Annotated in this window: 194 protein-coding genes and 1 pseudogene (1 of these 195 cut by a window edge); 74 read left to right on the plus strand and 121 right to left on the minus strand. The window is 44.7% G+C overall.

What is annotated here, in order from left to right:
- Positions 1–60 precede the first annotated feature (60 nt).
- Positions 61–360: a hypothetical protein gene (locus ACFO4O_RS07765; RefSeq protein WP_382407123.1), complete on the plus strand. Its 300-nt coding sequence runs from the start codon at positions 61–63 to the stop codon at positions 358–360.
- A 233-nt stretch (positions 361–593) separates the two neighbouring features.
- Positions 594–908: a ComEA family DNA-binding protein gene (locus ACFO4O_RS07770; RefSeq protein ID WP_382407127.1), complete on the plus strand. Its 315-nt coding sequence runs from the start codon at positions 594–596 to the stop codon at positions 906–908.
- Between the two features lie 261 nt (positions 909–1169).
- Here ACFO4O_RS07770 and galU read toward each other — a convergent pair whose 3' ends face one another.
- The 9 genes from galU to ACFO4O_RS07815 form a co-directional block, all read right to left on the minus strand.
- Positions 1170–2069, minus strand: a complete 900-nt coding sequence (gene galU, locus ACFO4O_RS07775; protein ID WP_382407129.1) for a UTP--glucose-1-phosphate uridylyltransferase GalU — start codon at positions 2067–2069, stop codon at positions 1170–1172.
- Between the two features lie 21 nt (positions 2070–2090).
- Positions 2091–3434, minus strand: coding sequence for a UDP-glucose dehydrogenase family protein (locus tag ACFO4O_RS07780; RefSeq protein ID WP_382407131.1), 1344 nt, complete (start codon positions 3432–3434; stop codon positions 2091–2093).
- Positions 3435–3597: 163 nt separating this feature from the next.
- Positions 3598–4470 (minus strand): glycosyltransferase family 2 protein, encoded by an 873-nt coding sequence (locus ACFO4O_RS07785; protein WP_382407133.1) that lies wholly within the window; start codon positions 4468–4470, stop codon positions 3598–3600.
- Between the two features lie 3 nt (positions 4471–4473).
- A complete protein-coding gene (locus tag ACFO4O_RS07790) occupies positions 4474–5349 on the minus strand; it encodes a glycosyltransferase (RefSeq protein WP_382407135.1) in 876 nt (291 codons plus the stop codon).
- 55 nt (positions 5350–5404) lie between these two features.
- Positions 5405–7159, minus strand: coding sequence for a glycosyltransferase family 2 protein (locus ACFO4O_RS07795; RefSeq protein ID WP_382407137.1), 1755 nt, complete (start codon positions 7157–7159; stop codon positions 5405–5407).
- A gap of 6 nt (positions 7160–7165) precedes the next feature.
- Positions 7166–8143 (minus strand): hypothetical protein, encoded by a 978-nt coding sequence (locus tag ACFO4O_RS07800; RefSeq protein WP_382407139.1) that lies wholly within the window; start codon positions 8141–8143, stop codon positions 7166–7168.
- Positions 8144–8145: 2 nt separating this feature from the next.
- Positions 8146–10155, minus strand: coding sequence for a rhamnan synthesis F family protein (locus tag ACFO4O_RS07805; protein ID WP_382407141.1), 2010 nt, complete (start codon positions 10153–10155; stop codon positions 8146–8148).
- Positions 10156–10163: 8 nt separating this feature from the next.
- Positions 10164–11249 (minus strand): HAD family hydrolase, encoded by a 1086-nt coding sequence (locus tag ACFO4O_RS07810; protein ID WP_382407143.1) that lies wholly within the window; start codon positions 11247–11249, stop codon positions 10164–10166.
- A gap of 78 nt (positions 11250–11327) precedes the next feature.
- Positions 11328–12362: a glycosyltransferase gene (locus tag ACFO4O_RS07815; protein WP_382407145.1), complete on the minus strand. Its 1035-nt coding sequence runs from the start codon at positions 12360–12362 to the stop codon at positions 11328–11330.
- 33 nt (positions 12363–12395) lie between these two features.
- On the opposite strand from ACFO4O_RS07815, the gene ACFO4O_RS07820 reads away from it, so the two are divergent.
- Complete coding sequence (locus ACFO4O_RS07820; protein ID WP_382407147.1) at positions 12396–13148, plus strand: sulfotransferase family protein; 753 nt, start codon at positions 12396–12398, stop codon at positions 13146–13148.
- Between the two features lie 149 nt (positions 13149–13297).
- Here ACFO4O_RS07820 and ACFO4O_RS07825 read toward each other — a convergent pair whose 3' ends face one another.
- The 10 genes from ACFO4O_RS07825 to ACFO4O_RS07870 all read right to left on the minus strand — a co-directional run bounded on the left by ACFO4O_RS07825 (position 13298) and on the right by ACFO4O_RS07870 (position 25233).
- On the minus strand, positions 13298–16279 hold the full coding sequence (locus ACFO4O_RS07825) for a hypothetical protein (protein ID WP_382407149.1): 2982 nt from the start codon (positions 16277–16279) through the stop codon (positions 13298–13300).
- Positions 16280–16296: 17 nt separating this feature from the next.
- A complete protein-coding gene (locus ACFO4O_RS07830) occupies positions 16297–17145 on the minus strand; it encodes a sulfotransferase domain-containing protein (protein ID WP_382407151.1) in 849 nt (282 codons plus the stop codon).
- Between the two features lie 315 nt (positions 17146–17460).
- Positions 17461–18786 (minus strand): hypothetical protein, encoded by a 1326-nt coding sequence (locus ACFO4O_RS07835; RefSeq protein ID WP_382407153.1) that lies wholly within the window; start codon positions 18784–18786, stop codon positions 17461–17463.
- Between the two features lie 426 nt (positions 18787–19212).
- Positions 19213–20373, minus strand: a complete 1161-nt coding sequence (locus ACFO4O_RS07840; protein ID WP_382407155.1) for a hypothetical protein — start codon at positions 20371–20373, stop codon at positions 19213–19215.
- Entirely contained in the window at positions 20373–20975 is a 603-nt protein-coding gene (locus ACFO4O_RS07845; RefSeq protein WP_382407157.1) for a prepilin-type N-terminal cleavage/methylation domain-containing protein, read from the minus strand. Before ACFO4O_RS07845 ends, ACFO4O_RS07840 begins: the two co-directional genes overlap by 1 nt.
- Positions 20972–21472 carry a PulJ/GspJ family protein gene (locus ACFO4O_RS07850; protein ID WP_382407159.1) on the minus strand — a complete coding sequence of 167 codons (501 nt, stop codon included), beginning with the start codon at positions 21470–21472 and terminating at the stop codon, positions 20972–20974. The genes ACFO4O_RS07845 and ACFO4O_RS07850 overlap by 4 nt, the downstream gene beginning before the upstream one ends.
- Positions 21472–21951, minus strand: coding sequence for a prepilin-type N-terminal cleavage/methylation domain-containing protein (locus ACFO4O_RS07855; protein WP_382407161.1), 480 nt, complete (start codon positions 21949–21951; stop codon positions 21472–21474). Before ACFO4O_RS07855 ends, ACFO4O_RS07850 begins: the two co-directional genes overlap by 1 nt.
- Entirely contained in the window at positions 21920–22339 is a 420-nt protein-coding gene (gene gspG, locus ACFO4O_RS07860) for a type II secretion system major pseudopilin GspG (RefSeq protein WP_382407163.1), read from the minus strand. The genes ACFO4O_RS07855 and gspG overlap by 32 nt, the downstream gene beginning before the upstream one ends.
- Positions 22340–22354: 15 nt before the next feature.
- Positions 22355–23545 (minus strand): type II secretion system F family protein, encoded by a 1191-nt coding sequence (locus ACFO4O_RS07865; protein WP_382407165.1) that lies wholly within the window; start codon positions 23543–23545, stop codon positions 22355–22357.
- Positions 23542–25233 carry a GspE/PulE family protein gene (locus ACFO4O_RS07870; RefSeq protein ID WP_382407167.1) on the minus strand — a complete coding sequence of 564 codons (1692 nt, stop codon included), beginning with the start codon at positions 25231–25233 and terminating at the stop codon, positions 23542–23544. Before ACFO4O_RS07870 ends, ACFO4O_RS07865 begins: the two co-directional genes overlap by 4 nt.
- Positions 25234–25383: 150 nt before the next feature.
- On the opposite strand from ACFO4O_RS07870, the gene ACFO4O_RS07875 reads away from it, so the two are divergent.
- From ACFO4O_RS07875 to ACFO4O_RS07895, 5 genes are read left to right on the plus strand one after another with little or no spacing between them, the layout of a single operon-like run.
- Positions 25384–26331: a hypothetical protein gene (locus ACFO4O_RS07875; RefSeq protein WP_382407169.1), complete on the plus strand. Its 948-nt coding sequence runs from the start codon at positions 25384–25386 to the stop codon at positions 26329–26331.
- Complete coding sequence (locus tag ACFO4O_RS07880; protein WP_382407171.1) at positions 26328–26912, plus strand: hypothetical protein; 585 nt, start codon at positions 26328–26330, stop codon at positions 26910–26912. Before ACFO4O_RS07875 ends, ACFO4O_RS07880 begins: the two co-directional genes overlap by 4 nt.
- Positions 26912–27400, plus strand: a complete 489-nt coding sequence (locus ACFO4O_RS07885) for a hypothetical protein (protein WP_382407173.1) — start codon at positions 26912–26914, stop codon at positions 27398–27400. Before ACFO4O_RS07880 ends, ACFO4O_RS07885 begins: the two co-directional genes overlap by 1 nt.
- Positions 27401–27426: 26 nt before the next feature.
- Positions 27427–29595, plus strand: coding sequence for a type II and III secretion system protein (locus tag ACFO4O_RS07890; RefSeq protein ID WP_382407175.1), 2169 nt, complete (start codon positions 27427–27429; stop codon positions 29593–29595).
- Positions 29596–29599: 4 nt separating this feature from the next.
- Positions 29600–30148, plus strand: coding sequence for a hypothetical protein (locus tag ACFO4O_RS07895; protein ID WP_382407177.1), 549 nt, complete (start codon positions 29600–29602; stop codon positions 30146–30148).
- A gap of 15 nt (positions 30149–30163) precedes the next feature.
- Here the strand turns inward: ACFO4O_RS07895 and rfbB are convergent, their stop codons facing one another.
- From rfbB to wecA, 10 genes are all read right to left on the minus strand, one after another.
- The gene (gene rfbB / locus ACFO4O_RS07900) at positions 30164–31240 is read right to left on the minus strand and encodes a dTDP-glucose 4,6-dehydratase (protein WP_382407179.1); all 1077 of its coding nucleotides are present in this window, start codon (positions 31238–31240) and stop codon (positions 30164–30166) included.
- A gap of 2 nt (positions 31241–31242) precedes the next feature.
- The gene (rfbD, locus tag ACFO4O_RS07905) at positions 31243–32109 is read right to left on the minus strand and encodes a dTDP-4-dehydrorhamnose reductase (protein WP_382407181.1); all 867 of its coding nucleotides are present in this window, start codon (positions 32107–32109) and stop codon (positions 31243–31245) included.
- A 130-nt stretch (positions 32110–32239) separates the two neighbouring features.
- Entirely contained in the window at positions 32240–32785 is a 546-nt protein-coding gene (gene rfbC / locus ACFO4O_RS07910; protein WP_382407183.1) for a dTDP-4-dehydrorhamnose 3,5-epimerase, read from the minus strand.
- Entirely contained in the window at positions 32786–33664 is an 879-nt protein-coding gene (gene rfbA, locus ACFO4O_RS07915; RefSeq protein WP_382407185.1) for a glucose-1-phosphate thymidylyltransferase RfbA, read from the minus strand.
- Between the two features lie 10 nt (positions 33665–33674).
- Positions 33675–35102, minus strand: coding sequence for a KpsE/RkpR family capsule polysaccharide export protein (locus ACFO4O_RS07920; protein WP_382407187.1), 1428 nt, complete (start codon positions 35100–35102; stop codon positions 33675–33677).
- Positions 35099–35749 (minus strand): ABC transporter ATP-binding protein, encoded by a 651-nt coding sequence (locus tag ACFO4O_RS07925; RefSeq protein WP_382407189.1) that lies wholly within the window; start codon positions 35747–35749, stop codon positions 35099–35101. Before ACFO4O_RS07925 ends, ACFO4O_RS07920 begins: the two co-directional genes overlap by 4 nt.
- Entirely contained in the window at positions 35746–36531 is a 786-nt protein-coding gene (locus tag ACFO4O_RS07930) for an ABC transporter permease (protein WP_382407191.1), read from the minus strand. Before ACFO4O_RS07930 ends, ACFO4O_RS07925 begins: the two co-directional genes overlap by 4 nt.
- Positions 36532–36533: 2 nt before the next feature.
- Positions 36534–38240, minus strand: coding sequence for a polysaccharide biosynthesis/export family protein (locus ACFO4O_RS07935; RefSeq protein ID WP_382407193.1), 1707 nt, complete (start codon positions 38238–38240; stop codon positions 36534–36536).
- Between the two features lie 2 nt (positions 38241–38242).
- Positions 38243–38539 (minus strand): hypothetical protein, encoded by a 297-nt coding sequence (locus ACFO4O_RS07940; protein WP_382407195.1) that lies wholly within the window; start codon positions 38537–38539, stop codon positions 38243–38245.
- 2 nt (positions 38540–38541) lie between these two features.
- Positions 38542–39603 carry a UDP-N-acetylglucosamine--undecaprenyl-phosphate N-acetylglucosaminephosphotransferase gene (gene wecA, locus ACFO4O_RS07945; protein ID WP_382407197.1) on the minus strand — a complete coding sequence of 354 codons (1062 nt, stop codon included), beginning with the start codon at positions 39601–39603 and terminating at the stop codon, positions 38542–38544.
- 321 nt (positions 39604–39924) lie between these two features.
- Here wecA and ACFO4O_RS07950 point away from each other — a divergent pair, with 321 nt between their 5' ends.
- The 3 genes from ACFO4O_RS07950 to galE all read left to right on the plus strand — a co-directional run bounded on the left by ACFO4O_RS07950 (position 39925) and on the right by galE (position 42871).
- Positions 39925–41442, plus strand: a complete 1518-nt coding sequence (locus tag ACFO4O_RS07950) for a peptide MFS transporter (RefSeq protein ID WP_382407199.1) — start codon at positions 39925–39927, stop codon at positions 41440–41442.
- Between the two features lie 113 nt (positions 41443–41555).
- Positions 41556–41855, plus strand: a complete 300-nt coding sequence (locus tag ACFO4O_RS07955) for a DUF6170 family protein (RefSeq protein ID WP_382407200.1) — start codon at positions 41556–41558, stop codon at positions 41853–41855.
- The gene (gene galE / locus ACFO4O_RS07960; protein ID WP_382407202.1) at positions 41852–42871 is read left to right on the plus strand and encodes a UDP-glucose 4-epimerase GalE; all 1020 of its coding nucleotides are present in this window, start codon (positions 41852–41854) and stop codon (positions 42869–42871) included. Before ACFO4O_RS07955 ends, galE begins: the two co-directional genes overlap by 4 nt.
- A 256-nt stretch (positions 42872–43127) precedes the next feature.
- Here galE and ACFO4O_RS07965 read toward each other — a convergent pair whose 3' ends face one another.
- The 10 genes and pseudogenes from ACFO4O_RS07965 to ccmA all read right to left on the minus strand — a co-directional run bounded on the left by ACFO4O_RS07965 (position 43128) and on the right by ccmA (position 51457).
- Positions 43128–43928: an MlaA family lipoprotein gene (locus ACFO4O_RS07965; RefSeq protein WP_382407204.1), complete on the minus strand. Its 801-nt coding sequence runs from the start codon at positions 43926–43928 to the stop codon at positions 43128–43130.
- A complete protein-coding gene (gene ccmI, locus ACFO4O_RS07970; RefSeq protein ID WP_382407206.1) occupies positions 43925–45277 on the minus strand; it encodes a c-type cytochrome biogenesis protein CcmI in 1353 nt (450 codons plus the stop codon). The genes ACFO4O_RS07965 and ccmI overlap by 4 nt, the downstream gene beginning before the upstream one ends.
- On the minus strand, positions 45278–45889 hold the full coding sequence (locus tag ACFO4O_RS07975) for a cytochrome c-type biogenesis protein (protein ID WP_382407208.1): 612 nt from the start codon (positions 45887–45889) through the stop codon (positions 45278–45280). It lies immediately after the preceding gene.
- 14 nt (positions 45890–45903) lie between these two features.
- On the minus strand, positions 45904–46572 hold the full coding sequence (locus tag ACFO4O_RS07980; RefSeq protein WP_382407210.1) for a DsbE family thiol:disulfide interchange protein: 669 nt from the start codon (positions 46570–46572) through the stop codon (positions 45904–45906).
- Between the two features lie 2 nt (positions 46573–46574).
- Positions 46575–48617, minus strand: a complete 2043-nt coding sequence (locus ACFO4O_RS07985; RefSeq protein ID WP_382407212.1) for a heme lyase CcmF/NrfE family subunit — start codon at positions 48615–48617, stop codon at positions 46575–46577.
- Positions 48617–49084 (minus strand): cytochrome c maturation protein CcmE, encoded by a 468-nt coding sequence (gene ccmE, locus ACFO4O_RS07990; RefSeq protein ID WP_382407214.1) that lies wholly within the window; start codon positions 49082–49084, stop codon positions 48617–48619. The genes ACFO4O_RS07985 and ccmE overlap by 1 nt, the downstream gene beginning before the upstream one ends.
- Complete coding sequence (ccmD, locus tag ACFO4O_RS07995) at positions 49081–49407, minus strand: heme exporter protein CcmD (protein WP_382408277.1); 327 nt, start codon at positions 49405–49407, stop codon at positions 49081–49083. The genes ccmE and ccmD overlap by 4 nt, the downstream gene beginning before the upstream one ends.
- 9 nt (positions 49408–49416) lie before the next feature.
- Positions 49417–50148, minus strand: a pseudogene (locus tag ACFO4O_RS08000) (heme ABC transporter permease); the annotation flags it as partial.
- Positions 50148–50831 carry a heme exporter protein CcmB gene (gene ccmB, locus ACFO4O_RS08005; RefSeq protein ID WP_382407216.1) on the minus strand — a complete coding sequence of 228 codons (684 nt, stop codon included), beginning with the start codon at positions 50829–50831 and terminating at the stop codon, positions 50148–50150. The gene ccmB and the pseudogene ACFO4O_RS08000, both read right to left, overlap by 1 nt.
- On the minus strand, positions 50828–51457 hold the full coding sequence (gene ccmA, locus ACFO4O_RS08010; RefSeq protein WP_382407218.1) for a cytochrome c biogenesis heme-transporting ATPase CcmA: 630 nt from the start codon (positions 51455–51457) through the stop codon (positions 50828–50830). The genes ccmB and ccmA overlap by 4 nt, the downstream gene beginning before the upstream one ends.
- Before the next feature lie 188 nt (positions 51458–51645).
- Between ccmA and ACFO4O_RS08015 the strand changes: the two genes are divergently transcribed.
- Together ACFO4O_RS08015 and ACFO4O_RS08020 are read left to right on the plus strand one after the other, a co-directional pair.
- Positions 51646–54150, plus strand: coding sequence for a hypothetical protein (locus ACFO4O_RS08015; protein WP_382407220.1), 2505 nt, complete (start codon positions 51646–51648; stop codon positions 54148–54150).
- A gap of 112 nt (positions 54151–54262) precedes the next feature.
- On the plus strand, positions 54263–54643 hold the full coding sequence (locus tag ACFO4O_RS08020; RefSeq protein ID WP_382407222.1) for an EscU/YscU/HrcU family type III secretion system export apparatus switch protein: 381 nt from the start codon (positions 54263–54265) through the stop codon (positions 54641–54643).
- Positions 54644–54709: 66 nt separating this feature from the next.
- Here the strand turns inward: ACFO4O_RS08020 and recA are convergent, their stop codons facing one another.
- Positions 54710–55756 (minus strand): recombinase RecA, encoded by a 1047-nt coding sequence (recA, locus tag ACFO4O_RS08025; protein WP_382407224.1) that lies wholly within the window; start codon positions 55754–55756, stop codon positions 54710–54712.
- 347 nt (positions 55757–56103) lie between these two features.
- Positions 56104–56607 carry a CinA family protein gene (locus ACFO4O_RS08030; RefSeq protein WP_382407226.1) on the minus strand — a complete coding sequence of 168 codons (504 nt, stop codon included), beginning with the start codon at positions 56605–56607 and terminating at the stop codon, positions 56104–56106.
- A gap of 205 nt (positions 56608–56812) precedes the next feature.
- Here ACFO4O_RS08030 and mutS point away from each other — a divergent pair, with 205 nt between their 5' ends.
- From mutS to ACFO4O_RS08050, 4 genes are all read left to right on the plus strand, one after another.
- The gene (mutS, locus tag ACFO4O_RS08035; RefSeq protein ID WP_382407228.1) at positions 56813–59458 is read left to right on the plus strand and encodes a DNA mismatch repair protein MutS; all 2646 of its coding nucleotides are present in this window, start codon (positions 56813–56815) and stop codon (positions 59456–59458) included.
- 163 nt (positions 59459–59621) lie between these two features.
- Positions 59622–60278 (plus strand): methylamine utilization protein, encoded by a 657-nt coding sequence (locus ACFO4O_RS08040; protein ID WP_382407230.1) that lies wholly within the window; start codon positions 59622–59624, stop codon positions 60276–60278.
- Complete coding sequence (locus ACFO4O_RS08045; protein WP_382407232.1) at positions 60268–62649, plus strand: EAL domain-containing protein; 2382 nt, start codon at positions 60268–60270, stop codon at positions 62647–62649. Before ACFO4O_RS08040 ends, ACFO4O_RS08045 begins: the two co-directional genes overlap by 11 nt.
- Positions 62650–62653: 4 nt before the next feature.
- A complete protein-coding gene (locus ACFO4O_RS08050) occupies positions 62654–63865 on the plus strand; it encodes a hypothetical protein (protein WP_382407234.1) in 1212 nt (403 codons plus the stop codon).
- Between the two features lie 199 nt (positions 63866–64064).
- Here ACFO4O_RS08050 and ACFO4O_RS08055 read toward each other — a convergent pair whose 3' ends face one another.
- The 11 genes from ACFO4O_RS08055 to nirB all read right to left on the minus strand — a co-directional run bounded on the left by ACFO4O_RS08055 (position 64065) and on the right by nirB (position 78932).
- Positions 64065–65225 carry an alginate export family protein gene (locus ACFO4O_RS08055; protein WP_382408279.1) on the minus strand — a complete coding sequence of 387 codons (1161 nt, stop codon included), beginning with the start codon at positions 65223–65225 and terminating at the stop codon, positions 64065–64067.
- A gap of 215 nt (positions 65226–65440) precedes the next feature.
- Complete coding sequence (locus tag ACFO4O_RS08060; protein WP_382407236.1) at positions 65441–66295, minus strand: ABC transporter ATP-binding protein; 855 nt, start codon at positions 66293–66295, stop codon at positions 65441–65443.
- A gap of 22 nt (positions 66296–66317) precedes the next feature.
- Positions 66318–67334, minus strand: coding sequence for an ABC transporter permease (locus tag ACFO4O_RS08065; protein WP_382407238.1), 1017 nt, complete (start codon positions 67332–67334; stop codon positions 66318–66320).
- Between the two features lie 57 nt (positions 67335–67391).
- Positions 67392–68708 (minus strand): CmpA/NrtA family ABC transporter substrate-binding protein, encoded by a 1317-nt coding sequence (locus ACFO4O_RS08070; protein ID WP_382408281.1) that lies wholly within the window; start codon positions 68706–68708, stop codon positions 67392–67394.
- Between the two features lie 394 nt (positions 68709–69102).
- A complete protein-coding gene (locus tag ACFO4O_RS08075) occupies positions 69103–70236 on the minus strand; it encodes a CmpA/NrtA family ABC transporter substrate-binding protein (protein ID WP_382407240.1) in 1134 nt (377 codons plus the stop codon).
- A gap of 8 nt (positions 70237–70244) precedes the next feature.
- Positions 70245–70853, minus strand: coding sequence for an ANTAR domain-containing response regulator (locus tag ACFO4O_RS08080; protein WP_382407242.1), 609 nt, complete (start codon positions 70851–70853; stop codon positions 70245–70247).
- 129 nt (positions 70854–70982) lie between these two features.
- Positions 70983–72077, minus strand: coding sequence for a glycosyl transferase family protein (locus tag ACFO4O_RS08085; RefSeq protein ID WP_382407244.1), 1095 nt, complete (start codon positions 72075–72077; stop codon positions 70983–70985).
- The gene (gene cobA, locus ACFO4O_RS08090; protein WP_382407246.1) at positions 72078–73028 is read right to left on the minus strand and encodes a uroporphyrinogen-III C-methyltransferase; all 951 of its coding nucleotides are present in this window, start codon (positions 73026–73028) and stop codon (positions 72078–72080) included.
- A 13-nt stretch (positions 73029–73041) separates the two neighbouring features.
- A complete protein-coding gene (locus ACFO4O_RS08095; RefSeq protein ID WP_382407248.1) occupies positions 73042–75984 on the minus strand; it encodes a nitrate reductase in 2943 nt (980 codons plus the stop codon).
- 14 nt (positions 75985–75998) lie between these two features.
- Complete coding sequence (nirD, locus tag ACFO4O_RS08100; RefSeq protein WP_382407250.1) at positions 75999–76379, minus strand: nitrite reductase small subunit NirD; 381 nt, start codon at positions 76377–76379, stop codon at positions 75999–76001.
- A gap of 9 nt (positions 76380–76388) precedes the next feature.
- The gene (gene nirB / locus ACFO4O_RS08105; protein WP_382408283.1) at positions 76389–78932 is read right to left on the minus strand and encodes a nitrite reductase large subunit NirB; all 2544 of its coding nucleotides are present in this window, start codon (positions 78930–78932) and stop codon (positions 76389–76391) included.
- A 421-nt stretch (positions 78933–79353) separates the two neighbouring features.
- Here nirB and mobA point away from each other — a divergent pair, with 421 nt between their 5' ends.
- Positions 79354–79941: a molybdenum cofactor guanylyltransferase gene (gene mobA / locus ACFO4O_RS08110; RefSeq protein WP_382407252.1), complete on the plus strand. Its 588-nt coding sequence runs from the start codon at positions 79354–79356 to the stop codon at positions 79939–79941.
- A gap of 65 nt (positions 79942–80006) precedes the next feature.
- Here mobA and ACFO4O_RS08115 read toward each other — a convergent pair whose 3' ends face one another.
- Positions 80007–81536 (minus strand): alpha/beta hydrolase-fold protein, encoded by a 1530-nt coding sequence (locus ACFO4O_RS08115; RefSeq protein WP_382407254.1) that lies wholly within the window; start codon positions 81534–81536, stop codon positions 80007–80009.
- 328 nt (positions 81537–81864) lie between these two features.
- Between ACFO4O_RS08115 and ACFO4O_RS08120 the strand changes: the two genes are divergently transcribed.
- The 4 genes from ACFO4O_RS08120 to ACFO4O_RS08135 all read left to right on the plus strand — a co-directional run bounded on the left by ACFO4O_RS08120 (position 81865) and on the right by ACFO4O_RS08135 (position 87602).
- Positions 81865–83496 (plus strand): CTP synthase, encoded by a 1632-nt coding sequence (locus ACFO4O_RS08120; RefSeq protein ID WP_382407256.1) that lies wholly within the window; start codon positions 81865–81867, stop codon positions 83494–83496.
- Positions 83497–83553: 57 nt separating this feature from the next.
- Positions 83554–84846, plus strand: a complete 1293-nt coding sequence (eno, locus tag ACFO4O_RS08125) for a phosphopyruvate hydratase (protein ID WP_382407258.1) — start codon at positions 83554–83556, stop codon at positions 84844–84846.
- 302 nt (positions 84847–85148) lie between these two features.
- On the plus strand, positions 85149–85778 hold the full coding sequence (locus ACFO4O_RS08130) for a hypothetical protein (protein WP_382407260.1): 630 nt from the start codon (positions 85149–85151) through the stop codon (positions 85776–85778).
- Positions 85779–85904: 126 nt separating this feature from the next.
- Complete coding sequence (locus tag ACFO4O_RS08135; RefSeq protein WP_382407262.1) at positions 85905–87602, plus strand: ABC transporter transmembrane domain-containing protein; 1698 nt, start codon at positions 85905–85907, stop codon at positions 87600–87602.
- Between the two features lie 163 nt (positions 87603–87765).
- On the opposite strand, the gene ACFO4O_RS08140 is transcribed toward ACFO4O_RS08135, so the two are convergent.
- On the minus strand, positions 87766–88404 hold the full coding sequence (locus tag ACFO4O_RS08140; RefSeq protein WP_382407264.1) for a PEP-CTERM sorting domain-containing protein: 639 nt from the start codon (positions 88402–88404) through the stop codon (positions 87766–87768).
- 166 nt (positions 88405–88570) lie between these two features.
- Here ACFO4O_RS08140 and ACFO4O_RS08145 point away from each other — a divergent pair, with 166 nt between their 5' ends.
- Entirely contained in the window at positions 88571–88729 is a 159-nt protein-coding gene (locus ACFO4O_RS08145; protein ID WP_382407266.1) for a zinc-dependent metalloprotease, read from the plus strand.
- Between the two features lie 82 nt (positions 88730–88811).
- Here the strand turns inward: ACFO4O_RS08145 and ACFO4O_RS08150 are convergent, their stop codons facing one another.
- The 6 genes from ACFO4O_RS08150 to ACFO4O_RS08175 all read right to left on the minus strand — a co-directional run bounded on the left by ACFO4O_RS08150 (position 88812) and on the right by ACFO4O_RS08175 (position 93658).
- A complete protein-coding gene (locus ACFO4O_RS08150) occupies positions 88812–89828 on the minus strand; it encodes an NAD-dependent epimerase (protein WP_382407268.1) in 1017 nt (338 codons plus the stop codon).
- Positions 89825–90955, minus strand: a complete 1131-nt coding sequence (locus ACFO4O_RS08155; protein ID WP_382407270.1) for a nucleotidyltransferase domain-containing protein — start codon at positions 90953–90955, stop codon at positions 89825–89827. The genes ACFO4O_RS08150 and ACFO4O_RS08155 overlap by 4 nt, the downstream gene beginning before the upstream one ends.
- Positions 90945–91832: an HprK-related kinase A gene (locus ACFO4O_RS08160; protein ID WP_382407272.1), complete on the minus strand. Its 888-nt coding sequence runs from the start codon at positions 91830–91832 to the stop codon at positions 90945–90947. The genes ACFO4O_RS08155 and ACFO4O_RS08160 overlap by 11 nt, the downstream gene beginning before the upstream one ends.
- Positions 91822–91977 carry a hypothetical protein gene (locus ACFO4O_RS08165; protein ID WP_382407274.1) on the minus strand — a complete coding sequence of 52 codons (156 nt, stop codon included), beginning with the start codon at positions 91975–91977 and terminating at the stop codon, positions 91822–91824. Before ACFO4O_RS08165 ends, ACFO4O_RS08160 begins: the two co-directional genes overlap by 11 nt.
- Positions 91978–92084: 107 nt before the next feature.
- The gene (locus ACFO4O_RS08170; RefSeq protein ID WP_382407276.1) at positions 92085–92705 is read right to left on the minus strand and encodes a hypothetical protein; all 621 of its coding nucleotides are present in this window, start codon (positions 92703–92705) and stop codon (positions 92085–92087) included.
- Positions 92706–92836: 131 nt separating this feature from the next.
- Positions 92837–93658, minus strand: coding sequence for a S1 family peptidase (locus ACFO4O_RS08175; protein ID WP_382407278.1), 822 nt, complete (start codon positions 93656–93658; stop codon positions 92837–92839).
- 212 nt (positions 93659–93870) lie between these two features.
- On the opposite strand from ACFO4O_RS08175, the gene ACFO4O_RS08180 reads away from it, so the two are divergent.
- The 19 genes from ACFO4O_RS08180 (at position 93871) to ACFO4O_RS08270 (ending at position 119968) form a co-directional block, all read left to right on the plus strand.
- Complete coding sequence (locus ACFO4O_RS08180; RefSeq protein ID WP_382407280.1) at positions 93871–94506, plus strand: YdcF family protein; 636 nt, start codon at positions 93871–93873, stop codon at positions 94504–94506.
- 132 nt (positions 94507–94638) lie between these two features.
- The gene (locus ACFO4O_RS08185; protein ID WP_382407282.1) at positions 94639–96939 is read left to right on the plus strand and encodes an efflux RND transporter permease subunit; all 2301 of its coding nucleotides are present in this window, start codon (positions 94639–94641) and stop codon (positions 96937–96939) included.
- Between the two features lie 482 nt (positions 96940–97421).
- On the plus strand, positions 97422–98273 hold the full coding sequence (locus tag ACFO4O_RS08190; protein WP_382407284.1) for a PEP-CTERM/exosortase system-associated acyltransferase: 852 nt from the start codon (positions 97422–97424) through the stop codon (positions 98271–98273).
- A 71-nt stretch (positions 98274–98344) separates the two neighbouring features.
- Entirely contained in the window at positions 98345–99202 is an 858-nt protein-coding gene (locus tag ACFO4O_RS08195; protein ID WP_382407286.1) for a ThiF family adenylyltransferase, read from the plus strand.
- Positions 99203–99613: 411 nt separating this feature from the next.
- Positions 99614–102367 carry an XrtA/PEP-CTERM system TPR-repeat protein PrsT gene (prsT, locus tag ACFO4O_RS08200; protein ID WP_382407288.1) on the plus strand — a complete coding sequence of 918 codons (2754 nt, stop codon included), beginning with the start codon at positions 99614–99616 and terminating at the stop codon, positions 102365–102367.
- A gap of 236 nt (positions 102368–102603) precedes the next feature.
- Positions 102604–103572: a PEP-CTERM sorting domain-containing protein gene (locus ACFO4O_RS08205; RefSeq protein WP_382407290.1), complete on the plus strand. Its 969-nt coding sequence runs from the start codon at positions 102604–102606 to the stop codon at positions 103570–103572.
- Between the two features lie 227 nt (positions 103573–103799).
- The gene (locus tag ACFO4O_RS08210; RefSeq protein WP_382407292.1) at positions 103800–104918 is read left to right on the plus strand and encodes a GNAT family N-acetyltransferase; all 1119 of its coding nucleotides are present in this window, start codon (positions 103800–103802) and stop codon (positions 104916–104918) included.
- An 8-nt stretch (positions 104919–104926) separates the two neighbouring features.
- Positions 104927–107554 (plus strand): RIFT barrel domain-containing protein, encoded by a 2628-nt coding sequence (locus tag ACFO4O_RS08215; protein ID WP_382407294.1) that lies wholly within the window; start codon positions 104927–104929, stop codon positions 107552–107554.
- A 1-nt stretch (position 107555) separates the two neighbouring features.
- Positions 107556–108509 carry a glycosyltransferase family 2 protein gene (locus ACFO4O_RS08220; protein WP_382407295.1) on the plus strand — a complete coding sequence of 318 codons (954 nt, stop codon included), beginning with the start codon at positions 107556–107558 and terminating at the stop codon, positions 108507–108509.
- A 34-nt stretch (positions 108510–108543) separates the two neighbouring features.
- Positions 108544–109662 (plus strand): glycosyltransferase, encoded by a 1119-nt coding sequence (locus ACFO4O_RS08225; protein ID WP_382407296.1) that lies wholly within the window; start codon positions 108544–108546, stop codon positions 109660–109662.
- A gap of 6 nt (positions 109663–109668) precedes the next feature.
- Entirely contained in the window at positions 109669–110670 is a 1002-nt protein-coding gene (locus tag ACFO4O_RS08230) for a polysaccharide deacetylase family protein (protein WP_382407298.1), read from the plus strand.
- Entirely contained in the window at positions 110667–111776 is a 1110-nt protein-coding gene (locus ACFO4O_RS08235) for a GNAT family N-acetyltransferase (RefSeq protein ID WP_382407300.1), read from the plus strand. The genes ACFO4O_RS08230 and ACFO4O_RS08235 overlap by 4 nt, the downstream gene beginning before the upstream one ends.
- Before the next feature lie 15 nt (positions 111777–111791).
- Positions 111792–113678 (plus strand): asparagine synthase (glutamine-hydrolyzing), encoded by a 1887-nt coding sequence (gene asnB / locus ACFO4O_RS08240; protein WP_382407302.1) that lies wholly within the window; start codon positions 111792–111794, stop codon positions 113676–113678.
- Positions 113668–114804, plus strand: a complete 1137-nt coding sequence (locus ACFO4O_RS08245; protein ID WP_382407303.1) for a glycosyltransferase — start codon at positions 113668–113670, stop codon at positions 114802–114804. Before asnB ends, ACFO4O_RS08245 begins: the two co-directional genes overlap by 11 nt.
- The gene (locus ACFO4O_RS08250) at positions 114797–116155 is read left to right on the plus strand and encodes an O-antigen ligase family protein (RefSeq protein ID WP_382407305.1); all 1359 of its coding nucleotides are present in this window, start codon (positions 114797–114799) and stop codon (positions 116153–116155) included. Before ACFO4O_RS08245 ends, ACFO4O_RS08250 begins: the two co-directional genes overlap by 8 nt.
- Positions 116148–117011: a glycosyltransferase family A protein gene (locus ACFO4O_RS08255; RefSeq protein ID WP_382407306.1), complete on the plus strand. Its 864-nt coding sequence runs from the start codon at positions 116148–116150 to the stop codon at positions 117009–117011. Before ACFO4O_RS08250 ends, ACFO4O_RS08255 begins: the two co-directional genes overlap by 8 nt.
- Before the next feature lies 1 nt (position 117012).
- On the plus strand, positions 117013–118521 hold the full coding sequence (locus tag ACFO4O_RS08260) for an oligosaccharide flippase family protein (protein ID WP_382407308.1): 1509 nt from the start codon (positions 117013–117015) through the stop codon (positions 118519–118521).
- Entirely contained in the window at positions 118518–119213 is a 696-nt protein-coding gene (locus tag ACFO4O_RS08265) for an SGNH/GDSL hydrolase family protein (protein ID WP_382407310.1), read from the plus strand. The genes ACFO4O_RS08260 and ACFO4O_RS08265 overlap by 4 nt, the downstream gene beginning before the upstream one ends.
- Positions 119210–119968, plus strand: a complete 759-nt coding sequence (locus ACFO4O_RS08270; RefSeq protein WP_382407312.1) for a sulfotransferase family 2 domain-containing protein — start codon at positions 119210–119212, stop codon at positions 119966–119968. The genes ACFO4O_RS08265 and ACFO4O_RS08270 overlap by 4 nt, the downstream gene beginning before the upstream one ends.
- A gap of 92 nt (positions 119969–120060) precedes the next feature.
- Here the strand turns inward: ACFO4O_RS08270 and ACFO4O_RS08275 are convergent, their stop codons facing one another.
- From ACFO4O_RS08275 to ACFO4O_RS08290, 4 genes are read right to left on the minus strand one after another with little or no spacing between them, the layout of a single operon-like run.
- Entirely contained in the window at positions 120061–121074 is a 1014-nt protein-coding gene (locus ACFO4O_RS08275) for a glycosyltransferase family 2 protein (RefSeq protein WP_382407314.1), read from the minus strand.
- On the minus strand, positions 121071–122165 hold the full coding sequence (locus tag ACFO4O_RS08280; RefSeq protein WP_382407316.1) for a glycosyltransferase: 1095 nt from the start codon (positions 122163–122165) through the stop codon (positions 121071–121073). Before ACFO4O_RS08280 ends, ACFO4O_RS08275 begins: the two co-directional genes overlap by 4 nt.
- A complete protein-coding gene (locus ACFO4O_RS08285) occupies positions 122158–123444 on the minus strand; it encodes a right-handed parallel beta-helix repeat-containing protein (RefSeq protein WP_382407318.1) in 1287 nt (428 codons plus the stop codon). The genes ACFO4O_RS08280 and ACFO4O_RS08285 overlap by 8 nt, the downstream gene beginning before the upstream one ends.
- A gap of 3 nt (positions 123445–123447) precedes the next feature.
- The gene (locus ACFO4O_RS08290; protein WP_382407320.1) at positions 123448–124206 is read right to left on the minus strand and encodes a hypothetical protein; all 759 of its coding nucleotides are present in this window, start codon (positions 124204–124206) and stop codon (positions 123448–123450) included.
- 253 nt (positions 124207–124459) lie between these two features.
- On the opposite strand from ACFO4O_RS08290, the gene ACFO4O_RS08295 reads away from it, so the two are divergent.
- Together ACFO4O_RS08295 and ACFO4O_RS08300 are read left to right on the plus strand one after the other, a co-directional pair.
- On the plus strand, positions 124460–125665 hold the full coding sequence (locus ACFO4O_RS08295; RefSeq protein WP_382407322.1) for a TIGR03087 family PEP-CTERM/XrtA system glycosyltransferase: 1206 nt from the start codon (positions 124460–124462) through the stop codon (positions 125663–125665).
- Positions 125662–126240 carry an acyltransferase gene (locus tag ACFO4O_RS08300; RefSeq protein WP_382407324.1) on the plus strand — a complete coding sequence of 193 codons (579 nt, stop codon included), beginning with the start codon at positions 125662–125664 and terminating at the stop codon, positions 126238–126240. The genes ACFO4O_RS08295 and ACFO4O_RS08300 overlap by 4 nt, the downstream gene beginning before the upstream one ends.
- A 24-nt stretch (positions 126241–126264) precedes the next feature.
- On the opposite strand, the gene ACFO4O_RS08305 is transcribed toward ACFO4O_RS08300, so the two are convergent.
- From ACFO4O_RS08305 to ACFO4O_RS08320, 4 genes are read right to left on the minus strand one after another with little or no spacing between them, the layout of a single operon-like run.
- A complete protein-coding gene (locus ACFO4O_RS08305; RefSeq protein ID WP_382407326.1) occupies positions 126265–127446 on the minus strand; it encodes a glycosyltransferase family 4 protein in 1182 nt (393 codons plus the stop codon).
- Between the two features lie 45 nt (positions 127447–127491).
- Entirely contained in the window at positions 127492–129045 is a 1554-nt protein-coding gene (gene xrtA, locus ACFO4O_RS08310; RefSeq protein WP_382407328.1) for an exosortase A, read from the minus strand.
- Positions 129042–129899, minus strand: coding sequence for an XrtA system polysaccharide deacetylase (locus ACFO4O_RS08315; protein ID WP_382407330.1), 858 nt, complete (start codon positions 129897–129899; stop codon positions 129042–129044). Before ACFO4O_RS08315 ends, xrtA begins: the two co-directional genes overlap by 4 nt.
- A gap of 1 nt (position 129900) precedes the next feature.
- On the minus strand, positions 129901–131310 hold the full coding sequence (locus ACFO4O_RS08320; RefSeq protein WP_382407332.1) for a TIGR03013 family XrtA/PEP-CTERM system glycosyltransferase: 1410 nt from the start codon (positions 131308–131310) through the stop codon (positions 129901–129903).
- 240 nt (positions 131311–131550) lie between these two features.
- Here ACFO4O_RS08320 and ACFO4O_RS08325 point away from each other — a divergent pair, with 240 nt between their 5' ends.
- The 4 genes from ACFO4O_RS08325 (at position 131551) to ACFO4O_RS08340 (ending at position 136653) form a co-directional block, all read left to right on the plus strand.
- Positions 131551–132186, plus strand: a complete 636-nt coding sequence (locus ACFO4O_RS08325; RefSeq protein ID WP_382407334.1) for an XrtA/PEP-CTERM system exopolysaccharide export protein — start codon at positions 131551–131553, stop codon at positions 132184–132186.
- 15 nt (positions 132187–132201) lie between these two features.
- The gene (locus ACFO4O_RS08330; RefSeq protein WP_382407336.1) at positions 132202–133776 is read left to right on the plus strand and encodes an XrtA system polysaccharide chain length determinant; all 1575 of its coding nucleotides are present in this window, start codon (positions 132202–132204) and stop codon (positions 133774–133776) included.
- Entirely contained in the window at positions 133773–134909 is a 1137-nt protein-coding gene (locus tag ACFO4O_RS08335) for an XrtA-associated tyrosine autokinase (RefSeq protein WP_417398456.1), read from the plus strand. Before ACFO4O_RS08330 ends, ACFO4O_RS08335 begins: the two co-directional genes overlap by 4 nt.
- Positions 134910–134973: 64 nt before the next feature.
- Positions 134974–136653, plus strand: a complete 1680-nt coding sequence (locus ACFO4O_RS08340; protein ID WP_382407338.1) for a TIGR03016 family PEP-CTERM system-associated outer membrane protein — start codon at positions 134974–134976, stop codon at positions 136651–136653.
- 84 nt (positions 136654–136737) lie between these two features.
- On the opposite strand, the gene ACFO4O_RS08345 is transcribed toward ACFO4O_RS08340, so the two are convergent.
- Positions 136738–137808: an XrtA/PEP-CTERM system-associated ATPase gene (locus tag ACFO4O_RS08345; RefSeq protein ID WP_382407340.1), complete on the minus strand. Its 1071-nt coding sequence runs from the start codon at positions 137806–137808 to the stop codon at positions 136738–136740.
- 114 nt (positions 137809–137922) lie between these two features.
- Positions 137923–139359: a bifunctional D-glycero-beta-D-manno-heptose-7-phosphate kinase/D-glycero-beta-D-manno-heptose 1-phosphate adenylyltransferase HldE gene (gene hldE, locus ACFO4O_RS08350; protein ID WP_382407342.1), complete on the minus strand. Its 1437-nt coding sequence runs from the start codon at positions 139357–139359 to the stop codon at positions 137923–137925.
- A 29-nt stretch (positions 139360–139388) separates the two neighbouring features.
- Between hldE and ACFO4O_RS08355 the strand changes: the two genes are divergently transcribed.
- Positions 139389–139736 carry a GIY-YIG nuclease family protein gene (locus ACFO4O_RS08355; RefSeq protein WP_382407344.1) on the plus strand — a complete coding sequence of 116 codons (348 nt, stop codon included), beginning with the start codon at positions 139389–139391 and terminating at the stop codon, positions 139734–139736.
- On the opposite strand, the gene ACFO4O_RS08360 is transcribed toward ACFO4O_RS08355, so the two are convergent.
- Entirely contained in the window at positions 139704–140612 is a 909-nt protein-coding gene (locus tag ACFO4O_RS08360; RefSeq protein ID WP_382407346.1) for a DUF350 domain-containing protein, read from the minus strand. The two genes, ACFO4O_RS08355 and ACFO4O_RS08360, sit on opposite strands and share 33 nt — an antisense overlap.
- Before the next feature lie 339 nt (positions 140613–140951).
- On the opposite strand from ACFO4O_RS08360, the gene glnE reads away from it, so the two are divergent.
- Entirely contained in the window at positions 140952–143888 is a 2937-nt protein-coding gene (glnE, locus tag ACFO4O_RS08365) for a bifunctional [glutamate--ammonia ligase]-adenylyl-L-tyrosine phosphorylase/[glutamate--ammonia-ligase] adenylyltransferase (RefSeq protein ID WP_382407348.1), read from the plus strand.
- Between the two features lie 94 nt (positions 143889–143982).
- Here glnE and ACFO4O_RS08370 read toward each other — a convergent pair whose 3' ends face one another.
- The 6 genes from ACFO4O_RS08370 to ACFO4O_RS08395 all read right to left on the minus strand — a co-directional run bounded on the left by ACFO4O_RS08370 (position 143983) and on the right by ACFO4O_RS08395 (position 148629).
- The gene (locus ACFO4O_RS08370; protein ID WP_382407350.1) at positions 143983–144588 is read right to left on the minus strand and encodes a TcpQ domain-containing protein; all 606 of its coding nucleotides are present in this window, start codon (positions 144586–144588) and stop codon (positions 143983–143985) included.
- A 2-nt stretch (positions 144589–144590) separates the two neighbouring features.
- Positions 144591–145523, minus strand: a complete 933-nt coding sequence (gene lpxL / locus ACFO4O_RS08375; protein WP_382407352.1) for an LpxL/LpxP family Kdo(2)-lipid IV(A) lauroyl/palmitoleoyl acyltransferase — start codon at positions 145521–145523, stop codon at positions 144591–144593.
- 63 nt (positions 145524–145586) lie between these two features.
- Positions 145587–145844, minus strand: a complete 258-nt coding sequence (locus ACFO4O_RS08380; RefSeq protein WP_382407354.1) for a DUF3081 domain-containing protein — start codon at positions 145842–145844, stop codon at positions 145587–145589.
- Positions 145845–145888: 44 nt separating this feature from the next.
- The gene (locus ACFO4O_RS08385; protein ID WP_382407356.1) at positions 145889–146431 is read right to left on the minus strand and encodes an outer membrane beta-barrel protein; all 543 of its coding nucleotides are present in this window, start codon (positions 146429–146431) and stop codon (positions 145889–145891) included.
- 186 nt (positions 146432–146617) lie between these two features.
- A complete protein-coding gene (locus ACFO4O_RS08390; protein WP_382407358.1) occupies positions 146618–147799 on the minus strand; it encodes a hypothetical protein in 1182 nt (393 codons plus the stop codon).
- A gap of 32 nt (positions 147800–147831) precedes the next feature.
- Complete coding sequence (locus ACFO4O_RS08395) at positions 147832–148629, minus strand: outer membrane lipoprotein-sorting protein (protein WP_382407360.1); 798 nt, start codon at positions 148627–148629, stop codon at positions 147832–147834.
- A 414-nt stretch (positions 148630–149043) separates the two neighbouring features.
- On the opposite strand from ACFO4O_RS08395, the gene ACFO4O_RS08400 reads away from it, so the two are divergent.
- From ACFO4O_RS08400 to ACFO4O_RS08440, 9 genes are all read left to right on the plus strand, one after another.
- Complete coding sequence (locus tag ACFO4O_RS08400; RefSeq protein WP_382407362.1) at positions 149044–151287, plus strand: acyl-CoA dehydrogenase; 2244 nt, start codon at positions 149044–149046, stop codon at positions 151285–151287.
- Between the two features lie 105 nt (positions 151288–151392).
- Entirely contained in the window at positions 151393–151983 is a 591-nt protein-coding gene (locus tag ACFO4O_RS08405) for a thymidine kinase (RefSeq protein WP_382407364.1), read from the plus strand.
- Positions 151984–152262: 279 nt separating this feature from the next.
- Entirely contained in the window at positions 152263–153483 is a 1221-nt protein-coding gene (locus tag ACFO4O_RS08410) for an acyl-CoA dehydrogenase family protein (protein ID WP_382407366.1), read from the plus strand.
- 3 nt (positions 153484–153486) lie between these two features.
- Positions 153487–154551 carry a phosphotransferase family protein gene (locus ACFO4O_RS08415; protein ID WP_382407368.1) on the plus strand — a complete coding sequence of 355 codons (1065 nt, stop codon included), beginning with the start codon at positions 153487–153489 and terminating at the stop codon, positions 154549–154551.
- A gap of 41 nt (positions 154552–154592) precedes the next feature.
- Positions 154593–155339, plus strand: coding sequence for an SDR family oxidoreductase (locus ACFO4O_RS08420; protein WP_382407369.1), 747 nt, complete (start codon positions 154593–154595; stop codon positions 155337–155339).
- 2 nt (positions 155340–155341) lie between these two features.
- On the plus strand, positions 155342–156208 hold the full coding sequence (locus ACFO4O_RS08425) for a bile acid:sodium symporter family protein (protein WP_382407371.1): 867 nt from the start codon (positions 155342–155344) through the stop codon (positions 156206–156208).
- A gap of 218 nt (positions 156209–156426) precedes the next feature.
- Positions 156427–158076 carry a serine hydrolase gene (locus ACFO4O_RS08430; RefSeq protein ID WP_382407372.1) on the plus strand — a complete coding sequence of 550 codons (1650 nt, stop codon included), beginning with the start codon at positions 156427–156429 and terminating at the stop codon, positions 158074–158076.
- 71 nt (positions 158077–158147) lie between these two features.
- A complete protein-coding gene (locus tag ACFO4O_RS08435) occupies positions 158148–160601 on the plus strand; it encodes a CehA/McbA family metallohydrolase (protein WP_382407374.1) in 2454 nt (817 codons plus the stop codon).
- Between the two features lies 1 nt (position 160602).
- The gene (locus tag ACFO4O_RS08440) at positions 160603–161874 is read left to right on the plus strand and encodes a hypothetical protein (RefSeq protein WP_382407376.1); all 1272 of its coding nucleotides are present in this window, start codon (positions 160603–160605) and stop codon (positions 161872–161874) included.
- Between the two features lie 43 nt (positions 161875–161917).
- On the opposite strand, the gene ACFO4O_RS08445 is transcribed toward ACFO4O_RS08440, so the two are convergent.
- The 7 genes from ACFO4O_RS08445 to ACFO4O_RS08475 all read right to left on the minus strand — a co-directional run bounded on the left by ACFO4O_RS08445 (position 161918) and on the right by ACFO4O_RS08475 (position 169839).
- Positions 161918–163675 (minus strand): monovalent cation:proton antiporter-2 (CPA2) family protein, encoded by a 1758-nt coding sequence (locus ACFO4O_RS08445; protein ID WP_382407378.1) that lies wholly within the window; start codon positions 163673–163675, stop codon positions 161918–161920.
- Positions 163676–163749: 74 nt separating this feature from the next.
- Complete coding sequence (locus ACFO4O_RS08450) at positions 163750–164181, minus strand: DoxX family protein (protein WP_382407380.1); 432 nt, start codon at positions 164179–164181, stop codon at positions 163750–163752.
- A gap of 40 nt (positions 164182–164221) precedes the next feature.
- Positions 164222–164995 (minus strand): HvfC/BufC family peptide modification chaperone, encoded by a 774-nt coding sequence (locus ACFO4O_RS08455; RefSeq protein WP_382407382.1) that lies wholly within the window; start codon positions 164993–164995, stop codon positions 164222–164224.
- A gap of 47 nt (positions 164996–165042) precedes the next feature.
- Positions 165043–165936 (minus strand): MbnB/TglH/ChrH family RiPP precursor modification enzyme, encoded by an 894-nt coding sequence (locus tag ACFO4O_RS08460; RefSeq protein WP_382407384.1) that lies wholly within the window; start codon positions 165934–165936, stop codon positions 165043–165045.
- A gap of 15 nt (positions 165937–165951) precedes the next feature.
- The gene (locus tag ACFO4O_RS08465) at positions 165952–166248 is read right to left on the minus strand and encodes a BufA1 family periplasmic bufferin-type metallophore (protein ID WP_382407386.1); all 297 of its coding nucleotides are present in this window, start codon (positions 166246–166248) and stop codon (positions 165952–165954) included.
- A 183-nt stretch (positions 166249–166431) separates the two neighbouring features.
- Positions 166432–166917, minus strand: a complete 486-nt coding sequence (locus tag ACFO4O_RS08470) for a YHS domain-containing (seleno)protein (RefSeq protein ID WP_382407388.1) — start codon at positions 166915–166917, stop codon at positions 166432–166434.
- A 183-nt stretch (positions 166918–167100) separates the two neighbouring features.
- Positions 167101–169839: a sensor domain-containing protein gene (locus tag ACFO4O_RS08475; RefSeq protein ID WP_382407389.1), complete on the minus strand. Its 2739-nt coding sequence runs from the start codon at positions 169837–169839 to the stop codon at positions 167101–167103.
- Positions 169840–169972: 133 nt separating this feature from the next.
- On the opposite strand from ACFO4O_RS08475, the gene ACFO4O_RS08480 reads away from it, so the two are divergent.
- The 3 genes from ACFO4O_RS08480 (at position 169973) to ACFO4O_RS08490 (ending at position 176636) form a co-directional block, all read left to right on the plus strand.
- Entirely contained in the window at positions 169973–173062 is a 3090-nt protein-coding gene (locus ACFO4O_RS08480; RefSeq protein ID WP_382407390.1) for a chemotaxis protein CheB, read from the plus strand.
- Between the two features lie 267 nt (positions 173063–173329).
- Entirely contained in the window at positions 173330–175465 is a 2136-nt protein-coding gene (locus ACFO4O_RS08485) for a TonB-dependent siderophore receptor (RefSeq protein WP_382407392.1), read from the plus strand.
- A gap of 61 nt (positions 175466–175526) precedes the next feature.
- Positions 175527–176636 (plus strand): PepSY-associated TM helix domain-containing protein, encoded by a 1110-nt coding sequence (locus ACFO4O_RS08490; protein WP_382407394.1) that lies wholly within the window; start codon positions 175527–175529, stop codon positions 176634–176636.
- 14 nt (positions 176637–176650) lie between these two features.
- Here ACFO4O_RS08490 and ACFO4O_RS08495 read toward each other — a convergent pair whose 3' ends face one another.
- The 4 genes from ACFO4O_RS08495 to ACFO4O_RS08510 all read right to left on the minus strand — a co-directional run bounded on the left by ACFO4O_RS08495 (position 176651) and on the right by ACFO4O_RS08510 (position 180376).
- The gene (locus ACFO4O_RS08495) at positions 176651–177055 is read right to left on the minus strand and encodes an MGMT family protein (RefSeq protein WP_382407396.1); all 405 of its coding nucleotides are present in this window, start codon (positions 177053–177055) and stop codon (positions 176651–176653) included.
- 6 nt (positions 177056–177061) lie between these two features.
- Complete coding sequence (gene kynU / locus ACFO4O_RS08500; RefSeq protein ID WP_382407398.1) at positions 177062–178372, minus strand: kynureninase; 1311 nt, start codon at positions 178370–178372, stop codon at positions 177062–177064.
- Positions 178373–178463: 91 nt separating this feature from the next.
- Entirely contained in the window at positions 178464–179429 is a 966-nt protein-coding gene (locus tag ACFO4O_RS08505) for an alpha/beta fold hydrolase (RefSeq protein ID WP_382407400.1), read from the minus strand.
- Between the two features lie 89 nt (positions 179430–179518).
- Positions 179519–180376: an alpha/beta hydrolase family protein gene (locus ACFO4O_RS08510; RefSeq protein ID WP_382407401.1), complete on the minus strand. Its 858-nt coding sequence runs from the start codon at positions 180374–180376 to the stop codon at positions 179519–179521.
- A gap of 106 nt (positions 180377–180482) precedes the next feature.
- Here ACFO4O_RS08510 and ACFO4O_RS08515 point away from each other — a divergent pair, with 106 nt between their 5' ends.
- Together ACFO4O_RS08515 and ACFO4O_RS08520 are read left to right on the plus strand one after the other, a co-directional pair.
- A complete protein-coding gene (locus ACFO4O_RS08515; RefSeq protein WP_382407403.1) occupies positions 180483–180827 on the plus strand; it encodes a MerR family transcriptional regulator in 345 nt (114 codons plus the stop codon).
- A complete protein-coding gene (locus ACFO4O_RS08520) occupies positions 180820–181233 on the plus strand; it encodes a secondary thiamine-phosphate synthase enzyme YjbQ (protein ID WP_382407405.1) in 414 nt (137 codons plus the stop codon). The genes ACFO4O_RS08515 and ACFO4O_RS08520 overlap by 8 nt, the downstream gene beginning before the upstream one ends.
- A 14-nt stretch (positions 181234–181247) precedes the next feature.
- Here ACFO4O_RS08520 and ACFO4O_RS08525 read toward each other — a convergent pair whose 3' ends face one another.
- Complete coding sequence (locus ACFO4O_RS08525) at positions 181248–181781, minus strand: DUF2780 domain-containing protein (protein ID WP_382407407.1); 534 nt, start codon at positions 181779–181781, stop codon at positions 181248–181250.
- Between the two features lie 369 nt (positions 181782–182150).
- Here ACFO4O_RS08525 and ACFO4O_RS08530 point away from each other — a divergent pair, with 369 nt between their 5' ends.
- Positions 182151–182978 carry a hypothetical protein gene (locus tag ACFO4O_RS08530; RefSeq protein ID WP_382407409.1) on the plus strand — a complete coding sequence of 276 codons (828 nt, stop codon included), beginning with the start codon at positions 182151–182153 and terminating at the stop codon, positions 182976–182978.
- Positions 182979–182988: 10 nt separating this feature from the next.
- On the opposite strand, the gene ACFO4O_RS08535 is transcribed toward ACFO4O_RS08530, so the two are convergent.
- The 8 genes from ACFO4O_RS08535 to ilvD all read right to left on the minus strand — a co-directional run bounded on the left by ACFO4O_RS08535 (position 182989) and on the right by ilvD (position 193384).
- On the minus strand, positions 182989–185124 hold the full coding sequence (locus tag ACFO4O_RS08535; protein ID WP_382407411.1) for a putative bifunctional diguanylate cyclase/phosphodiesterase: 2136 nt from the start codon (positions 185122–185124) through the stop codon (positions 182989–182991).
- 2 nt (positions 185125–185126) lie between these two features.
- Positions 185127–185618, minus strand: coding sequence for a Rab family GTPase (locus ACFO4O_RS08540; protein ID WP_382407413.1), 492 nt, complete (start codon positions 185616–185618; stop codon positions 185127–185129).
- A gap of 7 nt (positions 185619–185625) precedes the next feature.
- Positions 185626–187410 carry an OmpA family protein gene (locus ACFO4O_RS08545; protein ID WP_382407415.1) on the minus strand — a complete coding sequence of 595 codons (1785 nt, stop codon included), beginning with the start codon at positions 187408–187410 and terminating at the stop codon, positions 185626–185628.
- Between the two features lie 11 nt (positions 187411–187421).
- On the minus strand, positions 187422–187955 hold the full coding sequence (locus tag ACFO4O_RS08550; RefSeq protein WP_382407417.1) for a hypothetical protein: 534 nt from the start codon (positions 187953–187955) through the stop codon (positions 187422–187424).
- Positions 187956–188151: 196 nt separating this feature from the next.
- On the minus strand, positions 188152–189348 hold the full coding sequence (purT, locus tag ACFO4O_RS08555; RefSeq protein WP_382407419.1) for a formate-dependent phosphoribosylglycinamide formyltransferase: 1197 nt from the start codon (positions 189346–189348) through the stop codon (positions 188152–188154).
- On the minus strand, positions 189345–190550 hold the full coding sequence (locus tag ACFO4O_RS08560; RefSeq protein WP_382407421.1) for an alkaline phosphatase D family protein: 1206 nt from the start codon (positions 190548–190550) through the stop codon (positions 189345–189347). The genes purT and ACFO4O_RS08560 overlap by 4 nt, the downstream gene beginning before the upstream one ends.
- Before the next feature lie 68 nt (positions 190551–190618).
- Positions 190619–191656, minus strand: coding sequence for a catalase family peroxidase (locus ACFO4O_RS08565; RefSeq protein WP_382407423.1), 1038 nt, complete (start codon positions 191654–191656; stop codon positions 190619–190621).
- A 51-nt stretch (positions 191657–191707) separates the two neighbouring features.
- A complete protein-coding gene (gene ilvD, locus ACFO4O_RS08570; RefSeq protein ID WP_382407425.1) occupies positions 191708–193384 on the minus strand; it encodes a dihydroxy-acid dehydratase in 1677 nt (558 codons plus the stop codon).
- Positions 193385–193573: 189 nt separating this feature from the next.
- Here ilvD and ACFO4O_RS08575 point away from each other — a divergent pair, with 189 nt between their 5' ends.
- Positions 193574–194047 carry a DUF3010 family protein gene (locus tag ACFO4O_RS08575; RefSeq protein WP_382407427.1) on the plus strand — a complete coding sequence of 158 codons (474 nt, stop codon included), beginning with the start codon at positions 193574–193576 and terminating at the stop codon, positions 194045–194047.
- Positions 194048–194257: 210 nt separating this feature from the next.
- On the opposite strand, the gene ACFO4O_RS08580 is transcribed toward ACFO4O_RS08575, so the two are convergent.
- The 3 genes from ACFO4O_RS08580 to ACFO4O_RS08590 form a co-directional block, all read right to left on the minus strand.
- On the minus strand, positions 194258–194737 hold the full coding sequence (locus ACFO4O_RS08580; RefSeq protein WP_382407429.1) for a hypothetical protein: 480 nt from the start codon (positions 194735–194737) through the stop codon (positions 194258–194260).
- 376 nt (positions 194738–195113) lie between these two features.
- Positions 195114–195569 (minus strand): GNAT family N-acetyltransferase, encoded by a 456-nt coding sequence (locus ACFO4O_RS08585; RefSeq protein WP_382407431.1) that lies wholly within the window; start codon positions 195567–195569, stop codon positions 195114–195116.
- Between the two features lie 2 nt (positions 195570–195571).
- The gene (locus tag ACFO4O_RS08590; protein WP_382407433.1) at positions 195572–195970 is read right to left on the minus strand and encodes a rhodanese-like domain-containing protein; all 399 of its coding nucleotides are present in this window, start codon (positions 195968–195970) and stop codon (positions 195572–195574) included.
- Between the two features lie 71 nt (positions 195971–196041).
- On the opposite strand from ACFO4O_RS08590, the gene ftrA reads away from it, so the two are divergent.
- From ftrA to cysD, 3 genes are all read left to right on the plus strand, one after another.
- On the plus strand, positions 196042–197034 hold the full coding sequence (gene ftrA / locus ACFO4O_RS08595) for a transcriptional regulator FtrA (RefSeq protein ID WP_382407435.1): 993 nt from the start codon (positions 196042–196044) through the stop codon (positions 197032–197034).
- Complete coding sequence (locus tag ACFO4O_RS08600) at positions 197027–197149, plus strand: hypothetical protein (protein ID WP_382407437.1); 123 nt, start codon at positions 197027–197029, stop codon at positions 197147–197149. The genes ftrA and ACFO4O_RS08600 overlap by 8 nt, the downstream gene beginning before the upstream one ends.
- A 125-nt stretch (positions 197150–197274) precedes the next feature.
- Entirely contained in the window at positions 197275–198195 is a 921-nt protein-coding gene (gene cysD / locus ACFO4O_RS08605; protein WP_382407439.1) for a sulfate adenylyltransferase subunit CysD, read from the plus strand.
- Between the two features lie 442 nt (positions 198196–198637).
- Here cysD and ACFO4O_RS08610 read toward each other — a convergent pair whose 3' ends face one another.
- Positions 198638–200752 carry a S9 family peptidase gene (locus ACFO4O_RS08610; RefSeq protein WP_417398457.1) on the minus strand — a complete coding sequence of 705 codons (2115 nt, stop codon included), beginning with the start codon at positions 200750–200752 and terminating at the stop codon, positions 198638–198640.
- A gap of 240 nt (positions 200753–200992) precedes the next feature.
- On the opposite strand from ACFO4O_RS08610, the gene ACFO4O_RS08615 reads away from it, so the two are divergent.
- Positions 200993–201787, plus strand: a complete 795-nt coding sequence (locus ACFO4O_RS08615) for a peptidylprolyl isomerase (RefSeq protein ID WP_382407441.1) — start codon at positions 200993–200995, stop codon at positions 201785–201787.
- Between the two features lie 73 nt (positions 201788–201860).
- Here the strand turns inward: ACFO4O_RS08615 and ACFO4O_RS08620 are convergent, their stop codons facing one another.
- On the minus strand, positions 201861–202466 hold the full coding sequence (locus ACFO4O_RS08620; RefSeq protein WP_382407442.1) for a hypothetical protein: 606 nt from the start codon (positions 202464–202466) through the stop codon (positions 201861–201863).
- Between the two features lie 146 nt (positions 202467–202612).
- A complete protein-coding gene (locus ACFO4O_RS08625; RefSeq protein WP_382407444.1) occupies positions 202613–204532 on the minus strand; it encodes a hypothetical protein in 1920 nt (639 codons plus the stop codon).
- A gap of 265 nt (positions 204533–204797) precedes the next feature.
- Between ACFO4O_RS08625 and ACFO4O_RS08630 the strand changes: the two genes are divergently transcribed.
- On the plus strand, positions 204798–205835 hold the full coding sequence (locus ACFO4O_RS08630; RefSeq protein ID WP_382407446.1) for an alpha/beta hydrolase: 1038 nt from the start codon (positions 204798–204800) through the stop codon (positions 205833–205835).
- Positions 205836–205990: 155 nt separating this feature from the next.
- Complete coding sequence (locus ACFO4O_RS08635) at positions 205991–206245, plus strand: hypothetical protein (RefSeq protein WP_382407448.1); 255 nt, start codon at positions 205991–205993, stop codon at positions 206243–206245.
- Between the two features lie 171 nt (positions 206246–206416).
- Here the strand turns inward: ACFO4O_RS08635 and ACFO4O_RS08640 are convergent, their stop codons facing one another.
- From ACFO4O_RS08640 to ACFO4O_RS08705, 14 genes are all read right to left on the minus strand, one after another.
- Positions 206417–206827 (minus strand): phosphate ABC transporter substrate-binding protein, encoded by a 411-nt coding sequence (locus ACFO4O_RS08640; protein WP_382407450.1) that lies wholly within the window; start codon positions 206825–206827, stop codon positions 206417–206419.
- 14 nt (positions 206828–206841) lie between these two features.
- The gene (locus ACFO4O_RS08645; RefSeq protein WP_382407452.1) at positions 206842–207984 is read right to left on the minus strand and encodes a porin; all 1143 of its coding nucleotides are present in this window, start codon (positions 207982–207984) and stop codon (positions 206842–206844) included.
- A gap of 428 nt (positions 207985–208412) precedes the next feature.
- Positions 208413–209156, minus strand: coding sequence for a FadR/GntR family transcriptional regulator (locus tag ACFO4O_RS08650; RefSeq protein WP_382407453.1), 744 nt, complete (start codon positions 209154–209156; stop codon positions 208413–208415).
- A gap of 220 nt (positions 209157–209376) precedes the next feature.
- The gene (locus ACFO4O_RS08655; protein WP_382407455.1) at positions 209377–210123 is read right to left on the minus strand and encodes an SDR family NAD(P)-dependent oxidoreductase; all 747 of its coding nucleotides are present in this window, start codon (positions 210121–210123) and stop codon (positions 209377–209379) included.
- A gap of 25 nt (positions 210124–210148) precedes the next feature.
- Positions 210149–211438, minus strand: coding sequence for a TRAP transporter large permease (locus ACFO4O_RS08660; protein ID WP_382407457.1), 1290 nt, complete (start codon positions 211436–211438; stop codon positions 210149–210151).
- The gene (locus ACFO4O_RS08665; RefSeq protein WP_382407459.1) at positions 211438–212013 is read right to left on the minus strand and encodes a TRAP transporter small permease; all 576 of its coding nucleotides are present in this window, start codon (positions 212011–212013) and stop codon (positions 211438–211440) included. Before ACFO4O_RS08665 ends, ACFO4O_RS08660 begins: the two co-directional genes overlap by 1 nt.
- Positions 212010–213005: a TRAP transporter substrate-binding protein gene (locus tag ACFO4O_RS08670; protein ID WP_382407461.1), complete on the minus strand. Its 996-nt coding sequence runs from the start codon at positions 213003–213005 to the stop codon at positions 212010–212012. Before ACFO4O_RS08670 ends, ACFO4O_RS08665 begins: the two co-directional genes overlap by 4 nt.
- A 167-nt stretch (positions 213006–213172) precedes the next feature.
- Positions 213173–213811, minus strand: coding sequence for a bifunctional 4-hydroxy-2-oxoglutarate aldolase/2-dehydro-3-deoxy-phosphogluconate aldolase (gene eda / locus ACFO4O_RS08675; RefSeq protein WP_382407463.1), 639 nt, complete (start codon positions 213809–213811; stop codon positions 213173–213175).
- A gap of 39 nt (positions 213812–213850) precedes the next feature.
- Positions 213851–214789 (minus strand): sugar kinase, encoded by a 939-nt coding sequence (locus ACFO4O_RS08680; protein WP_382407465.1) that lies wholly within the window; start codon positions 214787–214789, stop codon positions 213851–213853.
- Positions 214782–215126: a cupin domain-containing protein gene (locus ACFO4O_RS08685; RefSeq protein ID WP_382407467.1), complete on the minus strand. Its 345-nt coding sequence runs from the start codon at positions 215124–215126 to the stop codon at positions 214782–214784. The genes ACFO4O_RS08680 and ACFO4O_RS08685 overlap by 8 nt, the downstream gene beginning before the upstream one ends.
- 96 nt (positions 215127–215222) lie before the next feature.
- Positions 215223–217487, minus strand: coding sequence for a chondroitinase-B domain-containing protein (locus ACFO4O_RS08690; RefSeq protein WP_382407469.1), 2265 nt, complete (start codon positions 217485–217487; stop codon positions 215223–215225).
- A 6-nt stretch (positions 217488–217493) separates the two neighbouring features.
- Positions 217494–218372, minus strand: a complete 879-nt coding sequence (locus ACFO4O_RS08695; protein WP_382407470.1) for an NAD(P)-dependent oxidoreductase — start codon at positions 218370–218372, stop codon at positions 217494–217496.
- Positions 218373–218695: 323 nt separating this feature from the next.
- Positions 218696–220951, minus strand: coding sequence for an alginate lyase family protein (locus ACFO4O_RS08700; RefSeq protein WP_382407472.1), 2256 nt, complete (start codon positions 220949–220951; stop codon positions 218696–218698).
- Positions 220952–221055: 104 nt separating this feature from the next.
- Positions 221056–224097, minus strand: a complete 3042-nt coding sequence (locus ACFO4O_RS08705) for a TonB-dependent receptor (protein ID WP_382407474.1) — start codon at positions 224095–224097, stop codon at positions 221056–221058.
- A gap of 917 nt (positions 224098–225014) precedes the next feature.
- Between ACFO4O_RS08705 and ACFO4O_RS08710 the strand changes: the two genes are divergently transcribed.
- The gene (locus tag ACFO4O_RS08710) at positions 225015–225485 is read left to right on the plus strand and encodes an arsenate reductase ArsC (protein ID WP_382407475.1); all 471 of its coding nucleotides are present in this window, start codon (positions 225015–225017) and stop codon (positions 225483–225485) included.
- A 99-nt stretch (positions 225486–225584) separates the two neighbouring features.
- Here the strand turns inward: ACFO4O_RS08710 and ACFO4O_RS08715 are convergent, their stop codons facing one another.
- The 4 genes from ACFO4O_RS08715 to ACFO4O_RS08730 form a co-directional block, all read right to left on the minus strand.
- Positions 225585–225974 carry a DUF6746 family protein gene (locus tag ACFO4O_RS08715; protein WP_382407477.1) on the minus strand — a complete coding sequence of 130 codons (390 nt, stop codon included), beginning with the start codon at positions 225972–225974 and terminating at the stop codon, positions 225585–225587.
- Positions 225975–226429: 455 nt separating this feature from the next.
- Positions 226430–226834, minus strand: coding sequence for a hypothetical protein (locus ACFO4O_RS08720; RefSeq protein ID WP_382407479.1), 405 nt, complete (start codon positions 226832–226834; stop codon positions 226430–226432).
- Positions 226835–226962: 128 nt separating this feature from the next.
- Positions 226963–227643, minus strand: coding sequence for a response regulator (locus ACFO4O_RS08725; protein ID WP_382407480.1), 681 nt, complete (start codon positions 227641–227643; stop codon positions 226963–226965).
- Complete coding sequence (locus ACFO4O_RS08730) at positions 227640–229745, minus strand: ATP-binding protein (protein ID WP_382407482.1); 2106 nt, start codon at positions 229743–229745, stop codon at positions 227640–227642. The genes ACFO4O_RS08725 and ACFO4O_RS08730 overlap by 4 nt, the downstream gene beginning before the upstream one ends.
- A gap of 303 nt (positions 229746–230048) precedes the next feature.
- Between ACFO4O_RS08730 and ACFO4O_RS08735 the strand changes: the two genes are divergently transcribed.
- Positions 230049–230686: the beginning of a methyl-accepting chemotaxis protein gene (locus ACFO4O_RS08735; RefSeq protein ID WP_382407484.1), read on the plus strand. Its footprint extends 1324 nt past the window's final position; only the first 638 of its 1962 coding nucleotides appear in the window; it begins with the start codon at positions 230049–230051; its stop codon lies beyond the right edge, outside the window.

Raw genomic sequence — 230686 nt, forward strand, 5'->3', positions numbered from 1 at the left:
TTTAAAACAAACACAGCAATAATGCGCATTTAAAGATTATCAATCTGTGGTAGGAATCCTATGACATCCGACGAATTTATCGCGCACTGTCGCAATGAAATAATGATCACCTATCAGGCTATCAAAGACGGCAAACCTGATGATAAGCAAAAATACCGCACAGAAGGGCTGATTCATGCAGCAAAGCTTTTGGGATTGTTAAGCAGTAAGGAGCAAAAAGATTTGATTGAAGATGTGCATATGCAATATTTTGGAGAGAGCGTTGCCGAGCGTCGTGCACGTAAAAAAAGCATATCTGACTTGAAGGAGCAGTCGCCCGAAGCCTACTTCGACATACCGGCCATCGTACGCAAAACTTAATACCCACGTTTGCACCTCAGCTAGTTTGACGGAGTGCTTACATGCTGAAAATAATAGCGAGCGGTAGAGGCACTTTTACCCACGTTGTTGACGCTTGACAAGAATCTACCCTCTCAAGCTGTTTTTGAAAAACCATCCCAAGGTCCAACTACCCGCCACATTTTGTCTTCGTTAGTATCTTTTTGTGCGCATCGCACATGGAATTATCAATATACATTATTTGGAGAAAAACGATGACATTAAAAACAGTGAAACTAAAAACTTGGCTAGCCGCTTGCGGTATCGCACTTGCAAGCTTATTTGTTGCCCTGCCTGCTGCGGCGCAACAGAGCGCGACCCAGGTAAATTCGGTAGTATCGATTGTTAATATCAATACGGCTGACGTAGAGACCCTATCAAGCTTACCGGGTGTTGGCCCTAAAAAAGCTGAATCTATCATTTCTTATCGTGAGCTTAATGGAAATTTTGCGTCGGTAGATGAATTAGTCAATGTAAAAGGCATTGGCAAACGCATGGTAGAGCGCTTGTTAGATAAGGTTACGATCTAGTGCTACTGAGCGAGTGGTATCAAGCCCTTGGTCCTGCTTCATTGGTTCTGAGCCAATGCTAATGCGCCAATATTCCTAACACAGTGATACCAAGCGTATATTAAATGTTCTTGATTGGTTGGTGATTGGTTCTTAATCAGTTTTTGATTAGGTATTGCCTAACAAATCGGCGTAAACCAATCAAAAACAAAAAAGCTAGGTGCATTATAACCTTCCTTATATGCACCTAGCTTTCATCGAAATTGAGCAGCCTTACTTATGCTATTGTTTAGCGCAAAACGACTGTAGAAATTCTGTGAATTCCTTACCTAGTTCAGGGTGACGAACCGCATACTCAACGTTTGCCTTCATATAACCAAGCTTGCTGCCGCAGTCGTGGCTCTTGCCCTTCATGTAGTAAGCATCAACTTGTTCGTGTTCCATCAGAGCATCAATAGCGTCGGTTAGCTGTACTTCACCACCAGCGCCTTGAGGCGTTTTGGCCAGTAAATCCCATATCTTTTCTGACAGCACGTAACGGCCCACAACCGCGAGGTCTGAAGGTGCATCTTCGAGCGCTGGCTTTTCAACCATTTTGTGCATTTTTCCAGACTCACCCTGCGCGAGTTCGCGGCCCTCTAAATCAACAATACCGTATTTTGAGACGTCTTCTTGAGGCACTTGTTCGACCATAACTTGGCTCACGCGACTGGTATTAAACTTCGCTACCATATCGGCAAGGTTATCTTTTTTCGGATTACTCGATACATCGTCTATGATCACGTCGGGCAGTACAACCGCAAAAGGATTATCGCCTACTAATGGAAGAGCGCATAAAACCGCATGGCCCAGTCCGTTAGCTACGCCTTGACGCACATGCATAATGGTTACATCTTTAGGGCAAATTTGCTGTACGGCCTCTAAGAGCTGTCGCTTTACCCGTTTTTCTAGGGTCGCTTCTAGCTCAAAAGAAGTATCGAAGTGGTTTTCAATGCTATTCTTACTCGCATGAGTCACCAAAATAATTTCTTTCAGACCCGCCTGAACACATTCATTGACCACATATTGAATAAGCGGCTTGTCTACTACCGGCAGCATTTCTTTAGGGATGGCTTTGGTAGCCGGTAACATGCGTGTGCCCAATCCTGCTACAGGGATTACGGCTTTTTTCACTTGACTCATAGACTCTTCCTAGTTGATATCTTAAATGGCTTGAACAATGGATTGACCGCGGCCAATACCGTAGTAATGCAAGCCGTATTCCGATATGAGCGCTGGCTCAAATAAATTTCTTCCGTCAAAAATAACAGGGTCTGCAATCTTCGATTTAATCAGCTCAAAGTCTGGCGCTCTAAATGCTTGCCACTCAGTACAAATAACCAAACAGTCAGCACCGTTTAAGGCGGCTTCTTTTGTTCCCATCAATGAAAGACGATCTTGACCAGCATATATGCGCTGTGTTTCTTCCATGGCCTCAGGGTCGTAGGCCTGAACGCGTGCGCCCTGCTCCCACAATTTTTCCATTAACACACGGCTGGAAGCCTCACGCATGTCGTCGGTATTCGGCTTAAACGAAAGACCCCAAAGCGCGATGGTTTTACCAGCAACATCGTTTTTGTAATAGCGCATAATGTAGTCAAACAGCTTTTCTTTTTGACGATAATTTACTGCTTCAACAGCCTCTAACACTTTGGCCTGATAACCCACACCTTTTGCACTACGAACGAGCGCTTGCACATCTTTGGGGAAACACGAGCCGCCGTAGCCGCAGCCAGGATAGATAAATTGATAGCCAATGCGGGGGTCGCTACCAATGCCCTTTCGCACATTTTCGACATCTGCGCCAAACAGCTCGGCCAAATTAGCGATTTCGTTCATAAAGCTGATTTTCGTGGCAAGCATGCAGTTTGCTGCATATTTGGTTAACTCAGCACTGCGCACATCCATGACAATTATCTTGTCATGATTGCGATTGAACGGCGCATACAATTCGCGGAGTTTTTTCTCTGAACGCTCACTGCTGGTGCCCAAAATAATTCTGTCAGGACGCATACAATCGGCCACTGCCGCGCCTTCTTTGAGAAACTCAGGGTTAGAAACAACGTCAAAGCTCACACTTTTTTGCAAATCAGCCAAGACTTCTGTCACTTTTGCCGTCACCCTGTCTGCAGTGCCTACAGGTACCGTAGATTTATTTATGATGATTTTGTGTGCCTGCATATGCATAGCAATCGTCTGTGCAACAGCAAGCACGTATTTTAAATCTGCAGAGCCGTCTTCATCAGGTGGCGTACCGACCGCAATAAACACAAGGTCGCCATGCTTCACGCCTTTTTCGGCATCGGTGGTAAAGACTACGCGACCGGCTTCAAAATTACTTTTTACCAAAGGCGTTAAGCCGGGTTCATAAATCGGAATAATTCCCTTTTCAAGATTGTCGACTTTGTTTTGGTCAACATCGACACACACTACGTCGTGACCAACTTCGGCTAATACTGCCGCTTGCACTAAGCCAACATACCCTATTCCGAATACCGTAACTTTCATTCATGCTTCCTTTAATTAATCGGCTAAGTCAATCCTTGCGTACTTACGACCACAAGCAAACCAAACGTGCAACCGCATCATGCACACAACACATTGATAATAAATATACCACACTGAATATGCTGTATTAACTATTTTATCTCGTGTGTTTGTAAGCCGGCACTCACTGCTTTTTTGTGCTATATGCGCCGCTTCGCTTCAACACGCCGTCTTTAATCCCCTTGAGCATAAAGCGCAAGCGGTCAATACGCGGAGCCTGAAACAGAGCATTAAGAATAAACCGAAGCGGCAGCAATGACAGGCATCGCAGCTTCCAATAAAGTGGAACATATGAGCGACGCGAAAGCAGCAGGATGTTTCTAAATTGATAGTATAGGCGCACCGGTGCGCCCACTTTATAACTAAGCCCCAAAAAGCTGGCTCGCCGGTCACCGAGTTTATGCTGCATGTTCAAAGAGCCTGCAAGCCCTACACAATAGCCTTCTTTTTGTGCGCGCCAGCACCATTCGTGATCCACCCCGTCTATAAATAAACGCTCATCTTTGTAGCCAATGTCGTCAAGTCGACTTAGGTCAATAAACATTCCCGACGAAATGATTTGAGGCACAATGAACACATCGCCGCATTGCTTTATATATTTTTGCACTTTCGGACGTACAGGACGATTATTAAAATCGCATATCACCTGAGGGCCAATGGCCACGAGCGAATCTATTTGCTGTTGTGTATCTGTAAATGCTTGCTGCAGGCGTGGCACAAAATCAGGCGCCAAACGAGAGTCTTGGTCAAACAGAAGCGCATATTCACAATTGCGTTCTTTAATATGACGCAGACCCACGTTTTGCGCACGAGCAATACCAATATTCTCGGGAAAATGCATATATGTAATGGGTGACTGATTTGCTAGCGTGGCATGTTTGTTGTTGCTGTTATCGATAATGACAAGTTCATCAACCGAGGCGGTCAAAACGTCAATCAACGACTGTAATGTCGATTGCTCGGGGTGATATGCAACAATAACTGCGCCGATACGCATGCGTTAGCGATTTAACACGTAGCGGTCAAACTTATAGGCCAGTTTGACCATGGGTGGAGGCAGGCAGCGCATCACCAGCACCGCACATGCATAAACCAAGTATCTAAGCCGCATTCGTTTAAGTGCTCGCATAGCGAATATGCGCGCCTTAAATTCGTTAATCGACTTTGTGATACCGCGTCGTTTATAAAAGTCATTAACGCGGCGAAATTTAAGCAAGGGCTGCTTTAAATTATGAAATTTAAAGCCCGCTTCCATCAATTCAATCCAAAGGAAGTAGTCTTGCGTGTTCTTTAAGTCATTTCGATAGCGAAAACCTTGCTCCAAAGCCGAGAATCGCAACACCACCGTTGGGTGGTTAATTGGACAACGTGTGCTCATGTTTCGTCTTAGTTTCGCATTGCCGCTGGGTAAGGTGCGCGCCCCTACCTGCTTTCCGACTTCGTTAATTTCAATGAGCGCGCTGCCCAACACATCAACATCCTCATGCTGTTCTAAAAATGCAATTTGTGTCGACATTCTAGTAGGCAAAGAAATATCGTCTGCATCCATTCTGAAAAAATACTCAGGTTGATACGGCAGGCACCAGTCCATCACAAAGTTCATGCATCGACTTAGTCCTACATTACCCTCACTTTTGGCTAGCACAATGCGCTGGTCGTTGAGCAAGGCTTTTTGCAAGACCTGTTCAATCGCATCTGGGATAGGGCCGTCAATCACTATTACAAACACAAAATCACGATAGTCTTGCGCTAAAACGCTGTTTACAGCCTCTTCTAGCCATACCGGATTGTCGTTTGCATAGGTCGCCATGGCCACAACGCTAGTGAAGCTATGCTCGAGAGATATTGGCTTTATAAAGTAAAACGACTTTGGCAATGCTGCTCCGGATAATGCTTGTGGCTGTATATTTCGAGGGCAAACTATAGCACTTCTATAGCGGTATTTGCTCTAAATTCTCTCGAATACTGAAGTTTTCGTAACGAAGCGTGAGGTTAGGATTATAGGCAGGGTCGTGTTCGATATAGGCCGCCCACTTTTGCTGCATATACTTAACCTCTGCTTGAAAACGCTTTTGTTTTTCGAGGGTGTCTTCATGCCCCCTAGAAATTGATTCATGATGAAACAATAAAGCCTCAGCAACAAATACGTTGCGTTTGCCAAGCTCTAGTATGCTTAAGCAAAAATCGACATCGTTAAAGGCAACGGTCAAATCTGTTTCATTTAAACCGCCAACGCTTTCATAGTCCTCTCGGGTTACCAACAAACATGCCGCCGTCACCGCGCTATAGTTTTGCGTCGCAATCGCACGCTGTAAGTATCCCGGTCGCTCTTTAGGCAGGTATTTATGTGCATGGCCCGCACCGCCGCCGTAGCCCATCACCACGCCGGCATGTTGCACGAGTTCGTTACTATACAAGAGTTTTGCGCCCACGCAGCCTATATCTTCTCGCATGACATGCTTCAGCATTTTATCAAGCCAATCCCCCTCGATAATTTCAACATCGTTATTCATCAGTGCAATCACGTCACCTTTCACCTGCGCTACGGCAAAATTATTGATGGCTGAATAATTAAACGGCTTTAGATAATCTAAAACAGTGATTTTTGGATGGCGCTTGAGCTTATTTAAATACTCGAGGGTTTCTTGGTCATCTGAGTTGTTATTTATTACGCAAATATCATAGTGGGTATAAGTCGTCTTTTCTAAAATAGACTCTACGCAGTCTTTTAAAATATCATAACCGTTATACGTGGGAATAATCATGCTTACCAAGGGTTGGCCCTTGAGCTCAAACAGCTCGCTGGTATCGCGCGGTTGCTCAGGTTCAGACGTTCGGGCTTGCTGATGTAACAAGACAAAAGGAAGATGACTGATTGTTATTTGCGTGTCAGCTAAATATTCCGCCTGCACAAAGCTCGAAACGCGTGCTTGATGCTCAAAAAAACGCCTGAGATACTCCTCGCTTTTATCAATTAACAAACCCGTTTTTATGTAACGCGTTGAAAGATGCAAGTCGGGGTTCCAATCGGGAAAAAAAGCAGGATCAAAACGCTGCCCCTGATGAATTTTATCGGTATCTACATAGGCGATATACCCTTGAATGTTAGCGCGATTTAGCGCGCTGAAACATTCTCGGTGAAGTAAATCTCCGGCATTGATTGCAAACATGCATGTGTTGGGTTTAACTGCCGCAGCGCTTGCTTTTGCCGCTGACACTAGCTTTATGTTAAAAGCTTTTTTGTGCGCATTGAGAAGCCTTCTGGGCGGTTTGTATGCGTCATAAACAATACAAACCTGCTTTGGATGCTCATAGCAGCAAGAGATACTGTGGAGCGTTTGCTCAAGTAGAGCTTCAATTATCGGTGGCTGTTCCAATACTAGGCTAGATAAATCAATTAAACATGTGTCGACGTGCCGAACAATTGATTGCTTATCTCGAGCATGCTCTAACAGCGCATTATGATGGGCCATACAGTTGGCATATAGGCGGTCACCCTTTTCTACAAACTGATGCCGCGCGTTACCCACAGCAATACGCGCGTTAACGCTCGGGTGCAGTTTAGCTTTGCACAGCCACGCAGTATAAAGAGATGCGAGTAAAGCGTTTTCTCGCAAGTGCACTCGTAAAGATGGAGGAACGCATTCTACAATCATTTGCACCATGCGCATCAATAGCCGCAACATAAAACGCTACATTAACTCTGACATTTTATTTGCAATACGCAGTAAGCATTCATGGGCCTTTGCATCTAACAACCATTTCGTCGAGGGTAATTTAACCTCTTTGCTGCCTGCCCTAGGCTCATAGTTGAGCATATTCGATGCGTAATCCTGCGACATTAATTTTTCTGCTCGAATATCAATGGCATAATTGCCAATTCTAAGCGCGGTAGCAAACTCGTTAATAAGCCCCTGCACATAACTTAAATCATCGCCGCTAAGACTTTCTTTATGTTCTTGAAAAGCGGTTCGCACAATAGGACCACTTGCCTTATCTTTGAGGAGATAGTTAAGCGCCCTTACCGTTTCGGTATCTTCAACACTTAACGATACATTGCGGGCACTCTCATTATTTGCGTCAAAGGTCATTTGGTCGTTAATTTGACTGCCAACCGCCTGTAAAAAATCTTCAATCAAGCTGTTGTTATTGGCACTGGCGTCGTAATCAATCAAACAAATATTTTCTTTTCCGAACACTTGCGAAAACATGCCCAGCTTTAAGTCTGGCGACAGCATTTGACTCATTGCGGGGCGCGCTAAATGTTCATGATAGTACTCAAAAAAGTCGACCGTGCCGCCATGCTTGATGACTTCCTGCCAAATTGAATAAAGCTTGTAACTGGCTCTTCGCCATGAAAACACCACCTTTATATTTAGAAAGGGCAAGCTTTGCTTGAAGTAAGAAAAGTCTTGCTTATTAAGCGAGATTAAATCTTCACTAGATACAACAAAATTACACTGTGAATCTTTAAAGAAAGCAATATCTTCATCTGTAAAAGCGCGCTGTGCGATGCGCTCACGAATGTGATGATGGCCAAATATGCGGATGAAGCGTTTGGGGTATAGTAAACCCTCGGCAAAAAGCGTTTGTTGATTATCCAACATGAACTTTTGAATAGCGGTAGTACCGGTTTTATGTGGTCCAACATGCAAATATAGTGTTTTCAAAATTAGTTCCCAAAAAATGGATAGCGACCAAACTTACTCAAAAGCGGACCCCACTTAAGACTCTCATACTTATCATTCATCCCCTTTGTAAGCGCATTTGGCTTAAAGCCCGCCGCGAGCCACTTGTCTTTGGGATGCAGAACATGCACATTGGTAATCCCATGATCGCCGCATAGCTGCGCGTCCGAGCGAACATTATCGCCAATATGCACAATCGTCATTTCTTTCTCTTTGATAATCGACTGTATGTACTGCCACATGCTGGCATTATCTTTACGCACTTTTAATTCGGATGATACGAATAGCCTAAAACCAATCGCTAAACCACAGTGGCGCAAAATCATCGATATTTGCTGTTCGCTATAGTATGTATCGGTTATCAGCCAAATCTCTCTGCCTAAATCAGATAAACGGTTAGCGAGCTGAATCATTTCTGTCTTACCCGACATGATTTGTAGGTCAAATTGAAACTCTAACTCACACCACTGACTGGTTTGCTCAGGATCGCATCCTAGCTCTTTGGCCATGCTTTCGTAAATTTCTGCTAAGCCAAGGTCACCCTTATGGTCTCTTGCGATTCTAAGCTGCGTCTCGGTATCATTTCGAAGCTTCACAAACAACTCTGGGCTGGCAACCACTTCTTGCTCAACGAGATATTCACCCAAGCGATACTTAGCAAAATCAGGCGCAACATACTGTCGATTTACTAGCGTATCGAACACGTCAAATGAGACAATCTCAAAGTTCTGCACCTCATGAAAAAGCTGCTCAGTAGATTTGGTGTAATTGATATAGATGTAAGACTTATCAAGGGTAAATTTAGCGGCTGTAGGATAGTAAAAAAATTGTTTATAGTTTTGTTTTTCTACCAATAGCCCAAGCACACGTTCAAGCGCATGCAAATAAGACCCGTCATTGGGCAGCGGCTCACCGGGGAAATCATCATAGGCATAGGTTTTACTCAACAGCGGCGCAAGCGCCTTAGGACGCGCCCAGAACATACCGCCCACCGGATAGTTTACAAAATCGCTGTTGATATCAAGCTGCCATTGATCAATAAAAGGCTGTGCAAAAGGCAGATTACATGTCCAGTGGTTCACCCAGCCAGGCATCATCCAAAAAGACGTTGGGTAGTACATGCCCAAGTCTTCATGCTCGCTGAAAAGGCGCAACAAACAGGCAACAGTGTGACGGTCTTTTAGGAGGTATTGGTGCAGGTAATCAAACCACTGAGTTTGTTCACGACCAGAATAAAGCGACTTTTTAGAGTGCATATGACACATTAAGTCGTAATCGAGCAATTGTTCAGAAAATTCAACTAAAAACGGCCCAAAATTTCTGCCGTGATTAGGTACATGTTTGACTTGAACCTTATCGACTGTCGCAATGCTGTTAAAGGTCTGTGTTGCCAACTCTGCAATTTCACCCGATGCTGCCGTAACAAATACATCCACGTTTAAGGGCAACGTTGCAATGGATTCTGCAAACTTAACCACGCTGTCTTGGTAAAAAATGTGCAACACTATCGCGACTTTCTGCTCTTTCCAATTCTCGGTTTCATTGGCTACAAGGGCATCTTTTGGATGCCAGCGTACTTGAGCGTTTGATTTAGCTCGTTTGTCTTGAGCGCCAAAGTACATGTAGTGTAGCAGCGGCGGCGCCTCTTCATGATATACATCAAGATTGCGTCGTAGGTAGGATTCAGTATCAAAATGGGCCGACGGATTTATGTTCGCAAAATTTGATTTCTCAATATAGTCGGCAAAGGCCGCAATATCAGACTCAAACGTGCCATAGTGAGCCTCATACCATTGAATATCGAAAAGTCCTAATTCAACCGCGATGTCGAAATGTTCTTTGTACTTAACTAAGTTTTCGGGAATGGGACGTTCTGACTCATCTGACCCAGCATCGCCTAGCTCAGCCTGCTCGGTGGAGTCCATTACCTCATCATCTGTAGATGGCGTATCATTTAGCTTTAAACGTTTTAAGAAACGACGAAACTTACTCACACTTACCTCTACAGTCTAAACAGTTGCATTGGGTTTACATTGCCATTTCCGGAAATCGCATCATCTACGTCAAAAAGCGCGTAGGCTGAGCTGGGCATCATGTGCCGATGCGAAGTATATTGCTCATATAAAAACTCAATTTCTTCAATGCTGAACGAAATGCCGTTTTCAAAGTGATGCAGTACTGCATCTTGTATGCCCTCATGCAGCGCGTGCAGCTCAAAAAAGTGTGTTTGCACATAAGACTCACGCCCATATACAAACTCGAATTTATCGGCTTGCGTTTGCTGCAGTGCGGGGTGGCGCGTATAAATATCTAAAAACTGGCCGTTAGGAGATGTAAGCAAGGACTCCATAAACAATGAGCGGTCGAGCATCATATAACCTTCACCCATTTTTACTTGGTCTTTGAAAACGCAAGACATACTTGCTGTAGCGTTGGCAAATGTGTAATCACCGGCCTGTGTGGTCATAAAATAAAGGCCTGTGGTATCCTTTGCGAGCAGCATAGTAAGTAGCTTTTGAATGGTGCCAGAATATCCCACATCGAGCATGAGCAAGGTATTTTGATCGTACATACCCGATTCGCGCAAGTAAGTAATATAATCGCTACGACTGGCCGCGGTTAATTCATTAAGAACACTCAAGCGCTCAGCAAAAAGTGTTTTGACCTCATCTATTTGCGCGGGCAGTTCAATCTCTTTTTCTAAGGCCTCTGGCTCAAAGATGCGATGCGCTTGATTAGCAGAAAAGCCAAAACGATGAGTCAGCAAGGCTTCGAGTTTGCCCGTATATTTATGATCAAGGCTAATATCCCACGTTTTTGGGTCGCCAATACAAATTCTAAATAGAAAGGTACGTGATACACGCAGATACACCGAATCGGCGCTTGGCGCTAGGTTTCGTTGCACCAATGCATCGTAGGCTTGTTTAAAAAAATACCCTTCACGTGCCAAAAACACAAGTTTAATGGGCCCTGAAGACTCACCATTGTGTTGTTTAATAAGCTCACAAAGAGATTGAAAATAATGCGAGCACATTGGCCCTAAAAACTGGTATCCAAAATCTTTTAGGGCAATTGCTTTACAATCCATACTGATAGATGACACGCCAAGTTATATTAGGGTGGCGATGATACCATAGGGCGGCCGAGGCGAAAATGCAAAATGTGCTTAGACGAGGGGTTCGTGAGTGCTAAGCTCCTGTAATACCGAGTAAAGTTGCGCTCTTTCATTTGCTAACGAATATGTTTTTACGATTTTATTCGCCCGTAATTTGCGCAAATAATTTAAGGGGCCAAAACGCCTGAGTCTTTGTGTTTGTATGGCCTCTATGACGCCTTCAGTGCATGAGGCGCTTACAATTAAGTTGCTAAAACCTTGGTTATACTCACGATTGGCAATGCAGTCAGGCACCACTACTTTATTACTTAAGTTCATCGCTTCTATACCGGGCAAATAAAAGCCCTCGGTAGGATTTGGCAAACACACACTTATATCAGCATTGGCCATTGCTTTGAGTACCTCGTCTTTGGGCATAAGGCGATGATGGAGCAAGAAGTTTAAACCCTCTCCCTTTGCCCAATCGGCGATTTCTTTTCCCCATGCAGGTCGCTTATTGGCGAGAATATACAAGTCGTATGTTTTACTACTCGGAATGACTGGGATGTTATGCCCCATGCGAATATAGCGGCAAGGACCGTTAGCATATGGCTCAACCGCGTCTTTCACCGCCATTGATACACAAAGCCGCAGTGCTTTTTGTTTCATAAAAGCATGCAGCGGGTGTTTAGGGTCGCCGTGGCGAACATGCTGAATAAGATTGATAACAACAGGTGCATCCCGCTTTTGCTCAGCATTATTAGATTGCAAAGGAAGATAACGCCGCCAGTCCATGCCGGCTAGGAATACATAATCAAAGCCTTCAGGTGAATAGCTCGCTTGGTAGGTGACCCCATCGATGTTCTCAAACAAATCGGGCATAACGCTGGATGTATTGTTAAGGTACAGGCTAACATCAAAGTTAGGGTGCGCCGCAAAATGCCCGATATAGTCTCTGACCTTTTGATGGCCTCCGGTGTAATTTGTATAGTCTCGTGAAAACAGTATTTTTTTCAAGGGTGGAGGCGTCTCTGAGTATGAGCGTAAATGCTGAGCAAACGTGCGCTGCAATTTATAGCTTTTGATTCTCTGCCTCCATGTTAACATAAGCGAACTTTTGATGAGAAGCACGGCCGTCACGTGGTTAATTTACATATAATAGGCGCACAAAAAGCGGGGACGACAGCCCTCGCCCATTTTATTGCTCAGCACCAAGACATATATGTATTAGACGGGAAAGAAGCACACGTATTTGACAACCCTCAATTTCTAAAATCTACCAATAAAATGCTGTTTGCCAAAGACGCTATTGCAAAGCGTATGCGCAATTACCAAAGTCAGCGCTATGTCTGTGATGCAACTCCTGTGACCTGGTATCAACGACGATTTTTAACCCATTGCTTTAACTTTAATCCGTCAGCAAAGTTCATTGTTATATTAAGAGACCCGGTAGAGCGTGCCCTCAGTCATTATAAAATGAGTAGGCAAAAAGACGCAGAAACTAAAAACGCGCTCGCCGCGTTTTTATCAGAGCGCAGTAGGCTCATTGCCGCACGAGGAAACTGGCAGCTTCGAAGCCCTTTGCGCACGCAAAGCTATTTAAGTCGTGGTCGATACTCAAAGCAGCTAAAGCAACTTTTTGATATTGTGCCGCGACAGCAGGTGTTGGTATTGTTTCAAGAAGACCTAGCGAAGCATCATCAAGCGACGCTAAACAAAGTCTTTGCGTTTTTAGATGTGGACACGCAAACCATAGCCCCCGAACGAGTCTTTGAAAGCGACAAAGAGGCAAGCACTGTCGGTATGTTTTTCGCCAAGTACTTTGCTAGGCTCTACTACGTCTATCACGGTGAGAGTAAATCCCGCTGGCTTAACATCATCTCAGATAACTGAGGGATACTCGCCCCTTTTACGCCCTTTTGCGCCCTATCGCGCCCTCTTGATAGAATTTTCCGCTATTAGTGCCTGAAACTCATAACCTTATATGAACACCTAATATCAGCATCTAGTATCAGGATTAATAAATAAAGGGCAAAAACCGTTCAAGACAATACGTTATGCATCATGGCTATTTTATTACCCTCTGTCTTCAAGGCTTGAATCAATTTTATCTTCCACAAGTGCTCGTTAGGTGCGTGGATATTAAGGAGCTGTTCAACTGCTTTGTGATGCAGCCAAAAGCTTCGTCCATCAGGATAAAATAGAGGCTTAGTCTGCAGAGCATCCAAATCGTCAGGTAAATAAGGCGCTAAGATCATACTGCTCTTAGTTTCGGCAAACTCGTTGAGAAGTGCATCAATGTCAAACTCAAAGCCCAAAAGACTGTACCACCGCATTAGCTGTCGCCGTTTGTGGCGCTCTGTCGTTACTGACTCGCAAGAGATAAACCCGTTCCACTGTGAATTTTGATAGCGCTGTTGGCTTAATATGAGTTGAACGTGTTTAGACAAAACAAAGGCATCGCGAGTTTTTTCATTATTGTTGCCCACATTTTCGGCGTGATTATTATAGTCAGTGGCAGAGCTACTGATGTGTTCAATAAAGCAGATAGAAGACGGCTCGATATGGTTAAACTCTTCACAACGTGCACATAGCTGTGCATATTCTTGCTTATTTACTACCCATACTATGTCAAGACTGCGGCTAGAGCGTGAAAGCGCTGCATTCAGCAGGTGCGAAAAAACGCATAACTGCTCGTAATCTACCGAATGTATAAATAAGCGCGCCATTACCTGTGATGACGGTACCTGTGAAGACGCTACCTGTGAAGACTGCGCTTGCTCAAAAATACTCACATTGGGCGCAAGGGCGAGATTATCGTCAGCTAAATATGCTTCAATATCTATCGTCCATAGCTTACGCCAGTGCCGCTTCAGCAACCTCTGCAAGTTATTCGCAGCTATCTGGCTCAAGCCTTCGATTCCCTTTTTTAACCATGTATGATTATTCTTGGCTAAAAAACACAATTTACGATTTAAGCGTTCTAGGGTGTCTATGCACGCTAGGTTGTTTTGACTCTCAGGGGATTCTAAAGGCTCAGAGCTATCTATGGGCTCAGGGCTGTCTGGACCTTTATCGTTTTTGAACTCAGACTTAGATGCATAATGGCTGACAATCAGCAATAGCTTTTCGTAATCTAAATGATGAGGCAACACGGCAAAACGATGTTTGATTGCGAAGCTCTCAACCTTGTCTGAGGGTGTTTGCGGTATATTTTTCTCAGCACTTTTCTGTGCACTTTTCAGTAGATTGGGCACAGAGTTAATAGATGAAGGCAAAATACCGTATTCATCAAAATAGGCATTTAGGATGCCTTGAATGTTGTCTCGCTGCGCATTATCTTGAGACGCCGCTCTCAAGGCATGAAACAAACTAAATTCATACAAATGAAAAAGACCACGAGAGCTGGCTAAATGAGACAAGGCTAAATAAGCGTCACAATCGAGTACTTTCACGCCTGGCTGAGCACTTTTAGTTCTATCTTTTGAGTTGTTGGTCTTGTTAGCTGCAGTCTCTGCGATATCAGTCTGTGTGATATCAATCCTTTTGATATCAGGCCGAGAGAGCTTGCCTAACAAAACGGCGCTTAATGAGGCCTCAAGCTGCAAGTCATCGCCAATACCTTGTAAATGTTTAATTAGCTGCGTCTGCTCATTATAATGAATGTGATTGAGTGCGCTACGCATTGAGGCGGTCAGCTCTCCCTTCGAACGCAGCGAAAGAGGATTTTGTTTACGCAAATGAGTTAAGGGTTCACTAAGCCAACCATCGCCCACACCTTCAGTTTTCTCTATAAATAGTGTCCATTGATGCATATCAAAGGGAGAGCGGCTGCGAGCAATCGCGTCGCACATACAGGCTCTAATTTTTAGTACACGCGCCACCGCCAGTACCCCATGCTGATGCGCCACTTTTGCAATATCCATAAGTACTTGCGGCATTTTTGCAAAACAAACATCATCTTGCGCTAAAGGCTTTTTCAATACCTGTTCAAAATGCCAATAACCTTGGTCAGTCGAAGAAATTTGCACAAGCGTACCGCTGAGTTCTTTCCATGTTAAATCATCGATACAATATGACAGCTTTGCAGATGCAAGCTTTACTGGCGCAGAGACCGGCTTAGACATGGGCTTGGGCTTGGGCTTGGGCTCGCGCTTGGGCTTAGACTCAGGCGTGAATTCGACCCTCGGAGCAGGCGTAGCGCGAATACCCGATGGTAGATCCGAATGCGCTTCTAAAGCCTGATACAGCGCGTCGAGCTCACCTTGTTTTAATGCATCACAAAGGTGCTCATGCGCGCTTGGCTTTGTTGATGAAGGGTTTGCAGGCCTTGGTGCTAATGTTGACGATAACAACGCGGGCCGGAATTGGCGTTTTATAAAATGCTCTGATGTGAGCTTAACGCGAATGAGAGCCGCTTGAGGGATCGTCAACCCACTAACAAAACTCTCTTGCGACAAGAGTATGCACTGATTGCGATGTGCTTGTACAAAGGCAAGTATCTTTTGATTTGCACTTTGCCACATATCATACGCAAGCCTTGGTTGCTGCCAAAAACTCATGTTAACTCGATGCTTGTTGAGCTCAAGTGCACTGTTGAGCAAATGTTGGCTGTGACGATTGAACAACGAATAAGTGGCTGACTGCCAATGACGATATATAAAAACGAATCGAATATCGCCGTGCGCTGCTTGATGCCACTCATGCAAAAAATCAACCGCTCTAGGGTCTTTAACTCCATTCAGAGCGTCATACTCGTGATTGCGCGTTGAAAGATATGTCTCGATATAGCTAGAAAGCCATTTGGGTTTTAATAAATTATTGCCAGTGTAGCGCCAATCTGTATGGTTAATTCCGTATATTTTATCATGCAGCCTTACAACAGGCATATCTTCAACATGTCCTAGGGGGTTGCTGAATGTTGCCCCCATGAGCTCTGAGCCCATATTGATGCCATTATCATTGAGTGTTTGGGCGAGCAGTGATGTTCCGCTTCCATGAAAACCTGTTACAAGATAAAACATGATGAATGTCGCCTTATTTAGGCGCGTTGCGAAAGGTACGAGCGTATTTTAGAGCTTAAATAGTCGTGAGAATATAAACCGCTACAGTCAATCGCTAATATCTTGCTTTGTGCATGCTCTAATCGCTCAAGTATCTCGGGTGAATATTGCCGTTCGGGTTGGCTTCGTGCGCTTAATACTGGGCTGCTGATACCATAATGCTCGCATAAGGCCATTCCATTGCTTGATACAATATCCTCATACTTAACAATACGTGTCTTTGCTTGCACAAACTGATGAATAAACCACTGATAGATGCAAATTTGTCGCTCCAAGGTGCTCGATTGCTGGCTCAGGGCCAACTTTAAAGCTGCATTGTGTTGCTGACCGGCAGGTAGCTGCCCTCTGGATACAGGCAAGTTAACCGTCCACCATGACAATAGTACGTCAATGGGGTTGCGCACAATACTAAGCACATCAAAGTGCGCGGTGAGCTCTTGCAGATAGGCAGTAAAAAATGCATTTTGCTTAATCACTAAGCAAAATTCCCTACCCTTGTATAAAGATAGCGTTATTTCACCACGCTGTGCAACGCTCTGACGCTTTCCGTCTTTTTGCTCCATGCCGATGGGGTTATCTATGTCCAGGCCACGTTTATGACCGTGCTCAAAGGGCAAGCCAGCAATAATGGCGTTTTGTACCTCGGTCGCCCTTTGTTTTACCTGTGCAAGAATATTCTCTTTATTTGGCTCAAAATTATCGGGTCGGAACGGCTCGTGCAGCGCAACATAGTCTTGCTGTTGATTTAAGATATGACAGCACAAGGTAGTGCCTGAGCGCGGAATACCTGTAATAAGGGAGATGGTGCCACCGGAGCTTAAAACCATATTAGTGTGTTAATACCTTTTGTAATGATAACGACAAACAGACCAGTCACAAAGTAGTCAGCAATATAAATTTTGGAAGACTCGCAATCATAATGCCTACAGCTCTAAGTCTAGCAAATCTAAGTCTGCCAAGCATAGATGAACACGCAGCGCTCTCGCCGCTGATAATCTAGCATAGGCATCAGGATCAGAGTCGGACTCAGATTCAGATTCAAATAGGTATCTGATACGCCTTCTTCAACATCATACAAGCCAACTAAATTTTGGACAAAAAAAAGCCTCCGCTTAGCGAAGGCTTTTTAGTAAGTAAAAATATTACTTAAGAACTACAGTATCAGTAGTACCGTCTGAAAGGTTAACTTGCTGTGTTGCAACAGAGATATCTGGGCCAGCGGCTTCGATTTCTACAGTAGCAGCAGTGCGCGTTCTACCAGTTAAAGTAACGATGTCAGTTGCTCTTAGCGCAACTACTTCGTTAGCAGGTACAGTACCAGATGCACCAGCACCAGCAGTTGCAGTTACACCGTCTTCTGAAGTGAAGCTGATAGTGTAAATTGCATCACGTGAACCACGGTTGATGATGTACAAACGTTGGTTGTAGTTGCTGAAAGTAGTTAAGTAAGGTACTTCAACAGTAGTTGTGTCAAAAGTGATTTGACCGATGGTGTTGGTCACTTCTGGAGTATCAAGCGTTACTGTGTAAGAACCTTTGCTGATAGTTTCTGTACCGTCTACAGTTACGCAGAAAGACCAAGAAGCGGCAGTAGCGGGATCAGCATTGATTACCGCTTCGTCTTCGTCAGTATTAACTGTTAATGCGTTTGGAGCAGCAGTACAGTCACCAGCGTGAAGGGTGAAAGTACCGAACGAGAAATCACCTGCGAAAGTGATGTCTTGATTGCCAGCAGGAACAACGTCAGCCACTGTGAAATCGGTACCATCTAGCTTAATAGAACCAGCAGTAACCACTTGAGCAGGAACGATCATACCAAGGTTAGCAACAGTTGCAGACTCGTCAGAAGTTGCTGGGGCAAATGCAGTGAAGCCAGACGCTACAGTTGCAACACCAACGCCAGCGTCGGTGTAATCACCTGTAACAGCAGAAACAGTGTTAGTGAATTGTGAGCTAGCGCTTGCAAGCGCGTCACGCTGATTAATTGCGTCGGCAGCGATGTCGAAGAAACCGTAACCTACTGTCGATGCACCAGAGGCTGTTACGTTGTATGTATCAGCAGCAAGCACCAAAGTCGCATCACGAGCAACGTCAGCAGTGTCAGCAGTAATTTCGAAGATAACAAAAGAGTCACCGTCGCCACCACCTTGAGAGATGATACCAGCACCACCAACCAAACCAGCATTTGTTAGCGTTGGCGCGTCAGATGTGAATGAACCGTTAACTAGGTCGAAACGAACGAAGTTAGATGTACCAGCACCTGTAGTGAAACCAGTTTCAACTTCGATATTTAATGCACCAGCGTTAGTAACTTCAACCATACCCATTGATATGTCTGTAGCAGTAAATGATTCGGTAGCAATCGTTACCGTTTGGTCGTTCGCGTTGTCGTCAAGATCAACCGCGGCAAATGCGCTAGTTGAACACGCTAGTGCAACAGCAGTTGCAAGGATTTTTTTGTTTAGCATTTAAAACTCCTGAGAGTGTAATTAGTTTTAAGTTTGTCGTGGCGCACTGCCAACATGGTATTCTGGATGACTATGCACCAGACATCCCCTATAAGGTACAACACCAATTTCTGGTATTCAACTCTTTTAGTAATGAATACAGACTTTTATCTGACATAAATCACTAAAACGAGTTGTAAAACAGGATTGTTGTTTTCCTTAACAAGAAACTCATCCATGTTTTCGCAGTAGTTATAGCAGGAAATACGCGCTTTGCAAGCGTTTTTTTAGTTCATTTTATCGCACGCCCGCGGTTTTTGCTCAGCAATACCTTGTTATCTTTAAAAATACGTTTTAAAAATGGACCGGACTGCAGAACGGTTGTAATAATAACCTATTATTGCCCACTTTGTTATTTTTAAGTGCAAATAAGTCAATATTTATGACCTACCTGTATGCAAATGGCGTCAGTTTGTTTTGCCCAATTTTTACCCGCCTTTGTATGAGAATCCCTTCATCTTTAGCCCTGTACACATTAATGCGATACTCGCTGCCGCCAAACACCGAGTAAAAGTCTGGGTTGTAGCTCAGAATGTCGGAAATGGCATTAATGACATCGTTTTCGGTTAGCAGCCACTCGCCCTGCTCACGTTGGGCAATAATGGCGTCAGCATTTTTTGGAAACAAAACCCTCAGCAAGGCACTTGGCATAGCATTTATATTTAGTTGCCCGCGGCGCAGTACGCTGCACACAGGTGTTATCGCCTTTATTATATCGGGGCGCTGACTCCATTGATTCACTAAATAGAGCTCACCGCAGCTTTGCAAAAGATAGTTCCGCGGCAAGCGGCTGCTTGCTATCATCGAGCTATTGTTTAAAGCGCGACTGTTAATATTATTACCAGAACCGTTTATGCCTGTCGTGGAACTTTTGTAAGAGAACGATTCAGCACCGGCTGCTCGCCTAATATCATTTTCGTCTGCGTAGTCGGCAAGCGTATCGAGTAAGGACTGAAGGGTTAAGCGATTTAAACCAAAACTATCTAAATATGCCTGCAGCCAAAACTGCGAACCTGAATTAATCGATAATAAACCCGCCTCGTTTTGAATACTGTAACGCAGTTCATTGGGCGTATTTGCTTGTTCTACATATATATAACCATCGGTACGTATTTCATCGCCAATTGGCCGAATGCTTCTATTTTGTTCCGCACCCTGTTCTTGTGGCGTATTGTTTCCGCTGCCGCGGCTCACGCCAGCAATCGTTCGCGCCTGCGTTGCGAGCAAATAGGTTAACTCAGCGGTTTTTGCATGTGCCTGCATTAGTCCTTCTATATGCTGCCTGCTGTCTAGCGCGGTCGTTAAACGCTCATTAATAATGCGAGTAGCAACAGATATAGCAATGCTTAGCGATACCAGCACGACCAAAACCATAATTAACACCGCGCCCGATTGTTGCTTATGACCTTTAGTACCCAGCGGTGTTTTAAGGCGTGTTGTTTTACGGTATGTTGTTTTTGTATGTGCTGTATTACAAGGCGTTGTTTGCGTAGACAACGCTTTAGCAGATGCTGCGATTCTCGATATGTGTTTATAAAGTGTCTGCATTAGCCGTTAAACTCATATTGACCGAACTCAAGCATTTCTGGCGGCACTTTCGCTTTTCCGGGTCGTTTGAGCACAATATAACTCAAAATTTCACCGTTACTGCTTAAACGAACGGCACTGGGCAATTCAGCATCATTTGAGGTGAATTCGCTTACCCATTGCCCATTTCGCAGATATTCAAAACGTGTATTCACAGGCAAATTGGCAAGGTCGTTTAAAGGAGAGGCTATCCAAGGTGACTGCAGCGACAGTTGAGCCGTACGCTCTCTCGCGATAATTTGCCACGTCATGGGCGTCGGGATGCTAGCGCTTTGCCAAGGTGCGGCTAAACTCACAAACTGTATACTGTTGGCATTCCCATAAAACTGACTGTCGTTAGGGTGAAACAACACCGCGTCGGCAAGGCTCTCTCGAAGCCAGCGCTCGCCCACTGCATGACTATTCATAACCAAGTCGCGTTGACTTAATTTGCTAAAATTTTTCCATGTAATTGAAAAGCCGCTTATTAATAAAGTAGTGGTAGCACTTACTATCACCAATACCACAAGCAGCTCAACAAGCGAAAAACCTCTAGTGAACCTAGCGCATATTGCAACATTCATAACAACAGCTCTGGGTCAAAATAGTTAGGGTCGTCCCAATATCGCACTTGTGAGGTTGTGTGCTTACTCACAAGCTCTGCGTTTTTATATACATCGATGCTTACATCGAATAAGCCCACAATAAATGCAGGCTGACGCCTAAAATTAGCCTGATCCGAGCGTTTGTTTATAACCGAGCGGTACTCAAACACAAAGTCTTTTAGGATAAATGTGCCGTTTGGCCGCACTTGCAGTGGCTGCGTAGATAAGTAGTCTAAAAATTGCGCGCTGGCCTCTTGTAGCTCAATGCGCGTTGCGATTTTTTCGGTGGTAATAGATGAGCTATTCAGCCAAGCCCACACAGAGGCAAATGTGGCCGAAAGTATTACCAAAGCAACCAATACCTCAATTAGGGTGAAGCCAGTTTGCGCGGTTTTCGGTTTTACTGCTTTTGCAACATGTAAAGACTCATGCAGTGGCCTAGCCTGTGGCTGATGCAATGGGGCCTGAACCTTCATTATACACGCGTACTTTTTAAGAGCCTAACCGAACAAAAAGGCGCAGAGATGGCAAATTCAAGCTCATAGTTGCTCTCGTACAAGATTGCAGATGCACCTTTACAATAACCGTTTGCCAAGACTTCTAAGGCTGGACTAAAGCTCACGCGTCCGGCGTCTAAATTTAACTCACTGCCATCAAACAAAAGCATTGACTGATTAGACGTGCTCGCTTTTAAAGGGAGATGCTGCACCTTTGCCGTAAATTCTTCAATGCGAGATGAGCGCTCGCGCCCCTCTAACCAACTTACAACGTTCGGTACTGTGAGAGACAATACCAAACCTAAAAGTACCAAAACCACTAAAAGCTCAATTAGGGTAAACCCGAGCTGTTTTGCTACACCTGTTTTGGCAGCGCTTTTTTTGGCAGTGCCTTGTACACCCGAGCCTTGACTCATAAAGCCCTGATTAAAGAGCCGGCACGTAACCGATGTCTGCATTATCATCTTCTCCACCGGCCTGTCCGTCAGCACCTAAGCTATAAAGGTAGAAACCTTGCGGCGCTTTTGCATCTAGGCGATATTCGTAAGGACGGTTCCAAGGGTCTTTTGGCATTTCTTCATCTAAGTATGGGCCTGACCACATGCCGTTTGAGTTATTCGGCTCGCTGCTTAGCGCATCTAAAGATTCTGGATAACTGCCAACGTCCAAGCGATAGGTTTGCAAGGACATTTTAAGCATTTTCACCTGGGTCTCGGCCGTGCGAATGCGCGAATCGTCTACTTTGCCAATAAATTGAGGCGCCACTAAGCCACCCAACAAGCCTAAAATAACCAGCACAACCAAAAGCTCAATAATGGTAAAACCGCGGTTTGTGTTATACATCATAAAATTCGCATGTCCTCAAATTGGAATGTCAGTGGAGGCGGTTATCGCCATCACTATACCTAAAATCATTATACCTAACATAATACCTACCACTAAAATGGCAATAGGTTCCATTAGTGTAAGTACCTGCTTCATCTTTCGCTTGTAAGACTGGTCGTGCAAATTTGCAACCGCAGAAAGCATCTCAGCCAGTTGCCCCGTTTTATCGCCAACCGCAATCAAATTTAAGGACGTAGGTGGCAATAAGTTCGCACGCGTCATTGCCTCATGAAACGTCATGCCATCTTCAATATCTTTTACCATGAGCTGCGCTCTGGCTCTACGCTGCGTGAATCCAGAACTGTTTGCCGATAACAAAAGCGCGGCAGATAAGTTCACTTTTGCAATCAACATAGATGCGGTAAGCGAGGCCCACTTTGCCGCATCTTGCTCATTCAACCACGGCCCTACCACCGGCAGGTGCAGGGCTTTATCGAGCAGCCAAGTGCGCACATTTGGATTAGCAAATACCAGCACAATAAAAAATACGCATCCTATCAATGTCCCTAATACGAGCAAAGGCGAATCGTTTACCAGCTTTCCTGTGGATAGCACAAAGTACGCTAAGGCCGGAAGATCATTGCCGTTGTCGAGCAAATAACTAAACTGCGGTACAACGGCAAAAAAGATAATGAGCATGGCCGCCAAACCGGACAATATAAGAATCATGGGGTATGTCAGTGCCGCTTTTAAATCCGACTTAATTTGTTGCTCATACTCCATTTGCGTGGCAGTTTTCTCTAACGAAAGAGCAAGTTTACCGCTAAGCTCACCGGCTTTGATTAGCTGCGCAACATACTGAGCAAAAGGCAGACTCGATTCTTCTACGGCCTTTGAAAAGCTGAGACCACCCTCAATTTTTTGCGCAATTAAGGCAAATCCTTCACCTAAGTTTGGGTGTTCATCGTTTTTTGCAAGCGCATAAATCGCTTCTATCAATGTTACGCCTGAGCTCAACAGCGTTGCCAGTTCTCGTAAGGGCACCACTAAATCAGCGCTTTTTACCTTGCGACGTTTGAACGTAGACACGCTCGCATCGTTTATCGATATTACCTCGATACGCTGCTCAGATAACTTTCGATGCACCTCCAGTTTAGAAAACGCAAGCATCTCGCCCTGCGTTTTCTGTCCTGATACTTTGTCTACACCTACGTATTTGAATTTCACTCTGCGCCTTCTGAGTTACTGCAAACACGCAGCACTTCTTCCACACTGGTTAGGCCCTTAGATGCTTTGAGCAGGCCATCTTTTAACAAATCTCGAGCACCGTCATCGGCGGCACATTGACGTAACTCACTTAATGGTGCCTGCCGCGATATGAGTTCTCTCAGCTTTGGACTTACCGGCACAAGCTCATAAATACCCAAGCGGCCTTTATACCCGCGTCCATGACATTTATCGCAGCCGACCGACTGCTTCCACTGTTGCTGTTCAAATCTGCTAACATCCATAAATGTTGGCGCCGCACTCGGCTGAGCGCAGCTTTGACACAAGCGTCGAACCAAACGTTGGGCTTGCACACCCTGAATCGTTGCAGCAATTAAGTAAGGCTCTACGCCCATATCAGACAAGCGCGGAAATACCGAACAGGCATCATTGGTATGCAAGGTTGATAATACCAAATGTCCTGTAAGTGAGGACTGCACGGCAATATCAGCAGTTTCTTTATCACGAATCTCACCCACCATAATCACGTCTGGATCTTGTCGTAAAAAGGTTCTCAGCGCTTTGGCAAAAGTATAACCAATGTCTGCTTTTGCCTGAACTTGGGTAATGCCCTCTAACTGATATTCGACGGGGTCTTCTACCGTCACGATTTTTTCAGTGCCTGTTTTTATTTCAGCGAGCAAGCCATATAAGGTGGTTGATTTACCTGAGCCCGTTGGACCTGTTACTAGCACAATGCCGTTAGTCAGCTTTCCCCATTTTGTGATCATCTCTAAATGATCCGCCTCAAAACCCAGGTTTTTTAGCGAAAGTTCGTCGCGTTTTTTTGGCAGCAAACGCATCACAATGGATTCGCCGTTTACGTCGGGCGCACTTGACACCCTCACATCAAAAAGCTGGCCATTGCCGTTGGTGGTAAAGCGACCGTCTTGAGGCAGTCGCCTTTCGGCAATATCTAGGTCTGAAATCAGTTTTATACGCGACGAAATAGCTGGGAATCGAGCCATTGGTTGCTGCATGAACGTATGCATTTTACCGTCTACCCGAAAGCGAATATGCATATTGGTATTGCCTGCTTCAATATGGATATCAGAGGCCTCTGCAATAATCGCTTTTTCAATCACTGAGTTCACCAAGTTGATCACTGGCGCCTCTTCTGCCAAGGCCGCTGCATTGACATTTTTACTGCTGAATAATTGGTTAACCGAAACCTCTCGCTCCAGCTCATCTACCAAATTCGTGCTCATAGCGGAGCTTAATAAACACAGCTGAATGCTTTGCGTTTCAGGGGTGTTACTCAGTAACACCGACAGAGCGAATAAATTGTCATATTGACTTAAATAAATGCGGGTTTGATTGGCTGAAAGCTCAACAAAGGTCTGTTGTTTGATGGCCCACTCAACACTTAAATTTAGCTGCTGCAAGCTTTGAATCAAGCTCAAAGCATCTGGACAAAGCAGCTCTTTATCTATTAATTCCCAGCCAAGTGTTTTGGCGAGTATTTCTAGGGCCTTTTCTTCGCTGCATAAGGCCAAGCGCACGCACGCTTTAGTAGGATTAATGGCGAGTGAGTTTACTGTTTGCTCTAAATCGTTAATCTGCGCCTGTGTTAACGACAAGTGTTTTACATAAGCATCAATAAGCTCACCGGTCATCGAGCTTAGGTCGGTTTGAAGTGGATGAATCACCTTAATTTTTATCCTTATGTGCCCACAGGGCCAACTTTCACACCAACTTTATATCAAATAAGCAATGGAATATTAATAATTTACGAGAATTAATGTATATTACACCATTGTCTTTGATAAATTAAACACGATTGTATTTGGGCACGTAATTTGAGCACATTGAGTTCATCAGCATTTTCAACTTTCGCTAGCACCGGCGCGCGCTGGCTCGACGCTATTGACCGCGCAGTATGGCCGGTTCAGTCTGAAGTTGATAACGAGACATTGACCCATTACTTTTATCAGCGCTATCCAAAAAACCTGAGTACAGATGAGCTCAAGCAGTGGTGTCAACTGCAAGCAGAAGTGCTCGCTCCTTTTCCCACTTCTTATCACTACATGCATCGCAGCGCACAAGGCCTGCATGTGTGGTTTAGCCCTTCTCCTCTAAACGGTATTCCTGAGACTGCAGCGCAGAGCGCGATGAGCAATGGTCGGCATGTTGTTAAAGGCGAACGCTACCATTACCTGCAAACTTGGCAAGACAACATTCTCATAAGTTGTTTTGAGCTTCAGCACCCAAGTCAACAACAAACGCAAGATGCCGTGGACATCCCCACACAACATTATGGTTGGGCGAGCGAGAGAAAGCTTGCCAGCCATGCAAAAACGCCGTTGTTTTGGGCGGGTGTAAGCAGCGTTTTATTTGTGGTAACGATGCTATTTATTGCAGGTAGCGCGTTAATGACATCAAGCCAAACCGCTCTGCTGAGTGCAAAAAGTGACGAACTATCTGAGCTGGTCGGCCCTAAATTAAATGAGCAAAGCACCCTTACTGCTTATGTAAATCGGGTTAATCACATCACTGGCTTGCAGCGCGAAAACGCATTTTTACCCGAAGCTATTGCCATCGCCTTTACCTTACTGCCTAGCAGTCAGCGAATAACCGTACAAAGCATACTGTGGCAAAACAACAGCTTGAATTTAGATATTCAGGGCAATGCCATAGACATTACCTCTATTATTGCTGAGGCCGAAAACAACGAACAAATACTGCGCGCCAACATTCGTCCTCAGGGCAACGAAGATACATGGGTGCTAGAGGTAGCGTTTCAATGATTGCAAAGCTACAAGAGCAACTAAAGCAATCAGAGTCAATGCAGTCTTTGCATAGTAACGTGCGCTTGCAGTGGATGCTGCTGTTGATTTTGCTTCTGGTTTTTGTGTATGTAGCCAAACTAAGTTACGACAGCTTAGATGAAAACAAACGCGCACTTTCGCAGCAGGCCCAGCTGTATTCAAAACTACTCGCGACCTTCGAGGCGGATATTGATGCACAGACAATTTCACAATGGGAAGACCTGCACAACGAAACGCTAAACGCCTTACCTAAAGCAAGCGCCGCTAATATTGCGGAGGCTAGCGCGCTAGCCACGGTTGAAGCCAGTCTAGCTAAGCTTCTTGTGCGCTCTCGCTTGAATTTATTGGGCAGTGAAGAAAAAGTGATCAGCGGCCACACCTTCTACAAAGTACGCCTTGAAATAAGCGGTCGCTTGCCTACTGAAAACTTTGTTCAATTCTTGCAGATACTTGAAAATAATCGACACCAAGTGCTGGTGCAAACAATGAATTATTCGCCGCGTACGTCTAACACCATCGCCTTAGTGGTAGATGTTATTTTTAGTGGTGAAAAGTTGTAATGATTAGAGTCTGGACATTTATACTGGTAGTGTTATTCATAAGTTTGGGACTAGGCTTATGGCATGGCTATGAAACCGTACCGCAGCAGTCCAAAACAAATACCGTGATACCGTCGGTGCAGAGCAGTCAGCAGCAGCAGTGGGTCGAAAAGATTGCCGCTTTTGCGCAATTTGCACCGCCAGCACCTGCGCCGCAAGAAGACACTGATGCGAACACGCCTGATGCCTCAATAAAAAAATCGGGCATTGAACAAGCGTCGCTTGTGGGTATTTTTATCGAACAAGAAGCGAGCGCGATTGTGCTGACCATACAAGATACCGAATCGGGCGCCTCGCAGCCAAAGGCAAAACGATTCAAGGTAGGACAGACATTTGACCAACAGTGGCGTTTGCAAAGCATAAACACAACCTACATTACGTGGGTTAACCAAAGCAGTGAAGAAATCCTTACTATGCATTTGTTTACTCCTTCAACCGCAGAAAATTGAGCACCAAATTGAGCACTGTACTGAGCATGAGAACATTATCTAATTTTAAGCGTCCGGGTTTGCAGTTTTGCACACGGGTAAGTGTGCTAAGCCTATGTATTTTTATTGCAAGTTGCGCAAATATGCGGGGCCCTGCTTATCAGCTTTCAAAAAACGATCAAGAAACCTTTAGCAAGCCCCTGCGTGCACAAATTGAGCGTAGTGAAGCTGCCAACAACCAGCTTGAGGGTGTTGCCAGCAGCGAAAACTCTGAACCTGCGTATCAGGTATCATCCGGGCCCAGTTTAAGCATAAGTCAGCAGGCAAATGTTGCGTCTGACACGGTCATGCCGTCGTTATCGAACACTAAAAAGATAGAGCGTTTGGCCTTTAATAATATGCCGGTGGGCGTATTCATTAACGAGGTATTTGGCAATCAATTGGGGCTGAGTTTTATCGTGCAGCCTCAAGTCAAACAGGCCAACGACCTTGTAACAATGCGCTTAGCCAACCCACTCAGTGAGCAGGCGCTATATAAAGTTGCCACGCAGACTCTGCAGTCTTATGGCGTGTCGACTGCTTTGCAAGATGATATTCTAACCTTTGGCTTTTCACCTGAGGCATCAGCGGGTGATACGCCTTTATTGATTAGTGGTAGAGCGCTGCCCGATGTGCCGCCCACCAATCGTCCATTGTTTTACGTCTATCCTTTACAGGCGCTTTCAACGCCTAATGTGCGCAGCTATCTTACTCAGTTGTTTAAACGAAATGAGCTCGAAGTTAATGAGGACTCTTTTAGCAATTCACTTATTCTGATTGGCAGTAAAGCAAAGATTGAGCAAGCGATTGCGGCCATTCAACTGTTTGACCGTCCGTCGATGATTGAAATGCACAGCCGTGTCATCACGCCTTCTGTTTCCACCGCAAGACAGCTGGCGGCTAACCTAGAGAGTATTCTGGCGAGTGAGGGTTTCTCGGTAAGGCAAGGCACTACAGTGTCTACGGGTTCAGCTATTAGACTGCTGCCGCTTGAAAGCTCAGGTCAGGTTATTTTGTTTGCCAAAAGTAAAGAAATAGCCAACCACGTACTCAACTGGGTTGAAAAAATTGAGGTGAAAGAACAGAGCGAAATCGAACAAGGCTTGTTCAGTTACGGTGTGCAGAGCACGCTTGCCTCGCACATTGTGAGCATTCTTAATAACCTCGGTGTAGCTAACGCTGTCGGCATTCAAAATACTCCCTCGAACCAAGACAATATTGGCAATAGTGACAACACAAGTAGTCGTCAACAAAACAATCTAGGAAATAACCGGAATAATAACGGTAATAACAACGACGAGCTATTAGGCAGATTTACGGTAGATGAGTCTTTAAATACCATTTTATTTAGCGGCAGCGGCAAACAGTGGCTGCAAATATTACCTATCATTAAACGCCTCGACAAACCAGCGCCATCAGTCATGGTAGAGGTGATTTTAGTAGAGGTTCAGCTAAACGACAACGAAGAAACTGGCGTAGAATGGCTCGCCAATTCAAGCCTTGGGGATTTTGGCCTAAGCTTTGGAACATTAGGACGTTTGGGTATTGAAGGAACCGGACTAGGACTGGGCTTAGTAAATAGCGCAGGGCAAACCAGAGCCGTTATTAACGCGTTTTATGAAAACCGACGAGCCAATATACGTTCTCGTCCTCGCATCATGGTAAAAAGCGGCGGCGAGGCGTCTATTGATGTCGGCAACGAGATCCCCATTGTAACCTCGCAAGCACAGGCGGTTACAGATGGCGACGCGCCAATCATAGCAACCAATGGCTATCGTAAAACGGGCGTCATACTAGATATTAAACCAACCGTTCATGCCTCTGGCTTTGTCGATATCGACATTAAACAAGAGCTGAGTGAAGCGGCAGACAACGGCGGAGAAGGCAACCCCACCATTTTAAATCGCAGCCTGGAGACAACCGTAACATTGCGCGATGGGGGTTCTGTATTAATTGGCGGCTTAATTTCATCAACTACCTCAGAGGGCCAGCGCGGCGTGCCCATCTTAGGAAAGTTACCCCTCATTGGTAATTTATTTAGAACAAACAGTAATAATCAGGATCGCACGGAACTTATGGTCATGATTATACCCTATATACTGTCATCTCCCGATGAAGCGGAATCACTTACCGATGAACTGCAACAGAGCAGACTACAATTTTTGGAGATTGAATAAAGATATGAAACAAGCATTGTTAAGCCTCGTCGTATCAGGCTTGTTAATTGGCTCAGCCGCTGCCGGTGCGCACGAGCACACTACCAAAGTAGACTTACCAAGCTTTAAATGCGGTGATGAATTACTGCCAACCATCGATTTATTAGGTCGCGGCACAGACTTTCCGGCGTTTTTGGTGCAAGACATTGAAGCTGAGTTAATAAGGCAAGACAGTAAAGCTGCATTACTGGAGATTGAGTGCAGCGGAAAGCCAAAAATTACGGGCGTATTCAAAGACGTGCAGGTAGAGTCTGGCACTGAGCGAGCGCTTGATGAGCTTACGGTAACATTTCCTGTTAAAACATTAGTTTTTACCGGCGAAATCAACTGGATAATGCACTTGGAGCACGGCTATGAAGTATCTGGCCTGAGTACTACCTCACCTAAGGTCATACAGTCTTTTAACGTCGTAGAAACGCTGAATGAGGACGGTACACCGCTAAAAGGCAGCAGAATACAGGTAATAAAGCCGCCGAGCGATAGCGTGTCTATTCAACCATCGAGTCAGCAATAGCCCGCGCAGTAAAAATTAGCGTAAGGGCATCCACCACTGTTGGTTATCTAGATACCAATTAATGGTTTTTTCGATACCCGTTTGAAACGACTCTTTAGGTATATAAGCCAGCTCCTCCGTTGATTTAGTAGCATCAATGGCGTAGCGACGGTCGTGACCTGCTCGGTCTTTTACATAAGTTATTAGAGACTGCGCATTATTAACTGCCGCTTGTGTAGCCAATGGAAAACGCTCTTTCAATGCTGGATTATTCGCAAAGGCAGCATTCACTAATTCGCACACTAAGTTAACAATATCAATGTTGGCCCACTCGTTGTGTCCACCAATATTGTAATTCTCACCCAAGCGTCCTTTTTTGAGCACAAGATCTATGCCCCTAGCGTGGTCTTCTACGTATAGCCAATCTCGTATTTGTTGACCATCTCCATAAATGGGCAGTGCTTGGTCGTGCAGAATATTGGTGATAACCAAAGGAATGAGCTTTTCAGGAAAATGGTACGGACCGTAATTATTTGAGCAATTACTTGTGGTTACGTTTAAACCATAAGTGTGGTGATAAGCCCGAACTAGATGGTCGCTCGCTGCCTTACTTGCAGAGTAAGGCGAGTTAGGGGCGTATGCAGTTTCTTCTGTGAAGGCTGGGTCATCAGGCTCAAGTGTGCCATAAACCTCATCGGTGCTAACATGATGAAATCGATGCTCGGCATATTTTTCTTTAGCTGATTGCGTATCGTCCAACCAAACTCTTTTAGCAGCTTTAAGCAATGAGTATGTGCCCAGAATATTAGTTTCAATAAAGGCATCCGGGCCTGTAATTGAGCGGTCAACATGGGATTCAGCTGCAAAGTGCACAATCGTATCGATGTTGTGCTGTTCAAGCAAGGATGCAACTAATTCGGTGTCAACAATATCGCCTTTAACGAAGCTAAACTGCGGATTATCGTTCAGCGCGTTCAAAGATGACAAATTTCCTGCGTAAGTTAACGCGTCTAATACAAGCACCTTATCTTGAGGATAGGTCTCACACCAATAATGAACAAAGTTTGCGCCAATAAAACCCGCTCCGCCTGTAACCAATAAATGTTTTGCCATGATTAACCTTTTTGAATTTGTTGTAAAACTTCACGCAAGGCATCTTGCCAATGCGGTAAACAAAGAGTCGGTAACGCGCTTTTTAAGGACGCCTTGCTCATTACGCTATAGAAGGGACGCTTTGCAGGGGTCACAAAAGCTGCCGCGCTCACCGGCTCAATGGGCACGCTTTTGCTGAGCATGCCAAGCGCCAATGCTTGCTGCTGTATGTTTACTGCAAAATCATACCAGCTAGCAACGCCTTCGTCGGTGCAATGATGCGTACCGGTTATTTTATTTTGCGCCGCTAATAAACATGCTTTTGCCAAGCTTGCGGCAGATGTGGGCGAGCCAATCTGCTCATCAATCACGGTCAATGCCGGCTTTGATGCCATCAACATCAGCATCGTTTTAACAAAGTTTTTGCCACTTGCAGAATAGACCCAACTAGTGCGAATAATACAGCTGTTATGCAAATAGCGCACGTTGATGATTTGTTCACCTGCAGCCTTAGTCCGTCCGTACGCATTAAGCGGTGCAATCTGATCTTCTGGCAAATACGGACTGCCTTTATCACCGGCAAAAACATAGTCGGTCGATACGTGCACAAAATGGATATTTTGTTTCGCGCACTCCTTCGCGATATTTTCAACCGCATGCGCGTTCATGGCAAGAGCATCATCGTAGTCGCTCTCGGCCTGGTCAACAGCCGTATACGCAGATGCATTGATTACTGCATCTGGTTTGCACTCGGCGAACACGCGCGCTATGTCGTGGGTGTCAAACACATCAACTTGCTCACGGCCAAAACATGTGATTGCCTGCTCAGCATTGTTTAAGGCTGCAAGAGCGCAAGCGAGCTGTCCAGATTTTCCAATTACAAGAATCATATTTGTCCTGTTGAGCATGCCGAACAATTAAATGCTCCGCTTTGTTTGCTTCTTGTTATTTGTTGTTCGTTGATTGCTGACTGCTGACTTCGCTTTCTACTATCATGATTGCGGCTTATCAAATAAGCGCTTAATCAAAAACGGGAGCGTCAGCAAGCGCATACCCCTGGGCATCTTTTGATGAAGTAATAGGTGCTTCACCCGCAAAGGGCCAGTCAATTTTTAGCGTTGGATCATCAAAGGCGAGCGACACTTCTGACGCTGGATGATAATAATCGGTGCACTTGTAAACAAATTCGGCGCTGTCACTTATCACGTAAAAGCCATGTGCAAATCCAGCAGGCACCCATAACTGGCGTGCATTTTGTGCCGAAAGCTCTACACCAAACCACGTTCCAAAGGTTTTACTGCTTTTGCGCATATCAACAGCAACGTCATAAACAGCACCGGAGGTAACGCGAACCAATTTCCCTTGTGTTTGCTCCAGTTGATAATGCAAACCTCGCAGTATACCGTGAGCAGACTTACTATGGTTGTCTTGAACGAATTCGACATCCGCACAATGCTCTTTGAACCAATCTACCCGAAAGGTTTCCATAAAAAAGCCACGTTCGTCTCCAAAGACCTTTGGCTGGATAATTTTTACATCGGCGATGGGTGAGCTTATTACTTCCATTTATTTAATTTTCTCTTCTAATATCTTATGCAAATAATTGCCATAGCCACTTTTTAATAACTTCTTCGCATGTTGCTCTAGCGTTTGTGCATCTATAAACCCCTTGCGATAGGCTATTTCTTCAGGACAACATATTTTTAGGCCTTGGCGTTTTTCAATATTGGCAATGAAGTTTGCTGCATCAAGCAGGCTGTCTATAGTACCGGTATCTAGCCATGCAGAGCCGCGTCCCATTAGCTCAACGCTAAGCTTGCCTTGCTCTAAATACATCGTATTTAAGTCTGTGATTTCAAGTTCACCACGCTTTGAAGGTTTGATTTGTTTTGCGTAATCAACCACCTGATTATCATAAAAATAAAGGCCGGTAACTGCGTAATTAGACTTTGGCTTGAGGGGTTTTTCTTCAATGGAAAGCGCGCGCCAATCGTCGTCAAAATCAACTACGCCATAGCGTTCTGGGTCGGTGACATGGTAGCCAAATACAGTTGCGCCTTCGGTTTGCTTACTGGTATTAGCCAGAGAAAGCTGTAAATCGTGGCCGTAAAATAAATTGTCGCCAAGAACTAATGTACATGAATCGTTGGCGATGAACTGCTCACCAATGAGAAAGGCCTGCGCCAAACCATCTGGTGACGGTTGCTCAGCGTAGCTTAAATTTAAGCCCCATGCACTGCCATCACCAAGCAAGGCTTGAAAACGAGGGAGTTCGTCAGGGGTCGATATAATCAAAATATCGCGAATATTAGCCAGCATCAGGGTCGACAGTGGATAGTAAATCATCGGCTTATCGTAAACCGGCATCAATTGTTTGCTCACCACTTGCGTAAGAGGGTGTAAGCGTGTGCCAGAGCCACCTGCTAAAATGATTCCCTTTCTCATTTCCGTTTCCTTATTTTAACTCGTCTGCAGTGGCAATAATGAGCTTAGCCACGCCAAAAATAATAATCAGAGTCACAAACAACAGCGAAATGTTATAAAACACTCTAGGGTATTTTGCGTCCTCTGGCAGTGTAGGTGACTCTACTAGTACTAAGTATTTGATCTGTTGATAGGCGTCCATGCGCGATGCCTCAAGGCTTACCTTAGATGCGCTGTAGGACTGCAGCGCAAACTCCATATCAATTTTGTAATCACTAAACTTTGCCAAGATGTCATTTACACCCACTTCATTACCATTGCGAGAAACCTGCTCGCTGCCCGCATTGGTCAGGCGATTGCGTTCAGCGCGCAGTTGGCGCTTTAGGCTTTCAAGCTGCTCGCGCATTTTCACCACCATGGGGGCTTGCTCGCTCATACTGCCTTTGAGTGCACTTAATTCAGCCGATTTAGCAGCAATTTGTGATTCTAGCGCGAAGGTGATCTGCTGCAAGGCCGCACCCTCGGCCTCAGGGTCGAGAAGATTGTACTCTCTTTGAAACTTAAGCAAGCGGCTTTGCGCCTCTTGCAAGCGTTGTTCAACCCGAGCGTGTTCTGATTCGATAAACGTTAGCTGCGCTTTTGCTAGATTTAGCCCTATTTCGTTTATAAACCACTCAGCGCGATCAGTTATGGCTTTGTTCAAAGCTTGTGCAAATTCAGCGTCAAAGGCGGTGACGCTCACGGTTAAAATAGAGGACGCCGCATCGATGCTCACGCTCACCTTTTTACTTAAATAAGTAAGCTTATCTTCAAGAGTGGCATCAGCGTCTAAGCGGCTAAAATAATCAAACTCACGGCTACTATAGTGCTCTACTAAGTCGACATTCTGCTCTAAGTAAATCAACATGTCTGCCGAGAAAATATAGGCTTTAACCAGCTCGGTATCGTTGCGCCCACCGCCATTGCCGAGACCGCCTAAGAGCGCGAAGGCTGGGTCAATTGCCGCCATTGGCTTATCGCTTTGCTGCACCAATAGCTGTGCTTGACTCACATAGCCAGAGCTTGCAAGCAAAACCAAATAAAAAGAATAAATAGCCACTGGCACTAGCACAAACAATAACAGTGCACGTTTTTTTGCGAAATCAAGATAGCGCTTCGCACCCGATACTTCCTGGGGCGCTGTTTTTACCTGTGACTTATTTTTCTGGGTGATGTTTGACGGTGCGGTATTTTCAACTTCCCATTTTAGCTCTAAGCTTTTAATCGCCTCCAGCACCTTAGGCTTATCGCGATTAAGCATCCGTAAGCGAGCCAGTAAACGCTGAACAATAACTGGCTCGGTCATCATCAGACGCTCAACCTCAGACATCAAAAACTCGGTGTTCTCGAACTGTCCCGGCTTGAGTGATTCAATATACTTGTTCTGAATGACTTGTTTTTCTTGCTCAGTTAAGCTCACAGTGCCTCGTACCTTTTTATCGCTTCGTCTACATCGTCATAGAACGTTAGTTTACCCTTTTCCATCAAAAGTGCACTATCGCAGAACAGCCTAAGCTCTGGCATTTGGTGACTAATCATGATCACATTCGACTGCTTAGAGCGGTCATAAAGGGCTCGTTGGGCTTTTCTTTTAAACTGAGGGTCACCGACTGAGGTCACCTCATCAATCAAATACACATCAAAATCAATTGCAATGGTGCAAGCAAAGGCTAAACGAGAGCGCATACCGGATGAATAGGTTTTCACGGGCAAGTGATATTTTATGCCCAGCTCAGCAAAGTCAATTACCCTGCGTTCATATTCTGCCACATCAGACACACCATTGACCCTTGCAATAAAACGCGCGTTCTCCCTGCCTGTCATTTGAGGATGAATGCCGGTACCTAAAGCCACTGGCCACGAGATATGTTTGTCGGTGACGATGCGGCCCTTATCAGGGTATTCAGAGCACGCGAGCAAACGGAATAAGGTTGATTTACCGGCACCGTTTTTGCCTAATAGAGCGATGTTATGGCCACTTGGAATGTCAAAAGATAGGTCTTCAAACACGTATTGATTGCCTAGTTTACTTGGATAGTACTTAGTGACATTTTTAAGGCTAATCATTGACCCAATGCCCGCTTCCAAGTTGCTCGGTAAAAAACCAACGCGATGAAGGTAGTGACCATCGTTACTTCAATCACATAAGCTTGACTCACGCCCACCTCATTATAAGAACTGTAGGCCGCACCTCTACTCAGCTCAATAGCATGCAATATCGGATTCCAGTCTAAGGCCCACCAAATTTCTGGCGGGAAATCCCTGAGTGAGAAAAACACGCCGGAGATAAAAAATAAGGGGCGCGTTAATAAGGAGAATACTTTGTCCATCTCAGGGATAAATGCGCTAACAAGCCCACAAATTAAACCTAGAGACATTGAAAATAAACAAAGCGAAAATAAATTGAGGATCACCAAAAGGGGGTCATCTAAGCGAAGTTCAATACTCAAAAAGTACATAATCACGGCCATACATAATATGACGAATAGCTTAACCACGCCCTCAAATAAGCCTGCTGCAATCACCGGGCTAATGGGCTGAACTTGACGAAACGCAAATAAAGGTTTGCTGCGCTTTATACCGTTTGAACTCGACTGAAAGACCTGTAAAAACAGTTGAATAATAACAAGGCCATAAGCCATAAACACAAAAGTAGGCATTGAATATGTCTCGCCGCCATCTAGCCTGCCGCGAATGAAAGACAAAATGAAGATAAAGGAAACAGGCTGAATAATCGCCCAACTTAAACCGAACTTATCAGCAAAGCTGGTTCGAACCTGCCGCACCATGAGGGAAAATATAACATCTTTCCATATTTGCCATTTGCTGCGACGTAAAAGCGTGGTCATGATTAATTGGTAGCTACGTTAGCAGCCACAGCAATTTGAAATATGATCTGAGTAATGTCTTTGACGGTTTGCATCAGTTTGCTGTCGACTTTTGGCAGAATCAAGATTTGGTCACCCGGCTGAAGCGCTCTTGCGCTGTTCTGACTAAACCAAGGACCGCCATCATCGATAAGCGTTGTTGCACCATTTGCATGCACCAGCAAGAACGTCGCTTTGTTGGCTCTGTCAGTAAAACCGCCTGCAAGGCCGATATACTGCTCAATGGTACGTCCTTCTTGATATACAATAGCCTGCGGCAGCATTACCTCGCCCGCTACATTGACTAAATCGCTATAGGGAGGAATAACGACTTCATCGCCCTGCTCTAGTCTAATATTTGCAACCTGCCCGTCTACCGCTACCACTACACGGCCAAGCGGTTCAATCTTTCTCGCCCTTTCGATAAACTCTGAAACCAGCTGCGCTTCCTGAGCCCGGAGCCTTGCCTCCCCGTCGGAAGATGCAGGCGCGGTAAAAATGCTGCGCTCCAAACGGTCAAGCGCATCATCTAGCAACCTTTTTTGCTCTTGTTTAACACTTTCTCTAAGAATGTAGACCGCGTCAATATTAGCTTGGCTTGGCTCTACGGGCACAGAAGCTAATAAATCGTGCAGTCGGGCTGAATTATCTAATGCGTAAAAAGAAGGACCAAGGTAACTGCCCGCTAACATAACGCTGATAACTTGCGCTCGCAGGTCGTCATTGAAAAGAAGCGTATCGCCGTCTTGAACAGTAAAGTTTGAAAAACTATCTAAGGTTAAATAACGTGCTATGGGCTGCTGACTACGCACACCCGTTATCGACACATGGGTCACATCTACGTCAGGACGCACAAGCTTTAACACTCCCGCACCATCTACTTGCGGCGCGTTCAGTTCGTAAGACCTTGGCGTTGATTCAACCCCTTCAACAACAACACTCGGCCCGCGAGGGTTTACCAGTACAACATCACCGTCTTTGAACGCATGGCTTGACAAGCGGCCGCTCAACATAAAGTCATATAAATCGATACTTGCGACCACGGCTTGCTCACGAATGATATCAATTTGTCGATAGCTACCTCGCGCGGGCAAAATGCCGCCGGCCTGCTGCAAATAAAATAAGATACTGTCGGAAGCTGAACCTGCGTATTGCCCAGGACGTTCAACATTTCCGGTAACGAAAACGCCAACCGGCGTCGATGCCAGTAAGTTTACGTAAATGTTTACGTTATCAGTGTAAATTTGCTTTACTCTGGCAGTAACCGCTTCATTTAAGTTTTGAGCGCGCAAACCTGCCACTTGAATAGGTCCGATGCTGGGAACAAAAATGTTACCTTGATTATCAACAATATGAACATTAGCTGAATCCACCGCACCCCATAGCTGAATAGAAATTTTATCGCCAGGGGCAATCAGATATTCAGGATTGACCGTAGCACGCTGCCGAGCTGCGGTGTTTTTCTCAAATAAATTGGCACCAAATGGCGTTATTTCCTGGTCTGTCGACCCATTGTTTCTAAGCGGCAGGAGTCGTTCAGAGTTTTGTGATTTGATATAGGATTCAAGGGGAATGTCGGCAGAAGCGGCTGCTTGTTCTTGCGCTTGGGCAAGTTGCTCAGCAGATTGGGCGTTAGTATGTGAGCTGTATATACACAAGAGCAATGAAATAGTGAGCGCGAATATTCTCATTGTTATTCCTGTAGTAATCCGGATAGTCTGCGCACTTGCCCATCTTGCCGACTGTAGCAAAAGCGCACTAGTTTTGCGCTACGAACAGATTCAGTGGCTATAGCACATGACTCACCGAGCGCCGAATGATAATTGCCAAGGACTTGAAAGGTGCGTCCGTCGAAAACAAGCGTTTGATTGAATGTGGCGTCGTGTGTAGGGGCAACCGTTTTTGAAGCCTGTAGCGGCGCCTTATTGCTAGCACAGGCCTGCAACGCGCTAGCGGCCAAAACCACCAGCAATATATTTTGTAATTTCAAACCTACAACAACCCTAAGCGCCTAACAAATCGCAAGATTTTCCATATATGCATGATAATCGCGGTGTATATGACTTGCAACACAATAAAGCCGTAAAACATGATTGTTTCTGGCACAGCATAGAGCTCAGAGAGCACCGCAACAATAGCAAATAAACTGCCTATGAATAATAAGCCTAGAAGTGACTGGAACTGCGTAAGGCCGGCGCGCATGAATATGTTATGCAAATGTTGACGATCGGCTTTGAGCATGGACTGCCCTTTTCGAGCTCGGCGAAACATAATTGCGGCCATATCCATTAACGGAAGGCCAATTAGCCAGACAGCAGTGATAGGGCGAATAGACGCTTCAGACGAGTTAGTATGTTCCACCAACAGCCACACAATGGCTAATCCAATGAACATGCTGCCAGCATCGCCCATAAAGATTTTGTTGCCCTTAAAACCTTTGATACTTAAATTAAAGGCTAAAAAAGGTACCAGCACAGCAATAATGGTTAAGGGTGCGATTAAACTCGTCGATGCGCCATTTGTCATTAAGAGCACGACAACGCTAATCAGTACGATGATACTCATACCGCCGGCGAGCCCGTCAATGCCATCTATCATATTAAAAGCGTTGATTACCCCGACTACACATATCATGGTGAAGAAGTATCCAAGAAGCGGTAGATGAACGTCGCCAAAGCCGAATATATTTCCAAGGTTCAAGATATAATTATCGGCAATGCCTACCATGATACCAGCCACAATAAACTGGCAAATCAAGCGACCTTTCGCGCTTAAATCAAACCTATCATCTAGCATGCCAAGCAGCACTATCATTGCAGCGGCGGTGAGAAACATCGGGTTATTCTTGAATACTACATCGGCTGCAAGGCTGGCAAAAACCACCCCCATAAACATAGCAAAACCGCCCGTAAGCGGTACTATTTCACTGTGTTTTTTGCGATAACTTGGAACATCCACAAGACCTAAAAAATGTGCAAGGGGAGTCATAATCACTAAGAACACTGATGTTATCAAAGCGGCAATGATAATTGGCACATATTCGAAATATGTCATTAAAAATTTCAGTCCTTTTCGCGCAAACCTGCTTTTTTTAGCATTATTATTATCCGTATAAGACTAGCAGCAAATTCCGTTCCAATGTAGCTTATACAACTAAAGGCTTGGTTTATATAGCAATTATTATTTAAATCGTAAAGTCGCTTAGTGCTATGTGTCGTTAATTCAAGACATCTGCTTGTTATATGAGCAGCGCACTTCAAATATGGTGCATATTGTCCTTCTTCTGCTTTTAACTTGCAACCCACTTATTGTTAATAGCATAATGATTTTCGGTTTAGATCACCGACTCTACTATAATTATAAAAAAGGATTCACATGCAAACTAACAAATCCGCAGACACTCGCTTCTTCGGTCATCCGATGGGCCTTGTGACTGTATCGGTCACAGAAATGTGGGAGCGCATGAGCTATTACGGCATGCGAGCGCTACTTGTATTATTCATGACCGCCTCGTTACAAGAAGGTGGAATGGGTTTAACCGTTGCCACCGCGGCTGCCATTTACGGCTTATACACAGGCTCTGTTTACTTTTTTGGTTTACCTGGCGGTTGGCTAGCCGACCGGCTCATTGGCAGTCAAAAAGCGGTTTGGTATGGCGGTATTATTATTATGATTGGTCATATCGTGTTGGCCATACCATCAGATTTTAGTTTTTATGTGGGCTTGATTTTTGTGGTGCTTGGCACCGGCTTATTAAAGCCAAACATCGGGGCGATGGTAGGGCAACTCTACGATCCAAAAGACGCACGCCGCGACAGCGCTTACACCATTTACTACATGGGCATTAATTTAGGCTCAATCATCGGTTATTTTGTGTGTGGTTACCTGCAGGTTAATGCAGGCTATCACTATGCGTTTGGTGCGGCAGCGGTTGGCATGGCACTGGGTTTATTCTTATATCGCTACACTGGACATTATATTGAAGGCGTACTAGATAAACCTACCCAGCCCCTTAGCGAAAAAGGCGCTTACTACACTAAAGTCGGCATTGTTGCCTTTGCTGCCCTCGTAACGCTCATTACTGCTCTTTTGTATGGCGGTGTCATTAGTTTTGACCCCACGTTTGTTGCACAAAAAGTCGCAATTATAATCGCCATCGTGTTTTTCTATGCCTTCGGTGTGAAATTTTTCGCAGGCGGTTTAAACACGGCTGAGAAAAAACAAATGACGGCGCTTTTTCTTATCTGTTTGGCATCTATTTGTTTTTGGGCGGGTTTTGAACAGGCCGGTTCATCGCTTAATCTTTTTGGGCGTGACTACACCGAGCGCATGGTTGGTAGCTTTGAAATTCCGCCTGCTTGGTTTCAGTCTGCAAATTCTATTTTTATTATCGCGCTTTCACCCTTCTTTGCATATCTATGGATGGCGCTTGGAAAACGGATGATTGAACCTAGCTACAGCGTAAAATGTGCGCTTGGCCTTATTATTATGGCCTCAGGGTTTATCGTCATGTTTTTTGCCGCTCAAATAGCGGCTAGCGGCCTCAAGGTAGCACCGTATTGGTTAGTAACTACCTACTTTTTGCATACGGTAGGTGAGCTTTTCCTCAGCCCAGTAGCATTGAGCGCTGTGAGCAAGCTGTCTCCAAAACGTTTTGCAGGGCAAATGATGGGTATTTTTGTTTTAACCTATTCGATGGGCAGCATTATTGCTGGCTTATTTGCAGGACGCTTTGACCCTGAACAAGTCGACCAAATGCCAGGGCTATACATGCAAATTGCTACCTTTAGCATCGCTATTGGCCTAGTGCTTTTGGCGCTTTCATTTATTACCGGTAAGTGGGAAAAGCTAGCGGAAGGACAAAGCTCGTCCTCGGCAGATAAACCCGTTTAGCGTAGGAAAAGTGATACACGTTTTACACACACAAGGGCGATTTTAATCGCCCTTATTTTTATCTTCTGCGTATTGTACAATTCAATTCATAACACAATTACAAATGAGAGCGCGTGAAAGTTTATACCTCCACCAAGAAAATACCCGGCTTAGAAAACATGTCACTACCCCAGCGCATGGCTTTATTGGAGCAGGCCGCTCGTAAAATGACTGTACCTGAAAAAACGCTTCTTAACGTCCTTAAGCTATTTGTACTCATTCCAGTATTTGTACTGTTGCTAAGAGTCGTTGAAAATTGGTGGTCGCTAGCATGGGCTGGGCTGATACTATTGCTGTATCCCCTGTTTGTGAAACCCCTTCAGTATTCAATTAGTGCTAAATACTTAGCTAAAAATAGCAAGGACGAAACATGAAAACGATTTTAGTTACCGGCGGTAGCGGCTATATTGGAAGCCACACGGTTTTGCAGTTATTAGAGGCCGATTATAAGGTTGTGGTGCTTGACAACTTTTCTAATTCCTCATCAGAGAGTTTGTCTCGTGTTGCTAAGCTTTGCGCCAAAAGCCCTATAATTGTTGAGGGTGATATTCGTGATAGCGATTGCCTTAATGCAGTTTTTGAGACCTACCATATCGATTCAGTTATTCATTTCGCCGGCCTAAAGGCAGTGGGTGAATCAGTCGCGAAACCTGCACTGTATTACGAGAACAACGTTTACGGCACGCTTAACCTGTGTAAGGTCATGGCGCAGCATAATGTTAAGAACCTTGTTTTTAGCTCATCGGCAACAGTATATGGTGACCCTGTAGAATTGCCCCTGCATGAGGCATTACCAACGGGCACACCCACTAATCCCTACGGCATGTCGAAACTCATGGTTGAGCTTATGCTGACCGATTTTTACAAAGCTGACGAGGCGTGGAATATTGTTTTATTGCGATATTTTAACCCCGTTGGCGCACATCCATCTGGGCAAATAGGTGAGGATCCAAACGGCATTCCTAACAATCTGATGCCGTTTATTACGCAAGTTGCGACCGGCAAGCGTGAATATCTTAGTGTGTTTGGCGATGATTATGACACTCCAGACGGAACTGGCGTACGTGATTATATTCATGTTGAAGATTTAGCAGATGGTCACCTAAAAGCGCTACATAAAATCGATAACAACGCGGGTTTATTTGTATGTAATTTAGGCACTGGCCAAGGTTATAGCGTGTTAGAGATGGTCAGTGCTTTTGAAAAGGCCAGCGGCAAAAAAGTCCACTATCAGATCACTGAGCGCCGCCCCGGGGATGTTGCCTCATGCTATGCAAACCCTGCGCTGGCAGCAAAAGAACTTGGTTGGCAAGCGCAGCGGGGACTTGCTCAAATGTGCGAAGACTCATGGCGCTGGCAAAGTCAGAACCCTGACGGTTTCCCAAAATAAGTCTGGTCACCGTTGAAGCGGTTCAACAGCAGCGATTTAAGAATAAATAAGCTCAGCTCAGGATAAGAAAAAGTGCAAGTTATTAATATTAAATTCGTACCTCAATTTTCACATCCAGTGGTGCTAAAAACGTGAAGTACTAGGCGCGAAAAAGATATAACCGTCTTTCCATTGCTCGTTTTTGTAACGCTGTGGCTGTGATTCACGTTTTTAGCGCCGCCGGGCGCTGTTTCTTATCAAGGACTAAGGTTAAATATTACTCCGTGCCTTCGAGAAGGGCCTCAAAGTCTGCAAAGTCGTCGGCCTCTTCCTCCAATTCTTCCTGTGTTTTTTGACCGAGCTTTCCATCACTTAATTCAAATGCACTGCGCTGAAAATATGCGTCTCTAACAAATAAATATTGGTCTAATGATCTTTCCAAATTAGCTTCCTGCTCTAATAGAGCAGCGCGAGTTTCTATTAGTCTTACTACAGCAGCACCCACGGTATACGGGTCTTCCAGCACTGTTTCAGGCCAGTAATAGCGGTCAACAAAACTACCGACAAAATTACGTACATCACTTGGACCGAATACCGGCAGCATTAAATAAGGGCCTGTACCAATACTCCATGAGCCAAGCACTTGGGTAAACTCTTCTTCTTTGCGCTCAATGCCCATGCTTTTGGCAACGTCGAATATACCTAAAATACCCACTGTACTGTTTATGACAAAACGACTCGCACTGGCGAATGAGTCTGAAGGTTTGCCCTGTAGCAAACTATTGATAGCGGTCGCGGGCTCACCGATGTTTTCGGCAGCATTAAGCAAACCTGTTCGAATAGGCTGCGGAGTGACATACACATAGCCTTGAGTGATGGGTTTTAAAATAAACCTGTCGAGCACGTCTCGGTTAAAGTCCCATACCACTCGGTTTACGCCTTCGAAAGGGTCAGCAATGCTCTCTCGGTCTTCTTTGGCTTGATTGATTTTTACCTGCTCAATTTGCTCTCGCTGGCTTGATGTACAGCCCCCAAGCACTAGCAAGATAAGTAGTAAACTCACTCTAATATCGTTCACATTAGTTCCTTATTAATTTGAATTTGGCGCGTTTGCACCTGTCCCTTTATCAGCGTTATGCTGTCTATCTCACCTTGCAACTCACCCTGACTGGGCATCACGTCTGCATCGGCCGACACACGCGCTACAATCCTGACCGTATCGGCACTGCTTAGCGTCATACCCGGCATCATGGCATCGTTATCGCTCAATTCAACCCTTATCGGAAAGCCGTTCAATGGCAATCGTTTTACCGCGAGCGGCATACGAGACTCAGCTTGAGCATTTTGAGCAAACACAATCAAAAATCCAGCACTAGGAAGTTTTGAGCGCAGCGAATCGGCCAAACTTATCTCTACAGAGACGCCGGTCTGTTCGTCGCCACTATTCGCTTGGTCACCGTATGCGTTATCACTACTTGATGGGGCAGCAGCATTAGCCGATTGCATCTCGTTGTCAGCACTACTTGCGGGCAACGATGTACCAGTAATTCTTTCTCTAGATACGCCAATATTTACCAACTGGGCTACCAACGACTGATAAAAATTACTGCTCGGGGAAAGCTCATTGCTGATCATCAAGAAATTCTGGGCAGCCAGTTCAGCTTCGCCCAATTGGGTCGCAACCACAGTTAAGAGTAGTCGATAATCTCTATTGTTTGGTGAAAGTGTAAGAAGATATTGCACCTGACGCTTGGCATTTTGTAGCGTATCTTCCGTACCGCTTGCCATGAGTGCCTGTGCATATCTTTCTCGAAGTTCCTCGTTTCGAGGGTCTAGATCCAACGCCTTTTCGAAGGCCGCCACTGACTCTTCCATACGCCCAATGGCCATTTGAACTTGCCCTAGGAGGCGCCATCCCTCAACATCTTCGGGAGTCTTGCGCAAGCGCTCGCGAATTACCAAAGCAAAGTTTGCATAGTCGTTTGGAGTGACTTGGGCGCCATTTTGCCCTTGAATACGTGCAGTCAGGTCTGCAGCTTGCGTTTGTGCCGCTATGTATTCTTCTAGACCATCCAACTGATTGGCGCTGTGATATACCCACACGCCAACTAAAACAGCGGGTAGCGTGAGCGTGGCCAAAACTAGCCAGTTTATCTTACTGCCGGCGGCATCGTCGATGCTCATATCAGCGACATCGTACGTTTCTTCTACGAGCGCTAACTTCAATTCACGAACGGCACTTAATTTATCTTTTTCAGAGATCAGTCCCTCTTCTACTTCTCGCTCTAGTTCGGCAATGCGTTGTTTAACCACATTGGCGTTAGTCAGTTGCAGTCGGTTACGCTTGGCTTTGCGAAGCAGAGGGATAAATACAAATAACAAAGACAGCATTATGAGCACTGCGCCATATATATAAAATTGCGTCACTTAATCATCCTTTAAGAGCTTGTCTGCGCGCGCGAGTCGAGCTTCAACATCCACATCATCAACGACTTTACGTCTGCGAATAAACACCACCAACATCACTAATGCAAATATCACTGGCGCAAGCCACAACCACATAGTGACAGCATTTACCGGAGGCTGGTAGTGTACAAAATCGCCATAGCGCTGTTTCATCCAGCCCACAACTTCTTGCTCACCTTTCCCTTCCTGCATCAATTGATACACTTTACGACGCATATCGTGCGCAATAGGCGCATCTGAGTCAGCAATATTTTGGTTTTGGCACTTCGGACAGCGTAGCTCTTCGGTCAGTTTTAAAAAGGTTTTTCGCTGCGCTGCGTCTGAAAACGCGTAGTTTTCTGCATAGTCTTGAGTGATGGCTTTCGCCTCAAACTGAGCCTTGCTTATGGTGCTAGACTTCGCCGCTTGCGTTGCTTCGCCATTGGCGCCTTGCTTGGGTTCGTTATCTTGTGCATTAGCCTTAGTGACACCGATCACTAAGGTAAGTACTAGCAAAGCAGAGACAACAAAAGCGCGCTGGACGGATGTTAAAAAGCCCATGCGTCCTGCAATGCCAGCGCTATCACTTTGCATGATATTATATGTCCTCATTGCGCTGCGCTCTCGATAGAAGCAAATGCTGAACCGTTGGCATGATGAAGCGAAGTATTAACCTGTGCGCCGCTCGCACCCTTAGTTTCTTCGTTGTTAGGCAATAGCTCATCCATTACTGGCTTGAATTTATTACGCCACACCCGCTCATTTACATCGCCTAAATGATGCACGCGTATTATCCCGTTTTGGTCAACTAAAAATGTCTCTGGTGCGCCTGTCACGCCCAAGTCGAGTGACGTGTCTCGATATACATCAAAAATATTGAATTGATATGGGTTTCCATAGCGATTTAGTGTTTCTATCACTTCGCTGCGTACTCTGGTAAGCGTTTTTGTTCCAAAATCTGGGTCGATATCTTGGTCGTAGTACAAACCAACAAACCTGACCCCTTGATTGCGTAACTCTGTTAAATAAGGCAGTTCAATCGCGCAGGTGACGCACCACACTCCCCACACATTGATAAGGGTAACTTGGCCGTCAAAAATGGAGTTGTCGTAAACACGCGTTTCGTCCATTAAATCGGGCAATTCAAATGCGGGAAAGGGTTTTGCTATCACCTCAGACTCACGCTCCATTGGGTCTGAAAACAAGCCTTTAAACAAAAACACGCAAAGCCCTAGAAATAAAACCAGAGGAAGCAAAAACCAAATAAGTCGTTTCATGCTCATCCTTTTGCCTCATTCACCTTACTTTGCACTAGCATATCTTGCTCGCTTTTTATGTCGTCAGCGCTAGCCCTTGGCGACAGAACCGATTTTACTTTCGCAATTTTCTTTATGCGGTATCGTTTATCCGCAATTGAAAAGATGCCACCGATACACATAATTACCGCGCCGCCCCATATCCATACCACAAAGGGTTTGTAGTAAAGCCTTACCGCCCAAGCGCCGTTTTCGAGAGGTTCGCCAAGCGCCACAAATAAATCTCGTGTTAGCGTGGTATGAATACCCGCTTCTGTCATGGTCATGCGCTGCACGGTGTAAAAGCGTTTTTCAGGTTCTAAATGAGACACTAGCACGCCATTTTTATACACATCAAAAATGCCTTTATCTGATATGTAATTTGGTCCTTTAAGCTCATTTACGCCGGTAAACTCCACTTCATAATCAGAAATACTCACTCGCTGACCGGGCTCCATGCGCAGGTCGCGTTCCAGTTCGTAGTTACTTACCAAGGTGATGCCAATCAAACAAACCGCAAAACCAACATGACCGAGTATCATGCCCCAATGACTGCGTGTTAATTTACCTAAAGACGCCATCATCGATTCTTCTTTCGTTTGTGATACCACCCGTTGACGCACTTCTAATGTCGTAGACACAAGTATCCAGAAGCTCATCACCAGTCCGAGCATGCCCATATAGGTCTGTTCGTCGTATGTCGCATTGACTAACAAACCAGCGCTTAAGGCGAGGATAAAGGCAAAGACCATTTGATTTCGCAGCGCTGAAGGCTGCTGACGCTTCCAGCGAGAGAGTGGCCCAATACCTAAAAACAGAACAAACGGTACGATTAATAGCGTAAACATTTGATTAAAAAACGGCGCGCCAATCGAGATTGTACCCAAACCAATTTCTTTGTGTACCAGCGGAAAGAGTGTGCCCAGCAATACAACAATAGTGGCGGCGACTAACAACACATTATTCCCCATGAGCATCATCTCACGAGAGAAAATTTCATATCGCCCAACACTTTTTAACTGCGACGCTCTTAGCGCATAAAGAAGCAATGAGCCGCCAATCACCACGACCAAAAGCCCCAAAATAAAGAGCCCTCGAGAAGGGTCACTGGCAAAGGAGTGAACCGACACTAACACGCCTGAGCGCACTAAAAATGTCCCAAGCAGGCTCAATGAAAATGCGGCAATCGCAAGCAATACTGTCCACGACTTAAATACTTTGCGTTTTTCTGTCACCGCTAGGCTGTGCATAAGGGCTGTGCCAACCAGCCAAGGCATAAAGGACGCGTTTTCTACCGGGTCCCAAAACCACCAACCGCCCCAACCAAGCTCATAGTAGGCCCACCAACTTCCAAGGGCTATGCCGAGTGTTAAAAATGCCCATGCTGCTATTGTCCATGGTCTCGACCATCGGGCCCATGTGGAGTCAAGCTGACCACCAATAAGCGCTGCAATGGCAAATGCAAAGGCCACTGCGAAGCCCACATATCCCATATACAGCATGGGAGGATGAATAATCATGCCAAAGTCTTGCAGGAGTGGATTTAAGTCGCGACCATCTACAGGAAAAAACGGCAGCATGCTGTCAAAGGGATTAGAGGTAATTAGCATAAAGAGATAAAAGGAAATACTCACCATGCCGAGCACTGCTAATACGCGCGCCACCATGGCTTCGGGTATCCCTTTTGAAAATAACGCCACCGCCAAAGTCCATATCGCAAAAATAAGCACCCACAGCAAAAAGGAACCTTCATGGCCGCCCCATACCGCGGTAATCTTGTAGTACAAAGGCAGCTTGCTGTTACTGTTTTGAGCAACATAGTTCACGCTAAAATCGTCAGTCACAAAGGCGTAAGTCAAACAGATATAGGCAATAAGTGTGAAGATAAATAAACCCCACGTGAGCGGACGCGCCATTTGCATGAGAGTTTGGTTATTGGTTTGCGCACCCCACAGAGGGTAAACGGCCAATAAAATTGACAATACAAATGCGATAACGAGGGTTAAGTTACCTAACTCGGGTATCATTAGTACGCTGCCTCTGCCGGTTTTTTATGGTGAATACCTAGTTTTTCCGCAAGCTCTGGCGGCATATATTCTTCATCGTGTTTAGCCAGCACTTCATGCGCCACTATCAAAAAGCCGTTTTCAAGCACGCCAGTTGCCACTATGCCTTGGCCCTCACGAAATAAATCGGGCAATATCCCAGCGTAGCGCACGGTTACCTTTGGACCTGTGTCGATTAAATCAAAACTCACCGCTAGCGTCTCGTTGTCTCTGTTGACGCTTCCGGGCACAACTAAACCGCCAATACGAATTCTTTGACCCACGCTAGGCTTAACGCCGGTTTTGTCTTTGCCGTTATGAATTTCAGAAGGTGTATAAAACACATCAATGCTGTCGTTCAATGTATAGAGCATCATACCCACAGCACCGGCCAGTAATATAATTACGCTAGATACTGCAAAGAGTCGCTGCTTTCTTCTTCGATTCATGCTTTTTGTTCCTCATTAACGCCCGTCTTGGTTTGCCTGCGCTTTTCTCTTGCGGCAATAATTTTTTGAGCACGTGCCTGTTGCTTAGCAACATAGTCTTTTACTGCTTTGTTCATAAATTGGCTTTGAAATAATAAGGCGAGCATTGCCACAAGGCTGACCGAATATGACAACCATACAAACAAACCGCGCTGCCCCATATCGATAAACTCGTCGAAACTCTGAAATTTTACGCCTTGGCCCCACATAAAATAGGTACCCACACACGCCAAAATAAGACCGAGTATTAGGGCAATAGTTCGTCCGGGTATGCGATGCAGCATATGTGTATTATCCGATAAAAACTCCGATACCCAAGGGCGATGGGCGTCTCGTTTGACCAGCTCAGATTTAAGTCGTATCAACACTACCGCGCCAATAAAACCCACCATGCCTAAAATGGAAATCACCAGCGGACTCGCCATTTCAATAGGCATTGATGGTTTGTCGATTTTACTGATGCTGGCAGGCTGGTGCAGCGTATTCCACCACTCAACCGAATACTTAATAATGGGAATATTTATAACGCCCACAATTGCCATAATCCCAGCAGCTTTGCCCGCTTGCTGTTTGTCGTCAAACGAAACATACAGCGCTATCACGCCCATATACAGAAACAGCAGAATTAATTGAGACGTTAAGCGAGCATCCCATATCCACCAAGTGCCCCACGTTGGTTTACCCCAAACTGCACCGGTAAAAAGAGAAATAAAGGTAATCACCGCTCCCACCGGCGCTATGGCAATCATCGCGGTAAATGCCGTTCGCCATTGCCATACAATGCCCACAAAAGCCGCAACGGCCATCGCAATGTAGGTAGTCATCGATTGAGTGGCGCTTGGCACATGGATATAAATAATGCGATACACATCAAACTGCTGATAGTCCGTAGGAGCAAAAACTAGGCCCCAAATAAGGCCAAGCGGCAGGCCCACGCAAGCAAGCATGGCAAACCAAGGAAAGAGCTGATTGCACAACATATAGGCTCTGTCGGGCTTAGCGTAAGAATTTATCCACTTCCACATTAATTTTGACTCACTTTTAACGAATACGCGATAGCCCCTGGCGACACTGCAAGAGTGAACAATCCAAGTGCCGCCATAATACCAAGTTGGAAGGCGTAAGGTAATTGCAATGACGCCGAATCTATTGCCGAAGTGGCAAATATTAGCAACGGTATGAACAAGGGAATTAACAGCAAGGCCACCAACACGCCGCTGCGCTGCAGGCCGACGGTCAGCGCAACGCCAATAGCCCCAATAAGACTGATCACTGGCGTGCCTAAAAGCAAGGTGGCGATTAGCGCAAAATACATGCTCATTGTCATGTTTAAGAACAAGGCCAAAAGTGGGGATAATAATACTAGTGGCACAATATGAATAAACCAATGCGTAAGCACTTTTACCAGCACAATCAAGTACAAGGGCGTTGGGCTAAGCATGTATTGCTCAAGAGAGCCATCGTTGAAGTCATCACGAAACATGCGCTCCATCCCCAGCAATAAAGAAAGAATTGCCGCAACCCATATCACTGCACCGCTGACTCTCTGCAATATCTCGGGCGATGGACCAATAGCCAGCGGGAAAAGCGTTATCACCATAATAAAAAACATGAGCGGCTGCATGAGCTCTGCACGCTGATGATAAGCCAATGCAATATCGCGCTTAACAAACGAGAAAAGAACCGAAAGTAAAGAAGGTTGGCTCACCAGCGGTACTCCAGCGCAAACTCTCGATTGGGATAATCAATGTTTATGCTCTGATGCGACGTCATTATTACTGCGCCGCCACTCAGCAAAAAGCTTTGAATATGTTGCTCAAACATTTTTACCATGTTGACGTCGAGTGCCGTCATCGGCTCGTCTAAGACCCAGAGCTTTGCCTGACTTTGCAGCCAAAAGCGGGCGAGTGATACCCGTCGCTGCTGCCCTTGCGATAAATGCTTTACTGGGAGCGTTTCCAGCCCCTCTAGTCCTAATTGTTCAAGCGTGTTAACAATGGTTTGTTCACTCACCGAAATATGGTGTTGGCAGCACCAATATTGCAAGTTCTCAATGGGGGTGAGCAACGCGCTAATGCCTAACTTATGCCCGAAATACATAAATGCGTGGCTCGCTTGCTCACCATCTTGATAAACGTCACTGCCGCATATGCTGACGCAGCCTTGTTGAGGCTGGCTGAGCCCTACTAAAATGCGCAGCAGGCTGGTTTTTCCTGCACCGTTTTCACCGCGCAACAAAACAAGCTCTCCGGCGTTTATTTGCAGGTGAACATTTTCAAAAAGAATGCGATCTTGTTTTTCACATGAAATATCGCGTGCAGCCAAAACAGTCAAGAGCTTACCTCAATAACAAAACGTGCAAATATTATCATAAAAACAAGCGATTAACCTATTATTGAGCCTGTCTAAATTGGTCGAAAAAAACGTTTATTTGATTGGTGTCAAACCGAGCTATTAAGCCTTGAGCAAAAGATACAAAAAGCGAAGCTTATACATCACCGGCGTTTGCCGATAAATGAAGTATGAATCAAAACCCTATTCCCGCTGTAAAAGCGCTTACTAGGATGCAAGAAATTGCATCCTCACATCAGCATAGTGTGGCTAGTGGCCACACCGCTAAGGTGACGCACGCAAAAAACAGCGTCAGTTTTACTGTGCTTGCAAGCAACAGTCAGCAACTTACCCTGCAAGACAATGCCAATAAGCAGCGCTTTAACCTGCCCGCATCGGCCATAAACACAGCAAATTTGCCAAAAAGTGGTGACACACTTGTGCTTCTGAGCGCAAACACCAAGACGCTAAATTTTTCCGTAGTGCCCTCTCAACTGCGCCAGTTTAACCAGCAGGGCTTTGGGCAGCCGCTCACCAATAAGCTGCAAAATGCGGTGGTAGAAACTTGGCCTGACATCAGCAAAGGGGTGGCAAACAAAGCCTCCTTAAGTGTCGCTGCTTATCTCAGCATAGATAGCTCTGATACGAAATTAAGCGCGTTAGCAAGGGCGCTGACTGCAAACGCGATTAAGCTTGGACAGCCACTCATTGAGCTTCCAGTGATGGCTAAAATTATATCAATGTCGGGTAAGGGAGAAACGTTAAGTGCCCTCGCGCAAGTGCAAATGAGCGGATTGAATAGCAAAGCTTTGCAGATAAACCTGCCCATACCTACTCGCTTAGCATCAACGTTAAAAAACACTGATAATGTGTTTATGACCTTGTCAGTGAATAACATAAACGCCGGAGTAAGCAAGCCTCACGAGTCTGCAAATATGATTAAAAGCATACAGACCCAGAGCGGCGTTAATTTCAGCCAAAACGAAATCGCAAAAGTAAACGCTAGCAATCGGCAATTATCATCGCTTGTACAAAGCATTTCTGAAAAAACACTGTTTACCTTCAACAAACCAACAAGCGCCTCAGGATCAGATGCCAATAAGCATCAATTTTTGATTTCTAATCTACAAAATGGGCTGATTAAGTTGCTACCGCAAGGATTATTGGAGCAAATTCAAAAGTCCCTGCCCCCTTCGCTGGTGGAGGAAGCTAGGCTGCTAATTACAAGTACGTCAAAAACCAGCTTGAATTCGACGCAAATGAGTACTGGTAGCCAGCAAATTACGCTAAGCGCCATCGCCAAACCACAAATATTGCAGATGCAGAGCAGTGTGCTTAACACTAAATTCCCGCAGGGTGATTTACAAGCCTTTGAACAAGACATAATCCAGCGCACTAACGCGCAAAAGACTCAAGGCACGGGCGACATAAGTTTACAGAGCGAGGCTAGCGTATCGCCAAATAATACTCGTTTGAATGCGGATGCAAGCCAATCGGGGCTTATCAAAAATAGTCTGCTGCTAAAGCTACAACAAACTATGTCTCAAGAAGCACTTGCGAATGTATCGTTAAAAATACAAAGCGCTCTTAATCACACTATGGCACATTCTGAGCCCAGCGCGCCGGTGCTAGAGCAAGTAAAAACGAGCTTAGAGCAGGTAATTCAAAACGGCAGTAAAGAAACACGTTCCGAGCTTACGCCACTACTCAAGCAGCTTACGCAAATTTTGGACAAGCCTCTTCATGGTCAATTAAATGGTCAAATAAATGGCCAAATACATGGTCAAAACCACGAACATAGTCATGCGAAAGCTAAGCTAGATGCGAAAATTGCTGACGGTTTAGAAATATCAAATACGCAAAAACCTGCACCCCTACAAAATATAGAACTCAACGATTCCGTCGACACTGACTTACCCGATATGCTGCGCAGCGCCTTAAGCGCACAAGCGGTAACGCAAATTAATCAAGCGATTGGGCCATCAAAAATAGGCGGGCAAAATAACTTTGTAGAGGGGCTTGTCAGCCTTTTAAAGTTGAGCCTTGCAACGAAGCTCGCCAGCCCATCTGCACATTCTTCATCTAGTGCTGCGCGCTCAACAGAGCTATTACCCGTGCTTATAAGCTTTGCAGGTAATGTCCTTAAGCAAACCAATCCCAAAGCTGACAAAACGCTAAGCGCGCGAGTCCTGCAAGACATCGCTGCTGGAGACCCTCGAGGGAGTCTAATAAGCGGCATAGGCAAATTATTAAGTAGTCATAATACCCATAAACTACGCGCTGCAGAGGCAACACTGCAAGGTCAAGACACCTACTTTTATGCGCTGCCAAACGTTATGAATAAACAAGGTGAAGATATTGAAATTGCCATCAAAAGAGATAAAAACGATAAAGATGGCAATGATGGCACTAGCGGCGCTAGCACTTGGCGACTCGATATGAAACTTGATGTTGGAAAACATGGCACCGTGTTAGCAAAAACCGTATTTGCCACGAAAACAAACAATCAGGGAATAGACCTGCACCTTTATGCATCAAATGACGCTCTTAAAAGCAGAGTGCTGCGCTATTTGCCATATTTAAGCGAGCGCTTGGCGGCATTGGGTATAGTCGTTAACTCGCAAAAATGTGATGTTGGCAAAGTAGATGACACCCTATTTAAAACACAACTAAATGTGATGCATGCTTATGCGTAGAGAGGTGTAGCGTGCTGATTCATGATTAGTACACCACCTACTTGACGGTGCATTTTTATTTTAAACAAACAACTTGTTTATATGACACAAACAACATGCGGTAAACATATTCATGAACGATAGCGGTAGTAAATACGATAGCAATAAAGACAATAACCACGCAATTACCCAAACGCGAAGCCAGCAGGCAATTGCGCTTAAATATGGTGCCCTTGGGAACGGACAAAACGAGGTGTCTGCAGCCCCTAAGGTCATCGCAAAGGGAAGCGGCGTGCTCGCCGACGAAATTATTGCATTAGCCGAGCAGCACGGTATTTTTATCCACCAAGATGCGCATCTGAGCAAAATTTTATATCACCTAGACTTAGGGCAAGAAATTCCCCAGAGCATGTATCAAGTTATTGCTGAGCTAATCGCGTTTTCGTTTGTCCTTCAAGGAAAATTCCCTGCTCGTTGGGAAAACACACATAAACGCATCGACTTTATAGAATAAGCCCCCGAGCACGCTAGGGTGGTCAGGGGGCAAGCATGGTTTAACCGTTATGCTATGTGTTTATGCTTACTCAGACGTTCCCTCTGGAAGCGCTTCTTTTTCGACGTCTTCAGGTTTAACGGTTTTCTTAAGCAGAAGTTCTCCGCGAATGCGCCCTTCTATCTCGTTAGCCATCTCTACATGTTCTTTTAAATATTTAACAACGTTAGCTTTTCCTTGGCCAATACGATCGCCATTGTAGCTGTACCATGCACCGGCTTTTTCAACGAATTTAAGTTTGACGCCTAAATCGATTAATTCGGCTTCTTTACTTATTCCTGCGCCATACATAATTTGGAATTCAGCCTGTTTAAACGGCGGTGCCACTTTATTTTTCACTACCTTCACGCGTGTTTCGTTGCCGACAACCTCATCACCGTCTTTAATTGCACCTATACGGCGTATATCCAATCGCACAGAAGAATAAAACTTAAGCGCATTACCACCGGTTGTGGTTTCAGGATTACCAAACATTACGCCAATCTTCATACGAATTTGGTTAATAAATATCACCAAAGTATTTGAACGCTTAATATTCGCTGTTAGCTTACGCAGCGCTTGAGACATTAAGCGCGCTTGCAAACCCACGTGAGAGTCGCCCATGTCGCCCTCAATTTCAGCACGAGGGGTAAGTGCCGCGACCGAGTCAACAATCACCACATCAACCGCACTTGAGCGTACTAGCATGTCGCATATTTCAAGCGCTTGCTCGCCAGTATCGGGCTGAGAGACTAATAGGTCTTGTATGTTCACACCTAACTTTTCAGCGTATATAGGGTCAAGGGCGTGCTCTGCATCCACGAAGGCACACGTTTTGCCTTTTTTCTGGGCTTCTGCAATCACCTGCAGGGTAAGTGTGGTCTTACCCGACGATTCTGGACCATAAATTTCAACCACTCGACCGCACGGTAATCCACCTATGCCCAAAGCAATATCAATACTCAATGAGCCTGTTGATATCGCCTCAATATCCATGGCTTGATTGTCACCCAAGCGCATAATTGCGCCCTTACCAAATTGCTTTTCGATTTGACCTAATGCGGCATTCAACGCTTGGTTCTTTTTATCGCTCACGGTTTGTATCCTTTTATTGCGCAGTCTGTTAGCACTGATTTATTTACGTCTTGCCTGTCAGCGCTTTTTGCCCCGCCACACATGCAATCATTTATATCGGAAGTATACTGTATAACCATACAGTTTCAACCGCTAATTTATATTATTTTGTAAGTGTATGAATTTATTCAAAAACTAGACGAGATATTAGACAAACATGCTTTCTTTCATCGTTTATTCATGTAGTAATCAATCTAGTTATCCAGTAGTTCAATCAGTACGGTCACACAAAGACAGGTGCCGCATATATGACAAGTCATAACGATTTTGCACTACTGTTAAATTTCAAGAAAAGTATGACATGTCTTTTATTGTGCGTTAACTACACAGGAGATCAGTTTTTCTAAGCCCAGCACAATGGCTTGTTCACGCACCTGCTGTCGGTCGCCAGAAAAACAACGCGAGAAGGTATATGTATCGAGCGCCGTATCGATTGCAAACCAAACAAGTCCAACGGGTTTACCAGGGCTGCCACCGCATGGCCCTGCTATGCCGCTTACCGCAAGTGAATAATCGGCATTGGCACGCTGGCGCGCACCAAAGGCCATTTGCGTAACCACTTCTTGAGAAACCGCACCAAACTCATCAAGGGTAGTAGGCTCAACACCAACCAACTGAGACTTTGCCTCGTTGCTGTAACTCACCCAAGCGCGTTCAAACCAAGCGGATGAACCAGGCACATCGGTGATTGCAAACGCAATACCGCCACCTGTGCACGACTCAACCGTACAAACAGTGCGCTGTTCTTGAGCAAGGGCTTCACCAAGCCGTAATGAGAGTTGATATTTATTCTTTAATTGCGCATCGAGCATACAGGCGTTTTTTATTCCGAAGTTTTACATTAGACTACTCGTATTTACCAATAAAGATAGCGCATCTATTAACACTAATACACCCTAGTTTGCTTCTGCCCTAGCGTGAAAAAGATATTGATGCCAAGCTCACATACAATCATAAATAGTAAGGACAAGGCTTTGCGCCAACGATTCATGATACGCGACTTATCTCAGGGCATTTATGCAAGGTGATGTAAAAAGTAACCATACGCCTATGATGGCGCAATATTTAGGTATTAAAGCGCAGCATCCAGACACCCTGTTGTTTTATCGCATGGGTGATTTTTATGAGCTGTTTTTTGATGACGCCAAAAAAGCAGCAAACTTACTTAACATATCCCTCACTGCACGAGGTAAATCGGGCGGCGAACCTATTCCAATGGCGGGTGTACCCTATCACGCGGCTGAAAATTACCTAGCAAAATTAGTCAAAATGGGAGAATCGGTAGCCATATGCGAACAAGTGGGTGACCCTGCCACCAGTAAAGGTCCTGTAGACCGACAAGTGCTCAGAATTGTAACACCCGGCACGCTTACCGATGAAGCCTTGCTCGACGATAGACAAGATGCGGTGCTGGCAGCGGTCCACGCCCATAAAAACGTATTTGGCATTGCATATATCGACCTTTCCAGCGCACGTTTCCATGTTATCGACTGCGTTGGCGAAGACGCATTTTTAGCAGCTTTAGAGAGAATAAAAGTAGCCGAACTTTTGTATAGTGAAGACTTTGACTTTGTCCATTTACTCGATAAATACAAAGGAAAGCGGCGCCGACCGGTATGGGAATTTGATCAGCAAACTGCGCTCACCAAGCTTAATGCTCAGTTTTCAACCCTCAACTTAGATGGTTTTGGCGTAGACGCCGACATGCTCGCTATTGGCAGCGCCGGCTGCGTTTTGCAATATGTACAAGAAACTCAGCGCACCAAACTCGCCCACATAACGCAGATCACTCACGATAATCACCAGCATATTTTGTATATGGATGCAGCCACCCAGCGCAATCTTGAGCTTACCCGCAACCTTTCCGGCACTCATGACAATACGCTATTAAGCGTGATAGATAACACCGCTACATCGATGGGGTCGCGCTTGCTTCAGCGTTATCTGCACCAACCTACCCGCGATATTGAAGAACTGAATCAGCGCCACCAGATTATTCACGCGGTCCAGCAAAGCGACTATGCCCCCTTGCAACTCGTTTTGCGTGAGATAGGCGATATTGAACGCATTCTAGCTCGCGTGGCGCTAAGAAGCGCTCGACCAAGAGACTTTTCCCGTTTAAGCCATGCACTTAATCACTTACCAGACCTGCTGCAGCTTATTAATAATCTAGATAGCTCTGGCGCTGATACAACACTACAAAGCTATGTTGATGCTATTGGTCACTATCCAGAGCTGGCCGATTTACTCAACCGAGCCATCGTTGAAAATCCACCAGTGGTGCTGCGCGATGGCGGTGTTATTGCCCCTGACTATAACCAAGAGCTAGATGAACTAAGAGACTTAGCACAAGGTGCAACAGACTATCTAGATGCGCTTGAACTCAGAGAGCGCGAACGCACTGGCATTTCAACTTTGAAGGTTAATTACAATAAAGTGCATGGCTTCTACATTGAAGTTAGCCGCGCTAACAGTGCGTTAGTGCCGCCTGATTACGTTCGCCGCCAAACACTTAAGAACAACGAACGCTATATTATCCCTGAGCTAAAGGAGCATGAAGACAAAGTACTCACCAGTCAAAGTCGTGCCTTGGCATTGGAAAAGCGTTTATATGAGGCGCTGTTTGATGAAATAATGCCAAGCCTTAGCGAGCTTATGCAAAGTGCGGCGGCTATTGCCAAATTTGACGTAATGGTAAATTTTGCCGAGCGCGCCGACAGCCTCGATTTAGTTGCTCCCGAGTTGGTAGAAGAGAAGCTGTTAGAATACGATGCTGGGCGACATCTGGTGGTTGAAAGTGTGATGTCAACGCCGTTTATTGCCAACCCGCTGTATGTGTCTGACTCAACGCAGATGCTCATGATCACAGGACCGAACATGGGTGGTAAATCAACTTACATGCGTCAAACTGCCCTGATTGTATTGCTAAGTTACATCGGCAGTTTTATTCCTGCTGCAAGTGCTAAAATAGGCCCGATAGACCGTATATTTACGCGAATTGGTGCCGCTGACGACCTTGCGTCCGGTCGCTCTACGTTTATGGTAGAAATGACCGAAACCGCTAATATTCTCAATAACGCAAGCGCAAACAGCTTGGTATTAATGGATGAAATTGGTCGCGGCACGAGCACCTATGATGGGCTCTCTTTGGCCTGGGCTTGTGCACAGTATCTTGCCAACAAAACGCGTTGCTTCACGCTTTTTGCGACCCATTACTTTGAACTAACCTCCTTAGAACAACAGCATCCTCATATTCAAAATGTTTATCTCAATGCGGTGGAGCACAATGATGACATAAAGTTTATGCATCAAGTTCAGCAAGGTGCCGCGAGCAAAAGCTACGGGCTGCAGGTTGCCAAATTAGCAGGTGTGCCTAAAAGTGTGCTGGATGTTGCAAAACACAAACTCGAGCTTTTAGAAAAAAGTGGCGTCGCGGGGCAAATGACTGGCGCACACAATCAGCCAAATGGTGAGTCGCAAAGCAGCAAAACCGCCAATACTGCACCTGAGCATGCCGATGCTATAGGTCAATTTGAGCAAATGCCAATGCGCTTGGACGCACCACACTGGCTTGAGCAAAAGCTTAAAGCGATAGACCTTGACGCTTTAAGCCCCAGAGAGGCGCAGGCGATGCTTTATGAATGGCGAAAACAGCTATCATAGCCAGTTATGTATGAGGAGCTTTCACTACTTAGCGCGTTTAAAGCCCTGCGTTTTGTAAACGCGCTGTTTCCGTATAAATTCTTTTATTTTTTGTCTAATTAATTCCGCTTTCAAGGCGATAACATCTATAAGCCGTGTCTTCGCCATTTGAAAGGTCGTTAAAATGAATCGTACGCTTAAAGGTCTCGTCCTGTTGGCATGTTTAAGTGCCTGCAGCTTTAGTTATGCTAAATCGCGTGTAGTAGTGACCGACAAAAACGGCGTCGTTTTATCAAATATCGTAGTAGAAATAAGCGCTCAAACAAAAACATCCACTGATTTAGCCCGTCAAGCAGCAGATCCGGTTGTGATTGAACAAATAGACCAACAGTTTGTGCCCCACATATCCGTCGTGCCAGTTGGTACGCAAGTGACCTTTCCGAATAACGATACCGTCGCGCACCATGTGTATTCGTTTTCACCAGCCAAAACCTTTGAGGTAAACCTACAAGAGCAGTTCACCTCAAAGCCGATAAGCTTCGACAGTGCGGGGATTGTAGAGCTTGGCTGCAATATTCACGACTGGATGTTGGCCTATGTGTTCATTAGCGATGCTGACTGGTTCGGTAAAACCAACGCACAAGGCATTGTCGATGTAGAGTTGCCTGAGGGGTCTTACAGCGCATCTGTTTGGCACCCGCGTTTATCCAAAAATGATATGCAAAGCATCCATGAATTGATAATAAATCAGGCAAACCAAGTCAGCACTATCGCGCTTAGCGACGACCTACTACCTAGCTTAACAGGCTATGACAGTGTTGGAGCACTCGATGATTACTAGGCTGGGAGTTAAGCTTAATAACATCTCGCTAAAATCCAAGCTTCTTTTGAGCTTTTCAGCGATGGTGCTTAGCTTAGTATTAATTACCATTTATGCGGTGCAGTCTGTTGCGATTAATCACTCCAAGAAGTTACTTATCGACAATATCAACGTGTCGAAGGTGGTTATATTTGAACACGTGTACGACGTTGCTCGCGTGCTTAACAAAGCCGCACTTAATCTAAGCGATGACTTTAGCTTGAAATCACTCGTATTAAACGCGAGTAACGATGAGGCATCGCTTAATATTGCACTACAAAATTTCGCGGAACGCTTCGATACTAGCGAGTTTGCTTTATTATCCTCGAACGGAGACGTAAATTCTCGCTCAGCGGGCTTCACGCTCAACAGCCTTGAAAATCTACAAATCTATAGCTCCCCAACCGGCGGTTGGGTGCAAATGAATAACACTTATTATTTGCTCATTGCGGTGCCGGTAAAAAACACGCCTCTGTCGCGCACGGCTATGGCGTGGTTGGTATTTGCAAAACCCATTCAAAATGTATTCGACCAAGATGTGTCGGCACTTTCAAATCTTGAGTTCGCCGTGCTTGCATCTAGTGACTTTGCATCAAATGATCAGGCGCCACCGAGCATCATCTCAGCGAGTTTAGACAAAAGCTTAACGCAAAGCATTTATGATCAGCGCCAAGGGATCAAGAGCGAGCTGTATGCAAGCGAAGTGGGCCAAGATAAATATTTTGGGGCAGTGCTTGAATTCGTATCGCAAGCAAACTTGTCGCTTTCCTTGATGTTATTTACGCCTGAAGAAAAAGCGTTTTTATCTTATACCGCCTTGCTAGAGCAGCTTATTTTGCTATTGCTGATGGCCACGCTCTTTGTGGGTATATTTGCGCTAGTGTTTTCCGACAGCTTATCTAAGCCGCTGCTAAGACTCAGTGAGGTGGCTGCTAGCATTGGCAATGGAGACTTACCGGTCAACATACCCAATGGTAACACTAAAGAAGTCAATGACTTATCAACCGCAATTTCGCAAATGCACAATAATTTAAACAAGCGTAATCAAGAAGTTCATCAGTTAGCCTTTGTAGACCGTCTTACCGCGCTTCCTAACCGCACCGCCTTTTATGAGCATGTTGATAATCATCTTCGCCTAACAAAACGAGCGTATCTAGGTTTAGTACTAGTCGATATAAGTCGTTTCACTGACGTCAATGAAGCAATCGGTTACGAGGCAGCAGACCACTTATTAGTTAACATTGCAAAGCGCCTGTCAGCGCACTTTTCAAACGATGAGATGGTCATAAGAATGGCTGGCAATCAATTTGGTATATTAATCAAAGATGAAACTCGACATATAGACATCATTGAAGATGTACTAAACTGCCTGCAGCGCCCGTTTAACCTTAACGGCTTAAGCTTTGGCGTTAACGCTAAGATTGGGTATGCGCAAACGGATGCACGCATCACTGATGCCAGAGCGCTGTCGCAAGCGGCCGACATCGCGCTTAAAATGGCAAAAAGTCGCTATGCTCCTTATGTTATCTTCGACCCCGCGCTTAATTTATTTGACACTGACAAACTTCATTTAATGAGTGATTTGATTAATATCACCAAAAATGGACAGCTTAGCTTGCACTATCAACCTCAGCTCTGTTTGCAAGATGATGTGGTTAAAAGCGTAGAATGTTTAGCAAGATGGATACACCCTGAGCAGGGCTTTATACCGCCCGATGTGTTTATAGCGTTAGCGGAACAGTCGGGTCACATTAAAGCCATCACCCGCTTTGTAATAAAACAAGCCATCGTGCAGCATTGTAAATGGCGAAGCTTAGGTTTTGACATTCAAATGGCGGTGAATATTTCTGCCATTGATTTGGCTGACACCGCATTCACCGATTTTGTTGTAAACACCCTTCATGAGCATCAAGTAGACGCTGACCGCTTAATTATTGAAGTAACTGAAAGTACCGCAATGGAAGAGCCGGAACTCGCACTCAGGGCGCTTTTATTGCTGTCTAAAATAGGCATAAAGCTCTCGATTGATGATTTTGGTACTGGTTATTCCTCTATGGCGCAACTTAAAAAAATGCCGGTAAAAGAACTTAAGATTGATAAAGCCTTTGTATTACAGCTGGCCAAGGATTCAGAAGATCAGGTCATGGTATCGACGTTTATTGCGTTGGCAAAAAACTTAAGTTTGAGCACCGTCGCTGAAGGTGTTGAGGATGAAGCATCGCTTGAACTATTGAAAACAATGGGATGTTCTTATGCGCAAGGCTACTACATATCCCGACCGAAAGATGAAAATGCCATTACACAATGGTTTACTCAAGAACATGAGCGTAATGGCTCGATAGCGCAGATATAAATACATGTTGTATCGTTTTTTACTCTTTTTTTATTTAGCCGGACTTAGCCCTTTAGCTGACGCTAGCAGCATAAAAGGCAGAGTGGAGCTTGGGCTCAATCTTGCGAACGCACTACCGTCGTACCAAGATAAAGGCACCGGCATTCTTCGTTTTGATGATAATGGCGCTAAGGTGTTTCAAGGCCTGCTGCATTATCACACTCAAGTTGCTAGCGGATTGAGCGCAACGGTAATAGCAAATGCTTACCTTGATGGTGAGCAGCACCTTGGGTTAACTCAGGCCTTTGTGCAATACAAACCTTTGAGCCCAAATGCGGTTAGATTCAAATATCGCACCGGCTTTTTCTATCCACATTGGTCAGTTGAAAATACTGACGATGGATGGCTATCACCCTACACCTATACGCAGTCAGCTATCAATTCATGGATAGGTGAAGAAGTGAGAATCGCAGGTTTTGAAGCATCCGCCTTCTCTAATGGACGTCGCAGGCAAAGTCCATGGAGCTGGGAGATAAACACTGGCATTTTTAAAGGAAACGATCCCGCAGGTACCCTACTCAGCTGGCGCGGATTTGCTTATCATGACAGACAATCTTTACACCGTGACCGAGTCAATTTTGCGGCTATCCCGAGCATCGTTGATCAGGCGTCGATTAATTCTCCGTCTTGGGTTGAACCCTTTGAAGAAATAGACGGTCGCTGGGGTTATTACATTGGCGCACACCTAAACTATCAGCGCTCAAGTTTAATTAAATACTATTACTACAACAATAACGCCGATGCCTCAGCATTAAACGCAGAACGTCTGTACGCATGGGATACAAAATTCCATAGTTTAGCGGTCAGCCACACGCTGTCGCCTTCACTGAGGCTGCTCTCACAATTACTCCACGGCAGCACCGACATGGGCCCAAATGCGGTTTTTGTTGACTATACATCAGTGTATTTAATGCTCAGCTACTCACACTTAAAACATCGCCTGAGCACCCGTCTTGAATACGCAAGCATTCGCGAAGACGACACTATGCCACAAGACCAAAATGACAGCCACACAGCGGCATTGACCACGGCTTGGCGCTATAAAATCAAAACCAACCTTGAACTAGGGATAGAGCTTCATGTGAATAAAAATGATGCCAAGAATCGCTCTCAACTTTTGCTGCCCACCGCACAAACAGACCAACAAGCCAGATTTGTGTTGGCCTACACATTTTAAACATAAGGAAATAGCCTTTAAAGGAGACCATCTTTTCTGTGTAAAACGAAAAAGCGGAAGTTGGTCTTAACCTCAACTTCCGCTTTATTTATTTACTTATTTAATTATTTACTTATTTACTTATTTACGAGGGCTTGTTCAACGATTATCAGCTTAGATTAGCCTTTAATAGATAAGGCTCAGCTAACAAGCAACTGTGTTAAAACTTCGTAGACACCCACACCCACAGTTTTTCAGTATCGACTTTAAAGCCATCAGATGAATAATCCGCGTACTTTATGGCCACTTGATACTTTTCAGCAAGCGTTGTGACATATTGCAGGTTTATCTCAGTTCCATAATCATCGAGTGTGGCGCTTGCCTCATCTGCCTTAAAGTCGTGATATACCGCTAACCATTTGCCGCCTGCTAACTTACCTGAGAGGCTAAAGCTTGTATCGACCAAACCGCCAGCGGGTGTTGCTAAAAATTGATCTGACCAACCATTAAACTTATGCAACGTAGCAAGTGGCGTACTGAAACCCACAACGCCATCATCAGAGCCAAGGACTTCGTAAGCAAGCTTTGCGTTTATGCCTAAAATATCGGCACCGAGCTCTGCTTGAATATAGTCAGTATCAGCGTCCAGTGTGGCATTAGTATTCGTTTGCGTCGCATACTCAACGCCGTAAGAAACTTTCGTTCCTGCCAATTCCTTTGCCCCCCTAAAACTCACGCCATAAGTGTCTAGGCTATTGTCTGTGCCATTGTCTACCTCTAGCAAATAAGAATAAGCGACTAACTTGCCTAAAGAACTTTGATAAGAAGCATTCAAGAAATGATCTTTTGCATCTAAATCGGCATCCTCACCGAAAATTCGGTTGCGTTGGTCCACATAGCTGTACTGCACTTTTAAATTTTTATTTGGCGCGTAAACCACTGTAGCAGCATCAAAGGTTTGGCGGTCTTGACGCCAGCCTACATGACCAACAAAACGGTGTCCGTCTAAGGCAATGACCTGACGACCAACTTTAGCTGTAAATCCGTCTTTTTTATATTGAACAAAGCCTTGATCTAGTTCGGTAAATTCTGGGTCTGCCACCACCGAATATAGGCCTGGATTATATCCACTGGGGCCCACAGTATAGTCGCCTTGACCGAGCGCAATTCGGTTATCCTCCATTTCAACAGTAAATGAAAAGCCGTTTAAATCTCCAGAGCGATAGCCAAGACGCGTGCGAAAGGTTAATGCATCAGCATCTTCAAGCGGGTTATCTTGTGAAACACCCTCGTAACGTAACCTAAAATCTGCGAAGACAGTACCTGAGCTAATGGCATCGTAAACACTGTTAGTTTGCGCATAAACCTCTGTTGAGAACATACTGGTTGTGCCCAAGGCTAAGGCTATCAGGCTAAGTTGACTTATTTGGAAAGGTGCTGTGTTTAGGTGTCGTTTCATCTTGTGTTCCTTAGTGTGTAGCTTAAATTTTGGCCGCATAAAGCTTAAGCAGGTTATCGGACTTCTCCTGCTTTACTTAAATGCTGGCGTTTTTTGAGTGTTGTATTAAGGTTTTATGCGCTGTCTGAATCTATGTTTCATGCCGCATTTGACCTTCCGGTTGATATGCGCTTGCTTGTTTTTGTTGAGGCCTGATGAACAGGCTCAATCTTTTTTTGCTTTTCATATAAGAAGCGCAAAACATCATGACGGTATGAGTTGTACTTTGGATTGTCGGCGAGCGCTATTCGGTCTCTTGGCCTCGCTAACTCAACATCCAATATTTCACCCACTGTTGCTGCAGGGCCGTTTGTCATCATGACAATGCGATCAGAGAGCAACACCGCCTCATCTACGTCGTGAGTAATCATGATGACTGTATTACCAAGTTTTGCATGAATATCCATTACCGAGTCTTGAAGATGAGCTCGAGTGAGGGCATCAAGTGCACCAAATGGCTCGTCCATCAACAGTACCTTTGGCTCCATTGAGAGCGCCCTTGCAATACCAACCCTTTGTTTCATCCCGCCGGAGATTTCGGACGGCAGTTTGTCTGCAGCATGGGTCATCTGTACTAAATCGAGGTTGTGCTGTACCCATTCTTTAATTTCAGTTTTACTTCGGCCTTTACGGGTTTGTTTGACGGCTAACTCAACATTTTTATAGACCGATAACCAAGGTAACAAAGAATGGTTTTGAAACACAACCGCGCGCTCAGGGCCAGGTTCATTCACTTCTTTATTGTCCAAGATAACCCCGCCATGACTTGCCTGATACAAGCCGGCAACAATGTTTAGCACTGTGGATTTTCCGCAGCCAGAGTGCCCTATTAAAGAAATAAACTCGCCTTTTTTGATAACAAGATTCACGTTTTGTAAGGCAGTAAAAGGACCTTTAGGTGTCGGAAAATCGATTCCTACTTGCGATAATTCTAAATGTTTAGGTTTAGACATAGTGTTTCTCCTTTTTACTGACCTATCGAAGTGAGACAGATTTGTCCCAACTGACGGTTTTTTGAATGACTAGCATTAAGCGGTCCAAGAAAAAACCGATGATGCCGATAGTAAGCACGGCCACCATAATGCGCGCCAAAGACTCTGAACTACCATTTTGAAACTCATCCCAGACAAACTTACCCAAGCCTGGGTTTTGCGCCAACATTTCAGCGGCTATAAGCACCATCCAGCCAATACCCAAGCTTAGCCTTAAGCCAGTAAAGATCATGGGGATACTCGATGGTAAGACAATTTTAGTAATGTGCTTTAGGGTACTCAGTCTTAGCACTTTGCTTACGTTGATTAAGTCATTATCAATGCTCGACACGCCCACTGCGGTGTTTAGTAGGGTAGGCCACAAGCAACATAATGAAACAGTGAAAGCAGAGATAACAAACGACTTGGCAAACATAGGATCATCGCTGACATAGACTGCACTTACCACCATGGTAACTAGAGGCAACCAAGCTAGTGGAGAAACCGGCTTAAACAGCTGAACAAGCGGGTTAATTGCAGCATAGGCAGAACGACTGAGGCCGCATAAAATACCGATGGGTACTGCAATGACTGATGCGATTAAAAAGCCGATGCTTACCGTGTACAAGCTAGTCCAAATCTGGTCAAAAAAGGTCGGGGCGCCAGTAAAATTCCTAATTTTTGGTACATAGTCAGGGTCTTTTGCCACACGTTCTGCATTTCGAGTTTCTTGTCGCTCGTAGAAGGCCTGCGCTTTTTCTTGTTGCGCTTGGTGCTCTTCGAACAAAACTACACTTTGTTCCCACACCTGCGCAGGCCCAGGGAATTTGCCCAGCGAAGTATCGACTTTACTGGCAAGCACAGACCAAAGAAGGAGAAACAATATAAGGCCTAATATCGGCAAAATAATGTTCGCTGCGTTTTGAGTTTTGATACGGTTTAAGGTATCGCTTAACACACGGGAAATGCTCTTTACCCTTGCATGTTCGCCTATTGCGGTGGTGCCTGCTGATTGCGTCATAAACAACTCCTCCTAACTGAGCTAGAAAGCTTAAGCTCAGACAAATAATTACCCAGCTTAAATTTTTTCATCTGGCTTCAAACCAATTGCAAACTCTGATAGATACGCATTTGGTTGCGTGCCATCGAAGGTGATATTGTCAATAAACTCAGTTTGGGGAGCTTTGAAACCCGTTTCAGTTGCAAAATCAGGAAAGTCAGATGCTTTGGCCTTACCTTCAGCAATAAGCGCTTCGGCAGCTTTTGCATAAATGGCAGGTTGATACACTTTTTTCGCAGTTTCCATAAACCAATCGTCTGACTTTGGCTCTGCTATTTGTCCCCAGCGGCGCATTTGTGTTAAATACCAAATCGCATCACTGTAAAACGGGTAGGTAGCGTGATAGCGAAAAAACACGTTAAAGTCTGGCACTTCTCTCACGTCGCCTTTTTCGTATTCAAAGGTGCCGGTCATTGAGTTTGCGATGACATCCGCATCGGCCCCAACATAGTTACTTTGCGCGAGAATTTTTACCGCTTCTGGGCGGTTAGCGTTGTTGTTTTCATCAAGCCACATCGCCGCTCTGATCATGGCTTTTACCACGCGAATGTGAGTGTTTGGATTCTCCTCTGCCCAAGCCTTGCTCACACCAAAGACTTTCTCAGGGTTATTTTTCCAAATTTCGTAATCGGTAATGATCGGTACGCCAATATCTTTAAATACAGCCTGCTGATTCCACGGTTCGCCAACGCAGTATCCGTAAATCGTGCCGGCTTCCATTGTGGCTGGCATTTGCGGTGGAGGTGTGACAGACAATTGAGCCTGAGCGTCAATTTGCCCACTTGTATCGCCTTTATGTGGTGCGTAATAACCAGGGTGAATACCGCCGGCTGCTAACCAATAGCGTAACTCATAGTTATGGGTGGATACCGGAAACACCATGCCCATTTTGAACGGCTTACCTTGAGCGATATATTTATCCACCACAGGTTTGAGGTAATCGGCTTTAATTGGCAGTACTGCTTTGCCATTTTCACGTGGCACATAAGGCTGCATTTCTTCCCAAATTTGATTGGATACCGTAATGCCATTGCCGTTTAAATCCATGCTAAAGGCTGTGATGATGTGAGCCTGCGTACCAAAGCCTATTGTGGCACCGAGGGGCTGTCCTGCGAGCATGTGCGCACCGTCTAATTGACCATCAATGACCCTATCAAGTAATACTTTCCAGTTTGCCTGTGCCTCAAGCGTCACGTACAAGCCTTCATCCTCAAAGTAGCCTTTTTCATAAGCAATCGCTAAAGGCGCCATATCGGTTAGTTTAATAAATCCAAATTTCAGTTCTTCTTTTTCTGCGTAACCCACTTCCTCTGCGATGACGGAATGTGCAAGCATCAAAGAACAGCAACTAACGGTGACTATGCTAAGTTTTCGGACTTTTCGCGATATGTTAGTAGCTATATTGGTGGCTTTGTAAATAAGAGTGAGCTTCATCTTTGTGTTCCTGTTTAAAATGAAAAAATGAAAATGAAACAAATGCTCGATGCTTCATTTCAGCCAAAAAAAAACCCACGCCTAAATGATTTGCAGTCATTCGTGCGCGGGCAGCTTTGCCGATTACATGCTTCAGTGCATGTTTTTGATTTGTGATGTCTATACCGCATTTGATTTGCGATTTATTTACTCTAATGCATCATGAATGCCAAAAATTATTAATAAATAATTTCAATGACTTAACATTAAATTTACCTTTAAATTATCGATTATTTGTCTATTTAAAGTGCAATATTTATTTATTATGCACCTTTGGTGTGCGAGCGCTCAGGCGCATGTCACTGGCTTTTTCAAAAATATCTTCCCTAAAAATGCTGTAAGCAAGCGCTGAGTCACTATGCTTGTCGTGACTTTTTTTAGCATCATAGCGAAGCATTTTCTCAAGAAGCCATGCTGCTTGCTCCTGAGTGGGACGATTTACCGAATATTGACTCTCCGTGGTGCTCGAGAATAAAGATGAGAAGCGATTATAATGGGGAATGTGCCTCGGCTCGGTATCTACCTGCGTGAGGCAACTGCCGAGCAGTGAAGGGGCGATAATGTCTAGGCTTTCGTTTAACCAGTCGCTTTTTGAAAGCACTCTGGCAGCCTCAAAGCGATTTGGAATATCCTTTAACCATTCACAGGTATCAAGCAAAGCAGCACACAGTGCATGTATCGTATCGGTATGCTGATGATAAAAACGTCGCGTTAAGCCCAAGACTTTTTCTAATTTATCTTCCCATATATCAAACGAAGTCAATGCAGTGTGGCCTTGAGCCAAGCGCACTGACTTTGCATTCCAAGGTCCCCCTGCACAAAAGCCGTCGATATCGCCTGCTTGAAGGCTATCAGCCAACTTAGCCGGTGGAATAACGAGCAATCGAATGTCCTTTTCTGTGATCTCAGCCTGTGCAAGCCAGTCGAGCAATTGGTAGCGATGGCAACTAAAATGAAAAACACTGGCCAGTCGCAAAGGCGGTAAATCGTATTGCTTACGCTTTTCAATGACCGCCTTTAAATATCTCGCGCTCAATGGGTACTGAATATATTCTTTTTGATGGCAGCTTTTCACTTCGTCAATCAAGGCGTTTGATAAGGTTACCGCGTTCCCGTTCTGACTTAATATCATCGGTACAATGATGTCATTTTGTGCCGCCATCCATCCTAAATGATTAGCAAAAGGCATGGGCGCGAGTAGTTGCGCCGCGTCTATTACGCCGGCGTCTAGTCTGTCGCGCAGGGTTGACCATGAAGGTTGAAGCTGTAGGTTTACATCAAGCCCATAGCGCTGAAAAAAGCCAAGCTCTTTGGCCATGATCAAAGGAGCGGAGTCAGTGAGTTGCACTATACCGATATTCAGAGGGCGAGATAGTAAAGAAAGATTCATAGTAATGCCTACGGGAGGTTTTTGAGTACGGTGAGTAAAGTAGCGGCGATTTGTTCTAGTTTTTGGCCAGAGTCCATAGCCATTTTGCGCATTGAGGAAAAAGCATCCTGCTCGCTTAGGCCTTGCTTATGCATCAACAAACGCTTGGCCTGATCAATAGTTTTTCGGGAGGCAAGTTGCTGTTGAGTTAGGAGTAACTCTTGTTTAATTGCCTGAAACTCATCGAATCTTGCCACGGCAGCATCGAGTATTGCGCGAACACGCTCAGGATTGATATTTCCTGTGACATAGGCGCTCACTCCGGATTTAACTGATCGTTGAATAGTGTCCGAGTCGTGCTTTTCTGCAAACATCACTATGGGTTTAGGATTGACACTGGAGAGTAAGTGTAAGCTGTCGAGTACATCGCGGTCTGGGGATTCAATATCCATGACAATCATATCGGGTTTTAAGTCGTCGACTTGCTTGAGAATCGACAATCCCGTTTGCGCAATGTGAGCAATGCGGTATCGAGAGCTGTCTAGTGCATCAGAAATGGCTCTCGCACGCTCTATATTTTCATCCACCAATAAGATGTTGAGTACACCCACTTCATCGGTAGGCTTTATTTCTGGCATTTAAATTCCTCAGCGCAAAACTCTGTTGGGTAGAAGAAGAGCAATACTGATGAAGTTACGAGCCATTTAAGCTGGTTACTCTTCCATCTAACTCCTTATGATGCAAAGCGTTTGCCAACCTCTAGCGAGCTAGCTTTTTTCCTCTAAATTAACGAAACACTTGCGCTTATCTCGCCTATTCCATTGATCCGCCGCTAGGTTTGCTGCTTCAAAGGGCGTTATATCGTGTAGCAAGACCAATGCAGCGCTTAGCGTATCAAGTACAGCATTTTCACCATACTTGTGCATGCTTGTGCCTTTAAAGAGCTTTATGGCCTGCGCCGCAGAAAATGCTTTCTCCTTAATAGCCCACTGGCCAGCGGCAGGAATAATAGCTTGTGCCATGCGCTGACCTCGATTAAGGCACAGCAAAGTGTCTACTTCAGGTTTAATTTCTGGCTCACCGCCCTCGCCGCGAAAGCACAGCGTGTTTGCATCGTTTAAACGCTGAGAGACTTCCATGTGGCGAGTGTCCACATGGCGATGATGCACGCCTTGCATCGAATATAAGGCTCGGCTTGGGTTGAGCAGCCTAGCGAGTGTGTTTGCACAGCTACGTAAACCAAAGATTTCACGCAGTTGGAGAATGCGATATAGCTTTGGATGAAGTTGCTTAAGTTCAACAAAGCAAAACTTTGCTTGCTCGAGTTGTTTTGCGGCTTCTGTAGGACTCTGGCACGCATCTATGCCTAACTGAGATAAAAAGTGTTTGGCATAAAAGCGTTTTGAATGAGGCTCTTCGCTTGAATGCAAGAGCACTCGGACGTTATTTTGCACCAACACTGCAATGGCTAACATGAACCAAGGCAATTGACGTCGCTTTCCCGCATAGGCGCTAATATCGAGGTCAACATTCAGCGTTTGATAAGCAGAAACCGCAGTATCACGACATGCTTGAGTAAAGCCCGCAATCTCGTCAATGCTCTCCTCTTTTAGCCTGAGCAGCATTAAAAATGCCCCCTCCTGCTCGGGTAATATAAGCTCATTGAGTAAGAGCAACATGGCTCGATAGGCCTGCGCTTGCGTTAAGCTCGAACTCGTTCTCTGCCCGCGACCTATGATCTTAATATAGCCAGCAAACTCAGCAACGGCGTCTGATTGAGTGAGCCTCGTGTCTTGCGTGGTTTCCTGCATACTTTCTTGCATAGTTTCTTGCGTGATTTCTTGCATTGCCAAAATATTCATTTACAGCTTTGCACCGCTACCATGTGTGCTAGCGAGGCTCATTAGTTCAGTAGCCAAGGTAACATCGGCGCGTTTGTCTACCACACGACCGACTACAATGAGCGTGGGTCCATCAAGTTCTGCTTGATTGCATTTGTGCACGATATTTTCAAGCGTGCCTACACAAATTTGCTGTTGTGCACTTGTGGCTTTATCAATTAATGCGACCGGCATATTGCAACAGACACCCGCTGATATAAGCTCGCTTGCAATCATCTCTAAGCGACCTAAGCCCATATAAAACACTAAGGTTTGCGTGTTTATTGCCTTAGCAAGCGATTGCCAATGGGGCTGCTCGGTTTTAGTACGCATAGTGGCGGTTACAAACCGCACTGATTGCGCACAGTCTCGGTGCGTCAGTGGTATACCGCTATAGGCTGAGGCGCCGCTAGCAGCGCTGATGCCGGGTATGATTGAGAAAGGAATATTATGTGTCATCAAAGCATCAGTTTCTTCTGCGGTGCGCGCAAAAATAGCTGGGTCGCCTCCCTTCAAACGCACCACGCGCTTTCCGCTTAAAGCAAGCTCTACCATGCGATGGCAGATTTGACTTTGGGTCATCGAATGCCTACCAGCGCGTTTACCCACACATTCAATTTTGCTAGTTTTTGGGATGAGCGCGAGTATGTCTTTACTAACAAGCCAGTCAAACAATACATAATCTGCCTGAGCGAGTGCTTTACATGCCTTGAGTGTTAATAAATCAGGATCACCCGGGCCAGCACCCACCAGCAATACCTTGCCCTTATTGGCTTTCCTTTCACAGGGAGCCGTGTTTTCCCTGAGGGTTGTAAAGCGTGCGAAAGACTTGGCATCAAAAAAAGTACGCACGCGATATAGGCCCCAATGACCAGTAGCCGTTTTCCAATAATCGCTAAGTAATGTGAGCAAAGGCTTTGATTTTGTGCTCATTAAGCTTGCCATTTTATATCTCCACCTTTATATCAATGCTTGTATTAGTTTGTTGATGCAGTGCGATTTGCAATGTCTCTGCGCTGCTATGTTGTTTGTGTTCATCGATCAACGATTTCAACTCTGACTTACAGGAACCGCAGTTGCTTCCGCAGTTTAAGCGTTTGCCCAAGGCATAGACCGAATCATCGCCTTGTTTGATGGCACTGATGATGGGTTTTTCATGCACTTTAAAGCAGCTACATATTTGTCGACCTTGTGCAAAGCGTGCTTCTATTTGATTCCTCAAAAGCAAGTGTGTGTCTTGCTCTGTCATTGCATCAAGCGATAATAAGTGGGCTAGCCAGTTATCAAGATTGGCACTGCTAGTGGGAAGCTCGCCTGCATCGCTCCTCCCCGCGCCATTCTCCTTGAAGTGGCAAGTGCTAAATAATATCAGTCGCTTGCTTTGTAAGCAGATGTGTTGATAAGACAGCGTTGAGTCTGATGCAGGGGGTAAAAGTAAAGAAGCACCAAATGATTCAAGCTCTGCAGTGATAGGGTTGTTCGCGTCTTGCGCTAAGTCTCTGCATGCCAATATGTGTTTATGCACAAAGTGTGTCCAGTCAGCAGCAGAGGCAAAGCAGTGTTCGCTTGTCGTTTTTTCTTTTAGTTCGTCGGGCAGTAAGGCAAGTTGATAAACAAAGCCTGTATCAAGCCGCATCCAGACAAAATAATCCGCAAGCGCATGTAGGCGTGATTCATCAAGCTTTTCGCTTGTGTATATACGCATACTCGCTCGCATATGCACAGCCTTGGCCGATACCGCAGCGTGCTTTAGCTCAGGCTGACCTGAAAGCGGGTCTTTCGCAGAGCTAAACAAGGCCGCTATTTTTACATGGGAACTGTTTGATTTACTCCAGTGAATGGGGCAAAAAAACGCGCCGATGGGCTGCTTGTTATCTATGCTGACAGGCAAAATGCAGGGGCTTTGGTGACTTTGCTTGCTGCGCAGGGCAATAAAATCGCCATGCTGAACACCCAAGGTCTTTGCATCAAGCGGATGCATATAAACATAAGCCTGTTGGGTGTGCTGAAGCAGTTTAGCGGCTTTACCTGTGCGCGTCATGGTATGCCATTGATCGCGCATCCTTCCGCTGTTAAGCACGTAGGGATATGCCTTTGAGCAGGGCTGCTCTGGCTGACGTGGTTGTATCGCTACAAACTGCGCCTTTCCCGAAGCGGTAAAGAATTTAGCGTCGGTAAACAAGCGCTGAGTGCCGCTGCTATGTTTATCGAAAACAGGCCATTGTATGGGTTGAAGGGCATCATAAGCCCGCTCATCTAAATCACTCAAGCCCGCAATGTTAAATGCGCGCGAGCCGTTGTTTTCAAATCCGCTGAGCTTGGCGTGCTCGCTAAAAATTTCACTGGGGTGCTTAAAATTAAAGGCTTGCGCTAAACCTAAGTGTTTTGCTACTTCGCATATTGCTTGCCAGTCATGCTTTGCTTGTCCGGCTGGTGGCAACAAGGCGCGCTGACGAGAAATACAGCGCTCTGAGTTAGTTACCGTCCCGTTTTTTTCTGACCAAGGTGTTGCAGGCAGTGCAACGTGGGCAAAGGGAAGCGTATCATTTTTGTCAACGACCTCGCTGACCACTACATGCTCGCATTTGCGTAGAGCTCGCTCTATTGCACCCCGATTAGGCATACTCACCACAGGATTAGTGCCCATTATCCAGATAAATTTAATCTTTCCTTGTTCCATCGCCTCAAACATATCAACGGCTTTTAAACCAGATTGAGTGACTAAACGGGGTGCTTGCCAAAATCGTTCGACAATATCGCGGTGAGTCTCATTCTCTATATCCATGTGAGCGGCAAGCATATTTGCTAAGCCACCTACTTCACGCCCACCCATCGCGTTTGGCTGCCCGGTGATAGAAAACGGTCCACTACCCACTTTACCAATTTTACCGCTAGCCAAGTGACAATTGATAATGCTGTTTGCTTTATCTACACCGCTACTGGATTGGTTTATCCCCATCGAATAAAACGAAATAGCCCGAGATGCATCGGCAAAAAATTGATAGAAGGTTTTCAGGCTTTTTTCATCGACCTCACACATCTGCGCAACATGCTCTATGGTGGCACTGCTGGCTTTAGCTATGCACGCCTCAAAGTGCTCTGTGTGTCTGCGAATGAAGTCCACATCTAAAAGCTGATTTGCGTGCAGAAAGTTAAGTAGTCCGTTAAACAACCATGCATCACTGCCTGCCTTAATGGCTAAATGGAGATCGCAGTCGCTGTTTGTGGCAGTTACGCGAGGGTCGATTAACACCATTTTCATATTTGGGCGCGCGGCTTTTGCAGCTTGCATCTGCTGATAAAGCACAGGATGTGTCCACGCTGCGTTTGAACCAATCAGCACGATTAAGTCGCTGTTTGATAAGTCTTCATAGCAGCAGGGAACGGCGTCTGCACCAAACGCTCTCTTATAGGCTGCTACTGCCGAAGACATACACAAGCGAGAATTGGTATCCACATTAGCACTGCCAATAAAGCCTTTCATCAGCTTGTTGGCTACGTAATAGTCTTCAGTGAGCAATTGGCCAGACAAATAAAAGGCAATGGCTTGCGGACCATGCTCGTTTACTACTGATTTGATTGCGTTTACAACATAGCCAATGGCCTCTTGCCAAGTGGCCTGTTCACCTTTAATTGTGGGTGCGAGCAAGCGCCCTTCTAAGCTATTGGTGTCAAGTAGATGGCTTCCTTTAACACACAATTTACCTGAATTAGCAGGGTGATTTACGTCACCGGCAAGGCTTGGCAGCGTGTGTTGTGCTTCAACAAGGGTATTATCTGCTTTTACACAGTATTTACTTTGCTTATTCACTGTAAGGCCACACCCCACCCCACAATATGCGCAAGTTGTGTTTATTTGCGTTTCGCGGATGTGAGTACTCGTTGGCATCAAGACAGCCTTTTTTAACACTTAAGCGAAACGTGAAGCCACTCATCTATGATGTGTGTGTCGTAAACCTCAAGCGCATACTCGCTTTGCTCTAAACATTTACCGCTTAAGAGTGAATAGTGCTGTTTGTAAAGGGGTGAAGCGATGACTGGCTCCCCCTGAATTGAACCAATAATGCCACGAGACATCACGTTCGCTAAGCCAATAGGGTCAAAATTGCTTAACGCGTAGACGCTTGGGGCCTCAGTCTTTGCTGTTTTAAGTGCAAACAGAGCAATTTGTTGGCCTTGCACTAACGCGCAGACACCCGAGTTAATGACGAGCTCGCTGAGGTGACACACCTTATGCCACTGCGACGCCTGTTTGTTTACTGCGCTAGTCATGGTGCTTTGCATAAGCCTCTCCTATAAGCTTTCGACGATGGAAATGTTTTGCGCTTTTTCTTGCGCTGTTGCAGGACGAAGCTGGCCCCGCTCTTCAACAAACAGTTGGTTATTGTCGCCGGCGTCACTATTCACAAATTGTCTAAAGCGCTTGCGTGCCTGTGTTGACTCCACGACACTGCGCCATTCGCATTGATAGCTCTGCACGATGCTTTGCATATGAGCTTCCAATGATGCATTGATGCCAAGCGAGTCGTTAATGATGACGTCTTGCAAATACGCTAGGCCTCCGTCCATATTCTCCATCCACACAGAGGTACGCTGGAGGCGATCAGCGGTTTTGATATAAAACGCTAAAAAACGATCGATATAGCGAATTAGCGTGTCATAGTCTAAATCGGTGGCAAATAAGTCGGCATGGCGAGGCTTCATCCCTCCATTACCGCACACATATAAATTCCAGCCCTTCTCGGTGGCAATGACTCCCACATCTTTGCTTTGCGCTTCGGCGCATTCTCTGGTGCAGCCAGACACCGCCATTTTGAGCTTGTGAGGTGAACGCAGCCCTTTATAACGATGTTCAATGTTAATGGCAGCGCTGACAGAGTCTTGCACGCCGTAGCGACACCATGTACTGCCGACACAAGATTTGACTGTGCGTAAAGATTTGGCATAGGCGTGGCCAGTTTCAAAGCCTCCATCAAGCAGGCGCTGCCAAATATCGGGCAAGTCCTGCACATTTGCGCCAAATAAATCGATGCGCTGCCCACCTGTGATTTTGGTGTACAGTTTGTAGTCTCTGGCAACTTCACCAATGAGTATGAGCTGTTGAGGGGTAATTTCGCCAGCAGGCACTCTTGGTACGACGGAGTACGTGCCGTCTTTTTGCATATTGCCCAAAAAAGTATCGTTAGTATCCTGTAAGCCAATATGTTCATTTTTAAGAATAAACGCGTTGTAAAGCGATGCAAAGATAGAAGCTGCTGCAGGTTTGCACACATCACAACCCAAGCCAGTGCCATGCTTCTCAAGCAGCGTGTCGAAATCCTGAATGCCCTCAACTTGTGCCATATGAAATAACTCTTGTCGAGAGTAGGCGAAGTGTTCACATATGTGGTTGTTAATTTCAACACCGCGTTTTTCAAGCTCAAGGTCGACAACGTTTTTCAACAGGGCGGCACAGCCGCCACAACCCGTGCTTGCTTTGGTGCAGGACTTAACCTCAGACAAGCTTGATTGACCGGTGTCAATCGCGCTAATAATATCGCCCTTACTCACGTTATGGCAGGAGCAAATACTGGCGTTGTCGGGTAAGGCGTCCCCTGCTAGTTGCACGGAATTATCGCCATTGTTAGGTAAAATTAAACTTTCAGGAAATTCGGGTAAATCAATGGCGTTGAGAGTGTATTGTAAAAGCGTATCGTAATCGGAGGTGTCGCCGACTAAGACTGCACCAATCAATTTATTTTGATTAGGCTCAACCACCATTTTTTTGTAAATGCCTTTAGGCTGATTTTCGTAGGTATATACCTGAGCGCCGCTGGTACTTGCATGAGCATCGCCAATGGAGCCAACCTCCACACCCATGAGTTTTAATTTAGTACTCATATCAGCGCCCTTGAAGCGCTCATTATGACCCAAAATATGTGCGACAACGGTCCTTGCCATGGCGTAGCCGGGGGCAACTAAGCCAAATATTCGATTTTGCCAGAGCGCGCACTCACCAATTGCGTATATATTCTTGTCTGAACTTAAGCAGTGATCATCAATCACTATGCCGCCGCGCTCACCAATCTCTATATCGTAAGCGCGAGCCAAAGCATCGGAAGGTCGAATACCGGCTGAAAACAAAATCATGTCGGTATCTAAGTGCGTGCCGTCCGCAAATTCCATGCGATACCGCGCTTGTGTGCCCTTCACAATCTTTTGCGTTGCTTTTTGCGTGTGTACCGTCACGCCGAGTGCTTGTATCTTATCTTTAAGTACATCCCCGCCCGCACTATCTAATTGCACGGCCATTAACTGCGGGGCAAATTCTACTACGTGGGTTTGTAAGCCAGCTTCTTTAAGCGCATTGGCCGCTTCAAGCCCTAATAGGCCGCCACCAACTACCACGCCTATGCGACTGACTTTTGCTGAGGCTTCGATTGCTTCGAGATCCTCTATAGTGCGATAAACCAAGCAGTGCGCTTGGTCGTTGCCAGGGATAGGCGGTACAAAAGGATAAGAGCCTGTCGCTAAAATAAGCTTTTGATAGTGGTATTCGCGTCCGTCTGTACAACGCACGCATTTTTGTTTTCTATCGATGGTCTCTACCCAAGCCTCAGTGCTGAATTGAATGTTAAGTGATTCATAATGAGCCTCTGTTGTAAGCGCAAGTTCGTCAGCGCTTTTTCCTTGAAAGTACTCTGACAAGTGAACTCTATCGTAGGCCAAACGAGGCTCACCCGACAGCACTCGAATGCTGAGTGCCGTGTTTTGCTGCCGTAGTTGTTCAACAAAATGATGTCCAACCATGCCATTGCCAATGACTAATATATCGTTGCTAATAAGCGCATTATTCATGTCAGCCTCGTAAGTGTGTAGGGCGGTAAAGGCAAAAAAAAACCCACAGCGACCGAAATCGCTGTGGGCATCTTTGCCAGGCCTTTTGTTCATCTGTGAATCAAAAAGCAAATATGTTGAAATTGAATATACAAGTATATGAATGTCTCTTGCTACGCTCTTATCCAAATAATGTGCCAGCAAAAAAAAACCATTAAAAACAAAGGTACACTCGGATTAAGCAGCGCGAAAACATGCCGATTTGCACCAACACAGAGCAAGTTTGCGCCTTAAGTGCGCACCTGCTTATCGCTTATTCGTGAGTCAAGGGCCGGATATGTCGATGTGCAAACCCTCGAATCGATTTTGCAGCCAAGACTTATTTCATCGCTGCGCAGTTTGATGGTACATTGCCGCAAGTTTAAATTGGAAAAATTGAGCCATGAGTGACGCATCTGAAGCTACATCCTTTTCAGTCTTGATACTTGCTGGCGGACAGTCGCGCCGAATGAAACAAACAAAAAGTGAGCTCTTGTTTCAGGGCAGTAGCTTTTTAGAACATGCTAGAGAGCTAGCCAGCTCTCTAGCGCCTCAAGATATATTGTTAAGCAGTAATACTCACGCCAAGGCTATACCCGATGTGGTTTCAGCGTGTGGTCCTTTAGGCGGGATATATGCCGCCAGCGAGTTTTGCAAGCATTCGCTTTTGGTTTTGCCGGTAGATATGCCATTACTGAGCAAAGGCATTTTGCTACCTATGCTTGAACATGGCTTACACAACAATGTGAGCACCTATTTTAACGATGCGCCATTGCCGCTTTTCTTGCATGCCTCAACTCATTATCAATCATATATTAAGGAGCGGATACACGCCTATCAATCCGATAAAAGCACTAAAGCGCAACTTTCTCTCTATCGTCTCATCGAGCATGTAAATGCCCATGCTCTGCCGGGTGATGAGCAAGTCTTGAAAAACATCAACAGCCCAGATGATTATCGATGGCTGTTAGCGCAGCATCAGAATAATTAACTCGAATCCTGTGCAGCTCGCACATAATCACGGGAGCGAAGAACTTTTCTTTACATGTTTTGCTTCTATCTCGTTTTTTGAAATCTCTCATACATCTGAGCGATGGTTTTTTTGCGCATGTCGTAGCGATTAAAGTCACAGTGCCCCACGCCGCGCTTATATTCAAACACCGCATCAGATGCAGGTTCGGTGCGGCTTTTAAGCATATCCTCGAAAAGGTACATGGCGTTGTTTAAGTAAAAATTATCCATATCACCCATCCAAATATGAAGTTTTCCGGCAAGCTTAGGTCCTAATGTTTGCCAATTTTTTTGTGTGTATAAACGCAGGTCATATTGTTTCCAAGCTTCGGCCACATCCTTGTTTATCTCTCCGCTTGCAGGGTCCCATATAGGAGCCGGTAAACCACTATCGAGTTTTGGGCTGTAGACTGCATTCCATCCGCCCCATTGCCCTCCCGACGTGACATAGCTATTGCCCCTGCCCATTTGGTTTTCCATGTCAATTTCGCGTTTTATAGAAAATATGACTTCCCCGTCTTTACCACGATAGGAAGGCCGCTCTTGTCCGTGCTCGTTGAAAAAGGCATTGTCATCGCTGTAAATATCAACTAACTGGAAGTATCTAAAGTCGACTCCGTCAGCGCTGTAAGACCAAGCACCGTTAAAGGTATCAGGATAAAATAATTGTAGTGCTAGGCTTACCCAACCGCCTGTGGAACATCCGCTTACAAAACGCCCCTGGGCCGTGTCAACAATATTAAAATTTTGGTTTAAGTAGCCCAACAACTCTTGCCAAGTCGCATCACCATAAGGCCCGTTATTGGCCGAATTTATTTGATAAGGGTCGCCAAAAGGGGCCTCTCCATCGAGGTAGACAATCACCATTTGCGGCGTATCGTCGGCTTGCCAATATTCTTGAAACTCCTCAGACTGATACCAACGTTCGGCGCGTGTATATCTCGCACCATATCCGCCGATATCAAAAAACACAGGGAATTTTTTTAGGGGTTTGTCGTAGTAAGTTGCCGGCAGCAGCACGCCAGCACGAAGATACATATCACTTCCCCAAAATTCGCTTAAAATATCACTTTTGATCTTTATAAATTTCAGTAGAGCTTGATCTTCAGGCAGGGCGTCGGCAGCAACAGTTTGGTTAAGTTCAAAGTTAAGCGTGGGCGCTACGCCGGCTTTAATCTCAATAGCCTGAGGTAGCGAGTAGGCGTTTGCTGGCGAGTTAATACCTGAATCCAATGTGTTAGTGTCGTAAATGGCCTGCACCCGCCACATGCCAGCAGGTAAATCTTGCATGGTCTTGAACGGAAAACCACCAAGGGTATTGGTGTCTAGCGTTAGAGTTTGCCCTAGCCCATCTAAATCTTGAGAAAACAAGGGCTCTACATTTTGCACGGGCCATGCGCTGTACAAGCGAGGCTCTCGCTCACTATCTTGAGTGAAGATAATATGCAGTCGGCCCGGTGCATCAATCGCTTGATTTGCACTAATGCTAATCGTTTTTGCATGAGCGTTTACGCACGCTAATACAAGTGAAATACATATCAACAGATTAGAGGCTTGCAATTTCAATGGTTTCATCGTGATGCTCTTGTAAAGGAATTTTGCTTAATTTAAATGATAGCTTAAAAACACCGCACATACCCCAAGCTCTTGAAACAGGATCTTGAATAAAGTGAAAGGCACTGAGCAAATAAGTTATTTTTATAATTTACTCACAGGGGGTAAGATAGGTATACTATGCATCCAACAAAGGTGATGTTCTGTTCGCCTATTTTACAAATCTTCTGTTCGCACTTTATACAAAAAAATAGTTTTGTTAATCAACAATATAGCCATCGGTTTATTGTGATAATTATTGTGATAAAAGTTTTGTGCATCAATTTCAACCCTAAACGTTAGGTTCAACATGACACATTATATTTTCGTCACCGGTGGTGTGGTTTCATCATTAGGAAAAGGGATTGCCGCGGCTTCATTGGCTGCCATTTTAGAAGCGCGAGGCCTAAAGGTCACTATGCTCAAGCTAGACCCTTACATCAACGTTGACCCAGGTACCATGAGTCCTATTCAACATGGTGAAGTATTTGTTACCGACGATGGCGCAGAAACCGACCTTGACCTTGGTCATTATGAACGTTTTATTCGCACCCGCATGACTCAGCGCAACAACTTTACCACCGGCCGCGTTTATGAAGAAGTGCTTAAACGTGAACGCCGCGGCGATTATTTAGGCGCTACGATTCAGGTAATTCCGCATATCACCAATGAAATTAAGCGACGCATTGTGGCGGGCGCAGAGGGCGTAGACATCGCCATTGTAGAAATTGGCGGTACCGTGGGTGACATAGAGTCGCAACCATTTATTGAAGCCATTCGTCAGCTTGGCACTGAAATCGGTCGCGAGCGCGCTATGTACATGCATTTAACCTTGGTGCCTTTTTTAGCCGCGTCAGGCGAAGTCAAAACTAAACCAACTCAGCATTCTGTAAAAGAATTACGCTCGGTGGGTATTCAGCCTGACATACTCGTATGCCGTTCTGAATGCGCCTTACCCAATAATGAGCGTGCCAAAATAGCCCTGTTCACTAACGTGAATGAAAAAGCGGTTATATCCCTGCGCGATGCCGACAGCATCTATCGTATTCCGGCAGGTTTGAAAGCCCAGGGTATGGATGAACTTGTAGTTAAGCGCTTTGGCTTTGAGTGCCCAGAGGCGGATTTGAGTGAATGGGAACAGGTGCTATATGCTGAGTCAAACCCCACTGGCGAAGTAAACATTGGTATGGTGGGTAAATACGTAGAGCTACCCGATGCCTATAAGTCGGTTAACGAAGCCCTTAAACATGCAGGGTTGAAAAACCGTAAAACCGTGAATATTCACTATATCGATTCTCAAGACATCGAAAGCAAGGGCATTCAGATTTTGCATGATCTCGATGCTATTTTGGTTCCGGGCGGTTTTGGTGAGCGAGGCATTGAGGGAAAAATTGCGGCAGCTAAATACGCCCGCGAGAACGACGTGCCGTTTTTAGGCATTTGTTTAGGCATGCAAATCGCCTATATCGAGTTTGCTCGCAACGTTGCGGGCATGGAAAATGCCAACAGCACTGAATTTAACCCACAGTCCCCCTACCCTGTTGTGGGCTTGATCACTGAGTGGTTAGATGCCGACGGCGGGACAGAGATCAGAGATGTTTCAACCGATTTAGGTGGTACTATGCGCTTAGGCAGTCAGCTTTGCCATCTAAAAGAAGGCAGTAAAGTCGCGCAAATGTATGGTAGCACTGAAATTTATGAGCGCCATCGTCACCGTTATGAGGTCAACAACAATCTGCGTCAAAAGGTAGAAGATGCAGGTTTAACGGTTAGCGGACTGTCTACGGATAAACGCTTGGTAGAAGTAATCGAACTTGAAAACCATCCTTGGTACGTGGCGGGGCAATTTCACCCGGAATTTAATTCTACGCCTCGTGATGGTCATCCGCTTTTTACAGGCTTTATTGCCGCAGCAAGTGAATACAACAAAGAACACCATTAAGCTTAAATCGCAAAACGCGTCGTAAAGCTCATAATTTTTGAACAAAGAGGAAGAGAAATGGCCAAGATTAGCCGAATTGTTGGACGAGAAATTTTAGACTCACGCGGAAACCCCACCGTTGAAGCAGACGTATATTTAGACTGCGGCGCAATGGGCCGAGCAGCAGCGCCGTCGGGCGCCTCTACAGGTTCAAGAGAAGCGCTTGAGTTACGCGATGGCGACAAATCACGTTATTTAGGTAAAGGTGTATTGAATGCGGTCGCCGCCATAAACGATAAAATTGCACCAGCACTTGCGGGTAAAGAGGCCAATGAACAGGCGGCTATCGACCAAGTTATGCTTGAGTTAGACGGCACAGAAAACAAAGAAAACCTAGGCGCAAATGCAATTTTAGCGGTTTCTTTAGCAGTCGCAAAAGCACAAGCAATCAGCGCAGGCATACCGCTTTATGTGCATATCGCTAATTTGAACGGTACGCCGGGGCAATACTCTATGCCGGTACCAATGATGAATATCATCAACGGCGGCGAGCACGCTGATAACAATGTAGATATTCAAGAGTTTATGGTTCAACCCGTAGGCGCAAAAAGCTTTAAAGAAGCATTGCGTATGGGCGCTGAGATTTTCCACGCGCTTAAAAAAGTGCTTTCGGCAAAAGGCCTCAATACAGCCGTTGGCGACGAGGGCGGCTTCGCGCCAAACTTAACGTCAAACGCTGAAGCGCTGGCGGTTATTGTGACTGCTGTTGAAGCTGCGGGCTATAAAATGAATGAAGATGTTACGCTCGCGCTAGACTGCGCAGCGTCTGAGTTTTATAAAGACGGTAAATATGTGTTAGGCGGCGAGAACAAGTCGTTTGACGCTAATGGATTTAGCGATTACTTAGCTGACTTGACCGCGAAATATCCTATTGCCTCGATAGAAGATGGCTTGGATGAATCTGATTGGGACGGTTGGGCCTATCTAACTAAGATTTTAGGTGACAAAGCACAACTTGTGGGCGACGACTTATTCGTCACCAACACTAAAATTTTAAAACGCGGCATCGACAACGGTGTGGGTAACTCTATTTTGATTAAGTTTAATCAAATTGGCTCACTCACCGAGACTCTAGCAGCAATCAAAATGGCAAAAGATGCTGGGTTTACCGCGGTAATTTCTCATCGTAGCGGCGAAACCGAAGATGCTACCATTGCTGATTTAGCCGTTGGTACCGCGGCGGGCCAAATCAAAACTGGCTCACTTTGTCGCTCTGACCGCGTCGCCAAATATAATCAACTGCTTCGCATTGAAGAAGAGCTTGGCACCCAGGCAGTATATAAAGGCCGAAGCGAAATAAAAGGCCAGTAAAACCTTAAAGGCCTGCTTAGAAACTTAAGACTCAACGAAAGCCTGATGCACATTACATGCTCAGGCTTTTTTATTGCCTCAGTTATGGAGTAGTAGATAGCAATTAGGTATCATCAACTAGCGAAAGCGTGGATTAAATCGACTCAGATGTTCCTGACCGCTGGCGCGCATCATCGGCAACACTCGCCGGTAACACTCGCCGGCAACACACGTAGGCAAAACACTTATCAAAAAGCGGCCTTGCTTAAAATAGCATTGCTCAAAACAAATATGACGGTTGGCAAACAGACGTAAACGCAACGATGGCATTAGATTTTCAAGATCAAACTGATATATTTCACTTGGCTGCTAAGTTTCCAAACTTTGCAGAGCTTAGTAATGCGCTTTACGAACGTGAGTTGCAAAATCTCGCCACGAGTAATATTTCCGACCCAGCACTACTCAAACGCAAAATCAAAGGCTTGAGCCACCACGTAAAAAATGCTGCGATGCATTTATTAGAGGGCAATGCACCTATTGATGTTGATGTTCATAACGGCAGTTGGCAGGCTAAACAGGCGGCTAAATGCCCGGTCAATACGCAAAGTACTGATAAAACACTCAGCTGGTTTGGAGATTTTGCACGCTATGGCGCGGTGGTGGCGGTGTATGTAGAGCATTTAGGCGAAGAACACATTGAACTCGATAGTATCGATATGATGGCATCTGATCGCATACACCTTAATAAGTTTGGTTGGTTTTCCAAAACCGGTGAATATTTCGAAATAGTTCCAAAACAAACACGCTACCTCCTGTTAAAACCCAGTAAAGCTATACTAACTGCTGCATGTAGCGGCCATCGCTGGACGTCAAAGGGGCGCACTATTCCGCGTGCTCTTTCACTACGCGAATTGCTACTTTCAACAGATATCGATTGGAAAACCTTTAAGTAGCCCCATATCTTAATCATCAAACACATCTAGGCCACGGCTATCAAAAAGCAAAAAAACACTGCCCCTAAACAAAGCGTCTCGCCCAAATACTCAAGCAAGCATATTCTGTCATGGTTGTTTACGCACTTGCGTCCTTACAAATGGCAGGTAGTCGGTGCCTTGAGTGCGCTTGCGGTGTCGTCACTGACTTGGCTGCTGCTTGGTCAAGGGATCAAGTATGTAATCGACCAAGGGTTTACCGCTGGTAATCAAACGGTCTTAACACAGGCCTTTTGGGTTGTGATTGCTGTGGTGGTAGTGGGTAGCCTTGCTACCTACGTGCGTTTTTACTTAATGGTGTGGCTAGGTGAGCGTGTATCTGCTGATATCCGCAAAGCCTTATTTAATCATTTAGTTACCCTGTCACCCGGATTTTACGCGCAATCACGCACCGGCGAAATCATCTCTCGTTTTACCAGCGATACAACACTGTTGCAAAGCGTTGTGGGCACAGGCGTATCGATGGCGCTTCGCTCCAGCGTGATGTTTATAGGGGCCCTCATACTGATGGGTTTTACCAGCTTAAAACTTACCTTATTCGTATTTGTTGCAGTGCCTTTTATCCTTGCGCCTATCCGTTTACTGGGCGCAAAAGTAAGAGACTACTCCAAAAAGAGTCAAGACAAAGTTGCCGATATCGGCGGTGTAGTAGACGAAAGCCTGCATGAGATTCACATGCTGCAAGCCTTTAACCATGAACAGCGCTCCATGACTGATTTTGCCAATAAAACCGATGCCGTTATGCAGGCGGCCAGCAAACGCATCCATTATCGCGCACTACTCATTTCTGCGGTTATGTTGATAAGCCTTAGCGCCATCTTTTTTGTTGGCTATTTAGGCGCTATCGCAGTCATTGAAGGTTCAATTTCGCAAGGACAATTAGTGGCTTTTGTGTTTTATGCAGTGTTAGCAGGTGGCGCAATTGCCACCATCAGCGAGGTCATTGGGGAGTTACAAAAGGCGGCTGGTGCCAGTGAGCGCATCCTCGATTTAATGGCTCAGCGCTCAGATATAAAAGACTCACCGACGTCAAATACGAAGGACGGCGCAAGCGCTTCACCGCAAATTCTGTCGCTTCAGAACATTCATTTTGCTTACGAAAAAAGCGCCGTTATTCGAGGCGTGAGTTTTGACGTTCAAACCGGTGATAAGATTGCAATTGTTGGGCATAGCGGCGCCGGTAAATCTACATTGTTCGACTTACTCATGCGTTTTTACGATATTCAAAGTGGACAAATACTCGTCAATGGCGTGGAACAAAAGTCACTCAGCCTTTCATCGCTTCGTGCGCATTTTGCGCTTGTATCGCAACACCCTGTTATCTTTGCAAACACGGTGCGCGAAAATATTGCCTTTGCAAGGGAGAACGCTAGCCTAGAAGAGATTCAGCAAGCGGCAAAATTAGCCCATGCTGACGAATTTATTCAGGACTTAGATAAAGGATATGACACCGATTTGGGCGAGCGCGGGGTGAAGCTATCAGGCGGACAAAAACAACGCATAGCGATTGCACGAGCAATACTGGCCAACCGTCCTATCCTGCTGTTAGATGAGGCTACCAGTGCCTTAGACGCAGGAAGTGAGAAGCTTGTAAAACAAGCTATTGATTCGTTGATGCAAAAAACAACGACCTTGATAATAGCTCATAGACTATCGACAGTGCTTAACGCCGACAAAATCATCGTGCTGGAAAAAGGGCAATGCATCGCGCAAGGTAATCATCGTGAACTGTATGAGGGCAACCCCACCTATCGTGAATTTGTAGACTTACAGTTAAGCCACTAGGGGCTTGTTTTATTTACAGTTTTGCATACTTTGCGTTTAACGTTTGGTGTTTAATGTTTGATTAATATTGGTCAGCATCACGTAATATCGCTCAGGTTTTTGTCCATAAAAAAGCCCCTAGTATGGAAGAACGGGGCTTTTTGAAATTATTCGCGATATGCTTTTATTGCGCTCGTTTTCGCACAAACCCAAGACCGAAAAGCGCCAAGCCCATAAGGGCAAGCGTTGCAGGAGAATTTACCTCAACGTTGGGGTCGCCTACAATGATTGAAATAAACTCACCGGTCTGAATATCTGTGATGGTGTAATCACCTTCAATCAAGCCAAAGTCTGCAAACGTGCTGCCCACAGAAAGCCAAGAAACATCGGGTGTCCAAAAGCCGTTTACAATATCACTTTCGACCATTGATATACCGGGTGTTCTGACGCCATTTGGTCTGACGTACGTCGTGAACGAAGTGGTGCCCGTCCTAATAAGACCAAAGCGGCTAAGCGTAAACAAATCACCAATCCAAGGGCTTAAATCAGTGCCATCAGAAAATCCAAAGCCAATATCTGTCGGACTGTTTATGGTGTCTCCCATAATATCGGATTGTGGCGCCGCGTTAGTTTCAATACCAATACCGCTCCAAACACCGAAGCTGCTAGTCTCTACCAAGTTTTCGGTGTTTAGGCTGCCGGATGTTTGCATTTCTACATTGCCACCAGTTTCGATAAATGAAAATATCACGCCGGCAGAAGCCTGCATCGACAATAAACTTAAAACTGCTGCACTTACAATCGCCTTAATTAGCTTATTCATGCTGTGTGTTCCTTGTTTTCTTTGATGTTATATTTGTACTACCCGCTTACTCTCCATCAACCTATGCAAACCTAGAGCCAAAATTTAAGCCACTGTTTTAATTGAAAAATAATAAAACCAACCACCTCACTGTATAAAAATTAGACACATTTTTTGAAATACGACCATGAGTCAGGGCGACTTTTATTTTAAAAAGTCCAGTCCGTTTGATGATTGGGTGATTAACTATGGATACTCACAACTACTTAACGACCAAGAACAAGAGCAAGCACGGCTCAACATAATGCGCGCTAGCGATGCTGACTGCGCGCCAACGCTTACTTGATTTACTTCGCTTATTGCTTAGCTTGTTGTTGAATCTAGTGCTAAATCAAATATTGAATGTTTTGCTTAGGCTGGGAATTATTTCATTGCTTGTAATAGTGTTTATACCACGCAACAAATTTCTCTATGCCCTGCTCTAACGACACGCTGGGCCGATAGCCCACATCTTTGACTAAAGACTCAACGTCCGCATAGGTTGCTTCAACATCACCTGGCTGCATGGGCAGCATGTTCTTTTTAGCCTCTTTGCCGAGTGCTTTTTCAATCGTTTCAATAAATGTCATCAGATGAACAGGCGTTTGTGCGCCAATATTATATACCCGCCATGGGCCTTTGCTGCTGCTTGGGTCTGGCGCTTTGCCATCCCAATTAGAATTCGGACTTGCGACGTGCATTGTAGACTGGATCACGCCGGCTACGATGTCGTCAATATAGGTGAAATCGCGACGGTGATTGCCAAAATTGTATACGTCAATGGGTGTATCTTCACTTATGGCTTTAGTGAATTTAAACGGCGCCATGTCTGGACGCCCCCAAGGACCATACACAGTAAAGAAGCGTAAACCGGTGGTTGGCAAATCATATAAATGACTATAGGTATGCGCCATCAACTCGTTGGCTTTTTTGCTGGCCGCGTAAAGCGATACCGGGTGGTCAACATTATCGGTAACTGAAAAGGGCATGGCTTCATTTGCGCCATACACTGAACTGCTCGAGGCATACACTAAATGGGCCACATGGTGATGTCGACAGCCTTCGAGAATATTCATAAAACCAACAATATTGGCGTCGATATACGCATGTGGATTTTCAATAGAGTAGCGCACGCCGGCTTGTGCGGCTAAATGAATAACGCGATCAAACTGATGCTCGGCAAAAAGTGCTTCCATCGCCGTGCGATCCGCAATATCCATTTGCATAAAGGTAAAATGGCCACTGTTGCTATGCGTTTTTATCCAGTCGATGCGTGCATGTTTAAGAGACACATCGTAATAGTCATTGACGTTGTCAATGCCCACAACATCAATGCTATCGTCTAAAAGTGTTCTTGCCGTGTGTGCACCAATAAAGCCAGCGGCGCCAGTTACCAAAATTTTCACTTAAGGTGTTCCTTGTTTTGCCCTGCTAGAGGAGGGTGTGGGTCTTTGGGCGTAAATACATGTTGTCCAAATATGCTTTGGGCGACGCTACGATATGATTTTACAATAATATGATAAAGCAAAATATGCACGGGCATCTTGACTATGTGGCCTCTCATCATCGCCAAAAAGTGCTTAAGCGGAGTATGCGAGCCAGTCATCAAGCTATGTTGTGGCAGCAATACGCTGTTGAAGATGAAATCATTAAAGGCCTGGTTATGCTCAGGCGCAAACTCAAGGTTAATTTTAGCGGGCGGTTTTAACTTAAAGAATCGCTCGCAATAACGCACAGCCAACTGCAGCTCAGTTAAAAAGTCGATGCGCTTAGCAAGCGAGAATGCGTCTAACCAAAATTGTTCGTCTTGTCCTTCGAGCATAAGATATATGTCGGTAATATCTCTAAATGCACCTTGATACTCTTCATTCCTGAAAAGATGAATGGCAGCGTGCACAAGCTGCGCAGGCGCGCTGAGCACATGAATATCAGGCATGATTTCTTCTGTGTTTTCTAACAAAATGTGAAGGTCGTTAAAAGACTTTGAAATAACCGGCACAATATTGTGATGCACATCTATAATCGTGCCGCGATGTCCGTGTGCCATGGGAGGAATTTCGTGCGCCCATTTCCTATAATACTTATCATCATAGTCATTAATTTCTTGGCCAATCCAGCCTGCTACTGCTAAACGCTGTTCACAGGTATCTATGTCTGCTTTTGGCACAAGCACGTCAATGTCACTATATATTCGCCCTCGCCCCAACTTGCCTGCACACATAGAGTAGGCAGCACCTTTTAGAAATATTAAATACCCTACGCTTTGCGATAAAATACGCGCTAACTCTGCCGCTTCGGTAAACACCTGCTCTTTTTGTCTGTCGGCAATTTGTTTGGCATTGAGTAAATGACGCTGAGTTTTCGCATCGAGGTGCTCAAATACCCCCGCCTCGATGATGCGATAGCACATTCTCGCCAGTATTTTTTGACTTCGCCAAATAGTAACCAGGTCTGAAAGCTCATTGCTGCTGCACTGTGCGACCTGACTGGGGTTCAAAAAAAGATTTATTAAGGTGTCTGCGTTAATCGTCACAACAGATAATCTCTTCGGTTAAAAAGGCATCCACCTCGGGTAAATTGCTGTAACAAATTTCAAACGCTTTTACTTTTTCAATAAGTGCAGTGACTGTCTCAAAGCTGTCTTGTCCAATTGCAGTAAAGTTAAAGGCATTAAACACTAACTGCATAAACGCTTCTCGCATGTTTAACTGATAAATATCGAGCTCTGTGTTCACGTCATACTTTGGAAAAACCACACCCACAATATCAGCAGGTTTAGCTGCGTTTTGCTGAGCATGGGCATTTGCCGCCATGTGTATAACATCGCCTTTGTGCGTATCTTTTGCCACGCTTGAGTAAGTGGCATCAGCAAACCAGTTCTGACACAAATCAATAGACTGGTTTTTTAAACAAATAGGCCTAACAAATGGCAATACTGTGCTCGTTTGCGGAATGACTAGCGCCATTTCGTCTGAAAGCAAACGCCAGTTATTGTTTGCAAGAAAGGCGGTGAGCGTACTTTTCCCAGAGCCCGGAGGGGCTGGAAACAAAATGGCTTTTCCGTTCTTTTCAAGCACGGCACTGTGCACTATAACGTATTGAAGTTCGTGGGCCGCTACCGTCCAATTCATTCCCCATTCAAGCATGGCAAATGCTTGAGAATGCGTGAGCGGCTTAAATGGTTCGCGGCCGTCGCAAAAAAAACGCGCTTGGGGTTTGTAAAATCTTCTGACACCGGTGTTTTTTTCTAAAGAGAGGTGGTAGTCGATATAGTCATCTCGACTGCGCTGGCTAATATCAACACACGCGTTTCCATAAATGAGACGCGCATTATCTTTCACTAGCGGGATATCAGTGCTAACGCTGAAGGTAAACGGAGGCAGGCGCAAAAGAAACTTTTCACTGCGCACGGTTTGTTACCTTTTCAATAAACCCCTTTGACACAAGTTCATCAATCACGGCCACGTGCTGCTCGTTGTCCATATCGGGATTTGACAACACCTCGTCTAGAGCAGTTTTGCTCATACCGATGCTGGTTAGAACGGTGGTTTGCATACTATAAAAACATACGCCGGATTGATCAGAAAAGGGATGCCGTAACATCCCTTTTTTCACTTTATATTGCAAGTGTGCGCTACCTTATTTGAGCACTATACAAGCGCTTAAACTGTGCCCGCTAAGCTCTCTGGTGAGTCATGAAGTTTTCCAAGCTCAAGTGCAAACGAAGACGGACTGCCATTTGCCATTTTGTAAAGCTTTTTAGCGAATACTCTATCGTCAGGATATGAGCGATTGTGACCAATCACAGGGAAGTGAACATCAAACGCTGCACTGTCGCTGTATACCGCGCTTAGATATGCGCTGATCATCAAGCGGTTAAAATTGCTTGGTCCTGCATATACGTAATGACCAGAATCATTGGTGAATGCCAACACTTGTCTGATCGTTAAAGCACCATCAAAAAATGTATGAGTGGTCTGGTACGGCGCGCCACCGAATAAGTCAGAAAACTTCAAGTCTAAAATGTGTTGGTTCAAATGTGATAATCGGTTTACCCAATACCAAGGACGCTTAACAACTAGGCTATTACCGCCTGCCATATCAGAGCCATGACCAGATGCAACTACAGAGTTTGTTAGGCCCGTTGCCCAAACAGACTTAGCCGGAATGGTCGCAATCAGTGCGCCGGCGCTTGCCTTTTGCAAAAATTTTCTGCGTCCGTTGGTCGTCTGTGCCGGCGTTGTTTGCTCGGCTTGCGACTCTTGAAGAGTATTCTTATCCATCTTTACCACCAATTACTTGAACTGCCCATTGTAAAGCAAGAATCAGACCACGAAGTAAGTGACTGATTATTAGTGAATTTATCCTTAGTCTAAAACTGAGTGATAAAATTCCTGACATCACATTTTTGGTATTATAGCGCGATTTTGTTGTTCTTCGCTAACTTTCGCAAATGCCTGATAGGAATCGCATAGCTAATTCCGCTCGGCGCGCTTATTGCTGCCTCTTTACCCGCTTGCACAAACACTTTGTTTATAACAGCAACGACCTCACCCGTCTCGCGGTCAAATACTGGGCTACCGCTGTTGCCTGGATAGGCAGTTGCGTCTAATTGATAAATCATAAAGGGTTGTTTTAAACGAGCCAACATATCGATGGTGAGTTGATTGGCGTTTCGGGCAGGATTTATATCGGGCGCAACAGCGGCAATAATGCCGGTATGGGTTGCATGATATAAGCCGAGCACCGCACCTAAAGGAAAGCCGGTGAAAAACACGTCGCTTCCAGCTCGTAAATAATCATCGCTGCCTAGTCGCAATCCAGATAACTCTGCCCCACCAGTGCTTGACCCCGCAGATGTGCCAGGCATAGCGCTTTTCAGAGCTAGAATGGCTAAGTCATGAACAGGGTCAAATGCAATGAGGTCTAGTTTGATACTCCTGTATTGTCTTCCCTCTCCCACCATCGCGACGTAGCTTTGTACGATACTCGGGTCAAGCTCTTTTGACACCACGTGGTAGTTGGTAACAATGTAGTTCCCGTCTCCTACTACAAACCCGGTGCCTATCAGGCTAGGAACTCTAGACTCTATTGGTGTGAAAATACCGATACCCACGACCGACAGTGCGGCTTTTTCTATCAAATCAGGCAACTTTGCTTGCGCGAAAAGTTGAAAACTCACTAGAAGGCTGAGCATCAGCACCAGCGCTTTCCCTTGCTTCTTTGTTGAAATCATATAATTCTATCCATCCAATGGTTTACTATGCTGAGCACCAAAATTTTGTTTTTAGTTCAATCAACATCTTATATGTTATCTCTGCGATGATAAAAGCGATAGCTCTCACTCTTATATCCCCATTAAACCAAGCTCTGTTGCTTCTTGCAATGGGAATCTGCGTGCATCTTTATCGTCCTCATTTGAAGTACTTGTACAGGTTTTTTTACGTTTTGTCCGGTGCTTGGCTATATTTATGTTCACAGTATTTTTTTAGCTACTGGCTTTTAAGTCCGCTAGAAACACACAGTAAACATATCGACATTTACCAAGAGTCCTCCTTCGATAATAGCGCTATTTTTGTATTTGCTTGTTATTTTTACGACGCTGACAATATGCCCGACGTTGACCAATGGAACGATTGTTCGCTTCGCCGCCTGACGCATGCGTCTTTAATGTACAAAGCGTCAAAGCAATCGATAATATTAACAGGTGGCGATTTTAATGAGTATTCTGATGCCTCGTATTCTCTGGCAGCCAGAGACTTTTTAGTGCGCATGGGCGTTGATGAAAACGATATATTGGTGGTTGATGCGGGCACAAACTCCAGTGAAGAGGTACAGGCTTTGAAAAACCAGCAAGCTAGCTTCAGTCATTACCACGTGATAACCAGCGCAACCCATGCATATCGTGTTGACACACTTTTCGCGCGTTACAATTTCTCTTCGTATTGTGTGCATCCGGTTGATCATTACAACGTAAATGAATTTAATTTTGACCCCTCTCTTCCTAGCATCGCGAACCTAGAGCGGACTCGCGCCGCGTTTTATGAATACGCCGCCATTATTAACATGTATTTTCAAGATTAAATGTTAAGTCATGCCAGTTCAGTCGTGCGCGCATACTCATACCTGCGTGCCTCATGCGATAATGTAAAAACAAGGCAATTCGCCTTATAGTTAGCTACACTAACTGCCAATCAACATACAAAGCATCTCATTATGAATTTAGCAAAGCTCGACAATACCGTTTTGGATAACGCTAACATGAGCATCTTTTTATGCGTGTTGGTGTTTGTAGTGAGCGCCATTGGTGCAAAAAATCTTTATTTTCGTGGCGATTACAAAGTATTTTTTGAACCTGAAAACACCCAGCGCGTCGCATATGAAAATATGCAAAGGGTTTTCAGTAAAAATGAAAGCGCTTCTATAATGATTGCAGCCCGAAACGGGGATTTATTTAACAAAGAAAGTCTTTCACTAATAAAAGAACTCACTGATATAAGCTGGCAAGTGCCCCTGTCTACCCGGGTAGATTCCATTACCAACTTCCAGCGAAGCTATGCACAAAACGACGATTTAATTGTAGAAGATTTGGTACTCGAGACCGACTGGTTAAGCGATGACTATATTCAAACGGTGAGAAAGGTCAGTTTAGGTGAGCCTGAGCTTCGCAATAAATTGATATCTCTTGATGGTAAAGTCGCACTGATTAATATTACCGTTCAGCTACCAGACGGAGACCAAACCAAAGAAATTAATCAAATAGGTGCGCATTTACGAGCTGCAATTGCTCCCTATGTTGAGCAATATCCTGATTACGATATTCGCTTGAGCGGTTTGGTGATTATGACCGATAGCTTCTTTTTAGCCGCACAAAAAGATGCCATGACGCTGTTTCCAGCCATGTTTGCTGTGTTTGCAATTTTATTAAGCATCCTCATGCGTTCAGTGGCGGGCACAGTTGCCACCCTCGGGATTGTGATAATATCAATCGCCGCCACCATGGGTGTGGGCGGCTGGCTTGGCATGTTTATCAACATTGCGACGGTAAATGTGCCGGTAATCATTATGACGCTAGCCATCGCAGATTGCGTGCATTTGATATCAGGCACACGTTACTACATGCAACAAGGTCAGCATCAACAAGACGCTATTCTCAGTTCATTGGCACTTAATCGCAAAGCAATTATTATTACATCTGTTACCACCGCCATCGGCTTTTTAACCCTAAACTTTGCGCAGGTACCGGTGCTTGACGACATGGGAAATCTGGTGGCCATTGGCGTCTTGTTTGCTTGTTTGTTTTCTCTCATTTTGCTTCCAGCAATACTCAGTAAATGTACCTTGAAATTTGCACCGGTTGCCGTTAAGGCGCGCAACCCTCGTTGGGAGTTACTCACGCTTTGGTTAGCAAAAAACAATAGATGGGTGTTGCTTAGCGCCTTCGCACTCACAATAGTGAGCGCATTTTTAGTCACTCAAAACAAGCTTAATGACATACCCATTGAATATTTTAATAAAGGCAACGAGTTTCGCCAAAACGCAGACTTTCAACAAGAAAGATTAACCGGGCTTACCACCGTTGATTTTGCGATTTATACTGACACGGAAGATGGTATTTTAGACCCTAAGTTTTTAGAAACTATTGAGGGCCTCACTACTTGGCTAGAGGAGCAGCCAGAAGTAGACCACATCATTTCATTTTCAAATGTCATGAAGCGTTTAAATATGAACATGAATGAAGACGACCCGCTGATGTACGTATTGCCAGACCAGCGTGACTTGGCTGCTCAGCACTTACTACTTTATGAAATGTCACTTCCCTTTGGCCTCGACGTTAACAATCAAATTGACATAAATAAGTCGGCAACGCGCTTGATGGTAACAACGCAAAATCTTGGGAGTGCTGAACTCACAGGTTTAGAATCACGCGCCAAACAATGGCTTAAACAAAACGCTCCAGAGTATCGACTAGAGGGTGCCAGTATACCGCTAATATTTGCGCATATTGGTGAGCAAAACATGAAAGGCGTGGCCCAAGGGGCGGTCGTTGCACTGCTGCTTATATCAATACTGTTGTTCTTTGCGCTGAAGAGCTTCAGTTTAGGCGCAATTAGTATTATTCCCAATCTGCTACCTGCTCTTTTCGGTTTTGCCATTTGGGCGCTTATATCTGGCAATATCAGCATGGCGCTTTCGGTAGTTATGACCATGCCTTTAGGTATTATTGTAGACGATACTGTGCACTTTTTAGTTAAGTATCAATCGGCGCAAAAACAGGGGCTGTCGGCTGTTAAAAGCGTGCAGTTTGCTTACGAAAACGTGAGCCGGGCTTTAATCATCACCACGGTGGTGCTTGCATCAGGTTTCGGCGTACTTGCCTTTTCTGACTTTGCGATTAATTCCGAGATGGGTACGCTGACCGCGATTATTATTGTGCTAGCGCTTATCGTCGATTTATTTGTTTTACCTGCGGCTCTGCTGGTTGGCAAATCGCCCGACTCCGCTAAAGAAGCTTAGAGCTTCGAAAATTAGGCGTCGCTTTATTGCTACACAATCGATGACAGCGATAATCCGGCACCTTCTTTCCTTTTTTACAACTATGGTATTGATTTACACAACCTAAATCGCTGTCATTTGTTCATAATGAATACATGAGACGATGTGGCTTTAAAAACCGCAAGCATTTTAAATTTCACTGTATGTGAAAAGATACAGTTTGCAAACGGTTAATAGCATGTTAAATTAGGAGTGTGGAATCATCAAAAAACCATATCTCCATAGGAAACAAGTGGTTAGCTTGGATGCGCAGTGAGTGACTAATGTTGGCATATGCCATGCAAAGACACTCCCGAATAGTTAAAGGTATTACTATTCATTCTTTCCAAGGACGATTCCAACACACACTACACAAAGCGCTCGTGACTTTTTTAAGCTTATTTTTTATAAGCGTTCGATTGTTGTGAGATGCAATTAGTAGACGAAATTCAGTAGGTGATTTAATGCGTCCAAACAGTATTTTTTTTGACGTGGGTTTAAATGGTTTAAGCCTGCGAGGCTCGTTCAAAAAATTTAAACAAGAGAATTTGAAGAAAATGAGCACTGCAATTGAAAACTACAAAAAAGCGCGTGAAGCAAAAGAGCTCACCGCTCACTTTTGCCAGTTTTTTAATGCATCGATTGCAAAATCTGCTAGTGAGCTAGACAAGTGCTTTAGAATTCGTCACGAAGTATACTGTGAAGAAATGGGCTATTTACCTTTGTGTGACGATAAGCTTGAGCGCACACATGTTGATGAACACTCGCTGCACTGCACCATTCAACATAAGTTGAGCAAGCATTTTGCAGGAACCGTTAGACTTGTTTATACGCAAAGCGAAGACCAAAAACTGCCCGTTGAACAATTTTGTATAAACAGCATTACTGACACCGCATTTCATCCAAGTAACTTTCCGCGTGAAGAAATTTGTGAAATTTCGCGCCTTGCCGTTCCTGCCAGCTTTAGACGCCGAAAGATGGACAAATTTAAGAACGCAGCAACAGGCGGCATAAACGAATACGAATACTCTGAAGAAGAGCTTAGATGCTTTCCCTTCGTGGCGATTGGTCTGTATCTAGCGGCCGGCGCGGCAGCGCTTCGCACAAATCGTTCTCATGTGTTTGTAATGATGGAGCCTCGCTTGGCTAGAAACATGCAATTTGTCGGGATTTCGTTCAAACAAATTGGCGAAACGGTGAATTACCACGGCAAAAGAGCACCTTATTATATTAACGCACACGATTTTAAAAGAGAGTTAAAATCTGCTTTTAAAAATATGCTGGGCAACATCGACCAGCAGCTTTATCACGATTAATCCTGCCATCTACTAAACTAATCACAGTGCAGGCGGATATATATATAACTGCATTGTGATTGGTCACTTTTATGTCTACCTTCGAATATCAAAACGCGTTTTCCCGAAATATCGGTTGGCTTACTCCCGATGAGCAGTTGCATTTAAAAAATCGCAGAGTAGCGGTGGCAGGTTGCGGCGGTGTGGGCGCTGAATATATTGTTGCATTGGCGAGAGCTGGTTTTCAAAATTTTAACATCGCTGATTTTGACGAGTACGAAGTTCATAACTTTAACCGACAGGCTGGCGCGTTCATGTCAACCGTTGGGCAGGATAAGTCTAAAGTCATGGAACAAGTTGCCTTAGATATTAATCCTCAAAGCGACATCAAAAGATTTGATGACGGTGTGAATAAAGACAATATAGATGCCTTTTTGCACGACGTTGATGTTTACGTAGACGGTCTTGATTTCTTTGCTTTAGAAGCGCGCTTACTGGTGTATAAGTATTGTCAAGACAAAGGGATCCCCGTTTTTATAGCCGCCCCCATTGGCATGGGCACTGCCATGCTGAACTTCCTGCCCGGCTCTATGAGCTACGACGATTATTTTAATTTTTCGTCGGTAGATAGCTTAGAAGAAAAGCTTGTGCTGTTTATGATTGGCCTGAGCCCCTCACTCATTCAATTGAAGTACTTGGTATATCCAGAAGGTGCGAATTTTAGCCAGCAAAAAACGCCGTCTACCATTATCGGCGTTAAATTGTGTGCCGGCGTGGTAGCTTCGAACGTGTTAAAACACGTTTTGAAACGCGGCAAAATTATCGCTGCGCCCCGCGCGATGCACTTTGACGCGTATTTGAATACCCTTAAACATACTCACTGCAGGTTTGGCAACAAGGGGCTATTGCAGCGCCTGAAATACGCTATTGCTAAAAAACGTCTTGTTTGAGGTCATCGCTAGGTATCATCTTAGCCTCCTTCATCAACGTACCAAAATCTAGAACTAAAGCCGACCCCCTCCTCTTTTCGCTACATATTGTTAATATGTACAATTGTGTTTATTCTAGGCAATTATGATGTTGAGTAAGCAGAGCATCGCTAGATTTAGTTCGCGGGTTTTCATGCGGGTTGTAGTGCTAGTGCAACTACTGCTCTCACATCAGTCAGTATATGCTTTTACGTGCGTGATTTTGCTTACTTTGCTTTATTTTACTTACTTTATTTTGCTTACTTGATTTTATTTACTTAACAATACGCGCTTGTTACTGAGAACTATTATTGACGATTTGCTAATGCAAACTTGTCATAAGCTGCGTTACATAAATACCTCTGTGCAACACCCTAAAAAGGAAACTGATCAATGAAAAGTATGAAGGACAACATACTAATAACACTCGCTATACTACTCATGTTTGGCTGTAGCCAAAAAAGCCCTGAAGAACTGTTTCAAAGCGCGAAGCTAAATGCAGAAAGTGGCAATTACAGCGAAGCGGTTGTTGATCTTAAAAATCTTATTGCGCAAGATTTTACCGCAGCTGAGGCTCGCGCGCTGCTCGGACAAATCTACCTTAAGTTAAGCGAGTTTGATGCTGCTGAAAAAGAGCTCCGACGCGCCGCTGACATGGGCGCAAAAGATATTGAAGTTTATCCTTATTTAGCGAAAACGCTGTATTATCAAGAGGATTTTAGCGGTCTCATTGACCTTGAGCAGAATAAAGGAACGGGCTTTGACCCTCAGGCTAAGGAAACCCTAAAACTTCTTTCGTACTTATCGCAAGTGCGCCTATCTCAAGACGACGTATCACAAGTGCCGCAGCCAGAGCTTGCAGACACATTTAACGCTACCTTAGCAGATGCTTATCGGCTGTTCATAAAGGGCGAAACCGAGCAGGCTAATGAAAAACTCGAGTCACTGACCACACCCCATGAAAATGAAGCAGAGCTGTACTTTTTAAACGGCTTGGTTAAAGACCAGCTAGGCCAACTGAAAGACACCGCTGCAAACTATGAACGTTTAATGGAAATTTATCCTAATTATCACTTAGGACGCCTTTTACTCATAGACGTGCTGGTAAGAGACAATGAGTTAGAGAGTGCAGATATGCACGTGAGCATGCTTATGGCACTCGATCCAGAGCAGCCTACTGTAAACTTCTATAAAGGTGCCATTGAATTTTTAGAGAAAAATTATTCAGTCAGCTATGGGCATGCGCAAAAAGCGAAAGAAGGCGGAGTGCAAGACTACCGCAACGAAATGGTGCATGGACTGAGTTCATTAAAACTGGGCAACCTAGAACAGGCCTATGCTTCACTTGCAAAAGCGGCGGCCCAGCTTCCCAAAAACCATAGCGTTCACCGTTTACTGACTCAACTACAGTTTAATTTGGGAAATGGCAGCGCCGCTTTAGAAACACTCAACGCGCTTGAAGGCAGTTCAGACCTCGACGTTATTCTGCACGAAAACGCAGCCAATTTATTTGCTGCTCAGCAGAACTTTGAAAAGGCAAGTCAGCAAATGAACAGGGTTAATACCTTGTCAGGCAGTTCACTTAACGCTGAGCGCTTACTAAAAGAAGGCTTAACAAAAATTGCCATTAATGACTTCAGCGGAGCAAGTCAAATAGAGCAATCAATTGAAATGGACCCTAGCGTGGTACAAAAGTGGCTTCTTCTTGCTGAGGTTTATATGGACCAAGGGGAAACCGACAAAGCGCTGACCTTAGCCAAACAGCTGAGCAAAGAAGATGAACCCTCAGGATTAGTGCTTGAAGGGCAAATATACTCGCGCCTCGGTCAGCAAGACAAGGCTAATGACCTATATCAAGCAGCGCTTGCAAATACGCCTGACCATGTACCGGCAACTAACAATTTAATAAGCTCGTATATGAAGGCGCAAGAATTTGACAAGGCCAGGGCATGGGTAACAAAAGCGCTTGATGCGAATCCTGATAATAAGTTAGCAGGCGCGCAGCTGGTTCGAATAGCAAGCAAGCAAGGTTTTAAACAGCAAGATGTAGAGTACTTAACACGCCTATCTGAGCAACATCCCGAGACTGATACCCCATTAGTGATCCTTGCTTCATGGCTGCGTGAAAAGGGAGATTCAGCGGCGGCAATTGATATTTTGCGCAGCAACAAAGCAAAGCTAAGCGACTCCGGTTTAATGTCTCTCGGTGATGCCTTATACAACAATGATAACTTAGAAGAAGCGAAAGATATTTACCTCGAGTGGGCAGAAGCCTATCCAAACCAAGTCATGCCAATACTCAGACTAGTCGCCGTATATACACGCCTCGGGGATGGTGCAAGACTAAGCCCTCTGCTTGATAATGCAGCGCAAAGATATCCTAACGTTGAATCAATAAGACTGGCACGGTTGCAAAACCTTGTTCGCATTAAAAGTTTTACCGCGGCGCAGCAAGAATTCAATTATTTGATATCTCAGGGTTCAAACAATATCGTGCTGAGTAAAGTCAAAGGGCAGCTCGCTGTTGCCGCCAAGCGTTATGGGCAAGCCATTGCGCCGCTCTCTGAATATTACGCGGCATCAAATAATTTAGGTGATGCCGTTAATCTTGCCCTTGCATACCTTGGTAATGGACAGAAAAATAAAGCCAGTGAGCTATTGCTTGCGCATTTAGAGAAAACGGGAAACACGCCCATCGCGACTATGACGGTGGCGGAGTTCATGCTGACGAATCAATTTTACCAGCAAGCCGTTGAGCTTTACCGTCAGCTGATTAAGTTTCAGCCAAAAAATGTCATTGCACAAAATAACCTCGCTATTGCTTATATAGGCAACAATCAAGCTGCAGAGGCCTTGAGTGCAGCGCAGACGGCGATTGAACTGGCGCCGCAGGAGCCACAGGTAATGGACACATACGGATGGGCGCTATATAAAAATGGCAGTCAAACAGAAGCTGAACAAATGCTAGCGGTTGCGCATCAGGCTCAAAACGCAAACCCTGGCATTGCCCTGCACTATGCCGAAGTACTTATTGCTCAAAACAAAAAGCAGCTTGCAACGCGGGTTATTAATCAAACAAATCCGATAACGCTAGCGCAAGCTGAGCATTTAGAAAAACTCAAAATTGAACTGGCCACGCTACAGTAAACATAGAATAGCCATCAAGAAAGTTTGTAGATGGTAGCTGACAAAAAATAGCAGTGAAAATTACGCTAAAAATAGCTGTCAGGAAATTTAACAGTTTGTTAAGGGAAAGTATTTGGATAAATAGCAATCGATTATAAATGCATGTTTTTATTGGTTTTTATACCAGATGGAAAAGTGGCATCATTTCTGCATCGACGTAACCGTAGATTATTTTTGATACTAAAAAAGGAACTCAAATGAAACAATTACTAAAAACAACAGCTATTGCTGCTGTCGCATTAGCGTCTAGCAACGCAGTTGCTGGTGGTATGTATATCGATGTTGGTAGCCCGGCATTTGACCAGTATTTCTCTGGCGGTGGCTTAGTAGCTAACGACGCAGATACCCAAACCGGCACATTTACCGAGTTTGGTTTTACCGGCTTATTAGCAACGTCAATTTACGGTTTGACGGCTGGTGGTACATTAGATGGTACAATCATCGACACCAACATCACAGCTGACCTTATGGCTGCTGGCATTACAGCGGGCGGCACAGGCGGTTTAAGCCTTGCGGGCAACCCATATGTAGTTCCAGGTGGTCCTAACGCTGGTGACACTACCTTAGCTCTTCCAGACTGTAACGGCGGTCAGTGCTCAGTGAGCAACCTTTCACCACTAACAAATGCGGCTGGTATTGAAGACGGTGAAGGTTTTGGTAACACTTGGGGCTTTGACGTTGAATATAACCTTATCGCTACTCTAGGCGCGAATGGTCCGGTATACACTGGTGGTTATATCGATTTCTTCTTCAATGATTTGATAAATGGGACTCAGAGTCTTGCCTTTAGTGCCAACGTAACAGGTTCAAGCATCAACGCTGCGAACTTAGACATTTTCTTTGAAGTATCCTTTGTTGAAGCTGGACTTTTGTTTGTTCAGGATCAATACGGCAACTTCCAGGATTTATCTGTTGAGCTAGCGAATGCTGTAGCAAGCGGCAGTAACTTCCCAACGTTCCAGATTGATACAAACGTTAACCCGCCAGTACCAACTGCAGACGGCTTGTTAGTAGTTACTGGTACTGATGGCGTAACTCGCGCTATCCGTCAAACTACTCTAGATGGTTCAGCACGAGTAACGCTTGTACCAGAGCCAAGCACACTAGCTCTACTTGGCTTAAGTCTAGTAGGTTTCGGTGTAGCTTCTCGCCGTCGCAAGCAGTAAGTTTTAGCATCAAAATAGTCTGACTAGCCGGCCCATTGGGCCGGCTTTTTTATTGCTGGTCTTGTTTTTTATTACTGCTATAGACTGAACACAATTTACCGTGCTTCACTTAAAATACCTATTGCGCAAACTTTCAAAGCTTGCAACACTTGTCAAAGTTTTTAACACCTCGTTTATGCCATAAATGTTATGGAAAAAAGCGCTACCTGACTATCAATGACTATCACGTGAATTCTGCACAGCCGCTCTCAGTCCATGTTCATCAAGATGTCTCTGAAACCTTTCTCAGTGATATGTTCTCTGTTGTGCAGTCATGTCCCCTACAATCACCTTTTTTATCGCGGCAATGGTTCTTGTCTTTGCACGCGCATGCAAGCAATACAAATTCTAAAGCTGCGTTCACATTTGTGCAGTTTTGTGAACACGGTAGTACGATAGGTTTTTGTCTCGTAGGTGTGCAAAGGCGGTGGTATGGCGATATTTATTATCTAAATCAAACTGGCATTGATGAGTTTGATCAAATGTGGATTGAACACAATGACATCATCGCAACTAACCCAGACAATGTGCTTATATGCAGAGCTGCCTTAATCAATACACTTGCAGCAATTCCGAGGTTTCATCGCTTTGTGGTGTCGATGGGAGCGAGTAAGCACTGGCACACAAATACAATAAGCGAGTGGTCCTGCACCGAAGAACGCGTCGCATATGTTGACCTCAACGCTATTGCTCGCAATAAGCAAGACTATATGGATACTTTGTCGAAAAACTCTAAGTCTAGTCTCAGGCGAAGCAAAAACTTTATTACAAAACAATTTGGTGAGGTAACATACGCGATACACCGAGAAAAGCTTTCATCGCTCTTAAGCCGAGAACTCGCGCCATTACATATTAAGCAGTGGTCTGATACAGAGCATCAAAGCGGTTTCACTAATCCAGTATTTACTCAATTCCATTCGCGCCTGAGTGAGTCAGGGGATGAGCGGCTACATTTTGAAATTATGCGTTTTGATGCGGGTGATAAGACGCTTGGATATTTATATCAATTTGTTTGTGACAAACGTGTTTATTTTTATTTGTCCGCAATCAATTATGATGAACCTAACAATAACTACAAGCCGGGAATATTGATGCACGCTTTAGCGATTCAACATTACTTAGCATCAGGCTATGAGCGTTATGATTTTCTGGCTGGTGCCGCCCGTTATAAAGAGTCCTTAAGTAACGCTCACTATCATATGTATTCACTGCATTTAGTCAGTCGACGTGCCTTCCATCAAGGTCTATTCTGGGCTAATAAAATAATAAAGCGCGTAATGTTTTACGCCGCAAAAGCGAAACGCTAAGCGCGACTATGAATAAAGAACAACATGTCTTTACCTTAATTAAGCCTACTGAGTCGCACAGCGCTTTTTCACAGGGCGTGCCGCTGCCAAAAGGTATGTATTCAGCAAATGAGAGCATAGAACTCTTCTTTAACAATACAGCTGTACCTTGCGCTACTCGAGCCCTTGCACTTTGGCCAGACCGTTCGATTCGCTGGCTAATGCTTGAATGCGTCCTCCCGCCTGTTAGTAATGCCAATACTAAGTTTTACATTCGCACACTGCGCTACAACAATGTGACACTTAAGAAAAAATGGGTGCATCAGGATAATGACCAACTTCGTGTTGGTCTCAAAGACACTCGCTTAAGTTTTGATACCAATAATTTTTTACATTTCACCAGCAACGGTGCTGTTAGCGAGGGTCAGGCCACATTCGAGTTTGAGGGACAGGCGCTTTTAATACAAACAATACGCACGCAACATCAAAGCTACTATGATTCGCAAAACCGCCCTCTATTTTGTGATGTAACTCAAGAAGCAGACTTTATAACGGCTCAAAATCAAGCTGTACGCGCAAAAGCAAGCCTTAGGTGTTATTACCACTTAGGGCTTGTGCAAGTGCAGGTAAACATACATAACCCGCAAGCAGTGGTGCATCACGGCGGTAAATGGGATTTAGGAAACGAACATAGTTTAGCACTCACTCAGTTTCAAATTCGCCTAAGCTCAGAGGCAGTAAATACAAATAAAGCCACCTTGTATGCTGGTGAAGACACAGCATCAATTGAAGCATCGGCTAGCGGTGTAAAGAAGATGTCAGTCACGCAATTTAGCAGCGGCGGCGAACGCTGGGACAGTCCAAACCATAAACGAGCAGATAATCGTGTTGCCTTAAAAAAGCGCGGCGCTCAGTGCTTACTAGATGGCGCTGTTAGCGATATGCTAAGACCCGAACCTGCGGTTTTTTGGGAAGGGTCAAATGGTTATGCGCTATTGCGAACACAGCATTTTTGGCAAAAATTCCCAAGCCAATTAAAAGCCGATGGTGAGCATATAAAGTTAGGGTTTACCAACATCACTGACTCTGGCAATGAATATGAAGAATTACAAGCTGGCGAGAGTAAATCGCATAACTTTGATCTTTTACTTTTGCCGACCAAGCCAAGTATTAACATCGGGTTTTCGAAGGCGCAAATCAAGATCCCCGAAACGTTGTTAGAGCAATGCAGCATTATCCCATGGTTCAATAGCGCGAGCGCTAACGATGACTTGCAATTATTCATCAATGCAGGAATAAACGCTGAACACGCTAACTTTTTTAAAAAGCGTGAAGCGCTTGACGAATTTGGCTGGCGTAACTTTGGTGATATCTATGCTGACCACGAAGCGGTAGGGCAAGACCCAAGTAAGCCGTTTGTATCGCATTACAACAATCAATACGACCCTCTACACGGTTTTTTAAAGCAGTGGATGTTAAGCGGTGACAGCAGATGGCAAACTCTGGCAGATGATCTTTTTGACCATATCGTCAACATAGACATTTATGAAACTGACAGTGATAAGCCTGAATATAATAAGGGCCTGTTTTGGCACACCGACCACTATGTTGAGGCGCAAACCGCTACCCACAGAACCTATTCAAAGCATCAACAGGCCAACGTATATATGGACCATGCTGGCGGCGGAGGTCCGGGTGCTCATCATTGCTATACTTCAGGCTTAGCCCTTTACTATTGGCTCAACGGCAGTCAACGAGCACTCGACGTGCTTCTTGGTATGACACAATGGATGAGCCATATATACGAGGGCGATAAAACCCTGCTGGGCTTGTTTTTACGCATCAAAAATGCAAACTATTTACGAGTCCCCTTTACCAATAAATTAGCCCTAGGCAGCGGTACCGGCGTTTTACGCAACGTTTTTACCAATAAATATCCGCTAGACAGAGGCACAGGAAACTACGTCAACACGCTCCTCGACGCTTTTGAGGTGACGCATGATTTTCAATACTTAAGTCAAAGTGAAACCGTTATTCTCAATACCATTTGTGCAGACGATGATTTATCCCAGCGAAATTTTAGCGACATTGAAAATACATGGTTTTATATTGTATTTTTGCAGGCGGTCGCAAAGCATTTATTTTACGCCGCAAACCTAAGCGGGCATGCAGATAAAACACGCGTTATTTTGCGCGCTTTTTTACACTATGCTCAATATGTTCGCGACCATGAAACCCTTTATTTAGATAACAAACAGTGTCTTGAATATCCAAATGATACGTGGACTGCGCAAGACGTCAGAAAGGTCCACGTGCTGGCCTGCGCGTCTGCATTGTGCGCGCCGTCAGAAAAAGACCTGTATTCGCAAAAAGCAAATGCCTTGCATGCATCAATTGTTGCCAAGCTTAAACACAGTGACGAAGCGCAGTACACCCGTATTCTTGCGCTGCTGATGCAAAATTATGGAGCAGTCGAGGCGCTTAATAGTATTGATATTCCCCTTAAACATGATGCGGCAAACCCAACTAATAAAGTCGTAAAAGCGCCCTCTTTTACAAAGCGGCTAATACGCTTTGTTACCCAATACTCCTTGAAAAGAGAGCGCCAACACTTAGTGGCACGCTTACCCAAACTTAAAAAGTACTTAGGTCAATAGTATGACGAAGCCACTTAGCTGTGAATTAAGCTTTATTATTCCTCATATGGGACGCGAGAACATGTTATGTCAAACGATTGATTCGATTGGCGCGCAGCATTTTGCGCTTGACCAAGTTGAAGTGATTGTGGCGACAAAAAACCATGCGCTTACACTTGCCGACTTACCTCAGATTGACAACTTACGCATTAGTTTAGTGCAAGCAGACCCTGCTTTGACAATTTCTCATCAACGCAACCTTGCCGCATCACATGCAAAAGGCAAACACCTGGCTTTTTTAGATGCCGATGTTTGTCTGGCACCCAACTGGATTGAAGCTATGCTGACGCTGTTGAAAAGCGATGGCGAGATAAAACTAGTTAGCGCAATACAAAAAAATAGCGACAATGCGCCGCCTTTAGAGCAATTAAGGACATTTATAAGCAACGCCCATATCGACTGCGAAGTGGAGTTCTTACCGGGACGAAACTTATTGCTGAGCGCAGAGACTTTTGACGAAAGCGGCGGCTTTCCTGAACACTTAGTTACGTGTGAAGACTATGTATTTACCCAGCGTGTCCATCAGCAGGGAAAATTGATATATAGCAGCAATAGCACGTATATCCATTTAGGCGAGGACAAAGCGTTCTGGCCAATGGCGAAAAAAGAAGTGTGGCGCGGACAGTCAAATATCGCGTCTCTGTCTGGTCGTAAAGTCCCTTCGTCTGAATGGCCCAGTTTTATCGCTCCACCAATCTTTACTTTAGGACTGTTCGCTGCTGTTATCGCACTATTAGCAGGCGCTCTGCTATGGTCTAGCGTGTTCTTAATACCCAGTGTACTTGTTCTGCTCCTTTATACCTTTCGACTTTATCGAATAAGCAAAGGTGGACTTTCGCTGAGTACAATCTTGAGCTTTTATAGCTTATACTTCCCTGCCCGAACATGGGGAACAGTCAAAGGTTTTTTTAATTAGTAGGTTTAGTTACCCGCGATATTACTAGGTAAGCATGAAGCAGACTCCGCACATACTACAGTTTATATGTTCAACCGGATTTTACGGCGCTGAACGATGGATACTGGCCTTATGCAGAAATACCGTGGCCGGTGATGCAAAATATTCATTAGCCGTAACGCTAGAACCTGGCAGCGAGGACCTTGAGCTTGTAAAACAGTTTGAGGCTCATTGCGGCGATACTTATTTAGCCCCAATGAGTAACCGTTTTGACTTTTCTGTTGTAAACAAGCTGGCACAATACATCAAAAGTAATGATATTGACCTTATTCATACGCATGGATATAAGTCGGACATACTGGGCATCTTGGCGGCAAAAAAAGCCGGTATTCCGGTAGTTGTTACCCCGCACGGCTTTGAAAATGCCGAAGACTTGAAATTGCGCCTGTTTATATGGCTGGGCTGCCAGTCTATGCGTTTTGCCAATCATGTCGTGCCTTTATCGCCACAGTTGATGCAAGATGTGCGGCGCTACGGCGTACATGAGCCAAAGCTTCGCTATATTCAAAATGGCGTTGACCTCTCAGAAGTCGATGCCGTTCGCCAAGCACCTCCACAACTTCAGAAAGAAAAAAAACGCATCGGCTTTATCGGGCAAATGATTAGCCGAAAAAACATCAAAGATATCTTAAATATTTTTGACCAGCTCACTCAAAATAGAGACGATATAGAACTAGTCTTATTAGGCGATGGCGACGAACGAAGCGAGCTTGAAGCGTATGCAAACACCCTGACAAGCGCGCCTGACATTCACTTTCTTGGCTATCGTGATGACCGCCTTGATTATTTACGCAGTTTCGATTTATTTGTGATGACCTCGACCTTAGAGGGCATACCACGATGCCTGATGGAAGCATGCGCCATGGCTATTCCAGTTGCCGCATACAATATCTCAGGGGTAGATCAGCTCGTTCACGACGAGCAGACAGGTCTATTGGCAAAACTTGGGGACAAAGCTACCCTCATGCATCAATGGCAACGCTTGCTAGACGACGAAGAACTCGCAAAGCAAATAGGACAAAATGCGTTAAGCTACGTCAACGAACATTATTCGGCTAAGCGAATGGCAGACGAATATTTAGCTTTGTTTGAACAGCTTTTGGCAACTGGATAGCGCACTGTGAATAAGAAAACTGATTTAATATTTTTATTAAGCGTAGACACAGAGGAAGAGTGGGACTGGGAAGGCCCGTTTCCTGAGGGTGAGTTTTCTGTTGAAAACTTGCATAAGCTGCCTGAGTTTCAGTCTTTTTGCACACAAAAGGGAATCCGTCCCTGTTATTTTGTTGACTATGCTGCAGCCCAAGGCATTGCGCCTGACAGCGCGTTTGTCGAGCAGGTAAAAAACAATGAATGTGAACTCGGAGCACACCTACACCCGTGGGCTAATCCACCTTATTTCGACAAGCCCAATGAAGCAAACTCCCATGTTATCAACTTGCCAATTGAAGAGGTAAGTGAAAAGCTAGATGCTTTGATGGCGCTATTTGCTGAGCGTTTTGCATATCAACCAAAGGCATTTAGAACCGGACGCTGGGGCATATCACCCGAGATTATGGCCTTGCTTTGGTCGCGAGGATTTGAGGTAGATTCGAGCGTCTACCCGTTTTACCAAAATGAATTTTTTTCGTGCCAGGGCTCCCCTACTCGCCCTTATTGGCCAAGTGAAAATGACGTATTAAAAAGCGGTGAGCAGCATAACATCCTTGAGCTGCCTGTGACGGTTGGGTTTAATCGCCGTCCGTTCACCAGAGCAAACAAAATTCATCAGCGCCTAGATAGTCAAAACCTACAAGCATTTAAAGCCAACGCACTCTTATGGCACAGCAAACTGCTGCGCAAGATTTATTTGAGCCCTGAGGTATCAGAAACGAGCGACATGATTGCACTGTGTGAAGCGGCTATAAAAGAAAACGGTCCTTTGCTACATATGTATTTTCATAGTTCTAACCTCATCAGCAACGGCACCGGTTTTTTTAAAGCGCAAAAGCCCTTTGAAACCATCTGCCAGCGCATAGAAAAGGTGCTTAATCATTTATCGCACAAGCATAATATCGTGTTTATGACGCTCTGTGAGGCGAAAGTATATTTTCAAACAAACAAGCAGTTTATCGCCCCATGAGCATATGCTTTTCACTTGCTTGTAAAAAAGACAAACAGCGCTGGGATGACTTTGTGCTCGCCCATGATAATGCCACGGCCTATCATCTATTTGCTTGGGGAGAGGCGGTTGTAGCATCTTATGATTTTACAATGGAATATTGGATGGCGACCGCAGACGACGGCCTTATTGCGATATTGCCGGCGATTAAAATGCGAAGCCTCACAGGCAAGATGCACCTGTGTTCACTGCCATATTGCGATTTAGGCGGCATGCTTGTAAAGGCGGTGGATGCCGAACAGCAGCTGCACATCCAAACGCAGTTTATGCAGCATATAAGTGAGCACTATAGCGATGTAAATATCGCAAATATTGAAATTAGGGACAGCGCCGCAAAGGGTCTTGAGGCGACAGAAGTGCAAAAAGGCGAGAAAGTAAGGATGCTCTTACCATTACCAAATGATGCCGATACACTTATGGCACAGTTTAAGAGCAAGCTCAGAAGTCAAATTCGCAAAGCCGAAAAGAACGGACTGACTTTTCGTGTGTTATCGGGCGACAGCTTCAGGTTTTCGCATGGGGCAAACGAGGACACCGCCGGCGAGCAGGCCTTTAACGACTTTTATGCGATTATCGCAGAGAACATGCGCCTATTAGGCAGCCCTGTCCATGCTAAGGCCTGGTATCAGTCTTTGATAGAATCGTACAAAGACAAACTCTACATTGCGATTGTAGATTATGATGATATTGCCGCGGGTGCAGCATTAGTGCTGACTACGAACAATAAAGCCGTTATCCCTTGGGCGTCAACACGTGCGCAATATAATCGCCTCGCACCTAACATGCTGTTATATTGGGCGGTACTGAGTGAAGCCTGCCATCGCAACATGCAAGAATTTGATTTTGGTCGCTCTACCGTGGGCGAAGGCACTTATAAGTTTAAACAACAGTGGGGCTGCGTTGCGCAAGCCTTGAGCTGGAAACACTATTACAACGGCGCTCTCAAAGATGATAAAGAGCTGAACTCATCATTTGCAAGGGCGCTTGCCGAAAATGCATGGCGAAAACTACCGCTAGCGTTAACCACCGCGCTTGGCGCTAGAATACGCAAGTACATCAGTCTATAAGGAAATACTACGCATATGTGCGGGATTGCAGGCTTTCTTACCCAACATTATGATGAACTGAATAATCAGCATTTGCTGGCAATGGGCGATGCAATTTCACATAGGGGACCCGATGCTCACGGCGAATACCTCAACGACTTTGTGGGACTTTGCCATCGCCGCCTGAGCATTCTTGACCTAAGCGACGCGGGTAATCAACCCATGTATTCACCGTCTAAAGACCTCATTATTGTTTTTAACGGGGAAATTTACAATTTTCTAGAGCTCAAAGCCGACCTTATTGCGCAAGGAGTAAGCTTTTCCTCTGGAACAGATACCGAAGTTATCCTGCATTTATATGAGCGCGAGGGCAGTGCTTGTCTTGCTAAATTAAACGGTATGTTTGCGTTTGCAATTTGGGACAAGCGCGACAACTCATTGTTTATTGCTCGCGACCGCATTGGGAAAAAACCCCTGTATTATTTACAGCATGAGGGCAGGTTTGCCTTTGCATCAGAAATAAAAGCGCTGTTAACGCTGCCCAACATACCTAAAGACATCAGAAAAGACGCGGTGTACGACTTTTTTGCCTATCAATACATTCCAGACCCTAAAAGTATCTTTACGCACATACACAAACTTCCCCCGGGTCATTTCATGCGTTTGAATGCAGGAAAAGTACACATTGAAAAGTACTGGCATTTATCCTTCGCCAACACCTCATCAGCGAGTGAAGATAGTCTTAAAAACACGCTAAAAAAGATTGCTGCTCAATGCACAAAACGCCGCATGATAAGCGACGTTCCTTTAGGGGCGTTTTTGAGCGGAGGCGTAGATTCAAGTGGCGTTGTAGCGATGATGAGCGAGGCGTCTTCATCGGCTGTTAAAACCTGCACCATCGCCTTTGATGATAAAAAGTACAACGAAGCACAATTTGCCAAAGCGGTAGCAGAACAATATAAGACGGAACATCACGAATTTTTGGTTCACCAGAACGTAAGCGATACGCTAGAACATATTGTTAGTTTTTTTGATGAGCCCTTTGCTGACCCATCACTTGTGCCTACCTTTTTTGTATCTGAACTGGCACGAAAAGAGGTTACCGTGGCTATCGCAGGAGATGGCGGTGATGAGGTGTTTGCTGGCTATGAAAAATATACGCTTGATGACATTGAAAATCGACTTCGTGAGAAGTTTCCAGCCTGGGTTCGCAAGCATATTTTTCCGCCTTTAGCGAACTTGTTCGCTCAATCAGACGCAAAAGTTTGTAGGCGTGCAAAGTCTTTATTGACCAGCTTAAGTGTCTCGCCTGAGATGGGATTTTATATTACCAATTCTCAAATTGAAGACCGTCAATGGGATGCTCTGGCGTTAGACTCCTTTAAACAAGAGCTCGGTGCTTACCATCCTTCAGAGCATACACTGAATGCCTATCGGGATGCAGATGGTCCTGATCACCTATCAAAGATTTTGTATACCGATATGAAGACCTATTTACCCGGTGGCATATTGGTTAAAGTTGACCGCATGAGTATGGCCAATTCTCTTGAGGTACGCGCCCCCATCTTAGACAAAGACATACTAGAATTTGCCGCTACGGTACCTTCACATCTAAAATACAAAGATGGTGAAAAGAAGTACTTGTTAAAAGAAGCATTTAAAGACTTTTTGCCTGACGATATTTTGTATCGCAAGAAAATGGGATTTTCGGTACCTTTAGCACAATGGCTACGACATGAAATAAAAAGCATTGCCGAGCGATATTTGATGCACTCTCCACGGGGTTTGCCAGACTTTTTCAATATGGAAGTTGTTGGTAAATATTGGCAAGAGCATCAAACGGGCAAAGCTGACCACAGTTCACTTTTGTGGTCTATGCTAATGTTCGAAATGTGGTGGCAACGGTACGTAGATGATGCCTAATAACGCGATACGCAAAACAAGCGTCATGCACATTACCTATGACATGCGCATTGGCGGCACTGAAATGGTGATCAAAAACATCATTGAAGCGGCCGACACTGAGCGTTTTAATATGTCTATATTTTGTATTGAAGCGCCGCTTGGACCTTGGGGTAGCGCGCTCGAACAAGCGGGCATAAGCATAAACACACACGCTCGCAAGCCTGGCTTTGATCTTCGGCTAATCAGCGCAATACGACGCCACATCAAACTACACAATATCGACATATTGCACTGCCATCAATACACGCCATGGGTATACGGGGCGCTAGCCTCAATTGGCTTGCCCACTCGCGTTATCTTTACCGAACATGGGCGCTTCTATCCCGACTCTTCGTCATGGAAAAGACGAATTATTAACCCGGTTTTATCTGGCATTACACAGCGTATTACGGCGATATCTAAAGCAACAAAAACCGCATTGGCCGAGTTTGAATATATTCCTGAGCACAAAGTAAAAGTTATTTATAACGGTATCGATGGACTGGCTTATAACTCAGAAAAATCAGGCGAAATTAAACATTCTCTCAATTTATCAGGCGCATCTATAATATTTGGCACCATCGCCAGGCTCGACCCAATAAAAAATCACGATATGATGCTCAGAGCATTTGCGCAAACACTTACGGTGCACCCAAATGCAAAGCTGATCATTATAGGAGATGGTGAACTCAAGGCACACTTACTCAAACTGTGCGATTCACTAAAAATCAGAGAATATGTTATCTTTACCGGCTATATCCCATATCCAAAAGACTACCTAGCCCTGTTTGACGTGTTTTTACTGTCGTCACTGAGTGAAGGAACTTCAATGACGCTTTTGGAGGCCATGTCGCTTGGGAAGCCCTGTGTGGTAACTGATGCTGGTGGTAACAAGGAAATAGTCATCCACGAGCAGACTGGATTGGTTAGCGCGAATAACGATATGGAAGGTTTTGCCGACAACCTGATAAGGGTAGCCACAAATAAGCATCAGATGATTGAATATGGTAAAAACGCATCCGCTAGATTTAATGAGCAATTCACCAGCCGAGCGATGTTTGCTGAATATCGGCATTGCTATGACGGAGAGCCGTTAAATGGTTAAGATTCTTACAATCCTCGCCATCTTAGCCGCTGGTTTTTTTGCCATTTCAGCGCCTTATATTGCAGCGCTCTTATACACAACGGTATCGATATTACAGCCTCAATATATTTGGTTTTGGGTTTTCGACGACATCTCTATATTTCGAATTTCCGCCGGCATTGCGATTATTGCATGGTTGATTCACATGCTAAGAGGCGGAATAAATTGGCAAATGTATAACAACGGCATTTTTTTCGGCTTGCTCGGATTGCTCGCTCTGTATTATCTTTCCAATGCGTTCACGCCCTTCCCCTCCTATGGTTCTCGAATCGGCTCTGAACTCGTGATGGGCATTTTTACCACCATAGTAATTATGTTTTTTATTGTGTTGGGACTCATTAATCATGAAAAAGCACTTAAACTACTCGTAGTTTGCGTCGTCATTGTGACGCTTTATTATACCTATTGGGCAAACTCTGCTTATCTTGAGGGCAACTGGAGTCAGTTTACGAGGGGCCGTTTAAACGGTCCTCGCGGTAGTCCCTATAAAGATGGCAATATCTTTTCAGTACTGTTCGTAGTAGGACTGCCATTTGTCTTATTTGCGGTGGGTCAGGTAGAAAAAACGTGGCAAAAAGCTTTGTTAATACTCGCCATTCCACTCATTTGGCATGCAATGATATTGTGTGCTTCGCGCGGTGCATTATTAAGTGCGGCAGTTTCCACTCTCTTGGCCGCCCGAATGATAAAATCAAAATCCTTTAATATGGTGTTGCTCGCAGGTGCGCTGGTCTTTTTAATAGACCAAGGCGGCGAAATGCTGTCACGAACCGTTTCAACTGTTAAAAAGGCTGAGACCGAAGCTAACGAACCTATTAATCCGCGAGTCATCTCATGGCAAATTGCCTTTGACTTAGCTAAAAAACACCCTGTTTTAGGCGTTGGTCCGCAACGATTTTTAGAAGCATCTAGATTCTATTTCCCAGGAAAATCACCGCACGTCGCGCACAATACCTTTTTAAATTACGCGGCGAATTTGGGCTTTATTGCTGCATTTATATACCTCATGTTCTTTTGGGTGTCGTGGAAGATGTATAAGTGGAATCGTGATGCCCTTGAGGCGCACCCGGATAAACTGCATACTTACATCAATAAGGCTAGCTTTTGCTCATTGGTAGGTTTTTTTGTAGGCGCTACATTTTTGGACCTCATTATTTTTGAGCCTTTTTACTTTTTACTCATTATTATTATCGCCAACAATTTTATCTTGAAACAAAAAGTAAGCGCGAATGAAGCACTCGCAGCGGATGGCAAGAAGCAAGAAGAAGCCGGCCATGAACCATTAGCTAATGCAGGGAGCACCGGTGTATAACATTGTTATGTTTGCCTACAACGAAGAAAGGCATATTCAAACTGCGCTGGCCAATGTGCAGGCAAATATTGATGATCGTATCCAAACCGTTTACCTACTTGCAAATGGCTGCACCGACAAAACGGTAGAGCGCGCACTTGCTTATAAGACGGCACATGATTTTACCGCGCTTGATGTTGTTGAACTGCAGTTAGGCGATAAGTGTAACGCTTGGAATCACTATGTTCACATTATTCAAGCCAATGCAGAGTGTCATTTTTTCATAGATTCTGATGTCGTCTTTTCTGATAAATGCTTTCCTATTTTGTATGATGAGCTATTAAGCGCGAAACACGCGCCAAACATTATTGCAGGATATCCATTAAGCGGACGCAACCTTGATTTTTATACCATGCTCGTAGAGCAGCGCTCCTGTTTTTACGGCAATCTCTACGGTGCAAGCGCGCGCTACATTGACATGGTGCGGGATGTTCCGTTTTACCTCCCCATCGGGCTTAACTGGATAGATTCATTCTTAACAAAAGCTGCCAATACCGACATTCAATTTTTGGCTGATAACTTGCCCAATAGAGTTATTTATAAAAAAGGTGTTGGATTTAAATTTGAAAGCCTTTCACCGTTTAAACTTGCTGACATAAAGTTATATAAAAACCGTATTGCTCGATACGAGTTAGGAAAAATTCAAGAGCTATACTTAGACGACTTAGCGGTACGCGACTGGCCTCGACACATGAAAGATATCAACGCGGATATTTGGCGGCATTTTGAGGAGCGTACTGCTCACCTCGGATTTATAAAAAAGAAATTGGTCAAACAAAGGCTCAGCCGACTTGTTATAAAAGAAAGTCACCCATAGCATGAGCAGTAATCTCAAAAAAGGCGTGTTAAGCAGTGTTCTCTTAGTCGGCGAGTCCATTTTGAAAAAAATGGTGGGCTTAGTTAGTACCTTAATTTTAGCGCGCGTCTTGCTACCTGAAGATTTCGGCATTATTGCCATAGCGACCCTAGTGATTGGATTCATTGATATATTGTCAAATACTGGGTCTAATCAGTATCTGTTAAAAGTTGATCATCTCGACGAAAAAATCGCGAATACCGCCTTTACTATCAATCTAATTTTAAAAACCTTTATGGCCATATTGATGGCTTTCTCTTCTGTGTTTATTGCAGATTTTTATAACGACCCTAGGCTTGTAGGCGTCATTCTCTCATTAACCGCCATATTCTTTTTGAACAGCCTTAAAAACCCGGGCGAAGCATTTTTAAGACGTGATCAAAATTACGCTCGCTTGGTAAAAGTAAGCGTGTCCGCCAAGATAGTATCGGTAGCAGTAGCGGTTACCACAGCCCTTACCCTCGAAAACTATTGGGCCCTGGTGTTCGGACAAGCGAGCAACGCTATATTGATGCTAGTTGGCTCATATTACGTTCATCCCCATCGGCCTAAACTCACGCTTGCCAACGCCAGCGAACAATGGCAATTCTCAGGATGGATCATTCCCCAGTCCATCTTCGGCTATGTGCGTACTCAGTTGGACAGTTTCATTGTTAGCACGAACTTTGGGCAGTCGCAGTTAGGTTCATATCACACAATGAAGTACTTAGCCTTCATACCCAGTGCTCATATCCTTTTGCCAGTGATACAGCCTTTTTTGGTTGAGTTACGAAAAACCAAAGACGCACCTAATTATTTTGCCAAGCAATTTAACGCGTCTTTTATTATCACGATGCTTTTAGCGCTGCCTCTTGTGTGTGTCATGTTCTTTCATCACGAAAGTGTCACCGCAGTTTTGTTAGGTCCAAACTGGATACAATACTCTCATCTTCTCGGCGCGTTCTCTCTGCTCATTCCCGCCTTTGTTATGCTCAATCAAGGCACGCGCGTACTCATTATTTATGGTAAGACCAAACATATTTTTATTTACGAAATCATAGCTTTCACCGTGCTTTATTCATCGTTATTTTCGGTAGGCTTTGATGACATAGCCCTATTTACATACGTAAGAGTTGCGATTGAAAACTTAGTCTGCATCGTGTTTCTCATTTACGTTCTATTAAAATACACCACCATTAAAAATGCCTTATCACTGCTGAGTGCGTTCATTCCGCTGGGTACTGCGGCCTATGGCGCTATCATAGCGTCGTCTTATGTCAGTCATTGGGTCAGTCATTGGGTTAGTAATGTGTTTTTGGATTTAGTGATTGTCTCAGTTACCACTTTTTTTGTATTTTATACGCTTGTGTTAGTGTTCCACATGGCCCTTTATAAACGACTTCAGGAATGGCAATACTTAGAGGGGCTCGTGCTGCGAATTTTAGGTCCACTGACCAAGCGTCTAGCAAAAAGCAAAGAGGCGTATAAATGAAACTCTCGTTTGTGCAAAAAGCCCAAATTGCCCTGTCGAAAAAGAAACGCCTCTTGGTTCTAGGTGACTCTCACGCCAGTATCTTCAGCGAGAAAGGCTTTCAGCGGCTCTGTGATAGCCAGTATCGGTGTTACGTTGAGTCAGTGGGCGGAGCGACTATTTCAGGCCTCACCAACCCTAATTCAAAAACCAACGCGCTAGCGTCATTCAAGCAAAGCTACGAGCAGATAAAACCTGATGTTGTGATAACGCAGATTGGGGAAGTAGATACCGGCTTTGTAATTTGGTATCGCGCACAAAAATACAATGCACCGGTCACAGAAATGTTAAACAAAGCGCTTAATAACTACCGAGAGCTATTAAGCACTTTTAGAGGAAAAGACAAGACTATTGCCATCAGTGCGCCGCTGCCGACTATTCGCGACAAACAAGATTGGGGGGAAATTGCGAATGCACGAAAAGAGGTGAGTGCAACACAAGCACAAAGAACGGAGTTGACCTTACAGTTCAATCAGGCTGTTAATAAGATATGCGGTGATGTTGGCGTTGAATTTATTAATCTAGATGACGATTCTCTTGGCCCAAACGGGGTAGTAGCAGACTATCTGATAAACAGCGATAAAAACGACCACCATTACGATAAGGCCAGTTACCTGCCATTGCTTATTAAACATTTAAACGGAGTATTATGAAAAAGCTGTTAATTCGTCTACTGCCAACCCATTGCTACTTAATGCTCAGGTGGTACGACTTTAAGTTAAACCGTAAAAACAGTTTTAACAAAATACAGGCACTGAGAAGCGTTGACGATGAAAGTACCGGCGGCTATTTGCCTTTTGATAAAGCCAAAGCCATATTTGTCCATATTCCTAAATGTGCAGGCATATCCGTAAATAAGGCCTTATTTGGCAGTATTGCTGGCGGCCATACCACGCTTGACCAATACATCAATGTGTTTCCTCCCGCACAATTTCAGTCTTATTTTCGTTTTAGCTTTGTTAGAAACCCATGGGATCGTGTTGTATCAGCATATTGTTTTCTACAAAAAGGTGGAATTAATAAATGGGATGCCGACTTTTACGAAAAAGAAATAAAGCCATTCGGCAGTTTTGAGGACTTCGTAAAGGGTTGGTTAAAGCCTGAGAACTTGACCAAGCATCATCACTTTAAACCGCAGTACCTTTATCTTATCGACAAATACGATAAAGTCACCGTTGACTATATTGCTTACTTTGAAAACATCGAAGAAGACTTCAAAACCATTGCCAAGCGGATAGGGGTGAAGAATACTCTTGCAAAAAATAACGCGGTTAATCGAGCTGACTACCGCAGTTTTTATAATGACGAAACGCGCGAAATAGTTGCTGAGGTTTATAAAAAGGACATCGCTCTATTTCATTACAATTTTGCGGGCGTTGAGTCCACGGTTCGCAAACTCAAACTATGACCGGCACATGGTGTTGGTGTCACGCTTACAGTCTGAGTATTAAAAAGGGCGATATTCCCCATTTTATATAACACCAGGATTGACTGAACCCGCTAAAAACTAAAACTGAAAATACGCTTTATACAACTGACGACATAGGTTTTGTAATAACTCGGCGTGAAAGGTTTAAGCTTTATAGCTTTAGCATAGGTTGACATCGCGCGGCGATAATCGCCAGACGCTTGATATAAGGCATAGCCCAATTCCCAAAAGAGCTCTTTTGATACCTGATGCTTATATACCTTCAACTCTCGTTTATTTAAATCTACTAAATCGACTAATGCGTTTTTAGCCGTCATTAAACGTTCGAGCGCTTCTATGCGCCTTTCATAATTGTCAGAATCTTTGTTTGTGTCAGAAATATTGGCATCATGCACGTAGTATCGAACGTGGATTTGGTCAATAAACCCCATATTAAAACCACTTTTGAGCGCCATGATAATAAATAACCTATCTTCTCCAACCCTAAAGTTGGGAATGAGGTGTTTATCAAGAACGGTCTTTCTTAACACAGAATTTTGCAGACCATTGTCGAGTCCTGTCGTTAATTGCAGCAAAATTGCCTCTGAAGAGTCTAGCAGATAAACACCGTTTTCGGTTTTTCGGGCGATTGAGAAGAGCTTATTTGGCGCATCTGATGTGTAAAAAGTGCTGCGCTGTAGACATTCCTTGGTATCAAAATGATAGCGCTCGCAAGCCCCGTATATCCAACTTAGCTGAGGGTGCGCCTGCAGCGCTTGAACGCAGTTTTGAAGGTGGAAGGAATACCAGAAGTCGTCGCTATCAAAAAAAGCAACAAATTCTCCTTTTGCCGCGTTTATACCGGCATTACGTGCAGCCGCTGGGCCTTGATTAGTCTGTTCAAGTATAACAATAGGCTGTGTAATATCTTTGACCAAGTCTGCAAGAAGGCTCAAGGAGTCGTCAGAGCTACCATCATCAACAATAATTAGCTCCCAGTTCGTATATTGTTGACCACAAATTGAATCTATAGCCTGAGCGAGAAATCGTGCTCGGTTATAGATGGGCATGATAATGCTCACTAGACCATTGATACACTTACTCACGTCAGACTCTTATAGGTTTGCTCAAACTTTGTTACAAAGCTTTCTAGGCCAAAGTGCTCAACCACCCGCTTGCGAGCATTATTTGCTAGGTAACTACGTTTGCTTTCATCATCAATGAGGCTAGCAACGGCCTGTGCCAGCTGTGATGGGTCGTGCGCATTTACTAGCAAGCCAGATTCTGAGTCTACAATTGCCTCTGGAATGCCGTTGACACGCGTACTCACAATCGCTTTTTGCATCGCCATTGCCTCTAATATCGCAATCGGAAAGGCCTCCTGATGTGATGCACAAACAACGATATCGAGTTCATCCAAAAGTTTTAGTACATCAGGTACTTGACCATGAAAGGTCATAGAGGATTGCAAGCCAGCTTCCGTGCATTTTTGTTTTAAGTAGGGCTCTCGGGGTGCTTCTAATATGTCGCCACCGATAATATGAAAATGAAGGTGCGTATAATTGCTAACTAAAATAGCGGCCATCTCAATAAATTCGTCATGGCCTTTTCTTTTTTGCAAGTTCGCCACAATACCGACATGCAAGGACTCGCGCACTTTTTTTGTGCTTGGCGAGAAACGCGAAACATCAACGCCATTGTGAATCACCTCACACGATGCATTTGGCGCTAATGTGACCAAGTGCTTGGTGATGTCTGACTGAAGGTCTTGGGAACAAAATACGTAGCGGTCTGAACGCGGCATCCCCCTTAGCAACCAAGTAAGCTGACCTAAGGTAAAAGGAAAATGAAAATGAGAAAGCAACTTCACGCCTGCCAACTTCGCTGCTATTGCAACTGCCCTCGTGCAATAAGGGTCGGCGGTATGAATAATATCGATTCCTTGCGCCTTTAAAAATTTATACCATTGAAAAGTCTGGCTAAGAGTACTTAATGCGGTCGATAAACCGGGTTGCTCTAAAGGAAGCAAAAAAGATGCAATGTTGTTGTTTTGAGCCCAGCTGATGAGGTCACCGTGTTCTGGGCAAACGAGCGCGCTGGTAAAGTCTGCCTTACCTAAGCCCTGCATGAGCATTTGTGATACGCGCTCGGCACCACCAATTTTGGCCACACTATGCACAAACGCTATCTTAATCATGCTTATCGCTTCCCTTCATAGGATGAGCCAAATGTTCGATATGATGGTCTCGTATTATACGTTCTAGCTGGTCAAAAAACACTAGTGAATCTAGGTCATCACTATTATCAATCAGTCGCGCATTGCCGCCGTTTCTAGAGCGAATTGCGCGATTAGTAAAGTTGTCTTTTATTACTGCATTGCGCGTTTCCTTGAAGCGATATTCAATAGCATTACGATAACTGTGCTGCATAAATACATAGTTATTTTCAACACGCGTATTGGGGCTGGCCTCAAGAATAATTCCGGTATCTGCAAACGGGTCACCATTGTTAGTGTGATAAATCACATTGCCGCTGATTACGCCGCCCTCACTAAAATACTCAAGCGTATCGGTATCTCTATTTTTTAGCTTCATGCCAAAGCCGATGGAGCGGTCGTTATCAATAAATATATTGTTGGTTACTTTGTTATCTGAGGCATTTATCCAAAAGTGCACGGCATGTTGCGCAATGCGTCCGCCGGGACTCGCTATGTCTTTAAAAATATTGTTCTGTACGCGCCAGCCTTTTGCGCCCAGAGCATCTATGCCTCCTGTGTAGTAATAAGGAGCGATGCCGCGGGTGTATTGAAATATACAGTGTTCTACCAAGCCATCGTGTGAAATATTGTTAGGCCGTGATGCTTGGTCATAGCTGACTTTCAGCAGTTGCTCAAAACTATCCTGTAATATGCAATTTCTTATTATTGGCTTACTCGCCTGATTTTCTGCCGCAATCTGAATAAGATGATTAGGCGCATCACTTAAAGTGATTCCATCTAATACAAAGCCGCTAGCCCTGACCTCTAATACGTTTTGCACTCCCGAGGTACGGCGCATACCGCGGCTTCTAATGATTGTCGTATAAGGATTCTGTGACACCGACAACAGCATGATATTGTCGGACAGTACGCGCAAGGTTTGATTGATGTGGTACTCGCCGTCGTGTAAATAAATAGCGGTGCTGCCACCACGCTTGTTTGCGTTAGCAAGTGCTGCTAACAAGCTTTTACTGCTGTCGACTCGCTCAATGTAAAAATCATCAGGCACGGGCAGTTGCTCTGACATAAACTTTTTAAGCACAGTTGTTGGCGTTTTAACAGAAGAGCCTTGTGAGGAAAATGAGTCTATAAGACTAGGGCTTAAAAAAGCGCGAGCCTCATCGCTGTTCAGCAAAAAGGTAGCAAGCAATACGCAAAGCAAAATGCACGCGCCTAAACCGAGCAACAAGCGCCTTACATGTGCATTTACCTTTTGCATATATCAAGTTCCATTTGCGCCATCTCGCCTTTGCTTTGTGCGCGTGGGTTTAATCAATAACGCAACTATTATCAGAAAGATGGGGACTATCCAAATCAACCCATACGAGATTTTTTCAAAATAATACTTGTTGCTTATAAAGTGCTCAGGCCCCCTCCACAGTTTAAAGGGCTGGGTGAAGGCGCGTTGAAAAAACGCCTTGTCGTAGTCTTTATAGCCCGCTTCAACATAAAGCTGACTCGCGCTGTCTGCATTATCTGCTAATTCATGTGCGGCATAGGGCAAAACAACACCAAAATCCGGGTCGAATATGTAGGTTTTGTCTGCAAAATCGGCAGTCACCAATACATGCCCGGGCACCGTTACCATACTGGCCTCTATCCCATTATTTTCTAGAAGAGTTGTCATCAGCATAGACACCTCACCGCAAATGCCAATGCCGCGCTCCATGCTTTTTTCAGGCGTGACAAAGTGGTAACGCTCAAACTCAGGGATCCCCGAAAATCGCCCTACAACGTGCAAAATCCAATTTTCCCATATCGGTACAAGCTGATTAAATTTAGCGGGCTCATATCTTTCCCAATGTATATGCGCGGTTCCCTTTGCGATTACCGCGGCAAGTCGTTTTGCATATGCCAAGTCATCTTCTTGGGGCTTTCTCTCTACAGCTTGTCGATACTCTTCTAAGGATAAGCTGATGTCACCTTCGCCAAACCTAAGTTCATCTGAAAAAAACACCGGTGGTCGCAGAGACTGGGTCAATCCATATAGATTCACAAGCAATATTACACATGCTAGCGCAATACAAAAAAAACAAGCGATTCGCCGAAAAGTTTGCAGCATCAATGAACAACCTATCGTCATCTAAAAATATATATCGTATAGAGGTCAATAATAACGCAAAACGCACGCCTTGAGTACGCAAGTGCTTTTAATCATTTACTGCATGAATTTATCCGAGCAATTGTGTAGTCTTACATTACCGATTAATTAAGCTATCAAGGCATCCTTTCTTTTGGCCAACATACTGTTTATCGCGCAGCGAGTTCCTTTTCCGCCGAATAAAGGCGAAAAGCTGCGCTCATATCATCAAATCGAGTATTTGTGCCGAATAGGTCATCATGTAACCGTATTCTCCCCTGTCGAATCGGATACAGATGAGGAGTTCGCGAATCAACTGTCTGATAAATTAGGTGTCACTGTTGTTACAAAACCTTTGGCGCACAAGTTTGTGCGATTTGCCGCCGCCCTTTTGACTGGGCGCGCCATTAGCGAGGCAAACTTCTTCTCTCGCGCCTTGTTTGCACAAATATGCTTGCACGCTCATCAAGCCGACCTTATCTTTTGTTCAGCCTCATCCTTAGCCAAATATGTCTTTGATCTTAATTTAGAGGCAAACTACGACAAAAAGCCATTGTTGCTTATGGACTTTATGGACGTTGATTCAGACAAGTGGCAGCAATACGCTCATTCAGCGTCGTGGCCCATGACTCTAATCTACAAACGGGAACAAAGGCTGATCAAAGCGCTTGAAGCACAATCAGTCGCTTATTTTGACGCCGCTTTTTTAATTGCTCGGGCCGAATACGAACTGTTTCAAACGCACGTGTGCAAGTGCGACAATCTTCACATTCTGGGCAACGGCATAGATCAAAATGAGTTTAAACCTCACATCCAAGAAACTGAAAACGTCCATTTCTTATTTACCGGTGTGATGGACTATAAGCCAAACATTGACGCTGTGCTGTGGTTTGTAGAGAACTGCTGGCCCGCAATTTGCGAGCTAGTCCCCCATGCCCACTTCACCATCGCGGGCATGAATCCTGACGCAAAAATACAAGCCTTAGCAAAAGACAGTCGCATCGAAATTACCGGTTTTGTTGACGATATCATGCCATATTTTAACCGAGCACAAATTTTTGTTGCGCCGTTTCAAATAGCCAGAGGCGTGCAGAACAAAGTATTGCAGGCAATGTCATGCGCTCTGCCTGTTGTTAGCAGCCCACTCGGTGCAGAGGGCATTGAAAGTCAGCACAATTACGATATTGTGATAGCCGATTCGCCGCAGGCCTTCATCAGTCATTGCATAGCCTTGGCTAACAACGCTGACTTAGCGGCAGATATCGGCAAACATGCCCATGAAACTATCCGTCAACATTATTCGTGGGAAAGCGTGTTGGCGCCATTAGAGCGAATTATTAAGAAGGGAACTAACGCTTGAGACAAGTAATTAAAATAGTCCTGCAAAGTCTTGCTGCCCTAATTATGCTGCCGTTTACTCTCATATTCTTCCTGCTTGCGTTATTGGGTGGCAAAGATGAGGCAATTTCTAGCATGAGTCAATTGCTGTCGTTATTGCCCGGTAAAATCGGCGCTTATCTTCGAGCGGGCTTTTATCGATTTACCTTAAAACAATTTCATCCGAGCGTATTTATTGGCTTTGGCACCGTTTTTTCCCAAGCAGACATAGAAATATCGGAAGGCGTATACATAGGACCGCAGTGCAATATTGGTCTGTGTTCAATTGGCAAAGATACTCTGATTGGCAGTGGCGTTCATATTATGAGCGGTAAAAAACAGCACAACTTTGACAATCCTGATGTCCCAATACGAGATCAGGGAGGTCACTTTGAAAAAATCACGATTGGCGAAAATTGTTGGTTAGGAAATTGCGCGCTTTTGATGGCTAGTGTAGGTGACCGATGTGTAGTTGCCGCCGGTGCTGTGGTTGCTCAGGAATTTGATGGTAATGTATTAATTGCTGGAAACCCTGGTCAGCAGTTAAAGACGCTTTGAACGCTGCCGGTGCATGATACTAGCTTATTGGCGGCCTTCGAATAAAGCCGTAGCTTTTTCCACATGCGCTCGCCAATCGAGCTCTTGGATAACGTGCTCCCTGCCCTTTTTACCCATTTCGACAAGTTGCTCAGGGTCACTTAAAAGCGTGTTGACTGTATCTGCAATGTTTGCAGCATCGCTGCAATCAACCACCAATCCGCTTTGGCCAATGCGCATGGTTTCTTTAGTGCCGCCAGAGTCACCGGCAACCACGGCTTTCCCGCACGATTGAGCCTCAACCAACACCATTCCAAAACCCTCGATGTCGTTATCGATTGTTCTATTGGGTAAAATAAACAAGTCGCATTGCTGGTAACAGGCAATCATATCAGCATCCGAAATTTCGCTTAACAGTTGTACACTTGCTTCAAGCTTAAGGGTCTTCACTGAAGCCTCCAGTTCATTTTTGCATTCCCCGCTGCCGATTACTGCATAAAGAGCATCTGGATGGCGAGATAAAATCTGGGGCATGGCCTCTATCATCCTATCTTGGCCTTTGCGTTTTTGTAGACGCCCTACCGTCAAAATAACGCGCTTATCGGTCCATCCCATTTTCGCTCTGAAATTAGCATCGAGCGCCGTAGGCACAAATTTTTCGCAGTCCACTCCCGGGTGCAAAATATTTAATTTATGAGCTGGTGCATAATTGAGGCGAGTAACGATATTGGCGCTGTTTTGGCTATTGCAAATAAGATAAGACGCGCGTTTACAGACTTGCTTAACCATTAAATTATGTTCACCACTTGTCGCAGCTGTTTCAACGTCTTCGCCATGAACATAACAGATATAATCAATACCGCTTAGTAGACTTAGCAAATAAGCACTTACGCCTTCATGAATGACACGTCCGCAATGAATTTCAGTGATTTCATACTGTTTCACCAAGCGGCGCAGTTGCCAAACTGTGCGTATGTAAAACTTTAAGCCCTGCCAGCTCTTCAGTCCCCACTCTGGGCAGCTCAGCGGCATTCTTAGTATTCGCATACTTGTTTGCGCATCATAGAGCGGCCCGTCGATATGCTCGTTGGTAAGCACCACGACTTGCTCAGAGGGCAAGCGAGAATACAACTCCCAAAACCATCGACCGCTTCCCCCAGATGTAGGTGGGAAATTCTCGGTTAACAGCAAAATGCGTTTATTGCCCATTACGCGACCGCCTGTCATATGATTGCGCTTATTGAAAGATAATTTGGCATAAATAAAACACTGCTAATTGAGGTAAATTGACGAGACACTGCTGTGGACAAAGTCAAGTACCGCATCGTGCGATTTATCTTGATCCTGAGTGTCGACAAACGACACTGCAATAATTGCTCCCTGGCTTTGAACACCCTGTAGGGTAGCCGCTATTTGCTGCAATTTAGCGCGCTGTCTCGATATCATCCATTGACCATCAACGATGTAAAAATAATACACGCTACGTTTAACCCCAACCGATGAGGTAATGTTGTCAACAAGCATTGTATCGCCGTCAATGGTAACTCTATCGCGATTTACTAAGGTCCAGCGGTCTTGCTGATACAAACGGTGTAAGGAGGAAACGAGTTCGCCATCGCTTCCGTCGAAATAGGCATAGTAAACATCAAACTCTTCATCTTCGAGGCGATATGTTTGCTTTACTTCATCGCTTGCGCGCTTAAACAGGGGTTGCCATTCAAGCGGGCTTGATGACCCAGCGAGCTTAACTGCGCTGAGCGTTAAACTCGGATAAGGCGTGTCCGACGCCGATAAATTACTCATGCGATACTGTTGATAAAGGCTCAGTAGCAGGAAAGTACATAATGTAGTCAATGTTGCTATGGAAAAATTGCGCACCGGCAGGGGGAAGCTTGAGCTAACTTGCTTTTCATCATCGGATTTTGGTGTGGCCGATGCATTATGGTTTAATGCATTTTCATGGTTTAACGCATTTTCGGCTGACTTGAGCGACCTAGTCTCACGGGCTCGAATCCATTCGCCAATAAGCAAAAGCAGGATGATCACGAAAGCGAAGAAAAACCATCCATAAATCAAATGGTCGGCACCTACCGCATGCTCCATATCAGACCAATAGCCCACCAGTATTATTCCGTAAACACGCACTGCGTTAGCCAATATTGGCACAATCACAGAAAGGACCACAAACCAAATGCGCCGCGAGGCCGTTCGCAAATTCATATAGGCATACAAATTACCTATTACAATCGACGCAATTAAAAAGCTAACTCCCGAACAGGCTTCTGCGACTAAAAATTTGCCCTGAGGTATTTCGATAAACAAACCTGAACGAAAAAGCGGAATACCAGAAAGTTGAAGCATATACACCGAGATGTCGGCGGTAATCTCTTGTAAAAAGGGAACTAGCTCTTCACCAACCGGCACTGCAAATAAGACAAACACAAGAGGAAACTGCAGTTGCCACGCGATTTTGTCGCCCACAAAAAACCAAAACAAGGTGGGCAACATGGCAAATACCGCAATATGCTGAAACAGTTGGATATCGCCGGCCGAGCCCAATAAAAACAGAATAAGTTGGCCAAAAAGAATCAGCAGCGCAAGGTATGAGCTGCGTGCTTGTTGCCAATTGATATGCTTTCGCCGCTCCCATATCAAATAAATGCTCGCTGGGATAACCAAAGCACAATGATTAAATATTTCGTTACCAATCCAGATTACCGATGCACTGTAAATCGCATCATGAACCAATAAAGTCCAAAGCCCTAATGCTACAAGGGCAAATGCCATGCGTAATAGTTCACTGCTGCGGTAGTCTGCTGTTATCAAAATATATCGTCCTTATATATTTCGGACATGCTCGACCATTTATAGTCTTGCATGAGTTTTACGAGTTTTCCCTCCATCGCACTCAAATTTATGTAATGTCGCAAGCGGGATTTAAACGGTGCATTTTTTACCCTAGGCTGGTCTTTATCAATCTCCCACGGGTGGAAATAAAAATTATAGGGCTGACCAGTTTGCCTCAGATAAGCATCAATCCGTCGTTTTGATAACCAATACGGATACAGTCGGAAATAGCCTCCGCCACCAATGCCCTTATTGCCTTTATCTTGAGCAAGCGTTGGCACTGGAATTTCAACAATACCCTCTTTGCGCTTGTGCACAAACCTCGGCCAATCGGGCACGCCATATAAGTCGTGGGCGATCGGATAGGTGCTGCTTGAATACTTAAATCCAAGCTCTACCAGTATGTCAAAGACCCACTCATTGCTTTTATCGATAGAAAAACTAGGCGCACGATAGCCAATAACGGGCTGGCCTGATGTCTGCTCTAGAATATCTTTACTCTCAACGATATCTTGCCTGACATCGGCTTCTGACATCAAGGTGTTGCGACGATGATTAGTACCGTGGCTAGCCAGTTCATGGCCCTCATCGACAATGCGCTTAATTACGTCTGGACAGTGCTTGGCTACCCAGCCGAGGGTAAAAAACGTTGCTTTAACGCCGTTTTCATTGAACAAATCAATTAAGCGATGGGTATTGTCACCCACGCGGGGCGTTATGCTAGTCCAGTCATCGGGTGAGATAACCGACTCAAATGCAGATACGTGAAAGTAATCTTCAACGTCAACCGTCATTGCATGACAACGTGCTTTGCCTAGCGAAGCATTGGTCATGTTATCTCCCTTTTCCAAACAAGATGATTTCAACGGTGCGAATGAGAATCAGCAAGTCGAGCAACAGGCTCTGATGTTTCACGTAGTATAAATCAAACTTCAGTTTCTCTAATGAGTCTTTCACGCTCGCGCCATAAGGATAGTTAAGTTGCGCCCAACCGGCTAAACCCGGTTTTACATTATGCCGCTGCGCGTAATAAGGTACTTCTTTGATAAGTTGCTCTACAAATTCGGGACGCTCGGGTCTCGGGCCAATGAATGACATATCGCCGCGAATAACATTAAGCAATTGTGGAAGCTCATCGATACGATATTTTCTTATAAATGCGCCGATAGAGGTAACGCGGTTGTCGTCCTTTGAGGCCCACCGAGCGCCGTCTTGTTCAGCATCTGGTCGCATGCTTCTAAATTTTAAAATATCGAAGGGCCGATTATCTTTGCCAACGCGCTCTTGACGATATAACACCGATGCACCTGTGCGCCTACCATCGTCAAGATAAATGACTAAGGCTGTGAGCAGCATGATGGGCCAGGTGATAAACAACAATATCGCCGCTAAGGTAATGTTTAGCCAAAAATCCATTAATTCTCTGAAGTAGTTTTGCGACTGAAACCCATTGGAGTAAATGACCCAACTCGGATACATTAAATCCACCACAATTTGTCCCGTTTCGCGCTCCATGAAATCGAGTAAGTCAGTGACTTTGATTCCTTTTAAACGCGCATCAAACAAAACCTTTATCGGCAGCGTGCCGCGACGCTGATCGCAGGCAATAACAATTTCAGCCACCTCGTTTACCGAAATATATTCAATTAATTCGTCATCCAAAGCGATATCAATGCGCTTTTCGTTTTTGATACCTTCTTGCTTATCATCCCCTGCAATTGGCACGAATCCTAAAAGCTCAAAGTTAGCGCAGTCTACATCGCGGCGCATACGCTTTTCGATAACCGACGCACGAACGCCAGCGCCAATAATCAAGAGCTTAGGCCTGCTGTAAAAGGTATCGGTATTGTGTATAAAATACCGAAAGATGACTAAGGCCAACACAATCAAGGGAACGGCGGTTGGCGCATAAAGAGGATTAGGCGCAAATTGAGAAACAATGACGTTAGAGATAATGGTCACGGCAAAAAAACTAAGAATAACGCTGACGAATATCCGCCGAATAATTCCTCTAAAGGGCTCTCTTAGTCTTGCTTCGTACAAACCAACCGACAAATTAATTAACACAACTGACACCGTAAATATCGCAACGTTAAACAGGATAGTTAAGGTGTTTGCAGAATAAATTATGTCTAACCATTTGAGGCCTAACGCAGCAAAATAGGCGACATACGCAATGATTGCGGCTTCGCAAATAACGAGCTTTGCCGAGCGACGGCTCTTAGATTGCTGAGATGAAGGCATGTTGTTAAATATTCCTTTATATAGATAAACGCATTAAAAATTAAAGGTTGCGCGTGCAGTCTAGCGGCATTACATTAGAAATGCATGCATTATAGAGTAATGCGGCAAATCGTAAATACTGTTTTTAAATGCGTAATTAGTGATATTCTTAATTAATTAGTGCATAATTTCGGCGCTTCATAATAATATAATGGCGGTGCTCAAAAGCACACAAAAAGCGGATACATTAAGGAAAATCTCATGAAATACTCGCTACAATTTTTCATCGCTTTAAGCACTTTGTTTAGTGCAGCATTACTGAGCGGTTGTGCCAGCCACAGCGACTTACCGAGCGCCACATCCAGAGCGTCTCTCACCACAGATGTTAACGACTACCAATATTTGATAGGCCCCGGAGACCAACTTTCTATATTCGTGTGGCGTAATCCCGAAATTTCAGGCTCATTCACAGTACGCCCAGATGGCAAAGTGACCACCTCCCTCGTTGAAGACGTTGAGGTTGCAGGCCGCACTCCTACCATGCTTGCTCGACAGCTTGAAGAACAGCTTTCAACCTATATTAACAATCCTCGCGTCACGGTGTCGGTGGGAGGTTTTGTAGGTCCGTTTAGCGAGCAAGTGCGCGTAATCGGTGAAGCAACTAACCCACGCGCTGTAAACTACACTCAGCATATGACCTTACTAGATTTAATGATTGAAGTGGGTGGTTTAACTGAGTTTGCCAACGGCAATAATGCCAAATTGGTGCGCGTGGTTGATGGTCAGCAACGCACCTTCGAAATTGACATTGACGACCTTATTAAAGAAGGTGATATCTCCAAGAACGTAGATATATTGCCAGGCGATGTCGTCATTATTCCTGAAGCCTGGTTCTAAACACTGAGAAACTAAATGCAAGATTTTCAACAAACAATCCAGCTCGTACTGGATTATATCCGAGGGATTTGGATTCGAAAGCGGTATCTTATCATTTCTTCTTGGCTGATATGTCCTATTGGCTTTGCTTATGTGGCCAATTTACCCGATGTGTACGAGTCAAAAGCTCAAGTTTTTGTAGACACCCGTTCAATGCTAGCGCCCTTGCTCGTGGGTATTTCGATATACTCAAATCCAGAGCAAGAGGTACAAATGATGGCCAAGACGCTTTTGAGCAGGGCCAACGTTGAAGAAATTGCCAGAGAATCGGATCTAGACATAACTGTAACAAATGATGCCGAGTACGAAGAGCTCATTGCCATGCTTACAAGCTCTATCAAACTTCGTTCTACCGGTCGTGACAACATATTTACTATTTCCTTTGCAGCAGAGCGCCCGCAAATGGCCCGAACCGTTGTGCAGGAGACTTTAGACTTATTTGTAGAGGGCTCACTGGGTAATAACCGACGGGATTCAGATACCGCAACACGATTTTTAGATGAACAGATCGCCGAATATGAAGCGCGTCTGTCAGAGGCGGAGCAACAAAGAGCTGATTTTCAGCGCGAACATGCTGACATACTCCCGATGCAGGGAACATTTCACAGCAATCTGCAAAACCTCACACAACAACTCAGCGACACACGCTTAGCCATTAGAGAGGCACAGCAACAGGCAAACGCGCTGAAATCTAGGCTAACCAATCAGCGGGCATCGTCTGACAGTTTTTCTGCACGAAACGGTGACTCCGCACCCGGCATCACAACTCGCTTTGATTCTCGAATTAAGGGCCTTGAAGAGCAATTAGACGTTTTACGGCTGCGCTTTACTGACCAACATCCTGACGTGCTAGAAACCACGGCCTTACTTAATTCTCTACAAGAAGCGCGTGACAAGGAAGTACAAGCCTTCCTCAGCCAAGAAAACACAGCTGACGTACCGCTCAATCCACTAAACCAAGAAATAACTCTAGAAATTAGCAAGTTAGAAGGCCAAATCGCATCATTGCGCGTGCGAGAATCCGACTTTTTGACTAAGATCACCGACTTACAAAACAAGATTGATCTTGTTCCGCAAATAGAAGCGGAAGGTATGTCAAAAAACAGAAACTACGATATTGTTAAACAAAAATACGAAGAGCTGCTTGCACGCAAAGAGTCTGCTGACATTACCAAACGTGCTGAAGTTTCGTCAGAAGACCTGCAATTTAGGATCATACAACCGCCTCTAGCGCCACCTGAGCCGACAGGTCCTAATCGCTTTATTTTTTATACTGGTATTTTGTTTGTTGGTTTCGGTTCTGGGATTGGCATTGCATTTTTATTAAGCCAAGTCACTCCGGTATTGGTGCGTGGTCAGCAGCTTACCTCAATGACCGGCTTCCCAATTTTAGGCGCGGTTACTCACCTGCAAATGGAAGCAGTCAAAAAGCGCAATCGCATAAGGATGCTTGTGTTTATTGCCTCTAGCGGAGCTATCCTCTTTATGTATAGCGTATTGGTAGTGGCAGATATCATGAATATCGACGTATTAAGTAAGGTGATGTCATGAAAAGTACGATAGAAAAGGCATTGCAACGTCAAAAAGAAGCTGAAGCTGCTAAACGCGCCGCAGAGCAAACATCTGCAAAAGAAGCAGATGGGAGCAGCGCAGGCACTGAGCTTAATGCTCAAACGCAAGAAAGCCAAACTTCGCTTGAACGGGCGGCTGAAAAGCAAAAAGACCAGCAGGCTCAAAAGGCGGTAACAAATGACGACGCTGCGGCAGCAGACAATACGGGTGCTGATGAAAATAACGCACCTTTAGACAACTCGGCGGCAAACGTTTCAGAGCAACAGAGTCCAGAGCAAGAGGTCTCGGAGCAAAAAGCAGTGTCTGGGTCTCCTGCAGACGAGCACAATATCGATGATGTAATTGCGAGCAAGCAGGCCGAGACCGACAAGCACATCGACATCGACGTCGCACGGTTAGAAGCGCTTGGCTTTGTCACACTCACCAACGCTCGACGACAAATTAATGAAGAGTACCGAGAAATAAAGCGCAAATTGATTCAGAACGCTTTTGGTCCACTCTCTAAGACCCTAGCCAATAGCAATATTATTATGGTGAGCAGCGCTCGCCCCTCAGAGGGCAAAACCTTTACCGCCGTGAACCTTGCTCTAAGTATCGCCGCCGAACAAGACAAAACGGTGTTACTGGTGGATGCAGATGTGCTCAAACCCAACGTATTGCGTACCTTAGCTGTCCCAGAGAAGAAGGGGTTAATGGATTATTTATTAGGTGAGTCTGAGGATATAAGCGATGTTATTTACCGCACAAACGTTCCCAAATTGCGCATCATCCCGGCGGGCAGTTCTCACCATTTGTCGACCGAATTGCTAGCAAGCGGGATCATGAGTGAAACAGTGAATGAGTTCTCTACTCGATATAAAGACCGTGTGGTCATCATCGACACGCCCCCTCTAATTGGCATTAATGAGTCGGCTGTTTTGGCAAGTTTTGCTGGTCAAGCGGTCATTGTGGTAGAAGAAGGCCGTACTAAGCTTCACGACATTCAACATTCTGTTGAGCGATTAAACCCAGATATGGCCATCGGTTTTGTTGTTAATAAATCGATTACCAATACCGAAACCGGCGGATACTACGGCTACAGTTATTATGGCTCTGACCGAGAGCCTGCATAGTTACTGAGCCGTCAAGAATATGGATGATTAGGTCTGAACTTATGGAAAGGGCGAAAAACCAACGATGAAGCGGATTACACAATATAGCGGCATGGCAGTTGCTCTGTTCGCAAGCAACTTCGCCTTGTCAGGGGAGCTTGACCTGAATGCCGGTGTTTCGACTGAGTATGTTATTCAGTCGGTTGAAGATATTGAAAATGATAACGACATCGATTCTGACAACCTCATTGTTCGTCCATTTTTATCAGCAACTTACCAATCTAAAGACCTCAGTGCATTAGTTAGAGCTACTCACAACCATGTTAGGCGTTCGTTAGATGACGCTGATGCGAGTAACAACTACACCGATTTTAATTACTTGGGTCGATACGACGTTATTGAAAATCTGCTTAACTTACAGGTAAACGGCACCCAGAATTACCGTTCGCAGTCGGCAAACTCTTTTCTTGTAGACGATTTTTTATTAAACGCTGAAAACCTCCGCAAAAATAAAACCAATGCAGCCTCATTAACGCTAAGCATGCCCACCGGTAGATACGTTGGCATTAGTGCTCGTGCGGGCATCAGCTCTATTGATTCTAAGTCTGAGGCACGAGAGATATCACCCGACTCCAGACAAATCGATATAAGTAGCACAAACCTTGACGCCACCGTGTTTATTGAGAGTGGAAGAGATTTAAGACCATTCTTGTATGATGTTAGCGGCACTTTTAGGAAGTCTGACCGTGAAAATAACCAAGACTTTGAAAGTCAAACCGTGAATCTCACCGTTGGTAGCAATGTTTCTGCAGATGTAAGCCTACGTTTATTAGGCTATTACGAGAACAATGACATTAGCCGTGACGATAGTATTACCGGTGAGAGCACAAACGCACTTCGAGAGTTTTATTCTTATGGTATTGGCGTAGCTTGGCAACCTTCAAATAATCGCTTTATTGAACTTGGGTGGAATCGGTCAACAACAAAAGGCCGCTTGGGCGAAGACGACGACGAAGATGACTATTTAAGTGTTGACCTGCGGTGGAATCTCTCGTCACGCACCAGTCTCAGCGGCAGCTATGCTCGCAGGTTTTTTGGCAGCTCTGGAAGCTTTAGGTTTAATCACAATTTACGAAATTGGCGCAGTGGAATAACGTACACGGAGAATGTCACGACCAACTCTCAACTTCTTTTTAATCAAGAACAAGGTTTGTTTGTCTGCGCCAACGGCAGTACAGATTTGAGCGATTGCAGCTTGTCAGACGGTATAAGCGAAGAAGATTTAGGACCAGATGACATTCTTGTTCCTGGTCTAATTAACGACTTTGAGTTAAACGACCGAGTTGTTATTCGTAAGGCCTTAACGGCCCAAACGGCCTTAGATTTAAGACGTACTCGTTTAAGCGCGTCAATCAGCAAAAGCAACAGTGAAGAGGTAGAATCGTTTAGAGATATCGATACCATCACCGGCCGCCTACAAGCAAACTTCCAAATAAGTGAGCGTACCTCAATTAATGCCAACCTGACTTATTCAGATGTTGAACGCGATACTGATGACGAACTAACCGGCAGTGTCATCAAAGAAGCTGGAATCAGATTAGAGAGACGTTTTACGCGTCGTTTTTTTGCATCTGCTGGGTATCGTTATCTTGATAGAAACGGAGACACGATTGGTAACGCAGGCGGAATTCAGGGAATAAGAGGCCCGTTAACAGACAACAGGTTCTCTGTTGAAATCCGTTATGAGTTTGATACGCGTCGATAACACTCTGCCGACACAGGCCGTTTTTAGCTGCCAGTATTAAGTAAGCTCAACTCGGGATAAGTAATGTTTACGCTAAGCTCTCGTCTAATCGTCTTTCTTAAGACGGACGTAGGCTTGATACTTTTGCTTTAGCATTTTATCAATATATTGCGTCAATTTAATCTTATGTTTTATGGCATCATCAAGCGCGTCAACAAGCTCTCCCAACATCTCTTTATAGTACGCTGCTTCTTGTATTTTATTACCATTGGGAGTGAGAAATTCGGTCTCAGGTTTAACCGATTCAGCTTCTTTTGAGCCATCGTGTGCTTGTTCGCCAGACTCCTCAAAGCCAGATTTAGAGACAAACATCTCCCCTCTCACCTCTTCAATCACTTGCCTGACATCATCCACATCAAAAGTTTGTAACTCTTCTAAAAAACCGAACAGCAATACGCGGTCCATTAGTGTATTCGTTTTACGGGGCACACCATTTGTAAATTTATAGATGGCGTCGTAGGCGGCATCGGTGATTAAACCGTCTTTTGTTGACCCCGCGTGTTGTAGGCGATGCTCGATGTACTCTTTAAGCTCGTCTCTATTGAGAGGAGTTAAGTGACAGCTTGCGACGATACGCTGTCTAAATTGCTCCATATTCGGTGCACGTAAAATCGGCTGTAGCTCCGCTTGCCCCAACAAAAAACTTTGCAAAAGCGGCTTACTGTTTAGCTGAAAATTTGACAGCATACGTAATTCTTCAATAGTCTCTAATGGCAGGTTTTGCGCCTCATCAACCAGCAGCAACGCGCGCTTTCCGGCGGCGTTAAGCTGTTGCAAAAATGTTTGAATGCTCTCAAGTAAATCAGATTTTGAACGTCCCTCTGCCGGTAGATTAAATTTAGAGGCGACCATTTTGACTAATTCATCGGGAGTAAGCTTAGGAGTAACAATTTGAGCCGCAAATATGTCTTCTTCGATGTTATTTAATAAGCTATTGGCAATGGTCGTTTTACCCGTTCCAATATCACCGGTGATAACAATAAAGCCCTCGGCCTGACTCAGGCCATATTGTAAGTAAGACATAGCTCTTTTGTGTAGCTTACTTGCAAAGAAAAACTCAGGGTCTGGCGTTAACTGAAAAGGTTTTGAATTAAGACCGTAATAACTTTCATACATGATAAATTTCCACTATTTGCGAACTGCGCGTTTATCCATTAACTTGCTGGTGAAAGAGTATACACCATTTAAATCTGACCATAGTATTTTCATAGAGCGTGTATACAGAGACCGTTACTGACTTAATATCTGAGAAATAATGCCGGTTGTCGACACGCCATCCTCAAAGCTCAACACCTTCACGACACCACCATTGGCCTTGACTTCATTGCCGCCAACGATTTCGTCTACTTGATAATCCCCACCTTTGACCAATACATCGGGCAGCAGCTCACTGATAATGCGTAAAGGCGTATCTTCTGTAAATTCTACCACCCAGTCTACTGCAGCCAAACCGGCAAGCACCGACATACGCCTAGATGCATTATTAATTGGCCGCCCTGGCCCTTTCAAAGCGCTGACTGAGGCGTCTGAGTTCACGCCAACTATTAAACGGTCGCCTAGTGCAGCCGCTTCGGTTAAATAACTTACATGGCCTGCATGAAGAATATCAAAACAACCGTTGGTAAATACGATCCTTTCTTTGCGCGCTTTTGCCTGCTTAAAAGCGACCTTAAGCTGCGCCTCGTTCATCACTCCGCCATCGACCGACTTATGAGAATTCATCGCGAGCGCAAGCTCAGTTGTCGTTACGGTTGACGTACCAAGCTTGCCCACCACCACACCTGCCGCATGGTTTGCTAGCTGACACGCGTTTTGTAAATCAAGTCCGGCGGCAAGGCTGCAGGCTAACGTAGATACTACCGTGTCGCCGGCGCCAGTGACGTCAAAGACTTCTTTTGCTAATGCGGGTAAATGATATGCACTTGCTTTACCCCCGTTTTGCCCACTTTCAAACAACGACATTCCCTTTTCAGAGCGTGTTAGCAATATGCTCGTTAACTCAAGTCTATGGCAGCAGCTCAGCGCTAAATCTTGCAAATCAGCTTCACTAGTGTGAGTACCGCACACCTCGGAAAACTCGCTCATATTAGGCGTAATAACGGTTGCTCCTGCGTATTTGTCAAATGATGCGCCTTTAGGGTCAACCACAATGGGTTTTCCAGATGCTTTTGCCAAACTAATCATGTGTTCAACGTCACTCAAACAACCTTTGTTATAGTCAGACAACACAACAAGGTCTGCCGTGGCTAGGTGGGCTTTATACTTTTCAATCAAAGGGGATTTGTCGACATTGGCGAAAGACTTCTCAAAATCCAGTCGCAAGAGCTGCTGATTTCGACTCATTACGCGCAGCTTAGTTATAGTATCGAAGCCTTCAATTTCAACAAAATCGCACTCTACGTTTCGCGCGCTAAGCTGAGTCGATAAAATGCTGGCCGACTCGTCTGCACCAGTAAAGCCTAGCAGCATGGTCTTTGCCCCCAACGACGCCGCATTTACAGCTACATTGGCCGCCCCTCCGGGCCTGTCTTCAATATCGGAAACACTAACGACGGGCACCGGCGCTTCTGGCGAAATACGCGCGGTGGCCCCCGACCAATAGCGGTCGAGCATAACATCGCCAACAATCAAAAGTTTAGTTTGAGTAAAATCTGGAATTTGCGCCATGCCTTGATATCATGCTCTTGAGATAAGTGATGAGTTTGAGTATACCAGTGCCAAAAGAAAATGCAGTAGCACCGTGGTTTTTATACATGGTTAAAACGCGTCACAATTCGCTTTATACAGGCATCACAACCGACATTGCTAGGCGTTTTTCTGAACACAGGGCACAAACAGCTAAAACGGCTAAAGCCTTGAGAGGGCGCACGCCCCTTACGCTCGTATTTAGCATTGAATTGCCCGACCATAGTAGCGCGCTCAAAGCAGAAATATGGATTAAAAAGCAGAGCAAACACAGCAAACTCAAGCTTATATCAGGGGAGCTGACCCTGCCGTTTAAATATCACCGCTTAGACCACAACGAATATATTACTGAACAATAAAGCGATACCGACAGCTATAACCGCTTCAATACTGGCAATCCCAATATTGTGCTGTAGAGCAACTTCTGTTTTCCATTTTATGCCTACCAATACTAGACGTTTAGCCAGCGAAGTTATAAGCATCAAGGTCGCCGCTAAACACAAGCCCACGGTCAGCCACCCTGTTACATTAGTCACGTATGCTTCTGGCTCATAGATCAGGAGTTTGCTGGCCGACGATACAGCAATAGCAATGCCAATTAAGTTGCCGCTATGCTGTATTGCAAGCGCCATTTGCCCCTTGCAAAGCGTATTTTGAAAAGAATGGTCTTGATTGTTTTCAGCATAACGATACTCATACAAACGCGTCGCAAACAAGAGCACTGCTAGCACCACAATCGCACCGGAAAATACTGCTACAAAGGCATTCATATCAGCGCCTTGGGCCCATTCAATCATGCTTTTAATAATAATAGCAGCCGCTATGGCACTCGCTGCATCAACAAGCGCAACAGACACGTTCTTCTCGCCTATCATCTCGTCTTTATCGAGGCGATTTAACACCAGCTTATCATGAGCAAATCGGCCTACTCGCACTAGTACAATCCCTAAGCCACCGAACAACACCATGCTCACGGCGGCCAGCTCAAACCCCATTCCCATATGTCGGCCAACCACTGCCGATAACACAATAGTCAAAGACAGCATGCGCCCAGCGATGCTGATCCCAAAAGCAAAATTATCGCGTTCACCTAATTCTTTTCTCACGCTTATTTTGCTAAAAACACCCGACAGGGCTCTGACTGCAAACAGCAATACAATAGCAATACTAATATCAATGGCTATGTAGATTGGCAAATCGTTTGATATTGGCATTAAGTTTACTAGTTGTTCCATTTTTACCTACTTAAAGTGTTAGAAAGTATCGCGAGGCATCGCTTACTGCTTCATGACGTACTGTTTCATGAGTCCTCTTTTATAAGTGCAATTTCAAAGAGCATCTATTGAAAACAATGTGTCCAAAAGATAATCCATCAAAAACTACTCGTCAAAAGCAACGCTCAAAAGCAATACTCAAAGGCACTGCGTCGAAAATCACTGCATTAAGAGGGGCTGGATTAATACTATCCTTTGTAAATTCATTGGTTTACCCCAAGCGCTTTCCCCTTATAATGAGCCTACATTATGACGGCTATTTCAACAAGGCAAAGCCATGAGGCTTTAAAGGTAATCAATATGATGACAAGCACCGCCTTGAGCGCTAAACAAGCGATTTTGAACGCAAACGCATTATTTGGACAAGCTGACAATACAAAGCTAAATGAAGTGCTTGACCTAATTCTTCCCTTTAGTGATTTTATTTGCCGAGGCTGTGAACGCTATCCGGAGCAAGTACTAAAAGCCATCGTTACGCTCATTAGCCATGAGCGCCAAACTAACGATATTTTTGATACACAAGACAGCAATGCTCTCTCGATGGGAAGCCACAAATCTTCTCTGCTTGCTTCGCTTCAGTCCACCCTGCAAGACTGCTCTAATGAAGCACAAATGCATACCGCTATTCGTATTTTCCGGCACGTCAATATGATTGAAATTGCAGCGGCAGACATTTTGCACTTGCAAGATATCCGTACCTCTATGCACAGAGTATCTGAGCTTGCTGATTGCATTATTGAACGCAGCTACCAATGGTTGCATAACTTCTTATCACAAAAGCATGGTTCGCCCGAGAACGACCAGCAATTACAGCTTATTGCAATGGGCAAGCTTGGGGGGAGTGAGTTAAACTTCTCGTCTGATATTGATTTAATTTTTACCTATCCTCACACCGGCTGCACGCAAGGCGACAAAAAGCCAATAGAGCACCAAGTTTTTTTTACGCGTTTGGCGCAGAAGCTTATCCAAGCGCTGGACCAAATCACGGATCATGGCCGCTGTTACAGAGTAGATATGCGCCTGCGACCAATGGGCGACTCCGGTCCATTGGTCATACCCTTTGCAGCATTTGAGACCTACTATCAAGAACAAGGGCGTGCATGGGAGAGATTCGCCATGCAAAAAATGCGCATTATCAACCATAATCCACACAGTGATGAGCTCTACAGCCTCATTAAGCCTTTTGTTTACCGCAAATATATGGATTTCACCACCTTAGACTCTATTAGAGAAATGAAGGTGTTGATTGAAAAAGAAGTGCGCCGACGGCAGCTAAAAAACAATATTAAGCTGGGTCGAGGTGGTATTCGCGAGATTGAATTTTTTACCCAAGCGCTGCAGCTTATACATGCTGGGCGAGAGCCAGACTGCCAGCAGTTGAGTACGCAAAATGGCTTAAAAGCGCTTTTTGAGCATGGGTTTATTGATAAGACAGCCTTGGATGAACTCACCGAAGCCTATCGGTTTTTGCGAACAGTTGAGCATTATTTGCAGATTTTTAATGATGAGCAAACCCAAACGTTACCAAATGCCGAAGTTGATCAAAAACGCCTTACACTCCTTTTAAACAAGGCATCATTTGACCAATGTATCGCACAAATTGACGCTGTTATGAGCCTCATACATAAACACTTTCGTAATGTGATAGACGATGCAAATGCCCCGCCCAGCGAAATAGAAAACGCTGAATCATCGGATCAACACGTATTTTCCGACCTATGGGACTTGCCTCTTACAGAACATGAGACGCAAAACTTGCTCGCCCCCTTATTGCAAAATACCAGCATCGAAATCTTGTATAAATTATTAAGTGATTTCAAAAACAAGCTACAAACGGCCTCGGTTAGTGAACGAGGCATGAAATCGATTAATCGGCTCATGCCGCTTTTATTAAATGAATTTGAAATCGAAAAGCAAACACTGAATCACAATCAGGTTACCGGAATATTTGGCTTGTTAAGCACCATTATTGGTCGCATCACTTACATCGATTTGCTGCTTGAAAACCCGGCCGTAAGACAACGCTTGTTCAGCCTGAGCAAAAAAAGCCCTTGGGTCATACAACAAATCACACTGCATCCCATTTTACTCGACGAACTACTGCATCCTGTTTACTTAAAACCAGATGATTCGAGCCTGAGTGAATATAAAGACGCCTGCGCCCAAGAACTGAAGCAGTTTATGCTACGAATAGACCCTGATGACATAGAAGAAGTGATGGATGCTCTGCGCCAGTTTAAGCACGCCTATCAATTGCGTATCGCGGCTTCTGACATTAGCGCGACTCTTGCTATCAATAAAGTAAGCGATAAGCTTACCGTATTAGCAGAGGTGATTATTGCGGAAGTTGTTGAACAGGCCTGGCGGCAAATTACGCTCAAACACGGCGTGCCTGATAATCAATCTGCTAGCGATAAGGGATTTGGGATCGTGGCTTACGGCAAATTTGGCGGGCTTGAATTAAGTTATGGCTCTGACCTAGACATTGTTTGTTTGTATCAGGCTTCAAAATCCGGACACACAGATGAATCTGGCGCACGTAAATCGATAAGTCACCAAGAGTTTTATATTAAGCTTGTGCAGAAAATTACGCATTATTGCATTACAAAAACTTACCACGGCATTTTGTACGACATTGATTTACGGCTGCGTCCGTCTGGTAACTCAGGACTGCTTATAAGCCATATTGATAGCTTTGCTGAATACCAAATGACCGGGGCATGGACATGGGAGCATCAAGCGTTAGTGCGAGCACGCTTGATTTTTGGGCATGACACTCTTGGCGCTCGCTTTGCACAGCTGCGCGCAAATACGCTCGGCCTGCATCGCCAGCAAGATACCTTGCGTGAAGACGTCAGGGAAATGAGAGAAAAAATGCGGCAGCATTTGAATAGGAGCACCACAAGCGCCATAGATATTAAGCAATGCAATGGCGGCATCGTCGATATTGAGTTTTTGGTTCAATATTGGGTATTACGATATTGTGAAATGCATCCACGTTTATCCGAATGGTCAGACAATTTGCGAATTTTAGAGGCGTGTAAAGACAGCAACATCATAAGTGAAGCGCGATGCGCCATGTTGCAGTCACATTATTTATGGATGCGCCACCTCGCCCATCGCCTGCAGCTGTCAGAAAGAGATTTAGCCGAGCCATCAGAACAGCTCAGCGAAATACAAAACGACGTTAGCGACTGCTTTGATGAGGTGCTTGGGACGCGTGCTTTATCTGAGTGATTGTTCGGAGTGATTGTTTTGATTGATTGTCCGGAGTGAGTGTCCAGATTGATGTTACAAAATGATGGTTAAGAATACCGGTTAAAAACCGCGTTCAGTAGGTTTGAGATAAACGCATGCACCTGTCTTCGAGCACCGCGTCTTCTTTGTCGGTAATCACCATCACGCGCTGCACATCACAGTAGTATACTTGCACTGTTCTGACAAAGTTTGCATCTACAGCGCCAGCGAGCTCACCTAGCATGCCTGCGATAGTGTTATGCGAAATAAACCGATGGCGTACAACAAAGTCTTGATTAAGATGCCATATAAGCTCCATCCCCTCTTCAGATACGTACATCATTGCGTTGTCCATCAAGGTGCTGTCTTTGGCGAAGGCGCGGGCTTTGTAGTTATCTTGCCAGTCAAAATTATCATTTGAACTGCTTGGGGAATGCTGAAGCTTTGCAATTTGCTGCTCTAAAGGCGTGTCTGATTGGTCTAGCGGAATAACAAATTCACCTAATTCCTCTTCAATCTTGTCACTAGAGGTGAGGCTAAACTCTTCATAAAATTTTGCCATATTTGACTGAATCGATTTTTTTTCAATCACATTGCCCTCAGCGTCAAGCTTGGGCTCCTGCGGCATATACAGGATAGCGGCTATCGCGCCAACAATTACCACGATAATGATTAGAATACGTTTTGCCCAAAAGCCCATAATTACTCATATAGTGACTGCGGCGCCGTCTCTGGGCGCGTTTTAAATCTTTTGTGCATCCAAAGGTAGCTCTCTGGCTGGTCTTTCACCAATTCCAAAATATCTTTATTTAGCTGAGTTAGTGCACGCTCTTTGTCTTTATCGGCTAAATAATCGATTGCTGGATAAAATTTAATTTTGTAGCCTGTTTTGGTGTATTGCGAGACTAAGGGGATAACAACACAATCGGCTCTTTCAGCGAACATTAAGGTCGCGGTCGTTGTAGCCACCTGCTCCACACCGCCAAATGGGACAAAGATACTTTGCGTGGGCCCATAATCTTGGTCTGGCAAATATAAACATAGCTCGCCATCGTTTAGTGCTTCAATCAACGCTCGTGCGTTACGTTTATGAATCATGTATTTGTTGCAGCGGTTGCGTCCATGGTATTGAAAATAATCCATGAGCGGATTGTTATGCTTGCGATAAAACGCAATGCTTGGGTGCCAAAACCCAATGGCTCTGCAGGCAAACTCGAGGTTAACATTATGCAAGGCAAGACCAAACACCCCTTTACCTTGAGCAAGCACCGCTTCAACGTGTTCAAAACCTTCCACATGAAAATGTTTTTTAATACGCCAGTCTGGCCACCACCACCCCATCGCAGTCTCAAATAGCGCCATACCGGTGCGTTCAATGTTGGCCCGATACACGGTATCAACCTGTTGTTCGGTCCAATCAGGAAAGGTCAACTCTATGTTTCGCCTAGCAATGGCTACGCGTTTAGGCACAATTGTGCTCAGCAAGCGGCCAAAGCCCTTGCCGAGCGTTTGAATAAAAGAAAATGGCAGCCAAGTCAGCAAATAAAGTATGCTGGCTGCGAGCCAGATGTGCCAAAAATTGGGCAATAAAAATCGCAATTCGAAGGATGGGGCAACTATGGAATGTTTAGACAAGGCTCAAAGCTTTAGCAAATACAAGGTACCTAAGTGTACCACCCAGTGCCGCCTCTGCAAGTGTCAGTATGCCTTGTCTATATTGAGCAGTTTTTTCTCAAATGCTTCGAGGTGACTATTTGATTCATAGTCAAAATGATATTGGTTGTGAAAGCCAAAGCTCAGTTTAACCAGTGCATCTTCTACATATAAAGTGTAGCCGTCGAAATCAGTATAGGCTTTTATGCCTTCAAGTGTGTAGGCTTCATTTTGATGCTCACCATGCTGGCGGATTTTATCAAACACGCGTAGCAATAGTTTGGTATCTAATTCATTTTTCAATTGGTACTCCTGTTAGGCCTGACGCAACTGAGAAGCGATATTGCCTAGAAATTGTATCGAACGCCGATATATGCAGCGTTTGCAGAGTAATCTTGCTCGCCCTTTATGTATTCAGCTTCAAAGCGAAGCATAATTGAGTGATGAACATACATGTCAAAGCCTACGCCTACCGCACCCGCAAGCAAACTATCGCCAATGGTGCAAGCCACGACTTCAGAGCCGCATGATAGTTCGCTGGCGCTCTCTATATCAGCATCAACGCGCATCACGCCGAGGCGATAAAAAAGCTCGCCATATTGACCTCTGGCTTTGCCAAGCGCCGATAGATAGAGGGATGAAAATTCCGCTTTGTCGCTACCAGGGTCGCCACTTGCACTTTCTTCGCCAAGTCCCTGATATCCAGCTTCTAAATACCACTGCGGAGTAATTTCGTAGCCTATTCCCAATTTATAACTGGCTTTGTCTAGTTCATAGTCTTCTATTTCATTTTGCACATATCCTGCAGACAAAATGCCGTAAAAGTTGCGGTCTGCCAAAGCTGAAAAGCTCATCGAACATAACAATGCAATCGCTAAATAACGCTTCATGTAATATCTCTACTTTACTGATTTATTGTTTTTAAGCAGTGTATAAAGCACAAATAAACGGCGTGTGTTGGCAACTTGCCAAACCCCGCTCGCTTATGGTTTACGCTAATTTTTTATATTTGGCTTATTCACTCATTTTGTTGATTACGTAGTCTACCAAAGATGCGGTGCTAATTGCTCATATTCTTAAAAGAAATATTCAAGCTGCAAGCTCACATGGTCATCTCTTCGAATAGCAAAGGTTGGGTCAAACACGTCATCGCTTGAAAAGAAATAAGCGTTTAATTCCAGACTCCACTGCTGATTTAAACGCGTTGAGACCTCTACAAAGGCAGAATAGCTGCTCGACTCGTCGATATCTTGTACAAAGCCTGCGAGAAACTCAGAACCAGAAAAATCATTTATTTGCAGCCGTGCTCCTAGCATTAGATCGTTCTGACCGAAAATAAGGGGGTCTTCGTCTCGCTCGTCATACTGATATTCCATGAGCAGGCCAAGGTCGTAACCACTTTGTGCAAAATCTACCAGCGTATATTCAAAACCAGCGACCGCTGCGCTGAAATTTTCATCTAAAGTTTTACCCTGTAAGGCTTCTAATTTGAACAACCACGAGCCAGTTACATACAAGGCATCAATGCTAGCCTGCTGCAGCAGGTTATATTTTGGCAGCAACCTTACTTGGCCTTCATCGTCAGCCCCTATCACCACTTGTGGCAACCTAGAAGTCCCGTCAAAATAAGCCAAACCAAGCTCTAAACTGCCCAAGGTCTGCTGCCACCTTACCGCATAGTCAACATGTGTATCTTCGTCTTCAGATTCATAAAGCGCAGTGTCAACGTCTATCGGTAAGGCCCCTCTTAGACGTCCCTCTTGGCCCGGAAAAGTGCGTTCACGAAAATACGGCAGAACAAAAAACGAGATAGTGCCAGTATCTAGAAGGTAACGAATATCTATCATGGGCTGGCCGAGCTTATCTTCACCGTCGATTGACTCAACAAAGTCGGTCTGGTTAATTACGTCAACTAAGTGCAAGGATTCTGTTTGCCCCCAAAATACTTTACCAATCCCTGCTCTTATTTCCCAATTATCGAAATATTGTGCAAAGAGCGCTTCTCTCACGTCAAAGTGCGTACGCTCGTCATCACGCTGATCGGCGCGAGCAAAGGCACTGAATGTGAAAAATCCGCTGTCGCCCACTGAAGTCTCATACTTCGGATTTATTGCGAATGATACCTGTGAGTTGGTTTGGTTTGTATAGGCTGCGTCTTCTAAAAAGACGCGCTGCTGCAGGCTTACACCGCCAGAAAATTCAGCATACACTGAGCTGCTTGCTAACAAGAGTATGCTTACACCCAGTACATTTCGCATAGTAGTTCCTTTCATCAACCGCATTAATCCTGTTATTTTGCTCTACGCAGAGCGTTTTTATCAAAGTCTTTTTCGTCCAAACCTTCTTTAAACCGTATATCCTCAATCAGCAAGGTGGTGCTTTTACCGGTTTGATAATTATCCATATCGGCACGGTCGGCGCGCCAATATTTTCCATCATACTGTTTATATTCGTCCATGGTGAGTATTTTGAGCAAGGCATCTTTACGGTCGTAAAATTCAATTTGAAAAGCGCGATAATGCTCTTTATCAACCCACACTATTTGCTTTGAATAGCCAGAATACTTGTCGGTGGGACGCTGTTCAACCACAAACATGTCCATCCCTTTAAATGTTTCATCGCGTAAATAATTAAATTCAAATTTTTCGATTTCAAATGACGTCATGTCCTCAAATGCAAATTCACTGCCCATAAACGGGCCGGATTTATTGCGTGTAGCGATGCGTTTTACGCGCTTCACCGCAGGGAGAAATATCCACTGATCGTCTGGTCCTTCAATATTTGAGAAACTCAAAAATGCAGTACCCGCGATATCTCGAGGCTCATCAAAAATCGTTAAGGCCTTGTCTCCATTACCTTCAACCTCGAGTGTTTTTATACGAATCTCGCGTACCGACTCGCGCCCATCCGGACTGCGTAATATCATTTGCATGTCGGCGTTTGTATCTACCCAGCCCTCATCGCGTGCTTTCATTTCTTTAGCGATGGCAAGACCTTTCTCTGGACTAGCGAGCGAAAGGGGCGCATGTAAAAAGGATGCGGTGACTAAGATGGCGACAAGAACGTTCAAGCGTCGGTTTAATGACATAATTACCTCTTATATTGAAAAACACCCAAAAATACGGCAAATGCTGACAAAAAATATCTATGCGCGGCCTCATGGGTCATGAATACAGTGTTAAATCTCTTTAACGCAATATTGATGCAAAATTATTGCCACTTAATCATCAAAATGAAAACAAAGGCGCTACTTGTTTATATTGCGCTTAATTTCAAGTGAACCCCCGACACATACGGACAGGTCTGTTGCAAAAGCTCGCATTGAGATTATCTGTCTTCTATCTCACACGACATACATAAGTATATGACGCAATACCCAAAAACAAAATGTAAAGCGTAGTTTCACTGTTCGAATTTTAATCATTGATAAATTTTTGACCTTTCAATTCTTTTGTGGTTTCATACTCAAAACCAACTGGTCAGATGAGCGGATAAGTTAATTATGAGCATTAGAACAAGCCTTAAAAAAGTATTACCTCCTATTTCAGTAACCGAGCAGGAAGCACTAGACGCGGGCGACGTTTGGATTGAATCATCAATTTATCAGGGCAAGCCAGATATGCATGCCCTACGTCAGCTTCCTCAGGCGAGCTTAAGTGCAGACGAACAAGCGTTTTTAGACGGTCCTGTTCAGACCTTGATGGAAATGATAGACGATTTCGAATTGCAAAATAGCAAGCACATTCCACAAAACGTGCTCGACTTTTTGGGTAAAGAGAAGTTCTTCTCAATGATTATCCCGAAAAAATTTGGCGGCCTAGAGTTCAGCCCCTATGCAAACTCAACCATTGTTGCCACAATTGCCGCCAAAAGTGGCGCAATCGCTGTTACCGTTATGGTGCCAAATAGCTTAGGCCCCGGCGAACTGCTTATGCACTACGGCACCGAAGATCAACAAAATTACTGGTTACCGCGTTTAGCGGTAGGCCAAGACGTACCCTGCTTTGCATTGACCAGCCCAGAGGCAGGGTCAGACGCAGGTTCTATCCCTGATGCAGCAATCGTTACAAAAGGCACGTGGGAAGGCAAAGAAGTTGTCGGCCTGAGCGTATCGTGGGATAAGCGTTATATTACGCTTGCACCCATTGCTACCGTCCTTGGCCTTGCGTTTAAGGTATTTGATCCAGACCAATTGCTTGGCGACACCTTAGAGCTAGGCATCACCTGTGCCTTGCTTCCAAAATCGCATCCGGGCGTTGAATTAGGTAATCGCCACGACCCTATGGGCGTGCGTTTTTATAACGGCACAACACGCGGAAAAGATGTTTTCATTCCCATGGATTTCATTATTGGCGGACAGAAAAACATTGGTAAAGGCTGGCAGATGCTAGTGAGCTGTTTGGGTGCGGGTCGCGGTATTTCGTTACCTGCGATGGGCGTAGCGACGGCGCAGTCTGCGTTTAAATCTACCGCTGAATATTCATTTGTGCGTGAACAATTTGGCGTGCCCATTGGCCGATTTGAAGGTATACAAGACAAACTAGCCGACATTGCAGGCAAAACCTTTTTACTTGAAGCCATGCGAGTGCTGACTACAGAAGGCCTCGGTGAGGGTATCAAGCCTTCGGTGGTGACAGCTATCGCTAAATACCATATGACCGAACTCGGTCGCGATGTTATGAATTCAGCGATGGACGTGCAGGCGGGCAAAGCAATACAACGCGGGCGTCAGAATACGCTTGCTAACGGTTACAGCGCGTTACCCATCGCGATTACCGTAGAGGGAGCGAATATTTTAACGCGCAACCTAATGATTTTTGGTCAAGGTGCTATGCGCTGCCATCCGCATTTGAAAGAGATGGTAGATTTAATACACAGCAATGAAAGTAGCGCCGATGCCGAGTTTAACAAAGTACTGGGTAAAACCGTTAAATTCAGCGTGAAAAACGCGCTACGAAGTACGGTAAACAGTTACTTACCATTCTTACGCAATGCGGAGTCGAGCTTACCTGAGGTTCGCGCTTACGAAAAACGCTTAAACGCTTTGTCTTCTAAGCTTGCACCTTTGGCTGATTTCTCGCTGCTTGTGTTGGGCGGTGATTTGAAAAAAGCGGAGCTTTTATCTGCGCGTTTAGGTGACGTGATTAGCTATGTATATGCAGCCATGGCCGCAGTACGTTTTTACGAGCAACGTGTTAAAGACCGCCAGCAAGCGCTGCCATTCTTTAAATACGCAATGGAATGGTCACTGCAGCAGGGCGAAAAAGCTATCGTGGACTTTGTAAACAACTTCCCGAATATGCCAACGCGTTATCTCATGCGTTTCCTGACCAACACCTACACATCATCGGTTAGTGGTATTAGCGACGATCTAGTGCGAGAGTTATCGAATGCTTCGTTGCAAGATTCAAGCATCAAAGCGCAGTTGACGCACCTTGTTGTATCGATACCCGGTGACGGTAACTATATAAATGAGCAAGCGTTTAAGGCCAAGCATGCTGCCATGCCTTTGCTATCGAAGGTACAGAAGCTGTTACGCAGTGCGCCGGTAATTCCGTTTATTTCGTTTGAGCACGCAGTGGGCAAGCTGCACGAGGCGGGTGAATTAAACGAAGCGGAAACGAGCACTTTGTTGGCTTATAACGAAAAGCGTAAGCTAGCGGTACGAGTTGATGAGTTTACTTTCGACATGGTTGATGTAAACGATCTTACGACAAATGAACGCAAAGAGGCAGACGCCGCATAGCTTGCTTCTTTTGTAAGTAATAAACCTGTATCAAGGGCACTTAATAAGTGCCCTTTTTTATGAAATACGCTATGGTGGATACCAAAAAGGAGTGCAATACCGTTTATGGCTCAGCTTTATTTTTACTATTCGGCAATGAACGCCGGTAAGTCTACGTCCTTGCTCCAGTCTGCCTACAACTACAAAGAGCGTGGCATGCAGGTCGCCTTGTTTACAGTTGCCTTCGATAACCGATTCGGCGAAGGCAAAATTGCATCGCGGATTGGTCTGTCATCACCTGCACACCTTTTTAATGAAAATACTCACCTATACAATGAAATTGCCTCGCTACATGAGCAAAGCCCACTAGGCTGTATATTTATTGACGAAGCGCAGTTTTTGTCAAAAGCGCAAGTACAGCAATGCCTAAGGGTGGTAGATGAGCTCGATATACCGGTGCTCGCCTACGGCCTAAGAACGGACTTTCAAGCGCAAACCTTTGAAGGCAGCCACTATTTGCTCGCATGGGCAGACAAGCTCTCAGAACTCAAAACCGTATGCCACTGCGGTCGCAAAGCCAATTTTGTCGCACGCTTAAATGAGGCCGGTGACGTCATCGCTAGCGGCGAGCAGATTGAAATTGGCGGTAATGAACGCTACGTCTCTCTTTGCCGTAAACACTTTACGGAAAAAACAGGCTTTAATAGAGATACTTAGGGCGTATTGATTCGTGAACTGTGCCCAAGTGTAGTCGAATTTGGCATACCAGTGCTTTTTCAGCCTTATTGTATCAATACAAGCGCATTTAAAAGGGTCGAAGTCATCGATGATTCCGCGGCGTACCCATCGATAGGTTCGTCAATTCTTTTTTTTGAGCTTAGGTTTGCATCAATTTAAGTGATACTTGCTACATCATAAAACAAAGTTTTGTTATTTTTGGCATACATTAGTATCGGGTCATCATCTAACAATTGTAGATAAAAGGCAGCGCCTACTATGGACTTTTCGTACAATCCCAAAACGCAAGATTATCTTGCTCGCATCAAAGCATTCATGGCTGAGTATGTAGAGCCAATTGAAGATAAAGTTTACAGCGAATTACATGAGCTTAATCCAGACGGTAACTGGCAAAATTGGCAGGTGCATCCAGCCATGGAACCACTAAAGCAGAAAGCGAAAGACGCCGGGCTGTGGAATTTATTTTTGCCCGATGCCGAGCTAGGTCAAGGTTTAAGCTGCAGCGAATACGCACCACTTGCTGAACAAACAGGTCGCATATTGTTTGCGCCTGAGATATTTAACTGCAATGCCCCCGATACTGGCAACATGGAAGTGCTTTATCATTTTGGTAATGAGAAACAGCAAGCGCAATGGTTAACTCCCCTGTTAAATGGCGAGATCAGATCAGTATTTGGCATGACGGAGCCAGACGTGGCTTCATCTGACGCGACCAATATGGAAGCGACTATCGCGCTAGAAGGCGATGAGTTAGTGCTCAATGGCAAAAAATGGTGGAGCACTGGCCTTGGTCATCCTCATGCTAAAGTCATGATATTCATGGGCCTGTCTAATCCTGAAAACGATAAGCACAATCAGCACAGCATGGTACTTGTTCCGCTAGACTCACCCGGTTTACATGTTAAGCGCATGCTCACCGCATATGGCGACTATGATGCTCCCTTTGGTCATGGTGAAATGCATTTAGACAATGTGCGCGTGCCCAAGGAAAACTTATTGGTTGGCATGGGCAAGGGCTTCGCAATCGCGCAAGGGCGCTTAGGTCCCGGCAGAATCCATCACTGCATGCGCGCCATTGGTATGGCTGAAAAAGCGCTTGAGCTTGCCATAAAGCGCGGACATTCAAGAGTCGCATTTGGACGCCCCATCATTGAATTAGGCGGCAATAAAGAACGCATCGCTCATGCTCGCATGGCAATAGAGCAAGCCCGATTACTCACCCTACAGGCAGCATGGAAAATTGATAACTTGGGCGTTAAAAATGCGATGGTAGATATTTCTGCAATCAAAGTTGTTGTGCCAAACATGTTACAAGAAGTGGTGGATATGGCTGTACAAATGCACGGCGGTGGCGGCATGTGTAATGACTTCCCACTTGCTAGATTAGCCGCGGGCGCTAGAGCGCTGCGTCTGGCCGATGGCCCTGATGAAGTGCATATGGCCATGGTTTCTCGTTTAGAACTAAAAAAGTATAAATAGCTTATGAGCCAATCTCTTATTGATACTGCCAGTCAGGTGCGCCCGGGCGAGGAGCTTCCTGTTGAGCCTCTTCGCGCATGGCTAGACCAGCACATTGGCGACCTACATGGCCAAATGAGCGTGACACAATACTCTGGCGGAGCGTCTAACTGGACTTACTGCCTGAGTTTTGAGGAGCGCTCACTGATATTACGCCGCCCTCCCAAAGGCACGAAAGCTAAGGGTGCGCACGATATGGGCCGGGAATACCGACTGCAAGACGCGTTAAAACCTGTATTCGATAAGGTGCCGTCGATGCTCGGCTATACCGATGATGAATCGGTGATTGGCGCTGAATTTTATGTGATGGAAAAGTTAGACGGTATCATTCCGCGCAAGCATTTCCCTCGAGGGATGAATATCTCACGCGAACAGGCCAACACGCTTTGTAAAGTTGCGCTTGATGAACTCATCAAGCTTCATAACGTGGATTATAGGGGCGCCAATTTAGCTCACATCGGCAAGGGAGAGGGCTATACGCAGCGTCAAATTAGCGGCTGGATTGGCCGATATCAAAAAGCGAAAACGTGGAATGTACCCAGTGCTAAGAAAGTAATGCGCTGGTTGGAAGCGCATTTACCGGCCAAAGAAACCATTTGCATCACCCATAATGACTATCGCTTCGATAACTTAGTGCTGAGCGCACAAGACCCGACTAAGATCATTGGCGTGCTTGATTGGGAGCTGGCCACCTTGGGCGACCCCCTAATGGATTTAGGTAACAGCTTGGCCTATTGGGTTCAGGCCGACGACGACTTTCTCGCAAAAAGCACCCAGCGTCAGCCTACCGATATCCCCGGAATGATGACGCGCCAAGAGGTCATTAACTATTATTGCGAAAAACAGTCGCTGGAGCCTAAAGACTTTGATTTTTATGAGGTGTATGGTCTGTTTCGCTTAGCGGCAATTGTTCAGCAAATCTACTATCGGTATCATCATAAACAAACCCGCAATCCTGCCTATAAAAACATGTGGGTATTTGTCCATTATTTGCTATACCGCTGTAATAAAATAATAAAACGCAGATAGTCTTCTTGGTGGGCAGAAGGTAAGCAATCAGAGGGAACAATGTGAGACAAAATATAGTAATAACCGGCGCGAGCTCAGGCCTTGGACGCGGGATGGCAATTGAGTTTGCGAAGATGGGACGTAATTTAGCACTTTGCGCGCGGCGAACCGACCGGTTGGCGTCCTTAAAAGAGGAGCTGTTAGTGATCAATCCCAAAATTACGGTGATCATCGAAGCGCTTGACGTAAATGACCATGATGCAGTATTCACCGTCTTTCAAGCATTTAAACAAGAGCTCGGTCATATAGACCGAGTAATAGTCAATGCGGGCATGGGAAAAGGCGCATCCATCGGCACCGGTTACTTCCAAGCCAATAAGCAAACGGCGGTCACTAATTTTGTTTCTGCCTTAGCGCAATGTGAAGCAGCTGTAGAGATATTTCGGGCACAAAACTCCGGACACTTGGTGACAGTATCGTCAATCAGTGCGGTACGCGGATTTAGGCGAGCACTTAACGTATACGCCGCCACTAAAGCAGCTCTTAGCTCGTTGAGCGAGGGCTTAAGACTCGATTTACTGAACACGCCAATTAAAGTAACAACCTTACATCCAGGCTTTATTCAAAGCGAAATAAACGAAAAGGTGAAAAACGTCCCTTTTATGGTTGATACCGAGACTGGCTGTAAAGCGATGGTCAAAGCGATAGAAAAAGAAGGCGCGAATAGCTACGTACCAACATGGCCTTGGGCGTTTTTGCAATTTTTGTTGCGCATCGCTCCTCTCAGTAGCCTGAAAAAAATGAGCTAAGCATGCAAGAGACCGTGTTTACGCAATTTATTTTACCGGGCGTGCTTGCGCTTGTTATGCTGGGTATGGGCTTAGGTCTTAACCTGAGTGATTTTTCTCGCTTGGTCAAAATGCCACGGGCTGTGATTGTTGGCCTAGTCGGTCAACTGCTCATACTGCCGGCATTTGCGCTTTGTCTTGCCCTGCTATTTCAGGCACCCAGTGAAATTGCGATTGGCTTGATGATTATTGCAGCCTGTCCCGGAGGCACCACCTCAAATTTAATTAGTCACGTTGCCAAGGCTAATTTAGCTCTCTCAGTGACCTTAACCGCCATCACTACTATAATTTGCGTCATTACCACGCCACTACTCATAAAGTACTCTATAGGCTTTTTTGAACAGCAGCGCAGCGTTGATTTTTCACTGCTAAGCACGTCACTGGGTTTACTGGTAATTTCTATTATTCCGGTGATAATCGGCATGGCTATTCGCGCCAAGTACAGCAAAAGTGCACGTCGAGCTGAGCCGTTTTTTCGTAAGTTATCTACCGTTTTCATGTTGCTATTAATTGCCATCATCAGCTATCAAGAGCGCGATATGCTGCTAGTTGCCTTTCCTGATGTATTTTTATTAGCAATGAGTCTCAATATTGGCGCTACCGCACTCGGATTAGTCTTAGCGCATTTGAGCAAGGTGTCGGCAAGAGACGGCGTGACGCTTGGCATAGAAATCGGCACGCAAAATGCCACTCTCGCCATTTTAATTGCCGTCACTTTTATTCAGGAGCCAGCATTTGCTATTGCCGCCGGTGTTTATGGCGTGACTATGTATCTTGGCGCATTTTTGTTAGTAATGGCCAGACGCTCAGTTCTTACAGCACCTGAGTAACACTATAAGCTTGCCTATGTTTGCTATAGACCACTTGCTATGAGCATTTGCGATAGTTCATATGCAATGGTTCATATGCCGCGGTTCATAAGCCAAGGTTCATTCGCTATCGTTCAGACTCTTCCTCATATACGTTCTTCATGTCGGTTTAAAGATTGAATTTTCATCGCTTTTTAAGCACACTTGAATACTCGCCAACATAAGGATTGTTCAATTCCATGCGCATGCCCCTACTACGTTCTGCCATCACAAGCGTAATCGCGCTGTGCACCGCTGTGTCACTCGTTGGTGTATCAGCATCTGCTGTTAGCCTCAATTCGGTCAGCGTCAGCTCTATCAGCCCAAATTCTGTGAATAACAGTGCGGTCGCCGCCACATCCTCATTGCCTGGTTTTGATGAAAGCAGACTGGATTTTGCTATTGAACATGCACTGGAGCAGTTTTATACGCCCGGCATGAGCGTGGCAGTTGTGCATGGCGAGCACACGATATATGCCAAAGGATTTGGTCTGGCAAATATCGCACGCAGGCAAGCCGTAAGCCCTGAAACTTATTTCAGGCTAGCGTCTACAAGTAAAGCGTTTACCGCAGCCGCGGTATCTATCTTAGTAGATGAGGGTAAGCTGGCTTGGGACGATTTAGTCATTGATCATATTCCGCATTTTCGCATGCAAGATGACTATGCAACTTTGCATTTTACGGTCGAAGACCTTCTCACCCATAAAAGCGGATTATTAAGCGGAGCGGGCGACAGCATGATTTGGCCAGAGCCGAGCGGATTTACGCGCCAAGAGGTCATAAAAAACTTGCGTTACCTTACGCCAGAATATGAGTTTTCTCGCCGCTATGCCTATAGCAACGTTATGTATATTACCGCCGGAGAACTAGTGGCAAAACTATCTGGCCAAAGCTTTGAAGATTTTGTTGATGAGCGAATTTTCAAGGCCTTGGACATGCCTTGTTTCACTGGCGCAATGCCGCCTGACGCGGTTGCCATAAGTGCAATGAGCTACGGCCACAGCGATGCAAAAGGTATTTATCCAATTCCGCGCAATGCAATCACCGGCGAGGCCCAAATGTCTGCTGCCGCAGGCGGTATGGTGTGTAATGCAAACGGCATGGCAAAATGGATTAGCGCATTACTCAGGCCTAATAGTTCGATTCTCTCAAGCGAACAACTAGACAAAATGTGGCAGCCCCACACAATTCTTGGCGTTTCGGATATTGAGCATGAATGGAACCACACGCACTTTAAAAGCTATGGCCTCGGCTGGCGACTGTCTAACGAAGGTCGCTTTAAAGTTGTTTCGCATACCGGCACGCTCTCGGGATATCAAGCATTTGTTGTTTTGATACCTGAGCTGAATGCAGGGGCTGTGGTACTCAACAATGGCTCAAACTACGGCGCAAGAGGCTCGGTGATGCAAAGCATTGTAAAAATGCTGATGAATGAGCCTGAACATGACTGGGTGCACGCTTATGTGGAGTATCAAAAAGAGCAAGAGCAGCGATATCTCGCTCGCGCGCAAACACCAACACCTACTGCCGGTATGAGCATCAATATGCAACAGCTCCTTGGCACCTATCGAGATGCTTGGTTTGAAGATTTCACGATATTCGAAGAGAGTGGAGAAGTACGAATTGCATCCTCAAGAATGACGACTCTGACAGGAACGATAGAAAATTTCCAAGACACAAGCTTTAAAATTGTTTGGGATAATCAAAATGCGGCAAGTGATGCGTTTTTGCACGCAGAGCTTGATCTTAATCGGAACATTACGGGCTTCAAGCTGCATCCCTTTGGCGCTCACGTTCAGCTAAACCATGAGTGGCGAGACATGCACTTTAAGAAAGTGGCTGAACAATAATGAAAGTCAAACCGCTGTTCACAAAAAAGATTTTTTGGTTCAGCGCCATATCTGTCTTGAGTATTTTTTTGATGATAGATGCATCTGCGCTTGTGGCAGATAAACCACCTATTACCGGGGAGGTAGCAAAAACAGCAAGAGACAACGCAAAAGCCCTTGCCAATGGATTAGCCGCGCCACGCTCTTTTATTGAACTGCGTTTTGATGAAGACGACGTACTTGCCATAAGCGCCGCAGGCTCTCATTTGTTTGATAATACGAATGTAGCGCTCGCCTACAGCCCTAGCTTTGTGCAAGTGGGGGCCAGCAGCCGCATAAATTTAAAAATCACGTCACTGTATGTAAATGCTAGATGCGATATAACGCTAAACAATACCCAAAGCGAACTTAGCAGTTGCCGCTTAGGTGATTTAGTGATTCCGGCATTCGTAGTTAATGCGCTGATGAAAGCAGGCGTATGGTTACTCTTTGATAAAGAGGTAAGCAACACCGTTGACAATATGCTAGCGGGTCTTCGCTATGAAAACAGAGAACTGGTGCTCTTCGCTAATAAAAGTGCTGATTTGCGGGAACGAGTCAATCAGTCATTACGACAGGCATCTGGGGTCGCAAAAGTAGCGTTAAGTAATGACCTGCCGCCGCCTGAGCTTATTGATATTTATCTTGAGCGTTTGTATTCAACAGACTATCGCGGGCAGTCATTGCTCTTACCCATGACCGAACTTGCGCAATTAGCCTCGGTGAGAAGTTTAGATAACAGTCCGCAAGAGGAGAATGCCGCCTTGATCTGGGCGCTTGCTATTCGCTACGGCAGTGCTCGTTTCGCCCGACTGGCAAACGTAGATGACCCTGAAACCTCACTTGGCGTCCAGATTAGAGGCAGAGAAGACTTAGCACTGCATTTTTTGTATTCGGCCATACTCGAACAAGTGGGCAACGAAAGCCTGTCTTTTAATATCGGTGAGCTCAAAGAAGTCCTCGATAGCGGCAGTGGCGGCTCAGGCTTTAGCTTCGTTGACTTGGCCGCTGACAAAGCCGGCATCGCTTTTTCAAAGCGCTTAACTACCTCCTACGACGACGCGGTGAAGGCACAATCGCTGTTGGCTAATGCCAAATCCGAAATCGTGTTTTTTCCATTTACGCACGATTTACCGGAAGGATTTAGTGAAGCATCGTTTGCGCGCGTCTTTGGCGAGATGAATTCCCCGACTTATCAAAACATGGAGAGCACGATTGATACGCGCATCAGTAGCCTTCCTATCCACAACCCCATCCACAACAATAGACCGCTATTCACCCCACCAGCACTCAGTAAGGTAAGCGCAATCGACCAAGGAAAGTGGCTTAAAGTAGATACTCACATACACACTACCTACTCAGACGGTGCCAATTCAGTTGACGAAATCGCAGAGCAGGCATCCTCGTTTGGCTGTGATGTTATCGCAATCACCGATCACGGAGATAAGAATTTAAGCGGTGTTTTGTCTGATCAGTACTTTGCCGATATACAAAGAGCTAATGCTCGATTCCCTTATATGACCGTCATGGCCGGCTTTGAGTGGAATATCCCCCCGTTTAATGGCAGAGAACATGCAACCGTGCTGTTTGACCAGAGGCCATCTGATTTGCGCGCATTGGCTGAGTTTAGGCGTGATTTTGACCACTATAAACAACGCAGCACTCGGCATTTAAACATAGCCCCAGCTATGGCTGCTCTTAATGAATATTCTGCACAAGCTGCGCAAAAACCCGTGCTCATTTACAATCATCCCAGCCGAAAAGATGCCAGTATCGATGAGAACTTTTACGACTTATCTCAATGGCTTAGTATGTCTGACCTATTTATTGGCATGTCGGGGGCACCTGGCCATCAAGCAAAGCGAGCACAAGACAATGGCTCATATAATGAAACACTGCGCACGGAACACGGGTGGGACCCAGCTACTAGCAAAATAGGCGGCGTGTGGGACCAACTGCTGCAGGCAGGCTATCGAGTATTCGGCGCAAGGGCCGCGTCTGACTTCCATAATACCAACATGGACTATTGGCCCTGCCAATTCTCAAGCACGCACGTTTACAGCAACAGTATTTCGCCTTCAGACGTTTTAGCCGCTCTTCGCGCAGGTAAGGCCTGGGCCCAACACGGCAACTTTGTAAAATCGGTATCATTCTCAATTTCATCCAACATCAAAGGCATAGAAAGAAAGTTTGTTCCCGGTGAACATATGTCGATTAAGCAAGACCAAGCGCTCACTTTGTCGATTGAAATAGAGCTTAACAAAGCAGATTGGCAAGGCTTTGCAACAAGCCTCGATGATTTAAATCTTATCATTGTGCAAAGCAGCGCCATATCTAGTGTCTCACTTTTGCCAAACGCTACCCGTGATAACCATACATATAGCCTGCAATTGCCCTTTAATGTTGCTAAGGACCTTAAAGCAGTGCGTTTGCAGGGTCGAAGCATTCAGGCTGGCGAGCATCACTATCAGTTTATGACAAACCCCATATTTTTTACGGAGAAATAGTATGCAGATATCCAAGAGCGTAAAAATGCTGAGTAGTTTACTGGTCGTATGTTCAATAGTCGCTTGCTCTGATAAAGCGCCTCTAGAAGCTGTACCTGTAGATACCGGCAGCACTGTGATAGATGCAAAATATATCGACATAAAAGATGCGCATTTTAAGCCCCCAGTCTTTACAGAAATCGAGCTCGACATCGGTGTTCCCGCGGCTGCCGTGTGGGGCGCAACCGGAAGGGACAACGACGGCAGAATATATTTTGGTCTATCAACATATAAGGGCATACACGATACTGCTTTTTTAGCGCAATACGACCCAGCAACAGGCATCAGCACTGCACAGTCTGACACGCTGACTCAACTCAAACGCGCACGGCTATATGTTGATGGGATGAGCCAAAATAAACTGCACAGTAAGTTTTTTATGGCAGAAGATGGTTATTTATACTTCTCTAGTTTTGATGAAACCGGTGAGACCAGCACGCGAAATCCTATTTATGGCGGTAATTTATGGCGAAAGCTTCCAGATGATGAAAACTGGGAGCATTTGCTTGCAAGCGATGAGGCACTCATCGCAGTAAACGTGCACGGGCGTTATGTGTACGCATTAGGATATTGGGATCACGTATTGTATCAGTACGATACCATCACCCAGCGCAGTACAAAGCTTTCGATTGGCTCAGTACCCGGACACATATCACGTAATTTTTTGGTTAACCGCAAGGGTCATGTATTTGTCCCCCGCGTTGAACAACTCGCCAATGGCGAGAGCAGCACCGTATTAGTAGAGATAAGTCCATCGATGGCGATAAGCGATTTACATCCCATGAACGACTATCTAAATAAGGGCAACTTTGGTAGCCATGGGATAGTTGCCTATACCAATATGAAAAACGGCGATGCTTATTTTATCGCGGCAAGCGGTGGTTTGTATCATATAGTGGAAACAGCGACCGGGGGGCATGAGCTCAAATATTTAGGGAAATTTGAAGGACAATACGAAAATAGCTATATCGCAAGTCTATTTTCTCCCGACGGTGAATCCTTACTTGTTGGCCTAGGCAGAAATCAAGAAACCGATGGTTACTTTTGGTATATACGCGAGCTTAGCACCCAAGTTACCGTGAACTACCCCGTCGATACTATTCCTAAAAAAGACTATTTGCTTTATGGCTCAATCACCACAGACGATGAGGGCAATATGTATATAGTAGGTCGAGACGCAAGAAACCGCTCGCGCCACAGACCGGTTATTATTAAGGCGAGCTATACGCAATAAATTAGCTCAACGCTAGATGAGAGGCAGCGGCCCGCAACGAGTTCTAGCGGACGTCTTCCCGGTCCGCCTTAAATATCTGCTCCAGCTCTTGCCTTCCCTGTTCTGCGGTTTTAACTAGCCCCTCGAACTCAAGGTTTTCTGCTATGACCTTATCAAGCATTTTGCGGTCGTGCTTGGCAAAAATATCGACCATATTTTCAGACTGACCTTGCGTATATCCATATGCATGCAAGACCTCTCTGCAGGCCGTCAGACCCGCGTCGAACATTTCACGTACAAAACTGTCAATGCCTAGCTTTGCCAGCTCGGTGGCATGCATGCGGTCACGTGCTCGCGCGATAATCTTAATCGCGGGAAACTCTTCTTTTATCAACAGCGCAAGCTTTGTGATTTCTGCAGGGTCGTTAATTGCAATTAATACAACGCGCGCTTCTTGAATGCCCGACTTTTTAAGTAAATCGAGGCGAGTAGCGTCCCCATAAAAAACACGATTGCCAAAGCGTTTAACAAATTCAATGTGCTCGGCATCTTTGTCCATTGCGGTAAATGCAATGCCATTAGCCGCAAGCACCCGCGCGGTGATTTGCCCAAATCGCCCAAAGCCAGCAATAATCACCTGCGGCTCGTCGGAATCACGCTGATTGTCGTATACCGCGGGACAGTTTTTAGTGTTAAAAAATAATGAGTAAATAATGACTACCGGAGACGTCAGCGCCATCGACAGCCCAACAATTAAGTTAACCTGCCCTGCTACTTGGGCCTCGAGAACAGCATTGCCAACTGCCAGCGTCATAACCACAAAAGCAAATTCGCCGCCCTGTGATAGCATTAGCGCAATGCGCGTTGAGTCGGTATTCGACTGCTTATTCAGCCGTAAAATGGCATAAATAATCAGCGCTTTTACAAATACCAACAGCATACTCATCCCAATAATAAACATGGGCTGGGCAATCAATAGGCTTAAATCTAAGTTCATGCCTATGGCAATAAAGAATAAGCCCAATAACAAGCCCTTAAACGGCTCTATTTCAGTTTCTAGTTGATGCTTGAAGCTGCTTTCAGATAACAAAATACCGGCGATGAATGCACCCATGCCCATCGACAGGCCTGACGACGACATGGCCAGAGCGGTAACTAACACAATAAACAAGGCGGCGGCGGTCATCACCTCCGAGCTACCGTATCGCGCCACAACGCGTAAAAATGGATTTATTAAAAATCGTCCAATAACTAACACTGATACCACAACAAGCACCGATATATACCATGGCGGACCGGCATCGCCATTCACCGGAGCAAACGAAGCCACCAGCAATAAAATCGGAATAACGGCCACGTCTTGCATTAACAAGATTGAAAAGCCCTGCTGACCGGGTGGCGTTTTTAGTATTCGCTGCTCGTTCATTAACTGAATAGCAAACGCGGTGGAAGACAGTGCAAGCGCTAATCCAATGGTGATACTCATAGAGAGCGTCAGCGCAAACACAAAATAACAGAGCGCACCAATAATGAAGGCGCTAATGAGGAGCTGTGAACCGCCGCTAAACATTATCTGATTGCGCATACGCCAAAGTGTTTTTGGCTCAAGTTCGAGTCCAATCACAAACAGCAGCAAAACAACGCCAAGTTCAGCAAAATGTAAAATGGTGTAAGGGTCGTCAATGAAGTTTAGAGCAGATGGACCAATGATAATGCCCGCTATCAAATACCCTAGAATACTGCCGAGTTTAAGTTTTTTGAAAAGCGGCACTGCAATTAATGTAGCGCCTAAAAATATGGCAACCGACCCGAGCAAACTCATAACTATCCTTATGTGCAAAATCAGTCATAAGTGTAGCGTGCTTTACCAAGGCCGGATAGTCGAGATTAAGGCGATTATTTAATCTTCGCTAAAAAATCAGCGCTGAGTTTTCCTGCTCCCCAGATGACATTGGCCAATAACATCAAGCCCCATACATAATGCAAGTATAGCGCTGCAGCAGGAATATCTTCTAGGCTGATCACGGCCACGTAATTCACAATAAACAAGCCAACAGCGGCTTTACGTGTAAATAAGCCTAAAGCAAGCAAAACAGGTAACACAAGCTCTCCGGCAGTAGCAAGGTAAGCGGCACTGACGTGGTCTAACACAGGAACGGCATACTCATATTCAAACAGCAATAGAGTCGACTCCCAATCGTTTAGCTTAGTCAGGCCCGACTTGAAGAAGACCCATGCTACGTATAAGCGCGCGGCAAGCAGGGCTGGGATGTCTAAATGCTGTGTTAAACCAAATATTTTGTTATATAAACCAATCAGTTTGTTCATGTTTTTTTATTCCATAAGTAAGTAGCGCGGTGCCACTAAATTAGTTATGAGAGCGTAGGCCATAAATTCGTTTTTGCATGATTTGCTCACTTAACCAAGCCTGTAAATGGTCTACTTGGTCGGTAAAATGGGCAAAAATATCGGCAACGCTCCGCTTGTTTTGTAGTTGCTGAAAAACTATCGCATCGTGGTCATTTAGGCTTAGCATTTCAGCTTTATAGTCAGGACGCCACAGCATAATAGACCGAGGTGTGTCCAAATTTATTGCATCACTTATGGATTTATTTAACTGCTGAATAAATTGATCGCGTGTCGCCCCAGCAACGCGAAGTTCTGCATCGTGCGCCAGCCGGTATAGCTGCTCCACTGGGAAGAAAAATTTAGCCAGCGTGAATCCTGGCGCTAGTTCAAATTCCAATGCCGCCGGATTTTGCTCATTAAGCAGAGCAAAAGACTCTGCATCAAATGTTTTGTCGGCTTTTCGGCTCACTTGATGTAACAGCCAATCAAGCTCGGCAACTTCGCTCAAATAAGGCAGGGCGCTCACTTGCTCTTGTCGCATCAAAAAATCAGCGAGGCCATCACCATAATCCGCCCAATCAAATTCCGTTTTGATATCTGATAACAAATATGCCCGCGCCAGCGCACGAAAATCACCCTCATCCATTAAGTGGGCAAGCGTAGGAAAGGTAATCGATAGCGCTCTAATTCCGTTTTCAACAAAGTTATTATGATAAATCTGCACGCCAGGCAAGCGGTGCGATGACGCAGACGGATTAAAAATATCGTCGATGAGTTGTTTTTGATAATCCAAGGTGCATTCCTAACTGTTTGGCATAGCGGTGGGTGAGCGCGTAGACCTCATAAAGGCTTGGCGATTGCGCGCGCAATGGCTGTCTGTTCAAGCAGAACCGACCATTCAGGTAAATTATTATCCCACTCGACCAGCGTTGGCACATTTTTAAATAGCGAGCATGCTTCTTTGTAAATATCCCAACATTGTTTTGATACCGCTTGGCCGTGGTCATCAATAATAAAGCCCGCAACCTGCTGCTCGCTAAAACCTGCCAGATGAATTTCACCCACAAGTTCACTAGGAAGCGCTTTCATTTTTTCTATCACGTGATCCACTACCCTATCGGTCTTTTGATTAAGGGCATTGACGATGAGGTTATTGATATCGAGCAGTAATCCGCAGCCTGCAGATTTGCACATTTGAATTAAAAATTCAGTTTCATCCATGCTGTCTATCGCAAGCTCACTTAGCGCTGAAGGGGCAACGTATGCCGATAGATTTTCAATTAAAATAGGCTGTTTAATCGCATCTTGCACTTGCTGAATATTGCTTACAATCTGCTCTAACGATTCATTATTATAGGCAATGGGAAGCAGGTCACCCGTATGGTAAACGCTGTTATTGAAGGCGGCACGGTTAAAACATAAATGCTCTGAAACTAACATCGCCTCTGTGTAAGAAACTAAATCTACAAATTGCTGCAGGGTTGAAGCTGGTAGGCCTACCGCTGACCCAAGCCCCAATGAGGTGCCATGGACACTGATGGGATATTTTTCTTTTACATCGCTTAACAATGCGCGGGTAATGCCGCCGCGTGCAAAAAAATTCTCTGCGTGCACTTCAACAAAATCCACCGGCGATGATGCATTTTGATGCGCTAGGGCGTCATCATAATGTAAATGACGAAGCCCGAGACCTATACAGGCATCGGGCTTCGGTTCATGCTTAAAAGCTAACATCTAGTGTACTGCGGTCTAGCTGTTTTTCTTTGCCTGCATTTTTTCAAAAATTTCTTTTGCTTCTTTACGGTCGTAACCGCCAAGTTCTTTACATGTACCGCCCGGTACTAGGCGCCATTCGCCAATATCGTTATCAACAGTAGACTGACCTGCACAGCTGTGAGTGCCGGCTAAGTTACCGCAATCATTTTGACCTGCAGGTGAAATACCGTAGCATTTCTCTTTCTTTTTACTTGCTGCTTCAACGGCGTTAGATACACCAACACTTAGTACAGTAGCAAGAGCAGCGGCAACAGCGATATTCGTTTTCATAGTAATTTCCTTTATTAAGGTAGTAGCATTTAATTACCCAGCCATGCGTTGTTTATTGCGCTAGGCGTTTAGTAATCTTAGTAGTGTATTAAACCGGCGCAAGTCTTATTTTCTTTCACCGGCAATTAAAATAAATTAAAAAATAAATGGTTTTTATTGGTTATTCGGCAAACTTAAGCGGTGTTATAGCTCCGACACCGACTTGTTTTCAATATCTAACCATATTGCATTACCCGACTCAATATTACCAATACGGTCTTTATTCCATACATTTTGAGCACCTGAGTTCAAGTTAAGATAAAGCTTACCGTCAACAACCGCCCATGCATTTGGGTCAATGTCGTATTTCTTCTCTTGCGTTACTCCAAAGGCACAGTAGCCGCCATATTGAGGCGCATATTTTGCAGGCGTGCCTTCAAACAATGCTTTGTGCTCAGCACTCTCAAACTGATAGATTGCGCCGTTATATTCCGCGCTAAACTGCTGTGAACCTAACACCGGTTTTGCATCTGTAAAATAAGCGACAGGGTCGTAACCTTTTATGGCGACGCGATTTTCGTCAACGTTTACCGCCTCAATAGACGAGTTGGCTTGGCTTGGGATGAGTCCGCATGAACTCAGCGTAAACGCTAGGACGATTGCAAAAACGCTTAATAATTTAGATGACATTTGATAGCTTCCTTTTTACTTATTACGATTGTCTTAATATGTTAGGCAGATTAATATCTGGCTGATTAAGGGTTCGACTGATTAAGGTTTGACTGACCAGGGCGTATACGTATTGCGTATATTGTTTTGCAGCAAGGTCAGCACTCACTTATAAGACCTGAGTAATGAAAAAAACTATTCAAATTATTTTTTATCAGTTTGACTCACAGACGATTCGCCTAGCAATTGCTCGGCTTTACTTGCATCTATCGGCTTGCTAACCAAATACCCTTGAAAAATATCTGCGCCTAAAGATTTAATCGTCTCATAGGCAAATGTTGTCTCAACGCCCTCTGCCGACACTTTTAAATCCATAGAAGATGCAAGGGCCACAATCGCCTTCGTAATTTTGGTGTCTTTGCTGTTTTCAGACAAATCATCGATAAAGCTTTTATCAATTTTTAAGATGTCGAAGGGATAGTTTTGCAAATAGCTAAGAGAAGAGTATCCAGTGCCAAAATCATCAAGGGCTAGCTTAATTCCAAATTCGCGCACATCATTAAGAATAAGCTTTACCTTCTCAGGTTTGTCGATGATCACGCTTTCAGTAATCTCCATAACAAGGTGGCGTGGATTGACGCCATGCGTCTGGCAGCAATCTTTTATACCCTGTAAAAATCCGGCTTGTAACAGCTCTTTAGCTGACACATTAAACGCGATGTAGCCGTCCTGTGGAAAGCATCCGTCGGCCTGCCACTGAGCAAGTTGACAACAGCATTCATTTATAACCCAGCGACCCACGTCGATAATCATGCCGGTCTCTTCCAAAATGGGGATAAACTCATCGGGGAAGATTAAACAGCCATTGTCATCATAAAAACGTACCAAGGCCTCAAATCCAACAACCCGTTTATTCTCAATATGACAAATAGGCTGGTAATAAAGTGCATACTGACTATTGCTTTTATCAGCCCTGAGCAGCGTAAGGATATTGAGACGTTTTTCGGTGCCAAGGGCTAAGGTCTCATCAAAAATTTGGAAATTGTTTTTCCCTTCTCGTTTTGCGCTATACAGAGCCGAGTCAGCGTTTTTCAATAGCGTGTCAGGGTCGCTGTTTTCAAAGCGCCCTTGAGCGATGCCCAAGCTGGTAGTCACAAATATTTCATGCTCTCCAATCCGGTAGGGCTCAGCAATGTGTTGAATAATTTTTTCAGCGACAGTAACAATTTCGGTGATATGTTCATCTTTGCCCAGCAAAATAACAAACTCATCCCCGCCAAACCTAGCGACGGTGTCGTTTCGACGCAACAGGTTAGTCAGTCTTTCAGAGATTTTTTGCAACAACACGTCGCCTACATCGTGACCTAAGCTGTCGTTTACATCTTTAAATCCATCAATATCTAGAAAAAACAAAGAAACGATGGAGTTTTCGCGCTCAGAGATATAAAAGGCCTGCTGCAGTCTATCTTGCAGCAGCATTCTGTTGGCCAAACCGGTCAGAACGTCGTACTCGGCAACCTGTCGCAGTTTTTCTTGAATAAGATGCGATTCTGTTACGTCAGAAAACGTCGCTAAAAAACCTTCAACCTGGTCGTTGCTATCGACTAACACACGAGAGTTAAAGTCGAACCATTTTATGCCCGTTAATGGATTGACCAAACGTAACTGCTGATGGTGGTCGGTAACATTTTTTAAGCTGTTTTCAAGAGACTCTAGCAACTCTTTTATATCCTCCATGTGTATAGAGTTTATCCAACTTGGTCCGTCGACATCCTTAAGCCGGACACCGGTAAACTCAGCCCACTTTTCGTTGGCAAACGCACAATTCCATTTCTCGTCAACTTTTAGTATTGCCACGGGAAGAAGTTGAGTTAGCGCTTCTAGTTGCTGAGAGTCTTGCTTATGCTGCTCGGCAGCGGCGACAAATTCGGTGATATCCTGAATTTGCAGGGTGGTGTATCGCTGGTTATCATGCAAGTACCTAAACACCGTAAGCTCAATTAGGCACTCGGTATCGTCTAAACGATTAGCTTTAATGTTTTTCCAAACGTGCGGAGACTGGGCATGTGCCTCTGCGCCATACATAGCCTGCTGTTTAGACCATTTAAACAAGTTCGCATATTCGGGGATAAGACTATGAATACCCACATTCTTCAGTGCAATACCCTCATCATATAAGTCGGTTTTCCCGCGAAACATGTCAAAGGCGCTAGGATTACTTAAAATAATATTATGATGCTCGTCGACCACCAAAATACCCACCGGAGAGGACGCAAAGAGGCTGCTCAAATAACGCGTATCTGCAATTTTGTGGTCGAGGCCTACAAAGCTGCCGGTGACCGTTTCAGCGCTTTGAATAATGCAGGTAATTGCGCCAAGTAAAGGGCGTAAATGATTTAAATCGGCACCACTAAACTTACCTTGTTTTTTTGCCATCACAAAAATTGCGCGTAGTTGCTGGTGAATCAACACCGGCAAAACCATGATTGCGCTAGTACTAATATCGGCTTTAATTAAAGATGCGCTGCCTGTTGAATACGGTGCATTATAAAAAATAGGCCGCGTTAAGCTGTTTGCAACATTGACCCACGTTACCAAGCAGCCATCGTTTACAAATTTACGTGAACCGATTTTATAAGTGGAATATAGCGGGCTGTGAGCCTGTATGGGAGCAGATGCGGCTGCGTTTGACGTAAAAACAGCTGCATAATCACTTTTTGATATGCTAGCAATATACTCTAGCATCAGAGTGAATACCGACCCGGAAGCATTTGGGTCAAACAGCAAGTCTTGTATCGCGTTAATAGCTTCTCTGATATCGTCGGCGTGTCTGCGGTTTTGCAAGTTTGTTACTCTTTGTAGCGTTTCTGTATCAATAATAGAATCAAAATAATCGGACAGACGGCGGAAACTTAAAGCGCTGCCTTGAACATTACACTTCATATTTAGCGCTAGATTTTTCAGTTTTTCACATTCTGTGCTATCTTAATTTCTACTGATTACAATAGCCAAAAACATTATACTTTTGTCTATAAAATACTGATTTAGAAGTATTTTTTATTGAGATTATCAACATATGCAAGAGACGTCAAAGATTCAGCAAGCTCCTAGTGATTTTAAACCACCAACGCACTTTATTGGCATTGGCGCGTCTGCAGGTGGACTCGAGGCACTGCAGCTATTGCTGAAAAACCTGCCCACTAAAACTGGAGCTTGCTTTGTCATTGTGCAGCACTTATCTCCCGACTTTAAAAGTATGATGGTAGAGCTACTGAGCAAGCACACTAGCATGACCGTAGAGAACGTGCAGGATGGCGTGCTTGCCAAGCCTAACACCATTTATTTACTGCCCCCTAAAAAGAGCATGATTGTTGCCCAAGGCGAGCTTTTGCTGTCTGACAAAGTACCCGACGCGGGTCTTAGCCTCCCTATAGATGTATTTTTTAGGTCGCTCTCAGAAGATCAGCAATACCGTGCCATTGGTATTGTTTTATCTGGCACCGGTACCGACGGTAGTCGAGGAATTAAAGCATTAAAAGAGGCAGGAGCCTTGGTCATTGCCCAAGACCCAGAAAGTGCGAAGTTTGACGGCATGCCCAATAGCGCAATCAACACCGGCATTGTAGACATGATTCTGCGCCCAGAGGATATGGGAGAAAAGCTCGCAGAATATATTAAGCACCCGCTCGTTAGCGGCGATGCGCCCACATTATCAGAAGATATAGAAGGCAGTCAGGATGTAATGGGCGAAATTTTTACCCTGCTGCGTGACAAGAGCGACATAGATTTTTCTAAATATAAACCGTCGACCATTGCTAGGCGCATCGAAAGACGCATGACGATACAACAGGTTAATTCGCTGCACGAATACCTCACGCTCTTATTTAAAGACCCACACGAGGTCAGTATTCTGGGCAAGGAACTGTTAATAGGTGTGACACGATTTTTTAGAGATGACGAAGCTTTTAATGTCATGCGCGAAAAAGTGATCCCCAACATCGTTGAACAGTCAAAAAATACGGGCTTAATACGCGTTTGGGTGGCGGCCTGCTCAACGGGAGAAGAGGCGTATTCTATTGCCATATTGCTGCAGGATGAACTTAGCAAACAGGGCATAAACAGAGACGTCAAGATTTTTGCGACCGATATCAACTCAGACGCAATAAGCGAGGCCAGTTCCGGTGTGTACAGTGACGAAATTATTCATGACGTAGACAGCGCTTTTTTACCCAAATACTTCAGCAAAAGAAGCGCCGGTGGCTATCAAATTACGCAGCAGATACGCAATATGGTGGTGTTTGCCACACACAACATGATTGTTGACCCGCCATTTTCAAATATTGATTTGCTTACCTGCAGAAATGTCCTTATTTATTTTAAAACAGCGGCACAAAAGCGCGTTATGTCGTCTTTTCACTTTGCTCTGAATAAAACAGGTTATCTATTTTTAGGCTCGTCTGAGAATTTAGGGGAGCTAGCGCCTCACTTTACCGTAGTGAATGACCGCCAGAGAATATTCACAAAAATAAGCGATAAACGCCTCCCGGTAAATACAGATACTACAAACGCAAGCGCTGGCAAAAGAGTCCGTGGAGCCATCCCGTCTGTAGCCAGTTTGATGAAAAGCTACAGAGGTCAGGCTTCATCGGTGGCGACAATCAGTTTCGCAAACGAAACATTGATTACCCAATATGTTCCGCCGTGCATTTTACTCAATGATGAGCTTCAAGCCATGCATGTTTATGGCGACGTAAGCCCGTTTACGCAGCGACTGCCACCGGGGCGCATCAGCACCGACATAAACGATATGGTCAATCCAGATATAAGCATCGCGGTCATGTCGGCAATTCAGCGCGCCAAACAACAAGACACTGAGGTGTTTTACAGCGATATGCACACTAACGGTTCTGCGGGAATATTTCGCTTGAACCTCCGGGTGAAGTACGTCAAAGAGCACGATATTCCAAGTGCGCCTAGGTATTACTGGGTGATTTTTGAGGTGCAAAAAGACGCCGATGAAAACGCCCCTATCCCGGTTGCATTTGACCCTAACGAGCAGGCTCGACAGCGTATTGAAGATTTGGAAATGGAGCTGAAGTTCAGCAAAGAGAATCTTCAAGTGACAGTAGAAGAACTCGAGACAACCAACGAAGAATTGCAGTCGGCTAACGAAGAGCTAATGTCGGCGAATGAAGAGTTACAAAGTACCAACGAAGAGCTGCAGTCGGTCAACGAAGAGCTCTACACGGTGAACTCCGAATACCAAGAAAAGATAACCGAAATTTCGCAGGCAAATGGTGATCTAGATGAAGTGCTCAGTTTATCGAAAATCGGCATCATCTTTTTAGACGAAAACATGCTGATACGCCGCTACACCGAAGCGGTTAAAGCCTATGTGAATTTGCGCGAGCATGATTTGAATCGTCCGCTGCACCATATTTCTAAAAATATTCGCTACGATGATATGCTCGAAGATGTTAGCAAGGTTTTTGAAACAGGCGAGCAAATTGAAAAAGAAATCAAGCTCAGCTACAAAAAGGTTTTGCGGGTAACCATAAATCCTTATAACTACGATACCGTTTCACAACTAAAAGGCATTGCCATTGTGTTTGCAGACGTTTCGCAGGTTAAGTATACGGAGCTTGGCATGTCAGCGGCGTATAAACATTTGCGCTCTAGCATTAACAATGCCTTAGATATGCTCGACAATCACACCTTTCAAAGTCCATTAAGCGTGCTGCTGCTCGACGACAGTGAAACCCAGTTAGCGATTTGGACGGCGCAGATAGATGAAATTCAGAGCTATGAGGTGAGAACCTATCAAAGTGCCACGATTGAAGAGGCACTCGCGCTCATTGAAAAATACCATATTGACGTTTGCATCAGTGACTTTTACTTAAAAGACGAGACGGCTATAGACTTTATTGACGCGCTGAGAGCCGCCAAGCTCGACCTGCCTATTATTGTTGCAACAGGTGATATGGACGAGAGCCTTAATCCGCTTCTGTTCTCTCACGGCGCACTCGACCTAATAGACAAGGTAGATATTAACCCGGCACTGCTTGACAGAAGCATTCGCTATGCAATTCGCCGTAAGCAAATTGATGCGCAAATTGAGGGACTTATCCCTGATTCAGTGGACAAGATTAAGGCTTCAGATAAGTAGAGCACCCTGTCAAGCTGATAAGCAGCGCCGATAAGTAACACAGATAAAGGCGCAAATACTTAGCAAAGATGCATAGCATCGACACCTAACATCGATTCCTAACACGGATTAGCCGCACAAACAGTAAAGTAGATAATAAGCATATTATCTACTTTTTTTGTGCGCTTTTCTCTTTATAAAATGCGAACAGTTATCATTTGCATTTGTATTAGTGTTTTTGTAGTATCTGCGCACCATATACACGTAATACAAAAAAACACACTTTATATGAATACTAAATACACCTTACAAACCCTCTGCTTATCTAGCCTTTTTATCTTGAACATTCCCTTTGATGCAGTCGCTGAACTGGATGACAGCGATATTGAAAAAATCATCGTTACAGGCAGCTATTTGCAAGGTTACAATGCACACAGCGCAAGCGGTGCCTCAAGAATGGAGTTGGCTATTCGTGATATTCCCCAGTCGGTATCGGTTATTTCGAACGCCCAAATTCAAGACTTTCAGCTTACCGATATTAATGTAGCCCTTGATACCGCTACTGGGGTAAATGTAGAACGCATTGAAACAGACCGCACCTATTACACAGCGCGTGGGTTTGATATTACGAACTTTCAGATTGACGGAATTGGCCTACCGTTGCAGTCGGGCAATAATCATGCGGGAGATGATACCGCGGTGTATGACCGCATCGAGATCATTCGAGGTGCAAACGGTTTGATGACCGGTGTAGGTAATCCCTCGGCTACGGTCAACTACATAAGGAAACGTCCGGGCAACAGCAACGACTTGCAGCTACGAGGCACCATTGGCGATGACGAACTATACCGCATTGAAGCTGATGGCTCGTATCAGTTTAACAACACCTTCTCGGCTCGCGCAGTGCTGGTAAACCAAGACCAAGAATCTTACTTAGACCGATACAGCCGCAAAAACCAAGTCGCCTATGTGTTTGTAAACGCTAACTTAAGCGACACTACCGAGTTATCGTTCAGCCATATGTATAACAATAGCGATGCAAACGGCAATTTATGGGGAGCGCTTCCGCTTTTTTATACCGACGGCACGCCAACTAACTATGCGCGCAGCACGAGTACCTCAGCCGACTGGTCAAATTGGCAAGTGGTCACCAATAATTCTGTGCTTGAACTCAACCATCAGTTAAGCACCGACTGGCGATTACGAGCGACTTATTCGCAAAAACGCACTGACGAAGACAGCGAACTATTTTATGTGTTCGGCACACCCGACCGAGAAACAGAGCTAGGGCTGACAGGCTACGCAAGTGAGTATTTGCTGGATGACAAACACGACCTATACGATGTATACATAGACGGTAATTTTTCGCTTTTCGGACGCGAACATCAACTCGTTGCAGGCCTTAACTATTCGAGTCTTAGCTACACCGACCGCTCGCTTTATGACTTCAGTACTGGTAACGGATTTCCTCCGATTGAAAACCTCAACACGTGGCAAGGCAACGCCGTATTCCCTACCTTGACAGACGGTGAAAGCGGCAGTGACGTTGAGCAAAAGCAAAAGGCGGTTTATTTCACTGGTCGCTTTAATATTATCGACGGCCTATATGTGATGGCCGGCGGTCGGTACAACGATTGGGAGGCTCAAGGAGAGTCCTACGGTGTAGACCGTGATGTGAGCGACTCAGACTTTATCCCCTACGCAGGCATAGTGTACGCAATTACCGAAGATATTAACGCCTACGCAAGCTATACCGAAACCTTCCAAGCGCAAAACGAGCTTGATATCAACAATGAGCAGCTCGACCCTGTTGTAGGCAAAAGCCAAGAAGTCGGGCTAAAGGTCAGTATTTTTGATGATGCCGCCGTGGTCAGCTTGACCTATTTTGACGTTCAGCAAACTAATCTTGCGATATTAGACCCTAGCACCTCTGCTTTGCCGCCCACAGAGCAGCGTTTTGTAGGCAGTGAAGGTATTAGCAGTCATGGCTTTGAGATGGATATTGCCGGAGAAGTGATAGACAACCTCAACCTGAGTTTAGGCATTACCGATTTTACCATTACCGGGGAACAACTCGTGGCAGACTACACGCCAAACACCATGGTTAAACTGGGAGCTGTGTACGACCTTGTGCAGCTTGAAGGGCTCTCTATCGGTCTAAACGTGTGCTGGCAGAGTGATATATCTCGCAATCAGGGCGCGGTCGCCGAAGGTTTTGCCAACGCTGGGCAAGATATCATTACGCGCCAAGAAGCTTATGCCATAACCGACCTGTTGGTAAAATATCAAATAAACGAGGACATAGCGCTCAACTTCAATGTGTTTAACGTAAGTGACGAAAAGTATCTGACCAGTCTCTATTGGGCGCAGTCTTTTTATGGCGCACCGCGCAGATTCAGTGCAACGCTATCGTGGGCATTTTGACAATGCACCATAACGTTATATCTCATATCAATACAGGAACCGCTTGGTAAGGAACAACATCATGCGTAAACGTTTATTTAAATGGCATTCACTGTTGGCGATATGGTTAATGCTGCCGGTATTAATTGTATCGCTTACCGGCAGCGTTTTAGTATTCAAGGTTGAAATCGACAGCGCACTTAGGCCTCATCATATGGTTGTGACGCCCGATGCAAGCTCACAGCGCCTGAGCATCGACCAACTCATGAGCACCATAACTGAAAAGCATCCAGATTATGTCTTATCAGGCTGGGAGTTGTTTGATGATAAAGCGCGCTCGGATACGGCCTACGTGATAAAAAAACACAGCGATACGTGGTTTAAAATCTATATCGACCAGTATTCTGGGCAAATACTCTCTGCACCGCAGACCATGGAGCATTACATTACCGACTGGCTGCTTGAGCTACATTATGCTTTTTTGCTGCATTTCAATGGCACCGTTATTGGTGCCTTGGTTGGCTTAGTCATGCTGTTTTTGGGTATCAGTGGCATTATTTTATACCGTAAATTTTGGCAGAAGATTTTCACACTGCGATGGGCCGCGGCTAAACGGATTCTATTTAGTGACGTGCATAAGCTCATTGGCATCATCACCAGTCCTATATTCATATTGATATCGTTTACCGGCGTATATTGGAATGTGTCGATTATTTTGCATGAAGTTATTGAGCATGGTTTTGAGCCAGAGCACCCTGCCATAAGCGCGCCATATCATAATGCAGATATTTCATTTGAGCAGTTAAGACAGCATAACGGCAAACTGATAAATAGTTTTGAGGCCACTTACTTGGCGATACCAAATGAGCCGGGCATGCACATTACCTTTTTTGGCGACGTTGATACCTCCAATCCTTTTTTAAGCCAATATGCTAGCGCCATTACCTATGACAAAGACTCTGGCGAGCTTATATCGAGTTATGACATACGTGAGCAAGGCGTATTGGCTAAGTTTGATGACAGCACGCGGAAGCTGCATTTTGGTTACTTTGCTGGTATCTGGTCAAAAATTGTGTGGTGTGTGGTGGGCTTAGCGCCCGTTTTGCTCTCTGTAAGCGGTTTAGTCATGTATCTTATGAGAAAGTCACCCACTAAGCGCCGGCGGGCTTATCAGCAGGCAGTACAACAGTAAAAAAGTCTGGCCGTCTAAAACGATAAGTCATGAAGTAATGTGTGCATATCTGGCTGCCAGCCGAACTCTTTTATATTCACTCTATGATTAAATACCGCTACGTTTTCTTGCTGCAGCAAGCCAATTTGCTCCTTGGCTTGCTCACTTCCCTTAGCAAATGCAATTTGACCGTTCGCACGCAGCACTCGATGCCAGTTGAGCGGCTTTTGTTCAGGCGCTGAATCAGCCGTTTTATCTGTGATTTCTTCAGGCGCCATACTCAGCGCTTTACCAACTAAACGGGCTCTGCCCGGCAAGCCAGCTAAATCGGCAATTTGACCATAGCTGGCAACCTTGCCCTCGGGAATGAGGTTAACCACTTTAAAAATCGCGGCATGTTGAGCATGTTTGGCTTGTTTGGCTTGTTTAGCAGACTGCATGCTAATTTAGGTAACCGCTTGCTTCGTCTGAAAGACTTTGTCCATATAGCTTTTTTTATCCATAATTTCTTTGAGCCTGAGTGCGGCATGTAGCAAATCTTGATGACTCAAAAATAACGGAGAAAATCCCAAGCGCAGTATATTTGGCGCTCTGAAATCGGCTATCACATTGTTTGCAATTAACGCTTGGCAAATCGCATAAGCCTCGGGATGCGCCAATGCTAATTGACTTCCTCTAATGCTTGCATCTTGCGGCGACACCATCAAAAACTCGGTGTTTGGCATTAAGGCGCAAAATGCCTCATAAAAGAACTGCGTGAGACTTTGTGCTTTAGCTCTCAGCTTGGCGCTGCTTATACCATCAAAGACATCGAGCGCGGCATCTAACACGCTCATCGATACTACCGGCGGTGTGCCTACCAAGAAACTTGCCATCCCCTCGCCCGCCTGATAGTCATGACAAAAATCGAAGGGGCGCTTATGCCCCATCCAGCCGCTTAAGGGCTGTTGAATGTGGGGCCAATGACGTTTTGCTGCATACACAAATGCGGGTGCCCCAGGCCCGCCGTTAAGGTATTTATAGGTACAGCCTACGGCAAAATCGACCTCGCATTCATCCAATGCAAGCTCAAGTGTGCCCGCACTGTGGGCTAAATCCCAAACAACTAAGATACCCTTGCTATGAGCGGCTTTTGTAATTGCTCGCATGTCATGAACTAGCCCTGAACGAAAATTCACATGAGTTAACATGAGCACTGCGGTTTGCTGGCCATGAGTCTCAATCACTTCATAAATAGCGTCTTGCTCAACGCTTAAAAGCTCACAGCGTGCAGCGCCGAGCAATTCACCAAGCCCTTGCACCATATACAAATCGGTTGGAAAATTATCGCGCTGAGAAATCACTAAATTGCGTTGGGGTGATGTGCGTTGCTGCATCGATAAGGCTGCGCACAGTACTTTTGTTAAATTTACTGAAATAGAATCGCAGGCAATGACTTGCGACGATTCGCATCTTAACAAAGGGGCTATTTTGCTGCCCACTTTGTAAGGCAAATCAATCCATTTGTGTTTATTCCAACTGGTGATCAAATCTTCACCCCACTGCTGCTCCACCACCTCTTTAGCGCGCTGCTTAGCACGAATTGGCAGCGGGCCGAGAGAGTTGCCATCTAAATATATGCAGTCTTTTGGTAGGGAAAATTCGCTTATTAGGCTAGCAAGGCTATCTTGTGCATCGCATTCTTTTGCCCGCTCGGTCAGTATGGTGATTGCATTTTCAGCATTTGGCGCAAGGCTTTGGCGGTTCGGTAAAGTCATAGTATCGCTTTTGTTGTGTTACGTTTAAGTGTTGCGTTTTGAGAGTTGCGTTTAGCTTGTTTTGCAATAATTGCTACAAATACGCCAGCAATTACGGCCGATTGAGCTCGTCTAACAGGTGTTTAAACGCAACAGAGTCTGGATGGATCCAATCGAAGTGTCCTGCCCCCTCCACAACAATAGTACGCGCGTCTTCATGGACAGCATATTCTTGCGCTACAATACTGTCTTGGTCTCCTATCAGTATTGTTAACTCCTCCTCGTCAAACGCATAATGTTTAACCGATGCTTGCTCATACTGCTCTCGACGCTCCTCAAGCGTGCCTCCCATAAACGCTGGCGTTGCTTTCTGACACGAGTTTTTCCCTTTTGAATAAGCCTGTATGTCGACAATGGGCGCCAAACCGATGATTCGTAGCTGACTGTCCTTAAATAGATTCAAAGCACCTTGAGTATTTGCGCTATCTTTAGTCGCCGATGTTCGGTGCGTTTGCTTCGTCGCTAACATGGCTAAGTGCCCGCCTGCACTGTGCCCCACAATAGTCACTTTCGACAAGTTCAAATTTGGCGCGGACGTGCTATACAGCGTTCCAATAGCGGCGCGAATATCGTTAATCGCAACAGGCCATTCACCGCCATTTCCGGCTCGGCGGTATTCAATATTCCATACCGCAAAACCCTTGTTGGCCAAGGCGTGACTCATCGCTTGCGTATGCGTAATATCAAATTGCGATAGCCAGCATCCGCCGTGAATGAGCATCACAAGGCCTTTGAACGACACAGAAGGATTCGCTTGGTAGTACCAAATTTGCTGGGATGGGTCAGTACCATAAGCAATTATTTGGTCAGGCTGGGTAACAGCAATTTCTAGCACGCTAGCGTAGGGCACGTTTACAAGCGCATCGACGCTCGCGCTCTGCTTGCTAGCACCTTGCTCTCTCTCAACAGGCTGTAAAGTGCAGGCGCCTAAAAATGTAATACAAACAATGCATATACTCGCAACGCCTATACGACGAGTAAGCAAAGTAAAGGGCTCTAAAGGGGCAAAGGCTAACAAATGCGGCTTCCTTTTAAAAAAACGATAATTGATTAATGCCAGTTACGCTCTTTAAGGTCAAGCCTTAGCACGCTTTAATTGCGCAAGTATTATTGCAGGTGAGCATCAATCCAAGCAAAGGTGTCTTGCCAAATTAATCCCGCTTGTTTTTTAAAATATCCCATATGGTCAATGCTCTTCATATTCTTTTGGCTCGGTTTTAGGTTTATGCGACTGACCTGTGCATTTTTATAGGCTTTAAAAAAAGCATCTCGGGAGGCCGGTTGCGCCCATTTATCGTCAATGGCATTTGCGGCTACAAGTGGTTTATCAAAACCTGCAAACTGTTCATGCAAATGACGCATAGTAGGGTCATCAAAAAAGTAGTGTGGGTAGCTACACCACCGTTTCCACTGACGATATACATCAATAGGTAAGTCCTCTCCCATGCCTAGTTTGCTCCATGCTAAATATCCATGATGCTTAACAATTACCGGGGCAATTACCTTCCACATTAAATTGACTTTAATGCGTTCAAGGGGCGGCATCCACCCACTCCACCCAGCACCTGTGCCAAATACATAAGCGCCCTCAATCAAGTGTGAGTTAGGCAATAAACCCACAGCATGTCCACCATATGAGTGCCCCACAATGTAAACTGGTAGACCATATTCACATGCTTTGGTGAGGCCAGCGGCTAAATCTTGCTGTGCCCAGTCGAGGTAATCCATTTTAAAATTTTTAAGGCTGGTCGCTTTAGATTGCCCTATTCCCCTGTAATCTAGCGTCAATACGTTAAATCCAGCCTGATTTGCTGCCTTGGCATAAGACTGATAAAAGCGCTGCGGGACACCCGTTGCCCCCGCTAGCAAAATCTGTGCTTTAGCATTTACCGCACTATACTGCATGGCGCGTATTCGCGTATTGTCTTGCGTCATGAACTGCACGCTGGCAATGGATTCGGTCATTGGCATTTCCTTTATTTGCATTTGGCCCACAACGAAGTATAAAGTATGGAGCTAAGTCCATAGTCAAGCTAAATTTATTCGTGTTTATGAAGGGGAATACCGAAGTATGCGAGCACATGAGATAGCCGAGAGCGCAGGCGTAAGTAAAGACACCTTGCGTTATTATGAAAAAGTGGGGGTGATTAGCTCACCACCTCGGCAGGAAAATGGGTATCGGCGCTACAATGCTGATCATCTTAAGCAGCTGAAATTCATTAAGTTTGCGCAATCTGCCGGGTTTCCTTTGGCGAGAATTAAAGAAGCCATTCCCTTTTTAAATAACCCGCAACCTAATTGCCCCAAACTCAAGGCCGCTATTGATGAGCAACTTGCCGCCATTGATGCCAAAATAGAAGAATTGAACAGCACAAAAGCCGTACTTTTGAAATGGATAGCCCACAACCATGATTAAACAATATACCCTTACGCTACCGCCCTTCTCTCGCGGGTTTCACCTGATAACTGACTATGTAAAAAATGCGTGCGAAAACCTGCCAGAAAAAGGTCTACTCCATGTATTTATACAGCATACCTCTGCCTCACTCACCATTAATGAAAATGCAGACCCAAGCGTAAGACGTGATTTAGAGCGCCATACCAATGTGCTTGCTCCCGAAAATGCGGCATATTTTGAGCATACTTTTGAAGGCAGCGACGACATGCCAGCTCACATCAAGGCCTCTTTATATGGCAGCAGCGTGACTGTGCCAATCACCAATGGACATTTTGCATTGGGCACGTGGCAAGGCATTTATTTAGGAGAACATAGAGATGAGGGCGGCAGGCGACGCCTTTGCCTGACCCTCATTGGGGAATAAACTTGTACCAGCAACTAGCCGCTAACGAGACCACTAAAGCTACTCATTAGTAATGCCTTAGCTTGCTGTCCTTGTGGAGTATCAAGATAGGCCTGTATTTGCGTGATGTAGCCCATGACCATGTCAGGGTCTAAACCTAAAGATTCAAACTGCTGAGCGAGCAACGCGGTGCCGCCTAATGATTCAGCCGCTTTGCTTAACATGCTTCCCATACCGCCCATACCTGCGCCTTGGCCGCCTAAATCTGGCACCTGATTAAGTAAGCTCTCGGTACCAGGAATTTGTTTTGCTATTGTTGCAAAATCATCAGCCGACAGATTATCTTTTGCATAAGAAAAAATGCTCGCCAACCCTCCAGTGGCCTGTTCTTCACTCACATTCAAATTGCTGGTTAAACTGCTCAATAGGCCGGTCATGCTAGGGCCCGATGTGATATCAGCTAAGTCAGTAGATTTAGCTTTATCCATTAAACCGCCCATCATATTTTGCTGAGCAAGCGCAGAGGTGCAAAAGCTTAGAGCAAGGACTAGAACAAAGAGTTTTTTCATGGCATTGACTTCCTTTTATAGAGACTAAAACGCATATCATGCGCGCCTACATGCATTATTATTTTTCTCGCTAACCAATAGTTCATGCTTCCATTAGCTTAGCGAGCACAGCAAGTATAGGGTAAATCGACGGAAACAAAAAACAAAGCGTAGATAAAATAATCGAAAAACTAGCGTTTAGTACTTAAATCATCAAGAAAAAGTTGATTGTCAATATCTGGCGCTTCACATATAACTAACAAGCATAACATGTTCCACAAATATTCTATTGAGACATGCTGAATGAGATTTTGCACACCAAAAAAGAATTCTCATATAGTAAGCATCTTTTTATGTTTATTATGCACGCTGGTTTTTGGCGTTAAAGGCTTGAACGCCAAAGCATTAAGCTCTCTAGAAGACGTGAGTATTTTCGTGGACTACCCCGACTTTGTCGACACCGTTAACGGTAAAAGGAGCCCCACGGGTACCGTAGAGCAAACCAATATACTCTGGATTAAGGCTGCAAATTTAAACAGCCAAATTTCTTATCTACCATCGCGCCGCATTACGCGCAGGTTATCCTCTGCAGAGCCGGTATGCTCAATATTAAAAATTAAAACGCCTGCACGCGCCGAAAATTACTTGTTTAGCTTACCCACCGACATATTTTTAGCACCCAAGCTTTATCAGCATAAAAATGCAGACACAATCCACAAAAAATATCTCAACGAATACGGCGAAATTCGTAACTTAGCAGATATGTTTAATGACCCTTCATTTAACTCTATTCTTACACTTCTTGACGGAAAATCGGTGGGGAAAGACCTAGATAAGCAAATTGCGAACATTAATCAACGAAAACTAGAATATATAAATGCCAATCAGCAATACATATCGTACTTACAACTCCTAGCCACTCGAAGAGCAGACTTTGTATTGGCATTTCCGTCAATAATTCAGGCTAACAGCTATTTGGCTAACAACACCCGCTCGTACTCTGTACAAAATATCGAAACACACGTAAGTGGTAGAGTGATGTGCAACAAACACCCTCAAACCGAAGCGCTCATTGCCCATATCAACGAGCACTTAGTAAAAATATATGATGAGCAAGCATTTTTTGATGCGGCCACATTAGAACTGAATGAATCTGAACATGCACTAATACGCGACATTATAAACAACGTAATTAAAAAAGAGGCAGCCGCTTTGTAATGCTGGTGTATCAAGCACGATAAAGCGAAATAAAATCATTGAGCGGTAGCGCTTTGCTACAAATAAATCCTTGCGCTTTGGCACATTTGTTGTTGACCAAATATGTCTTCTGAGAATGCGTCTCAACACCCTCGGCGATCACATCTAGCTTGAGCTTTTCAGCCATTGCGATCACCGCTCCAACAATCGCTTGGTCATCTTCATCCACGTCTACATCCGAAATAAAAGAACGGTCTATTTTTAGCGTGTCTATGGGTAAGTGTTTTAGGTAGGCCAATGAGCTATAACCCGTTCCAAAATCATCGATTGAAACATTCACATTTGCAGCTTTTATGCTCGTCAAAAAGCTTTTTACCTTGTCGTAGTTGTGAATAAAAACACCTTCAGTAATTTCCAACTCCAAAGTATTTGTATCGACGTGATTACGCGTAATTGCGGCAAGTATATGTTCAACTAAATTAATATCATGAATTTGTTTAGGCGAGAAATTTACTGAGACTGGAATAGAAATACCCGTTGCTTTGAGCGAGGCTATCATCTCGCAAGCTCGGTCAATTACCCATCGCCCGATCGTATTGATTAACCCGTTATCTTCAGCAATAGGGATAAACTCCTCAGGTGATATAAATTCACCGTCGAGCTTCCACCTAATTAGCGCTTCAGCCTTAATAATTTGATCGGACGTCATATCGAAAACTGGCTGTAGGAAAAGTTCAAAATCACCATCGCGTGCAGCTTTTCGTAGAGATGCCTCAAGAGCGACACGCCGCTGAGACACTTCTTTAAGCGCTTTGGAGTAAATCTGAATAGCGTTTCCGTGTTTGCGCTTTGCTTCGTTTAAAGCTAACTCAGTCGCGGTTAAAAGCTCCTCAGTATTGTTCGCATCTTTCGGATATTGAGCAATGCCAACATTGATACCTAAATCACATCTAAAATTGTCGTCTGTAAATAAAGGGGTAATGCTGACGATATCAATAAGTCTTTGCGCCAAATCGCGACTTTTTTCAACGAAAAAGGATTCAGGGTGTGTCTGCTCTGCATCACTATGCCCTAACAATATCATGAACTCGTCAGCGCCGACTCGGGTAATAAAATCTTGAGGCGCCAGTGCACTTTGCAGTATCTCACTTAATCGCTTTAAAACTTCATCCCCTCTTATATATCCAAAACTTTCATTTACTCGCTTAAAGTTAATGATATCGATACTGAGTGACGAAAAGCGCTCTGCCTGCTGAATTTTGCTGCCTAGCACTTGCATAAAATGCTGACGATTGGGCAAACCCGTAAGTGAATCACGTAAAAGCAAATCTTCATTGGTTTGCGTTAGATACTTTACACGTGTGATGTCACTTATGGTAATAATCCAATTAACCGGGTTTCCTTTGTCATCAAGCACCTCCTGAATATCAATTTTCAGCCACTTTTGGTGTTTTGGCGGCTGATGCCAGTAAAGCTCACCAGTAAAGCTTTGATGAATATTATGCAGGCTTGTTTTTTCAGGGTATTGCCTAGATAGCAATTCAAACAGTGTCTCAAACACTTGGTCTTTGTGTGTTTCTTCGTTTAGCTCAAATATTTTACATGCCGCAGGGTTTGTTTCTATGGCCACCTGATTTTGGTCAATTATGATCACACCAACGTCAGCCATTTGTATGGCATTGTATAAGGGCAAAGAATTGTTATCTTTCATGTTGTTTAACAAGATGGAGCGTAGGCGTTCATTTAGATAATCGTGACGCTCAATGATTTCATCATTTGAAATCAACATCTCTCTTGCAAGCTGAATTGTCTGACGCTGTTGCTGAAATTCACGCTGGATATTTTTAATGACCAAATACTGAGCATCTTCGGTACTGGCGGCAATGGCTTCTAAATAGAACTCTTTGTCTTGAAAGCTCTCAGTCCAAACACCGCTTTCGAGTTGCCCTATGCCATGCATATTCCAAAAATCTTGAGCATCTTGAAAAAAATCAGACAAAAAGAAAGATTGATCTTCTAATACAAAAAACACCTTGTCGTCTTTTACACCAAAAATGTTTTTAAACCAGCTGGCATTGTTTTGCTCAATCCGAAACACATTTAAGTGAGACCGTTTTAAAATAACGCAGTCAACTATGCCGAGGGCCTGTATTAAAGATAAATGCATATTTATACCGTTACCAATTCAGCGACACTTTCAAATACGTCTTCTACCGACTTACCTGTTTTTGCGCTAGTTAAAAAAAGTTTTTCAAATGATGTACTGTGCGTTTGTACGATACTATCGTCCCAGCTAATAGCAGGAGGTAAATCGGTTTTATTTATTACTAATACGGCAGGCGCTTGTGAATGCTCACGCGCCAAGGCATAGATTTCCATTAGCTCAGCTAAGGATGAAAAGCGCGTTTGGTCTACGACAAAAATAATGGCTTGAGCCCCGCGCAAATAACGCGGATTAAATCCACAGTATTTATCAATACCCTCTAGGTCCCAAAGAATTAGCTGCACTGGAGTAAAGCTGCTACTTACGAGCTTTTTGTCTACTTTTACGCCAATTGACGTTAGGTATTTCTCTGAAAAAACACCGTCCACAAAACGTTTAATAAGGCTCGTTTTGCCAACACCGGTTGGCCCTAAGATACACACTTTTTTTTGTAGCATGAACGATTTAATTTCCTGCATTGTTTGGTTGCGACGAGGTAACAACATTCAAAAATGCTTTACGTACGTCTGCGCCACTGTTACTGGTTTTAATCGGCAAAACAGCGGTGGTTAAAATAGTATTTGCCGGCATGCCTAACTCAAGCAGTTTTGCTTCAACTGCCTGGGCTCGTCGCTCTGCCAGCGCAATATTTGCGGCATTCACGCCGGTATCATCGGTACTGCCAACAATCAATAACAGACTTTTTTCATTCAGGCTAGCTGAAAGCTCATTAATGCTGTTAAAGAGCGTCGCGATTAGTTCAATTTTAGCCGCTTGTGAAGCATCAACCTGAGAAGCATTTAGCGCAAAGTCTATTTTGATCAGTTCAACTTTAGATGCAAGTTGAGTTAAAGCCAAGCGTTTGCCCTCTCTTGTTTGCGCTTCGGTAAGTTCTGCTATGCTTATGTTACTTGTATCAAACTCAATACCGTACTTTGTTTTTATCTGTTCTAGAAGAAGTCTTAGTTGACTATATTGATTAGCATCAAGTGTGCCGCTCACAGCAGACGATGCCTCGTTATAACTAAGTTCAGGGAAATTCTGTAGAATGAAGTCGATACTGCTGCGCACGTCATCCTGAAGCGTTGGGGCATAAGGGTAGCTAGTGACGGTGAGCCATTTTTTATCCACTTGGGCCATTGCCAAATATTCGTCAAGACTAATCGCATTGTCGGCGCGTAAAAAAGCGAGTTCAATGTCATAAAGCCCTTGTTTATTTACATTGAGAGGCACGATCCCTTCGGCAATTGGTAGAGCGATGATACGCTTAACTGCTTGGTTGGTTTGCCAGTGACCGAATATGTACCATCCCATTGCAACAGCAAACAGAGTTAATACTAAAAAGGCGAATATCGGCCGTTTGTGCTTTTTACGGGGACTTCGCTCTTGTGCCAACAAACATTGCGATAGTTCCTCCGACGTTGCCATGAGCTCAGTGGCATCACCATTATAAGCTTTTAGCTGAGGTGTATATGTCTTATGTATACCTTCCATGGTTTGTTGCAGATGAGCTTTTGCCTCAGGAGAGATATTGCCAGTCACCGAAGCCACTAACATCACCAGAGGTCCTTGAAACAGATACAAGGTAGAATCATCCGTCTTAATTTCGTCAAGATATTGTTCTTTGTCGGAGTTGACCGAAAACGAATCGCTTACAAAATCGTTTATTGCCGTTAGCATTGCAGATATTAAGTCTGACCGCTGGTTTGCGCGCTCGTCGAGTGACACTGAGTTGATCAGTAATCCTGTTTCTTTGTGGATTAAAAGCACCTGCTCAACACGATATAAGTAAGTTTGGGATGCGGCATACTGCGCAAAAGTTAGTCCCGAGCGCCATGCTTTAAACCGCCATGAAAGCCCTTTAACTGACACGCTGTTTTCAATGATTTGATTTGTTTTTTCTAAGAATTCTCTAAGTGAGGCTGCAACAAACTTTCTGACCAAGTCGCCAACTAATGGGAATATAAAACCCGTTAGCTCTTGTTTTTGATGCACGAAAGCACTTTTGACAGACCTATTGATGATCGGATTAAGTGCAGCACTGATGCTTTTGTCTGTCTGCTCTCTGGTGCCTATAGCTTCGGATAAGACCTGACTAACTTCTGTCGAAAACTGCGCTTGCTGCTCTGTTTTATACTTCGAAATTGCAGGTTCTACAAGCAATTCACGAACACGAGCAAGGTCCTGTTCAGCCTGCAAGGTAACTGCATCCTGATTGCCCTTATTTTTCGCTTTGCGATGCTCGTCCATGCTGGCTTAAACTAGTCGTCTATTTCAAGATTAGTAGCAACGTTTGCTAATAGCTTTGCCAGTATCTTCCGGTCAGTTTTACTGCTAGCGAGGTTATTGTTCATAGCGTTTAATTGCTCAGAGAGGTCGTTGATTGCTGATTTCAATTGCGACTGTAAATCGTCAACTTCACTGTCGATGCGCTTGTGTAAAGCGAGTGAATCATCGCGACTGGCATTTTCTGCCATTTCTAGCTGGGCATTTAGTTGCTTAATATCAGCATCAAGGGCGGCAGCGTTGCTGTCATGCTGACCGTCGATTTCATCCAGTTTATTCAACAGTGATGCGTGATTTTCGTTAATCGTCTCAAGCAAGGCAGCATGTCGCTCATCGGACTTTAATTGTAGTGAGTTGAGTTCGTCGCTCATACGCTTGTCTAACAACCGTATTTTTTGGTCAAGCTCTTGTTTTGCCTGACCAAACACAATAAGTCTAAGCTGCTCTATATCTGACAATGCATCATTTGATGCGTCAGTTGCGGTATCTTCAGCTACAATCTTACCCATGCCTGTTTGTCCTTAATCTAGTGATTGACCCTTACTCGTTTGACTCTACACAAATTGAACGCTTTGAACAATTTTTAATGCTTACGATTATTCTAAGCAATATGTCGTTTTTAACTCACGTGATCTCGTGGCAAGAGCACCAGACAATCTCAAAAGGACGTGTCAAATAAACACACCCAAGACACCACAGTTTTATTTACAAACTCACTTTTATTGCTTGAGCCACCTTTTTAGATAGCGCGACGGCATCATCCACAGAATCAGCTCGTGCCAAGGTCACACCCATGCGCCTGCGACCTTTTACCTCAGGTTTGCCAAATAGTTTGATATCGGTATTAGGCTCTTGCAGCGCTTGGGCTAAATTGCTAAAACTAGGCTGTGATGACTCACCTTCAACCAGCAAAGCGGTAGATGCCGACGGACCATAAAAAGTAATATTCGGAATAGGAAGGCCTAAGAACGCGCGGGCATGAAGGGCAAATTCTGACAAATGCTGAGAAATTAGCGTGACCATGCCGGTATCGTGCGGGCGCGGAGACACTTCGCTAAACCATACCTCGTCGCCTTTTACAAAAAGCTCCACGCCAAATAAACCATAACCGCCAAGTGCTTCGGTTACCTTGGTGGCAATTTCTTTAGCCTCTTTTAATGCCGCCTCGCTCATTTTTTGAGGTTGCCACGACTCTCTGTAATCGCCATCTTCTTGTCTGTGTCCAATGGGTTCACAAAACGAGGTTCCGTCTTTATGTCGAATCGTTAACAAGGTAATCTCATATTCAAAGTCAATAAGCGATTCAATAATAACTTTGCCTTTGCCTGAACGACCGCCCTCTTGGGCATGTTGCCATGCTTTTTCTAAGTCGTCTTCGCTTTTGAGCAAAGACTGCCCTTTGCCCGACGAACTCATAATGGGCTTAACAATGCATGGAAAACCCAAATGACTTGCCGCTTGCTCAAAGTCCTCCCATTGTTCAGCAAAAACAAAGTCTGACGTTGGCAGGCCAAGCTCTTCTGCTACCAAGCGCCGAATACCCTCACGGTTCATGGTTAAATGAGCGGCCTTCGCTGAAGGTACTACCTTAAAGCCGCGCTGCTCAAGCACAATCAATGCGCTGGTTGCGATGGCCTCAATCTCCGGCACAATATAATCGGGCTTTTCCTTTAAGGTTATTTCTCTTAGCGCTTGTTCGTCGAGCATCGACACGCAGTGGCTTCTATCTGCAACCTGCATCGCTGGCGTATTTTCATAACGGTCGAGTACAATCACCTCGCAGCCCAAGCGCTTTAGTTCAATAACCATCTCTTTGCCAAGCTCACCGCCGCCGCACAACATCACTTTTACAGCAGTGTCAGAAAAGGGTGTGCCCAGAGTGACTGTTTCAAGTGGAGTCATAACGAGCCTCGCTCTGAGCTTAGGCCTGCAGAATCTGTTGACGGGGCATCTAGTGTTAGCTCGGCAAGCTTAAACGACGCAGAATCGAATACTCTGTTACCCAATCCATAGGCAGTAAAGGTGACCTTGCTCTGCTTTAAGTCGTCTTCCCAATCGATTTCAACAATACCGTAGTGGGTATCGCGCACCACCTCACTCACCCTAAAGGTATTAGCCTCGTTCACTTCGCTGTATTTTTGTGTCATACCGCTTGAGGTAAAATCCCAAATCGGATAAGGCACTTTGCTGCCCTTTTGGCCAGTATCTCGAGAGATTTCCATTAGATGACGGTCACCCGATAAGAAAAACACATTGTTAGCTTTACTCTTTTCAATCAGTGCGTACAAACGGTCGCGCTCATGCGGCAGATTGCCCCAACTTTCCCATCGATGCTCATAGGCTACGACTTGTATGCTGCTAACAATAATACGCACATCGGCAGGCACTAAAAGCTGCTCGCTAAGCCATGTCCATTGCTCGGCCCCTAATAAAGACTTGCTGGTATCGTTGCTTGGTAAATAGCTGCCAAATCCTTGAGGACGAGGACCATCAACTTTTTTTAACTCGTCTCGATGGTAGCGGGTGTCGAGCATAATCACCTGCACCTTACGTCCATCATCTTCTATAATTTTGCTATGATAAATGCCCGCCTGCTGCCTAATTGGGTCGTCTTTGGCGAAGCCAAAAAAGTCTAGAAACGCCTCTTGGCTTTCTGCTTTGAGCGGAAATTCTTTACCCGCATCATTTGCCCCATAGTCGTGATCGTCCCACGTACCCATAATCGGTGTGCTCGCTCTAAATGCAGCAAATTCAGGCTTTGCCGCTACCGCATCGTAGGCCTCTTTGAAGCGGGCTGGGTCGGTTACCGGTCCTCTTATGGCTTTGCCTTGCTCGTCAAACTGCACGTCTGCGTATTGGTTGTCACCGATGAATAAAAACAAATCTGGGTTCATCGCGGCAATATCGGTCCAAATAGGTTGTGGCTCAGAATCATAGGCGCATGAACCAAACGCAATGGTAAATTCACTCGCTTGGGCATATGTAGTGCTGGCAATCAAAACAGCGCCTATTGCTACGCTACTTACCGCTCTTGAAATAGAACTAAGGCCAATAGTTAGCCTGTTGCTAACGAAGCTGGTTGATAACTTTCCTTTTTTCAACATGGGTTTCTCTACTTTAAGTATTTGCTATTAAGTGTTTACGATTAAATGCGTGCACATCAAAACGCTCTTTACTGCTGACTTAAACGCTTACCAAACGATATGCCGTAAGCGGGTGAGCGCATTTTTAAAACAGGATCATCGCTGGTTTTAATTCCGCTTGGTACTACGTTCGGGTCAAAATTAATCGCGGTGCAGGCATCACCACCAGCTTGGTTAATTTCAAGTGTGCCCAAAGTAATAACCGGACGCTCTTCAGGCCACTGCTGTGACGGATCGATTACGCTATCTTGCTCATTGCCTATTGCCGCGCTTAAGGTAAAGCTTACTGTGCCTTCGGCTAGTTCTGAGGTTAAGCGCTCTTCTAAAAACGTTGGAGGCAAAGTTTTGCTCTCTTCTTCGCTTAGGCCCAATACGCCGGCATCGGGCGATAAGTGCCATCTAAATTTAGTTTGCTCACCTTGCTCATTCTCAAAAAAGAAGGTGTGAATACCAAAATAGTCAGAGCGCGAAAACGACGCTGGCGCTGGGTTGCTTCGCGCATAGGCTAATGCGGGTTGCACACTGGGATTAGCCGCAATGTAAGCGCCAGTTTTAGCTGGATTTGCTTGGCCGTTTTCGTCCGGCAGTAATGTTTGTAAAAAACCAAAAAAAGTTTCAGGGTTTTTACCGGTAAAAACAGGTGAGTTGTTTCCAGTAATATTATATTTATCGCCGCCCGGAAGGCTAAGCTGTATACCGATACCGCGGGTGCCAGGCGTGCGTTCGTCGGCTACTGGGTTAGGTCCGCCCAATGAAAACCGCACCTGAGCGGGCAAGCTTTGCTGCGTTAAAAAGCTAGCGTTTGAATACTGTAAGGCATCTTTTGCGGGTTTAAAAACACCTTGAGCACACACCCCTCGGGCATGCGCTTTTCGCATACCTGGATGCTGGCCGCCAAGCTTGGCAAAAAGCTCAATAAAGTCATTAGCACTTACCGATTCTGGTGCTTTCTGCGCCAAACTCACACTGCTCGTGCATACAAGGGCAAGTGAAATTGATACGCCGGTGGCTAGCTTGCATGCAAAACGCTTTGCAAGAGTGGGTGCTTGTTGTTGATGTATTTTCATATTGCCCTCAGTTTAGTTCGCGACTCGTACTGCGCGAATAAGATTTTATACTTACGGTTTGTCGGTTACCGCTCCGGTAGAAGCAGAGCTTACAGTTTTTGCATATTTTGCCAGTAAACCGCGGGTATAACGGGGCGCTGGTTGCTTCCATTTGGCTTTGCGCGCAGTCAGCACATCGTCGCTTAAGTTGATGCTTATCTCTCGGGTTTCGGCGTCAATAGTTATACTGTCACCGTTCTCAATAAGTGCAATTGGACCGCCCTCATATGCCTCTGGACAGACGTGCCCCACTACAAACCCTCGGCTACCGCCTGAGAAGCGGCCATCGGTAATAAGCGCAACGTCGCTGCCTAAACCTTTACCCATAATGGCAGATGTAGGGCTTAGCATTTCGCGCATACCGGGCCCACCTTTTGGTCCTTCATAACGAATTACCACCACATCACCGGCAACCACGTCGCCTTCAATGATAGCTGCAAAGGCCTGTTCTTCTGAATCATACACTTTAGCTGTGCCGGTAAAGCGCAAGCCCTCTTTGCCGGTAATCTTGGATACCGCACCTTCAGGCGCCAAATTACCGCCTAAAATAACCAAATGACTGTCTTTTTTAATAGGTTTATCAAAGGGAAGAATAATATCCTGACCATCAGGATAGTCAGCAACGTTAGCAAGGTTCTCAGCCATGGTTTTGCCCGTGACCGTCATGCAGTCGCCATGCAGCATGCCAGCATCTAACAAACGCTTCATGAGCGGCTGAATACCGCCAATCTCAATAAGCTCCGACATCAGATACTTTCCACTCGGGCGCAAATCTGCAATAACAGGCGTTTTCTCGCCAATTCGCACGAAGTCGTCAAGGCTAAGCTCCACGCCGATAGTGTCGGCCATGCCGATGAGGTGAAGCACCGCATTGGTTGACCCACCCAAGGTAATGATAAGCGTTATAGCGTTCTCAAAGGCTTTTTTGGTCATAATGTCAGAAGGTTTAATATCTTGCTCGAGCAAGTAGGAAATTGCCTTACCTGCATTCACGCAGTCTTGTTTTTTGCTATCTGATACCGCGTTTTGCGCAGAGCTATTGGGCAAGCTCATACCCAATGCTTCAATGGCAGATGCAAGGGTGTTTGCAGTGTACATGCCCCCACATGAGCCAGGTCCTGGAATGGCGGTTTTTTCAATTTCTTCGAGCTGCGTTATGGGAATATCACCCGATGCATGCCCTCCCACAGCCTCAAATACCGAAACGATATCAGTATGGTTTTTACCCGGCAAAATTGTCCCGCCGTACACAAATATAGATGGGCGATTTAAACGCGCTAACCCCATTAAGCAACCTGGCATGTTTTTATCACAACCACCTATGGCAATAATACCGTCGTGGCCCATGCAGGCCGATACTGCCTCAATGGAATCGGCAATGACTTCGCGGGAGACAAGAGAGTACTTCATTCCTTCTGTGCCCATTGAAATGCCGTCTGAAATAGTAATGGTATTATAAATAACACTCTTTGCCCCAGCGCTGTCTACGCCCTTTCCTACCTCAACAGCCAGGTCGTTAATGTGCATGTTGCAGGGCGTAACCATGCTCCATGTAGAGGCAATCCCAACTTGTGATTTTTTAAAGTCTTCGTCGCCAAATCCGACTGCTCGCAACATGGAGCGACTCGGCGCCTGAGCGGTGCCATCAACAATTTTTTGAGAATATTTACGGGGTTTTTCTGAGCTCATTTACCTTACCTTGAATGTGTACTGACATGTTTGATTTGAAGAATTTACCGACTAGCAGTGAGATACGCAATAACTATAGAGTTGTATGGCGCAATACACAATCGCAGGGTGACAAATAAACGCCAGCGGCGCAAAATTACGTTACTATAAGAACAAAGACTATTATTGTTGATATTAAAGAGGTTAAGCATGCGGATTTGTGGCGTTGAAATAAAAGGTACCGAGGCAATTATAAGCATTCTCGATTACCGCGAGGGCCTGTTTACTGTGCCGGAGTGCCGAGCGCGAAAAGTCGAATTTAGCAAGCGCAACCGCACCAGCGACCTAGCCTATTTTCAAAGTTCATTCGGAAAACTCATGGTCGACTACAAGGTTGAGCGCGTGGTCATAAAAGAACGCCCTTTGGCCGGGAAGTTCTCTGGGGGCGGTCTAGGTTTTAAAATGGAAGCTGCCATACAATTGCTCGATGGCATAGAAGTGCAAACCATGAGCGCACAAGTGTTAAAAGCTAGCCTTAAGCGTAATCCTGTATTTGTGGCCTTTTCAGAAACAGGCCTAAAGGTATTTCAAGAGCAGGCCTTTAACGTTGCATTTGCCTCACATATGAATGACGAATATCCACCTGAACTACACGACAACAAGCTTGATACAAAAGCCAAATAGCAGCAAATAATAATAAGGGAGCGTGGGTTAAGTCTTACGAAAAGCACATGGCCGAAATGAACCGCTTTAAATTCTTGAAGCAATACGGCGTTTAGGCTCATAAGTAAAACCTAGTGGAAGAGCAGAGACATACTTTATTTGCAATAATGCAATACGCATAAAAAAGCAGAATCATCCATTCTGCTTTTTTGTTTAATTTATAGGCTTATATTACAAAGTTACGTTTTTGTTTCTGAACGAGCGAGCAAAGCTACCTAAAGTTTTGCTGTTGCAAAATACCACTTCGTCATCAATGCCGTGCTTTGCACGGGCTCTTTGCTCGCCTAATACAACGGCATCCACACAAAGCTGCGACTCTTTGTTGTCAAGCGCCACTAGCTTGTACGTGCTTAACTGTTGCTTAATTGCCTCTTCGTTTGCATTGCTTTTTACCGCGTATTTGTTGGCAAAATCTTCAATACTTACACCGTTGCAAGTTACCGAGCGGCTGAATGATGAAAAGGTCATATCTTGTTTTGCAACAAACAGTTTTGCCGCATTTAGGCCTTTGGTTGCCGCAACATAACAAACCTGTGTTTCTAGGTTATTGTTAACTGGTTTTAAAACAACGTTGCTGGCAGCAGTAGGCGCAGCAAATACAGTGCTTGGTGCTAGAAAAGATAGTGCTAATAAAGTAGTAAGTGCTTTCATGTTGTTCCCCAAATCTTGGTTAAGTCGATAAGTGTTTAAATGTAATAAAATTAGATTTATGTTGTGTGATGAGACTATTATCGACACAAAACGGGGAATAACCAGATATTTTTGTAATTTAATTACAGTTTTAATATAATTTTGATGTAATTAAACAATTTAATGTAACTAAATTACACTAAGCGTTTAAACCATTAACATTTGAAATAAACTGTTTACTTTAGAGAGAGCGTAAAGCAGCGTTGAGCTCATTGAGCGCCTTAACAGAAAAACCACGGTCATAAAAAAAGCGTACCTTTCCCTTCGCATCAATCAGAATAAGCCTTGCATAGTTATAAGACGAACAGCCAAAAACGGATAACACTGCGGCCAAGCTTTAGCCACTCAAGTTATAAGTAAACCGCAGCTTTTCACTGCAGCTTGCACCCAAACCTTGGTAAAAATGAATCGCTTTTGTATTCCAAAGAGGCGTTTGCCACTGCAGCTCACCAAGCCCTTGATCTGTTGCGGTCTGAATTGCGACATTTAACAACTGTAATCCAATTTTGCGCCCCCTCATCTGCTCGGTGACATATAAACAGTCCATATGCATGTACTCTTTACATTTCCATGCCGAAAACTCTCGGTTAAGCGCGCAATAACCCGCGGGCATGCTCTTATTCCGAGCGATAAAAATAAGCGAGCGAGGATCAGGACAATCGAGTTCATCGACCAACCTATCATGAAGGTTTTCAGTTAAAAATTCCGCTTTCTCATACCTCGCGTGTTCCTGCATTAAATTGATGATTATAGGAATATCATTTGAATTAGCTTTGCTAATAGTAACGCTCAACCTTATTCACCCTTCGTCAACGTAAAGCCCTCATCGAGCCAACCGGTTATGCCTCCGTTCATGCGTTTTACCGGAAGCGAAAGACTGGCTAAGCGCACTGCCGCTTTGTCTGCACCATTACAATGAGGGCCTGCGCAGTACACTACAAATAGTGTGTCTTGTGAGTAGCGTTTCATGTAAGAGGCGGTCATTTTACCATGTGGAATATTAATAGCGCCTTTGATGTGCCCATCGGCGAATAGAGCAGGAGAGCGCACGTCAACTAGGATGAAATCAACCTCATCGGCCTGCAAGCTCTCGTGCGTATCCCAACAATCTGTTTCAAAGGCTAGCAATGCTGAGAAGTGAGAAAGAGCTGTCTGAGAATTTGCCGCTGGTGTTTTCGTTACTGCTGTAGTCATTGTATTGCCTCATGAGAATAATCATTTGATGGATATCCTAACCTAGCGCTTAAAAAAAAAAAGTGGCTAAAATGACAAGTACTGGTAATATTCGGCCAATGAATGATAAAAAATATAAACACAGTGTTGCGGTTTTAATTAGCGATGGCTTAGGAACGTTTGAGTTCGGTATAGCTGTAGAGGTCTTTGGACTTACTCGCCCCGAATTTAATTTCCCTTGGTACAAATTTATGGTTGTCAGCACGCAAGCAAAGGCAGTCAACGCAAGTGGAGGCGTGAGCATTGCCGCAAATTATTCAATAGAGGCATTATCCGTTTGCGATACCATCATTATTCCAAGTTGGCATAGTTACAGCGACAAGAAAGATGCGTTGCTAATTCAAAAATTACGAGAGGCAGCAGAGCGCGGAGTAAGGTTTTTATCTATTTGCTCCGGTGTTTTTTTGCTTGCTCAAGCCGGCTTATTAGACGGTAAAAAAGCGACAACACATTGGAAACATTTACCAAAGTTTAGACGCGCCCATCCTCAAATTGAGTTAGATGAAAATGCACTATATATCGACCAAGGCAACGTGATTTGTTCAGCAGGGAGCGCTGCGGGTATCGATGCCTGTTTGCACTTGGTCCGCAAAGATTTTGGCTCACAAATCGCCAACCAAGTAGCACGCAGATTAGTTGCCCACCCTCACCGCGATGGCGGGCAAACTCAGTTTATTCCAAACCCAGTTGCCAAGTTAGAACGCAATGCTATTAGCAATTCTATTGATTGGGCCTTGGCTAATTTATCAGAGCAAATCACGATAAAAGAGATGGCGATGCAGGCACACATGAGTGACCGTAGCTTTCATCGCAGGTTTCGCGATACTACGGGTGTTTCACCCTTGCACTGGTTACAGCAAGCACGCATTGCTAAGTCCAAGGAATTATTAGAAACGACTAATTACAAGATGGAGCATATTGCGGAGCTTTCTGGCTATTTGACTCACGAAACCTTCCGTGTTGCATTTAAAAAACGTGTGGGGGTTTCGCCAAGTGCTTACCGCGCGAGGTTTAGGAGTGATTGATATTGATCGCCGCACTGGCGGCAGTGGCACTAGTAAAGCGTTTTATATTTGGGCAGATAAGGGCCAGCGCAGATTCATGCAAGAGGCCGAACGCCTTCGCGCGTTGAGTAAGTGATATTGGGTGTTCAATAAAACCTGTGTTTGTGCTGTGTAAAACACGACTTTTTATTGCGAGGCTGTGCGCATATTCTATACTCCCAATGCGCAACACCGCACACCCATTTACTTTACGAGGAGGGCATGGAACACATGAATCACTTAAAAATGCTAGAAGCAGAAGCTATACATATAATGCGAGAGGTAGCGGCTAGCTTTGATAACCCATGCATGTTTTACTCCATCGGCAAAGACTCTACGGTAATGCTGCACCTGGCCCGTAAGGCCTTTTATCCTGACAAAGTACCTTTTACCCTGCTACATGTTGATACCACATGGGAGTTCCATGAAATGGGCGCGTTCCGCGATAAGCTTCGCGACCGCCTTGGTCTTGATATTATCGTGCATATTAATCAAGAGGCGCTCGATTTAGGCATTCATCCTATTGAATCAGGTTCAGTTAAATACAACGACAATATGAAGACTATTGCCCTGAAGCAGGCATTAGATAAGTATAAATTTGACGCTGCGTTAGGCGGGGCACGACGCGACGAAGAAAAATCCCGAGCAAAAGAGCGCGTATTTTCAGTGCGTAATGCAGACCATCAATGGGATCCAAAACAACAGCGCCCAGAGCTATGGTCTTTATATAATACCCAAATTAATAAAGGCGAATCGGTCAGAGTGTTTCCACTGTCTAACTGGACTGAGCTCGATATTTGGCTCTATATCTTGCAGGAACAGATTGATATTGTACCTCTTTATTTTGCCGACGAGCGCATGAGCTGGATAGATGAGGATAGTGGGCAAATTTTGGGCTTAGACGATGAACGCATGTTGCCTTATCTCACCGAAAAAGAAAAAGCCAGCTTAAAAAAACGCTGGATACGGTTTAGAACACTAGGTTGTTATCCGCAAACCGGTGCGGTGTTAAGTAAAGCCACCACACGCGAAGAGATCGTAACCGAAATGATTTTGAGTAAGACCAGTGAGCGAGAGGGGCGATTGCTCGATAAAGACCAAACCGGGTCTATGGAGAAGAAAAAGCGTGAGGGCTATTTTTAGTTTTTTGCTTTTATTCTTACTGCTTTTATTGCCGCATTTATTGCTACTGATGATGCAAAGGCGTAAAACAAAAAAAAGGCCCCAAATCTGGGGCCTAAAAATCACACTCTAGGGAAGGACACACAAAACACCCTTGAATTCAATCTACGATCACTCGTTTGATATCTTATCAACAGTGCCAAGTATCACGATTAAATAGACACCACTTTTGCCAAAATAATTCCATTTATTTTCGATTTTTTTGATATTAATTTTTCATAAAAAATTTATTCTATATTTATCAACAACTTAAAAATAAATAATTTCTAGGTAATTTGCTATTTTTCCTTAAACGTTTAAGTCATTTCGATAATTGCGACCGATTTCTCAAATCAGCACCGAGTATCTTGTAAAAATGCCTAGTAAAAATTGCAGCGCTCATAAGGCGCCGCCAAAATATATATTACTGCTCGCTCACCTCAGGGGTACGATATTTATTAAACCAAGCAATGATGTTTTCAATCTTACCCACTAAGCGCGACGGTCGTGATGCTATACCATGCGACGCTCCCGGTACTTTCACCAATACCGTGTCGACTTTACGAAGCTTTAAAGCTTGATAATACTGCTCGGTTTCAGACATGGGTGTGCGCTTATCGTCGGTGCCGGTGATAAGCAGCGTAGGAGTAGTGACATTACCCACTAATGACAGAGGCGAACGCTCCCAATAATGCTCAACATGATCCCAAGGCATGCCGGGAAACTGATAAGGGATTTGGTATAGACCGCTGTCGGCGGTGAGCACTTTAGACAACCAATTGATCACCGGTTTAGCGACCACAGCAGCTTTAAATCGGTCGGTTAAACCAATAGCATAGGCGCTGGCAATACCGCCTGCCGACCCACCAGTAATAAATAGTTGGTCGCCGTCAACAATGCCCTTTTCAATCAGCGCATCAATGCCCGACATATGATCGGCAAAGTCATACTTTGATGAATATTTGTTTTGCAGCAACAAGGCAAAGCGCTCTCCGTAGCCTGTGCTTCCCCGATGGTTGTTGTAAAACACAATATAACCTTCAGCCGCCATACGCTGAAGTTCCGCGCTAAAATGAGGGCCATATGCCAAATGCGGGCCGCCATGAATTTCTATGATCAGAGGATATTTTTTACTGCTGTCATAATCAGGAGGCAGAATATACCACCCGTGAATTTCTTCCCCATCAATCGACGATGCATAAGTAAATTCTTTGATGTCGCCTAAAGTTTTATGCCCAAATATATCTTCGTTCAGCGCAGTTAATTGACGCTCTTTACTGCCTTGACGCACAAAAATATCGGCAGGACGGTCGTGACGACCTTTGGTGAACGCAAACGTACCGTCAGCATAGCTATAATCGCCGCTCGTATATGGCCGTCCAAGAGACTGGCCGCCTAAACCCTTGGTTACTGAACTATGCTTGCCCGACAGCGACACATAGTCAATTTGCGTAACGCCGCGCAGCATTTGCTGATAATACAAACCTGCATTACCCTTCCATTGAAAGTTAGACAAGGCGTTGTCGATGTTAGCAGAAAGGTTTCGGTCATCGCTGCCGTCAACATTCATTACGTGTAAATAAGTGTTGCGGTAAGCGAGCTTTTTATCATCCCGTTTACCATAGGCAATCAGTTTTCCGTTAGGTGACACAACAGGCGCATTTTCAGCGCCCGGGGCATCGGTTATCTGGGTAATCTGTCCACTTACGCTAAGCGCATAAATATTAGATTCGCCCGGTTCATACTCCCAGTTCTCGCTTCGGTTTGCAGAAAAATAGATATGTTGACTATCGGCAGCCCAAGATAAGGGACCCCGATGATGATATGGGCCTGAACTAAGCTGCCGAGCGCTGCCACCGTCTGCCGGCACCACAAATATTTGCGTATATTCCGGTTTCAAGGTTCCCCTACCGTCGGCTTGATAGCGCGCCTTTGTGATATATTCAAAGTTTGGTGACCAACTAGCCCCGTCAGGTTTTGCTGGCATTTTCACTGAAAACGGCTTTTCATCTGCTTTTACGCTCATGGTAAAAGCAATATGTTTACCATCAGGTGACCACGTAATTGATGACGGGGTTGATGCAAGATTGCTAATAAGGGCCGTCTGACCGGTATCTACCCATCTTACGTACAGTTGTGTTTTACCCTCTTTATTCGATAAATAGGCAAGACGCTCTCCATTTGGCGACCACCGAGGAGAGTAAGCATTTTTACTAAGCGACACTAGCGGACGATGCTCACCGTCTTTTACGCCCAACGACCAAATACTAGAGCGCGTGCTGTCGGTCATAATGTCATTTGACCGCCGCACGTATACTACCGCTTCGCCGCTAGGTGAAACTTGAGGGTCGCTTGCTACCTCAAGTTCAAAAATATCTTCAGCACTGAAATAGTTAGCGCGCGAATCGGGCGCTTTTTCAGATTGACTTTGAGCAGCAAGACTTGAAGCGCAAAAGCTAATCGCAAGCAATATACCCGTTATCATGCGCCGCGGAGTTGATGGAACTGTTGTTTGCTTCACCTTGTTTGTTTTGTTCATGGCGCTGGTCGTCCTATTGTTTTTATTGTGGCTGCTTATATTTGGCTAACGTTGCTTATGGTTTATATAAATAACGGTTAATGTTAGTTATGGTTCTTTTTAATTATGGCTATTGTTAGCAAGAATCGTTCGAGAATAAACACTCGCTAGCACGAAATCAATACGCGCATGCTTGTGGCTAGCATTCAGGCTCAGCCTGCTATATTCTTTCGGCTCAAAATTTACATAGGGGAACCAAGATTGAAAACCAAACGCATAATTTCGAGCCTGCTTGCTGGATTATTGATAAGTAGCGCAAGCTTATCGCAGGCGACCGTTGTTGAAGTACGCACCATCATGGGTGACTTTCAGGTCAATTTATTTGACGAGGCAACACCTCAAACCGTTGAAAACTTTTTAGAATACGTCAATTCCGGTGCTTATGCAAACAACGTTGTGCACCGCAGCGTACCCAATTTTATTGTTCAAATGGGCGGGTTTACTTATAACAACGATTTTCAGCTTGATAGCGTTGCAACCGGCACGCCGGTCAACAATGAGCCGGTATTTTCAAATCGCCGCGGCACTTTAGCCATGGCCAAAGCAGCCGGTAATCCAAACAGCGCAACATCACAGTTTTTTGTGAACCTTACCAACAACTCAAGCAATCTTGACGTTCAAAACGGTGGTTTTACTGTGTTTGGACAAGTTTTGGGGGATGGCATGAGCGTAGTAGACAGTATAGCTGCGTTACCGGTTTTCAACTTTGGCGGTGCATTTTCTGAGTTTCCATTACGTGACTACAGCGACGCTGATGAAAGCAATTCGGTTGTTCCTGACGACACTAACATTGTGATTATTACCGACATTGTAGTGATTGACGATGCCGTTGTAACTAATCCAGACCTAAATCCTGTGCGAAACACCCTAATTAACGCCACCCCTAGCCAACCGGATGCACCTAGCTCAAGCAGCAGCGGCGGAAGTTTTGGGATAGGATTTGCGCTGCTTCTTGCGTTTGTCATGGCAACAAGGCGCTTTATAACCCGTCGATAGCTATATCGACGGACAATGTTAGTTTAAACAGAGGATTTGACTACAGCGTTCTTAACAAAGTGCATAAAACAAATTAGTAACCCCAAGGAGTTTGCGGTAGGTCAACCGGTTTAGTCAGGTCGAAATCTACCCTAAACTCCCGCCCTTCTCTAACGAGTCTGTAAGTAAATGTGTTCTCGTAAACAAATACCTGCCACGTGTTTCCTACCGACTGCGCCAGCCCCATATCAACAAAAAGCTCTTTAGAATATTGGTCTGCCGGAAACGACTGCATGTGCTTATAACCTGCGTCAATGGTGTGTCCGCCATACATAGTAAGCGGATCGTCACTGCCGTCTTGTTTGCGATGGTCGTGCTTTAGGCTGAGTCCACTGCCGGTTTTTGTAATGATCCAAGTGCGCGATGCGTTGTCGCCAACATGAAAGGGAACCTGTAGTTGCGAGTCTGTGCAGCTTCTCACATGCATAATAAGCGGTGCGTTGAAAGCAGGAGACGGGTCATTGTCAAATACGACATCTCCAGCAAATGCTTTGCCGCAATGCATGGCAATAAGATCGAAAAATGCATCGTGAGTGGGAATGGATACAAGAGGCGCAGGACGCAAATTGGAGAGCGCATTATGTGAAATGAAAAATACAAAAAATGACGCAAGCACGTAACGACACAACTTTATTAGCATAATATATGACCTTCTAGAGTGAGACCTTTTAAAAAGTATTGGGTAAAAAACAGCGATACATCTGGGCAGTAATATCGACTGTACGCGTGGTTATTATGCATGCTTGTGCACTGAATAACACGTACCATACTTATCGCAGTGTTTTTTTAATGGCGAATATGCTCAGGCACATCAACGCTTATAGAGCGCGTATCAGTGTAGCCCATATTATCAATTACGGTTAAGTCAAAACTCAGTCGCCTTGGAATACTAGGATAATCGCTGGCCTCGTTTTTCGCTTTTACCTCAAATGCAAGAATCACTGGCGCTTTGGCGTACTTTTCATCCACGGCATTAGACACCGACAAATATAAAGTGTTGCTGTTGGCATTCCATGAGCCGCCTCTTATAAACGACTGCTCATTTATTAAGTACGGCAGCATGAATTTGCCATAGCTGATTGGCTGCGGGTCGTATTCATTTTTGGCGCGTAAAATGTCGTCCACATCAAATATCCAAAAATAAGGATAAGTATCATCGGGCAGATAGGTTCTTTCGCCTCCGTTTGTATTGCCCCCGTCAACTTGCGATATTTTATATCCCACTCCGCCCTCTAGGCCGGCGTGTCGACCAAACACAATGTATTTTCGGGTGTTAGGCACAATAAAACCAAAATGTGCAGAGGCCAGTAAGCCCCATATGGGATCGTTCGGCAAAGTTGACTTGGCATTGGCTCCTTTAGAAATCAAATTCGCAATGCTATATGCCATATGCATACGCGTGGGAATACGCGGATTAACACTAATGTTGGCATCAACAATATCCTGAGGATTGAACGAGAAGAGACTAGGCCCGAGGGAGTAGCGATTATCAATCGAAAAATTAGAGCCCCAACCTGCTAAGTATTCTCCTTTCAAAGCGTGGCGCATATCTTTTGGAATTTCAGACATAAAACCAGCCGCGCGCGACTTACCCTCGAGTTGTAAAAAACCTTTATAATCGCTATTAGCTAAATCATAGGCGTTTGACGCATGCTGAATATTCCAAGGCCTACCTTTGGTGTCATAAGTATGCTCACAGGTGATAATAAGCGAGTCCTTATAAATCAGTAGGCCGTTAATCACATAGTTATCAAGCTGCCCTACCGTGGTTTTATCTTGCACTTTAAAGTAGTTTTGTAGCACCTCGGCAAAGGGTAAATCGGCGCTTTTATCGTTTAACCCGAACTGTGCAGGTATTTTCATTTCGGCAACGCTACCCTTAGTCCCGGCTACAAAAATGGATGTATTCTCGGGATTCACGCCGATAACGCTTGGCCCAAAGTGAGTGCTACCTTCCTCGCCAGCATCAGCATCTACCCTAAAAGCGCCCGTATAAGTAATATCAACGTGATTTTGAATTCCCTTGGGAATGGCTACATTTTTTGGCGAAGGGATAGGTAAGTCGGGTGATAAGTCGCTGGTAAAAACACCGATATCGTTGTGCTCAAAGCTTGGGATTGCAAAGCTGAGCGTTTCGGCATGAGGGTCGATTGCAAGCAACGGCCCTTCAGTTTGACGCCAAATATATTGCACAATATTGCCATTGCCCGATGAAGAAGCCTTGGCGCTTAGCGTAATACCCTTAGTCGAGACATCAGCTTCAACCACCGCTGATACTTTGCCGGTGCCGGCTTTTACCAATACGCTTATCGACTTTTTTGCTCGGTATTTTTTGCCTTGTTTATTTTTTGCCCTCGCGATGGCAGTAAAGTCTAAAGTCAGTAGTGTGTCTTTATCTAACGACGGAGCTTTAAAATACCAATGGCGCCAGTCTCGCTCAAAACGCGTTTCACCCACTAGGCTCAACTCATACCTACGGCTGGCCAAGCTCGGCTTTAACTTCCATCGTACAGACTCTAGGCCGCCTTTCGCCTTTACCGACGACACATCAAGCAGCACAGTTTGACCGGCCACCATGTCTGGCAAGCGGTCTGGCATTTCTGATAAGTCGACCGCTGGCGCGCACAGTGCAAGCGTGCCGTAAAACAAAACGGCGAATAAAATAACTGATTTGAGCATAATAAAACGGCTCTGAGCCCCTTGCATCTTGTTGATTCCTTGTTTGTTGATTCCTTGTTATGGTTAAGCAGCGCTGCTACTCATGTTAACAATTGATAGTACAAAACAAAAAATACCGAGGCTTGGTGTTTTACCTTCAGTTTGTTAAACATTGGCCTTGTTTCACGTTTGCTTTGTTAAAAGTTTGCTTTATTAAACGCACCGGTTAACAACGTAGCACAGCATGGTACAAACATTCATCTTTATGCTACGGTTTGCACTCTATCAGTATTGTGTCAGAGCACCCATTTACATGAGCAAAATTAAACAAGACCCTAGAATAGACCCACGCATAAAAGCCGTATTTGGCAAAGTGAATATGAGCGGTGCGCGCGATGTAGAAAGCAGAGAAGCGGCCCTAGAGGCCGCCAATAGCGAAAAAGCAATTGCCACCCGACAGATGATAGGAAAATTTTTGACGCTGTGCGACACCGAAGATATTGCGCCATCAAAGGAACTCGTTGTGTCCGATAAACGCTTTGTGTCATCGCCCGATGGTAATACTGTTCAAATTCAATTTATTCGCCCTGACACAAGCGACGTACTGCCCTGCGTATATTATATACACGGTGGCGGCATGGCCACGATGTCGTGTTACGACCCAAACTACAAAGCGTGGGGCAGAATAATGGCGGCTCAGGGCATTGCTGTTGCTATGGTAGATTTTCGCAACGCACTGGTGCCGTCAACATCTGTTGAAGTGGCTCCGTTTCCTGCCGGTTTAAACGATTGTGTATCAGGGCTTGAGTGGCTAAGCGATAACAGCGAAGCACTTTTAATTGACCAGAATCGAATTGTTGTGGCCGGTGACAGCGGGGGCGGTAATTTAGCCATTGCGTGTGGGCTTAGCTTAAAACAACGCAAGTCGATGTCGCTCATTGCCGGCATATATGCTATGTGCCCCTACATAGCGGGCAAGTGGCCCTTACCAGAAAATCCTTCGTCAGTTCAAAACAACGGGCTTTTACTCGACCTGCATAACAATCAAGCCGCGATGATTTATGGCATAGAAGAGTTCGAAAAACGAAATCCTCTAGCTTGGCCAAGCTTTGCAACATTAGACGATGTTAAAGGTTTAGTGCCAACCGTCATCAGTGTGAATGAATGCGACCCGCTGCGCGATGAAGGAGTTAATTTTTATCGTTTACTGATGCAGGCGGGTGTTAAAGCCCGATGCAGAGAGCTTATTGGCACCACTCATGCAATTGAGGTATTTCCTATGGCCTGCCCCGACATAAGCTATGAAACAGCAGCCAGTATTGCGCATTTTTGCAGGTCTTCGGCTGGTTAAAAAAATAATTTACGTTTTTTTCAAGTTTTTACTAAAGAAATGAAAAGTGCTGCCGTTACAGATTGCGGGTGAGTATATTTTTGCATAATTGCGTATGCCCCCAAATACCATGAGTTAAGCTCTGCTAAAAAAACTAAAAAAGAAGGAGGGAAGACGTGTATATACCTACGCAATATCTTCCAATAAATACAGGTAGAAAAAAGCCGGCAAAGCGTGAAGCAATTTCTTTTGATAAAACCGATAGTAATCCTGATACTGCAACCAGCGCGCTGCATTCTCAGGTGCTGCTGTACGATCAACGAGAAGGTAAAGACCGGCGCAAAAGAAACATCAAACCATTATTAGATACGCGAACCGGCCGAGGCCGTCGTAGAGACGAGCGAAGTAAGGCAATAAGCATAACTGCTTAACTTATTATGCTCTAGCGCTTTACTTGCGTATTTTACAGTAAGGTATTGTAAATATGTGATGGGTAGACGAATAACAGCCTGCTGGTTAATCTGGCAGGCTGTTTTTTTATGTGCATGGATTTGAGTTGCATTTAGCGTCAACAAGCGCTGGCGCTATGGTGCTTTTCAACCTTACAACTCTACCGCTTTTACTGCATCTGTAAGAGACGAAGACTCAATGTAGGCTATGACGCTTGGATTTGAGGCGACTAGCTCAATAACCTCTGCATCACTCATCATCTCTTTCGGTGGTATGCCCTTACCCGTAAATACGAGTTTTGACCAGTAGGCAGACACCTGAGATGAACTTCTACCTAATATACTCTCATCAAACTGTTGACGCATCGCACTGTCTGGAGATTGATTGACGGGGATAGATTCTGAACCATCTGCAAACTTTTTCTCTTTTCCTAAAAAGATGCGCTGTATCGTTTTTTCGTCGAGCTGATTAGCGTTTGCTTTATTAACAATCACCGTTAATTCAGCATTCGCGATAGATGCAAAAAGAAGAAGGCTAGCAAAACTAAGTATGTGTTTAATCATAATATTATCCTCAATTAAAATACGTAGTTAACTGCAAGTCTAAATAGATTTGCATCGTTTGTATCGTTAATATCATCACCGTTAGAGACATATTCCCCTTTCAGCGCAATGCGTGTACTAAAGTCATATCGAAGACCAAACGTCCATGCATCCCAGTTTTCCATTTGATTTAATTGTATACCGAGTACCGCGGGTGCTATGGCTTGTTGAATTGGCTGCGCTAAAGCACTGAGCTCTTCTAGGAATTTTAAGTCGTCTTCCCCATCACGCTTTTGATAAGTGAGCGAAGGGGTAAATTTACCTAAGCGGATACCGCCGGTTACATAGTACGCAATATCATCAGGAGTAAAAGTATCTTCATTGGTGTTTAAAGTATATTCACCCGATATAAACCAATCAAAATTGTCGTAGCTGAGTGATAATCCGTAAAATAAGCCCTCATCGTCATTGAAAGCTAAAAGGTCGGCAAGTTCAGGCGCAAGCGGCGCGAAACTTGCCAGAATTTGGTCCACAGCGGCAAGCTCTAGTGTGCCGTCTGCACGCCCGTAATTAAAGCGAGCTTTGAACGAATCTTTGACCATTTCAGCTGACAAAAGCAGTGTATTTTCGCCTTTTAAGCTAGCAAACAGACCATCGCCAACTGGCACGCTTGGGTTTGTTATCACACCATAGGCAGCTGTGAGCACATAGTCCCAGCCAGCACCATATCCATTGTAAGTAACTTTTACTCCGTCCATATTATTAAAGGCAATAGCATAAACAGAGTTTGGCGGCGTGATCCAGTGATAAGAATAGCCGACATCTAAAGACTCGCTATATAAAAACAATGGGAGCCTTATGCGACCGGCAGAAATACTGATATTGTCGCTGGCAGCGTAAGAGAGGTAGGCCCATTCAAATTTTGCGTTAAAGTCGTCAGAGCCTCGAGATAGTATTTGTCCAGTGGCGCTAAGTTTGTCAGTTATATCGCCACTCAATTGAAGTGCAAAAAGACTTTCGTTACTAAAGTCAATATCATCGGTGTAGCCAAATAATTCTGTGTCTGTATCAGAGTACCCTGCAACTAAATTTGCAAAGCCATTTATTCTAATTTCAGCTTTAGTCACTGAGCTTAGTGTCAGTAAAATAAAACTCGTAAATACGAAAAGTTTTTTCATGTTATGAGGCCTAGTTAAGTGTTTATTGGTAGTTAGGAATAAGTATTTAAAAATTTTGACGCAAACTCCTATCGACCCACATGGCTCGAACTTTAGCTACTTTGAAAAGTTGTTGCTTAGTATTTAATAAAATAAATGACGCGGGCGACCTTACTAAAAGAGAAATAGAAAGGGGCAAATGGAAAAGCTCGAAAAATGACATCGGCAAGGGATATGCGTAAAAACCTAATATTTATAATTACTTAAATTAAGATGAACTAGGTGAGATTATTTTTTTGAAAGCCGAGCTGCATTATCTTCTGGTTTTGGGCACCAAGCAGAAGCAACTCATACTCTACAATTTAAAAGACGCAATTGATGATTTACCGGCAAATATGGGCATAAAAGCTCGGGGGCTATACTGACAATACCCATGTTTTTAAATCGTTTTAATGTTTAGCAAGCAAGTGATTTAACGAATACAAGTCTCTAGTTTGTGTTGTCTTTTTTCTTACTTCTTCAAGCGCTTGAGCTTCACTCATGTCGAATAAGGCATTAATTAAGCGATTAAAATGAGCATGCATGGCCAACCTAGCGGCTTGAGTATCTCGTCCTTTTAGAGCTTCATAAATTGCCTGATGCTCAAGTAAGCGGTCTTTGTCAGATTGACTACACACATTAGCATAAGCATTTTTAACCTGTGGAAGCGTGTCTCTCAACTCCCAAAAATTTTCGACTGCTAACAAAATTGCGTGATTTTTTGTGGCTTTGGAAATAATTAAATGAAATTCTCTATCTGCCGCCTCAGCTCCTACTCCCGATTTCATCACATTGAGAGTTGACTCTAAGGCGCTTAATTCCTCAGCAGTAATAGATTGTGCGGCAAGTGCTGCGGCTTCGCCTTCGACTAGCGCTCGTGCTTGCGTGAGCTCGAAGGCGCTGACCTTGTCGAGAGTTTCCTGCTCTTTTTGCTTGGGGTTTTCAAGCACGTAAACGCCGGAGCTGGTCTTTACTTCGACTCGCTGCATTACCTCTAGAGCAATAATCGCCTCTCTGATGGTTGGTCGACTCACATCAAAACTTTCAGCAAGCTCTCTTTCAGGTGGCAAGCGACTGCCTGGCGGGTATAGACCTGAATCAATCAGATTTTCAATTTTTTCCGCAATGAGCCAGAACATTCGACGTGTTTTCATGATAAACCCTTTTTTGTAAAATCACTTAGCACAGGTAATACGCTATAAAATTCACATATTAAACGATTAAGTCGCAACACATATATCATCAAAGAATACTATTTTTTTATGTTATTACCAATAATAAAATGATTGGTAATATGCATATGTGCCTCAAAACCCTCTGTGCTGTTGTGTGTAACCATTCATTAATTGCACACCCTAATTGATAAGAAGTGCATTAAGAAAACAACAAACCGCCATTAATATCGATATTTGTGCCCGTCATGTATGACGATTGCGGCCCAACTAAAAATGCGACAAGATTGGCAACTTCTTCAGCTGTGCCCTCACGTTTGACAGCGGTAGCGTTTGCGACTTTTTCGCGGACATCATCGTTTGTAAAGTCATCATGAAATTGCGTGCTGATCATGCCTGGGCAGACCGCATTTACACGAACTTTAGGGCCCAGCTCTTTTGCTAAAGCGCGTGTAAATGTGGTAATTGCCCCTTTAGATGTCGCGTAAGCAACAGCACCTGCACCTCCGCCATCACGTGCAGCTTGCGAGGAAAATGTTACGATACTGCCTCCCTCGGGTAAGTGAGGAATGACAGCTTTCGTCATTAAAAACAGGGATGACAAATTGAGATCAAGTACTTTGTGCCAATGCGATTCTTCCATCTCTTCAATTTTTTTTCTTGCCAGCAGGCCACCAGAGACGTGCACTAAGCTATCGATCTTACCAAATTTCTCAAGGGCCGTGTCTACGGTTTTTTGCGCGTGTTCAGCTTGAGTTAAATCAGCTTGTATGGCGATTGCGTCGCCACCGGCTGAGGCGATTTTATTTAGCACTTCATTCGCGCCAGTGGCACTTGCATGATAGGTGATAAGAACCTTCGCACCTTGCTTAGCCAATTCGAGTGCGCATGCCGCGCCTATATCTCGACCGCCTCCGGCAACAATAACGACTTTATCTTTTAAACTCATACTGTCTCCTATTAAGATTTAGCGCTTAAGGCGCCAATAAACTTGGCAGGAATGTACTGATGGGAGCGTACATCGTGACCAGAAAAAGTACGACTAACATACTGACGTACATCGGCAGCATGGGCTTGACCATTTTTTCTATTTTTGTCTTTGATACCGCGCAACTGACAAACAAAATAGCCCCTACAGGCGGGGTACATAAGCCGATACATAAATTCAAAATCATCATAATGCCAAACTGAAGTGGTTCTATTCCAATCGACACTGCTATTGGTAAAAATATGGGGGTAAAAATAAGTACCGCCGGCGTCATGTCCATAAATGCGCCTATTAGCAATAAAATGAGGTTGATGATCAGCAAAATAATCAGCGGATTTTCACTTATGACTAATAATGTATCGGTAAGTGCCTGTGGTAAATTCTCGTAAGACAACACCCACGAGAGGGCTGAAGAGGTGGCAATCAAAAATAGTACGATGGCGGTTGTTTCAACTGTTTTGGTAAGTATTTCACCAAACTTAGCCATATCAACTTCGCGATAAAAGCCGGCTGCTAGCACCAATGCGTAAATGACTGCAATTGCACCCGCCTCGGTCGGCGTAAAAATACCCGAAATAATGCCGCCCATAACAATAAAAATTAAGGCTAAACTTGGCACTGCCTGCCAAACACTCACTAACACAACCTTGAGCGGAAGTCGCTCAGCAGTAGCAAAGCCTTTGCGTTTTGCGTAAATCACGCAAAAAATCATCAAAGACAGCGCCACCAATAGCCCAGGAATGTATCCTGCTAAAAACAATGCTGAAATAGACACGCCCCCACTGGCAATTGCATAAATAATAAGAATGTTACTCGGTGGTATGAGAAGACCTGTCGTCGAAGCGGCAGCGGTAACCGATGCAGAGAATTCCGGGCTGTAGCCCGATTTTTTCATTTGCGGCACCATAAAGCTTCCAATTGCAGATGTAGCCGCCACTGCCGAGCCTGAAATCGCACCAAATAACGTGCATGACAGAACATTGACTAGCGCCAATCCGCCAGGAAAAGCCCCCAATAATGCCATAGCACAATTAATTAACCGCTTAGCTATACCGCCCTGAGCCATTATTTGCCCTGACAATATAAAAAACGGAATGGCCATCAGTGCAAAGCTGTTCACACCGTTAGTCATTCGCTGCGCCACCGTGGTAGCCGCAGGGAGAAAATCAATGGCCGTAACCATGAATAAAAAGGTCGACAGCCCAATTGCAAACGAAATCGGCACATTCATAAATAGCAGAAGAAAGAACAAACATAGTAAAAATACGACCGTCATTATTGCTTGTCCTTATTGTTTGCGTTTGTCATCTCAGATTGTTTGTCAATAGATTCGTCAGCCATAGCGGTATGGGCAAATTCATCATGCGCAACAATCTCGTAATTTGGTTCGATAAGTGCATCAATGGCATAGAGTAAAATTAATACACCGCTAAGCGGAACAACAGAGTAAACAAGGCTAATGTCTATCCCCATCACCGGCGATGATTGGCCTAGCTGTTCTGTCATATTCATCAGAGAAAAGCCGCCTATCATCATCACGCATATTGCAAAGCTAACAACGCATATATGGATGAATCGATACATCCATTTGCGATAAGTCAAACTGGCTTGTGTGTATATCATGTCGAGCCCTAAGTGGCTGTTATGTCGATAGGCATATACACAGCCCAATAAAGTAATCCAAATCAATAAAAAGCGCGCAAGTTCTTCAGTAAATGAGCTAGGGGCATTCAGTACATATCTTGAAAATACTTGCCATGTGACCACCGCTGTCACAATCACCAACAGGCTCTGAAGAAAGCGATTAAGCAGCGTATCTAATACATTCAAAAAAGATTTATAAACGTTCATCGTTTTGCCTCGATTCTGTCAAGGATGTCACCCACCGGTGTCCCTTTAAAGCTTTGCTTAAAGGATTCAACACGCTCTTGAAAAGGCGCTTTGTCGGGATAAATGATTGTGACGCCGGCTTGCTTTAAATTGGTAAGAGCAACTTCTGTATCGGCCTTCCATAAGGCGCGTTGATAGGTAACGGTTATGTCCATCGCCTCTTGCACCCACGTTTGCTGTTGGGCACTGAGACCTTGCCAGCGTTTCTCACTAAACATCACTATGCCTGGAATAGTGTTATGTTCATCGAGCGTAAAGTTTTTACATATTTCATAGTGTCTGGCTTTGTAATATGTGATGGCGCTATTTTCAGCACCATCTACTACGCCCTGCTGCAGTGCGGTGTAAAGTTCACCAAACGAAATTGGTGTAGCCGAAGAACCAAGCTCACGCATGAGTGCCACCGCTGACTGACTTTTCATGGTGCGAATTTTCATACCCGCTAAGTCATCTGGCGTATAAATGGGTTTGGGGCAGGTGTAGAAGCTACGGCTTCCGGCATCGAAAAACGCAACTCCCCGTAAATCCACATTTAATGGAGACAAGAGCAATTCTTGGCCTAAGTCACTGTTTACCACTCGCCAAAAATGGTCTTCATCGTCGAATACGTAAGGTAAACTAAAGATTTGAAGCTCAGGAACAAAAGACTCCACAGGCCCTACAGACACTTGCGCCATATCTAAGCTGCCAATCTGCATAAGTTCAATAAGGTCACGCTCAGCACCCAGTTGACCGCTAGCGTAGATTTTTACGTCCATTTGACCGTCAGAAATATCGTGGAGTTGCTGTTTGAAATAGTCTAGCGACTTGTGCATAGCGTGTTCTAGGTCGACCACATGACCCAGTCTTAGTACGGTGGTATTTTGCGTTTGCACGTTCGCAAAAAGTGCGATGCCTGAAATCAACACGCCTAACAAGAGCAACGACAATAATAGTTTATAACGAATTGCCATAGACATAATCCCAAAGTGTTTTAAAGCGCGCTTGGATAAATACTATCCAAAACGGAACTATTAATATTACCAAAATATAATAAATGACATTACCAATTAAACAATCGGATTACAATTAAAATTGTTAATTAGCTGTTAATAAGCTTCTATGCGTTAGCAATCTGCCCTCAAGCACTCTGCTGTAAAATGGGTGAATTCGCATCACGACACGCATCAGTAATCGCTTGCCAGTTTTGCTGCACAATCCATTGTTTTTGAGCGACCCATGTTCCGCCCACCGCAAATACGTTGTTAAGAGCAAGGTATTCATGCCTGTTTTGTGCATTTACTCCCCCCGTTGGGCAGAACTTAATTGCCTGAAACACCGACGAAATAGCGCTTAAAAACTTCACGCCGCCACTGAGAGCTGCAGGAAAAAGCTTTAATTCCTTAAAGCCCGCTTCGTACGCCATTAGAATTTCGCCAGTTGTAGACACGCCCGGCGCGGCGGGCAAGCCACACTCCTTAACAGCCTGCAAAAGACTCGCAGAAACCGCCGGTGTGATAATAAAATCAGCGCCAGCACTTAAAGCACTGCTCAAATGCTCTTGATTTAAAATGGTACCCGCGCCTACGTTTAATTCGGGTATTTCTTGTTTGATGGCACTCAAAGCTTCTAGAGAAACAGGTGTTCGAAGCACAATCTCAACCGAACCAAGTCCCGCTGCCGCCATGGCTTTTGCGGTCATTACTCCGCTATCTACTGTGTCGGCTTGAATAATCGGTAGCAGGGTTTGGCCAGCCATCAATTCAGAAAAACGTTTCATGTTATAAATCTCGTGAAGTTTGTTAAAAGATAAGATTGATTATTCACTGCTTAGGAGAGGCGACATGCCATCTGTAAAAGCTTCTTTGGGGGCAATGGCACCTGAATGTTGAATGACGATACTGGCTGCTTTTGCCGCAAGCGCTATCGACTTATCGATATCTAAGTCATTCATTCGCGCGCCCAAATAAACGCCATTAAAGGCATCGCCTGCCGATGTGGTGTCAACGACGTTCTGATTTGGGACAATAGTGTGATGTTCAATATGCCCTTGCGACAGGCTTAACACAGAATTTGGCCCATCTTTTACGACGACTTCTTTGATATCATGTGACTGGCAATATTCTATGACCCCTCGAGCATCGTTGATGCCATATAATGCAGATAAATCCTCTACCCCAGGCAGCGCTATTTGAGCCATCGAAAAGGCTTTATCGAAGGCGTACTTTGCCTCGTCGGTGCTTTGCCACATTCGCGCACGATAATTTGGGTCAAACACCAGTACTGCACCGGCGTCTTTTAAGGCACTCAATTTTTGCCAAAAGACTTCACGGTCTTGAGGCGCAATTACAGCCAGCGAAATACCTGAAAAAAATAATAGATCCCCTGCTTTAAACGCAGAAAGCACCTTTTTATCTAAAAATCTCGCAAGGGTTCTCGCTGCTGAATCACTGCGCCAGTATGTAAAGCTTCGCTCGCCTTTATCGTCTGTTTCAATCGCATATAAACCCGCATTTTTGTGCGGATGTCTAAACACCAGACCTGTATCGAGACCAGCCTGCTCAAATGCTTCGACCATTTCAGTGCTGAGCTTATCTTCACCTAAGGCGGTGACCATCGCGCAAGAAACTTTATTAAAACAGCGCTTTAAATACACTGCTGAATTGAATACGTCACCAGCAAACGATTGCCGCATATTTGTTTTATCTGTGCGGCGAAGCTCTATCATGCATTCACCTAAAAAAAAGATTTTATTCACTGACAAAGTCTTCACGCGCTGGGCTAAATGTGTCAATTAAAATACCGCCTGTAGGGCACACTGCCCCATGCTCTACATTAGGTGGTATGAGGCAGCTATCGCCAGGTTTTAAAACGCGTATGGTGCCGCCAATATTAAAATGAAACTCGCCCTCTTCCACGTAGGTAACCTGAGAGTGGCGATGCTTATGCACATAGCCCTCAGCACCTTTATCAAACCAAACCTTTACCGCCATAAGCTCTTCGTTATATCCAAGCATTTGGCGCTTAAGCCCATTCCCTAAGTCTTCAATTTCAGTTTTATCGGCAAATAAAAAATGCGCGCTTTGTTTTGGCATTTCATGCACTCCTAATGCTTATGTCGCCATTCACTCTATGTAAATGTCTGTTGTTTACTTGATAACCTGTTGTTTTGTCATGTCATGCACTGCAAGCTAGTCACTGTTATTGGGCGCAAATACATTACCGTTGATAATGGCGGTATGCGGTCCGTCTACACGCAACTCTTTCACTTTCGGCGCAGCCGTATCGGTAAAGCTGTTGTTGGTGATGCTTGTTTTTGGCTCACCCACCGTGTGCTCAACTACGATAGGTGCAGAATGCACAAACGTATTATCTGCTACTTTACTGCGTTGTACGCCATGCAGATAAAGACTCGCCGCAGCTTTATTCCGAGACCCTCGACCTACACTAGAGAAGGTGTTTTTATGCACTGTCAACAAGGGCCCGAAGGTACTCTCATCTGTGCCGCCTCGATATAGTTTGATTACACCACCGGCTACATTGCTAAAGCTATTTTGCGTAAGCGTCACGAATTCTGCGTTGTAAATACCCAAGTCTTCTATTTCAGAATCGAGTTTGAGCACATCACCGGTAATATCTTTAAACGTGTTGTTCGCCATGACAATACTGTCTGCAAATGCTCCTTTGCCGGTAACAAAAAAGTGAAATGAGTGGTTGATGTCCAAACTCTCAATAAGCGAATCGTATATTTCAAATCGATAGTTTTCGATCATGCCCCATTTTTTGGTGCGAACAACAGCATTCCCATGTGCATCGGGGCTGCTATCACCTGTAATATGCAAACCTTCAAGTTTTAAGCTTCCGCCATCACGAAGTTCAAATAATGCAGAGCGTTCAAACGCAATTTTAGTTTGGCCTTTTTGCTGTGCTTTGATGCTGAGTGTTTTATCGATAAATACGAGCTTTGGCATCACAAAAGCACCCGCTGCAATTTCGATGACATCACCCGACTTGGCCTTGTCTATTGCATCCAAAAGCGCGTCTGAGCTTGCATCTATTTGGTGTAATTTCCCGCTGTCGAAGGCGACAATCGCGGGTGTTTTTGCATACCAATCGACGCCGGTATCATCTCTAGAGAGCACCGTAATGTCTCGGCTCACTCCGCTTGTGACACTACTGTCGACAGGATATAGCAAGCCATTGTTAGCGCGCTTCATTGCAAGCTCGGCACGCGCAAAGCCAGCAGAAACTGGGCTAGGTAAGTCGAGATTACTAAGATTGTCACTAAACGCAATGCCGCTTACATCGTCAAACAAGCTAAAAGGCTGATTGCCATTTTTATTAAAAACAAGATTATGCGACATGCTGCTGTTGACTGGCACAGCACTTCGTTCAGCGTCACTGCCTGCTGCGAGGTGAATATGCTCAACGTTGATAAATGAATTATTGATGATCTGAGCGTTTTCGACTTGATGGTAACGATTAATCGATGAATTAGGCACACCATTCATTACCGTAAAACCACTGCCAAAGCGATAGCCAGTGAGGCCCTCAAGGTAATTATTGCGAATAATTTGGTCTTTGTTTATTACGCGGATGCCGCCAGTATGCTCAAGGCCATTCCCAAAAAATACATTGTTCTCAATAAGATTACCGTTGCCGTGACGAAGCGTCAGTGTGCCGCGTGCTTCAAAAAATACGTTGTTTTTGAGCGTATTTTTACCGGACTTAACTGAGATTATTTCAACTTCGCCGTTTGTCCGCTCAAAATAATTGTTTTCTACTAAGGCAAAAGAGTCGGTCAGCGAGTAATGACTTGTGCCAATGCGCAGTGTTTCTCCGCCATTTGAACCAAATGTAGGGCGATAGCCGAAGTAGTTATGGTCGATACGGTGATAATTTTCTTGGCTCGCTTCACTCGTCAAGCGAACTGCAACCGTAACGCCTTTGTTTCGTTTTCCAACGATATGATTATGGTCAAAACGATTGTGCTTGCCATACAACGCCACCCAATAGTCAGATTCCTGTTTATCGGGATTGTTGTAATTATCAATCACCGTATTGGTAACGCGAGAGTAGTAGGCATATTCGCCTTTAGTCTCGCGAAACTCAATAACTGAGCTGCTTGGTGTATACCCATTCTTAAACACTAAACCGCTTACAACAAGATACTGCCCAGCCATACGCAGATTAGACTGCCCCGATAAGATAACGCTACCGGGGGTTTCAGCTTTTAATGTGATAGGCGAGTCTTTAGTGCCTTGGCCTTTCAGCAGGATTTCAAAGTCATTCCAAACCCCATTTTTCAGCACAACTGTATCGCCAGCTCGTAGCTTAGAAGAGAGCTCTAAAAACACGTCCTTGTTATCAACATAGTGTTCTTTCGCTTGTGCAGACACGGCAAACACAAGCGAAATACACACAAAGCCAGTAAGCTTAAGTAATTGACTGAACATACTAAATTACTTAGTTAGCTGACGAAAATAATCGAAAATTTCTGGCACATTACCATTGCCCATTCCGGCATCAAAAGCTGCTTGTAAATTAGCTGATGAGCCTTCGGCGATTTTTGATTCGGTGCCAAGGTCCTCGACCATTTTCAAGAAATATCCCAAATCCTTATTTGCATTGGCAATCGAAAAGCCCAAGTCACTCACATTGTCTACCGCATAGTTTTTACAAAAGTGCATAAACGGTGAGTTAGACGGTCCGGTAGACATAATATCGAACAGTTGCTGTTTATTAACACCTGCCTTTTCAGCTACAGCGAAGGCCTGCGACATCGCACACACTGTGGTCATGCCCATAAAGTTATTAATGAGTTTAGTAGTGTGACCCGCACCTAGCTCCCCCAAATGAAACACGTTTTCGCCTTGTTCGTCCAAAACCGGCTTTACCTTCTCAAAGGTAGCAATATCGCCCGATGCCATAATATTCAGCAAGCCATCTTTTGCATGAGCAGGCGTTCTACCCAGTGGCGCGTCTATCATGCCTACGCCTTTGGCCGCTAGATCAGCGCCAATTTTGCGCGTGGATGACGGAATGGACGTACCGAAATCGATTAATGTAGAGCCCTCTCTTATGCCTGCTAAGATACCGTCATCGCCATAAATGACTTTTTCAACAATGGCTGAGGTTGTTAAACAAAGCATCACTATGTCAGCTTCACTTGCTAGTGTCTTAGCACTCGTTGCTGAGCTTGCTCCGTTTTTAGTACATGCTGCTACAGCGTCTGGGTTTAAATCCATTACGCAGACTGAATAAGCTCTAGTTAAAAGGTTTTGCACCATATTGCCGCCCATAAGGCCTAGGCCGATAAAGCCGATAGTTGGTTTTGACATAATTTTTTCCTTCTTAAATCTATATAAAATTTCAGTTAATGGTTCTGCAAATACTGAAATTGACGCAGAGCATTGTTGCTTTAATCCAGTGATGCAAAAGATGCTGTTAAACAAGACTGCTGGAGACTCTGCCAAGAATACTATGAGCCAAACAGTAGTTTTTACTATCCAATTTGTCAACCAATATTAAATAATTGGATATATTTAATGCATGTTTTTTGTTTTAGAGCAGCACACTTACTTGCTCTTTTTCTATTTAACCTGAATCCTGTTTAAGGAATGGTGCAACTGCTTGTATCACTTGAGTTAATTTACTCAAATGCTCACGGAGCTGTGATGTAGGCATATGGCCCCTCCCAGCGATAGTTTTTTGAGCCAATCGTCAATGTATGTTCACGTGTTTTTTCAGCATCTAGGTTCGATACAACAAATAGCTGCGTTTTACCTTTGACATCCTCAATGCGAACGGCGGTGTATGCCTTGTCATCATGCAAGAGCTCGAGTGACTTTATCGCGCTATTGGAATTCAGTGAGAGTTCGGTGACTGGACTGTACGAACCGTGTGGCTCGACGATTGTGACAAATACAGTATCTTGAGTATTATTGCGGCGAAGCATAACGCCCGGTTCGCTGCGTAAGTTGAAATCTGGATCGTTGGCACCAATACGCGTCATCAATATCTCATCAGATGGCGCGGTTAAGGTACTCAAGGTGTAAAACTTACCTTCATGTAACCACGAAAACTGAGTCGTATCTGCTGAGGGTTTACCTGTAGCCTCAAGATAAAGGTGCTGATAACCATTTTTATCGCCTAATGGCGATAGGCTAGAAGGTTTGATGTAATCAAAGTTAGTTTGAATCACCTGACCAAAGTAATAAAAGGGTAAATCGTAATCGTGCGCTTTTTTTGCAGAGACCTTCATAATGTCTAACATAAACGGTTCTGAAAAATCATTCGCGTTTATGAACGCAATAGTGCGGTGCATGCGCGTGCCCGGATAAGCGTTGGTTTCTAGCGCACTGGCCACTTGTACCTTCTCGTCGTGATCAGCGTAAAAGTGCAAATCAGAATGATGCTGACTGCCCGTTTTATAATCACCGCCAAAGTGCATCTCTTGGTTTTGTGACAGAGTATTGTGGGCAATGGTTGATTTTGCCCAGCTTGCATTCTCTTTTAAGTAATTGCCGCCGCCCTTTTGCCCAACATTGACAAATCGCACTAGGCCGTAGTCTTGCAGTACTTCTGTACCTTTTCGATATAACGAGAATGATAGCTTATCGTAATGACCATGACTTAAGCCTTGGGCTGCATATTTGAAGACTGCGGTAAGGTCCTCCTGGCCACTTCTTAATACGGCGACGCCACCTTCATCGCCATTCGCGCCATCGCTCAGGTTAACTGAATGCTTAGTGTAGGGCTCAGCCATGTTTGCTTGCACCCCTATCGCAACCGCTAAGCCTGTTTGGTCTAATAAGACCTCATTCTGTTTTTCAGCGATGCTCAAAAGCTCAGGGTTTTGATTTCCGTAATAGTAGCCGATGTTTACCGCAGTCACTAAAGAGGGCGTGAAATAAGACATGCCTTTTTGACCGTCGTTTAAAGGGAAAAAGTCACCGTCTGCATCAGTAAGATTGAGAAGAGCATCAATACCCTTCAGCAGAACATTGTCTTTGTGCTGCAGTACGCCATACTCTGGCAGCTTATTTTGCATTGCAGTGGCGAATATCAAAAACGGATACATCGCATAACGCTGATAATATGGACCTTCTGTGTAGTATCCATCAGGCGAGAAAGGCTCTTCCAGATTGGCCAAAAAGCCTCGCTTTTGATTTTCAGATTTGATTGTGCCGCCGTCATCATCAACCCCACCGACGGCCAGCCCGTCATCTTGGATACCGTACAGAGCACGCTGAATTAGCGCTTGGTCATCCATGACTAAACCAATCATCCCCACTGCCGCATTACCCCAGGTACTATGGTTGTGGATGCGGTTGTAAAAAGCTGGGTTGGCAAGCGAGATATAGTCTGCAAAGGGACGAAACAAATTGTTTTCTAATTTCTCACGTTCTTCGCTAGACAAAAAATCGTATATCGTATCGTAAGCTTGGCTCATGAATACGAGCCAATTGCTGTCATTCAAGCATTGCCAGAACAATTTTCCCGGTGCATAGGAACGCACCTGTGGGTGCACGGGAAGGTCTTTGTACATAGCTTCGTACTGTAAAAGCATGTCGCGCACATATATTGCGTATTTTTCGTCTTGCAAAATTTGGTAGAGGGCACCGGCCTGTTGCGCAATAACAAAATTTTGTTTATGACGATAATGTGTATAGCCACCCGAAAAGTCTTTTGGGATAGGCGTATCGATACCCAAGGCAATTTCTTTGTCGACCTCTGCTTTGATCTTTTCGACGGTGGCGTCAAACAGGGGTACTTTGCCCAGATTGTCTCGGATTTTCTCAACGCCTTCTTTGGTGAGAATCAAGCTCGGATGTTCTTTAGCATTCAAGGCATTGGCGAACACAAAAACAAAGATACAGAATGTAATTAATGTCGCTTTAAACAACTTGCTAAACATATTGTGAACCCTTTAAACAGTAAATCAATCTCGTGCCATAAACTCGTGATGAATAAAAGAGGCATGTCATTTAAAGCGACATACCTCTTGCTTTTGTAACAATGCTAGTAAGTGTAGCTAATACCGAAAGTAATACGACGGTCTGCTAAGCCTTCAAAACAAAGTAATGCGCCTTCGTTTACACAAGATTGCGTAATACCTTCTTTGGTTAAATTAACCGCTTCAAGACCAACATTAAGCTGTTCAGTAACGTCGTAGTTAATGCTCGCATTTAACTGCCCTCGGTCGTGAGTATACACAGGGAAACCTAGAGTCGAGTTACGAGATGCGCCAGCTGCCGTATCATCGGTACGAAAGGCTTCACGCCATGTGTATCTGAAGCGTGCGCTCAGGCCATATTTCTCATAGTAAGTCGTGATGTTGTAAGCATTTTCAGAAAAATCGAGAAGCCCTTGAACCGCCGTTACTTTTTGAAAGTTGTTGCTGTCGTATATGCCGTTAATCGCGTTAAAAATATCGGTACCGCGCGTAGCAGACTCATTCTCAATTGAACCGCCCGAATACTCCTGAATGGTATAGTTAGCAATAAAACCGAAGCCTGAAGCCCAGCCTAGCTCATCTTCAAAGCTTGAAAGGTCATACTGCACAGCCATTTCCCAACCAGTTTGGCTGGTTTTAGCAGAATCGTTTACTTTTGATTGCAAATCTACGCAAATGCCCGTGGTGCCAAGTGGCGCAAGAAAATCATCACCCTCAGCAATAGGGTTGAAGAAACCACCGCCTGGACACGAAGGGTTAGTGCTGCGAAAACCATTTCCGTCGACCGGAGCACTGCTTAATTGGTCAACAAACAAATTGCTTATTTCTTTGTCAAAGTAACCAATACTGACGACTGCTGCTTCAGCAAAATACCATTCTGCGGCTAAATCCAATGTTGTGATTTCTTGAGGCTCTAAACCAGGGTTACCGATATTAACCGAGGCATTCACGTTAGTAATTAAGCTCACTGAGGTATTAAGGTCAGAAAAGTCAGGGCGACGAATGTCTTGTCCCCAACCTAGGCGCAATACAACATCATCGTGAGGTGTGGCGACAATATTCAAACGCGGCAGAGTAAAGTTATAATCGCCCGAAACAGTCGTTAGATTTGCGCCGTCACTGGTAATAGTATTACCCGTTGAATCAACATCTGTTTGAATGTGACGTACACCAAAATTACCCATTACATACTCAAACTCAAAGTTTGCTTGTGCATACAACGCGTGCGTTTCTTCTTCTATGTTGAAAAAGGCTGCTGCAGACGGCTGTAAGTTAGCTAGGTCAGGCGAAGAGTCATGCGCGATAAGTGCGGCTTCAAGTGTAGAAATAACAAAATCTGGGTCTTCGAATGATAAGTCTGGGTCGACAATTAAGAAGTTTCGCAAGGCTAACTCACGGCCATCTGCATCACCAAAATTACTAGGTCCGGCGACTAATAAGTTTGCAAACAAGCTACCGTTAGGGCTGTCTACCATTCTACTAAATCCGCCAATACGGTCTGACACATCATTGAACGTGCTTTCACGCTTGCTGAAACGATAACCAAAGTCCACCGAATTAATCACAAAATCGTCGAAGAAGTAGGTAAAGTCTGTGCGTAATGCATCGAGCTTGTTTTCTGTGGTGTCGCGACCAATGTCGACTTGGTCGAGTACTACATTGTTTGGATTAAGCAAATCGTCTACAGAGGGCGCAAAAGGTGAATCGAAATTAATGCCAAAGGTAAGTGAGCCACCGGTAAGGTCGTAGATAAAAGGAACCGAGTTGTCATTACTTGTACTGGCGGTGATATTGCCATTTTCGTCTAAATTGTCTAGAGGCGCATTTGGGTTAATAAAGTTAAGCTGAGTGCTCAAATTAGGGTTAACAGTGTCTGACTTAGAAGACGATATTTCAGCACTTACAAACAAGTTGTCGCCTTGCCACTCACCGCCTAACCTAAACAAGGTCGTATCGGTAAGGCGAGCGCCAGTGTCGCTGTTAAAACGAAGATTCGGGTCGTCATCATCTACAGCAAGATTCGGTTCAATTGTTCCTCGCACAGCTGCTTGAATGCTGCCGAGTTCTACACCGTCTAAGGAGCCAAAATTCACGGTTTCAAAAGCTGTAGGCAAATTATAATTTAAGACGCTGCTTACACCTGAGCCCTGCACTCGAGTCGAATCCTGACGACGTTCTTGGTCAGTATACACAACATCAAAATAAAACTTTGTGTTGTCATTAGGTGCATACTCAAAGGTGCTTGAAATGTTGGTCGTGTCGTATTCAAAATTTTCAAGCTCTTGGTTTAAAAACTGAATATCTAAGAAATCAAAATCCTGACACACAGGTCTATTCGCGACGTCCTCAACATTATCACCACGCACTACAACAGCGTTACAGTTTTCGACTAAGCTGCCGTCGCGGTCAACACGAGGGCGAAATGAAGTGGCTTCTTGCTCGGTAACGCTGCCACTTATCACAAAACCAAATGTGCCAGCGTCCACATCCCAATTATCGCCATAGGCAACGGAAAAACGTGGTTGGATACCGTCGGTGGTAAGACTGCTATCTTCGCCCTGCACTCTTACGTTAATGAGCGTGTCGTTTAGCTCAAGGGGACGAATTGTGCGCAAATTCACGGTACCACCTACAGAGCCTTCGATGGTTTTTGCTTCAGCGGCTTTGGTTACTTCAAGCCCAGCAATAATCGACGCTGATACATCTTCAAAACTGATACCGCCGCGGCCTGTGCCTGCACCAACGGTTTCTACACCGTTGATCAGCACATTATTTGAATTAGAACCACGGATTTGAACGCCTGTGCCTACACCGGCAGTACGAGTGATTTGTATACCGGTAATGTTTTCTAGTACTTCGGCAAGGTTTTGGTCTGGCAATTTACCAATATCTTCCGCCTCTATGACTTCTACGAGATTGGTAGACGAGCGTTTTTCAGAGAGCGCGCTCGTAAGCGAACTGCGAATCCCTGAAACTTCTACCACTTCGACTTGGTCAGTTGTGCTTGCACCATCGTTTGCATTTGCTTGAGCCATTGCCAAATTGCCCGTGCTGATAGAGGTTGCCGAGAGCAAGGCCAGAGTAATTTTTGAAAGCTTGTGTGTCATAATTTTTCCTGTGTGTTGATTTCTTGTCTGGGCAAACATCAAGCAAGTTCTATGATTTCGAATCCTTTTCACAGAACTTACTATGCCGGATAATGCAAGTTGTAAGTTAAAGTATTGTTTAAATGTTACATCCCGTTAACCAGATGATTACAATATATCGAATAAAGGTCAACCATTTATTTTACCAAATTTATTTTTATCACTTTCATTGGTAATACAACCTAGTCAGAAAACAAAACATTCAGTGAAAAATTAACTTAAGTGTTTCGAGTAAATCGAGTTCATTTATGTGCTTGTTTTTAGATTGTGAGCCCTTAAAAATAGCTCAGTTCTGTTAAGAGATTACGATTATTTATGAGACAAAGTCGTGTCTGCAAACCTTGTTTCTATTGGGCGTAGACTATCGAAAGAAATTATTAGCAGTAGCTGAATGATTGGTTTGAGGGCAGCTGAGAAGCAATTACTCAGCAATAACAATCGAAAATGCCTTATTGAAAATATGCTCTGTGACAAAGCACGAGTGAAAAGGTTAACCAATTTGCAAACAAAGCAATAAACTTTATACGGGGTTTGATTTATGCACTTGCTCAAACTTACAAGTTACTCACATTTACAAATTGCCCACACTTACAAAACAGTAAGGGCCGCAATTGCGTTGAATATATGAAATTTCACATATAGTATATTTTGTGCGTGTTGTTAGGTACATGGAATATCTTACAGTAAGAGCGTCGCGGCAAATGCATGTAATACCAACTGCATAAGCAGTTATCTGATTGGCCTAGAACGGTCATTAGCAATAATCGTGGAATCAACTTCTATTATTTACTATTTTACTGGCGCATCGTTTAAGCACACTGTTTAAGCTCAAGGCATTCAAGCAACAGGTTTCGCCCTGCTATTTTTAAGGAAAACAAATGAAAATTCTTTATATCTGCACACATAACAGATGCAGAAGTATTTTATCTGAAGCTATTACAAATCATGTCGCAGGCGACCGTATTGTAGCTAAAAGTGCAGGAAGTCAGCCGTCGGGCGCAGTACATCCGCTGTCTATCCAATTTCTTAAAGAAGCTGATATTTCTGTTGTAGGTCTGCAAAGTCAATCATGGGATGAGTTTGAGGATTTTAAACCAGACGTGGTTGTGACAGTTTGTGACGCGGCCGCTCAAGAAACCTGCCCAGTATGGTTTGGCGATTCTATAAAAGTGCATTGGGGGCTTGCTGATCCGTCTAAAATTGAAGGTAGTGAAGAGGAAAAAGCACAAGGTTTTCGAGCATGTATTGCCCAAATTATTGAGCGAGTAAACACATTAATTCCAATAGCCGAGAAAGACCTTACTGCTAGCGCACTCAAATCTGAATTGGCAAAGTTAGGCGCGCAATAGATAATGCGTTAGGGCATCAGCCCTGCTGTATAAACCCAGTCACATCAGCCCGGTCTCGTCAGCCAAGTCATAGGGACTTTCATTCATACCTACCTAGAGTTAATCACATTTTAGGCCATTATGCAGTGCCTTAGTAATGTCCAAATACAGGTTTGCGTGGTTTTTTACGCGAGTTTGCTCTAAGGCCTCTGAGCCAAGATGAGCTTCTTCTAAATCAATTGCGGCCTGCTGTAAATCTGCCGTCAGTTTTTGAAGGGCGTTTTCAAGGGTGTAGCTAATTTCATGGACTTTTAGCATACCTTCTACGCTGATTTCATCTTGCGTGACAATGTCTTGTAAGCGTGAGTTATACTCTTGAATACGGCAAAGCGCCTGTGCGGAACTTTCAGACTTTAACGCAGGGAAATGCTTGTATTCATCGTCAGCATTGGCTGAAAAATTTGCTGCTAGTGCTATAAACGCCGCGAGTACTATTCGTTTTTTATACATGTTTATCCTACCTACTTTACTTGTTGGAGACTCGAGATATTAGCCTAACATTTAAAAAATGCAAATAGAAATTATTATCATTACGGTGTAGTAATATGGATGCTTTGAGTAACTTTCAGCAATAATGGAAAGCGCGCTTAAATTTAAAGATGGGAAAGCGCCAGCAAACGCTCAGAAACTAGCTAAATCGGTGTATATGTTTTTTGAGCACTACAAAATCGGCCCAGCAGATTCGCTTTGCTAGTTTATCTTGTGATACAAACTAATAAACGCGAATACAACTTAGGCCTCTTAACTCGATAGAAAAATTTTGGGCTGAACATTACATTTTTATTGTTTATGACGGCGCGTATTATTATTGCGTGAGTATAAAATTAAATAAGCCGCCAAATGACGAAATGGACGCCTAAGTGTATCCGGAGCAGTGCGAGACTAGATAGGTGCATACATCCGGTTCAATAATTAGTGCTATGACAAGATACTTCAACAATGCGTTGCTCTATTAATAAACATGAATGTTCGCTATCAACAGCCCAGGTTTCAAAAGACATGATGTAGCGATCATTATTCATAGGCCATCTAGCGCTTATGCTAATCGAATCAGTTTTTGAATGGCTAATTTGACCTTTATAATCACTAAAGCTGCTTAAATTAAAAGCACTAAACTGCTCCCAAAAGAGTTGTATGTCTTCTTGCCCAAGATACAACTCTTTTGCAGGACCCTCTAGCATTGCAAAAGGCTCATAGAGCGCTGCGCTTTTTGCAAAATTTTTTGTTTTAATGAATCGATGTAAAGAGCGGCTATTTTCTAGCGCAATTTCATAAGGTGCTTTTTCGATATTGAGTGCGAGCATAGTCATTAATCTTCTCTATTTGTTTATAAAATAGGGGCTGTCCCTAGCGTCTCGACGATGTCTTACGAGAACCATTTTATTATCGCAAATTAGCCATACAAACACTGTGGAGAAAGTGTGGAATTAGCGGCACGCTAATGATCGATGGGAGCGTATTTATAGCCCGAACCATACACAGCAATAATCAATTCAAACTCTTCTGAAATACTCTGTATTTTTTTGCGTAGTTTGCTCACATGACTATCAACGGTGCGATCAGAAACCACACGGTTGTCACTGTAAATAATGCTCATTAATTGGCTTCGAGAATAAATTCTGTTCGGTGTGCTCAAAAATGTTTGTAGTAACAAGTACTCGACTTTTGTTAAATCAACCGCACTTTTATTAAAGCGCGCTTGCTGACGCTCACTATCTAAAACTAACGCATTGCTACTGTTACAGATGTCTACATTCGGTGCGGCTCTTCGTAAAATCGCCTTTATTCTGAGCACTAACTCTGGTGCGCTAAACGGCTTACAAACATAGTCGTCCGCGCCAGCTTGTAAACCAATCAATCGGTCTTTCTCAGACGCTCGAGCAGTGAGCAAAATAATCGGCGCGTTTGTTTGCTCTCGAAGCTCTTTGCAAATTTCTAGGCCATCACCACCGGGTAGCATTATGTCCAATACCACCAAATCAGGTTTATAGCGTTTGACTATTTCAGTGACATCAAGTGCTGAGTGTAAAACGGTGCATTCAAAGCCTTCATGCTTTAAAAAAGCTTTGAGTGCATTTGCAATTGACACTTCATCCTCAACAACAAGTACGTGCGTCATTCGTCTCTATCTCCGTCTTGAAACAAGGGCAGTGTAAACTCAACCTTTAAACCACCTAGGTCACTATTTTCGGCCCTAATCTTACCACCGTGTTCTTTCACCAGCGCTTGGCATATCGACAATCCTAAGCCCGAGCCGCCCGACTCTCTACTGCGCGATTTATCTACCCGGTACAAGCGCTCAAATAATTGAGGCAAATGCTCTTTAGATATGCCGGGAGAACTGTCTTCGATGCAAATGATGCAGTGTGATTGCGTTGCACTTGCGGTAACCACAATCTCGCCTTGCGCATCAGTATAGCGACAGCTATTTGCTATCAAATTGTCTAAAACTTGACTCAAACGACGCTCGTCTCCTGTAAGCATAAGATCATAATCAAATTCGACCTTAAGCAAGATACTTAAGCCGGCATCATTTACGAGGGGCTCGTAGGTTGCCACTGTCTTTTCTAACCATGCTCGGACCTTTATTTTAGCAAAGACAATATCAAGCTCACCAGCATCCGCTTTCGCCAGTTGAAAGACGTCATTGATTAAGCCATTCAGGCTAGCAATTTTATTGTGTACAATAGAGTAAGTCTGCTTAGGGTCTTCGGCAATTTGATATTCAAGCATCTCTATTTGCAGTTTGATTGCGGCAAGTGGTGTACGCAATTCGTGTGATACGTCAGACAACATCTGATTTTTACGCTCAACAAGTTCTTGCGCTTTTTTTGCTTTGAATATTGCCAGTTTCCGCCTCTGATAGAGCACTATAAGGCTCCCCACCAATAATAGAAGCACAGCACCAGAGCTAAATATATACTGTTGGCGCGACTGTTTTTCTTTTAGTAATTCACTAGTTTGAAGTGCATTTTCTTCAGACAATTCAGCAAGCTTTCTTTGTTTCTCCTCCTCGTGCAGCAAGACTGAATATTGAGAGACCTGATTTTCTTTATCTTTCGTCACCCTTTCTTTATAGGTATTAAACAAGGTGTCAAATTCTCGCAAGGCAGTTTGATGTTCGCCCTTTGCCTTATATACATTTACAAGCAAGTGTTGAAAGCGCAAAATTTCGAGCCCTAGTCCTTGTGAATTCGCAATATCGAGTGCTGAATTAACTATCTTCTCTGCTTCGTCAAGCTCTTCATTTTCAAGTGCAATTTGAGCAATGAAGTAATCAATGCGTAAACGAGCCGACAATGATTGAGTTGTTTCTAATACATTTTTGGCTGTTTCAAAATGCGACAACGCTAAATCAAATGCTTTGTCGTTAAATGCAATACGCCCTAGTTGATACTGAGAGTGGCTATGCAAATCATAAAACTCATTCTCAGCCGCCGATTCGCTAGCTCTTTGAGCAAGCTCCCGCGCAAGCTCTTTGTTCCCCAAATCAGTCTCAAGCCTTACTCGATAGTTAATGACTTCTACGTGTTTTCTTGAAAAATCCAGCGTATCAAGCACGGCTTGAGACCTATCTAGATAATTGCGGGCAGCATCGAATTGAGCAAGGTCAATATGCATCGCACCGAGATTACTGAGTGTTGATGCGAAGGCTAATGGATTGGCATTTTCTTCTACAAGAGGGAGTGCTTCAAGTAAGTACTTAATTGCTTCACCAGTATCACCGTTTGACGAACTCACAAGCGCCAGATTGTTTAGAACATTACCTACCGCATTTTTCACGTCGGCGGCTCTATAAATATCAAGCGCGGCTAAATAGGTGTCGCGAGCTAGCAGATTTCGGCCAGTATTTTTGTATACAATTCCTAAGTTAACAATGGCTCGCGCTTTGTCAACTGGATTGCTAGGCTCAATGTTTTTCGATAAAAAATCACTAACTATCTGCTCAGCAACCTGATGTTCGCCCCTATCTATGTATACTCTAGGGAGATAGCCTGAAATTATGGCGTATTGATTAATCTCAGATTGACTTAACTCTGTGCGCCCAGCTAAGTAGGTGCGTACTGCTTGCCCGCTTTCCATGGCATCCGCTGGACATTTTAACCAGCACGAGCGAATAGTGTCGGCACTATCTTTTAATCTAATAAATTCTGCATTCGCCATAAGCTTTGTGGTGACGATAAGCAGACCAAAACAGACAAATGCGCGCAAATACCTCAAGCGTTTACTCCAACAATATGACGCTCCATGAGTATAACTCAATGATTTAAGTAAAACTGTCCAAAAAGTGTGGAATGCTAACGCTTAACTAGGTGTGCGGTTTATTTGTGCCACTATAAATACCACTCCACATTCAAAGCCGGTCGTCAATGTAAGGCTTATGTTCAGCTCTATCCCTTTTTGTTGTGCATGTTGCACTCGAAAATAACGCCCTCAAGCATTTGTATTATCTGCCGACTCTCTACTATACCGTTTTTATAAATTTGCAATTTACCTCAACTTACCACTGCTAACGGATGTGTGATGCAATCTTGGTTATCAAAAAAAATAGCGTTACTTTCGCTCACACCAGTGATTATTCTGGTTGGGTTTATTATTTTTAATATAGTTATTTCGTCAAAACAGTTGTCTACTGCATCTTTGACAAAAATAGAGGCAGAGTTTGCTCAATTCACCAATAGTGCTATCGCTGAAATTCAAAAAGAGCGAGGCATGAGTGCAGGTTATTTAAGTAGCGATGGCCAAAGCTTCGGCTCTGAATTAAAAAGGCAACGCTTGCTAGTCGATGCCGCCCTTGACAAGGTTTTTACTTACAATAATCTCGAAGAAATACCCAATGTAGAGGCTGAATTGCTTACTCAATTAAGTCTCTATCAATCAAATCTCAGTAATCTTCGAAAAAATATAGATAACCTAAATTTAAGCCTTTCTGCCAACATAAGCGAGTACTCTGAAGCGACCGAACTGCTGCTCGATTTTAACGGGCGAATGGTAGCATCCGTTAAAAATGCATTAGGTAAGCAAAAACTTGTTATTTTGTATAAGTTGGCGCGTCTTCAAGAAAATGCTGGATTAGAGCGCGCGCTAGTCAGCACCATATTTGCTGACTCGGTGATTAGCGCTGGTCAATTAATTAGAGTGCTCGAACTAACAAAAGCGCA

This window comes from Glaciecola siphonariae (assembly GCF_042652645.1).
In the GTDB taxonomy this organism is placed as follows: Bacteria; Pseudomonadota; Gammaproteobacteria; order Enterobacterales; family Alteromonadaceae; genus Glaciecola; species Glaciecola siphonariae.

What these genes read in the sequence shown, in the direction of transcription:
- ACFO4O_RS07765 (WP_382407123.1), top strand. Translation starts at nt 61, where the DNA reads ATGACATCCGACGAATTTATCGCGCACTGTCGCAATGAAATAATGATC.
- ACFO4O_RS07770 (WP_382407127.1), top strand. Translation starts at nt 594, where the DNA reads ATGACATTAAAAACAGTGAAACTAAAAACTTGGCTAGCCGCTTGCGGT.
- galU (WP_382407129.1), bottom strand. Translation starts at nt 2,069, where the DNA reads ATGAGTCAAGTGAAAAAAGCCGTAATCCCTGTAGCAGGATTGGGCACA.
- ACFO4O_RS07780 (WP_382407131.1), bottom strand. Translation starts at nt 3,434, where the DNA reads ATGAAAGTTACGGTATTCGGAATAGGGTATGTTGGCTTAGTGCAAGCG.
- ACFO4O_RS07785 (WP_382407133.1), bottom strand. Translation starts at nt 4,470, where the DNA reads ATGCGTATCGGCGCAGTTATTGTTGCATATCACCCCGAGCAATCGACA.
- ACFO4O_RS07795 (WP_382407137.1), bottom strand. Translation starts at nt 7,159, where the DNA reads ATGTTGCGGCTATTGATGCGCATGGTGCAAATGATTGTAGAATGCGTT.
- ACFO4O_RS07810 (WP_382407143.1), bottom strand. Translation starts at nt 11,249, where the DNA reads ATGGATTGTAAAGCAATTGCCCTAAAAGATTTTGGATACCAGTTTTTA.
- ACFO4O_RS07815 (WP_382407145.1), bottom strand. Translation starts at nt 12,362, where the DNA reads ATGTTAACATGGAGGCAGAGAATCAAAAGCTATAAATTGCAGCGCACG.
- ACFO4O_RS07825 (WP_382407149.1), bottom strand. Translation starts at nt 16,279, where the DNA reads ATGTTTTATCTTGTAACAGGTTTTCATGGAAGCGGAACATCACTGCTC.
- ACFO4O_RS07830 (WP_382407151.1), bottom strand. Translation starts at nt 17,145, where the DNA reads ATGGTTTTAAGCTCCGGTGGCACCATCTCCCTTATTACAGGTATTCCG.
- ACFO4O_RS07835 (WP_382407153.1), bottom strand. Translation starts at nt 18,786, where the DNA reads ATGCTAAACAAAAAAATCCTTGCAACTGCTGTTGCACTAGCGTGTTCA.
- ACFO4O_RS07840 (WP_382407155.1), bottom strand. Translation starts at nt 20,373, where the DNA reads ATGCAGACACTTTATAAACACATATCGAGAATCGCAGCATCTGCTAAA.
- ACFO4O_RS07845 (WP_382407157.1), bottom strand. Translation starts at nt 20,975, where the DNA reads ATGAATGTTGCAATATGCGCTAGGTTCACTAGAGGTTTTTCGCTTGTT.
- ACFO4O_RS07850 (WP_382407159.1), bottom strand. Translation starts at nt 21,472, where the DNA reads ATGAAGGTTCAGGCCCCATTGCATCAGCCACAGGCTAGGCCACTGCAT.
- ACFO4O_RS07855 (WP_382407161.1), bottom strand. Translation starts at nt 21,951, where the DNA reads ATGCAGACATCGGTTACGTGCCGGCTCTTTAATCAGGGCTTTATGAGT.
- gspG (WP_382407163.1), bottom strand. Translation starts at nt 22,339, where the DNA reads ATGATGTATAACACAAACCGCGGTTTTACCATTATTGAGCTTTTGGTT.
- ACFO4O_RS07880 (WP_382407171.1), top strand. Translation starts at nt 26,328, where the DNA reads ATGATTGCAAAGCTACAAGAGCAACTAAAGCAATCAGAGTCAATGCAG.
- ACFO4O_RS07885 (WP_382407173.1), top strand. Translation starts at nt 26,912, where the DNA reads ATGATTAGAGTCTGGACATTTATACTGGTAGTGTTATTCATAAGTTTG.
- ACFO4O_RS07890 (WP_382407175.1), top strand. Translation starts at nt 27,427, where the DNA reads ATGAGAACATTATCTAATTTTAAGCGTCCGGGTTTGCAGTTTTGCACA.
- ACFO4O_RS07895 (WP_382407177.1), top strand. Translation starts at nt 29,600, where the DNA reads ATGAAACAAGCATTGTTAAGCCTCGTCGTATCAGGCTTGTTAATTGGC.
- rfbB (WP_382407179.1), bottom strand. Translation starts at nt 31,240, where the DNA reads ATGGCAAAACATTTATTGGTTACAGGCGGAGCGGGTTTTATTGGCGCA.
- rfbD (WP_382407181.1), bottom strand. Translation starts at nt 32,109, where the DNA reads ATGATTCTTGTAATTGGAAAATCTGGACAGCTCGCTTGCGCTCTTGCA.
- rfbC (WP_382407183.1), bottom strand. Translation starts at nt 32,785, where the DNA reads ATGGAAGTAATAAGCTCACCCATCGCCGATGTAAAAATTATCCAGCCA.
- rfbA (WP_382407185.1), bottom strand. Translation starts at nt 33,664, where the DNA reads ATGAGAAAGGGAATCATTTTAGCAGGTGGCTCTGGCACACGCTTACAC.
- ACFO4O_RS07925 (WP_382407189.1), bottom strand. Translation starts at nt 35,749, where the DNA reads ATGATTAGCCTTAAAAATGTCACTAAGTACTATCCAAGTAAACTAGGC.
- ACFO4O_RS07930 (WP_382407191.1), bottom strand. Translation starts at nt 36,531, where the DNA reads ATGACCACGCTTTTACGTCGCAGCAAATGGCAAATATGGAAAGATGTT.
- ACFO4O_RS07935 (WP_382407193.1), bottom strand. Translation starts at nt 38,240, where the DNA reads ATGAGAATATTCGCGCTCACTATTTCATTGCTCTTGTGTATATACAGC.
- wecA (WP_382407197.1), bottom strand. Translation starts at nt 39,603, where the DNA reads ATGACATATTTCGAATATGTGCCAATTATCATTGCCGCTTTGATAACA.
- ACFO4O_RS07950 (WP_382407199.1), top strand. Translation starts at nt 39,925, where the DNA reads ATGCAAACTAACAAATCCGCAGACACTCGCTTCTTCGGTCATCCGATG.
- galE (WP_382407202.1), top strand. Translation starts at nt 41,852, where the DNA reads ATGAAAACGATTTTAGTTACCGGCGGTAGCGGCTATATTGGAAGCCAC.
- ACFO4O_RS07975 (WP_382407208.1), bottom strand. Translation starts at nt 45,889, where the DNA reads ATGCAAAGTGATAGCGCTGGCATTGCAGGACGCATGGGCTTTTTAACA.
- ACFO4O_RS07980 (WP_382407210.1), bottom strand. Translation starts at nt 46,572, where the DNA reads ATGAAACGACTTATTTGGTTTTTGCTTCCTCTGGTTTTATTTCTAGGG.
- ACFO4O_RS07985 (WP_382407212.1), bottom strand. Translation starts at nt 48,617, where the DNA reads ATGATACCCGAGTTAGGTAACTTAACCCTCGTTATCGCATTTGTATTG.
- ccmE (WP_382407214.1), bottom strand. Translation starts at nt 49,084, where the DNA reads ATGAATCGAAGAAGAAAGCAGCGACTCTTTGCAGTATCTAGCGTAATT.
- ccmD (WP_382408277.1), bottom strand. Translation starts at nt 49,407, where the DNA reads ATGCTGCATCGCATACCCGGACGAACTATTGCCCTAATACTCGGTCTT.
- ACFO4O_RS08015 (WP_382407220.1), top strand. Translation starts at nt 51,646, where the DNA reads ATGAATCAAAACCCTATTCCCGCTGTAAAAGCGCTTACTAGGATGCAA.
- ACFO4O_RS08020 (WP_382407222.1), top strand. Translation starts at nt 54,263, where the DNA reads ATGAACGATAGCGGTAGTAAATACGATAGCAATAAAGACAATAACCAC.
- ACFO4O_RS08030 (WP_382407226.1), bottom strand. Translation starts at nt 56,607, where the DNA reads ATGCTCGATGCGCAATTAAAGAATAAATATCAACTCTCATTACGGCTT.
- mutS (WP_382407228.1), top strand. Translation starts at nt 56,813, where the DNA reads ATGCAAGGTGATGTAAAAAGTAACCATACGCCTATGATGGCGCAATAT.
- ACFO4O_RS08040 (WP_382407230.1), top strand. Translation starts at nt 59,622, where the DNA reads ATGAATCGTACGCTTAAAGGTCTCGTCCTGTTGGCATGTTTAAGTGCC.
- ACFO4O_RS08045 (WP_382407232.1), top strand. Translation starts at nt 60,268, where the DNA reads ATGATTACTAGGCTGGGAGTTAAGCTTAATAACATCTCGCTAAAATCC.
- ACFO4O_RS08050 (WP_382407234.1), top strand. Translation starts at nt 62,654, where the DNA reads ATGTTGTATCGTTTTTTACTCTTTTTTTATTTAGCCGGACTTAGCCCT.
- ACFO4O_RS08055 (WP_382408279.1), bottom strand. Translation starts at nt 65,225, where the DNA reads ATGTTCTCAACAGAGGTTTATGCGCAAACTAACAGTGTTTACGATGCC.
- ACFO4O_RS08060 (WP_382407236.1), bottom strand. Translation starts at nt 66,295, where the DNA reads ATGTCTAAACCTAAACATTTAGAATTATCGCAAGTAGGAATCGATTTT.
- ACFO4O_RS08065 (WP_382407238.1), bottom strand. Translation starts at nt 67,334, where the DNA reads ATGACGCAATCAGCAGGCACCACCGCAATAGGCGAACATGCAAGGGTA.
- ACFO4O_RS08070 (WP_382408281.1), bottom strand. Translation starts at nt 68,708, where the DNA reads ATGCTTGCACATTCCGTCATCGCAGAGGAAGTGGGTTACGCAGAAAAA.
- ACFO4O_RS08075 (WP_382407240.1), bottom strand. Translation starts at nt 70,236, where the DNA reads ATGAATCTTTCTTTACTATCTCGCCCTCTGAATATCGGTATAGTGCAA.
- ACFO4O_RS08080 (WP_382407242.1), bottom strand. Translation starts at nt 70,853, where the DNA reads ATGCCAGAAATAAAGCCTACCGATGAAGTGGGTGTACTCAACATCTTA.
- ACFO4O_RS08085 (WP_382407244.1), bottom strand. Translation starts at nt 72,077, where the DNA reads ATGAATATTTTGGCAATGCAAGAAATCACGCAAGAAACTATGCAAGAA.
- cobA (WP_382407246.1), bottom strand. Translation starts at nt 73,028, where the DNA reads ATGAGCACAAAATCAAAGCCTTTGCTCACATTACTTAGCGATTATTGG.
- ACFO4O_RS08095 (WP_382407248.1), bottom strand. Translation starts at nt 75,984, where the DNA reads ATGCCAACGAGTACTCACATCCGCGAAACGCAAATAAACACAACTTGC.
- nirD (WP_382407250.1), bottom strand. Translation starts at nt 76,379, where the DNA reads ATGCAAAGCACCATGACTAGCGCAGTAAACAAACAGGCGTCGCAGTGG.
- nirB (WP_382408283.1), bottom strand. Translation starts at nt 78,932, where the DNA reads ATGAATAATGCGCTTATTAGCAACGATATATTAGTCATTGGCAATGGC.
- mobA (WP_382407252.1), top strand. Translation starts at nt 79,354, where the DNA reads ATGAGTGACGCATCTGAAGCTACATCCTTTTCAGTCTTGATACTTGCT.
- ACFO4O_RS08115 (WP_382407254.1), bottom strand. Translation starts at nt 81,536, where the DNA reads ATGAAACCATTGAAATTGCAAGCCTCTAATCTGTTGATATGTATTTCA.
- ACFO4O_RS08120 (WP_382407256.1), top strand. Translation starts at nt 81,865, where the DNA reads ATGACACATTATATTTTCGTCACCGGTGGTGTGGTTTCATCATTAGGA.
- eno (WP_382407258.1), top strand. Translation starts at nt 83,554, where the DNA reads ATGGCCAAGATTAGCCGAATTGTTGGACGAGAAATTTTAGACTCACGC.
- ACFO4O_RS08130 (WP_382407260.1), top strand. Translation starts at nt 85,149, where the DNA reads ATGGCATTAGATTTTCAAGATCAAACTGATATATTTCACTTGGCTGCT.
- ACFO4O_RS08140 (WP_382407264.1), bottom strand. Translation starts at nt 88,404, where the DNA reads ATGAATAAGCTAATTAAGGCGATTGTAAGTGCAGCAGTTTTAAGTTTA.
- ACFO4O_RS08145 (WP_382407266.1), top strand. Translation starts at nt 88,571, where the DNA reads ATGAGTCAGGGCGACTTTTATTTTAAAAAGTCCAGTCCGTTTGATGAT.
- ACFO4O_RS08165 (WP_382407274.1), bottom strand. Translation starts at nt 91,977, where the DNA reads ATGCAAACCACCGTTCTAACCAGCATCGGTATGAGCAAAACTGCTCTA.
- ACFO4O_RS08170 (WP_382407276.1), bottom strand. Translation starts at nt 92,705, where the DNA reads ATGGATAAGAATACTCTTCAAGAGTCGCAAGCCGAGCAAACAACGCCG.
- ACFO4O_RS08175 (WP_382407278.1), bottom strand. Translation starts at nt 93,658, where the DNA reads ATGATTTCAACAAAGAAGCAAGGGAAAGCGCTGGTGCTGATGCTCAGC.
- ACFO4O_RS08185 (WP_382407282.1), top strand. Translation starts at nt 94,639, where the DNA reads ATGAATTTAGCAAAGCTCGACAATACCGTTTTGGATAACGCTAACATG.
- ACFO4O_RS08190 (WP_382407284.1), top strand. Translation starts at nt 97,422, where the DNA reads ATGCGTCCAAACAGTATTTTTTTTGACGTGGGTTTAAATGGTTTAAGC.
- ACFO4O_RS08195 (WP_382407286.1), top strand. Translation starts at nt 98,345, where the DNA reads ATGTCTACCTTCGAATATCAAAACGCGTTTTCCCGAAATATCGGTTGG.
- prsT (WP_382407288.1), top strand. Translation starts at nt 99,614, where the DNA reads ATGAAAAGTATGAAGGACAACATACTAATAACACTCGCTATACTACTC.
- ACFO4O_RS08205 (WP_382407290.1), top strand. Translation starts at nt 102,604, where the DNA reads ATGAAACAATTACTAAAAACAACAGCTATTGCTGCTGTCGCATTAGCG.
- ACFO4O_RS08215 (WP_382407294.1), top strand. Translation starts at nt 104,927, where the DNA reads ATGAATAAAGAACAACATGTCTTTACCTTAATTAAGCCTACTGAGTCG.
- ACFO4O_RS08220 (WP_382407295.1), top strand. Translation starts at nt 107,556, where the DNA reads ATGACGAAGCCACTTAGCTGTGAATTAAGCTTTATTATTCCTCATATG.
- ACFO4O_RS08225 (WP_382407296.1), top strand. Translation starts at nt 108,544, where the DNA reads ATGAAGCAGACTCCGCACATACTACAGTTTATATGTTCAACCGGATTT.
- ACFO4O_RS08235 (WP_382407300.1), top strand. Translation starts at nt 110,667, where the DNA reads ATGAGCATATGCTTTTCACTTGCTTGTAAAAAAGACAAACAGCGCTGG.
- asnB (WP_382407302.1), top strand. Translation starts at nt 111,792, where the DNA reads ATGTGCGGGATTGCAGGCTTTCTTACCCAACATTATGATGAACTGAAT.
- ACFO4O_RS08245 (WP_382407303.1), top strand. Translation starts at nt 113,668, where the DNA reads ATGATGCCTAATAACGCGATACGCAAAACAAGCGTCATGCACATTACC.
- ACFO4O_RS08250 (WP_382407305.1), top strand. Translation starts at nt 114,797, where the DNA reads ATGGTTAAGATTCTTACAATCCTCGCCATCTTAGCCGCTGGTTTTTTT.
- ACFO4O_RS08260 (WP_382407308.1), top strand. Translation starts at nt 117,013, where the DNA reads ATGAGCAGTAATCTCAAAAAAGGCGTGTTAAGCAGTGTTCTCTTAGTC.
- ACFO4O_RS08265 (WP_382407310.1), top strand. Translation starts at nt 118,518, where the DNA reads ATGAAACTCTCGTTTGTGCAAAAAGCCCAAATTGCCCTGTCGAAAAAG.
- ACFO4O_RS08270 (WP_382407312.1), top strand. Translation starts at nt 119,210, where the DNA reads ATGAAAAAGCTGTTAATTCGTCTACTGCCAACCCATTGCTACTTAATG.
- ACFO4O_RS08280 (WP_382407316.1), bottom strand. Translation starts at nt 122,165, where the DNA reads ATGATTAAGATAGCGTTTGTGCATAGTGTGGCCAAAATTGGTGGTGCC.
- ACFO4O_RS08285 (WP_382407318.1), bottom strand. Translation starts at nt 123,444, where the DNA reads ATGCAAAAGGTAAATGCACATGTAAGGCGCTTGTTGCTCGGTTTAGGC.
- ACFO4O_RS08305 (WP_382407326.1), bottom strand. Translation starts at nt 127,446, where the DNA reads ATGACAGGCGGTCGCGTAATGGGCAATAAACGCATTTTGCTGTTAACC.
- ACFO4O_RS08315 (WP_382407330.1), bottom strand. Translation starts at nt 129,899, where the DNA reads ATGACCAATGCTTCGCTAGGCAAAGCACGTTGTCATGCAATGACGGTT.
- ACFO4O_RS08320 (WP_382407332.1), bottom strand. Translation starts at nt 131,310, where the DNA reads ATGCCTTCATCTCAGCAATCTAAGAGCCGTCGCTCGGCAAAGCTCGTT.
- ACFO4O_RS08325 (WP_382407334.1), top strand. Translation starts at nt 131,551, where the DNA reads ATGAAATACTCGCTACAATTTTTCATCGCTTTAAGCACTTTGTTTAGT.
- ACFO4O_RS08330 (WP_382407336.1), top strand. Translation starts at nt 132,202, where the DNA reads ATGCAAGATTTTCAACAAACAATCCAGCTCGTACTGGATTATATCCGA.
- ACFO4O_RS08335 (WP_417398456.1), top strand. Translation starts at nt 133,773, where the DNA reads ATGAAAAGTACGATAGAAAAGGCATTGCAACGTCAAAAAGAAGCTGAA.
- ACFO4O_RS08340 (WP_382407338.1), top strand. Translation starts at nt 134,974, where the DNA reads ATGAAGCGGATTACACAATATAGCGGCATGGCAGTTGCTCTGTTCGCA.
- ACFO4O_RS08345 (WP_382407340.1), bottom strand. Translation starts at nt 137,808, where the DNA reads ATGTATGAAAGTTATTACGGTCTTAATTCAAAACCTTTTCAGTTAACG.
- hldE (WP_382407342.1), bottom strand. Translation starts at nt 139,359, where the DNA reads ATGGCGCAAATTCCAGATTTTACTCAAACTAAACTTTTGATTGTTGGC.
- ACFO4O_RS08355 (WP_382407344.1), top strand. Translation starts at nt 139,389, where the DNA reads ATGAGTTTGAGTATACCAGTGCCAAAAGAAAATGCAGTAGCACCGTGG.
- ACFO4O_RS08360 (WP_382407346.1), bottom strand. Translation starts at nt 140,612, where the DNA reads ATGGAACAACTAGTAAACTTAATGCCAATATCAAACGATTTGCCAATC.
- glnE (WP_382407348.1), top strand. Translation starts at nt 140,952, where the DNA reads ATGATGACAAGCACCGCCTTGAGCGCTAAACAAGCGATTTTGAACGCA.
- ACFO4O_RS08370 (WP_382407350.1), bottom strand. Translation starts at nt 144,588, where the DNA reads ATGGGCTTTTGGGCAAAACGTATTCTAATCATTATCGTGGTAATTGTT.
- ACFO4O_RS08385 (WP_382407356.1), bottom strand. Translation starts at nt 146,431, where the DNA reads ATGAAGCGTTATTTAGCGATTGCATTGTTATGTTCGATGAGCTTTTCA.
- ACFO4O_RS08390 (WP_382407358.1), bottom strand. Translation starts at nt 147,799, where the DNA reads ATGCGAAATGTACTGGGTGTAAGCATACTCTTGTTAGCAAGCAGCTCA.
- ACFO4O_RS08395 (WP_382407360.1), bottom strand. Translation starts at nt 148,629, where the DNA reads ATGTCATTAAACCGACGCTTGAACGTTCTTGTCGCCATCTTAGTCACC.
- ACFO4O_RS08400 (WP_382407362.1), top strand. Translation starts at nt 149,044, where the DNA reads ATGAGCATTAGAACAAGCCTTAAAAAAGTATTACCTCCTATTTCAGTA.
- ACFO4O_RS08405 (WP_382407364.1), top strand. Translation starts at nt 151,393, where the DNA reads ATGGCTCAGCTTTATTTTTACTATTCGGCAATGAACGCCGGTAAGTCT.
- ACFO4O_RS08410 (WP_382407366.1), top strand. Translation starts at nt 152,263, where the DNA reads ATGGACTTTTCGTACAATCCCAAAACGCAAGATTATCTTGCTCGCATC.
- ACFO4O_RS08415 (WP_382407368.1), top strand. Translation starts at nt 153,487, where the DNA reads ATGAGCCAATCTCTTATTGATACTGCCAGTCAGGTGCGCCCGGGCGAG.
- ACFO4O_RS08425 (WP_382407371.1), top strand. Translation starts at nt 155,342, where the DNA reads ATGCAAGAGACCGTGTTTACGCAATTTATTTTACCGGGCGTGCTTGCG.
- ACFO4O_RS08430 (WP_382407372.1), top strand. Translation starts at nt 156,427, where the DNA reads ATGCGCATGCCCCTACTACGTTCTGCCATCACAAGCGTAATCGCGCTG.
- ACFO4O_RS08435 (WP_382407374.1), top strand. Translation starts at nt 158,148, where the DNA reads ATGATAGATGCATCTGCGCTTGTGGCAGATAAACCACCTATTACCGGG.
- ACFO4O_RS08440 (WP_382407376.1), top strand. Translation starts at nt 160,603, where the DNA reads ATGCAGATATCCAAGAGCGTAAAAATGCTGAGTAGTTTACTGGTCGTA.
- ACFO4O_RS08445 (WP_382407378.1), bottom strand. Translation starts at nt 163,675, where the DNA reads ATGAGTTTGCTCGGGTCGGTTGCCATATTTTTAGGCGCTACATTAATT.
- ACFO4O_RS08450 (WP_382407380.1), bottom strand. Translation starts at nt 164,181, where the DNA reads ATGAACAAACTGATTGGTTTATATAACAAAATATTTGGTTTAACACAG.
- ACFO4O_RS08460 (WP_382407384.1), bottom strand. Translation starts at nt 165,936, where the DNA reads ATGTTAGCTTTTAAGCATGAACCGAAGCCCGATGCCTGTATAGGTCTC.
- ACFO4O_RS08465 (WP_382407386.1), bottom strand. Translation starts at nt 166,248, where the DNA reads ATGAAAACGAATATCGCTGTTGCCGCTGCTCTTGCTACTGTACTAAGT.
- ACFO4O_RS08470 (WP_382407388.1), bottom strand. Translation starts at nt 166,917, where the DNA reads ATGTCATCTAAATTATTAAGCGTTTTTGCAATCGTCCTAGCGTTTACG.
- ACFO4O_RS08475 (WP_382407389.1), bottom strand. Translation starts at nt 169,839, where the DNA reads ATGAAGTGTAATGTTCAAGGCAGCGCTTTAAGTTTCCGCCGTCTGTCC.
- ACFO4O_RS08480 (WP_382407390.1), top strand. Translation starts at nt 169,973, where the DNA reads ATGCAAGAGACGTCAAAGATTCAGCAAGCTCCTAGTGATTTTAAACCA.
- ACFO4O_RS08485 (WP_382407392.1), top strand. Translation starts at nt 173,330, where the DNA reads ATGAATACTAAATACACCTTACAAACCCTCTGCTTATCTAGCCTTTTT.
- ACFO4O_RS08490 (WP_382407394.1), top strand. Translation starts at nt 175,527, where the DNA reads ATGCGTAAACGTTTATTTAAATGGCATTCACTGTTGGCGATATGGTTA.
- ACFO4O_RS08495 (WP_382407396.1), bottom strand. Translation starts at nt 177,055, where the DNA reads ATGCAGTCTGCTAAACAAGCCAAACAAGCCAAACATGCTCAACATGCC.
- kynU (WP_382407398.1), bottom strand. Translation starts at nt 178,372, where the DNA reads ATGACTTTACCGAACCGCCAAAGCCTTGCGCCAAATGCTGAAAATGCA.
- ACFO4O_RS08510 (WP_382407401.1), bottom strand. Translation starts at nt 180,376, where the DNA reads ATGACCGAATCCATTGCCAGCGTGCAGTTCATGACGCAAGACAATACG.
- ACFO4O_RS08515 (WP_382407403.1), top strand. Translation starts at nt 180,483, where the DNA reads ATGCGAGCACATGAGATAGCCGAGAGCGCAGGCGTAAGTAAAGACACC.
- ACFO4O_RS08520 (WP_382407405.1), top strand. Translation starts at nt 180,820, where the DNA reads ATGATTAAACAATATACCCTTACGCTACCGCCCTTCTCTCGCGGGTTT.
- ACFO4O_RS08525 (WP_382407407.1), bottom strand. Translation starts at nt 181,781, where the DNA reads ATGAAAAAACTCTTTGTTCTAGTCCTTGCTCTAAGCTTTTGCACCTCT.
- ACFO4O_RS08535 (WP_382407411.1), bottom strand. Translation starts at nt 185,124, where the DNA reads ATGCATTTATCTTTAATACAGGCCCTCGGCATAGTTGACTGCGTTATT.
- ACFO4O_RS08540 (WP_382407413.1), bottom strand. Translation starts at nt 185,618, where the DNA reads ATGCTACAAAAAAAAGTGTGTATCTTAGGGCCAACCGGTGTTGGCAAA.
- ACFO4O_RS08545 (WP_382407415.1), bottom strand. Translation starts at nt 187,410, where the DNA reads ATGGACGAGCATCGCAAAGCGAAAAATAAGGGCAATCAGGATGCAGTT.
- ACFO4O_RS08550 (WP_382407417.1), bottom strand. Translation starts at nt 187,955, where the DNA reads ATGGGTAAGATTGTAGCTGAAGATACCGCAACTGACGCATCAAATGAT.
- purT (WP_382407419.1), bottom strand. Translation starts at nt 189,348, where the DNA reads ATGACTCCACTTGAAACAGTCACTCTGGGCACACCCTTTTCTGACACT.
- ACFO4O_RS08560 (WP_382407421.1), bottom strand. Translation starts at nt 190,550, where the DNA reads ATGTTGAAAAAAGGAAAGTTATCAACCAGCTTCGTTAGCAACAGGCTA.
- ACFO4O_RS08565 (WP_382407423.1), bottom strand. Translation starts at nt 191,656, where the DNA reads ATGAAAATACATCAACAACAAGCACCCACTCTTGCAAAGCGTTTTGCA.
- ilvD (WP_382407425.1), bottom strand. Translation starts at nt 193,384, where the DNA reads ATGAGCTCAGAAAAACCCCGTAAATATTCTCAAAAAATTGTTGATGGC.
- ACFO4O_RS08575 (WP_382407427.1), top strand. Translation starts at nt 193,574, where the DNA reads ATGCGGATTTGTGGCGTTGAAATAAAAGGTACCGAGGCAATTATAAGC.
- ACFO4O_RS08580 (WP_382407429.1), bottom strand. Translation starts at nt 194,737, where the DNA reads ATGAAAGCACTTACTACTTTATTAGCACTATCTTTTCTAGCACCAAGC.
- ACFO4O_RS08590 (WP_382407433.1), bottom strand. Translation starts at nt 195,970, where the DNA reads ATGACTACAGCAGTAACGAAAACACCAGCGGCAAATTCTCAGACAGCT.
- ftrA (WP_382407435.1), top strand. Translation starts at nt 196,042, where the DNA reads ATGACAAGTACTGGTAATATTCGGCCAATGAATGATAAAAAATATAAA.
- cysD (WP_382407439.1), top strand. Translation starts at nt 197,275, where the DNA reads ATGGAACACATGAATCACTTAAAAATGCTAGAAGCAGAAGCTATACAT.
- ACFO4O_RS08610 (WP_417398457.1), bottom strand. Translation starts at nt 200,752, where the DNA reads ATGAACAAAACAAACAAGGTGAAGCAAACAACAGTTCCATCAACTCCG.
- ACFO4O_RS08620 (WP_382407442.1), bottom strand. Translation starts at nt 202,466, where the DNA reads ATGCTAATAAAGTTGTGTCGTTACGTGCTTGCGTCATTTTTTGTATTT.
- ACFO4O_RS08625 (WP_382407444.1), bottom strand. Translation starts at nt 204,532, where the DNA reads ATGCAAGGGGCTCAGAGCCGTTTTATTATGCTCAAATCAGTTATTTTA.
- ACFO4O_RS08630 (WP_382407446.1), top strand. Translation starts at nt 204,798, where the DNA reads ATGAGCAAAATTAAACAAGACCCTAGAATAGACCCACGCATAAAAGCC.
- ACFO4O_RS08640 (WP_382407450.1), bottom strand. Translation starts at nt 206,827, where the DNA reads ATGATTAAACACATACTTAGTTTTGCTAGCCTTCTTCTTTTTGCATCT.
- ACFO4O_RS08645 (WP_382407452.1), bottom strand. Translation starts at nt 207,984, where the DNA reads ATGAAAAAACTTTTCGTATTTACGAGTTTTATTTTACTGACACTAAGC.
- ACFO4O_RS08650 (WP_382407453.1), bottom strand. Translation starts at nt 209,156, where the DNA reads ATGAAAACACGTCGAATGTTCTGGCTCATTGCGGAAAAAATTGAAAAT.
- ACFO4O_RS08655 (WP_382407455.1), bottom strand. Translation starts at nt 210,123, where the DNA reads ATGAGTTTAAAAGATAAAGTCGTTATTGTTGCCGGAGGCGGTCGAGAT.
- ACFO4O_RS08660 (WP_382407457.1), bottom strand. Translation starts at nt 211,438, where the DNA reads ATGACGGTCGTATTTTTACTATGTTTGTTCTTTCTTCTGCTATTTATG.
- ACFO4O_RS08665 (WP_382407459.1), bottom strand. Translation starts at nt 212,013, where the DNA reads ATGAACGTTTATAAATCTTTTTTGAATGTATTAGATACGCTGCTTAAT.
- ACFO4O_RS08670 (WP_382407461.1), bottom strand. Translation starts at nt 213,005, where the DNA reads ATGGCAATTCGTTATAAACTATTATTGTCGTTGCTCTTGTTAGGCGTG.
- eda (WP_382407463.1), bottom strand. Translation starts at nt 213,811, where the DNA reads ATGAAACGTTTTTCTGAATTGATGGCTGGCCAAACCCTGCTACCGATT.
- ACFO4O_RS08685 (WP_382407467.1), bottom strand. Translation starts at nt 215,126, where the DNA reads ATGCCAAAACAAAGCGCGCATTTTTTATTTGCCGATAAAACTGAAATT.
- ACFO4O_RS08690 (WP_382407469.1), bottom strand. Translation starts at nt 217,487, where the DNA reads ATGTTCAGTCAATTACTTAAGCTTACTGGCTTTGTGTGTATTTCGCTT.
- ACFO4O_RS08695 (WP_382407470.1), bottom strand. Translation starts at nt 218,372, where the DNA reads ATGTCAAAACCAACTATCGGCTTTATCGGCCTAGGCCTTATGGGCGGC.
- ACFO4O_RS08700 (WP_382407472.1), bottom strand. Translation starts at nt 220,951, where the DNA reads ATGTTTAGCAAGTTGTTTAAAGCGACATTAATTACATTCTGTATCTTT.
- ACFO4O_RS08705 (WP_382407474.1), bottom strand. Translation starts at nt 224,097, where the DNA reads ATGACACACAAGCTTTCAAAAATTACTCTGGCCTTGCTCTCGGCAACC.
- ACFO4O_RS08710 (WP_382407475.1), top strand. Translation starts at nt 225,015, where the DNA reads ATGAAAATTCTTTATATCTGCACACATAACAGATGCAGAAGTATTTTA.
- ACFO4O_RS08715 (WP_382407477.1), bottom strand. Translation starts at nt 225,974, where the DNA reads ATGTATAAAAAACGAATAGTACTCGCGGCGTTTATAGCACTAGCAGCA.
- ACFO4O_RS08720 (WP_382407479.1), bottom strand. Translation starts at nt 226,834, where the DNA reads ATGACTATGCTCGCACTCAATATCGAAAAAGCACCTTATGAAATTGCG.
- ACFO4O_RS08725 (WP_382407480.1), bottom strand. Translation starts at nt 227,643, where the DNA reads ATGACGCACGTACTTGTTGTTGAGGATGAAGTGTCAATTGCAAATGCA.